This window comes from Brachybacterium fresconis (assembly GCF_017876515.1).
GTDB lineage: Bacteria > Actinomycetota > Actinomycetes > Actinomycetales > Dermabacteraceae > Brachybacterium > Brachybacterium fresconis.
Window position 1 is genome coordinate 2,337,466 of the sequence record NZ_JAGIOC010000001.1, and the last position, 226,549, is coordinate 2,564,014.

Below are 226,549 nucleotides of genomic sequence, written 5' to 3' on the forward strand. Positions count from 1 at the left end.
GAGCACCATCGCAGCGACGGCGAGTGTGCCCACGGCAGCGGTCCGCAGGGTCGGATGAGGCATCCTCACAGCCTACGGCGGACCGGAACAGCCCCCGCGGATCACGGCCACCCGCAGGTGAGGATGCCATGACCCAGCGCCTCGCGGAGTCACTGCGGGGCGCGCCGCGTGGACGCCCTCACGGTGAGGGTGGGCGCCAACCGCGTGCGGCCGACGGGCGCCTGCGCGCCGTCGATCTGCTGGAGCAGCAGCTCGATGGCATCGAGGCCCAGCTGCTCGTACGGCTGATGCACGGTGGTCAGCGGCGGATCGAGCGCGAGGGCGAGCGGGGAGTCGTCGAAGCCGACGACGGAGACGTCCTCGGGCACGCGCCGCCCGGCGCGTCGCAGGGAGCGCAGCACGGAGGCGGCGACCGCGTCGGACTCGCAGAGCACCGCGTCCACCGAGGCGTCGGAGGCCAGGAGGGCCTCGACCGCCGGGAGCACATCGACAGCGGGGTCGTCGGCGCTCAGGTCCTGGACCACCAGCTCCGGGTCCGCGGTGATCCCGGCGGCGACGAGCGTGGACCGGTGGCTCTCGCGGCGCTCGCGCTGGAAGAGGAGGTCACCGTCGGAGCCGACGTAGGCGATCCGGCGCCGGCCGAGGTCCAGGAGGTGCTCGACGGCGAGCTGGACGCCGCGGCGGCTGTCGGCGGCGAAGGTCGGGACGACGACCTCGTCGGCCGCGTTGTCGATCGCGACGACCGGGAGGCGCAGGGTCTCGGCGGAGGCCAGCATGCGGGAATCGGCGGCGGAGCCGAACAGCAGCACCCCTTCGGTGGGGACCTCGGCCAGGGCGGCGATGACGTCGGCGACGTCGCCGCTGTCGTCCCGGAGCGCCGTGGTGGGCTGGACGAAGGCGTTGCACCCCTGAGCCCGGGCGGCGCCGTACGCGGCGCGCACCGCCGGTTCCCACCACCCCCACTGCCCGTCGGGCACGACGATGCTCACCGCATGGAAGTCGCGGCGGCGGAAGGCTCGTGCGGCCAGGGACGGTCGGTAGCCGAGCTCGTCGGCGACCGCTCGGAGCCGCTCGCGCGTCTCACGGCTGACGTCCGGATGCTCGCGCGGCGAGAGCGCCCGCGATGCCGTCGCGATGCTGACCCCGGCCGTGCGGGAGACATCGGTCAGCGTGACCCGTGCCATCGCCGCCCCCTCTCGATTCCGTGACGCCGTTCGATTCCTTGACGCCGTCGAGACCACAGGCTAGCGTCTTCCCGGTCGACCGTAAACGTTACCGGTAAGGATTACGGATACGGCCGCGCGATCAGGCCCCACCCCGACGGATCGAAGGAGAGATGCCCGTGAGCGCCGTATCCAGCGCCGCGCCCACCACCCAGGAGCTGGTGGGCGTGCGCCCCTTCGGGTGGCGCGACCGGATCGGGTACATGCTCGGGGACGTCGGGAACAACCTCACGTTCTTCCTGCAGTCGGCGTTCTTCCTCATCTTCTACACCAACGTGATGGGCATCAGTCCAGGTCATGTCGGCACTCTGCTGTTCGGAGCGCGCATCCTCGATGCGTTCACCGATATCGGCGCTGGCCGCCTGATCGACACCCTGCGACCGGGCCGCTCCGGGCGCTTCCGGCCCTGGCTGCTGCGCTTCATGGTCCCCGTCGCCGTGGCGACGGTGCTCATGTTCTCCCCGATCCTGCAGGACGGCAGCTACGCAGCCCGCCTCACCTGGATGGTGGTCACCTACATCCTGTGGGGCGCGGTCTGCTACACGCTGGTGAACATCCCCTACGGCTCGATGGTCTCGGTCATCTCGACCCGGCCCGGGCAGCGGGCCTCGCTGTCGGTGTTCCGCTCGCTCGGCGGTTACCTGGGGTTCCTCGGTCTGGCGGGGCTCCTGCCGCTGTTCGTCTACGTGCAGGTCGACGGCAGCTCGGAGATCTCCGGGTCGCGCATGATGCTCGCCGCGATCGTGTGCGGCGTCCTGGCGATCGCCTGCTACACCCTCTGCTTCCTGGGAGTCCGCGAACGCGTCCGGACGCCGCCGACGCCCCGCGGCGAGCGCGCGGGGCCGCGCACCCTGTTCCTCGCCCTGGTCTCGAACCGTGCGCTGACCGGCATCATCGCTGCGTCGCTGTGCATGCTGATCGCCATGACGCTGCTGGCGAGCATGCTGCCGTATGTGTACAACGAGGTCTTCGACCGCGGCCAGCTGCTGTCGCTGGCGAACATCGTCGGACTCGTCCCGGTCCTGGCGTTCCTCCCCTTCGCCGCCGCCTTGGCCAGGAGGTTCGGCAAGCGCGAGATCGGCGTGCTCGGCATGACCCTGGCGACCCTCGCCGGGCTCGTGCTGCTCGGCGTGCGTACCGACAGCCCCTACGTCTTCACGGTCGGCTACGCCGTGCTCATGCTGGGCTACGCGGCGATGGAGTCGCTGATCTGGGCCGTCATCAGCGACGTGATCGATGTCCAGGAGATCCGCACGGGCGAGCGCAACGATGCCACCATCTACGCCCTGCACTCCTGGTCGCGCAAGATCGGGCAGGCCGTGGCCGGTGGGCTGTCCGGCTGGACCCTGGGGTGGATCGGCTACGAGGCCGCTCTCGGGCAGGGCGCGGAGCAGTCCCCGTCGGTGCTCGGGGGCATCTACGCCCTCGCCACCGGCGCCCCGGCCGTCCTGCTCGGGGCCGCCGGCCTGATCCTCGCCCTGTGGTACCCGCTGTCGAAGAAGCGGGTCCAGGGCAACGTCGCCCTGCTCGAGGAGCGCCGCGCGGCCACGCACCGCACGAGGACCCCCTGAGTCCCGGCAACTCGCCGCAGCGACGCGCGGACGGGAGCACACCCCGCCGGTCCGGAGGTCGTAGCCTCATCCCGGGCACCGGCGGAACCCGTCCACCGATGCCCCCTGGACTGCTCGAGAGAGGTGCGTGGCGCGGTGAGAGGTCGACGAGACGGAGTGCGCCCGACCCGGCGCCGGTTCATCGCGGCGGCGACGACGGCGGCCGTCGTCGTCCCCCTCGGAGCCTGTGTGTTCGGCGGCGATCTTCGCGTCGTCGTGGTGGGAGATGCCCCGGCCTCGACCGTGGTGCCCGACGGGGATCCTGCTCGGACAGCCCTCGCGCTCAGCTCGACCCTGTTCTCCTCGGCCGAGGGCGTCGTGATCGCCACCGAGGACACCGCTGACGCGCTGGCAGCGGTCAGCTCACGCTCCGGCCTGCCGCTGCTGATCGGCACCGATCAGGCGGTGGCCGACGAGCTCGAGCGGCTCGGGGCCGACACGATCGTGACGGCGCAGGGCACGGACGTCTCGGCGTTCGGCGACGATGTCGACGTCAGGGAGATCGATCCCGCCGACGCCGAGGCCGACGTGCCCGAGGCTCGCCGGACCGACGACGCGACGCCCGTCTCGCTGTTCGTCGACCCGGAGCAGGGCGGCCCCGCGCAGGCCGTCGCGCGCGCCGAGGTCGAGGCGTCCGGCGGCACGGTCCGCGAGATGCCCGGCGGGGCCCCCGGTCGCAGCAGCGACACCGTCGCGGCGACGAAGGAGGCGGCCGGCTCCGACCCGTCCGTCGGCGTTCTCGCCCTCGGGGCGACCTTCGGCCCCGCCGAGCAGTGGACCTCGACCCTGCACACGGCCCTCACCGCCCCGGAGCTCCCCGGTGGCGGCACCACCGTCTTCCCGGGTCGGCGCATGATCGCCGCCTACGGCTCCCCCGGCGTCCCGTCCCTGGGGATCCTCGGGGAGCAGGATCTGGAGGAGTCGATCGACGCCGTGCAGGATCTGGCCGACGACTATGCGGGCCTCACCGACGACGGGGTGATCCCCGCCTTCGAGATCATCTCGACTCTCGCCTCCTCCGAGCCGGGGGCCGACGGCGACTACTCCACCGAGCTGGATCCCGAGGCGCTGCGCGAATGGGTCGACGCGGCCGGCGAGGCCGGGGTGTACGTCGTCCTGGACCTGCAACCGGGCACCAGCGACTTCCTCAGCCAGGCCAAGCACTACGAGGACCTGCTGACCCGGCCCCACGTCGGGCTGGCCCTCGATGCGGAGTGGCGGCTGCTGCCCGGCCAGAAGCATCTGGAGCAGATCGGTTCGGTCTCGGCCGAGGAGGTCAATGAGACAGCCACGTGGCTGGCCGATCTCACCGCGGAGAACGGCCTGCCGCAGAAGGTGCTCATCCTCCACCAGTTCAGCCTCTCGATGATCACCGACCGACAGGACATCGACACCTCCCGCCCGGAGCTCGCGATCACCGTGCACGCCGACGGTCACGGCACCCCCGACTCCAAGCTCGAGACCTGGAACGCCCTCCGGCACGATCTGCCCGACGGGATATTCATGGCCTGGAAGAACTTCTACGACGAGGACACCCCGACCTTCACCCCGGAGCAGACCTACGAGGTGGAGCCGCGCCCCTGGTTCGTCTCGTACCAGTGACGGGCCGGGCCGTCGTGCTCCGAGCGACGGCGAGCTGTCCCGGCCGCTGCCGGGACGACCTCAGTCGGCGCGCAGATGCGCGAGGACCAGTCCGATCGGGATGCTCACCGCGGTCAGCACGAGCACGCCGCGGTAGGTCCACAACGCCCAAGTCGGGCCCTTCGCGCCGCGGCCCACGGCTCGGATCATGAGCACCATCGTGACGACCAGCGCAATCCCTCCGGCATCGACGATCAGCGGCGCCGTGAGCAGCGTCCCGGTGATCACCGCGAGACAGCCCAGGTTCCAGGTCAGCAGCTCGGCGAGCAGCGCTCGGCGGGAGGGACGCCGCGCGGCGAGCGCCCACTGGGCGATCCCCAGGGCCGCCTGCAGGACGCCGCCGACCAGCACCTGGAAGGCCGCGGACCAGGACCCGTGCTCGAGGCCCAGCGGGCCGGTGATCGCCGCGACCAGCCCGCCGGTGATCACCCAGAGGATCGCCATGGCCCGGAAGGGATAGTCGTCCCGGCCGGGACCGCAGTCGCGATCGCGGTCGCGGTCGCGGTCGCGGTCGCGGTCGCGGTCGCGGTCGCGGGAGACAGTCCTGCCTACGAGGTCGTGGGGCATGCCCACCATTGTCCCGCAGTCGCCCGGCGCACGGTCCCCGCACACGGCCATGGAGAGGAAGCCGGCACGCCCTGAGCGTCCGACCGGGATCGACGCCCTCCCGCCACCCGCTCCTGGTCAGCGTCGCGCAGCAGAGCGCAGCAGAGCGCAGCCGAGCGCAGCAGACGCAGCCGATGGACCGCAAACGATCGAGAGTGACGTTTTGGGCGCTTCCGCTGTCACGGAGGCGCCCAGAACGTCACTCTCGATCTGTGGCGAGGAAAAACCAGACCGAGAACCGGTCGATCAGGCGTGCACCGTCTGCCCGGTCTCCTGCCGCTCGCAAGCTCGCAGCACGTCGACCAGGCGTGCACCGTCTGCCCGGTCTCCTGCCGCTCGCAAGCTCGCAGCACGTCGGTCAGGCGGGATTGATTGCCCGATCAGGCGTCGACCACCACGGCCATGACGGTGGGCTCGCGGCGGTAGCTGCGGCGCAGGTAGCTGCTGACGGCGTCGACGATGATCTCCTCGATCTCGGCGATGTCGTCGATCTTGTCCTGCTGGGCACGCGCGAGGGCCTTGGTCACCTGCGCCTCGGCCCCCTCGAAGGTGCGCTTGTCGTGCACGAAGCCCTTGGTGAGGAACTCCAGCGGCTCGACGGTCTGGTTGGTCTTGGGGTTGATCAGCGCCACCACGGTGACCACGCCGCCGCCGCTGAGCTGGCGACGCTCGGCGAGGGTGTCCTCGGTCGCGGTGCCGATGGTCTGGCCGTCGACGTAGACCAGGCCGGCCTCGACCTTGCCGGAGACGCGCGCCTTGCCATCGATCAGGTCCACGGTCACGCCGTCCTGGGCGATGACGATGTTCTGCTCCGGCACGCCGGTGCGGCGGGCCAGCTCGGCGTTGGCATGGAGGTGCTTGGACTCGCCGTGCACCGGCATGACGTTGCTGGGACGGACGATGTTGTAGCAGTACACGAGCTCGCCGGCGCTGGCGTGGCCGGAGACGTGGACCTTGGCGTTGCCCTTGTGGACGATGTTCGCGCCGAGATCGGTGAGCTTGTTGATGATTCCGTAGATGGCGTTCTCGTTGCCGGGGATCAGCGAGCTGGCCATCAGCACGGTGTCATCCTCGCCCACCCGGATCTGGTGATCGCCGTTGGCCATGCGCGCCAGCGCCGCCATCGGCTCGCCCTGGGACCCGGTGCAGATCAGCGTGATCTTGTGGTCGGGCATCGACTGGATCTTGCGGAAGTCGACCACCAGACCCTTGGGGATGTTCAGGTAGCCGAGATCGCGCGCGATCCCCATGTTGCGCACCATCGACCGGCCGACGAAGGCGACCTTGCGACCGTTGGCGTGGGCCGCGTCGAGCACCTGCTGGATCCGGTGGACGTGGCTGGCGAAGCTCGAGACGATGATTCGCCGCGGCGAGGAGGTGAACACCTGGTCGATGGCGGGGTTCAGATCGCGTTCGGAGATCGTGAACCCGGGGACCTCCGCGTTCGTGGAGTCGGTGAGGAACAGGTCCACGCCCTCCTCCCCGAGACGGGAGAAGGCGCGCAGATCGGTGATGCGCCCGTCCAGCGGGAACTGGTCCATCTTGAAGTCGCCGGTGTGCAGCACGAGGCCGGCCTTGGTGCGGATCGCCACGGCCAGGGCGTCGGGGATGGAGTGGTTGACCGCGACGAACTCGAGGTCGAACGCGCCCGCCTTGCGGTGCTCCCCCGCCTCGACCTGGATGGTCTTGGGCGTGATGCGGTGCTCCTTGAGCTTGGCCGTGATGAAGGCCAGGGTGAGCTCGGAGCCGATCAGGGGGATGTCGGAGCGTTCCTTGAGCAGGTACGGCACGCCACCGATGTGGTCCTCGTGGCCGTGGGTCAGGACGATCGCCTCGATGTCGTCGAGGCGGTCGCGGATGGAGGTGAAGTCGGGCAGGATCACGTCGATGCCGGGCTGGTGATCCTCGGGGAACAGCACGCCGCAGTCGACGATCAGCAGCTTGCCGGCGAACTCGAACACCGTCATGTTGCGGCCGACCTCGCCGAGGCCGCCCAGTGCGGTGATGCGCATGCCGTTCTTGCGAAGGCGCGCGGGGGCGGAGAGCTTGGGGGTGGGAGAGGGCATGGAGGAATCTCAATCGTCGAACGGTCAGGGTCTCAAGAATCGGGTGTCGCGCGCGGCGCCGAGGCGCGCAGCAGCGTGCACACCGTTCACGGTACGGCAGGAATGCGGCTTTTCCGCATTCATGCTGGATTGACCACGTTCGAGAGCGCGGTCCTCGCCGCACGGCGACCGCCCCGCGGACTCAGGAGATCCGCTCCGCCAAGGCCGAGAGCGAGCGCTCGGCCCGGAAGGCGTGGCCGCCGTCGGTGACGACGAGCTCCGGCGGAACCGCATCCAGCGCCTCCCAGACCGGGGCGAGCTGCGCGAAGGAGTCCCGCGTCGCCGCGATGGGGAAGATGTGGTCCCGCTCCCCCGCCTCCAGGATCAGCGGACGCGGGGCGATGAGGGCGGCGATGTCCGCCATCTCCATCTCGGGCAGGATGCCCGGGATGATGTTGCAGGGGCAGTGCCGGATCGAGCACAGGCTGGCCTCGAAGCTGCAGAAGTAGGTCGCGACCAGGGCCGCTGAGATCGAGGAATCCGCCGCAGCGGCCAGCAGCGAGACCGCTCCCCCTCCGGAGCCGCCCGCCACCGCCACCCGCTGCGGGTCGACGCCGCCGAGCTGACGCAGCGCATCGACGGCGGCGAGCGCATCGGCCACCCGAGCCCCCATCAGAGGCGCGCCGTGCATCAGGTGGCGCACCGCGTCGACCCCGCAGGAGCTCTCGGTCTCCGCGTAGGGCTCCGAGCCGTCCGGGAGGGGGAAGCGTCGTCGGCCGAAGCTGATCATCTCGGGGCACAGCACCGTGAAGCCCGCGCTCACGAACTTGTGGGCGAGGCCGTCGTGGTACTCGTCCACCGGATCCGTGGCCACCAGATCGTCGATGCCGCGACCGTGCCCGGCGATCAGCACCACCGCCGCGCCGGTGGCTCGGTCCGGAATGGGGCGCAGGAGGAAGGCGGGGATCTCGTCCCCGTCGGCGGTATTGATCGAGGCCTCATCGACCGCATGGGGCGAGACGTCGTCGGCCGTATCGGGGGAGGCCTCGCCGGCGGCATGGATCGGCGCATCGGCAGGCTCAGCGCTGGACGTCTGAGGCACGCGCACGAGCGCGGACGGCGGCCGGTCGCCGCCGGCTTCCGGGAGCCCGAGCAGCGAGCGCAGACGTTCCCGGCGTGTCCCGCCGCTCACCTCACTCTCCCGCGACAGCACGATCCAGGCGCTGGGAGATGTCCGAGAGCACGTCGTCGACCGGCTGGTCGGCCAGCTCCTTCATGAACGGCTCGACCTTCACGGGGCCGGTGTAGCCCGCCGCGTGGACGGCGCCCATGAAGCCGGCGAGGTCGATGACCCCGGTGGCGTAGGGCAGGCGGCGGTCGAGATCCCACTGCTCGTCGCGCTCGCGATCGTCGCGGGCGTCGTTGATGTCGACCGAGACGATGTCGGCATCGGTCAGCCCTGCGAGGTCCTCGGCGCTCTCCCCGGCGGTGTACCAGTGGTAGCTGTCCAGGATGAGGCCGACGTTGTCGGCGCCGGAGTCCGCGATCAGCTCGCGCGCCTCGCGCAGGCCGTGGATGAAGGGGTAGCGCTCGGTGGACCATAAAGTCTTGGGGCCGATGTACTCGAGGCCGAGGCGCAGCCCGGCATCGGCCAGCAGCTCGGCGACCAGGGAGAGGCGACCGACGTGCAGGCGCCAGTTCTGGCGGTGGTCGCGCTGATCATGCATGGGGCGGATCCAGGTGCCGACGCGGGTGACGCCGGCGGCCCGCAGCAGCTCGAGGGCGGCGGGCAGGTCCACGAGCGCCTCGCGGAACTCACCGGCAGGCGCGTCCAGCGGAACGGGCAGGCCGGCCATGCCCCACTGAAGACCTCGCTCGCGCACCTCGGCGGCGTGCTCGGCGACGGCCCCGGTGCTGCCCAGGGAACGGAAGTGGTCCGGGTCGGGGTCGACGCCGCCGAAGCCGTGCTTCGCGGCGAGGTCGATCGCGGTGGGGTGGACCAGGGGGAGTCCGAGGGCGCCGGGCGAGAGGTTCGAGAACATCCGCTCAGCCTATGCGTGATCGCTTCTCACGTGGTGATCTGGGCCACGCTGTCCACTTGCTGGGATCAGCGACTCTCGGGCGGCGTCGTGAACAGGCCGCGGTGCAGGATCCGTCGTGCGCGCGAGAGACCCTCGGGATCGGTCGCACGACGGTCCACCGCGAGGGCGGCCATCATCATCGGCAGCGCGAGCAGGACGTCGTCGGCGGTCACACCGGGATGGACGGTGCCCGCGGCGCGAGCCTGCGCCATCAAGGGCTCGAAGGCCGCCTTCGTCCGGTCGGAGAGCTCCGCGAGACCTCCGCTCCGCTCCTGCGCGACCATCTGCGCCAACCACGGCGTGCCCACCTGGACGTCCAGGACGTGACCGAACAGCTCGGTCGCCCCGTCGCCCCGCTCCCGGAGGTCCCGCGCCCGGGCCTCGATCTCCTCGACGTTCCCCTGCAGCACGGCGGCGACGAGCGCCTCGCGATCGGCGAAATGGCGGTGCAGCGTGGTGCGGCTGACCCCGGCCTCGCGGGCGATCTCGTCCAGGGGCACCTCGGGCCCGCGCTCCGCCACGATGTGGCGCGCGGCGACCAGGAGCCGGGCACGATTCCGCGCCGCATCGCGTCGCACGGGTGTCTCGGCCATGTCCGAACTGTACCTATCGACGAGGTCACAGCGTGTTTGCCTGCCAAACGTACATTGATGTACGTTTCTTGCTCGTCGCGAGGAAGGATCCCTATGACGGACACGACCACCACGACCGGCGACCTCTGTCCCGGCATCGATCCGGAAGCGCTGCGCACGAAGTACCGGCAGGAGCGGGATCGTCGGATCCGCCCGGACGGAACCGGCCAGTACCGTCGGACCGCCGGAGAGTTCGGCTACTACGCCCAGGACCCGTACACGCCCCGCACCGACCGCGCACCCCTGACGGACACGGTCGAGGTGCTGGTGATCGGCGCCGGTTTCGGCGGGCTGCTCACCGCCGCGAAGCTCCGGGACGCCGGCGTTCAGTCCCTGCGCCTGATGGATGAGGCAGGGGACGTGGGAGGCACCTGGTACTGGAACCGCTACCCCGGCATCCACTGCGACATCGAGTCCTACCTGTACATGCCGCTGCTGGAGGAGACCGGCTACATGCCGCAGTGGCGCTATGCGCCCGGCGAGGAGATCCGCCGGCACACGGTGCGGATCGCCGAGCACTACGACCTCTACCGCGACACCGCCTTCCACACCCGTGCCACCGAGCTGCGCTGGGACGAGGAGGAGACGCACTGGCTGGTGCGCACCGACCGCGGCGATGCGATGCGCGCCCGCTATGTCGTCGTCTCCTCCGGCACGCTCTCCCAGCCCAAGCTCCCCGGGATCCCGGGGATCGAGGACTTCGCCGGCCACACCTTCCACACCAGCCGCTGGGACTACGGCTACACCGGGGGCGATGCCGAGGGCGGCCTCGACGGCCTGGCAGACAAGCGGGTGGCCGTCGTCGGCACCGGCGCGACCGGCCTGCAGGCGATCCCGAAGATCGCCGAGGACGCGCAGCACCTGTACGTCTTCCAGCGCACCCCCTCCACGGTCGACGTGCGCGCCAACCGTCCCACCGATCCCGAGTGGGCGGCCTCGCTCCAGCCGGGCTGGCAGCGCGAGCGGATGGAGAACTTCCTGGAGATCCTCTCCGGCGAGGACGTCGAGGAGGACCTGGTCGGCGACGGATGGACCGCCACCCCGGCCCTGCAGCGCGCGATGATCACCGGCAAGGTCGACACCACGGTGGACCCCGCCGAGCGCGAGCGTCGCGACGAGCTCGCGGACTTCGCCGCGATGAACCGGATCCGCTCCCGGGTCGACGACGTCGTCGAGGACCCGGCCACGGCCGAGGCGCTCAAGCCCTGGTACCGCTACATGTGCAAGCGCCCCGGATTCAGCGACCTGTACCTCCAGGCCTTCAACCGCGACAACGTCACCCTCGTCGACACCGCGGACCACGGCGGCATCACGTCGATGACGCAGAACGCGGTGGTCGTCGGCGAGGACGAGTACGAGGTGGACTGCATCATCTTCGCCACCGGCTTCGAGACCGGCGTCTCCGGGGTCATCTCCGGCACCCTGCCGGTGCACGGTCGGGGTGGGACCCCGCTGCTCCAGGCCTGGGCCCGGGGCCCGCGCACCCTGCACGGCTTCACGACCCACGGCTTCCCGAACCTGTTCCAGCTGGGAACGATGCAGAACGCGAACTCGGTGAACTTCGTGCACATCCTGTCCGAGCAGGCTCGACACATCGCCGCCATGGTCGAGTCGGCGCACCGGAGCGGCGCCCTCTATGTCGAGCCGACCCGCGCGGCCGAGCAGGCGTGGTGCGACACCATCGCGGAGGTCGCCGTCGACAACTCCGCGTTCCTCGCCGAGTGCACCCCCGGCTACTACAACGGCGAGGGCACCCGGACGGGAACGTCCACGTCCTACGCGCCGGGCCCGGTGGCCTTCCACCGGCTGCTCGCCGCCTGGCGCGAGGACAGCATGGACGAGGTGCTCGTGCCCGCAGCCGCCGACGCACCGCACCGTGAGGACCCGCGCGCCGTGCCCGCCGGACAGGGAGTCGCCTGATGCGCACCCGGCGCTCAACGATCGTCGGATCGGTGCCTCGACGCTCCGTGGCAGCGCTGGCCGTCGCGGTCGCCGCGCTGCCGCTGGCGGGATGCATGGACCCGGGCGAGCCGGCCGCTCCCGACCCGGACGCCCCGTCGGACGACGAGCCCAGCCGTCTGACCGCGCAGCGGCTCCTGCAGGTGACCGAGCCTCATGAGGCCACGGGGCGGACGCTGCTCGAAGGGCCGACGTTCGACGAGGACGGCCGCCTGCACCTGGTCGACGTCACCGCCCCGGCCGGGGCGCCGAAGGTGATGCGGATCGACCTCGACTCCTCGGAGGTCACGACGGTGTTCACCGACGAGACCGGTGTGTACACCTCGGCGCAGTGGGGCCCGACCGACGGGAGGCTGCACCTGACCGACTACGCCGGCGGGCGGATCGTCAGCATCACGCCGGAAGGAGAGGATTCGCAGACCGTCTTCGAGGGCGACGTGGAGGGGCGCACCATGCACCCCGACGACCTCGCCTTCGACGAGGAGGGGACCATGTTCGTCTCCGACTCGGCCCGGACCGCCTATCCCGGCGGCGAGCCGACGGGACGCGTGGTGCGGATCGATGCCGCCTCCGGCGAGGCGACCGTCCTCGCCGAGAGCCAGCCGAATCCCAACGGGATCTCCTACGACCCGGAGACGTCGGCGCTGTGGGTCAGCCAGTTGGACGCGAACCGCATCGACCGTCTGCTGCTGACCGAGGACGGGACGAGGGTCGCCACCGGTCACACGGCGATCCATGTGGACGGCGGCCCCGCCCAGACCGACTCGAACGCCCTCGATGCGCAGGGGAACCTCTACCAGGGCGTGCACGGCATCCCGCGGATCCTCGTCTACGGGCCGAAAGGCCGGCTGAGGGCGACCGTCGAGATCCCGGAGGGGGACGAAGGCCTCGAGTCGGCGACGAACATCGCGATCCGGCCCGGCACCACCGACGCGTACGTCACCGTCAGCGGTCCGGCCGGAGGGTACGTGTACCGCTTCGACGCCCTGGCCGAGGGCACCCGGGCCTCGAACGGCGGATGAGCGGGCCGGGACCGCTCCAGCAGATCCGCAGCGACGGCAGCGTTGACCTGCCGCTCGCCGCCTGCGTCTCCTCGGCGGGCGTGGGTATCGCCCATGCGGCCATGCCCACGCTGATCATGGAGAACTCGCCCCCGTCGGAGGCCGGCGCCGGCGTGGGCGTGAACGCGCTGACGCGTTCGATGGGCACCACCGTCGCCGGCGCCGTGATGGCGATCGTGCTCACCTCGATCACGACGACGATGGCCGGAGCTGTCCTGACCCCGGCGGTCCGGCGCCTCCGCGCCCCGTGGCTCGTCGGCGCACAGGGGGCGGCTCCGAGCCTCAGTGAGCAGGCGGCGTCCACCGCGGGTCGCGGCCCAGGAAGGCGAACAGCTTCTCCTGCTCGGTGGCGTCATCCGGTACCGGCTGCTGCTGCCCGAACTGGCCGCTGGGGCGCAGCTGCTCCTCCATCGCGCTCATCCCCGTGAAGGTCGCGTGGACCAGGTCGGGATCGAGGGTGTCCTCCTGGCCGGAGGAGCGGGCGAGGTCCCAGGTGTGGAAGAAGACGTCGACGGTGTAGACGGCGTCGATCAGCTCCGGGACCGGACGATCCTGCCCGGTGTGCGGCCCGGAATGCAGGTGCCCGGCGGCCGCCGGATCCTCCAGCAGCTCCTGCACCTGCGCATCCAGGTGCGTCCAGGCCGCGGCAGGGTCCATGTCGACGCCCGGGCCGTCCGTGAAGCGGAAGGTCGAGCCCCCGTGGACCAGCGCCGGCAGCCAGGTGATGAGGTGCCCGACGACGTCACGGGCGCGCCATTCCTTCACCGGGGTGGGGGCGTCCCAGTCCGTCACGCCGGCCACGGTCCGCGTGAAGCCGACCGCGATCCGGCGGTACTTCTCCTCGGGCACGAGCTCGGGCAGGGGTGTCGACATCACTCCCTCGTCCCGACGTCATGGCTCGTCGGGCCCGGGACGGGATCCCCTGCCAGCAGCGCGTCGAGGGCTGCATAGCCCTCGTTCACCCCGACGTCCATCCCGGACTCGAGCATCTGCCCGCGGCCCTCGAAGGAGTCGAACAGCGAGGTGGTGTGCAGGCGGGTCCGGCCGTCGCCGAGGTCCTCGACGCGCAGGGTCTCCAGCGAGACCCCCTCGGGCCAGCCGTCGAAGGTGAAGGTCTGGACGATGCGGTCCTCGGTGACGTCGTGGAAGCTGCCGTGGAAGGAGTACTCCTCCCCGTCCGGCCCGATGTTGACGAAGGCCCAGGCTCCGCCGGTTCGGGCGTCCCAGTGCTCGATGCGGGTCGAGAGCTCCGTGGGGCCGACCCACTGCGCGTAGAGCTCGGGGTCGGTGTGGGCGCGCATGACCTGCGTGGGGGCGGCGCGGAAGTCCCGGGTGATGCGGATCAGGGGGACCTCGGGGTCGGCTTCGATGGTGGCGGTTCCCGGGTGGTCGGTGGTGCTCATGAGGGGTGCTCCTCGTCATCGGTGGTACCGGTGGTCTGCAGCAGCTCGTCGAGGCGATCCAGTCGCTCGTCGACGGCACGGCGATGTCGATCGATCCAGTCGGTCAGCTCCCCCAGCACCTCGGCATCGAGGTGCACGGGACGGCGTTGGGCGTCGCGCCGGCGGGTCACCAGCGCGGCGGACTCGAGGACCGCGATGTGCTTGCTCACGGCCTGCAGGGACATCTCGTACGGGGCGGCGAGCTCACCCACGGTGGCATCACCGAGGGTGAGACGGGAGACGAGATCCCGTCGCGTCGGGTCGGCGAGAGCCGCGAAGGCCCTCGACAGGGTGTCGTCGTCCATCCCTCCCTTTCTCAACTGTTTGGTTGATAACAGGGACGCTACGCCGTCACGAGATCGACGTCAACCCATCGGTTGAAAAAGGGGTGCTGGATGAGGAGATGGCGCAGGACGAGGGCCTGCGGGAGCGCCCGGACACGGGGCCAGGTCGCACCGTCCGCGGCCCTCACTCCCCCAGCTGCAGCTCCACGGTCGTGTAGGAGTGCGCCGGCAGCGTGATCTCGAGCCCTCGTTCGTGGTCGCGGATGTCCTCCAGCGGCGCCGGAGCGACCGCCCGCGGATCCTCGGGGGTGTTGTGCGCGGCGGTCGACGCCCCGGTCAGCACCGTGACGCGGTGCCCGGTCACGGTTCGTCCGCGCAGGTCGAGCACGAGAGTGCGCGGCGCGTCGGCGTCGAGGTTCGACAGCGAGACCAGTGCGGTGCCCTCCTGGGGGCGCACGGAGGCCGAGGCCGAGATCATGGGCAGCGAGCGGCCGTCGACCTCCCGCGGCTGCTCCGGCAGCACCACGTGGGTGGCGAGCGCGGAGGCGTCCTGGTGCCCGGCGTTCATCGCGAACACGTGATAGGTCGGGGTGAGCACGAGGGCGCCGGTGTCGGGATCGGTGAGGATCATCGCCTGCAGAACGTTCACGGTCTGGGCGATGTTCGCCATGATCAGGCGGTCGGCGTGGCGGTGGAAGCCGTCGAAGTGGATCGAGGCGACCAGGGCATCGCGCACGGTGTTCTGCTGGTACAGGAAACCGGGGTTCGTGCCGGGCTCGACGTTCCACCAGGTGCCCCATTCGTCGAAAACCAGGCCCACCTTCCGGTGCGGGTCGTACTGATCCATGACGGTGGAGTGACGGGCCACCAGCTCCTCGGCGCGGGTCGCGCGGGAGAGGGTCAGGTACCACTCCTGGTCGGTGAACTCGGTGGCGCTGCCCTTGTCCGCCCAGGGGCCGGACATCGTGTAGTAGTGCATCGAGATCGCCTGATAGGGGCCGGACTCCCCGTCCGCGCCCTCGAGGTTCTGGGCCGCCCGCATCAGCGACTCGGTCCAGGCGAAGTCGTCGTCGCTCGCGCCGGCGGCGATGCGGGTGACGTGATTGCCGGGATCCCCGCCCTGGTCGCGCACGTAGGTGGAGTACTGCCGGGCGAGTGCCGCATAGTCCTCGGCGCGCATGGTCCCCCCGCAGCCCCACGGTTCGTTCCCGATGCCGAAGAACGGCACCGCCCACGGTTCATCGCGGCCGTTCTCCCGGCGCAGGGACGCCATCGGGGAATCGTCGGCGCGGGTGAGGTACTCGACCCATTCGCTCATCTCCGCAACCGTGCCGGAGCCGACGTTCCCGTTGACGTACGGCGCGGTGCCCAGCAGTTCCACGAGATCCATGAACTCGTGGGTGCCGAAGGAGTTGTCCTCGACGACATCGCCCCAGTGCGAGTTGACCATCCGCGGGCGGTCCTCGCGGGGGCCGAGGCCGTCCTTCCAGTGGTAGTCGTCGGCGAAGCAGCCGCCGGGCCAGCGCAGATTCGGGATCTGCAGGGCGCGCAGGGCCTCGACGACGTCCCGGCGGATGCCGCGGATGTTCGGGATCTCGGAGTCCTCGCCGACGAAGAAACCGCCGTAGATGCAGCGGCCGAGGTGCTCGGCGAAGTGGCCGTAGAGGTGGCGGCTGATCGTGGGGCCGGGCAGGTCGAGGTCCACGACGACGCGGGCGGGCCCGCCGGCCGTGCGGCGGGTGGAGCCGGTGGCCGCCGTGCCGAGGGCGGACACGAGTGAGCGGCTGAGGGAGGACGAGGTCACGAGAGGCTCTCTTTCGAGCGGGTCCGGCAGGTGGTGAGGGTCGGCCCGGCCGGGGAGCGCTCACCCGGCCGGACCGCGTCGGGAGGGTCAGGCGCGACGCGCGAGACGGATCATGCTCCAGGAGATCGCGGGCAGGTCTCCCGTGAGGCGGCCGTCGGCCAGCGTGATCGAATCGTTGGCGGCGGGGGTGACGGTCTCGGGGGCGTCCTTGGTGTTCGCGGCGTAGGGATCCTCGTGGTGCATCGTGACCGCCTCGACCAGCTCCAGGTCGCCGAAGGCCGACAGGTCCGCGTCCAGGGCCAGCTGCTCGTCGGCGCCGCGGTTGACGACGAAGAGGGACAGGGCTCCGGATCCCTCGTCCCAGGTGGCGACGGCGTCGGCTGCGGAGCTGGTCCCGAAGCGCCGGTTCTCGAAAGTCGGTGCGTCCAGGCGCACGTCGAGCACCTCGCCGGCGGCATGTCGGGAGGTCAGCGCGAAGGGGTGGAAGGTGGTCTGCTTCCAGCTCGCACCACCGGGCTCGGTCATGATCGGGGCGATCACGTTGACCAGCTGGGCCAGGGAGGCGGAGGCGACGCGGTCGCTGTGGCGCAGCAGGGAGATCAGCAGGTTGCCGAACACCACCGCATCCATGGCCGAGTAGGTGTCCTCCAGCAGCACGGGGGCGATCGGCCAGTCCTGCCCGCTGGGCGGGCGGGACTCGGCGCGATGCTGGTACCAGATGTTCCACTCGTCGAAGCTGACCATGATGCGCTTGTCGCGCTTGAGCTTGGCGCGGACGTGGTCGGCGGTGGCGACGACGGAGTCGATGTAGTAGTCCATGTCGTCGGCCGAGGCGAGGAAGGAGGCCTGGTCGCCGTCCTGCTCGGAGTAGTAGGCGTGGGCGGAGATCATGTCGACGTGGTCGTAGGCCTCGGTCAGCACCGCATTCTCCCAGGCACCGAAGGTCTCCATCGAGGTGTTGGAGGAGCCGCAGGCGACCAGCTCGAGGTCCGGATCCTCCTGGCGCATCGCCCGGGCGGCCTCGGTGGCGACGCGGGCGTACTCCTCGGGGGTCTTGTGGCCGGTCTGCCAGGGGCCGTCCATCTCGTTGCCCAGGCACCACATGCTGATGCCGTAGGGGGCGGCGTGCCCGTTCGCCGCCCGCTCGTCGGACAGCGCGATGCCTTCCGGGGCGTTGGCGTACTGGAGCACGTCCAGCGTCTCCTCGATCCCGCGGGTGCCGAGGTTCACGGCGTACATCGGCTCGACCCCGACCTTCTCGACCCAGGCCATGAACTCGTCCAGGCCGACGGTGTTGGGTTCGGTGGAGTGCCAGGCGAGGTCGTGGCGGGCGGGGCGCTGCTCGACGGGGCCGACGCCGTCCTCCCACTTGTAGCCCGAGACGAAGTTGCCGCCCGGGTAGCGCACGGAGCTCACGCCGAGCTCGCGGGTCAGGGCGAGCACGTCGGTGCGGAAGCCGTCCTCGTCGGCCGACGGATGGCCCGGCTCGTGGATGCCGGTGTAGACGCAGCGGCCGAGATGCTCGACGAAGGCGCCGAAGGTGCGCCGACGCACGGGCGCGACGCGGAAGGCAGGGTTCAGGGCAAGGGTGATACGCGAAGACATCGGTGTCGGCATCCTTCTCGGAGGTGGGGCACCGGCCTGGTCGCGACTTCGCGACAGCCAGTTCTACAACGTTGCAAAATAGCTTTCCACAACGATGTCCCCGCGTCAACGGCATTCCGCGGTCGAGAATCGGCAGCGCATCGGCAGTACGACGTCGACAGAACGACGTCGGCCGCGCACGCAGCCCGCGTCGAGACGCACGACATCGGCGCTCGACGCACCCGTGCAGGTCCGCGAGTGCAAGAATCGTCCCCATGCCCCTGAACTCTGCGACCGGTCGCCAGCGCCCCCCTGCGCTGCGCGACGTCGCCGAGCTCGCGGGAGTCTCGATCAAGACCGTCTCCAACGTGGTCAACGAATACCCTCATGTGCGCGACTCGACGCGCGAGAGGGTGCGGGAGGCGATCCTCCAGGTCGGATACCGTCCCCAGGCCGCGGCGCAGCAGCTGCGCACCGGGGCGAGCAAGATGATCACCCTGGCGGTGCCGGCGCTGACCTTCTCCTACTTCTCGGACCTCGCCCAGGAGTTCATCGACGAGGCGCAGCTGCGCGGGCAGACCGTCGTGCTGCACTCGACCTCCGCCGGTCGCGAGGCGGAGCGCACGGTGCTCGAGGGGTTCAACCGCCTGGTCGGCGACGGGGTGATCTTCAATCCGCTGCTGATCGAGGAGGCCGTGTTCGCGCGGATGGAGCGCACCACGCAGCCCACGGTCTTCATCGGCGAGCACCTGCCCGAGCAGCTCCCCCAGGGCAGCGACTACGTCCGGATCGACAACGTGGCCGCCGCCTTCGACGCGACCAACCATCTGCTGCGGAGCGGTCGGCGCCGCATCGCGTTCCTCGGCGCGATCGCCACCCGGCACGGCCTGCAGCCCCACAGCTCCGGCTCCCTGCGCCGCGACGGCTACGTCGCCGCGCTGACCGAGCACGGGCCCGGCCCCGACGCCGCGATCGTCCAGGCGGTCGACGATTGGCATCGCCACGACGGTTTCGCGGGGGCGCAGGCACTGATGGCGCGCCACCCTGAGGTCGACGGGATCGTCTGCGGCAACGACGATCTCGCCATCGGCGTGCTCGCACAGCTGCGCCGCCTGGGTCGTCAGGTGCCCGAGGACATCGCCGTGATCGGGTACGACGACACCCCCGACGCCCCATTCGCCTCCCCGCCGCTGTCCACCATCTCGCCGGACAAGCACGCGCTCGCCGCGACCGCCCTGGACCTGCTCACCGAGCGGATCCAGGGGCACGACGGGCCGCCGCGCGTGCTGGACACCCCGTACACGCTGGTCGTCCGCGAGTCCACGGCGCCCGTCGGCGTCCCGTCGCCCCCCTCCGCAGGCACGGCCTCGCCCGTCTTTCCCCCCGCCGCCGATCCCGAGGAGCTGCCCCGATGACCATCCCGACCCCGTACGAGGACCTCCTGCGCGAGGTGATGGAGACCGGCCATGCCAAGGGCGACCGCACCGGGACCGGCACCCGCAGTCTGTTCGGCAGGCAGATCCGCTACGACCTGTCCGCGGGCTTCCCGCTGATCACCACCAAGCGGGTGCACACCCGCTCGATCATCCTCGAGCTGCTGTGGTTCCTGCGCGGGGACACCAACGTGCGCTGGCTGCAGGAGCGCGGCGTGAGCATCTGGGACGAATGGGCCGACGAGAACGGCGATCTCGGCCCGGTCTACGGTGCGCAGTGGCGCTCCTGGCCCACGCCCGACGGCGGCGTCATCGACCAGATCACCGACGTCGTCGAGCAGATCCGCACGAATCCCGATTCCCGCCGGCTGATCGTGACGGCCTGGAACCCGGCCGACATCCCGCAGATGGCGCTCGCGCCCTGTCACGCGCTGTTCCAGTTCGAGGTGCACGACGGGAAGCTGTCCTGCCAGCTGTACCAGCGCAGCGCCGACCTGTTCCTCGGGGTCCCGTTCAACATCGCCAGCTACGCGCTGCTGACGCACATGGTCGCCCAGCAGACGGACCTCGCCGTCGGCGACTTCGTGTGGACCGGTGGGGACTGCCACATCTACGACAACCACCACGAGCAGGTCCAGCGACAGCTCTCCCGCGAGCCGTTCCCCTCCCCGACCCTGCGGATCACCCGCCGACCGGATTCGATCCTGGAGTACGAGCTCGAGGACTTCGAGATCGTGGACTACCAGCACCACAAGGGCATCAAGGCCCCGGTGGCGGTGTGAGGGCGGCGGATTCTCCCGCGGATGCGGCAGCGCCCTCGACGACGCAGTCGGTCGCCGATTCACCGCGCCCGGCGCCTTCGGCCGACGTCTCCCCGAGCACGCCCGCCCCGCGGATCGGCATGATCTGGGCGCAGGCCCGGGACGGCGTGATCGGGGCAGGCGGCGCCATGCCCTGGCACCTGCCCGAGGACCTGAAGCACTTCAAGCGCACCACGAAGGGTGGGCCCGTGGTGATGGGGAGGCGCACGTGGGAGTCGTTCCCCGCGACGTTCCGACCCCTGCCCGGGCGCACCAACATCGTCATCACCAGCGATGACTCCTTCGCCGACGACGGAGCGCTGCGCACCAGAACGCTCGACGAGGCTCTCGCTCGGGCCCGCGGCTTCCTCACCTCGGAACCGGACGACTCGAGCGTCCCGACGATCTGGGTGATCGGCGGCGGCCGCGTGTATCGCGAGGCGATGGACCGTGCCGACCTGCTCGTGGTCACCGAGATCGACCTGCAGATCGACGGGGACACCACGGCGCCGACGATCCCGGCGGACTTCCGCCTGGCGGCCGCCGATCCCGACCCATCGGCCGACAGACCCTCCTGGCACACCTCCCGCACCGGCCTGCGCTACCGGATCCTCACCTACCGACGCTGAGCGAGCTCACCCGATCCGCCGAGCCCAGGGACGGTGCGAGCCGGTGGCGGCATTCGTCCACGTGCGGCAGCGTGCGTCGAGCGGCATCAGGTCCCGGTGATGCCGGTGGTGGCGACGCTCTTGATGATCTGGCGCTGGAAGAACATGAACACGATGATCAGCGGGAGCGCGGCCAGCACGGCCTGGGCCATCTGCTGCGCGTACTGGATGCCATAGGCGCTGATCACCGTCTGCAGGCCCGTGGGCAGTGTCATGAGGCTCGAGTCGTTGATGACGATGAACGGCCACAGGAAGTTGTTCCACGCCCCGATGAACACGAAGATCGCGACCGCCCCGAGGATCGGCCGGGACAGCGGCAGCACGATGTTCCAGAAGATCCGGAATCGGCTCGCGCCGTCCACCAGAGCCGCCTCTTCGAGCTCGAACGGGATCTGGTCGAAGAACTTCTTGAGGATGAACACCATCGGCGCCGCGACCACCTGCGGCAGGATGATGCCCCAGTACGTGTCGACCAGGTTCAACGACAGCATCAGCTGGAACAGCGGGACTATGAGGATCTGAGCGGGAATCATGATCGAGGCGATGATCAGCACGATGATCATCTGCCGCCCCACGAACCGGAGCCGTGACAGCGCGTACCCGGCCAGCGCCGAGATCGTCACCGTGATCAGGGTGACCAGCGCCGAGGTGAGAAAGCTGTTCCACGCCCAGCGCGGCACGAGGCCCTCGGTGATCACATTGATGTACGCCTGGATGGTGAAGCCGTTCTCCGGGATGAGCGTGATCGGGAGCGCAGCCGCTTCCGGCTCGGTCTTGAACGAGGTCAGCACCGCCCAGAGGATGGGGATGAGCCATCCGAGCGCCAGGACGGCGAGGACGACGAACGCGACGATCCTGGCCGGGGTGGGACGGCGTCGACGACGAGCAGCACCTGCCGACGGCTCCTGGATCGCGGGGGCCGCGGTGATCGGATCTGACGTGGTGGGCATTGCTGTGCTCATGGCTTCACGCTCCGTCGGGACGAGATCACCATGTACGCGATGGAGACGATGATGATCAGGAAGAAGAAGATGTAGGAGATGGCAGAGGCATAACCCAGGCGGTACCCGGTGAAGCCGACCTCGTAGATGTACAGCAGGATCGGCCTGGTGCTGCCCCCGGGCCCGCCGCCGGTCATCTGGTAGATCTGGTCGAAGACCTTCAGCGAGTTCAGCAGCTGCAGCACGAGCACGAGCACGGTCGTGGGGGCCAATTGCGGCAGCGTGATCGAGACGAACTTCCGCCAACCACCTGCACCGTCGAGCGAAGCGGCCTCGTAGAGCTGATCGGGAATGTTCTGCAGAGCCGCGAGGTACAGCAGGAAGTTGAAACCGATGGTCCACCACACGGTGGTGATGACCACGGCGATCATCGCGGTGCTCGGGTTCTGCAGCCAGGCCACGCCATCGATGCCGAACCAGCCGAGGAACGAGTTGATCAACCCCAGCTGCGGGTTGTACATCCACAGCCAGAACTGGGAGACGACGGTCGACGCCAGCAGGAACGGCATGAAGAAGGAGAGCCGCCAGAACCACTGCCCCGGCAGCCCCAGGTTCACCAGCACGGCCAGGAGGAGAGCGACGGCGACGAGAGGAACCGTCGAGAGCACCGTGAACCAGGCGGTGTTGCCCAGCGAGCTCCACACCTGCGGATCCCCGAGGGCTTCGGCCCAGTTGTCCAGTCCGATGAACTCATCGTTGGTGCCGGCGAGGCTGACGCCGGTGAAGCTCATCCACAACCCGTAGATGGTGGGCCAGATCAGGAACATCCCGAAAGCGATCAAGAAGGGTGCGACGTAGAGCCAGCCGCGCAGGTTGTCGGCCCGACGTCGGCTTCTGCGACCGGGAGTCAGATGATCGGTCTCCCCGTGCTGACGGGGTGGGGCACTCGCGGCACCGGGGGCGCTGAGGCCTTCGGCAGTGGTCATCGGTCGTCTCCTTCGACGGACGAATGGGCTGAGGTGCGGGGCTCGAACAGCTCACGGGGCATGGTGGTCACATCGGGGAGGGCTTCTGGAGCAGATCGTTGATCCGGGCGACGAAGGCGTTCCAGCCGTCCAGCGGCTTCGTGCGCCGGGCCCAGACGTTCTGCATGTCATTGCCGAAGTAGGTGTGGAAGTCGCTGCCCGATCCCGTGAACCAGGCCTGCGGGTCGTACACCAGATGATCGACCGCATCGGCGTAGTGGGACTGCGGCACCAGGTCGGCATAGGAGGGGTCCTCGACCACGGGGAGGTAGGCGGGAATGTGCCCGGCCTGCGCCCACGTGATGGAGTGCTGCAGCAGGTGGGCCACGACGGCGTGGACGTTCCGACGTCGCTGTTCATCGACGGCATCCTGGTGAGGCAGCACGAAGCTGTGGGAGTCCGCGTACGCGGTGGGGGCTCCGAACACGCCGGGGATCATCGTGACGTCGAACGGCAGGCCCTGCTCCTTGTAGCTCGCGGTCTCCCACACACCGCCGTAGAACGCGCCCGAGCCACCGGTGGCGAACTCGGAGATCGCGGTACCGCCGTCGTGACCGGGATTGCCGACCTCCCCGTCGATCAGCGACAGGATCCACTCGATCGTCTCGATCACGAGCTCTTCCTGGTATTCCATCGTGCCGCCGACGGGCAGTTCGATGGTGCCGCCCATCTGGGAGTAATAGGTGGAGAACATCCGCCATTGGTTCGAGCCGTCCCCGAGGTAGCCGAAGGACAGCCCGTACCCGCTCGGGGCGTGGGCTCCGAGCTGCAAGGCCATCTCTCGGAAATCCTCCGGCGTGTCCGTATCCACCAGCAGCCCATCGCTGCCGAGTAGTCCGGCTGCTTCGGCGATCTCGGTGTTGTAGAAGAGGACGAACGGGTGGGAATCCAGAGCGATCGCGGTCAGAGTGCCGTCGATGGTCATCTTGTCCCAGATCAGCTCCGGGAACTGCTCCTTCGTGACGCCGAACTCGGAGAGCAGGTCGAGGTCCCATGGGTCGAGCAGGCCACCGGGGGCGTACCCGGGGACGCGGGAGGCGTGCATGATCGAGAGGTCGGGAGCGCGACCACCGGCGGAGGCCATCGCGAGCTTGGTGTAGTACGGGGCACCCCAGGCCAGCACCGTCTGGGTGACATCGACGGAGCCCTCGGTGGCCATGTAGTCGTCGAGCATGCCGCCCATGATCTGGCCGTCCGGCCCGGACAGCAGATGCCAGAAGTCGATCTCGTCCGACGGCCCGGCGGCGGCTCCGGCACACCCGGACAGCACCCCTGTGGTGCCGAGAGCGCCGAGGATGCCCGCCCCCTTGAGCAGCGAGCGCCGGTGGCGGATGCGGTGGGAGACATCGTGGTCATGAGGTATGCCTTCCGGGTCAGAGCGGGCTGGGCGTCGAGGTGTAGATCGCGAGCTGGTCGCGGATGGCCGCCAAGGCCTGCTCGGGGCTGAGCACACCCTGCTGGACCAGACCCAGCTGAGCGCCGACGGTGTCCTCGAAGGTCGAGCCGGACCCGCCGTACCAGGCCGGATCGTCGTAGACGGCGAAGTCCGCGGAGTCGGCGTAGTAGCGCTGCGGTTCGAGGGCGAGGTACTCCTCGCTCTCGGCCGTCGGCAGGTAGGCGGGGATGTGACCGCCCTCGGCCCAGGTCATGCTCTGGTCGAGCATGACCTTGATGAACTCCATCGCCTGCCGGCGCTGCTGCGGGGAGCGGTCCTTGTGCGGGAGGATGAAGGTGTGGGAGTCCGCCTGGACGGCGGACCGCTCGAAGATCTGCGGGATCGACACCATCCCGAAGTTCAGCCCCTCGATCGACTGCGCGGTGGAGATCTCCCACTCGCCCTGCAGGTAGAACCCGGCCTTCCCGGTGAACATCGCGGTCTGGGAGGTCGCGTAGTCCAGGCCCCGGTTGAGCCATCCCTGACCGACCCAGTCCTGGACCTTCCCCATCACCTCGAGGAAGGTGGGCTCGTCGACGCTGATGGTGGCGCCGTCGTCGGACAGGAACGGGGTCGCGGACTCGAACTGGTTGTACAGCGTCCAGAAGAACCGCCAGGGCGTGGCGGTCTCGGACACGTTCGCCACCGTCATCGCGGTGCCACCGGTGACCTCGCTGATCGCGGCCAGGGCCGCCTCGAAGGTGTCGAGGCCGTCGAGGTCCACCAGCAGTCCGTCGCCGTCCAGCAGCCCCGCCTCCTCGCACACGTCCTTGTTGTAGAAGAGCGTGAACGGGTGGGTGTCCAGGGGGATCGCGATGTTCTGGTCGTCGGTGCGCTGTGTGGTCCAGGCCTGCTCGTTGAAGTCCGCGGTCGACAGGCCGACGCCGGCGAGGTCCTCCTCGGTGATCGGGTCCAGGAGTCCGCCGCTCCACAACGGCTTGGCACGCGTGAGGTGAGCGACCGCGACGTCCGGCGGCTGGTTGCCGACGGTCGCCAGGGTCAGCTTCGAGTAGTAGGGGTTGCCCCAGGTGAGCGTGGTGGCCTGGAGGGAGTCGGGCCCGTAGAGGTCGCGGTAGCCCTGCTGCATGTCCTGCATGCGCACGCCGTCGCCACCGCCGAACAGGTTCCAGTAGATCAGCGTCGAGGGGTCCAGCTGGGTGCCCAGCAGGCCGGCGGCCAGCGGGGTGGAGCAGCCGGCCAGCGGCAGGGCCGTGGCGGCGAGGGCTCCGGCTCCCAGCAGTCGGCGTCGACTGATCCCCGAGCCGGCTCCGGGTCGGTGCGGGACTGAGCGGGGTGGACGATTCCTCATCTCATCACTCCATCGGGATCGGGCACCCGGGCCGCCCGGTGGCGGCAGCATGGGACGGGTCGGACAGGAGCTCGGGGCGGGCCGCGGGCGACGTCGCTCCGGACGGCATCCCCGCAGGCCCGCGCGCCCCTGTGCGCGCACGCCCCGGCGATGCCGCGATGCGCGGGTCGCGCGCCCGGCCGACGGGGCCGATGCGACGCGTGCCCTGCATCACATGAGCTACTTTACATCGTTGCAGGGTCCGACACAAAGATCCGACGCAGCGCTCCGACACCGCGCTCCGACGCACCCCGGCCATGCCCCCGCCGCACCCCTAGAAACAGCACGTGACCTGCGTAGACGACGACGGCGCCCCGGGCACCTCCTGCGAGGTGCCCGGGACGCCGTGCCCCGGGCTCGTCGGCCGCCCGCCTGGTGCGGGTCGGCCGCCGCTCAGCTTCCGGACGTCGAGCGCTTCTTGTTCCAGACATCGAAGGCCACGGCCACCAGCAGCACGACACCGCGCACCACCGACTGCGTGGACTGGTCGATGCCCATGATCGACATGCCGTTGGACATCACGGCCATGATCAGACCGCCGATGATCGCGCCGTGCACCTTGCCGATGCCGCCGGTCACCGCCGCACCGCCGATGAAGGCGGCGGCGATGGCGTCGAGCTCGAACATGTTGCCGGCACCCGGCTGGGCACTGTTGGACCGTGCCGAGTAGACGATGCCCGCGACCGCGGAGAGCAGGCCCATGTTCACGAACAGCCACATGTTCACCCGGCGCGTCTTGACGCCGGACAGCTGCGCGGCCTGGAGGTTGCCGCCCATCGCGTAGATGTGCCGACCGAAGATCGTGCGCTGGCTGATGAACCCGTAGATGAGGATCAGCGCGGCCAGCAGGATCAGCACCACCGGCAGGCCGCGGGAGTGCGCGAGCTGCCAGGCGAAGGCCATGACCACCACGGCCACGGCGGCGTTCTTCAGCCAGAACAGGAACAGGGCTTCGACCGGCTGCTTGTACTTCAGCTTCGCGAGCCGGCCGCGGTACTGCTGGATCGCGAAGACGACCACCAGGGCCGCAGCCAGGAACAGGGTGAAAGCGTCGAACCCTCTCCCGCCCAGCAGGCCGTTGAGGAAACCGCCGGAGATGTACTGGTACTGGGGCGGGAACGGGGAGAGCGAGACGCTCCCCAGCACCTGCAGGGTCATGCCGCGGAAGATGAGCATGCCCGCGAGGGTGACGATGAAGGCGGGGATGCCGACGTAGGCGACCCAGAAGCCCTGCCACAGCCCCACCAGCACGCCGGTGCCGAGTGCCGCCAGCACGCCGACCCACCAGGGCATCCCCCAGCTGATCACCACGACCGCGGCGACGCCGCCGGTCAGCGCGACCACCGAGCCCACCGACAGGTCGATGTGCCCGGCCACGATGATCAGCACCATGCCGATCGCGAGGATCAGGATGTAGGAGTACTGCAGCACCAGGTTGGTGAGGTTTCCCGGGCTCAGCAGCGCACCGCCCGTGAGGATCGTGAACAGCACGACGATGAACACGAAAGCGATGTAGATGCCGCTCTGGCGCAGGTTTCGCGTCAGCAGCTCTTTGATGTCAGAAGTTCCGGCCATGAGGCGCTCACTCCCTCTCCATGGTCATGAGCTCCATGAGGCGCTCCTGCGTGGCGTCCTGCGAGGTCACCTCACCGGTGATCCGCCCCGCGGACAGTGTGTAGATGCGATCGGCCAGTCCCATCACCTCGGGCAGCTCCGAGGAGATGACGATGATGGCCTTGCCCGCCTCGGCGAGCTCGTTGATGATCGTGTAGATCTCGAACTTGGCGCCGACGTCGACGCCGCGGGTGGGCTCGTCGAGGATCAGCAGGTCCGGCTCGGTGAACAGCCACTTGCTGAGCACCACCTTCTGCTGATTGCCGCCGGAGAGCTTGCCGACCTGCGCCATGACGCTGGGCGCCTTGATGTTCAGCGAGGAGCGGAAGCGCTCGGCGACCGCGATCTCCTCGTTCTGATTGATCCAGCCCCCGCTGGTGACCTTCGTCAGCCCGGCCGCGGTGACGTTGGTGCGGATGTCCTGGATCAGGTTCAGCCCGAACTGCTTGCGGTCCTCGGAGACGTAGGCGATGCCGGCGGCGATGGCGTCGGCGACGGTGCGCAGCCGCACCGGGCGGCCGTGCACCGAGACGGAGCCGGAGATGTCCTGGCCGTAGGACTCGCCGAACACGCTCATGGCGAGCTCGGTGCGGCCGGCGCCCATCAGCCCGGCGATGCCGACCACCTCGCCGGCGCGGACGTTCAGCGCTGCCCCGTCGACGACGGTGCGGCCCGGTTGCGTGGGGTGACCGACGTGCCAGTCCTCGATCCGCAGGATCTCCTCCCCGATCTCGGCACGGCGCTCCGGGTAGAGGTTGTCGATGTCGCGTCCGACCATGCCCTTGATCAGACGTGGGACGAGGCCGGAGCGCTCGCCCTCGGGCACGTGCATGTCGATGGTCTCGATGGTCGTGCCGTCGCGGATGACGGTCGTGGCATCGGCGACCGAGGCGATCTCCCCCAGCTTGTGGGAGATGATGATGCAGGTGACGCCCTCGTCGCGCAGGCCGCGGATGAGGCCCAGCAGGTGCTCGGAGTCGTCGTCGTTCAGCGCGGCGGTGGGCTCGTCGAGGATCAGCAGGCGCACGTTCTTCGAGAGCGCCTTGGCGATCTCGACGAGCTGTTGCTTGCCCACGCCCAACTGGCCGACGGGCGTCACCGACTTCTCGGTCAGCCCCACGCGCTGAAGCAGCTCGGCGGCCCGGGCGTTGGTCTCGTGCCAGCTGATCACGCCGCCCCGGGACTGCTCGTTGCCGAGGAAGATGTTCTCGGCGATGGAGAGGTGGGGCACCAGGGCGAGCTCCTGGTGGATGATCACGATGCCTTCGGCCTCGGAGTCGTTGATGGTCGAGAAGCGGACGGGGTGGCCGCGGAAACGGATCTCGCCCTCGTAGGAGCCGGCCGGCTCGACGCCGGAGAGCACCTTCATGAGCGTGGACTTGCCGGCGCCGTTCTCGCCGCAGATGGCATGGATCTCCCCGTCGTCGACCGTCAAGGACACGTCGTCGAGCGCGGTGACCCCGGGGAACCGCTTGGTGATGGAGCGCATCTCGAGGATGTGTTCGGTCACGGGACCCTCCTTCGGGCAGGGAGGCCCCGGCGCGCGCGGTCGCGCCGCCGGGACCTCGTCGGATACGGGATGCGGTTCAGAGCTGCCCGGACTCGACCTGCTCCTCGGTGTAGTACCCGGACTCGACGAGGATCTCCTCGTAGTTGCTCTCCAGGACCATCTGCACCGGGAGCAGGTACGACGGCACGACCTTCACGCCGTTGTCGTAGGTCTCGGTGTCGTTGGCCTCGGGATCCTCGCCCTTCAGCATGGACTCACAGGCGACGATGGCCCGCTCGGCGAGTTCCCGGGTGTCCTTGAAGATCGTCGAGTGCTGGACGCCGTCGGCGATCAGCTTGATCGACGCGATCTCGGCATCCTGGCCGGTCACGATCGGCAGCCCCTCCTCGATCGTCGGTCCGCGGCCCGTGTTCTGCAGGGCGTTGATGATGCCGCGCGAGAGCGGATCCGCCGGAGCCAGCACACCGGACAGCTCCTCGCCGCTGTTGTAGTAGGTGGTCAGCAGGGTCTCCATGCGCTTCTGCGCGGTCTCCTGCTCCCAGCGCTGGGTGGCGGCCTGCTCGATGTCGGTCTGCTTCGAGGGAACGACGAGGGTGCCGTCGTCCAAGTACGGCTGGAGGGTGTCGATCGCGCCCTTCCAGAACAGGTGGGCGTTGTTGTCGTCCAGCGAGCCGGCGAACAGCTCCACGTTCAGCGGTCCCTCGGGGGCGTCGTCGGCCGGCTCGAACTCCTCGTCCAGCAGGCCGAGCCCGAACATCAGGGCGTTGGCCTGGCTCACACCCACCTTGTAGTTGTCGAAGGTGACGTAGAAGTCGACGTTCTCGCTGTCGGTGAGCAGCCGGTCGTAGGCGACCACCGGGATGCCCTGCGAGGCGGCGTTGTCCAGCTGCGCCGAGAGGGACGCCCCGTCGATCGAGGCGATCAGCAGGGCGGCCACGCCGCTGTTGATCATCTGGTCGATCTGCTGCTGCTGGGTGGGGATGTCGTCCTGGGCGTACTGCATGTCGACCTTGTAGCCCTTGTCCTCCAGACCCTTCTTGATGTTGGCGCCGTCGGCCACCCACCGCTCGTAGGTCTCGGTGGGCATCGCGACGCCGACGGTCTGGTCGCTGGGCGCGGCATCGGGGTCGGGCCCGCCCGATCCGGCTCCCTCGCCACCGCAGGCCGCCAGCCCCAGGGCAGCCGCAGCGACCGAGGTCCCGATCAGGAAGTTTCTCCGGTTGTGCATGGTGTCTCCTTGTCGAAATCGCCATCCGCCGCCTGGCAGGAATGGTTCCGTCCTGCGCTGTGCACTGAACACAGACGCCGGGCAGCAGCTGCGCTGCCCGAGGTGCCGGTGATGCATCGGCGAGGCTGTCCGGGCCGGGGTGGATCCGTGCCCGGTGATCCGCACGCCGCCTGTGGCGTGAGGCACAGGGAATGATAACGTTCACATTGAGGCAGATGTCAACGGGAACGGCGCGCGTGCGGGTCACAACTCAGCAACACTTACTGATGGTCGGAATGGAAAGGACTCGCGACCTGCTGTAAAACGATTGCTCTGGTCACACCCGCACCCTGTCGCTCTCACCCGACACTCTGCCCAGTCCGTCCCCGCACTCCCCCGCACACCGCCGTTGCCTCGACCCCGCCCCCGGAAGGAGCAGGCATGGACGCCACCCCCCGCCGTCCCTCCATGGCCGACGTCGCCGCGCGCGCCGAGGTCTCGTACCAGACGGTCTCCCGCGTGCTCAACGAACCGCAGGTCGTGCGGCCGGCGACCCGCGAGCGGGTGCTGGAGGCGATCTCCGCGCTCGGATACACCCGCAATCGTGCTGCTCGCGCCCTGAAGACCACCCGGTCCTCCCTGATCGGCATGCTCACCGACGGCTCCTCGCTGTTCGGGCCGGCGGAGACGACCACCGCGATCGAGGCCGCCGCCCGCGAGGCGGGCTACTCGGTGCTGCTGACCACGGTCGGCGCGCACGAGGACGGTGCGCGCGAGATCGGTTCGGAGCTGTTGGGCTCGGGGGCCGACGGGATCCTCGTGGTCGCGGCGCACGAGGGGATGGTCCCGGCGGTCGCCACCGCCGCCCGCTCCACCCCGGTCGTGGCGGTCTCGGCGCAGGCGCCGAAGGTCGACGGGGTCGAGGTGGTCGGGGTGGAGCAGCAGCTCGGCGCGCGCCTGGTGGTCGAGCATCTCGCGCGCACGGGCGCCCGCTCGGCGGTCCATCTCTGCGGCCCGCAGGACTGGTTCGACGCCCGCGCGCGGCTGGACGGCTTCCAGCGGGCCGCGCAGGAGCTCGGTCTCGAGGCCTCGGTCATCGGACCGGGCGACTGGAACCCGCGCTCCGGCTACGAGCTGACCAGCTCCCTGATCGCCGAGGGCGCTCTGCCCGATGCGATCTTCGCGGCGAACGACATGATGGCGATCGGGGTGCTGCACGCGCTGCACCTGCGGGGGCTGCGGGTGCCCGAGGACGTCGCGGTGGTCGGCTTCGACAACACCGTCGGCGCCGAGTTCCTCATCCCCTCGCTGACCACGGTCTCCCAGCCCTTCGCCGAGCTGGGACGACTGGCTCTCGAGCGACTGCTGTGCCTGCTCGAGGGGCGCGAGGTGCCCGTGAACACGCCGCGCACACTGCCGCCGCGTCTGGTGGCGCGCCGCTCCACCCACCCCGAGCGCACGCACTGACCCGTCGGCCTCGCCCCTCACTCCCGGATGCCCGCCTCCGTCGGCTCCGCGGCGTACTGTCGGGCACCCGCTCCCAGCCGACGCCCCCGAGCCGACGCCCCCGTGCTGACGTCCGCCCTCGAGCCGCCGACCTCGATGTGAACGTTGACATGACCTGCGTGGACTGGTCTCATGGCGTCATGACGCACGCCGCCGTGTCCTCCGCAGACCATTCCTCCGTAGACTCCGCCGCCTTCCTGCGGGAGGGACGTGCCCACCTCGGGATCGAGCTGGGCTCGACCCGGATCAAGGCAGCCCTGGTCGATGACGGGGGCACCGTGCTCGGCACGGGCTCGCACGCCTGGGAGAACGAGCTGGTCGAGGACAGCTGGACCTACTCGCTCGACGCGGCCTGGGACGGGATCCGCGACTGCTACGCCGACCTGGTGCGGGACGTGCGCGAGCGCCACGAGGTCGAGCTGACGCAGCTGGCGAGCTTCGGCATCTCCGCGATGATGCACGGCTACCTCCCCCTCGACGCCGACGGCGAGCAGCTCGCCCCCTTCCGCACCTGGCGCAACACCTACACGGCCGACGCCGCCGCCCTGCTCAGCCGCACCTTCGCGCTGAACATCCCGCTGCGCTGGAGCATCTCGCACCTGGTCCACGCGATCCTCGGCGGCGAAGAGCACGTGGGGCGGATCGACACCCTGACCACCCTGGCCGGCTCCGTGCACCAGCGCCTGACCGGGCGCCGGGTGCTGGGAGTCGGCGATGCCAGCGGCATGTTCCCCATCGCCGCCTCGGGGACGGACTACGACCCCGAACTGCTCGAGCGCTTCGCCGCCCTCGACGAGGTCGCAGGGCTCCCCTGGTCGCTGTCGCAGATCCTGCCCGAGGTGCTCACGGCCGGGCAGGGCGCCGGCTCCCTGACCGCCGAGGGCGCCGCCCTGCTCGACCCCACCGGCGCCCTGCAGCCCGGCGCCGTGGCCGCACCGCCGGAGGGAGACGCCGGCACCGGGATGGTCGCCACCCAGGCCGTGGACCCCCGCACCGGCAACGTGTCGGCCGGCACCAGCGCCTTCGCGATGGTGGTCCTGGAGGGCCGCCTGTCCGGGCCGCGCGAGGAGATCGACCTGGTCACCACGCCGGCCGGGCATCCAGTGGCGATGATCCACACCAACAACTGCACCACGGACCTCGACGCGTGGCTGGGCCTGTTCTCCCGTTTCGCGGAGCTGATCGGCCATCCCGTCGGCGACGAGGAGCTCTACGGCGCCCTGTTCGGCGCGGGAGCCGCGGGCGAGGCCGACGCGGGTGGCGTGCTGTCCTACAACTACGTCTCCGGCGAGCACCAGACGGGGGTGCCCTCCGGCCGCCCCCTGCTGGTGCGCGAGCAGGAGGCCCGCTTCACCCTCGAGAACTTCATGCGCTCCCAGCTCTACGGCGCCTTCGGAGCGCTCGCGGTGGGCATGGAGGCGCTGCTGAAGGACGAGGGCGTCCAGCTCGACGTCATGTACGCCCACGGCGGCATCTTCCGCACCCAGGGCGTCGCCCAGCAGGTGCTGGCCGACGCGCTGGCCACCCCCGTCGCCGTCGGCGAGTCCGCGGGCGAGGGCGGGGCCTGGGGCATGGCACTGCTGGCAGCCTTCACCGCGCGGCAGCAGGCCGGATCGGACCGGAGCGCCGGGTCGCACCGGGACGACCGGGCGCCGGCCGCGGAGTCGCTCAGCGACTTCCTCGCCCAGCAGATCTTCGCCTCCCAGGAGCTGGTCACGCTGCATCCCGAGGAGTCCGGCATGGCCGGGCACGCGACGTGGCTGGAGGGATACCGCACGGGCCTGCAGGTCGAGCGCCTCGCCGGTGAGGTCCTGGATTGATCTGAGGCCGGCCCACCCATCCCCGCCATCCGTGACCAGCACGATCCAGGAGTCGCCCCATGACCATCGCCCTCGCCCAGCTGTCCGCCGAGGTGCAGGCGGCCGTGGCCGCCACCCGTGAGCGGGTCGCCGCCCTCCACGCCGAGCTGCCGCGCAACCAGCTGGTGGTATGGACCGCCGGGAACGTCTCGGAGCGGGTGACGCTGCCGGAGGGCTCGGAGGTGCCCGGCCTGCTCGTCATCAAGCCCTCCGGGGTCTCCTACGACGAGCTGTCGGCCCAGAACATGGTGGTGTGCACGCTGGACGGGGCCAAGATCGTCGACGGGACCCCCGATTCCCTGGTCCCCTCTTCGGACACTGCCGCGCATGCCTATGTGTACGCGCACATGGCGGAGGTGGGCGGCGTGGTGCACACGCACTCGACCTACGCGACCGCCTGGGCCGCGCGGGGCGAGGAGATCCCCTGCGTGCTGACGATGATGGGCGATGAGTTCGGGGGACCGGTCCCCGTCGGCCCTTTCGCGATCATCGGGGATGATTCCATCGGCCGCGGCATCGTCGAGACCCTGTCCGGCCACCGCAGCCCTGCCGTGCTGATGCAGAACCACGGCCCGTTCACCATCGGCACGGACGCCCGCGCCGCGGTGAAGGCCGCCGTGATGGTCGAGGAGGTCGCCCGTACGGTGCACGTCTCCCGCCAGCTCGGCGAACCGCTGCCGATCCCGCAGCAGTCGATCGACTCCCTGTACGACCGCTACCAGAACGTCTACGGCCAGCGTTCGCACGGCTGAGGCCGCTCGATCCCGGTCCCGTCGGACGCGATTCTCGGAGCGAGAACGGCCGGAGGCGCTGCGTGCCGGAGCTGCAGCGGGCGGCCGTGCGGCCGCCGAGCCGACTATCTGTGAGGTTGCCGACCGCGGAAATCCCATGACCTGCACTGTTGGCATTCTGATGATGCTCAGATCCACCGCCCTGGTTGAAGATTCCCTGAGATCTGAGCACAGTAGGGGTCGACTATGACTTCGACAGGACGGAATGCGATGAGCACCACCGGAACCCCCGAGACAGGTGAGGATGCCCCGGACACCCCGGGCACCGCCGCCTCGGGCACCTCCCCCACCCAGTGGCCGGAGAATCTCCCCGAGACCGTCCACCTTCCCCGCTCGGTGCAGATCGGCGACGACGACAGCGACGACGAGATCACCGAGAAGCTGCGCCGTCAGGGCGCGCGCATCGGCAAGGGCGTCATCGCCCCGGCGGTGTTCTGGCCCGCGCTGCTGATCATCCTCGCCGTCGCCCTGCTCGCGATCATCTTCCCCGAGACCTCATCCACCGTGATGTTCGGGATCCAGAACTGGATCGTGGCCGATCTGGGCTGGTTCTACATGCTGGCGATCGGCCTGTTCGTCGTCTTCTCCATCGCCCTGGCACTGTCACCGTACGGCCGCATCCGTCTGGGCCGTGACGAGGACAGGCCCGAATTCGGCCTGTTCTCCTGGTTCGCGATGTTGTTCGCAGCCGGCATGGGAGTCGGGCTGGTGTTCTACGGCGTCGCCGAGCCGCTCGGCTACACCACCAACAACGTCAAGCCCAGCTGGGACGGCGAAGGCGTCGAGCTCTCGGGACAGGCCATGGCGCAGACCTTCATGCACTGGGGCCTGCATCCCTGGGCCACGTATGCGGTCATCGGCCTGGCCGTCGCGTACGCCATCCACCGACGCGGTCGCCCCGTCTCCATCCGCTGGGCCCTCGAGCCGCTCTTCGGCGAGCGCGTCAAAGGCTGGGTCGGCGACGTCATCGACGTCCTGGCCATCTTCGGCACCGTGTTCGGCATCGCCACCTCGCTCGGCCTGGGCGCCCAGCAGATCGGCGCGGGCATGACCGCGATCGGTCTCATCGACGGGGCCAGCACCACGTTCCTCATGATCCTGATCACCGTGATCACCTTCCTGGCCACGCTCTCCGTGATCAGCGGCGTGGGCGTCGGGATCAAGTGGCTCTCGAACGGCAATCTGACCCTGGCCGGCCTGCTGCTGGTCACCGCGCTCGTCTTCGGCCCGACGGTCTTCCTGCTGCAGAACTTCGTCGAGTCCCTCGGCGTCTATCTCTCGAACGTCTTCGAGATGACCCTGGACGTCGGCGCGTACACGCGCTCCGAGGAGGCGCAGTCCTGGTTCGCCGGAAACACCCTGTTCTACTGGGGCTGGTGGATCGCCTGGGCACCGTTCGTCGGCGTCTTCATCGCCCGCATCTCCAAGGGGCGCACGGTCCGCCAGTTCATCTCCGGTGTTCTCCTCGTCCCCTCCCTCGTGGGCATGATCTGGTTCGCCATCTGGGGCGGCAACGGTCTGTTCCGCCAGTGGTTCGGTGCGGGCGACCTCGGCGACATCACCGCCGAGGAGTCCATGTTCCGCATCTTCGAGGGCTTCCCGCTGACCGGGCTGCTGTCGGTCCTGGGCATCATCCTGGTAGCGATCTTCTTCATCACCTCCTCGGACTCCGGCTCGCTGGTGGTGGACATGCTCGCCTCCGGCGGTCACCCGAATCCGCCCATCTGGTCGCGCGTCGTGTGGGCGGTGCTCGAGGGCCTGCTCGCCGCCGCCCTGCTGGCCTCCGGCGGTCTGGAAGCCCTGCAGGCGGGTTCGCTGGTGACGGCGCTGCCCTTCAGCATCATCCTGCTGCTGATGTGCGTGTCGCTGGTCAAGGCACTGAGCCTCGACCAAGCGGTGCTGAACCAGTACGAGCAGATCCGACGCATGGAGGCCGTGACCCGGCACATCGCCGGCGAGGTCAACGCCACACTCCCGAAGAACGAGGAATTCGGCGAGTACCTGGACACCCGCGTCGACGACCGGATCGACTACCGGCTGGAGCGCACCCGCGGCGCCTTCGGGCGTCCCCGCTCGGAGAAGCCCTCGGAGCGCACGGCCGCCCGCCCCGCGGGCAGGCACGATCGCCGCGGACGCGGTCCGTCGGACACCGAATCGGACTCCGACGCCGACTGATCCCACAGCACGGATCCGAGCCGGATCCCGGAGATGTCGCACGATGACGAAGGAGGTCGCCCCTCGGGGCGGCCTCCTTCGTCGTCGGCAGGACCGTCGGCCGCGGCATCCGGACCCGGATGACCGGCACGGGCGCCCGTCACGGATGCCAGGCATGAATGCACGGCACGGACGCCGGTCATCGTTGACACCCGTCCTGTGAACGTTCACAATTGAGAGGTCACCCCGCATCCCGCCGCTGCCGAGCGGCGGCCATGCGCCCCGTCCTCCCGAAGGAGTCACTGTGGACAATCCTTTCGACGCCCGCGAGATCTGGTTCCTGACCGGCAGCCAGGGCCTGTACGGCCCCGAGACCCTCGACCAGGTCGCCGAGCAGTCCCGCGTGATCGCCGAGACCCTCGACGCCGGCGCCGACATCCCGGTGAAGATCGTCTGGAAGCCGGTTCTCACCGATCGCGACGCGATCCGCGAGACCGCTCTGGCGGCGAACGCGGACCCCGCCTGCGTGGGCGTCATCGCCTGGATGCACACCTTCTCGCCGGCGAAGATGTGGATCCAGGGCCTGGACGCACTGACCACCCCGCTGCTGCACCTGCACACGCAGGCCAACGTCGCCCTGCCCTGGTCCACCATCGACATGGACTTCATGAACCTCAACCAGGCCGCGCACGGCGACCGCGAGTTCGGGTACATCGCCACCCGGCTCGGGGTGAACCGCAAGACCGTCGTCGGCCATGCGAGCGATGCGGCCGTCCAGGCCAAGGTGGGCCGCTGGGCCCGCGCCGCCACCGGCTGGGCCGAGATGCACTCGCTGAAGCTCGCGCGCTTCGGCGACAACATGCGCGGCGTCGCCGTCACCGAGGGGGACAAGACCGAGGCCGAACTGCGCCTGGGCGTCTCGGTGAACACCTGGGGCGTCAACGATCTGGTCGAGGTGGTCGACGCCGTCGACGAGCGCCTGATCGACGCCCTGGTCGCCGAGTACGAGGAGCACTACGACGTCGCCCCCGAGCTGCGCCAGGGCGGGGAGCGTCACGAGTCGCTGCGCTACGGCGCCCGCCAGGAGATCGGCCTGCGCACCTTCCTCGACGAGGGCGGCTTCGGCGCGTTCACCACGAACTTCGAGGACCTCGGCGGGCTGCGCCAGCTGCCGGGCCTCGCGGTGCAGCGCCTGATGGCCGACGGCTACGGCTTCGGCGCCGAGGGCGACTGGAAGACCGCGATCCTGGTGCGGGTGGCCGCGGTGATGGGCTACGGCCTGCCCGGCGGCGCCTCCCTCATGGAGGACTACACCTACGAGCTCACGCCCGGCAGGGAGAAGATCCTCGGCGCCCACATGCTCGAGGTCTCCCCCTCGCTGACCACCGCGAAGCCCACCCTCGAGATCCATCCGCTGGGGATCGGCGACCGGGAGGACCCGGTGCGGCTGAAGTTCGCGGCCGACGCCGGACCCGCCGTGGTGGTGGCCCTGTCTGACATGCGCGAGCGATTCCGCCTGGTCGCCAACGTGGTCGAGGTCGTCGAGCCCGACGAGGCGCTGCCGAAGCTGCCGGTGGCCTGCGCCGTCTGGGAACCCGCCCCGGACCTCGCGACCTCCGCCGAATGCTGGCTGACGGCCGGCGCCGCCCATCACACGGTGATGAGCAATGCGGTGGACCTCGAGGTGTGGGAAGACCTCGCCCAGATCGGCGACCTCGAGCTCGCCGTGATCGACGAGGACACCACGGTGCGCTCCTTCGCCCAGGAGCTGCGCACCAACCAGGTCTTCTACCGCCTCGGTCAGGGCTTCTGAAGCTCCGGCCCGCGGCCGGGCCCTTCAGCAGCCCGGCCCCGCGGCCCGACCCGACCCGACCCGGCCCGACCCGGCCCGACCCGGCCCGACCCGGCCCGACCCCGCGAGCGTTGCACAGGTGGCGTTATGACACCGGCAATCCGCCAACTGTGCAACGCTCGCGGCACACTCCGCCGACACCTTCGAGGTCCCCATGGCACCGTCTTCCCCCGCCCCGGGCCTGAGCTGGTCCGGCACCGTCGACTACGGGCCCGGGCCGTTGCATGCTCCGACCTCGGTCGACGAGCTGCGCGCCCTGGTCGCTCGCAGCCGGCGGATCCGGGCCCTCGGCACCCGGCACTCGTTCTCCCAGGTCGCGGCGAGCGACGGTCCGCTGGTGAGCCTCGCGAACCTCCCGTCGGACCTCGAGTTCGACACCGCAGCGCGCACCGTGCGGGTCGGCGCCGGGGTGCGCTACGGCGAGCTGTCCGCAGCCGCCGCCGAGGTGGGGCTGGCCGTGGCGAACACGGGCTCGCTCCCCCATATCTCGGTGGGCGGGGCGAGCGCGACGGGCACCCATGGTTCCGGGGATCGCCACCGCTCGCTGGCCTCCTCGGTGCGGGCGATCGAGCTGATCACCCCAGGCGGTGACCTGGTGACGCTCTCCCGCGAGAAGGACCCGGAGATCTTCGACGGGGCGGTGCTCGCCCTCGGGGCCCTCGGCGTCGTCACCCACCTCACGCTCGATCTGGTGCCCGCCTTCGAGCTGCGCCAGAGCGTCCATCTCGATCTGGCCCCGGAGTCGATGCGCCAGGAGGACCTGGAATCCGTGCTGTCCGCCGGGTACAGCGTGAGCCTGTTCCACCATTGGGACGGGCACATCGCGCAGGCCTGGGTGAAGCAGGAGGCCGACGCGGCACCGCTGCCCGAGCAGTGGTTCGGCGGGCGGCGCGCCACCACCGCCGTCCACCCCGCCCCCGGGATGCCGGCCGACGTCTGCACCGATCAGACCGGAACTGCCGGGCCCTCGTACGAGCGGCTGCCGCATTTCCGGCTCGAGTTCACTCCGAGCAGCGGCGCGGAGATCCAGTCGGAGTACTTCGTGGCCCGCGAGGATCTGGGCGCGGCGCTCGCGGCGGTGATGCCGCTGGGCGAGCGGATCCGACCGCTGCTGCACGTCTCCGAGATCCGCACCGTCGCCGGCGATGACCTCTGGCTCTCGCCCGCGTACCGGCGCGACACCGCCTGCGTGCACTTCACCTGGCAGCAGCGGCCCGCCGAGGTGGCGGCGCTGCTTCCCCAGATCGAGGAGCGCCTGGCTCCGTTCGCGCCGCGTCCGCACTGGGGCAAGGTGTTCACCACGGACCCGGCGACGGTGCAGGCGCGGTACCCGCGGCTGGGCGATTTCCTCGCGCTGCGTGATCGGCTCGATCCGGGCCGCGTCTTCCGCAACGACTACGTCGACCGACTGCTCGGGGCGTGAGGACAGGAGACCCGGCACCGCGAATGTGAAGCTCTCGGAGCGGTCACGCGAGTCCTCCTCCGCAGGCGCTCACATGTCCTGGTAGCGCGACCTCAGGAAGCAGTACACCCCGAAGATGATCAGCCCGCCGCCGATCACCAGCAGCATCACCTTCCCCGCGGGCAGGCCCGCCATGGTGTGCAGGGCCCCGTCCAGTCCGGTGGACTTCTGGGGATCCGAGGAGAGCCCGGCCCAGCCGAGCAGCGCTCCCACCGCCACCAGGGCCAGCCCCTTCGCGGTATAGCCGACGATCCCCGTGGCCCGCAGGACGATGCCGATGCTCGGGTGCTTGCTGCGGTCCAGCTGGTTCAGGAAGCGGCGGGTGAGACCGATGACCGCATAGCCGATGCCGATCCCGATCACGACGGCGGCGAGGAGCAGCGCCAGGGCGCGTCCGGTCCCGGTGCCCAGGAGGCCTGCCGTGAGGGACTCGGTCTGCGAGCTGGTGGAGGAGCTGCCGCCGGCGGCGAAGCGCAGCACCGTCACGGACAGGGCCGCGTAGGCCACCGCCTTGCCGAGCCACCGCGCCGCCTCCCCCGCAGCAGCCGTCTTCGTCGTGCGACGACGCGCCCCGAACCATGCCCGCAGCACCAACCACAGCGCGAGGGCGATCATCGCCGTACCACCGGCCCAGAGCAGGACCTGGCCACCGGGGGCCTGCGCGATCATCGCCATCGCCCCGGAGCGATCAGCGCTGCTGCCGGGGATGCCGAGCGCGATGTGCAGGGCGATCCAGCCGATCAGCACATGGACGATGCCGCTCATGAGGAAGCCGCCGCGCGCCACGACGTGGAAGCCGGGCTGCTCGACCGCGGTCTCCGCCGCCTCCTCGACGGCCTCGGCGCCGTCGTGCTCGTCGCTGCTCGGTCCCATGGACGCACTCTAGGACGAGGGGGACGACGGGATCACCCGGGTCGGCTCGTCACCGCTCCGCGACGCGCACCATCACCTCGGCGTCGTAGGCCTGCGAGGACGCCATCGAGCCGCGATACCAGGCCAGCACCGACCGCCCCGGATCGCCCGGCACCGCGATGGGTCGGAGGTTGTCGACCGCGGATCCTTCGGTGACCGGCGTCCAGGTCCAGCTGCGTCCGTCGTCGGCCGTGCAGCCGTGGAAGATCTCGTGATGCGCCAGCACGGTGCCGTCGCGGGGGTCCACGACGGTGGAGAGCCAGAGGGCGTCGGGGTCCTCCGGGTCGATGGTGGCCAGGCCCGTGTAGTCCTCCTCGTGCGGGAGCAGCTGGGGACCGGCCGCGGCGAGCTCGCGCACCTGCCAGGCGCTCTCCCCCGGCCGCAGCACGCCGCGGACGAAGCGGTGGTCGATCGGGCCGAGCATCCCGCGGCCGGTGCCGCTGCCACAGCCACAGCCACAGCCACAGCCACTGCCGGGAGCGTCGCCGGCCCGCGCGGTCATCAGGGCAACCAGGCTGCCGTCGGGGAAGCGCCGCAGGTCCGTGGTCCAGGCGTGGGTCAGGACCGTGCCGTCTCCGTTCGAGCCGATCCCGCTCGAGTCGCCCCAGGTCGACCCGCTGGCGAGCACGCAGGTCAGGTCCTCCGCCCGGGGCGTGGGATCCGAGAGCCCCCGCCGCAGCTCCCCCACCCGCGTGCCGTCGCTGCGGTGCAGGTGGCCGTCCGCGAGGTAGCCGTGCCAGATCGCGGTGGGGTAGTCGCGCGGGTGGTGCTCGGTGATGATCACGTCGATGCGGTCGTCCGTCCCGAAGCGGGTGCCGGAAGCGTAGCGGGCATAGCCGTTGACGTATCCGATCTTCTCGCGGGTGAGCAGACGGCCTCCGAAGGTCCAGGTGTCGCCGTCGTCGTCGGAGACGAGATAGCAGGGGTCGTCGTTGATCGCGCGGACGAAGCAGTACAGGACGCCGTCGAGCTGGTGGAGGTTCTGGTAGGTCACGCCCCGGCTGCCGCCCCCGGCGCGCGCCTGCTCCGGGGAGTCGAACAGCTCGCGCCAGTCGAAGACCGCCTCGGGCCCCCATCGGGTGGGGTCGCCGACCTCGCTGATCCGCCAGCGGGTGAGGTCATCGGACTTGTGCCGGCTGTAGACGGCGAGCCAGCGCCCGTCCGCACGGCGCCATAGGGCGGGGTTGTCGTGGTCGTCGGACTCGAGGCCGTGGTGCAGGGTGAGGGTGCGGGCGACGGGGTCGATGCCGGCCACCGATCCGTGCTCGCCGAGCCGGTCCAGATCCACGATCGTCAGATCGATATCGCCGCCGCGCCCCGGCCCGTCGGCCCCGGCATCGGAGGCGACCGAGCCGAGCAGCAGGTGGCCGGAGCCCGGGTCGACGAGGGCGCGCTCGTCCTGGAACCAGCACCAGCCGCCGTTGCTGTTCACGACGGCCGTACGGCCCGGTGCAGCGGAGCGGGCAGGGACGGCTGGAGAAGCCGACGTGGCGGAGCCCGACGCCTCCGACGTGGGCACCGCGCTCGCGGTGGCCGCACGCGCATCCCGGTCGGCCTCGCGCACCGTCTCGAGCGCCGAGCCGGCCTCGCGCGGCAGGTCCGCCCAGGTGCACTCGATCGAGACCGGCCCGTCGTAGCCGCCGCTGCGCAGCGCCTGGAGGAACTCGCGCAGCGGCCAGTCCCCCTGCCCGGGCGGGGTGCGGTCGGTGTCGGCGATGTGCGCATGGGCCACCCGACCGCCTTGCTCGCGCACCACATCGAATGATTCGTGCTCGAGCATGACGTGGAAAAGGTCCGCGACCACCCGCATACGATCCAAGCCGTGCTGGTCGAGGAAGGCGATCGCCTCGGCGATGTCGTTGATCTGGTCGGTCTCCCCGCGATGCAGCGGTTCGAGGATCGCCTCCAGCCCCTGCTCGGCCGCGAGGTCCCGCGCCAGGCGCACCGTCTGCGCGAGCCGAGCCCGGGCCGTCGTCGGGTCGACGCCGTCGGGGGTCCGACGGGACGCGCCGCTGCCCAGCACGATCGTCGCCCCGGGCCTCGCGCACCGGGCAGCCGCTGCCATCACCGTGCGCAGGTACTCCTCGATCAGGGCCTGCGGCATCGCCGGATCGGACAGGCGCAGCTCGGGCGGGCAGAGCACCGCGAAGGACGGTGCCTTCGCCCAGTCCTCGAGGCCCGGGGCAGGGCCCCAGGTGCCGGAGGCGTCGGGCACCACGACGTTGTCCACGATCGTCGGCTCGACGTAGTCCGCACCGGCGGCGAGTGCGGCGGCCGCCTGCGCCTGCCCAGCGATGATGCCGTAGGCCACAGGGGTCAGAGCTCCTGGAGGATGCCGGCCATACGGTCCATCGACGCCGCCGCCTGCGGCAGGCCGACCCGGTTCAGGTGCCCGTGACAGGCCCCGCGGCGCACGACGTGCTCGACGTCCACGCCGGCCTCGGCCAGCTGCTCCGCGTAGCGGCGGCCGCTGACGCGCAGGTCGTCGAACTCGTCGGCCTCGAGGTAGGTGCGAGGCAGGACGGCCAGCTGCTGGGTGCTCGCCAGTCCTGGGAACTCGTGGGGCACCGCGTCCTCGAGAGCGCGGCCGATGTAGTTCTCCGACATGGCCCGCATCGTCTCGGGCGGGAAGCGCAGCAGGGTCGGGGTCACGGCGAGCGCGGCGGTTTCGTCGGTCGTCGGCTCCGGGCTGATCGGATGCGTCACGGGGTAGAGCAGCAGCGAGGCCGCGAGCGGAGCGCCGTCCTCGGCCAGGCGCAGCGAAGCGGCCGCAGCGAGGTTGCCGCCCGCGCTGGCGCCGCCGATCGCCGCCCGGGCGCGATCGATGCCGAGCTCGTCGGCATGCTCTCGGGTCCAGGTCACGGCGGCGCACACGTCATCCAGCGGGACCGGCGCGAGCACGCGTGCGGGACCGCCCGGGAGCTCCCGCGCGGGGGTGCCGTCGATCTCGTCGCACAGCCGGTAGTCGACCGAGACCACCACGGCTCCGGCGCGGCCGGCGATGCCGCGCGCGACGTGGTCGCCCTCGGGCATGTCGAGGTCGCCGTGCATGAAGCCGCCGCCGTGGCACCACACCAGGCACGGCCGGGGCCCATCGGCCGCGGTGGGTGGGGTGTAGAGGCGCACCGGGATGGGGCCGTGGGGACCGGGGATCTCCCGGTCCTCGATCCTCAGCTCCCACTGCTCGGCGGGACCGTAGGGCTCGTCCCAGGCGCGATGGACCGCGGGGTCGACGTCCGCCCAGGTGGCGGCGTCGCCGAGCTGCCGCATCCGGCGTTCCATCTCGTCCGACGCGGTCGGGGTGAGCGGGGCGGGCGATGCGGACGGGATCTGGGCGGTGGTCTGCGGCTGGGTCATGAAGCACTCCGGTTCGGGTGGGACGTGGACGACGGGACGGCGCCCGCGCCATGGGACCATCATGCGCCGACGCGATGCCCGTAGCGCTCGACCTCGATCTGCTCGAGTGTCTTTCCGCGGGTATCCGGGGCCCCGATCACCCCGATCAGCAGCGCGCCGACCAGCAGGGCGATCATGATCCCGCCGACGAACGGCACGCCCTGGGCGGCGAGCAGCGTGGGGAAGAAGTAGCTGAGCACCCCCACGGCGATGCGGGCCACGAAGAACACCACGCCCTGGGCGCTGGCCCGGTACGGGGTCGCGAACATCTCAGCGGTCCACAGCGCATAGAACGCCTGGGCGCCGATGCCGGCAGCCACGCCCCAGACCACGGCGAACAGGATCAGCAGCGGCGTCGTGACGTGCACGAACACCAGCAGGACCCAGGCCAGGATCCCGAGCACCGCCCCGATGCCGTACAGCAGGCGACGATCGATCCTGTCCCCCAGCAGCATGAAGCCGAAGTAGGTCGCCACCACGGTCATGGTCCACAGCAGCACCTGGAGCAGGTTCTGGCCGGTCGCGCTCGCCACTCCGGCGGTCTCGTAGACGCGGGGCATGAAGATGCCCATCTGCCCCGCGACGGTGTTCCACAGCGCGTAGACGCCGATGAGGAACAGCAGCGCCTTGATGTTGCGGGGGTGGGACAGCAGCTCCCGCAGTCCGCGATGTCGTACCGGGGTGCCGTGCGCGGCGGCGGCGTCACGTTTCTTCTTCTGCTCGGTCCAGAGGCTGGATTCGGCCAGGCCCCGGCGCACCCACCAGGTGATGAAGGCGATCACGAACAGGTGCGCGAAGACGATCCGCGTGCCGAGCAGGCCGAGCGGCACCAGAGCGGTGGCGATGGCGAACACGACGGCCGGGCCCAGCGACCAGGCCAGCTGGGCGGTCCCCACGTGGCGAGCGCGGTGGGCGTGAGGGGCCTGTTCGGCGATGTATGTCCAGGCCACGGGGACGCCGGCACCGACGGCGATGCCGGTGAGGATGACGCCGAGCACGAGCATCCAGGCCTGGCCGGCGAAGACGACCAGGAGGGTGCCGACCATGTAGAGGATGAGGTCGTAGGTGTAGATGAACTTACGACCGTAGCGGTCTCCGAGCGGGCCGCCGATCATCGCGCCCACCGCGGCGCCGAACGCATTCGCGGAGACGGCGGCGACCAGACCCACCATCCAGTTCGAGAAGCCGAAGTACTCCTGCCACAAGGTGAGGCTGGTGGCCAGGGCGATGATCGAGCCGGCCTCGATGTAGTTCGACATCGCCACCGCGATGGTGGCCTTCCAGCCACGTACAGATCCGGGTCGGGGCCCCGTGGGCAACGTCGTCCCGCGGGACTGGGCGGTCATGGGCTCTCCTTCGAGCAGTGGGGGTCGCAGACGGGAAGCGCGCCGTGGGGACAGCGCGACACCTTGTGACTCGGTCGCGGGAATGCTACGTTGATTTATGAGTCGTTTCAATAGTGGGGTGGACGATATCGGCCGGCGTCGGGCCGACGGAACCTCGTCGACCTCGTGCGAGATCTCGCGGGACGGCGCTCGACGCCGCGACCGCTCTGACCGCCCATCCCACTGCGCACCTCACGGACGTCGTCCGTGAGCATCCGAAGGAGCCCACCATGCCCACTCCCTCCGCTCTCCCCGCCGAGGTCGCCCGCGACCTCGCCGAGTTCACCATCGAGGTCCCCAGCTGGGGCTACGGCAACTCCGGCACCCGTTTCAAGGTGTTCGGCACCCCCGGCACCCCGCGCGACCCCTTCGAGAAGATCGCCGACGCCGCGCAGACCCACGCCTACACCGGCTCGGCCCCGCGCGTCTCGCTGCACTATCCCTGGGACAAGGTCGAGGACTTCTCCGGGCTGCGCGACTACGCGGCCGAGCAGAACATGCAGATCGGCATGATCAACTCGAACACCTTCCAGGACGACGAGTACAAGTTCGGCTCCCTCACGGCCGGCGACAGGACCGTGCGCCGTCGGGCGATCGACCACCATCTGGAGTGCCTGGACGTCATGCGGGCGACCGGCTCGACCGAGCTGAAGATCTGGCTGGCCGACGGCACCAACTACGCCGGTCAGGACTCGATCCGTGCCCGCCAGGACCGCCTCGCGGAGTCGCTGCAGGAGATCTACCAGGGACTCGACGAGGGCGAGCGGATCGTGCTCGAGTACAAGTTCTTCGAGCCGGCTTTCTACCACACGGACGTCCCGGACTGGGGCACGAGCCTGCTGCACTGCCTGGCCCTCGGCGAGCAGGCGCAGGTGGTGCTGGACACCGGCCACCACGCCCCCGGCACCAACATCGAGTTCATCGTCGCCCAGCTGCTGCGGCAGAACCGCCTGGGCGCCTTCGACTTCAACTCCCGCAACTACGCGGACGACGACCTGATCGTGGGGGCGGCGGACCCGTTCCAGCTGTTCCGCATCCTGTTCGAGATCGTCCAGCAGGACGCCCACCGTCCTGCGGCCGGCGTGAACTTCATGCTCGACCAGTGCCACAACCTGGAGTCGAAGATCCAGGCGCAGATCCGCTCGGTGCTGAACGTCCAGGAGACCCTGGCCAAGGCGCTGCTGGTGGACCGCGAGGCTCTCGCCGACGCCCAGGAGCGCAATGATGTGCTGGAGGCCAACGGCATCCTGATGGATGCCTTCTGGACCGACGTGCGCCCGGCCCTGGCCGCCTTCCGCGAGGAGCGCGGACTGCCCGCGGATCCGTTCACGGCCTTCCGGGCCAGCGGGTACGAGGAGAAGGTCGCCGCGGAGCGCGTCGGCGGCAATCAGATGGGATGGGGGGCCTGACCATGACCAGCACCACCACCTCCACGACGGGGCCGACGAACCCGACCGTCGCCGCCCTCCTGGCCCGCTCGAACGAGCTCGGCGCGGACCCGAAGAACACCAACTACGCCGGCGGCAACACCTCCGCCACGGGTACCGGCACCGACCCGGTCACCGGCGCGGAGACCGAGCTGCTGTGGGTCAAAGGCTCCGGCGGCGACCTCGGCACCCTGACCGAGCAGGGACTGGCGGTGCTGCGCCTGGACCGGGTGCGCGCCCTGGAGTCCGTGTATCCGGGCGTGGAGCGGGAGGACGAGATGGTGGCCGCCTTCGACCACTGTCTGTTCGGCACGGGGGGCGCGGCCCCGTCGATCGACACCGCCATGCATGCCCTGGTCGAGACCGCGCACGTGGACCACCTGCATCCCGACGCCGGGATCGCTCTGGCGACCGCGGCCGACGGCGAGCGCCTGACCCGCGAGTGCTTCGGCGACGCCGTGGTGTGGGTGCCGTGGCGTCGGCCCGGCTTCCAGCTGGGCCTGGACATCGCCGCGATCCAGCGGGAGAACCCCCAGGCCATCGGATGCATCCTCGGCGGGCACGGCATCACCGCCTGGGGAGATACCTCCGAGGAGGTGCAGCGCAACGCCCTGCGGATCATCGCCGAAGCCACCCAGTTCATCGAGCGCACCGGCTCCGCCGAGCCCTTCGGCGCCCACGATCCCTCGCGCGATGCCCTGCCGGAGGCCGAGCGTCGTGCGAAGGCGTCGGCCCTGGCGCCGGTGATCCGCGGGCTCGCCTCGACCGATGCGCCGATGGTCGGGCACTGGACGGACACCGAGGTGGTCCACGAGTTCCTCGGCGGGGACAAGCTGGGGAAGCTGGCCGCACAGGGCACCTCCTGCCCCGACCACTTCCTGCGCACGAAGGTGAAGCCCCTCGTGCTCGACCTCCCGGCGCATGCCTCGATCGAGGAGTCGGTCGCCCGGCTGCAGGAGCTGCACGAGGCCTATCGCGCGGACTACACCGCGTACTACGAGCGGCATGCCGACGCCGATTCCCCGGCGATGCGCGGCGCGGACCCGGCGATCGTGCTGGTCCCGGGCGTGGGCATGTTCTCCTTCGGCACCGACAAGCAGACCGCGCGCGTGGCCGGGGAGTTCTACGTCAACGCCATCCAGGTGATGCGCGGTGCGGAGGCGATCTCGACCTACTCCCCCATCGAGGAGTCCGAGAAGTTCCGCATCGAGTACTGGGCGCTGGAGGAGGCGAAGCTGCAGCGCAAGCCGGCGCCCAAGCCGCTCGCGACGCGCGTGGCCCTGGTGACCGGCGGCGGCTCCGGCATCGGCAGGGCCACGGCCGAGCGGCTCGTCGCCGAGGGCGCTTGCGTGGTCATCGCCGACCTGAATCCGGACAGCGCGCAGGCCGTGGCCGAGGAGCTGGGCGGTCCCGACAAGGCGGTCGCGCTGCGCGCCGATGTCTCCGACGAGGATGCGGTCGTGCAGGCCGTGGCCGACGCGGTCCTGGCCTTCGGCGGGCTCGACCTGATCGTGAACAACGCGGGGCTGTCGCTGTCCAAGCCGCTGCTGGAGACCACCGCGAAGGACTGGGACCTGCAGCACGACGTGATGGCCCGCGGCAGCTTCCTGATCTCCCGGGAGACCGCCCGGGTGATGATCGATCAGGCCATGGGCGGGGACATCGTCTACATCTCCTCGAAGAACTCGGTGTTCGCCGGACCCAACAACATCGCCTACTCGGCGACCAAGGCCGACCAGGCCCACCAGGTGCGGCTGCTCGCCGCGGAGCTCGGCGGCCACCAGATCCGGGTCAACGGCATCAACCCCGACGGGGTGGTGCGCGGCTCCGGCATCTTCGCCGGCGGCTGGGGCGCCTCGCGCGCGAAGGTGTACGGCGTGGAGGAGGAGAAGCTCGGCGAGTTCTACGCCCAGCGCACCCTGCTGAAGCGCGAGGTGCTGCCCGCGAACGTCGCCAATGCCGTGTTCGCCCTGACTGCCGGGGACCTCTCGCACACCACCGGCCTGCACGTCCCGGTCGACGCCGGGGTCGCCGCCGCCTTCCTGCGATGACTCGCCAGCAGCCGCAGTCGACCGACGGTCCCCGTGCCCTCGCGGCGGTCGACCTCGGGGCGAGCTCGGGCCGCGTGATGCTGGGCATCGTCGCCGACGGTCGGATCGAGATGGTCCCGGCGCACCGCTTCGGCAACCGCCTGGAGCGGGTCGACGGGCACCTGTGCTGGGATCTCGACGCGCTCTGGGCGGAGATCCGTCACGGCCTCTCCGCGGCGCACGGCCTCGCCGTGTCGCGCGGGCTGGAGGGGATCGCGGCGATCGGGGTGGACTCCTGGGCGGTGGACTATGCCCTCGTCGGCCCAGAGGTCTGCGCAACCGACGGCCCTGGCGAGCGCACGCGCGACGACGCCCCCGTCCCGGGCTCCGGACACCGTCTCACCCCGAGTTCCGACCCTTGCTCCGCCCCGGGCCCCGGCCGCCGCCATGGCGAGGTCATCGCCTACCGCGACGAGCGCACCGACGGGGTCGCCGACCATTTCTCCCGCACCGTCTCCCGGGAGCAGCAGTACGCGCTGACGGGCATCGCCCAGCAGCCCTTCAACACGCTCTACCAGCTGGTGGCCGACGACCGCCTCGCCGACCTCCCCGCCGGCTCGACGCTGCTGATGCTCCCCGACGCGATCGGGCACCTGCTGACCGGGCGGCGACGCACGGAGCTGACCAACGCCTCCAGCACCGGGATGCTGAGCGTGGGCGGGGCCGACTGGTCCGAGGAGCTGCTGGTCAGCGCGGGTGTGGATCGGGAGCTGCTGGCCCCGTTCATCGCACCGGGCGACGTGCTGGGCACCGTGCGTCCCGAGCTGGGCACTGAGCTCGGCATCGGGGAGGTGCCGGTGATCGCCGTCGGCTCCCACGACACGGCCTCGGCGGTGCTCGCCGTCCCCGCCACAGGTCCCGGGCCCGTCGCCTACATCTCCTCGGGCACCTGGTCGCTGATCGGCCTCGAGCTGACCGATGCGGTCGCCACGTCCGAGGCTCTCGAGGCCGGATTCACCAACGAGGGCGGGGTCGACGGGACGGTCCGCTTCCTCCAGAACGTCGCCGGGATGTGGCTGGTCAGCGAATCGATCCGGCAATGGCAGGACGACGGGCTCGACGTGGATCTCGAGGGTCTGCTGGTTGCGGCTGCCGCCGAGCCGTCGGCCCGCGCGCTGATCGATCCCACGGATCCGCAGTTCCTGGCGCCGGGGCAGATGGCCGACCGGGTGATCGCCGCCGCGCGATCTGTCGGGGCCGACGGAACGGGCCTCTCAAGGTCGACGCTCACCACCCCGGCCCACGTGGTGCGCTGCATCCTCGAGTCCCTCGCCCTGACCTACCGGGACCAGCTCGCCACCGCCTGCCGGATCGCGGGTGTGCCGCGCCCCGAGCGGCTGCACGTCGTCGGTGGAGGCAGCCGCAACGCCCTGCTGAACCAGCTCACCGCGGACGCGCTGGAGATCGACGTCGTGGCCGGGCCGACGGAGGCGACGGCACTGGGCAACCTCGCGCTGCAGGCCGCGGCGCTCGGGACCGTGCCCGCCGGTCGTGCATCGATCCGCGAGCTGGTGCGCGCGAGCGTCGATCTGAAGACGTTCCGCCCATCGACGCGGTGAGGCACCCTCAGGTGACGAGCTGCCAGCGCGGGTGCGAGAACTCCGCAGCATCGAGCAGCGGGCCTCGGATCTCGACCAGCCATCGCAGACGCGCAGTCGTCTCGCTGGGTTCCGTCACGCTGAGCAACAGGAGCACTGGTAGTGCGAGCATCCCACGACTTTTCCGCCGAGTTCGATGACGACGATCTGATCGCGAGGGCGGGCCTGGTACGCCGGGCCCCGACCACGCTGGGCATCCCCCTGCCTGGCTATACCTTCAGCCTCGTGCGCCAGCTCGATGCGGTCGCCTCCCGGATGCTTTCCGGCCCCGGCGCATCCAGGCTCAGGTCAGCGGCACGTGCAGATCGGCCGAGGACGGGCGGTGGGGTGGTCGCTTGCCGATAGGCTCAGGGGCATGCCGTCGACGACCTCCGTGCTGGCCTCGTGCTGTTCGGCGCTGGCGGCGACTCCACCGCGGCTGGTGCGACCGCGGCGTCGCGATGGCCGACTTCTCGCCTCGATCACCGACGCCGGTGTCCCCTCCGCGAGCACCGCAGTGCGCCTGACCGCCCTGCCCCAGGCCCGGCAGAAGGTGCCGGCCGCGGTGATCGCCGAAGGTGTCCGGACGGGGCGACGGCTCGCGATCGGGATGACCACGTTCCTGGTCGAGCATCCCCGCGCCCGATTCCTGATCGACCCGGCCCTGGGCCACGACGTGCACGCCCGCGTCCTGCCCGAACTGCCGGGGCCACTGCGCATCGTCGTGACCCCGGATCGGCCGGTGCTCGGGTTGATCGAGGCGCTGGACCGGGCCGGGCACCGTCCAGAGGACCTGGACTTCGCGGTGCCCACGCACCTGCACTGGGACCATGTCGCCGGGCTGACCGAGATCGGCGGCCTGGCGGTGCTCACCACCGAGATCGAGCGCGCGCACGCCCTCGACGGCCCCGACGTTCCGCTCGGGTACGTCCGCGGGCCGCTGCTGGATCGCGAGATCGACACCTACACCCTCAGTGGACCTCCGGTGCTGACCTTCGCGGCCAGCCTCGACCTGTTCGGTGATGGCTCGGTCGTGCTGGTCGACCTGTCCGGACACACCCCGGGCAGCATCGGCGTCCTCCTCGCGGTCGAGGGCGGCCGCCGCGTCCTGCTGACCGGGGATGCCATCTGGCACGGGCTGCAGGCTCGTCTCCTGCGGCAGAAGGCACCGTTCCCCGGCAGGCTCGTCGACGCGGACCGCGAAGCGACCTTCGCCACTGTCCACCGCCTGCACGCACTCCCCGAGACCATCGAGATCCTCGCCAGCCACGACCGCGACGCCGCGACCCCCTGGACACGCCTGGCAGTCTGATCGCAGCACTGCCGGGAGGCCCCTGATCGGCGTCCATCAGGCCGATCCTCCAGCGCGTGTTCGATGCGGCGCGCGTCCACGTCCGGTCACCGGGCTCCCATCCCGGCGGGCCCCACCCAACCCCCGTCGAGTTCTACGTTCATCCCCGATTCGGCGCCCATTGCCACCTCTCACGCAACTGGCCCTGGCAAACGGCCTGGGAGAACCTGTTCGACACCACCAGCCTGATCACGATGTGAACAGCAGCGATCTGTCCCTACGAGAAGGAACCGAAGGACTGGTGCGGTCCCAGCGGATCCCCCCGGTATCAGCCGCACATCCCTGCGGGCCCGGTGAGGTCGTCATGTTCTCCACGCGTCCACGCAGCGTGCCGGGCGGCGGAGGCCAGGACGGCCTCCCGCGCGTCGCCGAGGATCGCACCGGAGAAGTTGCCGTAGAGACGGTCGAAGGCGAAGCGGGCGGCGCCGTCCGCGACCCGCAGGGCGACGTGACCGGACAGCGGTATGCGGTTCGGGTAGGAGTACATGAAGGTGGCGGTCCGTCCGTCGGGGTTCGGGGCGATCGTGTCGCCCGACAGCAGGACGCCCCGATGGTCGCCTCCGTCCCAGTGGACGACGGCGCTGCCGGGGAAGTGCCCTCCGAGCTGGACAGCGACCACGCCGGGGCGCACCTTCTCCTCGCCGTCCCAGAGGTGGATGCCTGCGGGGGTGCGTCCGAGCCACTGGGCATCGGCCCGGGCGATCCAGACCGGCGCCCCGCCGAGTGCCGCGGACCATGCCGTCTGCAGGCCGAACATATGCGGATGGCTCGGGATGATCGCGCGCAGCGGCCCGAGTCCCGCGACCTCGGCGACGGCCGCCGCGGTGATCGCCGCCGGCACATCGACCATCACATTTCCGTCGTCCGTGACCAGCAGCTTCGCTTCCTGACCGATGCCGACCCCGCCGTCGACGCGCAGCGCGAAGAGCCGGTCCTCGAGCTCGACGACGTCGACGCCGGCGTCCCCGGCCGTCGGGTCGTGCCAGCGCTGCACACCATCGGGGGGAAGGTACTGCCGCTCGTCCGCGCACACGGGGCACACGGCAGGCACCGCGGCCGCGTCGTACTCGACGCCGCAGGTGGCGCACTGGGCGATACCCCGGAGCAGGTCGGGAAGCGGTTCGTTCATGATCAGCGGATCAGCCATGGCCCTCTCCTCGGATAGATGAGCTGATCCTCGAACCTCAAGCACCCTCGAGGTCAACCCCCTCGTGCGCGCACCCGCTTCTTCGTGCGCGTGCACTGATCTGAGCGGCCTCCCGGTCGGCGCGGAGCGTCCGGGCGATGAGGCCACCCGCACATCACCGTCCGGTCACGCTCGCCGCACGGGCGACGAGCAGGGCGTACAGTGCGCCGCCGCCTCCTCGCGGCCCGTCCACCGTGCATGTTTCGTGAGAGTCCCGTGAGGATCGCCCGAGACGTATCGCACCGAGCACATTCATGCTCCATGCTGGTCATGGCGCAGATACCTTGGGCCGATGAAGTTCTTCTGACGCATTGCACCTGACGCACTCACGAGACAGGTTCCCGACCTCGATTGACCTCACATCCCCCCGCCCCGGTGCACGCCCCTGCCGTCCTCGGCACGGGGCGCGCTCACGCGAAGGCGATTCTGCTGGGAGAGCACTCGGTCGTCTACGGAACCCCGGCCATCGCGGTGCCGGTCAGCGCGCTCACCACGACGGTGACGCTGCGACCGGCCGCAGGCTCCCTGATCAGCAGCGCCCTCTACCGCGGGCCCTCCTCCGACGCCCCCTCGCGCCTCGCTCCCGTGCAGGCGGCCTGGCGGGCGACGGCAGCCCACGTCGGCGTCCCCACCGAAGGGCTCGAGCTGGCCACCGAGTCCGCCCTGCCGATCGCACGCGGCCTCGGCTCCAGCGCCGCGATCGCCGCCGCGATCGTGCGGGCCGTCGCGGATCTCGCCGGCGTCACCCTCTCGGTCCCCGAGGAGCATGAGCTCATCCAGGAGGCCGAGCGCGCCGCCCACGGCACCCCCAGCGGCATCGATGCCCGCACCGTCGTCGCCGAGGCGCCGATCCGCTTCGAGCTGGGGGCGTTCCAGCCCCTGCGCGTCGGCGCCTCCCTCACCCTCGTGATCGCCGATACCGGGCGGCCGGGAGCGACCTCGGCGGCCGTGGCCTCCGTCCGCGCCCTGCGGGAGCGGACGCCCCGGACGACCGACGCCGCGATCGCCCGTCTGGGCGAGCTGGCCGAGGGATCCGTCACGGATCTGGCCACCGGGGACCGCGCGGAGCTGGGCCTTCGTCTGCGCGGCGCCCATGAGCTGCTGCAAGAGCTCGGCGTGAGCAGCCCCGAGCTGGATACCCTCGTCCAGGCGGCGCATGCCGCCGGCTCCCCCGGCGCCAAGCTCACCGGCGGCGGTCAAGGCGGGTGCATCATCGCTCTCGCCCCGTCCGCGGCCCGGGCCGGGCAGCTCTCCCGCGCGCTCGAGGAGGCCGGAGCGGCACAGGTGTGGACCACGGTGATCGGAGAGACGGCATGACCACGGCGACAGCACGTGCGCACCCCAACATCGCGCTGGTGAAGTACTGGGGCAAGCGGGACGAGCAGCTCATGCTGCCCGCGGCCGGCAGCCTCTCGCTCACGCTGGACGCCTACGCCACCACCACCACGGTCTCGCTCGATGCGTCGGCCGCCGAGGACCGTTTCACCCTGGGCGGCACCACCGCCACGGCAGGGCAGACCGAGCAGGTCGTCCGCTTCCTCGACCTGGTCCGCGCCCGGGCCGATTCCTCCGCCCATGCCGTGGTCGATTCGCACAACGAGGCCCCCACCGGAGCGGGTCTGGCCTCCTCCGCCTCGGGCTTCGCCGCCCTCGCCGTCGCCGCGGCCGCCGCCTACGACCTCGACCTGGACCGTGCGGACCTCAGTCGTCTCGCCCGCCGGGGCTCCGGCTCGGCGACCCGCTCGCTGGTGGCCGGCCTGGGGATCTGGCACGCCGGGGACGACGACGCCTCCTCCTTCGCCGAGCCGATCGAGGGCCCCGAGATGTCCATGATCATCGTGACCGTCGATCCCGGGCAGAAGAAGGTCTCCAGCCGCGAGGGGATGCGCCGCACCGCGGCCACCTCCCCGTACTACCCCGGCTGGGTCGACTCGACCGCCCGCAGCCTCGAGGAGATGTCCGCGGCCTGCCGCGCCGGGGACTTCACCCGCGTCGGCGAGATCACCGAGTCCAACGCGCTGCGCATGCACGCCGCGATCGAGGCCTGCGAGCCGCCGATCCGGTACCTGCGCTCCGCGTCCGTCGCCGTGTTCGACGCCGTCGAGCAGCTGCGCGCCCGGAGCATCGAGGCGTACGCGACCGCCGATGCCGGCCCCAACGTCGTGGTGATCGCTCGTCCCGCCGACGCCGCAGCCGTCGCCGACCACCTCGCCGGTCACGGCGACGTCCGCATCGTCGGGGCCGGCCCCGGCGCCCACCTGATCACCACCGAGGAGAGCGCATGATCGTCACCCGCGCACCGGGCAAGCTCTTCATCGCCGGCGAGTACGCCGTCGTCGAACCGGGCGAGCCCGCCGTCCTCATCGCCGTCGACCGCTTCCTGACGGTCCGCCTGACCCCCAGCGACGACGTCGGCCGCGTGCACTCGCGCGAGTACGGCCAGGCCCCCGTGGTGTGGACCCGTGCGGAGGGGCCCGAGCACTCCGTGAACATCGTCGTGGAGCACGAGCCCTACGACTACGTGGTCAGCGCGATCACGCTGATGGAGCGGCTGCGCGACGAGCGCTCCCTGCCTGCGCACTACTTCGACCTGCACATCGAGTCCGACCTCGACGACTCCTCGGGCCGCAAGTTCGGCCTGGGCTCCTCCGCCGCCGTCACCGTCGCCGTGGTGGCCGCGCTCGACGAGTTCTACGAGATGGGCCTGAGCCGCACCGAACGGTTCCGCCTGGCCCTGCTGTCGACCATCACCGTCGCCCCCAACGCCTCCGGCGGGGACGTCGCCGCCTCCACCTTCGGCGGCTGGATCCGCTACAGCGCCCCCGACCGGGTCACCCTGCGCGAGTCCCTCGAGCGCCACGGCGTGACCAAGGCCCTCACCTCTCCCGGGTGGTCCCCGCACCGGGTGGACCGCCTGCCCGATCCCTCCTCGCTGGAGCTGCTGGTCGGCTGGACCGGCTCCCCCGCCTCCACAGAGCGCCTCGTCGGCGGCGTGCGACCGCCCAGCGGACGCACCGCGAGCCCCTACGAGAGCTTCGTGGACGAGAGCCGCGACTGCGTCGACGCCCTGGTCGAGTGCCTGCGGGCCGACGACGGCCCCCGCGCCCTGGAGGTCATCGGCCGCGCCCGGCGCCTGCTCCAGCACCTCGGCGAGACCAGCGGGATCCGCATCGAGACCGACGAGCTTCGCCTGCTGTGCGATCTGGCCGAACAGCACGGCACCGCCGCCAAGCCCTCCGGTGCCGGCGGCGGGGACTGCGGCATCGTCCTGGCCCCCGCCGACGCCCCGCTGCAGACGCTGCTGTCGTCCTGGGAGGCCCGGGACATCCGGCGCCTGGACATGTCGGTGCAGCACCTTCAGGGGGCCACCGATGAGTGAGACCGCGTCCCCGAGCGGGCGCCGCAAGGACGACCATCTGCGCCTCGCCCACGACCAGCAGACCGCCCCGAGCCGTCGCAACGACTTCGACGACGTCCAGATCCTCCACCACGCGCTCGAGGGGCTCGACGCCGACCAGGTGCGCCTGGACGTGCCGGTCCTGGACCGGACGTGGAGCGCTCCGGTCTACATCAACGGCATGACCGGCGGCACCGACCGCACCGCGCGCGTCAACCGCGCCCTGGCGATCGCGGCCCGCGAGACCGGCATCGCGATGGCCTCCGGCTCCGTCGGCATCGCCCTGGACGATCCCTCCACCGCGCCCGGTTTCCGCGTGATCCGCGAGGAGAATCCCGACGGCTTCGTGATGGCCAACCTCGGCATCGGGCGCAGCGCCGATCACGCCCTGCGTGCCGTGGACCTGCTCCAGGCCGACGCCCTGCAGATCCACCTCAACGCCGTCCAGGAGACGGTGATGCCCGAGGGCACCCGCGACTTCTCCCGCTGGCCGCAGGCCCTGGAGGCCGTGGTCGCCGCCTCCCCCGTGCCCGTGCTGGTCAAGGAGGTCGGATTCGGCCTCAGCCGCCGCACCCTGACCCGCCTGCACGAGATGGGCGTCCAGCTCGCCGACGTCAGCGGCGTCGGCGGCACCGACTTCGCGCGCATCGAGAACGCGCGCCGCCCCGGGGAGGACTACTCCTTCCTGGCCGGGCACGGCCAGTCCGCCGTGTGCTGCCTGCTGGACGCCCCGACCCCGGCCCCGCAGCTGCTGGCCTCCGGCGGGGTGCGCACCCCCCTGGACGTGATCAAGGCGCTCGCCCTGGGTGCCCGGGCCGCCGGCGTGGCCGGCGCCTTCCTCAAACCCGCCTACGACGGGGACGCCGAGCACGCCACCGCCGTGATCCGCGGCTGGCTCTCGCAGCTCACCGAGCTGATGGCCCTGTTCGGGGCCGAGACCCCCGCCGCCCTGACCGGCACCGATCTGCTGCTGCGCGGGCGGGTGCGGGAGTACTGCGAGCTCACCGGCCTCGACGCCGCCGGCTACGCCCGCCGTGACCGCCCGGACGCCGAGCCGGTCACCGACCCGGTCACAGATCCGGACACAGATCCGGTCACCGACCCGAGAACCCCGACGGCCCCGCCGTCCCGACCCAGGACGAGGACATGAGCGAACGCACCACATCCCACACCCCGGTGCCCACCCGCTGGGTCGGTCCGATCCGTATCGGCGGCAATGCCGCCACGGGCGAGATCGAGGTGCCGCTGGCCACCTACGAGAGCCCGCTGTGGCCGTCGGTGGGGCGCGGCGCCAAGGTCTCCCGCCTCGTCACCGGCGGCATCACCGCCACCCTGATCGATGCCCGCATGGCCCGCTCCAGCCTGTTCGTCGCCCCCGATGCCGCCGGTGCGCACGCCGCCGACCAGGTCCTCCACGAGCGCCTCGAACAGCTGCAGGCGACCGTCGAGGCGACCAGCCGCTTCGCCCGCCTCATCGATCTGCACACCGAGATCGTCGGCAACCTGCTGTTCGTCCGCTTCGCCCTCACCACCGGCGACGCCTCCGGGCACAACATGGTCACCAAGGCCGCCGAGGCCCTGATGGAGACGATCCTGTCCTGGGACCTGGGGCTCGAGTACGGCTCCATCTCCGGCAACTACTGCACCGACAAGAAACCCAGCGCCGTCAACGGTGACCTGGGGCGGGGCCGCCGCGTCGTCGCCGACATCCTCATCCCGCACGACGTCCTCGAGCAGCACCTGCGCACCAGCGCGACGCAGATGGTCGACCTGGTGGTGCGCAAGAACCTCGTCGGCGGGACCGTCGCCGGGTCGCTGCGCTCGGCCAACGCCCACTACGCGAACATGCTGCTGGCGACCTACCTGGCCACCGGCCAGGACGCGGCGAACATCGTCGAGGGATCCCAGGGCATCACCTTCGCCGAGGAGCGCGAGGAGGGACTGTACTTCTCCTGCTCGCTGCCGCATCTGATCGTCGGCACCGTCGGCAACGGGAAGAACCTCCCGGAGGTCGAGGAGGCCCTGGAGCGCCTGGGCTGCCGCGAGGAGCGTGCCGACGGGGAGAACGCGAACCGGCTGGCGGCGATCATCGCCGCCACGGTCCTGTGCGGCGAGCTGTCGCTGCTGGCGGCGCAGACCAATCCAGGAGAGCTGATGGCGGCGCACGTCGCCATGGAACGACGAGCCGCAAGGGGTGACGCCTGATGTCGATCGGAATCCATGACCTCGCGGTGTCGACGGCGCACCACGTCGTCGACCTCGCGGAGCTGGCCGAGGCCACCGGCGTGGACCCCGCGAAGTACCAGATCGGGCTCGGCCAGGACCGCATGAGCTTCCCGGCCCCCGACGAGGACATCGTGACCATGGGCGCCGCCGCGGCGCTGCCTCTGCTGGAGCGTCATGGCACCGACGGGATCCGCACCGTGCTGTTCGCGACCGAATCGGGCGTGGACCAGTCGAAGTCGGCGGGCCTGTTCGTCCACGAGCTGCTGGGGCTGCCCCGCACCATGCGCGTGGCCGAGTTCAAGCAGGCCTGCTACGGCGCCACCGCCGCGCTGCAGTCCGCGCTCGGCATCGTCGCGCGGAACCCGCGGGAGCGCGTGCTGGTCATCGCCAGCGACGTGGCCCGCTACGAGCTCGACACCCCCGGTGAGCCCACCCAGGGCGCCGGCGCGGTGGCGATGCTGGTCAGCGCCGATCCTGCGCTGCTGGCGATCGAGCCGGTCTCCGGCGTGGCCGCACGGGACGTCGACGATTTCTGGCGCCCCAACGACTCCACCACCGCGGTCGTCGACGGACGGCTGTCGCTGACCGCCTATCTCGGCGCGCTGACCACGGCGTGGGACGACTTCGCCGCCGGCGGCGGCGTCGGGGCCGGTCAGATCGACCGCTTCTGCTTCCATCAGCCGTTCACCAAGATGGCGCGCAAGGCCCTGAAGGGGCTGGCCCAGCACACCGGCGTCGAGCTCGGCGACGAGCTGCAGGAGGCGACGTTCGCCTACAACCGCGAGCTCGGCAACACCTACACCGCGTCGCTGTACGCGGGCCTCGCCGCGCTCCTGGACCAGGACGACACGCTGGCCGGCACGCGCATCGGCCTGTTCAGCTACGGCTCGGGCGCGGTCGGAGAGTTCTTCACCGGCATCGTCCAACCCGGGTACCAGGAGCAGCGGCGCTGCGAGGCCGTCACGGCGGAGCTGGCCGGGCGGGTCCCGCTGTCGCTGAGCGAGTACCGCGAGCTGCACGCCACCGAGCACGCCAGTGGGACCGACCTGGAGACGCCCCGGGTGACGCAGGGCCCGTTCCGCTTCGCCGGCATCCGCCGCCAGGCCCGACAGTACGAGGCCACGCAGGGCTGAGACGCCGTCACGCCGTCAGCCGGTCGTCGACTCCCGCTCGACGAGCGTCGGCGTGAAGCTCACGTGCCGCGGGGCGGCATCGCGATGGGCGATCTCCTCCTCCAGCAGGGCCAGCGCGGTGCGGCCCATGAGATCCGCGGGCTGGGCCACGGAGGTCAGCGGCACGACGGTCGAGCGCGCGAAGGCGATGTCGTCGTAGCCGACCAGAGCGATCTGCTCGGGCACCGCGATCTGGTGGCGGAAGGCGAAGGCCTGCAGCACCCCGACCGCGAGCAGGTCGTTCACGCAGAACATGGCGTCGGGGCGCTCGGCGCTCGACCGCGCCACGACCGATTCGCCGGCGGTGCGCCCGGCCAGCACGGTGAGGTCCTCGGCCTCGAGCACCTCGATCTCGACGCCGACCTCGGCGGCCGCCCGACGGGCTCCGTGCAGACGGTCGGCGACCTGCCGCAGGTCCTTCCGGGCCACGAGGACGCCGATCCGTCGGCGGCCCTGGGCGGCGAGATGACGCACGGCGATCTCACCTCCGGCGATGTCGTCGATGCTCACCGAGGAGCCGCCGGTGGCATCCCGTGCGCTCTCGGCGAGCACGACCGGGGTGCCCCGACCGCGGATGCCCGCGATCAGGTCCTCGGTGCCGCCGGTGGAGGCCAGCAGGATCCCGCGCACCCGCTGCTCCTCGAAGAGCGAGAGGTAGAGCCGCTCGCGCTGTTCACGGTTGCCGGTGCTGCCGGCGATGACGGCGAGGGAGGAGGCCTCCGCGGCCGCCTCGATGCCGCCGACCAGCTGACCGTAGAAGGGGTTCGCAGAGTCCAGGACGATCGCGCCGACGGTGCGGGACTGGCCGAGCTTGAGCTGCCGGGCGGCATCGTTGCGCACGTACCCGAGCTCGGCGATCACCGCCTCGACGCGCACCCGACGATCCTCGGAGACGATGTCGGGCCGGTTCAGCACGTTGGAGACGGTGCCGACCGAGACGCCCGCGTGCCGGGCGACGTCCTTCATGCTCACGACGTGATGTCCTGCCATGCGCGCACCCCCTGGCTCCTCCGGAACTGCCCCGGTCAGCGGACCGGGAAACGTTCTCGCGACTGTACCGCGCCACGTCGGCAGCCCCGTTCCGCCGGCAGGGGGTTGTCGTGGCGCTCACGTGGTTGCTACGTTGACGGCACGCTCGTTGAGACGTTTCAGTAGTGGGGCGACGGCATGCTCCTCCCCTACGGAGCGCCCCACCCACCGACGGTTCGAAGGAGAACAGCGTGCGCTCAGCCCGACCCGAGAAGTCCCCGCCCAGCCCCTGGTGGGTGGCCATCGTCTGCGGCATGGCCTCCTACCTCGATGCGGCGGCCATCGTCAGCTCCGGCACCGCCCTCGTGCTCTACCAGCATTCGATCGGGATCACCGAGAGCCAGATCGGCATGCTCTCGGCGGCGCTCACGCTGAGCATCGCCGCAGGAGCTCTCAGCGGCGGTCGCCTCGGCGACCGCTACGGGCGTCGCGCCGTCTTCCTGGCCACCATGGGAATGATCCTGGCGGGCGCGATCCTGCTGGTGCTCGCCCCCGGATTCTCCCTGCTCCTGGTCGGCATGGTCCTGGTCGGCCTCGGCTCGGGCGCGGACCTGCCCGTCTCCCTCGCCTCGATCTCCGAGGCGGCGTCGGACCACAACCGCGGCCGCCTCGTCGGCTTCTCCCAGATCCTCTGGTTCGCCGGCATCATCGGCGCGAACGTCTTCGGGATCATCGCCGGCGGGCGGGGACAGCTGGGCGGACAGATCATGTTCGCCCACATCGGCCTCGTCGCACTCGTGGTGCTGATCGCGCGCCTCAGCATCCCCGAGTCGGCCACCTGGGCGCAGGCCGATCACGAACGGACCGCCGGGGCCGCCACACTCCGCGCGCGCAGCACCGGCCTGCGAGACGTCCTGCGCCGACGGGCCCTCCTGGTGCCCTTCCTGGCCCTCATCGGCTTCTACACGCTGACCAACATCGGTGCCAACACCGGCGGACAGTTCGGCACCTACATCGGCGTGAACGTCGTCGGGCTCTCCGTGAGCGCCCAGTCCCTCCTGGGCATCGTGATGCTCGGCGTGGGCATGCTGGGCGCCCTGGTGTTCATGCGGATCGTCGACACCCGCTGGCGCATGACCTGCTATCTCATCGGCGCCGTGCTCCTGGCCGGGTCCTACCTCATCCCCGTCGTCCTCGGCTTCGGCCTGGCGCCCTGGATCGCCCTGAGCTTCTTCAACGCCATCGGCGGCGCCTTCGCCTTCGAGGCGATCATGAAGGTGTGGTCCCAGGAGTCCTTCCCGACCCTGCTGCGCTCGAGCGTCCAGGGCGCCGTCATCGCGGTGGCGCGGGTCGTCGCCGCCGGCGTCGCCCTGGTCACCCCCGCGCTGATGCACACCCCCGGCCTCGCCTACGGGCTGATCGCGCTGGTGGTCGCCATCGGACTGGTCTGCGGATGGGCCGGCTTCCGCCGGTCCCGGTTCGACGCCTTCGCCGAGGAGGCGCGCGAGGTCCCGGACTCCGGCTCCGTCGCCGAGCACGCGCCCGACGCCGCCCCTCCTGCCCAGCTCTCCCCCACCACCCCGTACGCACCGACCGAGAGGTGACCCATGACAGCCCCTGATGCCCCCACCACCGCCGCAACCATTGACGCCGATCGCGCCACCGGCCTCGACGCCGCCGCGTCTCCCGCTGCCGAGGCTCTGCGGACCGCTCAGGCGATCACCGCAGACCCGGCCGACGGTCGCGCCCCCGTCCTCGCCACCCGCGCAACGCTCGACCAGTCCCCGACCGCGGTCGCCCGCGCCGAGCTGCTGGCCACCGCCCACGGCATCTACGAGGCCTCGATCGAGGGCCGCCCGGTCACCGACTCGGTGCTGAACCCGGGCTGGACCGTGTACGAGTCCCGCCTGCAGGTCCAGCGGTTCGACGTGACCGAGCTCGTGCGCGCATCGGGCGCAGGCGCATCGGGCGCAGGCCCGTCGGGCGCAGGCCCGTCGGGCGCAGGCCCGTCGGGCGCAGGCCCGTCGGGCGCAGGCACGGCCGGCACGGAGCTGCATCTCGCAGCGGTGCTGGGCCGCGGCTGGTGGAACGGCGACTTCGGCTTCACCGATGCCGAGGCGAACTACGGCGAGCTCAACGCCTTCCTCGCCGCCCTGGTGATCACCTACGAGGACGGCTCGAGGCAGCAGGTCGTCACCGACGACTCCTGGACCGCCACCGATTCCGCGATCACCTTCGCCACGATCTACCACGGCCAGCACGAGGACCGCCGCCTCGAGCCCGGCGCACCGCGCCCGGTCCGCACCACGGAGATCGACCGCTCCACCCTCATCGAGCAGACCTCTCCGCTGATCACCCGCCACGAGACCCGTCGGCCGGAAAGGATCTGGACCTCCCCCTCCGGTGCCACGCTGCTGGACTTCGGCCAGAACCTCGTCGGCTGGCTGCGCTGCACCGTGACCGGGCCCGCCGGCACCGAGATCACGCTGCGCCATGCCGAGGTGCTCGAGCACGGGGAGCTCGGCACCCGGCCCCTGCGCTCGGCGGAGGCCACCGACCGCCTCGTGCTGGCCGGAGATCCCGGCGGGGAGACCTTCGAGCCCACCCTCACCTTCCACGGCTTCCGCTACGCGGAGGTCACCGGGTGGCCCGGCGAGCTCACCTCCGAGGACATCGAGGCCGTGGTGGTCCACTCGGACATCCCGCGCACCGGCTGGTTCGAATCCTCCCACCCCGGGGTTAACCAGCTGGTGAGCAACTCGGTCTGGTCCCAGCGCGGCAACTTCCTGGCCGTCCCGACGGACTGCCCGCAGCGCGATGAGCGCCTGGGCTGGACCGGGGACATCGCCGCCTACGCCGCCACCGCCGCGTTCCAGTTCGACGTCTCCGACTTCCTGCACAACTGGCTGCTGGACGTGCACGCCGAGGCGAGCCTGCCGCCGCTGAGCTTCGTGCCCTTCGTGGTGCCGGACATCCTGAAGCTGCGCAAGAACGGGGACGATCCCTTCGCCGAGGAGTCCGCCGAGGTCCCCACCGCGATCTGGGGCGATGCCGCTGTATGGGTCGCCGAGGCGCTATGGACCGCCTACGGGGACCTCGAGCGGCTGCGCGAGCACTACCCCGGCATGGTGCTGCATCTGGAGTCGGTCGAGCGCGCCCTCTCCCCCAGCGGTCTGTGGGACACCGGCTTCCAGTTCGCCGACTGGCTCGACCCGGACGCCTCCCCGCACGATCCCGCGGATGCGAAGGCCGACAAGGGCGTGGTCGCCACCGCCTGCCTGATCCGCTCGGCCCGCTTCACCGCCGAGACCGCCCGGCTGATCGGCGCGGAGGACGACGCCCGACGCTGGCAGACCCTCGCCGATCGCACCCTGGCCGCCTTCACCGCGGCCTACGTGAGCGCCGACGGGAGGATCGTCTCGGACTGCGCGACCGTGTACGCGCTGGCCATCACCTTCGACCTGCTCGATGACGCCACCCGGCCCAAGTCCGCCGAGCGCCTGGCGGAGGTCGTGGCGGAGGCGGGCTACCGCGTCTCCACCGGCTTCGCGGGCACACCCTTCGTGACCTGGGCGCTGTCGGAGACCGGCCATGTCGAGGACGCCTACCGTCTGCTGCTCGAGGAGGGGAACCCCTCCTGGCTCTACCCGGTCTCCATGGGCGCCACCACCATCTGGGAGCGCTGGGACTCGATGCTGCCGGACGGGTCGATCAACCCCGGCGAGATGACCAGCTTCAACCACTACGCCCTGGGAGCCGTGGCCGACTGGATCTACCAGGTCGTCCTCGGCATCCGTCCCGCCGAGCCCGGCTACCGGCGCGTGCGCATCCAGCCCACCCCGGGCCCCGGCATCGACTGGGCACGGGGAGCCTACGACTCCGCAGCCGGCCGCATCGAGGTGTCCTGGGAGCAGGCGCCCGACGGGCCCAGCGGGTCCGACGGCTCGAGCGGGCTCGGCGGGACCGGCGGAGCCGGTGGCTCCAGCGGGCTCGGCGGGACCGGCGGGGCCGGTGGCTCCAGCGGGGCCACCGGGGCCGGTGGCTCCACCAGGACCACCGGGACCACGGAGATCCGAGGCTCTGCCACGATTCCCGAGGGCGTCGAGGCCGATCTGGTGCAGCCCGATGGGTCGATCCGCAAAATCGGCCCCGGGACCCACACCTTCTGACCGGGAACCTTCCTGACCGGGAACCTTCCCTGCGGTTGTGCGCCTGGCTTCCATGAGTGGAAGTCAGGCGCACAACCGCGGGAGGGAAACGTCGGAAAGCGCTTGACCGGCGAGCGTGCCGCGACGAGACTGGTGATCTCAGCACCGGAAGCCCGGCCCATCAGCCTCTCGATTCCCACGTGAACATTCCAGGAGAACCCCTTGCTCACTCGCCGCACCGCCCTCACCCTGCTGGCCGCCGCCGGGGCGGCCCCTGCCCTCGCCTCCTGCGGTCCCAATGCCGGGGGCTCCGGGGACGGGGCGCTGCGCGTCTACTGGTGGGGCGGCGACCTGCGTGCGGGCATCACGCAGGACGTCCTGGACATGTACTCCGAGGATCATCCGGACCAGGAGATCTCCCCGGAGTACAGCGAGTGGTCGGGCTACTGGGACAAGCTCGCCACCCAGACAGCCGGCGGTAGCGCCCCGGACATCATCCAGATGGACGAGGCCTACATCGACTCCTACGGCGCCGAGGGCTCGCTGCTCGATCTCGAGACCGTCTCCGACGTCCTCGACCTCTCCGCGATGGACGAAGCGATCCTCGAGACCGGGCGTCTGGCCGACGGCACCCTGGTGGGCGCCCCGAACGGCTTCAACCTCTACGCGACCGGCATGAACCCGACACTGCTCGAGGAAGCCGGGATCGCCCTGCCCGACGACACCACGTGGACCTGGGAGGACTTCCACGCCCTGTGCCAGGAGATCACCGAGTGGGGGACGTCCTCCGGGAAGGACGTCCTTGGCACCAGCGGCTTCGGTCTCGGGGCCGGGGACCTCGCCGCCTGGGCCCGCCAGAGCGGCGACCAGCAGCTCTTCCCCCGCGAGGACGAGGAGCTCGTCACCAAGGACACCATCGTCTCGCTGCTGGAGTTCAGCCGCGAGCTGGCCGGCTCCGGGGCCGCCCTGGAGGCGGGGGCGCAGATCGAGAACTCCTCGGCGAGCCTCGAGCAGGGTCTGTTCGCCACCCGCGGCTGCGTCTTCCAACAGGTGCCCAGCTCCCAGATCCTCACCTTCCAGGACTCCACGGGCGACCCCCTGCAGCTGCTGCGCATGCCGGCGCGCACCAGCGGGGAGTCGAAGATGGTCAACAAGGCATCGATGTACTGGTCTCTCAGCGCCAAGACGGCCGACGCCCCCGCCGCGGCGGAGCTGACGAGCTTCCTGCTCACCGACGAGGCGGCGGCCGAGAAGCTGAAGATCGAGCGAGGCATCCCCGCCTTCCCCGCGATCCAGGAGGCGGTGCGCCCGCTGCTGAGCGAGAACGCGCTCATCTCGCTGGACTTCGCGCAGATGATGCAGGAGGAGGTCGTCACGCCGCCCGTGGTCACTCCCGCCAGCGGCGTCGGCTTCGGCGACCAGTTCACGCGCCTGGCCGAGGAGTCCCTGTTCGAGGAGCGCTCGACCTCCGCGGTGGCCGACGAGATGCTCGAGATCCTCACCGGCATGCAGCCGGAGCACTGAGCTGGACCGGCTGCTGAGCGCTTCTGAGCCGCCTCCCCGGAAGGGAGGCAGCGACTCCTGCCCCTCGTCGGCGTCGCCGCCCTACGACGCACATGCCATTGCGCACCTGGCTTCCGGATGTGGAAGTCAGGCGCGCAATGGCGACGTGGGGAGGCGCAGGGGACGGCTCCCGTGCTGACGGCCGTCGGCGGTCGGTCGTCGGCCGTCGGTCGTCGGTCGTCGGCCGTCGGTCGTCGGTCGTCGGTCGTCGGTCCTCAGTCCTCGGTCCTCGGTCCTCGGTCCTCGGCCGATCAGCAGATCACTCCTCGACGGGCGTGATCGTCCCGCGGAACATCTCCAGGGTCACGAAGTTGTCCGCGTAGGGGGCGTTCTCCAGGATCGGATCACCCGGCTCCGGGAAGCCCTGGACCCGGACCCCTTCGAGCGCCGGGTTGTTCCCGTACCGCTCGAAGATCGGGATGATCGGCAGCAGCTCGTTGAACGCCAGCGCCACGACGGACACGTTCTTCTTCTGCTCCTCGACGTCCAGGCCCTGGCCGGACTTGGTCACCAGCTCCTCCAGGTTCACGGTCCCGGCAGAGGTCTCCACATCCTGCAGCGGGAACGCGTAGCCCTTGCCGCCCTGGTTCTTGGCGATCGGGATGTTGTGCACGAACAGGTCCTGCACGAAGGAGAAATGCGGGTGCGGGTGGGTCGAGGAGCCCCAGGCCTGGATCGCCATCTGGAAGTCGCCCTTGTCGATGTCGATCGGGGCCTGCTTGTCATCCAGCCCGCGGGCGGTCACCGAGATCCCGAACTCCGAGAGCTGCTCGGCGATGTTCTTGCCCGAGGCGGACCAGTCGGCGAACGTCTGCGGGAACTGGATCTCGTAGGCGGCGGCCTTGCCCTCCGGCGTCATCCAGGAATTACCCTCCTTGGTCCAGCCCGCCTCCTCGAGCAGCGAGGTAGCCTTGTCGACGTCCTGCTCGTAGGTATCGATCTTGCCCTTGACCTCGTCGGTCAGCCACTCGTCGACGAAGTTGTCCGAGAAGCCGACCATGTTGACCACGGCCTTGCCCGAGTCCGCCAGCGCGATCTGGCCGTTGACCTCCCGGTCGATGAGATAGGCGAAGGCCTTGCGGGTACGGACGTCGGCGAACTCCGGGAACTGGTCCTGGTTCAGGTACAGGGCGGGCCCCGAGTACACCGGCGGGCGCAGGATCGTGTACCCGGCCGCCTCGAAGGGCTCCTCGGAGGCAGGGGCGAATCCGTGGGTGGCGTAGTCGACGTCGCCGGACTGGACCAGCGAGGTGACCTCGGTGGTCTCCCCGGCGTAGATCACGAGGGCGTCGAAGACGACCTTCTCGGCGCCGTAGCCGGACTCGTTGCGCACCAGCGTCAGCTGGGTGTTGGTGATCGTGTCGTAGTCGAAGTCGTAGGGCCCGGAGACGACGACGTTCTCGGGTTTGAAGGCCTGGAACTCGGTGCCCAGCGCCTCGCCGTCGCCCTCGTCCATCGTGCCGCCGGCGTCGACGATCGCCTTGGCACGTTCGGCCCAGTCCCCGTACTGCGAGGTGGCCAGGATGTTGCTCTTGAGCACGTAGCGCTCGAGCACGGCGGGCGGGTCCTCGAAGCTGACCACCACGGTGGTGTCGTCCGGCGCCTCCAACCCGGTGATGAAGTCCCAGGCCGGGGACCGCTGGATGAACTGCATGTAGAAGGTGGTCAGGTAGTCCTGGGAGGTGAGGTCCGACCCGTCGGACCACGTCAGGCCCGGCTTGAGCTTCACGGTGAGCGTGCCCCCGTCGGTGTCGAGCTCATGGGACTCCGCGATCAGGTACTCCCACTTCTTCTCCGCCCACAACCACATGGCCGACGGCGGCACCAGCAGGTCGCGGTAGATCCCGTCACCGATGATGCTGGTGGGCACGCCAGCGTAAGGCAGCCCGGCGAAGTTGAAGTGACCCTCGGGCGGCGGCATGAAGGGCCAGGCGCCGTGGAAGGTGCTGGCGCTGCCCTCGCCGCCTCCGCCTCCTCCGCCCTCGGGGGTGGCGGGCGAGCAGGCCGCGACGCCTGCTCCGGCGGCGGTGGTCAGGCCGACTGCCTTGAGGATGTCGCGTCGGCTCCAGCTGGTGCTCATGGGTTCTCCTTGGTTATGACGATCGGATCGTCGGTGAGATCGGCCATCGCATCGTCGCGATGCCGGCGTCGGGAGCTGAGTCGTCGTGCGAGAACGGACCCGACGACGATGCCGATCCCGAGCAGGAGCGCGAGGATGCTCACGATCCGCTCTCCGGTCCCGGCGTCGGTCAGGGGGAGCATGAGGGCCGCGCCGACCCCCACGAAGCAGCCCAGGGACAGCAGTGCACGGGTGGCGATGTCGATCATGACCGTCCACCCCCGCCATCGCCGGAGTCGGCGTCCCCGCCGCGACCGGTGCTGCCGCCGGCCTCGGTTCCGGTGCCGGCTCCAGGGCCGGCTCCGGCACCGGCGCCGACCGCGGCAGTCGGCCGCGGGTCGGTGACGACCATGCAGGCGACGTCCTGATCCGGAGCCTTCGGCGCGGGCTGCAGCACCGGGATGCGTTCGCGGCAGCGTTCCTCGGCCAGCGGGCACCGCGGGTGGAAGGCGCAGCCGCTGGGGAGGTCGGAGAGGCTGGGGATGTCGGCGCTGAGCAGACCGGCTCCGGCCTTCTTCTGGCGGGCCCTGTCCGGATCCGGCTCGGGCACGGCCTCCAGCAGCGCCTTCGTGTAGGGGTGCTGGGGGTTGTTGATCACCTGCGGGGTGGGCCCGGCCTCGACGATCTTGCCCAGGTACATCACCGCCGTCCGACCCTCCCAGGCGAAGTACTTGGCCAGAGCGAGGTCGTGGGTGATGTAGATGAACCCGACGCCGTCCTCGGTGCGGAGCCTGGTGAGCATGTTCAGCAGGCTCACCCGGATCGAGACGTCGAGCATCGAGGTGGACTCATCGGCGATCAGCATCCGCGGCGAGAGGGTCAGCCCGCGGGCGACGGAGACGCGCTGGCGCTGGCCGCCCGAGAGCTGGTGGGGGAACTTCCCGCGGTAGCTCTCCGGCGGGGTCAGGTCGACCGTCTCGAGCAGCTCGTCGACCCGCTGGTCGACCTCCGCCTGATCGTGGGCCAACCCGTGGCGTCGCAGCGGGATCGACAGGGTGCTGCGCACGGAGCGGATCGGGTTCAGGGAGGCGTAGGGGTCCTGGTGGATGTACTGCACGGAGCGGCGGTAGCGGCGGCGCTCGGCGCGGGTCATCGTGGTCAGGTCCTGGCCCTCGAAGCGGACGGTGCCGGAGCTCGGGGAGGCGAGGCCGGCGGCCATGCGCGCCGCGGTGGTCTTCCCGCTGCCGGACTCGCCGACCAGGCACAGCACCTCGCCGGCACCGACGCTGAGGGACACGTCGGAGACGGCCGGCAGGTCCTGGCCCTTGACGCGGAAGACCTGGGAGGCCTGGTCGAGCTCGATCAGCGGATCGGGGGCGGATTCACGCACGCGCGATCACCTTCCGTTCGTGGTGGACCTGGTCGTGGTGGATGCAGGCCGCCGCATGGGTCATGTCCGCGGGCCGCTCCGTGAGGGTGATCAGCTCGGGCTCGGCCTGCAGGCACTCATCGGTCGCGAGCTCGCAGCGGGGCGCGAAGGCACAGCCGGGAGGCAGGGTCGCCAACGACGGCGGGGCCCCGGGGATCGAGGCCAGCTCCGGCAGGTCCCCGCTGACGGGCGGGACGGCGTTGATGAGCTTGGAGGTGTAGGGGTGCTTCGGGGCGGAGAAGATGTCGCGGGTCGACCCGGTCTCGATGACCTTCCCGGCGTACATGGTGATGACGCGGTCGGCGAGCTCGGCGGCGAGCGCCAGGTCGTGCGAGATGAAGATCATCGCGAACTTGTACTCCGCCCGCAGCTCGGCCAGCAGGTCGATCACGGTGCGCTGCGTGAGGATGTCCAGCGCGGTGGTGGGCTCGTCCAGCACCAGCAGCCGGGGGCGCAGCAGCAGGGACGTCGCGATCAGCGCTCTCTGCTTCATCCCGCCGGAGAGCTCGTGGGGATAGCTCCCCAGCACTCGTCGCGGTTCGAGGCGCACCGAGCGCAGGGCCTCGGCGGAGCGCTCGAGGACCTCGCGGCGGCCGATCCTCCCGGGGGCGTGATCGACCAGGGTGTCGGCCATCTGCTGGCCGATCGTGAGCACGGGGTTGAAGGCGTTCTGCGCGCCCTGGAACACCATGGCCGCCTCGGACCAGCGCCATCGCCGCAGCTGGCCCTGCGTCATCGTGGTCACGTCCCGGCGGCGGCCGTCCTCACCCGTGAAGGTGACGGTGCCGCCGGTGATCTCGCCGAGAGTGGGCAGCAGGCGCAGCAGAGCGAGGCCGAGGGTGGTCTTGCCGCAGCCGGATTCGCCGACCAGGGCCAGGGAGGACTCGGGGTAGAGGTCGAAGCTCACCCCGCGCAGGGCGCGCACGGAGGCGTCCTTGCCGGTGCGATAGGCGACCTGGAGGTCCCGTGCGGACAGCACCGGGACATCGGATCCGGACGCCGCGGACGCTGCGGAGCCCTCGGGCGTCGTGGCATCCGCAGTCGTCGCGTCGGGCGGGGGCGTGGAGTCGGTCATCAGCGGTCCCTCAGTCGGGGGTTGAGGATCTCTTCGAGGGTGCGGGTCAGGAGGATCAGGCCCAGCTGCAGCAGCACGATCATGGTGACCGGGGCGACGATGTACGGCATCGCGTCCGGGTTGAACATCGCGCCCTTGGTCCACGCGTCGTTGATCATGATTCCCCAGTTGGTGCCCTTCTGCGGGGCCAGACCCAGCAGGTACAGGCCGACCATCGCGTAGATCGCGTTGGTGACGGCGATGATGAAGTTGATCAGGATGTAGCTGGCCATGTTGGGGACGATCTCCCCGAACACGATGCGGACCCAGCCGACGTCGAGCAGCTGTGCCGCCTCGACGAACTCGCGCTCCTTGAGCGAGAGCACCTGTGCACGGATCGAGCGCATCAGCACCGGCCAGCTCAGGATGCCGATGATGATGCCCAGCAGCATGGGCGAGTCGAGGTTGTAGAAGGCGCCGATGACGGCCAGCAGGACGATCTGCGGGACGGTCATGACGATGTCGGTCAGCTGGAGCATCGCCGCATCGAAGCGGCCGCCGAAGTAGCCGGCGAGGGAGCCGACGGCCACGGCGATCACGGTGGTGATGCCGGCCGCGAGGAACCCGACCATCAGCACGGTCCGCCCGCCGATCACCAGCAGGTGGAGGGTGTCCTTGCCGCTGCCCTCCAGCCCCAGCCAGTGGTCGGCGCTGGGGCCTTCCCAGGCGCGGCTCGCATCGCCCGGGACGTCGGTGCCGACCACGAGCGGGCCGATCAGGGACAGCAGGAGGATCGCGACGACCAGGCACAGCCCCGCGAATCCGGAGGCGCTGCGGGTCAGCTCGTTGAAGAGCCGACGCAGCGGCCCGGGGCCGACGGCCCTGCCGGTCGCGGGGGCGGGGGTCGGGGCGGGGGCCCCGGTGCCGGCGGCGGTCGTGGTGGGCGGGGCGTCGGCGCTCATGCGGCACCTCCCTCGCCGATGCGGATCCGGGGATCGAGGGCGGCGTTGATGAGGTCGGCCGCGAGGTTGGCGAGCACCACGGTGATCGTGACCACCAGCAGCACCCCTTGGATCGTCGGATAGTCGCGGGTGTTGATCGACTCGAACAGCAGCAGGCCGATGCCCTCGTAGGAGAAGGTCTGCTCGACGAAGATGGCGCCGCCGACGATGAACCCGGCCTGGGTGGCGATCTGCGCGATCAGCGGCAGCAGGGCGTTGCGGCCGACGTAGTTGGACTGGATGCGGGTCTCCTTGAGACCGCGGGCCTTCGCGACGGTCACGTAGTCCTCGCCGAGCACCTGCGTGGTGGAGGCCTTCATGATCAGGGCCCAGGTCCCCACCGTGGTCAGGACGTAGGTGATGATCGGCAGCGTCGCGTGGTAGCCGATGTCGGAGAGGAAGCGGAGGGAGAACTCGGGGTCCACGCCCGGGGAGACGTTGCCGCGCATCCGCGTGTAGTCGATGATGCCCAGCTGCACGGCTCCGACCACGACGATGAGGATCGCCAGCAGGTAGTTGGGGATCGCGTGGAAGCCGCTGCCGATGATCGAGACCGCGTGGTCGATGATCCCGCCGCGGCGGTAGGCCATGATCATGCCGAGGATCAGCCCGATGGTGATGGAGATCAGCAGGGCGATCCCGACGCTGTAGAGCGTCCACGGGAGGTACTGGGCGATCTTGTCCATCACCGTGACGCCGGGGGTGGCGATCGAGGTGCCCATGTCGCCGTGGAGCAGACCCGAGAGGTAGTCGAGGTACTGCCGCCAGAGCGGCGTGGAGGGGTCGAAGCGGAAGAAGTTGCTGGCCTCCGCCGCGGCCTGCTCGTAGCTCTTCCCGTACAGCGCGATCTGCTGGTTGATGTAGACGTCGACCGGGTTGCCGGGCAGCAGGCGCACCATGAGGAACACGCCGGAGGCGACCACCCAGACCACGAACGCCGAGCGCAGGAGCCGGCGCAGGATGAACGAGTGGTAGATACGATGCCCGAGGGATGCCCGGGGGCGCGTCGGTGCAGCCGTCCCGGGCGGGGCCGGATCGGGCCCTCCGGGGACTGCGGCGGACTCTGCGGGGGCCGCAGAGGTCGGAACGTCAGCGGTCATTGCTCTCCTCGACGACGAGCGACGGTGCTCGGCGGAACTCTATCGACATTGTGACCCCATGCACATCGAAAACACGGTCACGATTCGAGCAATCTTGCGCGAGTCCGGCCTCGAACGGGCACGTTCACGCTCACGACGCGACCCCGACAATTCCGGCACCGCGCTGATGCGGCAGGGATCTGCGCAGGTCGGAGCGCAGAGGGGCGGCGCCGGCCCGCCCTTTCCCGCAGGGAGGCCCGCCGGGGCACCGCTCAGCGCGCGCCGCCGGCCTGCTGGACGACGTGGAAGCTCGTCACTGACGTCCGGGCGGGCTCCAGCGGTGCACCGCTTCTGCGCGGGCCCAGGGGACGCCGAGCTCGCTGAAGGGACGGCCGGTCTCCAGGGCGTCCGCGAGGGTCTGCTCGATGTGCTCGAGAACCGGATGCGCGGCCTCGCCCTCGCCGTGCCAGGTGACCGCGCCCCCGGTGATCGGGGTCGGGTCCGGGGCGGACTGGATCGCCTCGAGCACGGCGCTGAAGGCCCCGGTGTCGGCCAGCGGGGTGATCAGCGGGACCTCGCGGCTGCGCACGTGAGCGATGAGGTTCTCCAGCAGATCGGTCCGCGGGTGGGTGAGCTCGGCGGTGGTGCCGTCGGCCGCGGTGCGCACGGAGGTGTCCTCCGTGTAGTGCAGACGGTGGCTTCCGGCGCGGCCGGTGACCTCGATCCAGGGCGCGGACTGCTCCGGGGCGGTGGTGGTCAGTGCGCAGAGGACCGGGGGCCCCTCCCCCGCGGGGTCGATCCGCAGGAAGGTGGTGTCGTCGGCCTCGATGTCATGGGCGCGGCGCAGCTCGGTGGTGACGGCGGCGATGTCGGCGACCTCCTGGATCCCGGCGACGGTCAGCGCGGCGTGCACGCCATGGGCGAGCGGGTTGGTGGCGACCCCGTCGGCCACCCGGCGCCCGTTCAGCCGTCGCCGACCCGCCCAGGCCGACCGTCCGTAGTAGGCGCGGTCCCGGCTCCACGCGCCATAGGCGCGCACCGTGACCTCCGGGCCGAACGCGCCGGCGGCCACCTCCTCCGCCAGCACGTCGACTCCGGCGCCGCCGCGGGCCTGGAAGCCGACCTGCACCGACCGTCCGGCGGTCCGCGCCGCCTCCAGCAGTTCTTCGTGGTCGGCCAGCGCCGGCACCGGAGGCTTCTCGAGGTAGACGTCGAGTCCGGCGGCGAGGGCCTCGGTGGCCAGCGGAACGTGGGTGTCGATCGGGGTGGCGACGACGACGATCTCGGGGCGGTCCTCACCGGGCACCGTCTCCAGCAGGTCGGCGAGGCTGTGGTGATGGATCGCCGCGAGCTCCGCGGGCGGCTCGGCGACGTCGACCACCCCGACCAGGCGGGCCGTCCCGTCGGCCTCGAGATGTGCGAGACGGCGCAGGTGCACCGCGCCGAAACCGCGGGTCCCGACCAGGGCGATCCGTGCCGGATGGCCGGTCATCGGTCGGCTCCGGCCGACGTCGGGGTGGTTGCGGCGGGGCCCCGCTCTCCCGCACGAGCCAGGTCCAGACCCAGGAAGTCCCTCACATCGACCGGGGCCCCGGTGGCGAGCGACTCGTTGCCGCAGATGCCGACGGAGATCGCGCGCATCCCGTCGCGGTGATCGGAGGGGCGGCCCAGCTCATCGTCAGTCGGCCCCACGAACACGTCGCGCAGCAGCAGCGCGTCGCCCCCTCCGTGGCCGCCGACGCCATCGGGGATCTCCGCCTCGCGGGCGGGTTCGAAGTGCCTCTGGACCACGAGGTGCTCGCCGCGCTGTCGGGCCCCGGCGGCGGCCGCGGTCACCGCGACGGCGCTGGGGTCCACATGCGCGGAGGAGGGGGCGTCGTCCTCGTCCTGCGCGATGACCTCGGCCCGCTCGACCACCTCGAGCTCGGCACGGCCGCGGGTGCCGTTGATCGCGACCCGGTACCCCTCCCAGGGGCTGTGGGCGGTGAGGGCGTAGGTGAGGACGGGGCCGCCGGCATAGTCGACGATCGCGGTGAGGTTGTCCTCGGTGGTGATGCCGGAGTCGAACACGGAGCGGTCGCGCTGGTAGCCGTCGTGCTGCTCGGCGCGGAGGTACAGGGCCTCGAGCCGTTCATCGGAGCGCAGGTCCAGCTCGAAGGGGTCGTGCGATCCGTCGTGCGTGCCGCGCTCGGGCAGGGGCGCCTGTCCCCGCTCTGCGGCGGCGTCGGCCCCGTAGAAGCGCAGGCCGCCGCGGGCGTAGACCCGCGCGGGGGTGTCGGCGATCCACCAGTTGACGAGGTCGAAGTGGTGGGCGGCCTTGTGGATGAACAGGCCGCCGCTGTTGGTCTTCTCGCGGTGCCAGCGCCGGAAGTAGTCCGCGCCGTGCTGGACGTCCAGCACCCACTCGAAGGTCACGGAGACCACCTCGCCGATCTCCCCGGAGGCGATGACCTGCTTCAGCGCGGTGTTGCGCGGGCTGTAGCGGTAGTTGAACGTCACCACCACGGATCGCCCGGTGCGGTCGATCGCGTCCTGGATGGCGCGGGCCGACGGGGCGTCGATGGTCAGGGGCTTCTCGACGATCACGTCGGCCCCGGCCTGAAGGGACCGCACCACGTGCTCGGCGTGCAGCCGATCCACGCTGGTGACGATGACCCGGTCCACCTGCTGCTCGCGGATGACGTCCTCGAGCTGGTCGGGACCGGCCAGGACCACGTCCGCGAACGCCGGATGACGGTCGCGGTGGAACTCGCGGCGGGCAGGGTTGATGTCCAGCAGCGCGACCAGCTCGGCGACGTCGGCGTGGGGCCCGGCGATCGCGTCGAGGTACATCTGAGCGCGATGGCCGGAACCGATCAGGGCATAACGGGTGGGCATGGGACTCCTGGACGAGGGGTGGGCGGAGGGACGGGGGCGGTCGACGCGGGGTGCGGCGCAGTCGGCAGGGTCCGGGCGGCCGCGCGGGTCGGGGACGGCCGACGGCGGCTGCGAGCCCCGCCGACCATCCGCAGGACTACTTGATGCCGGTGGTGGCGAAGCCCTTGATGAGGAACCGCTGGCCGAACAGGAACACCAGGAACAGCGGGATCAACGAGACCACGGACATCGCGAACATGGCGCCCCAGTCGGAGGATCCCTGCGTGTCCAGGAACGACTTCAGCGCCAGCGGCACCGTGAAGTTGTCCGGAGTGGTCAGATAGATCAGGGACCCGAAGAAGTCGTTCCACATCCACATGAAGGTGAAGATCGTGGTGGTCGCCAGCGCCGGCAGCATGAGCGGCAGGATCACCTGGAAGAAGATCCGGAAATGGCCGCAGCCGTCGATGCGGGCCGCCTCGTCCAGCTCGCGCGGGATTCCGCGGATGAACTGGACCATGAGGAACACGAAGAACGCGTCCGTGGCCAGGAACTTCGGCAGGATCAGCGGGAGCATCGTGTTCACCCACCCGGTCTGGGAGAACATGATGTACTGCGGCACGATCACCACGTGGATCGGCAGCATCAGCGTCATCAGCATGATCGCGAAGGCGATGTTGCGGCCCCAGAACTTCAACCGCGCGAAGGCGTATGCCGTCAGCGAGCAGGCGACCAGGTTGCCGATCACGCAGCCCACCACCAGCAGGGTCGAGTTGATCAGGTAGTGGGAGAACGGCTGCGCGAGCGATTCCCAGCCGCGGGCATAGTTGGAGAAGTCGAAGCTGATCGGGAACAGGCCGGGGTTGCGGAAGATCTCATCGTTGGGACGCAGCGAGGAGACCACCATCCACAGCAGCGGATAGATCATCACGATGCTGGCGAGGATCATCACCACGTGCCGGGCGGTGCGGCGCACCATCCGCTTCGGACGCTTCCGGCGCACCACATGGGCGGTCCCCGGGTCATCGGTGGCCGGGGCGGGAGTCGGTCGGCTCTGCAGATCAGTCATCGTAGAACACCCAGAACTTGGAGACGAAGAAGTTGATGGCGGTGAAGATCCCGACGATGATCAGCAGCAGCCACGCCATCGCGGAGGCGTATCCCATGTCGAACTGGGTGAAGCCCTTGATGTACAGGTACAGCGTGTAGAACATCGTCGAGTCCGACGGGCCGCCGGTGCCGCCCGAGACCACGAACGCCTGCGTGAACGACTGGAACGCATTGATCACCTGCAGCACGACGTTGAAGAAGATGATCGGCGTCAGCAGCGGGATGGTGATACGGAAGAACCTCGCGAGCTTCGAGGCCCCGTCCACGGCGGCGGCCTCGTAGTACATCTCCGGGATCTGTCGCAGCCCCGCCAGGAAGATGATCATCGGCGAGCCGAAGGTCCACACGTGCAGCAGGATGATCGTGCCCAGCGCCGTGTCGGGGTTGGAGACCCAGCCGGGCAGGTTCTCGAATCCGAGCATCGCCCCGACCTGATTGATCAGGCCGTTGGCGCCGAACATCTGGCGCCACAGGATGGCGATGGCCACCGATCCGCCCAGCAGCGAGGGCAGATAGAACACCGAGCGGTAGAAGCTCAGCCCCTTCAGCCCCTGGTTCAGCAGCACCGCCAGCAGCAGCGCCATGATCAGCTGCAGCGGGGTCCCCACGAACACGTACAAGAAGGTGACCACCAGCGAGTTGTGCAGGCGGGAATCACCGATCATCTCCTTGATGTTCGACAGCCCCGTGAACTCCGGCGGCGCGAGCAGGCTGTAATCGGTGAACGCGAGCGCGAACGACGCGATCATGGGGATCAGCGTGATCCCGAAGAACCCCAGCAGCCAGGGCGCCATGAACACCAGCGCCGACTTGTTGTCGGGATGCTTCTCCTTCGGACCGCCCTTCTTACGGCTCTTCGCCAACTGGGTGAGTTCTCCGACCGCACTCATAGGCTTGTTCCCTTCATCGATGGGGTGGGTCGCCGGCCGGGCGGGGCATCGTCCCCGGCGAGCCGGCGACCCGGAACGGGTCGTCTCAGCTGAGGGCCGAGCTCAGGTTGTCGACCAGGCGCTGACCGGCCTCGGCCGGGGTCAGCTCGCCGAAGAGCATCTCCTCGCCGGCGCGGGTGAGGATGTCCTCGAACTGGCCGCCGCCCTGCGGCGTGATCTCCGGGGGGTGGCCGAGCTCGCTCTCGATGGCCTCGAGGTAGTCGACGGCCTTGGTGTTGGCCTCGTCGAGATCGGGCACGATCGCCTCGCGGACGGTGAGGTTGCCGGGAACGCCCCGCTCGACCGAGAGGATCTTGCCGGCGTCCGGGGAGTTCACGAGGTAGTCGACGAAGGCCACCGCCGCCTCGGGGTTCGCCGACTGGGCGGAGACGGCCCAGTACATGGAAGCCTTGTACCAGAGCTCGGCGTCGGCGGCGGAGCCGGTCATCGACGGCGGTCGCAGCACCGTCACGCCCTCGGGGACGAGCTCGTCGTGGGCCACCACCTGATTCGACCAGGCGACGGTCATGGCAGCTTTTCCGGTCGAGAACAGTGTTTGGTCGAGAGCCTGCGCACCGTCCTCGACGGCAAGGCTGGCCCCGGGAGCCGCCCCGTCGTCCTGGGCCTTCTGCGCCCACTCGAACCACGCCGCGGCGGTCTCCGCGTCGAACCCGGCGGCGCCGTCCTTGTACTGATCCTGCCCCGCCTGGCGCACGTAGATCTGGAACAGGCCCTGGATCGTGCCCAGCTGACTCATGCCGAAGGTGCCGTCCTCGGTGGCCTCCGAGATCTGCACCGCGGTGTCGAGCAGATCGTCCCAGGTCCAGGTGGTGTCGTCCGGGACATCGACCCCGGCCTCTTCGAAGATCACGGGGTTGATGAGGAAGGCGACGGCGTTCAGTCCGGCGTTGATCGCGGCGAGACCGACTTCGGGCAGCTCACCGACCTCGACCGAGCCCTCCGCGAATTCCGAGGTGTCCAGACCCGCCTCCGCCAGGTCGAGCAGGGCACCGCGTCCGCCGTACTCGGCGAGGTACTTCTCGTCCATCTGGACGACGTCCGGGAAGTCGCCGCCGGCGGTCTGGGTGGCGAGCTTGTCCCAGTAGCCGCTCCACTCCCCCGGCTCCAGGTTGAGCGTGACGTCAGAGTTCTCCTCCTCGTACGCGTCGGCGACGTTCTGGGTGTTCTCGTCGCGCGCGGGGTTGCCCCACCACGCCACCCGGAGCGAGGAGGACCCGTCCTCGCCGGACCCCCCGCCACCACCGGTGGCGTTCGGGCCGCAGGCGGCGAGTCCGGCGAGCCCGGGGACCGCGATCCCGAGAGCGAGGGCATTGCGTCGAGTGAACATCAGATCTCCTTCGATCCTTGGTGTGCAACGGGGGTGAGGCATGATCTCGAGTGGTCTCGGTGACGACCTCATGGGCCACGGGCGATCGGGCGGTCCGCCCTCGACGGCGGCACCGCTCCGTGCGGCTCAGCGAACGGATCGGACGACCGGAGCCCGTCTGATGCAAATTTTCATCGAGAGCGCCGGAACCTCCGCCGCTCCCCATCAGGCACCGGATGGGTCCTGAGATGATGCCCTTCAGGAAAGCGCTTGTCGATCTCGATGTCAACCCCGAGCCGTCACACTTCGGTCACGCTGCGCGCACGTTATGCAATTTTGCATCAGTACAGCCGACACGGCAGCCGATCTCGCCGGCGGCCCGGGGTGCTCCCACCTGGTCGGCGCGATCGCCGATGCCGCCGGAAGCACCCTTGTGCCCGCCGCCACGCTCGGTTAGTGTGCCACAACAACTAATACTGAAACGACTCAGTCCTTGTCCGTCGTCCCCGCCTCCAGGGGACGCGGCGCCCGGAAGGATCGATGATGATCACCCGCCGACGCACCCTCGCCCTGCTCGCCGCCGCCGGATCTCTGCCCGCCCTCGCCGCCTGCGGGCCGAATGCCTCCGGCGGCTCCGGCGAAGGCGGCGACGCCCTGGGCGGCTGAGCGCCATCGCCCGGCGGATCCACGGTCCCCTGACCGCCGACGGGACGCTGTCGACCTTCCGCGACGGGCCTGCGATGGACCGCTCGGATCACCCCTCCCACCTGCTCGCCTACGGCATGGTGCCGCCGACCGGGACGATCCCGCCCGCTGCCGCCGAACAGGCGCTGGCGGACGTGCTCGCACACTGGGACTGGGACTCCACCTGGGGGTGGGACTACCCGGGCCTGGCCATGACCGCGGCCCGGCTCCGACGCCCGGAGACCGCGGTCGACGCGCTGCTGCGGGAGACGATCAAGAACCGCTGCGATGGTGCCGGGCATTTCCCGCAGCGCCCCGGGCTGCCCGTCTACCTGCCCGCGAACGGCGGCACGCTCACCGCGCTCGCCCTGATGGCGGCCGGGTGGGACGGCGGTCCCGCGGCGCCCGGGCTGCCGGCGGCCTGGGGCGCCCGATCCGAGGGGATCCTGCCGCTGCCGGGGCAGCTGGGACCGGAGTGATCTCCCGGCACGCCGCCCCAGGGGTCCGCTGGCCCGCCCCGCCTCGCGCACCGCCCCGGCGGCCGATCCGCCACGCCTCGTTCACCTGCCCGCCATCCCGTCCCGCTAGCGTGCCCGGCACCGGCGGAGCTCGCGGACGGAGGCACGTGTGGACGTCACCGCGTGGGCCATCGGTCTCATGGAGCTCCTCGGCGGACCGGGCATCGCCCTGGTCATCGCCGCCGAAGCGCTTTTCCCGCCGGTCCCCGGCGAGGTGCTGCTGCCCTTCGCGGGGGTCTCCGCCGCGGCGAACGGCCAGCACGTGCTGGTCCCGATCCTGTGGACGACGGCCGGGTCGGTGCTCGGCGGGCTCGGGGTGTACGGCGTCGGCCGTGCTCTGGGCGAGCGCCGCACCCGCGCGCTGATCGACCGGATCCCGCTGCTGGAGCAGAAGGACGTCGACGTCGCTCTGCGGTTCTTCGCGCGCTTCGGGTTCCCGGCCGTGGCGCTGGCCCGCTTCGTGCCCATGGTGCGCACGCTCATCTCGATCCCGGCCGGGATCGAGAAGATGCCCGTGAGTGTGTTCGCCCTGGCCACCGGTCTGGGATCGGGGATCTGGAACGCCGTGTTCGTGATCGCCGGCTACGGGTTCGGTCTCGCCGGCGGCGAGCTGCTCGAGGGCTTCGTCCGGCTCTACTCCCTGATCGTCGCGGGTGTGGGGGCCCTCGCCGCGATCGGGCTGCTCACCCAGCGTCTGCGCGGTCGACGCCGCGCCGCCGGCGAGGGAACGCACGATGCCCGCCCCCTGTCCGAGCGTGCGGGAGGGACCGCCGCCGTTCGCGAGCGGCCGAGCGATGTCTCCCCCGATTCCGGGCCGGAGCCGCCTACGCTCGACGAATGAGCAGCGAGCGGGCACCGGCCGACGGTGCGGGCGCGGCCGGCTCCGGTCGTGCCGGCCCGGTGCCGGAGTCGGGGCGCGCCGGCCCTGCACCGGGGTCGGGGCGCGCCGGCCCCGCGCCCGAGACCGGTCGCGCCGGGCCGGCCGCCGACGTCGGACGCTGGTTCTCCACCGCCACCGCCGCGCCCCTGGACGGGCCCGGCCCCACGCGCGGCGGTCCGCGCATGACCGCCTGGGGCCCGATGGTCGGCGCCGAGTACGGGCGTCGCAGCCCGCAGGACGAGGTGTCCGATGCCCTCGGTCTGCTGCGCGGACGCCCGGTCGCGGTGCTGACCGGTGCGGGGATGTCCACCGGCTCCGGCCTGCCGGACTACCGCGGTCGGGATGCCGTGCCCCGCTCCCCCATGACCTACCAGGAGTTCATGGGGCACGACCTGGCCCGGCGCCGCTACTGGGCGCGCTCGACCGTCGGCTGGGAGCAGTTCAACCGGGCCCGGCCCGGCCGCTCCCACCGGCTGCTCGCGGCGCTCGGCGAGGCGGTCTTCAGCCCGACGGCGGTGATCACCCAGAACGTCGACGGCCTGCACCAGGCCGCCGGCTCCGCGCCCGTCATCGACCTGCACGGGCGCCTGGACCGGGTGCGCTGCCAGCGCTGCGACGCCCTCTCCTCGCGCGCCGCGCTGCACTCGCGGATGCTCACGATGAATCCCGAGCTCGCCGCCCGCCTGCCGGATCTGGCCGCCGACGCCGCACAGGCGCCCGACGGGGACGCCGAGGTGGACCGCACCAGCAGCTTCCGCTACCCGCCCTGCCCGCTGTGCGGCGGGATCCTCAAGCCCGACGTGGTGTTCTTCGGGGAGTCCGCCCGGCGCGAGGTGGTCGCCTCCGCCTTCGCCGCGCTCGAGGAGGCGGAGGTGCTGCTGGTGCTCGGCTCGAGCCTGACCGTGCAGTCCGGGCTGCGGTTCGTGCGCGCCGCCGGTCGCCAGCACAAACCCGTGGTGATCCTCAACGACGGGCCCACCCGCGCCGACCCCGATGCCACGATGCGCCTGCACGGACGGCTGGAGGACGTGCTGGCCGGCTGGCTGCCGGCGGCGGCCTGAACGGGGCGTCTCACCGCTGGGACCGCGCCGTCACCCACGCGGCGTAGCCGCCCGCGAGGTGCCGCAGATGCCCCTCGCGGCCGCTCCAGGCCGGGCGGAGATGCTCGAGCGCCTGCGCGGAGCGCGTCCCGCCCTGGCAGTACAGCACCACCTCACCGCCCCCGACGCCGCCAGGCAGCACCTCGGCACCCCGGTCGAGCACCTCGCCGAGCGGGATGGTCAGCGCCCCCTCGATCGTGCCGGCCGCGGTCTCCCACGGCTCGCGCACGTCGATCACGGTGACGCCGGTGGGCAGCAGGCGACGCAGAGCGGGCGCGTCGAGGGTCTCCTCCGGCGTCGGGCCGCCCGCCTGACAGGCCGGATCCTCCGCGGCGGGCACCTCGACCCGCGTGGCCGGTGCCCGGCCGGGATTGCGCTCGATGCGCAGCGAGCGGGTGGAGCTGGTGGCCTCGTCCCACAGCGTCAGGGTGCCGACGAGAGGATTCCCCGTGCCGGTGACCAGCTGGATCACCTGGGAGGCCATGATCGTGCCGATCATCCCGGGCAGAGTGCCCAGCACCCCGGCCTCTGCGCAGGAGGGGGCCTCGCCCGGCGCCGGCGGCTCAGGGAAGACATCGCGGTAGTGGGCGCCGCGGCCCGGCCAGAACACGCTGACCTGGCCATGGTGGCGCAGGATCGATCCCCACACGACGGGCACGCCGGTGATCTCGCTGGCGTCGGCGACCAGGTAGCGGGTGGCGAAGTTGTCGGCCCCGTCGAGCACGAGGTCGTAGCCGCGCACCAGGTCGACGACGTTCTCGACGCTCAGGTGCAGGTGGTGGGGCTCGACCGTGACCTCGGGGTTCAGCCGGCGCACCGCGGCGGCGGCGGAGTCGACCTTCGCCGTCCCCAGGGCGTCGGTGCCGTGGATGACCTGGCGGTGCAGGTTGGACAGGTCCACGAGGTCGTCGTCGACGATGCCGAGGGCGCCGATGCCGGCGCCGGCGAGGTACTGCAGGGCCGGGGTGCCCAGGCCCCCGGCGCCGACGACCAGCACGCGGGCGGCGCGCAGGCGGCGCTGGCCGAGCGTGCCGATCGCGGCGAGGGTGATCTGGCGGCGGTAGCGGTCGATCTGGGCACCGGTCAGCTCGGGGCCGGGCTCGACCAGGGGCGGGAGGCTCACCATGGGATCGCGTCCTCTCTGCCGTCCTCGCCGTCGGCGTCCGAGGTGCCGGGCCGGTCAGCGGGGCACGGGGTCATGCTCCGACAGTATCCGGCCCGCGCCGGACCTGCGAGGGATCCGACCGCGGGTTCGGCAGTGACCAGGTCACCGCTGCCTCCCGGGCCTCCCGGCGCCCGATGACGGACAATGGAGGCGCACCGCCGCCCTCGCGAAGGAGTCGCCCCGATGACCGTCACCGCCAGCGTGCTCGACCTCAACGCCGATCTCGGGGAGGGCTACGGCGACTGGTCCGTCGGTGATGATGCGGCCATGCTCGACGTCGTGACCACCGCGAACATCGCCTGCGGGGGTCACGCCGGGGATGGCGGCACGATGCGCGCGGCCTGTCGCGGCGCCGCCGCCCGGGGCGTCGCGATCACCGCGCACGTCGCCTATCCGGATCTCGGTGGCTTCGGCCGCCGCTTCCTGGACATCGCCCCGAACGACCTCACCGATCTGGTGATCATCCAGGTCGGGGCCCTGCAGGCGATGGCCGCGGCGGAGGGCACGAGAGTGCGGGGCGTGAAGCCGCACGGTGCGCTCTACAGCGCCCTGGCCCACCACGAGGGGCAGGCCGCCGCCGTGGTGGCAGCGCTCGGTGAGCTCGGCGGGCAGCTGCCGCTGATCGCCGCCCCGGGCGCCGTCGCCGTCGACGCGGCGCGCGAGACCGGGATCGAGGTGGTGCTGGAGGGGTTCGCCGACCGTGCCTACCTCCCCGACGGCACCCTCACGCCGCGCGGCCGTCCCGGCGCGGTGCTCACCGACCCGGCGGCCGTCACGGCCCAGGCACGCTCGATCGCGACCGAGCAGCGGGTGCGCACGGCCGACGGGAGCTGGCGGGAGCTGCCGGTGCGGTCGCTGTGCCTGCACGGGGACACCGCCGGCGCGGTCGGGCTCGCCCGCGCCGTCCGCTCCGACCTCGAAGGCGTCGGCGTGAGACTGGAGTCGGCGCTGTGACCGGGGTGCATGCTGCGACCGGTGCGTCCGCTCCCGGGGATCGGCTGCCGCCGCCGCTTGCGACCCATCGCGCCGGGGAGGCCGCTCTGCTGGCGGAGTACCCGGACACGGCCGCCGTGCTCGCCGCCGCGGCGGCCGTCCGTGCGCTGGAGCTCCCGCACCTGGTGGACCTCGTGCCCGCCGAGCGCACCCTGCTGCTGGCCGGCACCGCGTCCCGCGATCTCCAGGACCTCGCCGACCTGCTGCGGCACCTTCCCGCCCCGCCCGCGGAGCAGGCCGACGCCGACGAGCAGACCCTCGCGGTGACCTACGACGGGGAGGACCTCGCCGAGACGGCTGAGCTGCTCGGGATGAGCACGGACGCGCTGATCAGGGCGCACACCGGCGCCGTCTGGACGGTGGCCTTCGGGGGCTTCGCCCCGGGATTCCCCTATCTGGTCGCCGGCGGACACGACGGGAACGGACACGAGGCGGACCCCGACGCTCCCCCGTGGGACGTGCCGCGCCGCGCCGAGCCGCGCACCGCCGTCCCGGCCGGAGCCGTCGGCCTCGCCTCCCGCTACTGCGGCATCTACCCCCGCTCCTCCCCGGGCGGGTGGCAGCTGATCGGCCGCACCGAGGCGGAGCTGTTCGACGTCACCCGCACCCCGCCCGCGCTGCTGACGCCCGGCACCCGCGTGCGCTTCACCGCCCGGCGTCCCTCCGCGCGTCCTGCCGGCTCCTCCAGCGCTCTGACCAGGTCACGGCGCGGAGCCGGCACGGTCTCCGAGCGCCGCGCCCGGCGTTGGGGGCAGGCCACGGTCCCCATCGTGCGCACCATGGCCGCGCTCGAGGCCCTCTCCCCCGGACCCCTGCTCCTGCTGCAGGACGGCGGGCGACCCGGTCAGGGAGCGATCGGCGTGAGCCGGTCGGGCGCCGCCGACCGTGGGGCCCTGGTGCGGGCCGACCTCGCCGTCGGCAACCCCGCGCACGCCGCGGTGCTCGAGGTGCTGGCCGGGCCGCTGCGCGTCCGGGCCCTCGCCCCGACGATCGTGGCCGTCGCCGGGGCGGAGGCCGCGCTGACGGTGCACCGCTCGGATCCCGAAGGGGCCGAGATCGACGTGCCCGCCGGACGGGATCGGGACGTGCCGATCGCCCTGGATCCCGGCGATGAGCTGGAGCTGGGCCCGGTCGCACACGGGCTGCGGCTGGTGCTCGCGGTGCGCGGCGGGATCCATGGGGTGCGCCGTCGCGAGCGGACGGACGACCCCGGCAGCACCCACGACTCCTCCGACGCCCCGGTGCTGGGATCGCTGTCCCGGGACACCCTGTCGGGCCTGGGCCCCGCTCCGCTCGAGGCCGGCGATGTGCTCCTGGTCGGCGCGACGCACGGGTTGGATGCCGTCCCGGCGACCTACGCTCCGGCGATCGACGACGAGCCCGGCGGCGGATGCCCCGAGGACAGGGGCCCCGACGACGGCGGGGACGGGGCCGAGGAGCAGGACCAGCCGTCTGCGGATCGCGCATCGACCGGTGATGCCCCGTCGGGCCCGGGACCGCTCGAGGTCCCCCTGCACGCCGGCCCGCGCGACGAGCTGCTCGGCCGCGCCGCGATGGAGGCCCTGCTCGGCACGGACTGGACCGTGCGCTCGGACTCCGACCGGATCGGGGTGCGTCTGGACGGCCCGGCCCTCCCCGTGCCGGAGGGGGCCGGGTCGCTGCCCAGCGAGGCGATGGTGCCCGGGGCGATCCAGGTGCCGCCCTCGGGTCTGCCCGTCGTGTTCGGCCCCGACCACCCCACCACCGGCGGGTACCCGGTCCTCGGCGTCGTCCCCCGCATCGGGCTCGACCAGCTCGCGCAGGCCGCACCGGGGACGATGGTGCGGTTCCAGCAGATCGACGACCCCACCGGCTGACGTCGGATCGGGCCGGCGGCACCGCACGCCGGGACTCGCTCGGGCCGGCCGCGTCGGGCGCTCGGGGCGGATCGAGGTGACGACACCTCGGTCCGACGCCGCCACCACCGCCCGCAGGTGCCACGATGGACCCATGCCCCGACTGCTCCCGGACCCTGCCTACTTCGCGACCCTGCCCAAGGTCATCAGCTCCGGGTCGGTCATCCTGCGCGACGAGCACGGACATTTCGTGGTCGAGAAGCCGAACTACCGCGATCACTGGCTGCTGCCCGGCGGCGGCGTCGACCCCGGGGAGGACCCGCGCCAGTGCGCCCAGCGCGAGGTCGCCGAGGAGCTCGGGCTCGATCTCGAGATCGGGCGGCTGCTGGCGATCGACTGGCTGCCCTCCAGCGCGGTGCGCAGCGCCCCGATGGGCGTGCACTTCGTGTTCGATGCCGGGGTGGTCCCCCGCGCCGAGCTCGAGGCCCAGATCGTTCCGCAGGCCGAGGAGCTCGACGACTGGGCGCTGATCGACGAGGCCGACGCCGACGTCCTCTCGGTCTGGGGCGGCGCACGGGCCCGGCGCGCCCTCGCGGTGCTGCGCGGGGAGGCCGAGCTGGACCTCGCCGCCCACGGCAGCCGCTGACGGCCCCCGCGACCCCTCCTCGTCCGTCCGTCCCGTCGCCCTCCCGTCCCGCGCCCCGACGTCGTCCGGGCGCCCCACCTCCTCGGAGCAGATCATGAGTCCCTCGACCTCCTCGCTCGGCCCGTCGGCCCCCGACGCCGGGCACGCCCCGACCCGGTCCCAGCGCCTGGACCGCCTCCCGTTCACCCGCCGGCACGGGAAGCTGCTGGGCGCCTCCGGGATCGGCTGGGCGCTCGATGCGATGGACGTCGGCCTGATCTCCTTCGTGATCGCCGCGCTCAGCGTGCACTGGGGCATCTCCAAGAGCGACGGTTCGCTGATCGCCTCGGCCGGCTTCGCGGGGATGGCGATCGGCGCGAGCGTCGGCGGGCTGCTGGCCGACAGGATCGGCCGACGCAGCGTCTTCGCCCTCACCCTGCTGGTCTACGGTCTGGCCACCGGCGCATCTGCGCTGGCGATGGGCGTGGGCGCGCTGATCGTGCTGCGGTTCATCGTGGGTCTCGGCCTGGGGGCGGAGCTGCCGGTGGCCTCCACCCTCATGAGCGAGTTCGCCCCGGCGCGGATCCGTGGCCGGGTGATCGTCTGGCTCGAGGCGTTCTGGGCGCTGGGCTGGATCCTCGCCGCGGTGATCGGAACCTTCGTCGCCGCGTCGGGGCCGACGGGGTGGCGCTGGGCGCTCGCGGTCGGTCTGGTCCCTGCCCTGTACTCCTTGGTCATCCGACTGGGCATGCCGGAGTCGGTGCGATACCTGGAGAAGGTCGGGCGGCACGAGCAGGCCGAGTCGGTGGTCGTGCAGTTCGAGCGCAGTGCGGGCGTGGACGTGCCCGGCGGTGAGGCGGATCCTGCGGGCCCCGGGGCGGTCGGGACCGTGCCCGCGGCGGACGACGTGCGGACCACCGGCGGTATCTGGTCCCGCCCGCTGCGCCGACGGACGGCCGCGCTGTGGGCCGTGTGGTTCTGCGTCAACCTGGCCTACTACGGGGCGTTCATCTGGATCCCGACGCTGCTGGTGGACCGCGGGTTCACCCTCACCCAGTCCTTCACGTTCACGCTGATCATCACACTCGCCCAGATCCCCGGCTACGCGATGGCGGCCTGGCTGATCGAGGTGCTCGGGCGGCGCTGGACCCTGACCCTCTTCCTGGCCGGCTCCGCCCTCGCCGCGACCGGCTACGGCCTGGCCGACAGCGAGACCATGATCCTGGTGGCCGGCTGTCTGCTCAGCTTCTTCAACCTCGGGGCCTGGGGCGCGCTGTACGCGATCGGGCCCGAGCTGTATCCCACCGCCGTGCGCGGCACCGGGACCGGGGCGGCCGCTGCTTTCGGACGGATCGCCTCGATGCTCGCGCCGTTCCTGGTGCCGGTGCTGGTCGTGACCGGCGGGCAGGTGCTCGCCTTCGCCGCCTTCGCGATCGCTTTCGCCGTAGCGGCGGCGGCCGCCTTCACCCTGCCCGAGCAGCGCGGGCGCGCCCTGGCGGAGTGAGCGCCCCCGGGCGCGCTGATGGTGCGAGGGCGAGCCTGATGACGCTCGTGCGCCGAGATGTTCCACCGCGGTGGAACATCTCGGCGCACGGCGTGGACAGGGAGTCGATCAGGCCTTGTCGAGCGACCCGTCGTAGGCGCAGATCGCGTCGACCTTCGCGGCAGAGGACGAGTTCGGATCGAACTCGAGGTCCAGCCACACCTTGACCAGCTCCTTGGCCAGCTCGAGGCCGACCACGCGCTCGCCCATGCACAGCACCTGCGCGTTGTTCGAGAGCACGGAGCGCTGCACGGAGTAGAGGTCGTCGGCGGTCACGGCGCGGACGCCGGAGACCTTGTTGGCCGCGATCGCGACGCCCAGGCCGGTGCCGCAGATCAGCAGCGCGCGGTCCGCCTCGCCGGCGGCGATCTTCTCCGCGGCCTCGACGGCCACGTTCGGGTAGTAGGTGCCGTCCTCGCGGCCGGTGACACCGACGTCGACCACCGACTCGACGCGGGAGTCGTTCTCCAGCAGCTCCTTCAGCGCGCTCTTGTGGCCGAACCCGGCGTTGTCGGATCCGGTGACGATCTTCCAGCCCATGTCTGCTCCTTCGTGGTGAGGTGTATGAGGTCTATGGCCCCCATCAGGGCCAACGCGCGCGGGCAGCAAAGTGTTCCTGCGGCGACGATCCCCGACCGCTCGGTGGCGAGCGTTCAGGCGGACAGCTGCTGCCCGAGCAGGGTGACGATCTTCGAGAAGGAGATCGCCCCCGGGTCAGGGGTGCCCACGGACTTCTCGCCATGGGTGCGGGCACGGCCCTTGTGGGCCGCGATGTCCGCGGTGGAATCGGCGGCCGTCGTGGCCTTGTCCGCGGCGACGGCGATGGCCTCGCCCGCCGCACCGCCGGCCCCGGCCAGGGACTCCCGGAAGGGCACCGCGGCGTCGACCATGGTCTTGTCCCCGGGCTTCGCCCCGCCCAGGCGCTCGACGGCCTCGACCGCCTGCACCAGCGCGGTGACGATCTGCTGGTCGGTGACCTTCTCCTGATCGGAGAAGGCGCTGCCCACGCTGGTCAGCGCCGCGCCCCACAGGGCCCCGGAGGTGCCGCCGGCCTCGGCGGACCAGGAGGCCCCGGCCTGCACCAGCACGGTGCGGGCGCCGGCGCCGGCCTCGGTGGCTCGCTGCGCGGTGGCGTGCGCGGCGCGGATGCCGAGCACCATCCCCTGGCCGTGGTCGCCGTCCCCGGCGATCGCGTCCATCCGGCCCAATTCGGGCTCGAGCTCCTCGAGCAGCGACCGGACCTCCCCGAGGATCTCGGTGACCTTCGCTGCGCTGGTCCGGGACTCCTCGGAGGCTTCCGGGATCGGGTCCTCACCGGGGGTGTAGACCTCGCCGCGCTCCGTGCCGAGGTCGCCCTGGACCGTGCCGCCGCGGCGGAAGGCGGGGGTGTCGGCGGGGGCGAGCCAGTGCTGCTCGAGCTCCTCGTCCAGGCGCATCACGGTCAGCGACAGGCCGGCCATGTCGAGACTGGTCACATGCTCGCCCACCTCGGGGCGCACGACGGTGATCCCCGCCTCGGCGAGGAGCTCCGCGACGTGCCCCCACACCACGAACATCTCTTCGTACTTCACGGTGCCCAGACCGTTCAGGACCACGGCGGCCCGCGTCGAGTCGAGCTCCGGCGTCTCCTCGAGCACGCCGTCGACCAGGATCTTCGCGAGCTCCGCGGCCGAGGGCATGGGCTTCTCGTCGATGCCCGGCTCGCCGTGGATGCCCAGGCCGATCGCCATCTGCCCCTCGGGCACGTGGAACAGGGCGTCGTCGGCGCCGGGCAGCGTGCATCCGTCGAAGGCGACCCCGAGCGAGCGGGTGGCGTCGTTGGCCTTCCACGCCAGACGCTCGGCGTCGGCGAGGCCGGCGCCGGCCTGGATGGCGGCGCCGGCGATCTTGAACACCGGGAGGTCACCGGCGATGCCGCGCCGGTCGCGGTGGTCGCCCTTCTCCCCCGATGCCACGTCGTCGCTGACGGCGACGATGCGCACATCGATGCCCTCGGCGCGCAGCTTCTCGGCGGCCACGCCGAAGTGGAGGACGTCGCCGGCGTAGTGGCCGAAGCCGAGGATCACGCCGCCGCCATTGTCCGCGTTGCGGGCGACGGAGTAGACCTGGTCGGCCGACGGGGAGGAGAAGATGTTCCCGCAGGGGGCGCCATGGGCGAAGCCGGGCCCCACCCAGCCGGCGAAGGCCGGGTAGTGGCCGGAGCCGCCGCCGACCACGAGGGCCGGCTGCCCCGTCGGCGTGGCGTCCTTGCGGACCACACCGCCGTGGACCTGCAGCAGCTCCTCGGGGTGAGCGGCCACGAGGCCCGCCACGGCGTCCGCGGGGAAGGTCTTCGGATCATCGAACAGGTAGGTCATCGCACGTCTCTCTCGGAAGCGGGTGAGGGGGTCGGACGGAGGTGGATCGGGCGGCGAGCGGGCCGGACGAGCGACGGCTCAGGCCCTGCGGACGACGGGTCAGGCCGGGCTCTCCGCGCTGTCGGCGCCGTGCTCGACAGGGCCGTGCAGTCGCGGCTGGTGGACCTTCAGGAAGAAGGTCATCGCGAAGGCGCAGGCGTACAGCAGCACGAATGCCCAGACCACACCGACGTTACCGCCCCAGGGACGCACGATCGCGACGACCGCGGACCCGAGGAAGGTGGCACCGCCGGCGGCGGTGGTGTACATCGCCATCGCGGCACCGGTGTGCTTCGGGGCGATCGCCGGCATGATCGCGCCCAGCGGGACGAAGCCGGCCAGCAGGATGCCGAAGACGGTGCCGGCGGCGACGGAGACGACGAAGCCCCAGTCCGAGCCGGCCGGAACCATGTGGGGCACGTACCACCACAGCAGCAGGCCGATGGCGGAGCCGACGATGCCGAACCAGCGCACGGTCCGCACCCAGCCGACCTTGTCGCCGAGCGCGCCGAAGGCGGCGTTGAACAAGATGTTGCCTGCGTAGACGACGCTGGTCATGATCAGCCAACGGGACTGGCCCCAGCCCAGCTGCACCGCGATCACGTTGGGCAGGATGATGAACATGCCGAACTCGGGCGCGGTGTTGATCAGCCGGGTCAGGAAGCCCATGGCGATCCGCTTGTTGGTGAAGGTCAGGCGCAAGCCGGAGGAGAGGACCGCGCCGGCGGTCTCCCCCTCGGGGGCCAGTCGGATGGAGCCGTGGCGCTCCTTCACCCCGAACCAGGCGATGCAGAAGCCGATCGCGACGATGACGGTGGAGGCGATCATGGTCCACGTCTCGCCGGAGAAGCCGCCGCCGAAGCGCGGGATCATGAAGAAGGCCACGAGCGAGCCCAGGGTGGGCAGGCCGCCGGTGAACATGACGTAGAACCAGCCGACGGCGGTGCCGTTGCGCCGTTTGTCCACGACGGCGTTGATCCACACCAGGAAGGCGAAGGCGAACAGCGGGAAGCCGAAGCCGCGCAGGAAGTAGGCGACCCCGACCAGGAAGGCGGAGTCGGTCCCCAGCGCCAGGAGGAAGGCGATCTCGAAGACGACCCAGACGGCGAAGCCGAGCGCCATCACGCGGCGTGGGCCGAACAGGTCCGACAGCGCCCCGGCGAGATAGGAGCCCACCAGCACCGCAAGGCTGTACATCGTGATGATGGTGGCGGCGAGGTTGATCATGTCATCGCCGCCGCCGAAGGCCTTGGCGATGTGCGGGGAGACGAAGTTGGACTCGACGCCGTTGCCGGTCATGAAGACCAGCACGCCGAGGAAGCCCCAGCGCAGGGCGTGGGGGAAGCCGAGACGGTCCAGGAACGGTTCTCTGGTCGCCGTACCCGGTGCGGGGACGGCGCCGGTCTCGCTGGGTACCGAGCTCATACAGGACACTCCTTCGTGCGGGGGCGGCCGACGGTCGGCCTTCGCTGCGGACCGATCGCGAGCGTGTCCCGGCGGTCGGTCGGCACGACCATAGGCCGCTCCCCGAACATTCGTCAAGCACAAATGTTCCGCACGGGCGTGTCGTGGGTGGATCCGTGCGGCCGATGAGGCGGGGCCGACGACCACTTCGGTCGTCGGCCCCGCAGCACCGTCCGCTGCGCCACGTCATCGGCCCCCGGCAGCGCTGACCCCTCACGCTGTCACGGCCGCGGCTCGCTCAGGGCCGGTGGCTCACTCCGTGTAGGTGAACGGCGCCGTCATCTTGTCGATGTTGTCCTCCGTGATGAGGATGCAGTCCAGCGCCTGCTTCTCCTGCTCGGGCTTGGTGCCGTTGCGCAGGAGGTCGTCGGCCATCACGATGACCTTCTCGGCGAACTGCGCGACCGGCTGCAGCACCGTGTACGCCAGCTCGCCGTTCTTGATCGCCTCGATCGCGTCCGGGGACCCGTCGAAGCCGCCCACGACGATGTTCTCCAGTGCCCCCGCCTCCTGGAAGGCGGCGATCGCCCCGAGCGCCATCTCGTCGTTGCCCGAGATCAGCCCGGTGATGTCCGGGTGGGCCTGCAGCAGCGACTGTGCCTTGTCGTGGCCCTTGGTGCGGTTCCAGTCCGCGACCTCCTCCCCGACCTTCTCGAGATCGGGGTACTGGGTGATGGTCGTGGTGAAGCCGTTGGAACGGGTCTGGGCGTTGTTGTCCGAGGGCAGGCCGAACAGCTCGACGTACGTGCCGCTCTCCCCCATCTGCGTAACCCACTCCTGGGCGCCGAGAGCGGCTCCCTGGGCATTGTTGGAGACCAGCTGCGCCATGACGACGCCGGACTCGTTGATCTCGGCGTTGATCAGGAAGACCGGGATCTCGGCCTGGACCGCTTTCTTGATCGTGCCGATCGATCCGTCGGCGTTGGCCGGATCCATGATCAGCGCTACCGACTGGTTGGAGATGGCGGTGTCGACCAGGGTGTTCTCGGTGTTGGTGTCACCCTTGTGGGCACCCACCGTCGTCTCGTACCCGAGCTCCTCGGCCTTGGCCGCGGCGACGTCGCCCTCGGTCTTCCAGTAGGGGTTCGAGGGGTCGTTGACGATGATCGTGATCAGGCCGCCGTCGGTGCCGCCACTGCCGCCGGCATCGGAGGAGCCGCCGCCGCCGGCGGAGTCGCCGCCGGACTCGTCGGAGCCGCCGCAGGCTGCGAGACCGGCCGCTGCGGCACCGGCGCCGAGGACGGAGAGGAAATGTCTGCGTTCCATGGTGTGTTCCTTTCGGGGAGATGCATCCCGGCCGGGCTGCATCGGGGGTCCTGCACGTGGTGCCGTGAGCAGGGTGGTCGTCTCAGGGGTGGTCGGAATCGGGATCGGTGTCGGATCCGCGGTCGGAGCGGTCCGCGTCGGATCGATCGGGAGCGGCGCCGGCATCGGCCCCGTCGGCTCCGTCGGACACGTCGGTCCCGTCGGCTCCGGCGGACTCGTCGGCGGCGGACCCGGACCCGCCCGCCGCACCCGGTGCACCGGCTCCGGGTCCGGCGGGCCCGTCGTCGGGCGTGGACCGGGCCATGCCCTTCGGCGCCTTGCGGGGGCGTCCGTACTGCAGGGAGTTCAGCAGCACGGCGACGACGATGACGGCACCGACGAAGACGGTCTGCCAGTAGGCGGAGACGCCGATGAGCACCAGTCCGTCGGAGAGGAAGCCGATCACGAAGGCGCCCAGCAGGGTGCCGCGCACGGTGCCGCGGCCGCCGGAGAGGGCGGCGCCGCCGATGACCACGCCCGCGATGGCGGTCAGCTCGTAGGTGTCGCCGGCGTTGGGGCTGGCGCTGGTCAGCGTCGAGGCGAGGATCAGGCCGGCCACGGCCGAGCACAGCCCGGAGACGACGTACACCCAGACGGTCACCTTCCGCACCGGCACGCCGGAGAGCTGCGCGGCGCGCTCATTGCCTCCGGTGGCGTACAGCCAGCGGCCGAACGTGGTCCGCCCCAGCACGATCGCGATGATCAGGGCGATGACGGCCATGATCAGCACGCCGGCGGGGATGCCGAGGATGCGGTTGAAGCCGAGCCACTCGAAACCGGTGTTGCCCAGCGCCTCGTCGCCGGAGAGATCGTTGAGGGTACGGCCGTTGGTCATCAGCAGCGCGAAGCCGCGGATCACGTAGAGCATGCCCAGGGTCGCCACGAACGGGGCGACCTTGAACTTCGCCACCAGGACGCCGTTCAACGCCCCGATCAAGCCTCCCAGGACGACCGCTATGAGCACCGAGGCGGCGACGTTCGGGTAGAGCGTCACCCCGAAGATGTCCAGCTCCACCCCGCGCAGGAGGAAGCCGCCGATGACGGCCGTGAACCCGAGGGTGGAGCCGACGGACAGATCGATCCCGCCGGTGAGGACCACGAGCAGCTGGCCCAGGGACAGCAGCGCGAAGATCGCCACGTGCGAGGACATGATCAGCAGGTTGTTGACCGTGAGGAAGTTCGGCGAGAGCAGTGAGAAGACGACGATGATCAGCGCGAGGGCGAGGAATGCGCGCCCTTCGAGCAGGAGCTTCGAGAGGTCGAGCTTCTTCGCGGTGTCGCCGGCAGCGAGGGAGGTCATGGTGCGTTCCGTTCCTGGGTGCTGGTTCACGGGGTGAGGACTTCGCCGGAGGCGGCCATGACGTCGGCCTTCTCCGCGTCGGGACCGAACTCGGCCGAGATGCGTCCGCGGTGGAGCACGACGATGCGGTGCGCGATGGCGAAGCACTCGTCGATCTCCGAGGTGGTGTAGACGACGGCGAGACCGTCGCGGGCCCGGTCGGCGAGCAGGCCGAACACCTCGGCCTTGGCGCCGATGTCGATCCCACGGCTGGGCTCGTCCAGCAGCATCACCCCGGGGTTCGTGGCGAGGACCTTGCCGAGCACGACCTTCTGCTGGTTCCCGCCGGAGAGGGACCCGATGGGGACCGTCGGTCCGGGCGTCTTGACCGTGACATCCTTGATCAACCTCGTCACCAGGGAGTTCTCCTTCTGTCGGGAGGTGAGGCCGCGGCGCAGGAACTGCGTGATGCTGGCGAGGGAGAGGTTCTGGCCGACGGACATGGTCTGGACCAGCCCGTCACGCTGGCGGTCCTCGGGCACCAGGCCGATACCCATCGCGAGGCGCTCGCGGATCGACTCGCCCGCCAGCTCTCGCCCCTGGTAGAGGATGCGTCCGCCGACGACGTCCCCGCGGCCGGCGACCGCCTCGAGCACCTCGGTGCGGCCGGCGCCCATGAGTCCGTAGAGGCAGACGATCTCGCCGGAGCGCACCTGCAGGGAGAGGTCGTCGACGACGGCACGCTCGGGGTTCTCGGGATCGCGGAGGGTGAGGCCCTCGACCGACAGCATCAGCTCGCCGAAGTCATAGCCGGTCGGCGGGGCACCGAGGTCGAAGTTGCCCCCCACCATGTTCCGCACGATCCATTCCAGGTCGATCTCCTCGCGGTCGCCGCGGGCGGTCATGGATCCGTCCCGCAGCACCACGGCGTGGTCGGTGACCCGCAGGGCCTCCTCGAGGTGGTGGGAGATGTAGACCAGCGAGACGCCCCGGGCCTTGAGATCCTCGATGATGCCGAAGAGGATCTCGACCTCCTTCGCGGCCAGCGCGGAGGTCGGCTCGTCCATGATGAGGATGCGGGCGTCGATCGACAGCGCCCGGGCGATCTCGATGATCTGCTGCTGGCCCACGCGCAGATCCCCGACGTCGGTCGAGGGATCCACGTCCAGGCGCATGTCGGCCAGCAGCGCGGCGGTCTGTCGGGTCTCCTCGGCGTAGTCGACGCCGGTGGCGGTGGTGATCTCGCGGCCCAGGAAGATGTTGTCGCGGACCGAGAGGTTCGGGGCGAGGCTCAGCTCCTGATGGATGATCGCGATCCCGTGGTCGCGCGCCTCGGTGGGGTCGGTGAAGGTGATGGGCTGCCCGTCCAGGACGATCCGGCCCGACGTCGGCTGCTCGACGCCGGAGAGGATCTTCATCAGCGTCGACTTGCCGGCGCCGTTCTCCCCGAACAGGGTGGTGACCCTCCCGCGGTGGACCCCGAAGTTCACGCCCTTGAGGGCCTGGGTGCCGCCGTAGTGCTTGACGATGTCCTGCGCCTGCAGGACCACCTCGTCCGCGCCGTCCGCTCCGGGCGCGGTGCGGTGATCGGACGGCGTGCCGTGATCGGACGGCGTGCTGTGATCGGCCGGGGTGCTCACTGGACCTCCACGGAGACCGGGGTGACGAGCCACCCCTCGGGGTTGATGGCGGTGAACGCCCCGGTCACGGTGACGGTCTTGCCGCTCAGCTCGGCGGGGTCGATCGGGTCGAGGACCTGCTTCTTCATCTCCTCATTGAGGGCGGCGCCGGCGTCCTGGTACTCGATCTGGTTGGTGAACTGGCCGAAGTCGTAGTTGCCGGTCGCATCCCGCAGCTCGGTGCCGTTGATGGCGGGGCCGGTCTGGATGCGCACGGTGACGTTCTCGGGCATGCCGTCGATGGCCACGTCGTAGATGCCGCTCTGGCCCTCCCCGACGGTGCCCGTGAAGGTGGTGCTGTAGACGGTCTGACCAGCGGATTCGACGCCGTGCTCCTCAGCGGCGGCCTCCGGGTCCGCGGCGATGGCCTCGGCGAGCTCGGGGGCGGGGACGGCGCGGTCGGTGATCTCCTGCTGGACGGTCGGGAACTGCTCGGCGCCGAAGGTGGCCTTGTCGAAGGCCTGCGGGCCGGCGAGCTGCTCCTCCGCTCCTTCGGGCACCACCTTCGTGCCGAGGACGACCACGAGCAGGCCGATCACGGTCAGGGCGACTGCTGTCCAGCGGCCCAGGTGCTTCTTCGGCGCCCTCGCGCGCTGCGGGGTCTGCGGTGCCGCGGCCGTTGCGGTGCTCATGCTGAGCCTTTCCTGTCGGGTGCCCGGCGCATCCGCTCGAAGGCGTCGATGCCGGTCGGTGGTCGAGGACGGCGCCGTCGGCGCGACACAGGGTCGGGCGGGCGGACCGTCGACGAGGGATGGAGTCGTGTCCGCAGGACATCGGCGCCGATGTCGCGCTCCGGGCGGAGCGCTGCGGACGGGAAGGGGGCTGCGGTCGACCGCCCTCGTCGGCGGCCCGGGTGCAGCGGGGTGGGGCGCTCCGCGATGAGCGCCGGGGATGGTTGCGGTGAGTGGAGGGGGTGGGTGGAGGCGGTGACGGAGGGGGCGACGCCGCGGTCGGAACGTCTCGGGGACGGTCCGACCACGGCATCGGCCCGGACCCCGGTGCCGGGCGGCACCGGGGCGGGAGGCTCAGGTGCCGGGCAGGAGCGAGACCTTCACGGAGGCCCCGGCGGAGTCGGCGACCGTGTCGAGAGCCTTCTGAACGTCCTTCAGGCCGAACTGGTGGGTGCAGATCTCCTCGAGCGGCAGGACGCCGGACTCGATGATCTTGATGGCGGCCGGCCAGGTGTACGGGCCCAGGTGGGCACCGCGCACGTCGAGCTCCTTGTCGTCGGAGATGATCGACCAGTCGACCGACACGTTCTCCTTGAACACGGAGTACTCGACGTAGCGGCCGAGCTTGCGCAGCAGGTTCAGGCCCTGGCCGACGGCGCTGGGGTGACCCGTGCACTCGATGTACACGTCGGCCCCGTAGCCACCGGTAAGGCCTCGGATCTCCTCGTAGATGTCGACCTTGGAGGGATTCAGGGTGAGGTCCGCACCGCACTTCCTGGCGAGCTCGAGCTTGTGCTCGTCGAAATCGAGGGCGATGACCATGCGCGGGGTCTTGTGGGCCGCGCCGATGATCGCGCCGAGTCCGATCGGGCCCGCGCCGGCGATCACGACGACGTCCTCGAACTGGATGCCGGCGCGCTCCACGGCGTGCAGCGAGCACGACAGCGGCTCGGCGAACGCGGCGTGGTGCGGCGGGATCTCCGGGGAGATCTTGTGGGCGCGGGCGAGGGCGGGGACGATCATGTACTCGGCCATGCCGCCGTCGTAGTGCTTGAAGCCGAACATGTCGTGCGGGTCGCACATCCAGTACCAGCCGCGCCGGCAGTACATGCATTCCTCGCAGGGCACGATCTGCTCGACCACGATGCGGTCGCCCAGGGCGACCTCGTGGTGGGCGAGCGCCTCGGCCGTTCCGGAGACGATCTCGCCGGTGATCTCGTGGCCGGGGGTGATGCCGGGCTCGACCCAGCGCTCACGGTTCTCGTCGCCCCAGAACTTGGCGGCACCGGCGTAGGCCTTGAGGTCGCTCGCGCAGACGCCGACGGCCTCGACCTTGATCAGCAGCTCGTCAGGGGCCGGGGTGGGCACGTCCCTGTTCTCGAGCCGGTAGTCCTCCGGGGCATGCATGACCACGGCCTGCATGGTCGTCGGGGTCTCGCTCATCTCGACACATCTCCTTCGATACGTTCCGCGCGCTGTCCTGGCGGCGGCCGACCTCGGGCCCGCCGCATGCGGCGCGACCCGTTCGATCGTGAGCCTAGACACTCCGCGCACATTCGTCAAGCACAAATGTTCCGGACGGTGGTGCGCACCAGCTGCGCTCGTCAGCGGAGCGCACCAGCAGTGCGCTCAGGCCTCCTCGCCGGCCTGTGCGAGCACGGCTTCCGCGGTGGGCACGTCGGTGATCAGCGTGGTGAACAGGCCCGTCCGCGCCCCGGCCCGGATCGAGGGCGCCTTCTCGCTGCCCGCAGCCAGAGCGATCGAGCTCGGGATCGCGCGCAGCAGCTGGACCGAGGGACGCACCAGCCGATCCGAGCCCGGATAGAGCACCTCCTGGCCGTCGGCGTCGAAGAAGTGCAGGCAGAGGTCGCCCACCGCACCGCGCAGGCCGATGTCCTCACGCGGGACCACCGAGGTCAGCGAATCGCGGCGGGCGTAGGGGGAGCCGATCCCGGTGACCAGCACCCGCGCACGGGTCCACAGGTCCGTGATCTCGACGAAGCTCGGATCGGCCTGCAGGGAGCGCCACAGGCTGGGGCTCGGCAGGGCGGGCGCGAAGATGAAGCGGGGCTCCGCCCCGGTGCGGTTGGCGAGGTTCCGCACGGTCTCGTTGGTCTGGAAGGCGGGATCGGATTCCTGCTGGCCGCCGACGGTGGGGGCGATGACCACGCCGCGCAGCTCCGGCATGCCGGACATCCGGCTGACGGCATGGGTGGTCTTGCCCGAGGAGATCAGCAGCACGTCGCCCTGGGTCAGCTCCAGCCGGAACAGCACATCCCCCAGCAGGTCGCCGAGGCCGCGGTACTCCCGCTGGGTCTGGTCCCCGGGGGCGATGCGCACCTCCTCGATACCGAGCAGGCCGCGCAGGCGATCCTCGAGATCGCTCACGTCGGGCTCGCCGACGTCGAGCACCTCGAAGCGCACCATCCCGATGCGACGCGCCTCGGTGAGCAGCTTGCTGACCGTGGGCCGGGAGACGCCGAGCCGCTCGGCGACCTCCGCCTGACGCAGGTCGTCGAGGTAGTACGCACTGGCAGCGCGGTGCAGGAGCTGCGGGTCCATGTGGGACTCGAGCATCTCCGTCCCCTTTCGTCGTCGTCCCGTGGTCGGCCTCGATGTCGATGCACGGATGTGCCGAAAGGACGTGCCGCCCCCGACGCGACGATCCTATAGAGGCCGACGGTGGGTCGCGCAACCATCGCCGCCCCGCACAGGCAGCGCACTGCACGCCCGGAGGCGGGCGACGAACCGGTCCCGAGCCCCGTCCCTGACAGCTCCCGGGGCCGGTCGATGGCAGGATGTACAGGTCCTCCGGGCCCGTCCGGAACGGGCCGGGAGGACGAGGCACGAGGACGTGGACGAGGCGTCAGAAGAAGGCCCCGAGGACGAGGCGACGACGACGAGGAGAGGGCAGGTCGATGGCAGGCTCTGAGGACGCGGTGCTGGGCATCGACATCGGCACCTCGAGTGCGAAGGGCGTGCTGGTGGCGCTCGACGGGAGGATCCTGCGCACGGCGACCCGCGAGCACACGGTCTCCCGCCCCGCCCCCGGGCACGTCGAGATGGACGCTCACGTGTGGTGGGAGGAGTTCGTCGGCCTCGCCACGGAGCTCACCGCCGGCACCGAGGCGCGGGCCACCGGGATCGGCGTCTCCGGGATGGGCCCCTGCGTGCTGCTGGCCGATGAGGACGGCGAGCCGGTGCGGCCGGCGATCCTCTACGGAGTCGACTCCCGCGCCGAGGAGCAGATCGAGCACCTGACCGGGCACTTCGGCGAGGACGAGATCCTCGCGCGCTGCGGGAGCGTGCTCTCCTCCCAGGCGGCCGGCCCCAAGATCCGCTGGATCGCCGATCAGGAGCCCGAGGTGTTCGCCCGGGCGTCGCGGCTGTTCATGCCGTCCTCCTACCTCGCCTTCCGCCTCACCGGGCAGTACGTGCTCGACCACTCCAGCGCGTCCATGGTCACCCCGATCTACGACACCGCCGCCCTGGACTGGCACCGGCCCTGGACCCAGGAGGTCGCCCCCGGGCTCGAGCTGCCGCCGCTGCAGTGGTCCGGTGAGATCGCCGGGAGGGTGTCCACCGAGGCCGCGGCGCAGATCCCGGGCATCGAGCCGGGGGTGCCGGTGGTCGCGGGAGCCATCGATGCCTGGGCCGAGGCGATCAGCGTCGGCGCCACCGCGCCGGGCGACGTGATGCTCATGTACGGGACCACGACGTTCCTGGTCGCGATCACCGATCGGCCCGCCCCCAGCCGCAGCCTGTGGGTCACCTCCGGCACGACGCAGGGGACGTTCACCCTCTCGGGCGGGATGGCGAGCTCCGGGGCGATCACCGGCTGGCTGCGGGAGCTGACCGGCGACGCCGACTTCTCGACCCTGGTCAGCGAGGCCGAGACCAGCGGCGTGGGCGCGAACGGCCTGCTGATGCTGCCCTACTTCGCCGGTGAGCGCTCCCCCATGTCCGACCCCTCGGCCCGCGGCGTGATCGCCGGGCTCACCCTCTCCCACAGCCGCGGCGACCTCTACCGGGCCGCGCTCGAGGCGGCCGCCTACGGGGTGCGCCACCACGTGGAGGCGCTGCGCGAGGCCGGAGTGCGGATCGAGAGGATGGTGGCCGTCGGCGGCGGCACCCAGAACGAGCTGTGGCCGCAGATCGTCTCCGACGTCACCGGACTCGCCCAGGAGGTCCCGCGGCGCACCGTCGGCGCCTCCTACGGGACCTCGATGCTCGCCGCGCAGGCCGCCCACGGCACGGACACCAGCGCCTGGAACGACATCGATCACGTGTGCGTCCCCGATCCCGACGCCGCGGCGCGCTACGACGAGCTGTACCGGATGTACCGCGAGCTCTACCCCGCCACGAAGGACATCACCCACGCCCTCGCCGCGCTCCAGCGCGAGGGGTGAACGGCGGACGAAGCCCGTGCCTCACCCGCCGAGATAGGTGCGGATCACCTGCGAGTCATCGCGCCGCAGGAGATCCTGCTCGACTGCTGCCCGGAAGCGATCTCGGGCGGCGGCGACCAGCGGTGCCTCGAACCCGAGATCCTCGGCCATGTCGCAGACCAGTCCTGAGTCCTTCACGAAGATCCCGATCGTGCTCGTGACCCGGGCATCGATGCCTTCGAGCATGCGCGGACCCCGGTCCGAGAGCATCCAGGAGCCTCCCGCGCCGCCGGAGACCGCCTCGAAGGCCTCCGCAGGATCCAGCCCCAGCGACTCGGCGAAGGCGAGGGCCTCCGCCGCGGCGACGAGGTGCACGGAGGCGAGGAGCTGGTTGACGGCTTTCATCGCCTGGCCGCGCCCCGCCACGGGGCCGCAGTCCCGCAGGGTCCCCATCGTCTCCAGCAGGGGGCGCAGCTCCACGAGGCGTGCCGGGTCGCCGGAGGCGAACAGGGTGAGCGTGCCCGCTTGCGCTCCGGCGACGCCGCCGGTCACCGGGACATCCAGGACGCCGACCCCGGTCCCGTCCGCCGCGGCGAGGAGCTCCTCGACCGGAGCGACTCCGACGGTGCTCATGACCACGAGGGTCGCACCACGCCCCATCGTGGCCAGCAGGCCTCCCTCGCCGAGCGCCGCCTCCCGCAGCTGCTCCGGGGTGGCGACCATGCAGATCACCACGTCCGCCGCAGCCGCGGAGCCGGCCGACGCCTCCGTGAGCAGACCCTGCGCCTCCGCGGCATGGCGGGATGCCTCGACAGGGTCCACCCCGGTCACCTCGGCGCCGGACCCGGCCAGGCGCAGCGCCATGGGCAGCCCGATGGCCCCGATGCCGACGACGGTCACCCGGTGGGGCGCGGGGGGTCCCCCGTGGGCGGGATCGATCATGGGTCAGGGTCCTTCCGGTCGGAGGGTCGCCGGCCTGCGGGCGATGTGGACAGCGAGGTTCACAGGAAGAGGTCCAGCACGAGGCAGACCGCCAGGCCGACCACCGCGAAGGTGGACTGCGCGAGCGTGTAGATCTTGAACGTGCCCTTCGTGGAGAACCCGAGCATCTGCTTGAAGATCCAGAAGGTGTTGTCGGTGACGTGGCCGCCGAAGGCGGCGCCGCTGCCCGCGGCCAGCAGGATCAGCAGCGGAGCGGCCTCGATCGAACCCATGATCGGGGCGAGCAGGGTGGCAGCGGTGATCGCGGCGACCGATGCGGATCCCTGGGCCAGACGCAGCACGGCGGCGACCACCCAGGCCAGGAGCACCGGGATGGCGGCGTTGGCCTGGAAGAGGTTCGCGAGCATCTCGCCCACGCCGACCTGGGTGATGACGGCGCCGAGCGAGCCGGCCACCCCGGTGAACAGCAGGATCGAGCCGGCATTCGCGGCGCCCTTGGTGACGAGGTCGTCGATGCCGTTGCGGGTGACCTCGGGGATCGCGAGGATGATGCCGATGACCAGGCCGATCAGCAGGGCCACGACAGGGCTGCCGACGAAGCCGAGCACGGCGAGCTCGCTGCCGAGTGCCCGCGTGAAGGTGTCGGCGACGATCAGCACGACGGGCACGATCACCGGGAGCATCGCGACGATCAGCGGATAGCGGTGGGCGGTGGTGGCCTGCTGGACGGCGACGCCACCGGAGCCGGAGTTCGGCACGTCGGCCCCGTCGGTCGAGGAGCCATCGGTGGTCGTCGAGGCGCCACCGCCCGTCGAGGTGCCGGCCGCCGACTGGGCGGTGCTGCGTTCGGCGGCGAGGCGCTGCTGCTCCTCCTCCGGGGATTCGCCGAAGATCGAGTCGTCGAACTCGGGGTCGCGATCGGTGGCGGGATCGAAGATCCGTCGCATGAGCAGGGAGTGCAGGAAGATGCTGGAGATGATGAAGACGATGCCCAGCGGGACGCCCCAGATCAGGAGCTTGCCCAGCGGGATCCCGAGCGGGCCGGCGACGGCGACGGCCGCGACGCCCGGGACGACCACGAGCAGGCCGACCTCGAGGCCGATCGCGAGCGCGCCGGCGAGCTGGGCAATGCTGCGACCGGTGCGTTTGGCGATGGTCCCGGCCATGGGGGCGAGGATCACCAGGGCCACGTCGAAGTAGATCGACGGGAAGAGGATGCCGGAGGCCAGGCCCAGGACATAGGGGGATCTGGACGGCCCGACGACCTTCAGCATCGAGTCGACGACCCGCTGCATCGTGCCGGTCGCGGACAGGGCCGTGCCGATCATGACGCCGAAGCCGATGATCAGACCGACCTCCGTCATCAGATCTCCGAAGCCGGTGTTGACCGCGGTGACGGTGGCGGTGAAGCCGAGGCCGCCGGCGACACCGAGGTACAGCGAGCCGATGATCAGCGAGATGACGGGGTTGAGCTTCGCCCAGGCGATGAGCAGGATGACGCCGACGACGGCGATGACCAGATGGACGATCACCATTGTGTCCATGGTTCCTCCAGGGGTGGGGACCGCGCGTTCGTGCGCGGTCGGCAGGGACGGTGCACGGTGCCTCAGGCGGGGGTCGCGGTCAGCACCTCTCCGACGAGTGCGAGGCTGCGGGCGACGTCGGCCTCGCGGTCGGCCTCTGCGACGTCGTGGGTCTCGAGCTCCAGGACGTAGGTACCTCCGAAGCCCTGGGCCTCCAGGGCGGCGATCACGCCGGAGAGGTCGACCTCGCCGGCGCCGAGCGAGAGGTTCAGGTTCCCGGCGACGGCGTCGCGCAGGTGCACCCGTTCGATCCGGGGGCCGAGGCGGCGCGCCCAGGTGATCGGGTCCTCTGCGGACGCGACCACGTGGGAGACGTCAAACAGGACGCCGAAGGCGTCGGGATCGCTGCGTGCGAGGAGCTCGTCGGCGGCGGCGACGGTGTGCAGGTATCGGCGATGATGCAGCACCTCGACCAGAAGCCGCACCCTGTGCGCTGCACAGACCCGCGAAATGACCTGCAGGTTCCCGGCGATCCGGGCGAGGTCGCTCTGCTGGTCCACGAACGGGGCGTGGTCCGCCCGACCTGCCGGCACGATCAGCGCGGCGTCGAGGGCGGCGGCCAGCTCGACCAGAGGATCCACGACCGCGACCAGGTCGCGCTCGGCGAGCCCGGGATCGTTGAGATCTCCCGGATCGGCGTTGACGGCGCCGCAGCGCAGACCATGCTCACGGAGCAGGTCCGCGTACTGGGCAGGATCCCGGTCGACCGGGACGGGGACGTGGTCGGTGACCGCGGGGATCGCCCCGAGGTCGATCTCCGAGCTGCCCGTCGCCGCGATCAGGCGAAGTGCCTCGTCCAGGGGACGGTGCCGGAAGGAGATCGTCGAGATGCCGATGCGGGCGAGCCGCTCCGCCGTGGTCCGGGGGCTGCGGGCCGTCATGAGATGTACGAGCCGCCGTTGATGGCCTGGGTGGTGCCGGTGATGTACCCGGCGTCCGCGCCCGAGAGCCACACGACGAGCGCACCGATCTCGTCGGCCGTGGCCTGTCGTCCCATCGGGATCGAGGCGGACAGCGCGGCCTCGGCCTCTGCGGTGGTGTCGCCGCGGATGGTGGTGTCCGCGGCACCGGGCGAGATCGCGTTCACGGTGATGCCCTCGGGGGCCATCTCGCGGGCGAGCGACCTGGTCAGGCCCAGGACCCCGGCCTTGGCCGCGGAGTACGGGGTCTTCGAGAAGACGCCGCCGCCCTGCTGCGCCGAGACGGAGGACATGTTCACGACGCGGCCGTAGCCGTGATCGATCATCGCCGGCAGGAACGCGCGGGTGACGTAGAACGTGCCGGTGAGGTTGACGGCGATGATCTTGTCCCACAGGGCGTCGTCGACCTCGAGAAAGGCGACGGGGGACGGGATGCCCGCAATGTTCGCCAGCGCCCCGACGGGCGGCAGCTCGGAGGCGGCGACCCGGGCCGCGACGTCGTTCACCGCGCCGCTGTCGGTGATGTCCACGCCGTAGCCGGCGGCCGGGACGCCGAACTCGCCGGCGAGCTCCCGCGCGAGGGCGATCGCACCCTCCCCGTCGACGTCGAGGATCGCCACCGCCCATCCGTCACGGGCGAAGCGGGTGGCCGTGGCCCGGCCGATGCTGCGCGGAGACGCGCCGCCGGTGACGACTGCGGTTCTGGTCCGGGGGCCCATGGGCTCGTGGTGCGTCACTGCGCTCCCTCACGTCGGTGTGGTCAGGGCCTGTCGGCCCGATCGGATCGACGCGAACGCTACGAGGCGCCGGTCATACCAACAAGTGAATGCCGCTCGGCGGATCACGACGCCGCGACGATCGTCCTGCTCAGAGCGCCGCAACGCGTCACAGATTGGTCAGACCACCCTCGGGGCGCAGTCGGCGGGGAGAGCTCCGGGCCCACGGGAGATAATTGGTCGACCATTATCCTCGGAGCGGGCATCGCCTCTGACCTGCGCATCCGCCGCACGTTCGCGGCATCGGCAGATCCGCGACGATTGCCCGCTCCCCCACCCCGTGCTTGCATCGGCCCTGCCGACCTTCCGACGGACAGCCCACCGGTCACCGTCGGAGTCCCCGGCCCCGCCGCTGCAGCGAACCCGACCGAAGGAGGTCAGGTGGAACCCCAGACCCTGGAATTCCTGGACGGACTCGTCCGCGAGGGCGTCGAGGTCGACGGCGGCATCCTCATCCCCACCGAACGGCGGCTCGCCGAGATCAGCGGCATGTCCCGGGCCCGTGTCCGCGAGCGGCTCTCCGGGCTCCAGATGCTCGGAATGCTCACGAAGGTGCAGGGCTCGGGGAACGTTCTCGTCTCGCCCGCCGCGCTCGAGGCGGGCACCGGCAATGTCTTCGAGCTGATGCTGCGCGCCGGGCTGGTCACGGTCGCGCAGATCAACGAGGCCCGCGAGATGCTCGAGGTCGCGATCGCGCCACGGATCCTCGAACGAGTCACCGACGAGCAGATCCACGCCCTGGAGGATCAGGTGTACGCCATGGTCGACGCCTCCGCCTCACGGGATTTCGTCAGCGGGCTGAAGGCCGACCACGCCTTCCACATGGCGCTGTTCGAGATCGTCGGCAACCCGATCATGACCTACGTGGTCAACGGGATGAACCATGCCCTGCACGATCTGCTGCTGGAGCGGCGGCGGATCGTCATCGGCAAAGAGATCGCACGCAACCACGGCGAGCTCCCCGCGATGTTCGACAGCGACGCCGTCCACTTCGAGATCACCCGCGCCCTGCGCTCCCGGCGCAAGGAGGCGGTCACCGCCGCGATGGCGGAGCACTTCGATTCCTGGCGGAGGATCTCGCGTCTGCCGACCTCACCGGCAGTCGCCGCACCGCCAGGTATCACCCCACAGACACCATCGACCCCACCGACCCCACCGACCCCCTCAGGAGAGACATGAGCACAGCAGAACCCACGTCGTCGCCGGAATGGGCAGAAGCGACCGGGACGGCGCGGTCGTCCGATCCCGAACGGATCCAGCGCATCCGCGAGGCAGCCCACCGCATCCGCCAGTACGCCCTGATCCAGGCCGAGGTCCAGGGACAGGGCTACATCGGGCAGGCCCTGGACATCGCCGACGTCCTCGCCGTCCTGTACGCGGACCAGCTGCACCTGGACCCGTCGGATCCCGAGTCCGAGGACCGCGACCGCTTCCAGCTGTCCATCGGGCACTATGCCCTGGCCCTGTACGCGGCGCTGACCGAGGCGAAGTTCCTGCCCCAGGAGGAGCTGCAGACCTACGCCGGCGACGGCTCGCGCCTGCCGATGTCCTCCATGCGCTCCTACACCCCGGGGGTCGAGATCTCCGGCGGCTCCCTCGGCCACGGCCTCGGGATCGCGAACGGCGTGGCGATGGGACTGCAGCGCAAGGGGTCCGACCGCTTCGTCTACAACCTGCTGTCCGACGGCGAGCTCGGTGAGGGCTCGACCTGGGAGGCGGCCGCCGTCGCCGGCCACCATGGGCTCGACAACCTCATCGCGATCGTCGACTTCAACGACCAGCAGGCCGACGGCCGCAGCACCCAGATGCTGTCCATGGAGCCGGTCACCGACAAGTTCGAAGCCTTCGGCTGGATCGCCCGCCGCTGCGACGGCCACGATGTTCCCGCTCTGCTCGACCATCTGATCGAGCTGCGGGAGATCGAGGACCCCCGCCCTCGGGTCCTCATCGTGGACACCACGCTGGGCAAGGGCGTGGACTTCCTCGAGCAGCGGGAGAAGCTGCACTTCATGAAGGTCGACGCCGCGGAATGGGCCGCCGCCCACCAGAAGCTGAACGAAAGCGCAGGACGATGAACACACCCACGAACCCCGTCACCGCCCCCGCGAAGAAGCTGGTCTCCGGCGCCATGAGCGCTGACCTCGCCAAGGAGGGCCAGCGCACCGTCTCCGCCCCGCTCGGGCACGCCCTGGTCGAAGCGGCCCAGCAGGACGAGCGGATCGTCGGCCTCTCCGCCGATCTCGCGAAGTACACCGACGTCCACATCCTCCGCGACGCCATGCCGGAGCGGTTCTACCAGATCGGCATGGCCGAGCAGGCGCTGCTCGGTGCCGCGACCGGCCTCGCGATGGAGGGCTTCGTCCCCTTCGCCTCGACCTACTCGGTCTTCGCCACCCGGCGGGCCTACGACTTCCTCGCGCTCGACATCGCCGAGGCGAACCTCAACGTCAACATGGTGTGCGCCCTGCCCGGTCTGACCACCGGTTACGGGCCGTCCCATCAGGCCACCGAGGACGTGGCGATCCTCCGCGGGATGCCGAACCTGACGATCGTCGATCCCTGCGACGCCCTGGACATCCAGCAGGCGGTCCCCCAGCTCGCCGCATCCGACGGTCCGACCTACATGCGCCTGCTGCGGGGGAAGGTCCCGCTGGTCCTGGACGAGTACGACTACTCCTTCGAGCTCGGCCGGGCGAAGCTGCTGCGGGAAGGAGCGGACGTCCTGCTCATCTCGACCGGACTGATGACCGAGCGCGCCCTGGAGACCGCGACGGCTCTGGAGCAGGACGGGATCGGGGTCGCCGTGCTGCACTCACCCACCCTGAAGCCCTTCGACGAGGAATCGGTCGTCTCCGCCCTCGGAAAGGGCCGCCTGGTGCTGACGGCGGAGAACCACTCGGTGGTCGGCGGACTGTTCGACGCCGTCTCGCGCACGGTGGCCGGCCGCGGCCTCGGCGAGCGCATCACCCCGATCGGACTGCCGGACGAGTTCCTCGACGCCGGCGCGCTGCCGACTCTGAACGACCGCTACGGCGTGAGCGTCCAGGCGATGATGGAGCGGATCCGCACCCTGTTGTGAGCACCCTGCCCGCTGTGAGGAACCACCGATGCACACCTCCCCCGATACCCCGGGCCCACCGCTGCTGAGCCCCGCACGCCCCGTCGAGCTCCACCAGCCGTTCCTCCACGACCTGGTCGGGGTGTTCCATGCCCCGGTCCAGGCGTGGTCCCGGCCCACCGGGAGCATCGAGGGCGCCGGAGCGCAGGGCATCTACATCGGGGACACCCGGGTGGTCTCGGACCTGCGCTGTGCGGGCGAGCGCGTCGCGCTCACCCCGCTGGGAACCGAGGTGCGCTCGGCCCGCGAGCTGACCGTCCGCGACGTGGTCTCCACGCCGGGCGACGTCACGGATCCGCTGCTCATCCTCGAACGCACCCGCACCGCCGACGCGAGCGGCATCGGTGAGCGAGTGCGCCTGCTCTCGCACGATCATCGGCCGCACCGCCTCGTGCTCCGTCTCGGCCTGATCACCGACGCCGCATCGATGTCCGCGGTGAAGGACCCCGGACTGCTGGCCGAGATCGGCGACATCCGCCCGTCGGCGCGGGCCGACGGAGCAGTCGCCCGCTGGGACGTCGGCGACGCGGGCGGCTCCGCCCGGCTGGACGTCGGGGATGGTGGGACGGAGCTGGTGGCCGACGGGGCGATCGTGACGTGGACCGTCGTCCTCGAGACCCCGCCCGCCCGGGGCGCGCTCGAACATGAGGCAGAGGGTGACAGGGCGGTGATGGCGGAGGCCTCCTGGCATCTGGCCCTGCACGATCCGACCGTGCCGTTCGCCGCGGCGAGCGCCCCCTGGCCGGCGGCCGCTGTGACCGCGGAGCCCGCGTCGGCCGATCCCGAGGTCCGTGCCGCCGACCTGCTGCTGCGCCGTTCCCTGGCCGATCTGGACGCCCTGCGCCTGCAGATCCCGGGGTCCCCGGCGCAGACCTTCTTCGCCGCCGGCGCCCCGTGGTTCTTCACCCTGTTCGGCCGGGACGCGCTGATCGCCGCCTCCCTCGTGCTCCCCCTCGACCGCTCGATCGCCGAGGGCACCCTGCGCACGCTCGCCGACCGCCAGGGCACCGCGGCCGACGTCGCCACCGCCGAGCAGCCGGGAAAGATCCTCCACGAGGTGCGCGCCCAGGGCATGGAGATGGGCTCCACGGTGCTGCCGCCGGTCTACTACGGCACCATCGACGCCACGCCGCTGTGGATCGAGCTGCTGCATGAGGCGGACGCCGCCGGGCTGCCCGCAGAGGTCCTCACCGAGCTGCACCCCGCGCTCGAACAGGCCGCGCTCTGGCTGCTCGAGCACGCCGACGCCGATGGCGACGGCCTGCTGGAGTACCTCGACGAGGCCGGGACGGGCCTGGCCAATCAGGGATGGAAGGACTCCGGGGACTCGATCCGCTGCGCCGACGGCTCCCTGGCCGGCGGCGCGATCGCCCTGGCTGAGGTGCAGGGCTACGCATATGCGGCCGCCGGCCACGCCGCCGACCTCCTCGAGCGCCTCGGCACGGCAGCCGAGGCCGAGGCGGTGCATGCCGACCCACCCGCCCCGGGCCCCGGACCCTCCCCCACGTCATCATCCGCACCCGCACCCGCACCCGCACCCGCCGAATTTCCCGCCCGCCTGCGGGCCTGGGCCCACCGCCTGCGCGAACGCTTCCAGGAGACGTTCTGGTGCGAGGACGACTTCGGGCCGTACGTGGCGCTCGCCCTCGACGGGGACAAACGCCCGGTCGACAGCGTGGCCTCGAACATGGGCCACCTCCTGGGCACCGGACTGCTCGATCCGGCGCAGGAGCGGATCGTCGTGGACCGCCTGCTGCATCCGAGCCTGCTGTCCGGATACGGGATCCGCACCCTGTCGACCACCAACGGGGCCTACGGCCCGCTGCGCTACCACGGTGGCAGCGTGTGGACCCACGACACCGCCTACATCCTGCGCGGCATGCTGCGCGGAGGCTTCACCGCCGAGGCGCGGGTCGTGGCACGGGCCCTGCTGCAGGCGGCGAACGGCTTCGACCAGCGTCTTCCCGAGCTGTTCAGCGGCCAGAGCAGCGAGGAGGTCTCCCCTCCCGTGCCCTACCCGGCCTCATGCCGCCCGCAGGCCTGGGCCGCGGCCGGCGCCGTTCCTGTCGCTCAGGCCCTCGGCGTCCTGCGGCGCCGCTGACCGGGGAAGTGCCGGATCGGACCCTCCCGAGCGCGGTCCTGTCTCGGACCATGAGCCTGCCCTGAGCACGATCCTGCACTTCCCCCGCACAGCCCGTACGGTAGGGCCACAGCAGCACCGCGCGAACGGAGCCCCCATGCACGCCGACCGTCTCACCGATTCGATCTGCCACCACGCCGAGGGCCCGTACTGGTCCGACAGCTGGGGCGGCCTGCGCTGGGTCGACATGCTCGCCGGCGACATCATGCAGCTCGAGGCGGCCGGAGCTCTCACCCAGCTCGGCGGGGCCCGCACCGCGCATCGCATCACCACGCCGAGCCCGGTGGTGGCCTGCGTCCGCCCGGCCGTGGGCGGCGGGGCCGTCCTCGCACTCGAGAAGGGCTTCGCCCTCGAGGACGCCGACGGCTCGATCACCCCGCTGCCACCGCTGTGGGAGCAGGACATCCGGATGAACGAGGGCGCGATCGCGCCCGACGGTTCGTTCCTGTGCGGCTCGATGGCCTACGACCAGCGGCCGGGCGCAGCAGCGATGTGGCGTCTGCTCCCGGACGGCACCACCACCGAGCTGTTCGGCGACCTCACGATCTCCAACGGGCTCGCCTTCACGGCCGACGGCGCCCACGCCTTCTACGTCGACACCCCCACCGGGAGGGTCGACCAGTTCGACTGGTCCGACGACGAAGGCCTGATCGGCCGTCGCCCCTTTGCGGATCTGACCGACCAGGACGGTCATCCCGACGGCCTCACGCTCGACGCCGACGGCCGGGTCTGGGTGGCGATGAACGGCGGTGGCCAGGTGCTCGGTCTCGACGAGCGCGGTACGGTCACCACCCAGATCTCGGTCGGAGCTCGGCAGGTCACTGCCTGCACCTTCGGCGGCCATGACCTCTCGACCCTGTTCATCACCACCAGCCGGGAGAACCTGGCCGAGGGCGAGGACCCGCAGGCCGGCTCCCTGTTCGCCGCGCGGCCCGGCGCCCGCGGCCCCGAGAGCGAGCGCCTCTTCAGCGTCTGAGCCGAGCAGCGCCGCCCGCGTGTCACGGGCACCACGATCCAGAGGGCACCACGCCAACGCAGGCACCCCGCTATTGACGGCACCACACCATCGCGGGCACCACGCCCACGCGGGCACCCCGCCATAGAGGGCACCACGCCATCGCGGGCACCATGTCGTAAAAGGTGCCACGGAGGTGGCACCTTTTACGACACGGTCGGCCCTGCGCAGGTCAGGCGGTGGTGCCCGACCCCGAGCCGGAGCCGGCCACCTCGGTGTCCTCCGGGTGATCGGGGATCTCACCGGAGGCGAACGAGGTTTCCATGTCGTCGAACTCCCGCATCGTCAGCGCCGGCGGACGCGGCGTGATGAGACTGACCACCACGGCCAGGACCAGGCAGATCAGGAAGCCGGGGATGATCTCGTACAGGTGCTGGTCGCCGAACAGGCCCCAGCTCACGTCGGGCGTGAACTGGCCCCAGATGAAGGCGACCGCTGCACCGGCGACCATGCCGGCACCCGCACCGGCGGCCGTCAGGCGGCGCCAGAACAGCGACAGCAGGATGATCGGACCGAAGGCGGAGCCGAAGCCTGCCCAGGCGAAGGCCACCAGGCCCAGCACCGAGCTGTCCGGGTTCAGAGCCAGGATCAGGGCGATGATGGAGACGGCGAGCACGCCGATCCGGCCGCCCCACAGGGCGCCCTTGGCGCTGAGTTTGATCCCGATCCCGCCGAAGAGGTCCTCGATCAGCGCAGAGCTGGAGACGATCAGCTGCGAGGAGATCGTGGACATGATCGCTGCGAGCACGGCAGCCAGGAGGACGCCGGCGATCAGGGGGTGGAACAGGAGCTGCGAGAGGTCCAGGAAGACGGACTCGCCGTTGGTGGTGTCGGTCAGCACCGCGTCCTGGTTCTGCTGGAAGTAGGCCAGGCCTGCCAGAGCGGTGAAGACAGCACCGATGACACAGATGATCATCCAGGTCATGCCCACCGCGAAACCGTACTTGGCGTCGCGCGAGGAGCGCAGCGCCATGAAGCGGACGATGATGTGGGGCTGGCCGAAGTAGCCCAGGCCCCAGGCCAGCGAGGAGATGATCCCGATGAAGGTACCGCCGGCGGTCATGGAGCCGAAGTCGGCGTTGACCTGACGCACGGAGTCGAACATCGCCACCGGTCCGCCCACCACGAACATCGCCGTGATCGGGACGAGCAGCAGGGAGACCAGCATGATCATGCCCTGGACCACGTCGGTGTAGCTGGCGCCGAGGAACCCGCCGAACAGCGTGTAGACGATGGTGATGGTGGCGACCAGCAGCATGCCGGTGACGTACGAACCACCGAACGTGGACTCGAAGAAGACCCCTCCGGCGACCATGCCGGATGAGACGTAGAAGGTGAAGAACACCAGGATGATCACGCCGGCGGCGATCCGCAGGATGTTCGTGCGGTCGTGCAGCCGGTTGCCGAAGAAGCTCGGCACCGTGATCGAGTTGCCGGCGATCTGCGTGTACTGGCGCAGGCGCGGTGCGACGAAGAACCAGTTCAGTCCGGCGCCGATGGTGAGGCCGACGGCGATCCACGCCTCGACCAGTCCGTTCATGTACAGGGCGCCGGGCAGGCCCAGGAGCAGCCAGCCGGACATGTCCGAGGCGCCGGCGGAGAGGGCTGCGGTGAACGGGTGCAGCTGCCGTCCGCCGAGCATGTAGTCCTCGCCGTCCGACGTCTTGCGGAAGGCATACAGGCCGATGCCGAGCATGACGCCGAAATAGATGGCCAGAGCGATGATCTTGAAGACGAGATCCACGAGAGGGCTCCGATCTCAGTATGGGGAAGGGGTGGTCGGGACGGGTGAAACGCTAGTAGTGGTCGGGCCAGCTGACCGGCGATGATGGACAATTCGGTCATCGGCGAACGCAGTCGTTCCGCGCAGATCGTGCAGTCGGGGCCGCGGTCACAGACCAGGGAAAGCTTGATCCGCGCCCGGGGACGACGACGGGACGCCGTGCGAGCGCCGAGGACCAGGGGTGACGCCGAGACTACGCCCCTGAGACGCCGATCACCGAGGTTGTTGCCGGACGGTGACAATCTTCGCGAGACTCCTCACCGCTGACCGGACACGACATTGCGCACGTGGCTTCCATTGATGGAAGCCACGTGCGCAATGTCGTCGAGGTCAGCCCGGAGCGCGGGCGCTCAGGAGTACAGCGCCTCGGTGTCCTCGTCGACCCAGTCCAGGGTGCGCTCGACGGCCTTCTTCCACAGGCGGAGGTAGCGCTCGCGGGTCTCCTCCTCCATGGAGGGCTCCCAGCGCTTGTCCTCGGCCCAGTTGTCGATGACGTCCTGCTCGCCGTTCCAGAAGCCCACGGCGATGCCGGCCGCGTAGGCGGCGCCCAGCGCGGTGGTCTCGATGACCTTCGGCCGCACCACGGGCACGCCGAGGATGTCGGCCTGGAACTGCATGAGGGTCTCGTTCATGACCATGCCGCCGTCGACCTTGAGCTCGGACAGCTCCACGCCCTCGCTCTCGGCGTCGGCGATCATCGCGTCCAGCACCTCACGGGTCTGGAAGGCCGTGGCCTCCAGGGTGGCCCGCGCGATGTGGCCCTTGTTGTGGAAGCGGGTCATGCCGACCATCGCGCCGCGGGCGTCGGGCCGCCAGTGCGGGGCGAACAGGCCCGAGAAGGCAGGGACGATGAACAGACCGCCGTTGTCGTCGACGTCCTTGGCGAGGTCCTCGATCTCCGGGGCGTCCTTGATCAGACCCAGGTTGTCGCGCATCCACTGGACCAGCGAGCCGGTCACCGCGATCGAGCCCTCGAGGGCGTAGACCGGCTTCTGGTCGCCGATCTTGTAGGCGACCGTGGTGAGCAGCCCGTTCTCGCTGCGCACGAGGTCCTCGCCGGTGTTGATCAGCATGAAGTTGCCGGTGCCGTAGGTGTTCTTGGCCTGGCCCACGTCGAAGCAGGCCTGGCCGAAGGTGGCGGCCTGCTGGTCGCCGAGGATGCCGGCGAGCGGGGTGTCGATGAGCAGGTCGTTCTTGCGACCCTTCCCGTACACCTCGGAAGAGGACCTGATCTCCGGAAGCATCGACATCGGGATGCCCATGTCCTTCGCGATGTCCTCGTTCCAGTCCAGCGTGTCGATGTTCATGAGCATCGTGCGCGAGGCGTTGGTGACGTCGGTGACGTGCACGCCACCGTTGGTGCCGCCGGTGAGGTTCCACATCAGCCAGGCGTCGGTGTTGCCGAAGATCAGCTCGCCGGCCTCGGCCCGGGCGCGCGCGCCCTCGACGTTGTCGAGGATCCACTTCACCTTGGGGCCGGAGAAGTAGGTCGCCAGCGGCAGCCCGACGCGCTCCTTGTACTTCTCGGCGCCCTCGTCGCCTCCGAGCTCGTCGCAGATGCGCTGGGTGCGGGTGTCCTGCCAGACGACCGCGTTGTAGACGGGCTCGCCGGTGTTCTTGTCCCACACGACGGTCGTCTCGCGCTGGTTGGTGATGCCGACGGCCGCCAGCTGGTGGCGGTTGATGTCGGCGCCCACCAGCGCCTGGCCGACGACGTCACGGGTGTTCTTCCAGATCTCCTGCGGGTCGTGCTCGACCCAGCCGGACTTCGGGAAGATCTGCTCGTGCTCCTTCTGCCCCGAGGAGACGATCTGCCCGGCGTGGTCGAAGATGATCGCGCGGGTCGAGGTCGTGCCCTGGTCGATGGACATGATGTACATCGTCTGGTCGTTCATCGGAACTCCTTCGTCGTGGATGAGGGGAGGTGTCGTGGATGGGTGCCGGGGAGGCCGGTGCGGCGCTCGACGGTCTCAGAAGGTCAGGTCGCTCAGAAGTAGATGAGCGAGAACAGTCCGGCGAGGGAGCCACCGATCAGAGGACCGGCGATCGGTACCCACGAGTATGCCCAGTCCGAGCCGCCCTTGTTCGGGATCGGCAGGACCGCATGCGCGAGGCGCGGTCCGAGGTCTCGGGCGGGGTTGATGGCGTACCCCGTCGGCCCGCCGAGGGAGGCGCCGATGGCGAGCACCAGCAGCGCGACCGCGAGCGGCCCGAGCTTGTCCGGCGTGTTGCCGAACATGATGATCACGAAGACCAGCACGAAGGTCGCGATGATCTCGGTGACCAGGTTCCAGCCGTAGGAGCGGATCTCCGGGCCGGTGGAGAAGGTACCCAGGATGGTGCCCGGGTCCTTCTCCTGGTCGTAGTGGTTCTTGTAGACCAGCCAGGCGAGCACGGCGCCGATGAAGGCGCCGATGACCTCGGCGATGTAGTAGGTGACCGTGGTGCCGAGCGTGATCGAGATGCCCGGTGCGTACTCGGCGGCTTCGCTCATGAGCAGGCCGGTGGTGACGGCGGGGTTGATGTGCGCGCCGGTCTTGAAGGCCGTGTAGACGCCGACGAAGACCGCGAGGCCCCAGCCGAAGTTGACCATCAGCCAGCCGCCGTCCTTGCCCTTCGTCTTTCCCAGGATGTTGTTGGCGACGACGCCGCCGCCCATCAGGGTCAGCATCGCGGTGCCCGCGATCTCCGACAACAGGATCGTTCCGATCGTTCCCATGCGTTCTCCTCGTCGAGATCGACCTGACGGAGGACAGGTCGTGCGCCGGCTCCCGCCGGCGACAGGCCCCGAAGGGCCTCGGGGGCGTGCGCTCTGCCGCCCCGCGGCGTCCCCGGACTCGGTGCCCGGGGACTGCAGATTCTGGGTCAGTGCCTCGGCGGCACCTCGGGGACGGCACCGATGCGGGCAGCGGTCTCGGCGTCGGTCCCGGCCTGCTCGCCCTCGAGGCGGGCGGCGATGTATTCGCGGTACGTCTCCACCTCCCGGGCCTGGCCGCTCTCGTCCCAGCCCAGCTCGGGACCGACGAGGGCGGCGACCTCCGCGGCGGCGTCGACACCGCGATCGCGGGTCTCGTAGTCCAGCCGGGTGCGACGCTCGAGGATGTCTGCCAGGTGGCGCGCTCCCTCGGCGCGGACGGCGTACAGCGCCTCGGCCCGCAGGTAGCGCGGGGCGTGCTCGAGGGGCGTGCCGAGCGCGGGGTCCTCGTCGATCAGGGCGAGGACGTCGCTCAGCAGCGCGCCGTAGCGGAACAGCAGGCGGTCGATGCGCACGGTGTCGAGGTCGTACCGTCGGGCGATCTTCTGCTTGTCGCGCACCAGGGTCTCGTAGCCCTGGGCGCCGATCACCGGCACGGAGCGGGTCAGGCTGGGCCGCCCCGGCTGGTGCTCCTTGATCGCGAAGTCGACGATGTCCTCGGCCATCACCCGGTAGGTGGTGAACTTGCCGCCGGCGATGGCGGACAGGCCCGGCTCGACCTGCATGACCGTGTGCTCGCGGGAGACCTTCGCCGAGCCTCCGCCCTTCTGCACCGGCTGGACCAGGGGACGCAGGCCGGAGTAGACGCCGATGACGTCCTCGCGCGAGAGGTCGTCGGCCAGCACCGCGTTGGCGTGCTCGAGCACGTACTCGATGTCGTCGGAGGTCGCGCCGACGTCGGCCGGATCCTCGGTCCAGGCGGTGTCGGTGGTGCCGATGACCCAGTACTCGTCCCAGGGGATGATGAACAGGACCGACTTCTCGGTCTGGGTGATGATGCCGGTGTCGGGCACGGCGGGGATGCGGTCGCGGGCGATGGTGACGTGGATGCCCTTGGAGGCGAGCACCTTCAGACCGGCGTCGGCCCCGGCGAGGTCCTGCTGATCCTCCGTCCAGACGCCTCCGGCCAGGAGGGTGTCGCGGGCGTGGACCTCGAACTCCTCGCCGGTCTCCTCGTCCCGCACCCGGGCGCCGCTGACGCGCCCGCCCTCGTGGAGGTAGTCGACGACGCTGGTGTAGTTGGCGACGGAGGCGTCGTGCTGCGCGGCCGAGCGCACCAGCATCATCACGAAGCGGGCGTCGTCGACCTGTGCGTCGTAGTACTCCAGGGCGCCGACGGCCTTGTCCCCGTCGAGCGCCGGGAAGACCTCGAGCATCTTGTCGTGCAGGAGATGGCGGTGCATCGGCACGGCACGCTTGCGACCCACGGATTGCATCGCGTCGTAGAGCATCACGCCGGAGCCGATGAACGCGCGGTCGACCACCTTCTTGAAGAAGGGGAAGACGAACTTGATGGGCTTGACCAGGTGCGGAGCGGTGTGTTCGAGCAGCAGGTCGCGCTCGCGCAGGGCCTCGGCGACGAGCTTGAAGTCCAGCATCTGCAGGTAGCGCAGGCCGCCGTGCATGAGCTTGGAGGAGCGCGACGAGGTCCCGGCGGCCCAGTCGCGGGTCTCGACGAGCCCGACGGACAGTCCGCGCGTGGCGGCGTCGAACGCGGCGCCGGCGCCGTTGACCCCGCCGCCGACGACGAGGACGTCCAAGGGGTTCTCCGCGGTGGCGGCGCGCAGGCGGGCGAGGTGCTCCGTCCGGGCCCCGGGGGTGAGGGCGGACCGGTTCTGATCGGACACGTGGATGCTCCTTCGCAATGACGCCGGGTGGACTCGTGGTCCGCCGCGACGGGCGCGACGGTCACGGCGGCAATGGAGTCATCCTCGAACCGTCGTGCAGCAGAACGCAAACTCCGTGCACGAACGTGCAAGACTGATGTCATGAATCCCGAATCGCGCCCCGACACGCTCTTCGAGGCTGCACGGATGTACTACGGCGAGGGCCGCACGATGGAGTCGATCGCCATCGATCTCGAGGTCTCCCGCTCGACGGTCTCCCGGATGCTGCGCGATGCCCGGGAGGCCGGGCTGGTCCAGATCACGCTGCGCCCGCCGGACGCCCATCGGGTCGAGGAGCTGCGCCGGCGGATCGCCCACAGGTTCGGGGTGCGCACGCGCGTGGTGCCCGCCCGTCCCGGCGACGGCGAGCACGAGCGGCTGCAAGCGGTGGCCGACGCGGGCGCCGACGTGCTCGACGAGATGCTCGAGCCGGGGATGACCCTGGGGCTCGCCTGGGGCACGACGATCGCGTCGATACTGGGGAGCGTGCGGGCGCGCCCGATCCCCGGGATGCGCATCGTGCAGCTGAACGGTGCGATCAACACCGAGGGCTCCGGGCTGACCTACATCTCGACCGTGCTGGCCCGCGCGGCGACGCTGTGGGACGCGACGGTCCACCACTTCCCCGTCCCGGCCTTCTTCGACTACGCCGCCACTCGGGAGGCGATGTGGCGCGAGCGCTCGGTGCAGAAGGTGCTGGAGACCCAGCGGCAGACCACCCTGGCCGTCTTCAGCGTCGGGGCCTTCGACGCGGAGGTGCCCAGCCACGTCTACACGAACAACTACCTCACCGGCGAGGACCTGGCCTCGCTGCGGGCCGACGGCGCCGTCGGCGACGTGTGCACCGTATTCCTGCGGGCCGACGGCTCCTTCCGGGACATCGCGATGAACGCGCGGGGCTCCGGGGCCGATCCCAGTCGGCTCTCCCGCATCGCCCACCGGCTGCTGGTGGTCTCCGGCTCCCGCAAGGCGCTGCCGTTGCGGGCGGCCCTGCGCGCCGGCGTCGCGACCGATCTGGTGGTCGACGAGGTCACGGCCGCGAGCCTGCTGTCGCTGCGGTGAGGGGCATGGCCGCGGGGAGTACGGGGCGCTGGGGCGCGACGGCGGCGTCGGCGCGACGCATCACCGCCGACGCCCGCACGGTCACGGACGCACGGTCATGGGCGCCGCGGAGGCTCCGCGTACAGCACCCGGAAGCGCTCGCAGACCACGGGCATGTCCGGGGCGAACCCGCGGGCCGCATGCGCTGTCCAGAAATCCTCGTGGATGCGCCGCCAGGATGCCAGGGTGCGGTCGTCCTCTCCCTCTGCCCGGGCATGCTCGGCGGTGACCTCGTCGAAGGCCGCGATGTCGATCGCGGTCACCTCGAGGACCGCCCGGGGCACGTCGGCCCCGTCGAGGACGATCGACAGGTCGCCGACGGCCGGGAGCGGCTCGGCGTCCTCTCCGTCCGCTCCGTAATCTGCCAGCGCCGAGGCCGTGCCGGTCTTGGTCCCCGCGAGCACGAGGGCGAGCAGGTCGTCGGCGTGCTCGGGGGTGGCGCCGAAGGCCCAGGCCTCGGGGAGCTCCCGCGGAAGGGACGTGTGGGCGGAGCGGGCCTCGGCCCAGAAGCGCTCGAGCGCAGCATCGGTGAAGGTCACGGGGTCACGATAGCGAGCAGTGTCGCCCGTCGACATCGCGGAGAGCCTCAGCCTTCGACGCCGCTGAGGTCGAGGCGGTCCGGATGGGTGTAGACGTTCATGCGCCCGTCGCCGTCCTCGGCCGCACGGGTGAAGCCGAGCAGCGTCATGCCGACCTCATCGGCGGTGTCGACGGCCAGCGAGCTGGCGGCGGATACGCAGGCCAGCAGGGGGATCCCGGCCATGTAGGCCTTCTGCGCAATCTCGAAGCTGGCGCGGGAGGAGACCAGCAGGAAGCAGTCCGCAAGCGGCAGTCGATCCTCGAGCAGGGCCCAGCCGATGACCTTGTCGACCGCGTTGTGGCGGCCGACGTCCTCGCGGACCACCAGGAGGTTCCCGGTCCGATCGACGAGGGCGGCCGCGTGGACGCCGCCGGTGCGGGCGAAGACGGCCTGCTGCCCGGTGAGCGCGCGGGCGGCCGCGAGGATCGCCCGGGGGTCGAGGGACCAGCCCTGCTCCAGCGTGTACCGGCCCTTCTGCCGCACCGCGTCGATGCTCTCGGAACCGCACACCCCGCAGGCCGAGGTGGTGGTGAAGTTCTTCGTGACCAGGGGCAGCAGCTGCGGCGCCGTGGTGGTGAAGTCCATGACGTTGTACGTGTTGCGGGCGAAGCCGGTGCCGTCGTCGACCACCGCGCCGTCGCAGTAGCGCGCCTCGGTGATGTCCTCGCGATGGGCGATGATTCCCTCGGCGTGGAGGAATCCGTGGATCAGCTCGATGTCCTGGCCGGGGGTGCGCATGGTGAGGCTGAGCTGCTGGCCGTTCACCCGGATGTCCAGCGGCTCCTCGACGGCGACCCGGTCGCCCTTGCGCCCGGCGTAGAGCGTGCCCTCGCGCACCCGGACGGTGCGGATCCGCGCCGATTCGGTGACCCTGCCCATTCCTCGAGGGTATCCCGGCCACGGGGGCCGGGGACACGCAGGGCGATTCCACCGAGACGTCCCGGTCCCGGGATGCATCGGTGGAACCGGTGCCGGCGACCGGCGCGTCAGCGCCCCTTCTCGGCGAGGGCGCGGGCGACCTCGAGCTCCTCCTCCCACCCCTTCGAGTTCTCCTCGTAGTTCCGGCGGCGCACCTCGGCATCCAGGCTGAGGCGGGCGAAGCCGCGCTCGCGCACCGTGAGCTGCACGCCGTCGGCCTTCGTCGGCCCGGCGGGGTCGATGATGAACTCGACGGTGTTGTTCGGGGCGTCGGCGATCTCGCCGATCCCTCCGGCGAGCCAGCGGAAGGCCACCCGATTCGGCGCCTCGTGCACCTCGACGGCGATCTGGAAGCTGCCGTGGACCTCGTCGACGACGCGGGTGACGGGCCCGTCGCGGGTGATCTCGTGCTCGCGGTACTCGCCGTCGTTGATGAACCAGCCGGGCTCCTGGATGATCCCGAAGACCGTCTCGGCAGTCGCCGCGATGTGGATGCTGCGGGCTATCTCGTCGGGAACCTCACCGGTGGCCGGATCCGTGGCGTCGTCGGTCATCACTGTGCTCCTCGGGTCGCGCTGCGGTCTCGTCTCCGTCTGTTCGAAGCCTGACAGACATCGTCCCGGTATGCGAGGGTTACGCCCCGCTCCGACGGGCCCGGCGTGGGGCCCGGTGCGGACAGATCGTCGATCGTTCCAGCGACGGCCTCCTGGGTCCGTTCGGTGGCCATGTGGCCGCTGTGCCGCGCAGGGTCGGCCGGTGCCATCTCGATCCGGCCGCATGGTCGACGACACGGGGTCACAGCGGCGTCGCGGCGACCTCCGCCAGAGCCCGCGGCGCGCGCCCGAGCACCTCCTGGACGTCGTCGCTGACCACGTCGAGCTGCCCGGACGCGATCGCCGTGTAGGTGCTGATCCAGGCGTCGATCTGCCAGTCGGGCGCCCCGTACCGGGCGCGGGAGAGGCGGGCCTGCTCGAGCGTCTCGTCGACATAGGAGAAATCCTCGCCGCGGGTCGCGGACAGGATCTCGACGGCCTCGGCCAGTGTGAGCGCCGCCGGTCCGGTGAGGTCGAGCATCCGGCCTGTCCAGGCATCGGGGCCACGCAGGATCGCCGCCGCGACGGCGGCGACGTCGGCACGGGCCACATAGGCGCAGCGCCCGTCACGGCCCGGGCCACGGATCACGCGCTCCGCGCCGGCGAAGTCGAGCAGGATGTCGGCGTAGAAGCTGTCCCGCAGGAACGTCCAGGACATCCCGCTCTCCCGAAGCATCTGTTCGGTGGCGCCGTGGTCGCGGGCCAGAGTGAATTCCGCATCCGCGGAGGCCCCGAGGAACGACGTGTACACGGCGTGGCCGACGCCCGCCTCGGCGGCGGCGCTGATCGCGATGTGGTGCTGCTCGAGACGATCCGCGGCCTCCCCTGCGGAGACCAGCAGCAGGGCGTCGACGCCGGCGAAGGCCTGCCGGCAGGCGGCGGCGTCGGAGAACGCGGCCACCGCCACGTCGGCACCGGGCAGTCGCGGAGCGCGGGCCGCGTCGCGCACCACGAGGCGTGGCTCCACCCCCTCCACGGCAAGCAATCGGGCGACCTCTCCCCCGACCTTGCCGCTCGCCCCGGTGACGGCGATGCGCATCAGACCAGGCCCTTCTCGCTCAGCCACCCGGAGGCGATGTCGGCGGAGCTCGCTTGCTCCTCGACGCTCTGGCGGTTCAGCTCGAGGAGATCGTCGGCGCTCAGCGCCTCGATGACCGCGGTGATCGCATCCGCCGCGTCCTCGTCGACCTTCTCGGACACGACGGGCACCACGTTCTGCGGGAGGATCAGGGACTCGGGGTCCTCGAGCACGACGAAGTCGTTCGCGACGATCGCCGGGTCGGCGGTGTAGAGGTCGGCGAGCTGCACGTCGCCGTCGGTGAGCGCCTGGACGGTGAGCGCCCCGCCGGAGTCCTCGACGGGCACGACGGTGATGTCGACTCCGTAGACCTCCTTGACGCCCTCGGGCCCGTAGGGGCGCACCCCGAACTCGCTGTTGGCGGCGATCTTGAGGTCCTCCTCGACGCCGGCGAGGTCCCCGATGGAGGTCAGGGAGTTGGCCTCGGCGAACGCGGAGGTGGTGGTGTAGGAGTCCTGGTCGGTGGCCTCGGCGAAGGGGAGCAGGCGCAGCTGATCGGGCAGCGCCTCGGCGAGCGCGGAGTGGATCTCCTCGGGGCTCGCGCTCTCCGCCTCGGAGTCATAGTTCTGCAGCAGATTGCCGATGTACTCGGGCATCACGTCGAGCTTGCCGGCCTCGAGCTCGGGCATGTACACCTCGCGCTGGCCGATCTGGTACTCGCGGCCGACCGTCACTCCCGTCGCCTCGAGCGACTGCGCGAACAGCTCGGCGATGATCTCGTTGGAGTAGTAGGCCTGGGAGCCGATGACGAGAGTTCCCGAGGGGCTGTCTCCGCCGCTCCCGCCGTCGGACGCCCCGTCTCCCCCGCTGCCCTCGCCCTCCGCGAAGGGATCGGAGGTGCCGCAGGCGGCCGCTCCGAGGGCGACGCCGCCGACGCCGATCGCGCCGAGCAGGTGACGACGGGTGCTGTGGATGCTCATGGGGGTTCTCCTGGGGGTCGGACGGGGCGGACTGGGGACCGATGGGGCAAGCATCTCTCATCGCGCCGGCGGTCAGTTCTCGGCCGGCAGGGCCCCGCGCGGTGCGGTCAGGCGCTGGGTCACCAGCAGGACGAGGTCGAGCACGAGGGCGAGGGCGATCACCAGCAGGGAGCCGGCGATCATCAGGGGATAGTCCTGGGAGCCGAGCCCCAGGAAGATGTAGCGCCCCAGTCCGCCGTTGCCGACGTAGGCGGCGAGCATGGCGGTGGCGACCACCTGCATGGTCGCACCGCGGAAACCACCGATGATCAGCGGCATGCCCAGCGGGATCTCCACCTTCGCCAGGATCTGCCACTCCGTCATGCCCTGGGCGCGGGCGGCGTCGACGGTGGCGGGGTCCGCGGTCTCGACGGCGGAGTAGGCCCCGGCCAGCAGGGACGGCACCGCGAGGACGACGAAGGCCAGCAGTGGCGCGGTGAGCCCGAGACCCAGCAGCAGGGCGAACAGGGTGACCAGGCCCAGGGTGGGCAGGGCGCGAGCGGCGCCGGCGAGGGTGACGGCGATGCCCTTGCCGATCCCGGTATGGCCCACCAGCAGCCCGACGGGGATCGCGATCAGCGCCGCGACCAGCACGCCGAGCACCGTGTACCCGAGGTGCTCGAGGGTGCGCATCGGGACACCGGAGGGGCCGGACCAGTGCACGGGGTCGGTGAGCCAGGCCAGGGCGTCGAGGAAGGGATTGCCGGTCATCAGCGCCTCCCCGCCGTCGGCCGGGACCAGGGCATCAGCAGACGACCCAGTAGCACCAGCAAGGCGTCGATGACCAGGGCGAGCACGGCGGTGAGCACCACGCCGGCGGTGATCTCGGCGAGGATGCCGCGCCGGAAGCCGTCGACGAACAGCATTCCCAGGCTGGGGACGCCGAGCACGCCGCCGACGGTGACCAGCGAGATCGTGCTGACCGCGACCACGCGCACCCCGGCCAGCAGCACCGGGCCGGCCAGCGGCAGCTCCACGTGGAGGAAGCGGGCACCGGAGGCGTAGCCCTGGGCGGTCGCGGAGCTGAGCACGGTCCGGTCCACGGAGCGGAAGGCGTCCGATGCCGCCGGCACCATCAGGGCGAGCCCGTACAGCGACAGGGCGATCGCGATGTTCAGGGGGCTGCGCACGCTGGTGCCGACGATGCCGGGCAGCAGCACGAACAGCGGCAGGGAGGGGATCGCGTACAGCAGGCCGGAGGTGGTGGTCACGCCGGTGCGCAGCCAGCCGCGGGCGTTGGCGAGCTTCGCCAGCGGCAGCGAGAGGGCGAAGGCGATCAGGATCGGCGGCAGCGCCTGCAGCAGGTGGGAGCCGGTGTAGCCGGCGATCATGTCGAGGTTCTCGAGCACCCAGCTCACGAGGGGGTCTCCCCCGTCGGCAGCGCGTCCGGGGACTGTGCGTCCGGGGACTGCTCGCCCGGGGACCGCCCGAGCACCCCGGCGGCGCGCCCGTCGGCGTCCACCACGATGTCGCGTCCGTCGACCCGTTCGACGTGCAGGGTGCGTGTGCCGCGGTCGGCGCCGACGAAGCTGGCCACGAAGTCGTCGGCCGGTTCGGCGAGGATCTCCTGCGGGGTGCCGACCTGCGCGATGATCCCGCCGGGCCGGAGGATCACGACGCGATCGCCGACCAGGAAGGCCTCGTCGATGTCGTGGGTGACGAAGACGATCGTCTTCTTCAGGTCCCGCTGCAGGTGCAGCAGCTCCTGCTGCAGCTCGCGGCGGACGATGGGGTCGACGGCGCCGAAGGGCTCGTCCATCAGCAGGATGTTGGGGTCGGCGGCGAGGCCGCGGGCGACGCCGACGCGCTGCTGCTGGCCGCCGGAGAGCTGCCAGGGGTAGCGCCTGCCGAGCGCGGCGTCCAGGCCGACGGTCTCCATCAGCTCGCCGGCGCGGGTGCGGGCGTCGCGCCGGGAGCTGCCGCGCAGCACCGGGACCGTGGTGATGTTGTCGAGCACGGTGTGATGCGGGAGCAGTCCGGAGGCCTGCATGACGTAGCCGATGCTGCGGCGCAGCTGCACGGGGTCCAGGCTCGCCACGTCGTCGCCGTCGATGTGGACGCGACCCGAGGTGGGGTCGACCATGCGGTTGACCATGCGCATCAGGGTCGTCTTGCCGGATCCGGAGGTGCCCACCAGCACGACGGATTCGTGCGAGGCGACCTCGAGGCTGAAGTCCTCGACGGCCAGCGTCCCGCCCGGATACTCCTTGCGGACGTTCTCGAATCCGATCACGGCCTTGCTCCCCATCGGGTCGTCGTACGCAGCGGTGTGCGGCGGGCAGTGGTCCAGGTCCCCGGGCCGCAGCGCGACGGACCGTCGCGGGCCGGCCAGGAGATCCGGTGCGATCGACCCTATGTCATCGGTCCGACGTCGCAGCGCCCATCGGGACAGTCCCGCCCGATCGGTCGGCCCGGACGTTCAGCGCCCGGGATCCTCGAGTGCCGGCCGCACCCCGGCGCTGAGGTCGGAGCGCTGGATCACCAGCGCCTGCCGTTCACCCACCTCGAGGTAGCCGGTCTGCGGGATCCCGGTGGAGGCGACGATGACGCGGTCGGCGTCGATCCGGTAGCGCAGGGCGTACATGTCGACCTTCTGATGACGCGCCGCCTGCGTCGGATCGTGCTGCTGGTACGCGACCATCTCGTCGGGCGTCATCACCAGGCAGTTCAGCGCCTCGGGCACCCGGAGGCCGTGCTGCAGGCACAGGTCGGTCAGCTCGGCCGCAGCGCGCTGGACCGCGGTGGTGAGGTCGGCCTCGCGCTGGTGGAGCGTGATCAGGGAGAAGAACAGCTCGGAGTCGGTGGTGCCCTCGGGGGTGGGGCCGCCGCGGGCCAGGATCGCATCGCGAAGCGGGTCGGTGAGGTCGAACTGGCCGTTGTGCGCGAAGACCGTCTCGCCCTCGCGGAAGGGGTGGGTGTTGGCGATCCGCAGCGGCAGACCGGGGCTGGCGCGGCGCAGGTGCACGAGCATCATCGGGCCGCGGGCGGCGGCGACCGCCTCCCGGTAGGCGGCGGATTCGCGGGCGACGTCGAGGTGACGGCGGATCTGCGGCCGACGGGGGTTGGCGAGCGGCGCCGGGCGCTCGCTGGGAACGTCCTCGTCGTCGAACCAGCTCACTCCCCAGCCGTCGCGGTGGATCTCGGACTGGGCGGTGAAGGGTTCGATCTCCTGCGCGACCGCCCGGTCCAGGGCGATGGGGTCGCGGGAGACGACGCCGAGCAGACGGCACATGGCGGATCCGGCTTTCTCTGAGCGGGTGGGGACGGGTCGGCACCGGCGGGCGGGACGGCACCGGCGGGCGGGACGGCGCCGGCGGGCGGGACGGCGCCGGCGCCGACCCGCGGGCGGCCGCGGCGGCTCAGCCGGCGGTCGCGCGTGCCTTCATGCGGGCATCGAGCGCGAGCGCGATGCGGGTGAGCAGGAAGTTCAGCACGATGTAGATGACGGAGACGACCACGTATGTCTGCACCAGGTAGCGGGTGATCGACACCATCGTCTTGCCCTGGAACTGGAGCTCGTTGAAGCTGACCACGTAGCCGAGGGTTGAATCCTTCAGCAGCGTGACCAGGGCGAGGATCAGACTGGGCAGCACCAGACGCACCGCCTGCGGCAGGATCACGTGGACCAGGGAGTCGCGTCTGCTCAGCCCGATCGCCGCGGCGGCCTCGTGCTGACCGCGATCGACCGCCTTGATGCCGGCGCGGAACACCTCGGCGGTGGTCGCCGAGGAGACCAGGATCATCGGGATGACCAGCATCCAGAACCGGGGAAAGGTGACGCCGAAAGCGGGCAGGGCCAGCAGGAACGCGTAGACGACCAGCAGCATCGGGATCCCGCGGAAGAACTCGATCCAGGTGGCGGCCGCCGCGCTCAGCGCCGTGAACCGCGAGAGGCGGGCCAGGGACAGCAGCAGGCCGAAGGGGAAGGCGACCACGGCGGCGACGGCGGTGACCTGCAGGGTCCCCACGAGGCCGCGGCCGAGGAAGGCGAGGTAGTCGGCCCGCAGGTAGACGACCCACTTGTTCGGGTCGAGCTGGTCGTTCTTGGCGAACTGCCACAGCCCACCGGCGATCAGGGCCAGGATGACCAGCGAGCTGAGCACCGACAGCAGCAGGATGCGGCGGCGCCCCTTCGGGCCGGGGGCGTCGAAGAGCACCTGGGTGGCGGCAGCGGACGAGGCTCTCGTCGACGCGCTCATGCCTGCGCTCCTGCGGCCACGTCCAGCGTCTTGCGGTCCCGGCCGCCCGCGTGGCCGTCCGGGGAGACGGCGCGCTCGAGGGCTCCGCCGAGAGCGGCGCCGCCGAGGGACATCCCGAGGTAGACGGCGCCTGCCACCAGGAACATCAGCACGGCCTGCGCGTACTGGATGTTGAGAGTCTGCGTGACCCAGGTGATCTCGCTGACGGCGATCGCCGAGCACAGCGCCGAGCCGATCACGGTGCCGATGAACACGTTCACCAGCGGCTGGATCATGCTGCGGAAGGCCTGCGGGAGCACCACGAAGCGCAGGGTTCCGAAGAAGCCGAGCCCGATGGAGCGGGCCGCCTCGGCGTGGCCGACGGGCACGGTGTTGATGCCCGAGCGCACGTTCTCGCAGACGAAGGCGGCCGAGGAGAGGGTCAGGCCCAGCACGCCGCACCAGAAGTAGGGCAGGCGCAGGCCGACGTCGGGCAGGCCGAAGGCGATCAGGATCAGCAGGCTCAGCAGCGGGATGTTGCGGAAGATCTCGACGTAGACCGTCGCCGCCCAGCGCAGGGGTGGGATCGGGCTGACGCGGCACACCGCCAGGGCGGTGCCGACGATCAGGGCGAGCACGTAGCCGAGCAGGGTCAGCGCGACGGTGTACCCGATGCCGCGCAGCAGCAGGGGGATGTTCTCGACGATGGCTTCCATGCGGGGCCTCTCGGTACGGGCGGGGTCGGCGGGCGGAGCCGGTCGTCATGCCTGACAGCGGAATGGCCGCCGGGCTGCCGACCGGGGCGGCCGACGGGACGCGCCCCCAGGGGCGGCGTCCCGTCGTCGGCGGATCAGACGGGCAGGTCGCCGGGCGTCGGCGGCTCGGGGGCCTCACCGTCGATGACGTCGCCGATGGTGGCGGTCCACAGCGCCTTCCAGGTGCCGGAGTCGATGATCTCCTGCAGGAAGGTGTTCACGAACTCGAGGGCGTCCTCGTTCTCCTGGGACAGCCCGATGCCGTAGGGGTCGTCGACGAAGGGCTCGCCGACCACGGTGACGTCGGGGTCGGCCTTGGAGTTGCCCAGCAGCACACCCTGGTCCAGGACGTAGGCGTCGGAGCGTCCCTGTTTCAGCGCGGCCACGCAGGATTCGTTGTCCGGGAGGGTCTGGACGTCCGCCGGGTCCGTCACGTAGTCCTCGATCGCCTGGATTCCGGTGGAGTTCGCCTGGGTGACCAGCTTCAGCCCGGTGAGGTCCTCGGGGCCGGAGATCGTGTCCTTGTCCTCGGTGCGCACCTGGATCGCGGTGCCGGAGAGGTAGTAGGGGCCGGCGAAGTTGATGACCTCGAGGCGCTCGGGAGTGATCGAGTAGGTGGCGATCACGCAGTCCACGGTGCCGTTCTCGACCATGGTCTCGCGGGTCTCGACGGTGGTGTCGATGTATTCGACCTTCTCCACCCCGCCCTCGCCGAGGATGTACTGGGCCAGCAGCTGGGTGATGCCGGCGTCGAAGCCGGTGGGCTCGCCTCCGGTGGTGCTGGCCAGGGAGAAGACCTGGTTGGCGAGGGTTCCGCCGCGGACCAGCTTGCCATTGTCCTTGATGGCGCTGGCCCAGGTGCTCGCGGAGACGACGTCGTCGGCCGCGATGGGGCCGGAGGCGATGGCGTCTCCGTAGGGGCTGCCCTCGCCGCCGCCGTCGGACGCGCCGCCGCCGAGGTCGGGACCGGCACCGGTGTCGGAGGAGCAGGCGGCCAGGGCCGCGCCGAACGGCAGGGCGGCGGCCGCGGCGACGACGGCGCGACGACCGGGTCGGGAGGTGGTGGGGGTCATGGATCTCTCCGATTCTTCAGGCGCTCCGGACGGAACGGCGGGTGGCCGACGGGTGGCCGACGGATGGTGGGCCGACGAGCGGTGGGAGGGTGCGGGTGGTCAGGTGCGGGGATGAGCGGGTGCTGTGGCCGGGAAGGCTGTGATCAGTGGGCGAGGATCTTGCTGAGGAAGGCCTGGGCGCGGTCGCTGCGCGGAGCGGTGAAGAACTCCTCCGGCTCCCCCTGCTCGACGATCTCGCCCTCGTCCATGTAGACCACGCGGTCGCAGACGTGGCGGGCGAAGCCCATCTCATGGGTGACCACGAGCATGGTCATGCCCTGCTCGGCGAGCTCGGTCATCACGTCGAGGACCTCGTTGATGACCTCGGGATCCAGCGCCGAGGTGGGCTCGTCGAAGAGCATCGCCTTGGGCTTCATGGCCAGGGCGCGGGCGATCGCCACGCGCTGCTGCTGACCGCCGGACAGGGCGGTGGGAAGGGAGCTCGCCTTGTCGGCCAGGCCCACCCGCTCGAGCAGCTCCCGGGCCTGCTGGTCGGCGTCCGCCTTGCTGAGGCCGCGCACCCGCCGCGGGCCCAGGGTGACGTTGTCGATCGCCTTCAGGTGCGGGAAGAGGTTGAAGGCCTGGAAGACCATGCCGACGTCGCTGCGCAGCTTGGTGAGCTCCTTGCCCTCCTCGGGCAGCAGCTCGCCGTCGATCGTGATCTCGCCGTGGGTGATGGTCTCCAGGCGGTTCAGGCAGCGGCACAGGGTGGACTTGCCGGAGCCGGAGGCGCCGATCAGCGCCACCACCTCGCCGCGACGGATGTCGAGGTCGATGTTCTTCAGCGCCTGGAAGTCGCCGAAGAACTTGTCGACGCCGCGCGCCGAGATCAGGGGCTCGCCGATCTGCTGGGACGGGCCGGGCGCGTCCCGTGCGGACGAACCGGGCGCGTCCCGTGCGGACGAACCGGGCGCGTCCCGTGCGGACGAACCGGGCGCGGTGGTCCGCGCTCGGTGCGCCGTCGGCTTCGCGTCCTGCGCCCCCGAGGACGCGCTGCTCTCGTTCATGGTCCGAGAATGCGCGTACGGGCGACGTCTGTCCAGATCACGACACGACAGACCACATGTCGGAACGATTTCGTGACCAGCGGCAGGGCCTCCGCGCCCCGATCCCATGCCGCCGCGCGCTCACCCGGGCCGTCGCCGCCAGCGCTCACCCGGGCCGTCGCCGCCGGACCTCGCACCGCCGGACCTCGCGCCGCCGGTCCTCGCGCTGTCGGACCTCGCGCCGCCGGTCCTCGCGCTGTCGGACCTCGCGCTGTCGGACCTCGCATCCACCGGCGCCATACGAGCAGGCAGCGCCCTATGAGCGGCAGGTTGCTCGTAGAGCGCCAGTGGATGCGACAAGCCCCGCGGGCGCCTGCCCCAAGCGCACTCTCAGCCCGGTCGCCACACCGCCCGAGCGTGCCCTCAGCTCTGGTAGGCGCCCTGGTAGACGGCCTCGAAGGGGGCGTGGCCGCCCTGGCGGTGCTCGATGGAGCTGGTGACGATGTCCTTGGCCACGCGGGCGGCCTCGAGCGGGCTCGCGCCCTTGGCGAGCTCGGCGGTGACGGCAGCGGCCAGGGTGCACCCGGCGCCGGAGACCCGCTCCTGGCCGATCTTGGGGCTGCGCAGCTCGACAGTCTGCTCGCCGTCGTGGAACACGTCCACCGCGTCCTCGCCCTCGAGCACCACACCGCCCTTGGCCAGCACGATCACATCGAAGGTCTCGTGGATGCGGCGTGCCGCCTCGGTGAGGTCCTCGACGGAATCGATGCTCTCCATCCCGGACAGCGAGAGCGCCTCGAAGTGATTGGGCGTCACGAAGGTGGCCAGCGGGAGGATCTGCTCCTTGAGCGCGTTGTCCGTGTCCAGGGCGGCGCCGGGCTCCTGGCCCTTGCAGATCAGCACGGGATCCAGCACGACGTTCGTGAACGAGCGCTCCTCGAGCGAGGTGGCGACCGTGTCGATCGTGGCGGGAGTGCCGAGCATGCCGATCTTCACCGTGTCGATGTCGTGCACCGCGGTGGTGGCCTCGATCTGGTCGGCGATCACCTGCGGCTCGACGGGCACGAAGCGGTGCGCCCAGTCGTTGCTCGGGTCGAAGGAGACGATGCAGGTCAGGGCGGCGGTGCCGAAGGTTCCGAGCTGGTGGAACGTCTTCAGGTCGGTCTGCGCTCCGGCACCTCCGGTGGTCTCGGAGCCGGCGATGGTGAGGGCGACGTGGGTCATGAGATCTCTTCCTGCGCGATGGTCATGGGGCGCCGCCAGCGGATCGGGCCCGGATGGGCCGAGTCCCCACGGTGTGCCGAAGGGTTGACGCGGCGGCCGTGACCGCGCGCTCCCAGGGCGCCGACTTCCGGTCGGACCCGTCGCAACGGTCGCACCGCACGCGCCCGGGGCTCAGCGGGACGTTGTGAGGTCCCTCCGACCCGTCGCGGCGGCAGGACGTCGATCCTAACGCCTCGGGTACAGTGCCGGGCGTGCTGACGCCCGACCCGCAGGCGGAGATCGCGGACCCCACCCGGCCCGCGCCCTCCCCCACGCCTCAGCGCACCGGGATCCGCGCCTCTCTGCGCGCCCTGCTCGACGAGCACCTGGCCTCCACCGTGAAGTTCCTGCTGGTCGGCGGGATCGTGTTCCTGCTGGATGCCGCGATGTACAACGTGCTGGTGTTCTGGCACCCCACGGACGGCTGGGGCGAGGGCCTCATGCACCACAACCCGCTGACGGCGAAGGTGCTCACGATCGGCGCCGCCTCGTGCCTGACGTACCTGGGCAATCGGCTGTGGACCTTCGGCGACCGCCCGCGCCCGGACACGACCCGCTCGATCATGCTGTTCATCCTGGTCAACGTGATCGCCTCCGGCTTGCAGCTCTCCTGTCTGGGCTTCTCGCGATATGTGCTGGGGCTCGACTCGCTGCTGGCCGACAACATCTCCGGCACCCTCATCGGCCAGGCCGTCTCGACCTCCTTCCGGTACGTCACCTACGGACGCTTCGTCTTCCCCCGCCGCTGAACCCGTCGGTGAACCCGTCGGTGAGCCCGCAGCTGGACCCGGTGAGCCCGCAGCTGGGTCGGCCGACGGGGTGACCCCGCCGTCGGATCCGAGTCCGGCCACCGCCGACCCCACGGGGCGAACCCCGTAGGGGCCGGGCACCGAGCCCTCCCCCTGAACGCCCCTCCGTCGTAGCCGGGTCTCTGAGAGACTCGGGGCATGGACACCACCGGCCCCTGGATGCGCGCCTCGCAGGCTGCCGGCCTGCTCGTCGACGGGGAGGCCCGTCCCACCGTGTTCGCCCAGATGTCCGCGAAGGCCGTCGCGACCGGGGCGCTGAATCTGGGCCAGGGGTTCCCGGACGACGACCCGCCCGCCGTGGTGGCCGACGCCGCGATCGCGGCGATCCGCGCCGGCCGCAACCAGTACCCGCCCGGTCCGGGGGAGATCGAGCTGCGCGAGGCGGTCGCCCGCCACCAGTCCCAGTGGTACGGCCTGCACTGGGACCCCGCGACCGAGGTGCTGGCGACCACGGGCGCCACCGAGGCGCTCGCGGCGACGATCCTGGCCCTGGTCGAACCGGGCGACGAGGTCATCACCCTCGAGCCCTTCTACGACCAGTACGCCGCGATCATCGCCCTCGCCGGCGGCGTGCACCGCACGGTCCCGCTGCGCTCGCGCACCGAGGAGGCCGGCGATCTCGTGCTCGACGTCGCCGAGGAGGACCTGCGCGCCGCCTTCACCGACCGCACCCGGTTGGTGCTGGTCAACACCCCGCACAACCCCACCGGCCTGATGCTGTGGGTGGGCGCGATGCAGGCGATCGTCGAGGAGGCGATCGCCCACGACGCCCTGATCGTCACCGACGAGGTCTACGAGCACCTCACCTTCGGGCCCGCGCATCTGCCGATCGCGACGCTGCCCGGCGCCCAGGACCGCACGGTCTCGATCTCCTCGGCCGGCAAGACCTTCTCGGTGACCGGGTGGAAGATCGGTTGGGTCACGGCGCGGCCGGAGCTGGTCACCGCGATCCTCGGGGCGAAGCAGTGGTTGACCTACTCCTCGGGGGCGCCGTTCCAGCCCGCCGTGGCGGCCGGGCTCGCGATGCCGCCGGCGGCTTTCCACGATCTCGCGCAGGACCTGCGCGAACGCCGCGACCTGCTGCTGGACGGGCTGCGCTCGATCGGGTTCCGCGTCAGCGTGCCGGAGGCCGGGTACTTCGTGGTGGCCGACGCCGCGGCGCTCGGGGAGCCCGACGCCGCCGCGCTGTGCGAGCGCCTGCCTGCGGAGGCCGGCGTGGTCGGCATCCCGCTGTCCGCGTTCTACCGCGACGGGCAGGCCGGGGAGGCCTCCTCGTACCTGCGCCTCGCCTTCTGCAAGGACCGCCCGACGATCGAGCGGGCCCTCGAGCGGCTGGAGGCCTGGGCGGCTCCACGCCGCTGACCCGCGCACGACGATCGGGCGCGGCCTCCGATCGGACCAGGAGGCTCCGCCGCCGGTGCCGGCACCCCTCGACGCACCGACGACGGTCTCCCCGGCTCACCTCGCCGTGGTGAACAGCTCCCCGTGGAAGCTGCGATCGGCCGTCTTCTGCGTCGCCCCGGAGGCATCGAGGTACGGGGTGACCCCGCCGCGATGCCGCGGGAAGCCGGCACCGAGGATCAGCGCCAGGTCGATCTGCTCGGGCCGCTCGACGACACCGTTGTCGAGCATCAGCGCGATCTCCTCGGCGAGACCGTCGCGGACCCGCTCGAGCAGGGCGTCCCCGACCAGGGCCTGTCCGGCACCCTGCGCGGCATCGGCGCCGAAGGTCTCGGCGACCGTCGGGGAGACCGGCGGGTGCACGGCCGTCTTGCTGTGCTCGGTGAAGCGGGCCTGCTTCTCCGCCATGGCGTGCAGCCCCGGCGAGGCGTGGAAGCGGTCGCCGAGCTCCTCGGCGAGCACCGCCCCGACGTGGTCGGCGACCCCCAGTCCCACGAGGTCCAGCAGGGTGAAGGGACGCATCGGCATCCCGAGGGCGTCCAGGGAGGCGTCGACCTCGGCCGGGTCCGCTCCCGCATCCAGGGAGGCGAGCACGGCGCCGAGCACGCGGAACAGCAGGCGATTGACGATGAACCCGGGCGCGTCGGCGCTGCGCACCCCGAACTTGCGCAGGCGGCGCACCACCTCGAGGCCGGTGGCGAGGGTCGGCTCGTCGGTCGCCTCGGTATGGATCACCTCGACCAGCGGCATCTTGGCGACCGGGTTGAAGAAGTGCAGGCCGACGACCCTCTCCGGGTGGGCGAGATCCTCGCTCATCGCCGTCACCGACAGCGAGGACGTGTTCGTCACCAGCAGCGCGGCGGGATCGAGCACGCTCTCGAGCTCGGCGAAGACGGACTGCTTGATCGCCAGCACCTCGGGGACGGCCTCGAGCACGAGGTCGCAGCCGGCGAGCTCCTGCAGGTCGGTGGTCGCCGAGAGGTTGCCGGCGACCTGGGTCGCGGTGTCCTCGTCGATCCGGCCGCGGGAAGCGGTCGTGGCGATGACGTCGCGTGCGGCGGCCAGGCCCTTGGCGGCGATCGACTCGTCGAGGTCGCGCATGACAACCGGGACCCGGAGGCCCAGCGCGAGCTGCGCGGCGATCTGCGAGGCCATCAGTCCGGCGCCGGCCACGCCGACGCGGCGGATCTCCCGCGCCCCCTCGACGGGACGACGGCCGGGCTTGCCGCGGCGCAGCAGCTCCGCGGAGTACATCGAGGCCGCCGCGGCGTCGGAGCGGACCAGCTCTCCGAGCGCCTCGGCCTCGCGCTGGAGCGCCTCGGGCAGGGTGGAGCCGGGCAGGTTCTGCAGCAGTCCGAGCGCACGGCCGACGGCCGGGGCCCCCTGCCCCTCGAGGCGGGCGGCCCAGGTGCGGCGGGTCTCGGCGCTGCCGTGCGAGGCATCGAGCGCATCCAGCAGCGCCTCGGCCTCCGGGGTGTCGACCCCGGGCAGCGGGGCGGTGCGCCCTCCCCAGGCACCGGGGACGGCGGAGGTGGGATCGGCGGCGGCCTCGGCGACCGTCGGATCGACCACGTCGGTGTCGGCCTCGTCGACATCGACGTGCGCGGCGACGAGGGCGGCGAACTCGTCGAGCGCCTCGTCCAGGTCGGCGGCGATCTCGTCGACCAGCCCGTCCTCGAACGCCTCATCGGCGGTCAGCTGCTTGTCGCGCGCGGGGTCCTCGAGGATCATCCGCACGGCCGTGTCGGGGCCGACGACGGATTGCAGCAGGGTGGTGCCGCCCCAGCCGGGCAGGATGCCGAGGCTCGTCTCGGGCACGCCGATGCCCTTCACGTCGGGCGCGGCGGTGCGGACGTCGGCCATCAGCGCGACCTCGAGGCCGCCGCCGAGCGCGGCGCCGTTGAGGTGGGCGAGCACCGGGACGGGACTGGTGCGCACACGGACCTGCAGGTCATGCGCGGCCTGGGTCATGCCCTCGACGTTCTGGACCGCGGCCGGGTCGGCGAACATCGACAGGTCAGCACCGGCGAGGAACACACGCCCGGTTCCGGTCAGGGCGATCGCCTGGATCTCGCCCGCCTCGGCACGGTCGAGCGCGGCGGCCAGGGCGCCGGTGACCGCGTCGATGGAGCGGGGACCGAGGGTCGCGGGGCGCTTCTCCTCCCCCTCCGGCGGGGCGCAGGTCAGCACGGCCACCGTGCCCAACCCGGGATGCGCGCGATCCTCGGTGAGGACTCGGGTGACGTGCTCGGTGTAGCTGCTCATCAGTGACCTTTCGCGATCTCGTCGTCGAGGGCAGGCGGTTCCCCGCACGGTTGTCTGATACCGCGGGTTTCAGGTAGATCATGCCTCAGAGCGACCTCCGGTGTCCACCGCGGTCGGCGTCGCTGCGGCACGTCCGTCCGGTCGACCTCGACGGCGCCTCGGCTCGGCCCGTCGCGACACGGGACGACACGGGACGACACGCCTCGGACAGAGGCGTCGCTCCTCGGGCGGAGGCACCGCCCCTCAGCCTGGATCCGCCGGTCGGGTAGGCGGGTCGTGACAGCCAAATGCTCCTGTGGCCAGCGATAATGGGACTGTTCGAAGGTTCCATGACGCTGAGCAACAGGAGCACTGGTAGTGCGAGTATCCCATGATTTCTCTGCCGAGTTCGATGATGACAATCTGGTTGGTCGGGCGGGGCTGGTGCCGGTGATGGCGCTCGCGGAGTCGGCGGGCCTGCCGGGCCTGGTCGCCGAGCACGTCACGGTGCCGGGCAGCATCGGTTCCAACGCCGATGTGAAGGTCCCCTCCCTGGTCGCGGGAATGCTCGCTGGCGCCGACAGCATCTCGGACATGGACGTTCTGCGTCATGGCGGGATGGGCCGGGCGTTTACCGCGCGGCGGGCACCCACGACGCTGGGCACCCACCTGCGCGGATACACCTTCGGGCACGTGCGCCAGCTCGACGCAGTCGCCTCCAGGGTCCTGACCGGGCTGGCGGCCCGGGTGCCGGGCCTGTTGAGCGGTGGCGACCGGGTCGCGTTCGTCGATATCGATGACACGATCCGGGCCACCCACGGCTACGCGAAGCAGGGCGCCGGCTACGGCTACAGCGGGGTGAAGGGTTTGAACGCCCAGGTCGCGACCCTCTCCACGCTGCAGGCCGTGCCGGTGATCGCCGGGATCCGGCTGCGTCGGGGCGCGGCGGCCTCGGCCCACGGCACCGCGGCGATGATCGGCAGCGCGTTGGCCACTGCGAAGCGCGCCGGCGTCTCCGGGATGGTGACCGTGCGTGCGGATTCGGCCTACTTCCAGCACGCCACGGTGGCCGCGGCCCGCCGGGGCGGGGCCCACTTCTCGCTCACCGCGAGGATGAACCCGTCCGTGGTCGGGGCGATCTCTCGCATCCCCGAGGACGCATGGACGCCGATCAAGTATCCGCAGGCGATCTGGGAGGAGGCCGAGCAGCGGTGGATCTCCGATGCCGAGGTCGCCGAGGTCGAGTACACCGCGTTCACCTCCCGCAAGCAGGCCGAGCACGTCACGGCCCGGTTGATCGTGCGTCGCGTGAAACGCCTGAACCCACGCCACGGGCACAGTGAGCAGGGCGGGCTGCTGGATGCGTATCGCCACCACGCGGTGTTCACCGACTCACCGCTTTCGATGCTGGCCGCGGAGGCCTCCCACCGAGACCACGCGATCGTCGAGCAGGTCATCGCCGACCTCAAGGGCGGGCCGCTGGCTCACTGCCCCTCCGGGGTGTTCACCGCCAACAGTGCCTGGACCGTGCTGGCCGCGATCGCGTTCAACCTCGCCCGCGCTGCCGGGGTGCTGGCCTCGAGCTTCCATGCCCGCGCCCGCTGGCAGACCCTGGTCGATCATCTGATCGCGGTGCCCGCCCGGATCGCGAACCGCGCCCGCTCCTGGCGACTGCACCTACCGCGGAACTGGCCCTGGCACACGGCCTGGGAGAACCTCTTCGACACCACCCGGGTGATGATGACCTGACCAGCAGCGATCTGTCCCTACGAGAAGGAACCGAAGTGGAAATGCCGGGCAGACCGGCAGCACCCGCACGCCCTCACGCCGGCATCAGGGTCACTGCTCGACCGCAACCATCGAAAAGCACCCCGGAAACCCGATCGGCGCATCGAGGCTCAGGCGGCGTCGATCCAGACGCCCTCGTCGGCCCCGTGCGTGTAGTCCGGGAGGACGACGAAGTGCCCGCCCTCGGTCACGCCCTGGGGGACCTCGAACACGAACGCCTCCCGGAAGCTCTCGCCGTCGGAGACCGAGGTGGGGAGCTCCGCATCGAGCTCCGTGAGGAGGTAGGCCCGGAAGTGCTGCTCGCCGTCGGCGTCGACGTACTGGAGGCCGATCCAGTCGAAGGGCGTGAGCTCGCCGTCCCCGCGGTAGGTCGCCTCCGCAGTGACCATGATGTATTTCGATCCGGACTCCGGCTCCCCGTTGAACTCGGAGAAGGCGACGAGCTCATCCGTGGCGTCCCAGTCGACCTCGACCAGGGCCATCTCGGCCGTTCCCGGGAACTTGTCCGGCGCGACGAACGGGAAGGTCGTGCGCAGCGGGAGGGAGGCGCTCCGTCCGACCGGGGCCGTCTCCACCGCCGTCGTGGTCGGACCGCCGGAATCGGACGTCCGGCTGCCCGGGGGATCGGTCGGCTCGTCGGTGACCGCCCGCACGCCGAAGAAGCCCCCGACGCCGAGGATCAGTCCGAGGATCACCGAGGCGCAGCCGACCGTCAGGTACAACGGCGAGCGCGAGCCCGATCCGGACCGCATCCGGGTGGGATCATCGGAGCCGAGCGGCTCTGTGCGTGGCGTGTGGTTCATGGTGGCCCCTGGCGCGCTGCGTCGCGCTCCCCCTTCTCAGCGTGGCAGGCATCGGCCGCGCAGGCGGGCGGCCACCGTCACGCTAGCGCACTCGCCGCCCCGCCCGGTCGGCGGCACGAGGCCGGACACGATGGGGACGCGGGTCAGCGGGTGGCGTAGTAGAGCGCCTCACCGCTGTAGGTCTCCACACCGAGCCGAAGGCCCTCCAGGTCCGCTTCGGGCACCACGAACACGCTGTGGAACTCGGCGCTCTCGCCGCCCTCCAGGGGCGGCACCTCGCGCATCGGGTCGGGGACCAGCCCCGGGGCGATGTCCCGGACGTAGGCGCGGTCGGTCTCCCCGGTCAGCCACAGCTCCTCGACGGGGGCGAGCTGGCCGGGCCCGTCGTAGCTGACCTCGTAGGTGACGGCGACCAGTCGGTAGCCGTCCTGGACGACGTCGGTCCCGTCGGCCCCGGGCAGGGTGGCGTCCAGGTCGACCTCGAGGCCGCGCACGCTGATCGTGCCGTCGGTCCAGGCGCGCCAGCTGAAGGCGTGCTCGCCGATCAGCGCCGGATCCTCGTAGGCACCGGTCCCGTCGCGCAGCTCGGTGCCGTCGGCGTCGGTGACCACGCCGGGCCGGCTCTGCTGCTGCCCACTGCCCTCCGAGGGGGTCGACGCGGCCGACGGGGGCGGCGGAGCCCCCGCGGGCGCAGGGTCCTCCTCAGTCAGGTGCAGCACGCCGGAGACCATCAGGGAGACGGCGGCGATCAGTGCGATCACCAGCAGGGCGACGATCACGACGAGGGACCAGGCAGGCAGCCTGCGCGAGGTCTGCTCGGCCTCCTCCTCGGCGGGGTACTCGAAGCGGGGCGCGCCGAAGCCAGCCCCGTCGGACACGCCGACGCCCGCCGAACCGGAGTCCCCGAGGGTGGGCGCGCCGCCCTCGTCGGACCAGGGATCCCGGCGGCGATCGGGCAGCTCGAGGGCCTCCGGCTCCGACGGGCCGGAGGTGTCCTCCCAGTCGTAGCCGGGCGACCTCCCCCGCTGCTGCGCCACACCCCGAGCATAGAGCTCCCGAGCACCCGGCAGCACCTCTTGCCATTCACAACCGTATGGTTGTAGGTTTGCGCCATGCATCGGATCGACGACGACCGGGCGGACGCCTGGTTCCACGCCCTCTCGGACCGCACGCGCCGCGACATCCTGCGGCGGGTGCTGACGGGAGAGCAGTCGGTCTCCGCCCTGGCCAGGAACTACTCGATGAGCCTGACCGCGGTGCAGAAGCACGTCGCGGTGCTCGAGGGTGCCGGCCTGATCACACGGCGTCGTCGCGGACGGGAGACCCTGGCCCGCGGCGACGCCGAGACCCTCCGCTCCGCCTCCGAGCTCCTGACCGAACTGGAAGCGATCCAGCGCGAGCACATCGCCCGCATCGATGAGCTCCTGGCCGCCGAGACCGACCCCGGGTCGGCCGGCCCGACCCCGACCGACCCACCCCACCGGAAGGACTGACCATGCCCGTCACCGACATCCGCCACGACCTCGAAGGCCCGAGCCTCACCATCACCGCCGAGTTCGCCGCGCCCGTGCAGCGGATCTGGGACATCTACGCGGACCCGCGCCAGCTGGAGAAGGTGTGGGGGCCGAAGGAGTTCCCGGCCACGGTGGTCGATCACGACCTCCGCCCCGGCGGCCGCGTCACGTACTACATGACCGGGCCGGAGGGCGAGCAGTTCCCCGGGTACTGGAAGGTGCTCGAGGTCGACGAACCCCGCTCCTTCACCTATGAGGACGGCTTCGCGCACGAGGACTTCACTCCGAACTCGGAGCTGCCCGTCTCGACCTGCGTCAGCACCTTCGAGGCCACCGACACCGGGACCCGCGCGACCTACGTGACCTCCTACGCCGACCGGGAGGCCCTGCAGACCGTGCTGGACATGGGCGTGGAGGAGGGCTCGCGCTCGGCGATCGACCAGATCGACGAGCTGGTCGCCTGACGCATCCTCACCGCATCCGCTCGGCGCTGCCTGCTCGTGACAGCCGGCGCCGAGCGGCTCTACGGTGGGGCGAGGACGACCAGGAGGCGAGCATGCAGGCATCCGACCTGGACAGAGGAGCGCGCCGCGCCGCGCGGGCCACCGAGCGCATCCCGCTGTCGCTGCATCTGGTCGCGAGCGCGCTGGCCGCGCTCGGGGCGCTCGCGATGCTCGATGCCCTCCCGCTGCCTTCCGACCTCGACACAGGGATCGGGGCGCTGCTGATCGCCGCCGCCACGCTCCTCGTCGCCGGGGCGGTCCGGCATCACGGACGGACCGGGCTGCGTGCGCTGTCGTTCGACCTGCCCTCGGCGGCGATGCTGGGGCTCGTGATCGTCTGGTCGCTGATGGTGCTGCTCGTCCCCGACGACTCCCCGATCGCGCTTCGTGCGCTGGTGGGGCTGGGCTTCGGCGTCGTCTTCCTCCTCGTGCTGCGCTGGGAGGATCGGGGGCTCGTCCGCCAGGTGTCGCGGGAGCGCTCGCTGCGACCCCATGTCTGAGGGCTGTGAGATCCGACGGAGCAGACGGAGCAGACGGAGCAGACGGCGGATATGTCACGCCCGATGACATGACCCTTCATCGTCGGCGGGGCGAGGAGTAACGTGCCATCCTTCCCCGCCGATCCCGTCGGACGACTCTCCGTGATCCAGGAGCACGCATGGACCTGCAGGACACCCCTTCTGCCGAGCCGCTGCACGTCAGCGCCCGGGAGGCGGATCTCCCGCCCGACGACGGCGACCCGACCGAGCCGTCCGGGGGCCTCGACCCCGCGCTCGACAATCCCGCCTGGTCCTCGCTGACCGGACACCACGCCGGTCTCGCGATCGGCAATGAGCTGGTGCGGCGCTTCCCCGAGGACGTCTCGCCGTTCGTGGGCATCCGGGACTGGGATCATCCGGACGTGTGGGACGCGATCCTCGAGGTCTTCGGGCACGGGGCGTCGGTGGGTGTCTCCCACGCCGATCCGCTGCTGCCCGAGGGCTGGGCTCCGGTGTTCTCCATCCCCGGCGTCCAGCTCGTCCAGACCGAGCGCGTCCGGGCGCGGCCCGACGAGGAGGCGATCGAGCTCGGCGCGGCGGACGTGGAGGACATGCTCGCCCTCACCGAGCGCAGCAGGCCAGGGCCGTTCCTGCCCCGCACCCACGTGCTGGGACGGTACGTGGGGATCCGGCGCGCCGGGCGGCTGATCGCGATGGCCGGCGAGCGCCTGCACCCCGCGGGCTGGACCGAGATCAGCGCCGTCGCGGTCGATGAGGACCATCGCCGCCAGGGCCTCGCCTCCCGCCTCGTGCTCGACGTGGCCTTCGGCATCCAGCAGCGCGGAGACCGGGCCCTGCTGCACGCCTCAGCCACCAACACCTCGGCGATCGCCGGGTACGAGAAGCTGGGCTTCGCGCTGCGGCGCCGGCTGACCTTCGGGGCTGTGCGGACGCCCTGAGGCCACCGACACCCGGTACCGTCACCCCATGGACGATGACGCGACGCTGCTGGCGCAGCTGACGGACGTGGACCGCAGCGACGACTCCCTGCGGGCCTGGGTCGCCGAACGGATCCACCGGCTGGAGGCCGACGACCGCCGCTCCGCCGACACGCACCTGGTCTCCCTCGACCTGCCCGCCGCGTGGGACATCCAGCTGTATCTCAAGGACGAGTCCACCCATGCCTCCGGCAGCCTGAAGCATCGCCTGGCCCGCTCCCTGTTCCTGTTCGCCCTGGTCAACGGGTGGCTGCGGCCCGGGATGCCGGTGATCGAAGCGTCCTCGGGCTCGACGGCGGTCAGCGAGGCCCATATGGCGCGGATCCTGGAGATCCCGTTCATCGCGGTGATCCCGCGCGGCACCAGCTCCCGCAAGATCACGCTGATCGAAGCGGCGGGCGGGCGCTGCCACACCGTCGACCGCGCCGAGCACATGAGCGCCGAGGCGCAGCGCCTGGCCGACGAGCTGGGTGGGCTCTTCCTCGACCAGTTCTCCTACGCCGAGCGCGCCACGGACTGGCGGGGCAACAACTCCATCGCCGTGAGCACCTTCGGCCAGCTGGAGCTGGAGCCGCATCCGATCCCGCGCTGGATCGTCGTCGGCGCCGGCACCGGGGGCACCAGCGCGACCTTCGGCCGCTACCTGCGCTACCGTCGCCTGCCCACCGGGCTGTGCGTCGCCGATGTGGAGAACTCCGCCTTCTTCGACGGCTGGGTGCAGAGAGACCCCACCGTCACCACCGACGCGGGCTCACGGATCGAGGGCATCGGCCGCCCGCGGGTGGAGCCGAGCTTCGTGCCCGGCGTCGTGGACCGCATGATCCGGGTGCCGGATGCGGCCTCTGTCGCGGCGGCCCGGTATCTCTCCGAACGGATCGGCCGACGGGTCGGTGCCTCCACCGGCACGAACCTGGTGGCGGTGGCGCGGCTTGTCACGCAGATGCGCGAGCGTGGTGAGACCGGCTCGGTGCTGACCCTGCTGTGCGATCCGGGCGATCGCTACACGGACACCTACTTCGACGACGCCTGGGTCGCGGCCCAGGGCTGGGATCTCGATCCCTGGCGAGCCGAGCTGGAGGCCCGGCTGCCGCTGGGGAGCCTCTGAGCGGCCCGTGCCCGTTCTCGCCCTCCGGATGGGCACCTCTCCCCATCGCCCCGCGCGCCGGCGTTCCCTACGCTGATCACACTCGGCTCGGGGGAGCCGTGTCGAGGAGGGGACCATGACACGCACACGCCGGATGCCACGCGCACGCAGCACCGCAGCGGGCGCACTGCTCGCTGCGCTCGCCCTGACCCTGGGGGCCTGCTCCCTGCTGCCCGGACGGGGAGCCCCGGACCTCGCCGCGAGCGACGTCATCACCCTCCACATCACCAGCGCGGGCATGTTCGGGTACTTCGGCGGGGCCACCACCGAGATCGACGCCGACACGATCAGCATGCGCTACCGGCTGCCCAACGATGCGGTGATCTACGATCTCACCGAAGAGCTCGAGGCCGGAGACCGCGAGCGCATCGAGGAAGCCGCCGAGAAGTACGTGGCCTGGGAGAAGACGCTCTCCGAGAAGGAGCGGACCCCCTGCACGGACATCCCGTCCACCGGCGTGGAGATCTCCGGGTCGGTCACCCACGACTCCTCCGTCCAGGACTGCGGCGACGACACTCCCCTGCGTGATCTGCGCCAGCGCGTGGACGACGCCGAGCCGGAGCCGGCGGAGCACCTCGCCCACCCCCTGGACGACTGGACGATCGAGATCCGCCCGTGGGCCGAGGACGGCCCGGACGAGTCGGCGCCCGTCGAGCGCTATGTCCTGACGAAGGCGCAGCACGAGATCGGCATGGGGATCAGCGCCGAGAACACCCCGGACGGATGGGGCGCCGGTCTCGCGCCCGGGGACGACGAGGACGGGGACGGGACGGGCAGCGCGCCGCTGGGCTGGGACGCCACCGGTGCCGTGCTGACCGAGATCAACGACTACCTCCTCGGCCGGGACCAGCTCGGATGCGGGGACCAGACCGGCGAGATCCGGGTGATCAAACAGGGCGACCCGTCGCAGACGTGGACGTATCGCCTGTGCCCCGGCCAGCAGTCGGAGGTGCTCGCCGAGACGCTGCGGAGTCTGTGAGGCTGCCCGACGGGTGCTGGCCGGGCGCCGTCCCTGCCGCCACAGGCCGCCGTCGGCGGATGCTGTCAGCGCCTCCCGTCGACCGGGGCCGTCAGGTCCTCCCGTCGGGCCGCACCAGCAGCCAGGCCTCCTCGACCTCGCCGCGCACCCGCACCGTGTCCCCGACCTCCGGGTAGAGGCGCCTCGTGTGCGGGGTCGCATCGTCCGGGATCAGCTCCAGCAGACTGCCGTCCAGGAACACGGTGGCCGGGCCGTCGTCGACCGCGAGCACCTCGGTGGTCGCCGCGGAGCCGACGATTTCGACCCGCACGGCCCCGCGGACACGGACCTCGGCGCGTGCCGGGACCGGAAGATCCAACGGCTCCCCGTCCGTGATCTCGAGACGGCCCCCGCGCAGCGCCCTCAGCTCGTCCGGGACCCGCGCGAGCAGCAGATCCCCGTCGAGACGCAGCTCGCGGGGGAACGTGAGCGTCCCGGACCAGCCCTGCGCGTCGATCTGCTCCTGGGTGCGTTCGAGCCCTTCCCAGGCCCAGCCCCACAGCAGCACCCGGTCGACGTCGACGGCGGCCTGCGGGGCGTAGAAGTCAGGACCGAGATCGACCTGGCCACCCGTCGACGGAACGAACTGCGCGATGCCGTCGGCACCCGACACCAGGTCACCCACCAGGTAGTTCACCTGGATCGTCGAGCGCTCTGCGCGGTCGGGATGCCGCCACAGCGACAGCAGCAGCACCCAGCGCCCGTCGATCTCCACCAGCTGCGGGCATTCCCAGAGGTCGGCGGGGGCATGCTCGGCGGCGACCGGATCATCGCCGCGCAGCAGCGGGCCGACGTACTCCCAGTGCTCGAGGTCGTCGCAGGCGTACAGCAGGATCGCAGGCACGTACTCATCGTCCTCGCGGATCCCGGCGCCCTGGATCGCCCAGCGCCGGCCGCCGAGGGTGAGGACGAAGGGGTCGCGCACGCCGATCAACCCGGGGATCGGAGGGATGTCCGCCGCGACGACGCCCGGTTCGACCAGGTCGGTCGCGGACTCGTCCAGACGGGCGACGAGCACGCGGGCGAGCTGGTTGTCCACCCCGTCGACCCCGGAGTAGATCAGGGTCGGCACGCCCGAAGGATCTCCAGCACGGTCGATCAGGCCGACACCGCTCCAACAGCCGTCCTGATCGGCTTCGCCGGGGCGGGGGCTCGGCCCCAGCGGCTCCTCGTGCCAGCTGACCAGGTCCGAGGAGGACATGTGCCCCCAGCGGATGTTCTCGTGGCGTGCGGAGTCCGGGTTGTACTGGAAGAACACATGCCACCGCCCGTCATCGGTGCGCAGGATCCCGTTGGGGTCGTTGAGCCAGCCGCGCGGGTGGACGCGGTGCAGGGAGGGGAAATGAGGGTCGGCGGTCTCGGCCATCGGGCGGGTCTCCTGCTCGGGATGGTGGTGGGGTCAGCGGCGTGCGGTGCAGGCCGGGTCGGTCACTTGGAGGTGCCTGCGGTGAGGCCTTCTCGCAGGTAGCGCTGCCCGAACAGGAACACGACGACCGCAGGGATCATGGAGAGGATCACGCCGGCCAGCACGATCGAGATCGAGCCCGTGCCGAGATTCCCCTGGAGGGTCACTAGTCCGAGCGGGAGCGTGTAGTTCTGCTCGGAGATCATGAAGATCAGCGGGCGGAAGAACTCGTTCCAGTGGTAATTGAAGGCAAGGACGCCGACGATGGCCATGCCCGGCAGCGCCAGGGGCGCGTATATCGAGAAGAAGGTGCGCCACGGGCTGGCACCGTCGATCGCCGCGGCCTCTCCCAGCTCTAGCGGCAGGCCCAGGAAGTACTGGCGCATGAGGAAGGTGCCGAACGCAGTGGGGATCGCCGGGACGATCAGGGCCAGCAGGGTGTCGGACAGTCCGATGCCGCGAATGATCATGAACACCGGGACGATCGTGACCTGTACGGGCACCATCATCGTCGACAGCACGATCGCGAACAGCGCGTCCTTGCCGCGGAACGACATGCGGGCGAAGACGTAGCCGGCCATCGCGGCGGTGACCATCTGCCCGACGGCGATGATCCCGGTCACCAGAGCGCTGTTGAGCACCAGCAGCGGCACCTTGATCTGCTCGAACACGGCGACGTAGTTCGAGAAGTCCGGGGACGTGGGGAAGAAGCTCGGCGGAAGGCTGAAGGATTCGGCCGCAGGCCTCAGGGAGGTGGTGAAGGTCCACCACACCGGGCCGAGGGTCAGCACTGCGGCGACGGTCAGGGCAGCATACTTGGCGAGGGCGGGCAGGTGGCGGGTCATCGGCGGTCCTTCCGGACGGTCTCAGGGGCGCTCGCGGCAGCGGGAGCGCCCCTCACTGGTAGAAGACGAAGCGGCGGGACAAGCGGAACTGCAACGCGGTGACGAGCATGATCAGAATCATGAGGATCAGGCCGATGGCGCTGGCCCGTCCGAACTCGAGCTGGCGGAACGCGCTCTCGTAGATGACCATCACGACGGTGCGGGTGGCATCGCCGGGCCCGCCGCGGGTGAGCACGTAGGGCTGGTCGAAGATCTGCAGCGCGGTGATGATGCCCATCACCGAGGCGACCAGCACGGTGGGACTGACCAGCGGCAGGGTAAGGCGCTGAAACTTCTTCCAGCCGGTGGCGCCGTCGATCGCGCCCGCCTCATAGATCTCCGTGGGAATCGCCCCGAGCCCGCCGATGAACAGCAGGAACGAGAATCCGAAGTTCTGCCAGACGTACACGGCGATCACAACGACCATCGCCCATTGCGGACTGGTCAGCCAGGGCACCGCCGGGATGCCCACCAGGGACAGCGCCCAGTTGATGACGCCGTAGCTCTCGTTGAACAGGTAGCGCATCAGGATCGAGACGCTCGCGGCGGACAGCACCAGCGGGAAGAAGAACGTCGAGCGGAAGAAGATCCGTAGCCAGGACGGCATTCGTCCGTGCACCAGCACGGCCAGCAGCATCGCGATGATGAGCTGCGCGGTGACCGCGAAGATCACGAACACTGCGGTGTTGAGGAAGGAGACCCCGACCCGGGGATCGGTGGCGATGTCCGTGAAGTTCGCCAGGCCCACGAACTGCGGGGCGGTGATGATGTCCCAGCGGAAGAAGGCCAGCACCAGAGAACCGATGATGGGCAGGAGGACGAAGATGCCCACCCCGAGCATGGTGGGGGCGAGGAACAGCCAGCGGAGGGTGACGCTGCGACGGTCGGAAGTCATGAGCGGTCCTCCTCGGCGAAGACGGCACGGAGGTCCCGGTCCAGGGTGTCGAGCGAACGGGCCACCTGGTCAGGATCACCGGACAGGGCGGTGGAGACGTTGCGGATCAGCGCCGTCTCCACGGCGGCCTGCTGGGGCGGGGCGGGGATGGGGCCGCTGGTCGGGAAGCGGTCGAGGGTGTCGTAGAACCGTCGCCAGTGCTCGGGCCCGTCGGTGTAGAAGGCATCGGTGGCCATCGAGCGACGGGTCGGAGTGGTGGCGGGCGTGGGGAAGGCCAGTTCCATCGCGCGCTTGTTGGCGGTGAATTTGATCCACTCCCAGGCTTGGTCGGCCTTCTTCGTGGTCTTCATGACCGCGTAGCCGGCGCCACCGAACTGGTGGCGCTGAGTGCGCCATTTCGGGAAGAACTGCACGTCGTACTGATCGGGCTCCATACCGCCCTCGGCGAGGCCCTGGACCCAGTAACCGCCGGCAGGGGTGGTGCCGATGCGCCCGGAGGCGAACAGTCCGACGAGCGTGTTGCCACCGCCCTGTTCGGGTCGGACGGCGAGGTCCTGCACCACCAGCTGGCGCAGGTACTCGAACGTCTCGTGCACCCGCTCGTCGGTGGCGTTGGATCCGGTCCAGAGGTAGCCGCCCGAGCGTTCTTCGCCGGGATAGAAGGTGGACCAGAAGTCCTGGCCGCCCTCGGCGCGCTCTTCGACGAGGAAGCTGGTGTCATGGATATAGAGCCAGGGGACGACACCGCCGAAGAGACGGTTCGTCCAGTAGTACGGGGTGGCGTCGCCGTGCATGCCCCGCAGCAGCTCCGTGAAGTCATCACGCGTCCAGTCCTCCCCCGGCATCTCGAGGCCGTTGCGGTCGATGACATCGAGGTTGAGGTACATGTTCGCGGCGTTGAAATCCAGGGGGAGCTGGAAGACGCTGCCGCGGTACATGAATGCTTCGATGAGGCTGGGATGTACGTCGTCGAAGTAGTCATAGAGCTGGCTGGCGTCGCGGGCGATGTAGTCGTCCAGGGGCAGCGCGAGACGTTCGGCGAAGAGCTGGGCGCCTTCGGTGGCGGTGTAGACGACGTCCGGCTGAGTACCGGAGGCAACCATCGTGAGGATCTTGGCGAAGAAGTCACCCCAGTCCGTGGCCTGCACGGACTGGATGAGCACGGGGATGTCCGGGTGCTCCTCCATGAACGCGTCAGCGATGACCTGCCGACCGGCGGCGTCCTGGGAGGTGCCGAGGATGAGGATGGTCAGGGCGTCCTCGCCCCGGCCAGGGATGTCGGTGCCGGTCAGGCGGGGCCAGGCGGCGGCGGTGCCTGCCACGGTGGCGACCCCGGCGGCGCCGAGGAGTGCTCTGCGGGTGATGTTCGAAGGGCTGGCCATACGGTCCTCTTCATTGAGAGTCGGGACAGGCGGAAGATCGGGACGCCGACCTCGCAGCACGACAGTTACACACGTGTCGAAGCGAGGCCGAAGCCAGTATGCCGACGTGGTTGCACACGTGTCAAGGCAAGGTGGTGGAGGTGCATCGGCTCCGGCCGATGGGGCCGCCTCGTCCGAGGGCGGCGCTGCTCAGGGACTCTTCTGAGGGTGTTCGCGGCCCGCGATGTCGGTCAGAGCGGAGGCGCACTCGCCACGGACTGCCGTTCGACCAGCGGGCATTCGATGATGACCGGGGACGCCTCGAGGTCGCCCCCGCCGCTGAGGGGACCTCTCAGCAGGGCGAGCAGGCTCGTCATCGCGCGCTCCCCCATCTCCTCATGCGGCAGCGCAATGGTGGTCAGCGGCGGTGTGAGGCGCTCGGCGAAGAAGTCCTCGTCGTCGAAGCCGATCACCGACAGGTCTCGCGGCACCTCGACACCCGCAGCGGCTGCGGCGTGCAGGGCGCCGCCTGCCACTCGGTCGCGGATGCAGAACAGTCCTGTGGGCGGCTCGGTCTGCGCGAGGAGCTGCGCGGTGGCGCGGTAGCCGTCGTCCAGCTGCCAGCCGGCGGCGATGATACGGGGCTCGATGCCGTACTCCGCGAGCTCGTCGCGGAAGCCCGCCTCGCGGGCGCGTCCGGCTTCGGAGCTCTCGTCGTCCGAGAGCATCGCGATCCGCCGGTGCCCGGTCTCGGCGAAGCGCCGGGCGGCACGACGGGCACCCCCGTAGTCGTCGGGCAGGAAGGTCGTCAATCCGGCGGCGGCCGCGTCGTCGGCATCGTCGATCTCGCAGTTCAGCAGCACGAGCGGCATCCCCGGCGGGACCTTCGGGACGGGGACTCGGATGCGGCCCATGGTCGCGTATATCAGCCCGTCGACCTGGCGCTCGGCGAGCAGCCGGGCGGCGTCGTCCACCGTGTTCTCCCGCAGCGAGAGATCCATAGTGATGACCAGGTAGTTCTCGCGGGCGGCGGCCATCGAGGCGGCACGGGCCATCCGGCCGGCGAAGGGCGAGGTGGCGATCTCGTCGGTGATCAGTCCGATCGTGCGAGTGCGCCGCTCCTTGAGGGAGATGGCCAGCGCAGAGCGGGTGTATCCGAGCTCCGCGGCCGCCTCGAGCACGCGCTGCTGGTTGGCTTCGGAGACGGTGCCCTGGGTGCGTCCGTTCAGCACCATGGACACGGTCGCGCGGGACACCCCGGCGCGCATCGCGACATCAGCGGACGTGGGGCGGCGGTGCGGTGAGATCACGACCACAGCGTAGGCGGGAGCCGATCCGACTAGCGCGCAGCGCCCGAGGAAGCGACGTGATCCGCGAGTGATCTGCGCGGCGACCGCGCCACGACCGATCCCGCCTATCTATCTTCAATCCATGACGACAGCACCATCGACGACTCGTCCCGTCCCGAGGCTCCGCCGGGTCGGGACGGTGCTCGCCCTGCTCGCGACCGGACAGCTCCTGGGCGGCGGCCTCGTCGTCGCCCTGGTCGGGCCGACGGTCGGGGTCGCGGCGCTCAGTCTCGTGCTCGGGATGTCGCCGACGATCGTGGCCGCCGCGACTCTGCGGCCCCGAACACCCGGGCCGGTGACCGGTGCGGATCTGCTGTCGATGCTCCGCCTACTCGCGGCGGGCGTGCTCGCAGCGATGACCGTCCTCGCTCTCACCGCGCAGATGCCCTCCCGCTCATGGTTCTTCGCGGTGCTGGCCGGGGCGGCCCTCGCCTCCGATGCCCTCGACGGCAGGGTCGCGCGACGTACCGGGACCGCAGGGCCCATCGGAGCGCGCATCGACATGGAGGCCGATGCCGCGCTGGTCCTCGTGCTGTCCGTCCTCGCGGCGACGACCGTCGGCCCCTGGGTGCTCGTGATCGGGGCGATGCGGTACATCTACGTCGCCGCGTCGTGGGGGCGCCCGGCGCTGCGCCGGCCCCTGGTCCACAGCGATCTGCGCCGCGGGATCGGGGCGCTGCAGGGCATCGCGCTGATGACCGCGGTGGTCCCCGCCCTCCCGGAGGAGATCGCTATGATCACCTGCGCGCTCGCCCTGGGGCTGCTGGTGTGGTCCTTCGGCCGCGACGTGATCCGTCAGGAGCGCGAGGAGCGCCCACCCCTCACGCGAAGGCGCTCACCCCCGTGATGGACCGGCCCACGATCAGCGACTGCATGGTGTCGGTGCCCTCGTAGGTGTGCAGGGCCTCGAGGTCGCTGCGGTGACGCACCACCCGGTTCTCCAGCAGGATCCCGGAGCCGCCGAGCATGTCCCGGGCGTCGGAGGCGATCTCGCGGGCGGCGCGGGTGTTGTGCACCTTTGCCAGCGACGCCTGCTCGGGGCGGATGGTGCCGACGGCCTCGAGCTCCGCGATCCGCATGCAGTACAGCTGCATGGAGGTCAGCGTCTGCGCCATGGTGGCCAGCCGCACCTGGACGTGCTGGGCCTTCGCCAGCGGACGCCCGAACTGGATGCGCTTCTGGGCGTGCTCGAGCGCCGCCTCGTAGCAGGCGATCGCGTGGCCGAGGGCGCCCCAGGCCACGCCGGCGCGGGTCGCGAAGAGGACCTTCGAGGTGTCCTTGAAGGAGCGGGCGCCGGGCAGGCGGGCATCGAGCGGGATCCGCACGTCGCTCAGCGTGATGTGGGCCTGATCGATGGCGCGCAGAGCGACCTTGCCGCGGATCACCTCGGCCTCGTAGCCGGGCAGCGACTGGTCGACGAGGAACCCGCTGACCTGGCCGTCCAGCTCCGGCTGGGACTCGTCCTCGACCCGCGCCCACACCACGGTGAGATCGCAGTCCGCCCCGTTGCCGATCCAGCGCTTCTCGCCGGTCAGCACCCAGGAGTCCCCGTCGCGCCGCGCCACCGTCTCCAGAGAGACGGAGTCGGAGCCGTGGTCGGGCTCGGTGAGGGCGAAGCCGGCGTGCTCGCGGCCGGTCACCAGCGACTCGGCCCAGCGCTGCTTCTGCTCCTGCGAGCCCAGCAGCATGATCGAGCGCAGGGCGAGCCCGCCCTGGACGCCGACCATGGTGCCCACGGACCCGTCGATCCGCGAGAGCTCCATGTTCACCAGGCCCGTCCCCAGCGGGGTGAGGGTGCGGTGGCCGGGCACGTCCAGCCCGTCGGTGAGCAGGTCGAGCTCGCCGAGGCGTCCGATCAGATCCTTCGGGTACTCCCCGCGCTCCCAGCAGTCGTTGATCCGTGGCAGCACCTCGTCGGCCAGGGAACGGGCGGCGACCCAGGCTGCGAGGTCCTCCCCCGCCACGTCCTGGAACAGGGCGAAGTGGTCGGCCGCCGCGGGCAGCAGCGCCGCGGGCGTCGCGGCGCAGGCGTCGGGTGCGGAGACGACGGCGCGCTCGGTCGCGACGGAGTCAGAGGTGGTGGTGGTCATCAGGACATCCTTTCGATGATGAGGGCCATGCCCTGGCCGCCGCCGACGCAGAGCGTGGCCAGGCCGAACCGGCCCTCGCGCTCCTGCAGGCCGTGCAGCAGGGTGGTGGTCATGCGGGCGCCGGTCTGGCCCCAGGGGTGGCCGAGCGCGATCGCGCCGCCGTGGACGTTGAGCGTGTCGTGGTCGATGCCGAGGTCCTCGGCCGCGGGGATCACCTGGGCGGCGAAGGCCTCGTTGAGCTCGACGAGGTCGATGTCGTCGATGCTCATGTCGGCGCTGGCCAGGGCGCGGCGGGTGGACTCGACCGGTCCCAGGCCCATGATCTCGGGGCTGAGGCCGGAGACGCCGGTGGCGACGATGCGGGCCAGCGGCGTGATGCCGAGCTCGGCGGCGTAGTCGGCCTCCATCACCACCAAGGCGGCGGCGCCGTCGTTCAGCGGGCAGCAGTTGCCGGCGGTGACGGTGCCCTCGGGCCGGAACACGGGCTCCAGGGTGCCGACGGACTCGGCGGTGACCCCGGCGCGCGGGGAGTCGTCGGCGCTGACCACGCTGCCGTCGGGCAGGGTGACGGGGGTGATGTCGCGGTCGAAGAAGCCCGAGGCGATGGCCGCCTCGGCGCGGTTCTGGGAGCGCACGGCGAAGGCGTCCTGCGCCTGGCGGCTGATGCCGCGCAGTTCGGCGACGTTCTCCGCGGTCTGGCCCATGGCGATGTAGGCGTCCGGCAGCTCGCCGTCCTCGCGCGGGTCGTGCCAGGGCGCGGGGATCTCGCGGGAGGCGCGCTGCTCGGTCCGCTCCCAGGCCTGCTGGAACAGCGGGTCGCGGGTGTCCTCGTCCACGAGCTTTCCGGAGCTCATCGAGATCGACTCGACGCCGGCCGAGACCACGGCGCGGGCCTCGCCGGAGCGGATCGCGTGGAAGGCGGCGCGGGTGGTCTGGACCGAGGAGGCGCAGAAGCGGGTGACGGTCGCGCCGGGCACGGTGTCCAGCCCCAGTCGCACGCCGACCGTGCGGGCGAGGTTGCCGCCCTGGTACCCCTCGGGGATGGCGCAGCCCAGCTGCAGGTCGTCGATCGTGGTGGGGTCGAGCTGCGGGACGGAGTCCAGGGCGGCGCGGATCATCTGGGCGGCGAGGTCGTCGGGGCGGACGTCCTTGAGCGATCCCTTGCGGGCGCGGCCGATGGGTGAGCGGTGGGCGGCGACGATGACGGCCTCAGGCACGGAGATCTCCTTCGATGACGGTATCCGTGGGCGGGGTCGCGGCGACGGCGGGGCCGAACGCGACGACCGACTTTACCGATACTAAGCGTCCTATGTACTTCGGGGGAAGTCCACGCACAGCGATCCTCCCCTGTGACCGACGCCACGCCGTACTCTGGGCGCTGAGACCCCCGGAGCTCCGCGGGCGGTGCCGGACGAGGACGAGGACGTCCTCGCGGTCACGCCGACGGGCGGGCAGCTCTCCCGGCGAGACCTCTCGCCCCACCACGACCACCACGACCACCACGACCACCACGACCACCACGATCGGATCCAGGAGGACCCCACGATGAGCATGGACAAGACGGTCGCCACCGCGGCCGAGGCCGTGGCCGACGTCCCCGACGGCGCCACCCTCGCCGTCGGCGGCTTCGGACTCTCCGGCAACCCCATCCAGCTGCTGGAAGCACTCCTGGAGCAGGGAGCCGGCTCCCTCTCCGTGGTCTCCAACAACTGCGGCGTCGACGACTGGGGGCTCGGCCTGCTGCTGGGCGCCCGGCGCATCGTCAAGATGACCTCGTCGTACGTCGGCGAGAACAAGGAGTTCGCCCGCCAGTACCTCGAGGGCGAGCTCGAGGTCGAGCTGGTCCCCCAGGGCACGCTGGCCGAGAAGCTGCGCGCGGGCGGCTCCGGCATCCCCGCCTTCTACACCCGCTCCGGGGCGGGCACGCAGATCGCCGAGGGCGGGCTGCCGATGATGTACGACGGCCAGGGCGGGATCGCGAAGTCCTCCCCGCCCAAGGACGTGCGGGTCTTCTCCCTCGGCGACAAGGACCCGCTGGAGTACGTGCTCGAGGAGTCGATCGTCACCGACTACGCCCTGGTCCATGCCCTGCGCGGCGACCGCCACGGCAACCTCGTGTTCAACAAGGCGACCCGGCAGTTCTCCCCGCCCGCCGCCATGGCCGGACGCATCTGCATCGCGCAGGTCGAGGAGCTCGTCGAACCCGGGGAGATCGACCCCGACGCCGTGCACCTGCCCGGGGTGTTCGTCCACCGCGTGGTGGAGGTCGGGACGAATATCGAGAAGCGGATCGAGAAGCGCACGGTGCGCGCCACGGAGGGAGCGGACTCATGAGCCAGGACGCACAGGACCCGCAGGCCCGGGAGGATCAGCAGGCGCCGCAGATCGGCTGGGATCGCGACCGGATGGCCGCGCGCGCCGCGCAGGATCTGCCCGACGGGGCCTACGTCAATCTCGGCATCGGCATGCCCACGCTGATCCCGAACCACATCCCGGCCGGTCGCAGCGTGGTGCTGCAGTCCGAGAACGGGATCCTCGGGGTGGGTCCCTACCCCGACGAGGAGCACGTCGATCCCGACCTCATCAACGCCGGCAAGGAGACGGTCACGGTGCTGCCGGGGGCGAGCTTCTTCGACTCCGCGACCAGCTTCGGGATCATCCGCGGCGGCAAGCTCGACGTCGCCGTGCTCGGCGGCATGCAGGTCTCCGCCCGGGGCGATCTCGCCAACTGGATGGTGCCCGGCAAGATGGTCAAGGGCATGGGCGGCGCGATGGACCTGGTCCACGGCGCGAAGCATGTGATCGTGCTGATGCAGCACACCTCCCGCGACGGGGCGCCGAAGATCCTGTCGGAGTGCACCCTGCCGCTGACCGGCAAGAACGTGGTGAACCGAATCATCACCGACCTCGCGGTGATCGACGTGGCCGGCACGCCGGAGCAGCCGCGCCTGGTGCTGGTCGAGACCGCGCCGGGCGTCAGCGCCGAGCAGGTGCGGGAGGCCACCGGCGTCGAGCTGGGCGAGCCGGAGGAGTGAGCCGGGCGGCCCCGCGCGCCGATCTCAGCGCGCGGGGCGTCGCGGGCTCAGCAGCAGCCGGGCCAGGGCGTCGATCGCGGCGCCGAGCGCTCCGATCACCAGGATCACCACCAGCATCTCGTCGTAGGCCAGGCGGTCGCGGGCGTTGAGGATCTCGTAGCCCAGGCCGCTGGTGACCCCGAGCATCTCGGCGGGCACCAGCACCACCCAGGCGATCCCGAGGGCCAGGCGCACCGATTGCAGCACCGCCGGTCGCACGGAGGGGATCACGACGGTGCGCAGGATCTCCCCGCGGCGGGCCCCCAGCGTGTGCGCGACGGCGACGAAGCGCTGATCGATCGCGGCGACCGCGGCGGCGGTCCCCAGCAGGATCGGCCAGATCGCGGCCGCGGCCACCAGGAACACCACCGGCGCGGATCCGACGCCGAGCAGCGCCACGGCCACCGGTGCCCAGGACAGCGGCGAGATCATCCGCACGAACTGCACCACCCCCGCGCTCGCCCAGCGGGTGGGCCGGTGCAGTCCGATCAGCGCGCCGAGCGGGATGCCGAGGGCGGCTGCGGCCAGGAGCCCCAGCAGGAGCCGGCCGGTGCTGGTCAGCAGGTCCTGGAGCAGGACCCCGGTGGACAGCAGGGAGGCCAGCGCCTCCGGGACCCTCCACGGGGACAGGGCGGCGAGCATCGGGCTGCCGGTGCCGCCGATAGCGGTCGCGGCCCACCAGGCGATCAGGGCGGCGGCCGCACCGACCAGTCCCCAGGCCCAGGGCGCGGCGGATCGCGCGTCCGCGGGGCGCTCGGCATCCGCCGCTCCGCCTGCCGCGTCGGCACCGGTCAGGTCCGTGGGAGCGATGCTCATGGGTCGATCTCCTCGGGGATCTCGAGACCGGTCAAGGACGCGGGGTCCAGGCGGCGCGCGGCGTCGCGCAGCGCCGCGTCGTCGACGACCAGGCCATGGGCGTCCTCGGCGTCGAGCCGCTCGAGCGCCCCGAGCGGGGCGTCCAGCAGCGTCGTGCGCATCTCCTCGACCAGCCGGGTGGTGAAACCGGGTCGCAGCACGGGGGTGAAGTCGATGGTCTCTCCGTGCCAGGCAGGGTGCTCGACGTGGGCATGGCCGGCATCGGGTCGGTTCAGCGCGGCGGCGATCGCCGGCAGCGGCTGGGGCAGGTACCGGCCGGAGAGCTCGGCGGCGACGGCCTCGCGGTCCTCCCGGCAGTCGCGCTGGGCGCGCACGAGGGCGTCGGCGACGGCCTGGATCTGCTCCGGGGGCCGCTGCAGCAGGCCCCCGGTCGCGACGGTCACGCAGCACGGATGGGAGCGCCACACGTCGCCCAGGAACCGTCCGATGACGCCGACGTCCTTGCCCTCCGCCATCGCGTTGAAGGGGTCCGCGACGGTGTAGCCGCCGATGGAGCCGGCATCGAGGGCGGGGATCATGTCCGAGGGCGCCATCGGCACCAGGGTCACCTCGCCGCGATCGCGCGAGGGGGTGCGGCGCACCACCGGCGTGAGCCCCTCGGCGCGCAGCATCTGCTGGACGATGACGTTGTGGATCGAGAACCAGGCGGGGATCCCGATCGTGCGGCCGGCCAGCGCGGCGACCTCGGGCACCTCGCGGCCGAGGGTGAGCGCGGAGCCGTCCACGTGGTTCGCCCCGAGCACGCGGATGTCCGCCCCGAGGTCCAGCCGCATCTGGAGCGCCATCGGGAACAGCAGGTGGACCACGTCGACGCTGCCGCCCAGCAGGGTCTCCCCCATCGACGCCCAGGAGCGCAGGCGCACGGGCTCGGCGACTTCGATCCCCTCCTCGGCGAAGTAGCCGCGGGCGTGGGCGATCAGCAGCGGGGCGGCATCGGTGATCGGCAGGTAGGCGATCCGCAGCGGGCTGGCCGGGTCCACCTCGGCGGCCTCGCCGCGCCGGGCGCCGAGCCCCAGACCGGCCCCGGCGGCGCCGGACAGCAGCAGCGTGCCGCCGGCGCCGAGCAGGGACCGACGGCTCGGTCCCGCTCTCACGCCGTCGCCCCGAGGGCGTCGGCGCGGTAGTGCGCCAGGATCTGCTCCCGCGTGGTGCCGTCCTCGCCCGGCCGCCACTGGGCGGTGATGCCGCGCGGCCCGTCGAGGTAGACGATGCGGTCGGCGACCACGAGCGCCTCGTCGACGTCGTGCGTGACCAGCACCGCGGAGGTCCGCACCGCGGTGAGCACCTCGCGCAGCCAGACCTGCAGGTCGGCGCGGATCGCGGGGTCGAGGGCGGAGAACGGCTCGTCGAGCAGGATCACCGGAGGGTCCACGGCGAGCGCGCGACCGAGGGCGACGCGCTGGGCCTGCCCTCCGGAGAGCTCGGCGGGCAGGGCGCGGGCGAGCTCCGCGATGCCGAGCGAGTCCAGCAGCTCGGCGACCTGCCCGGTCCCGGCGCGCCCCGTGTTCGCGGCGTAGCGGCCGCCGAGTCCGACGTTCCCGGCGACGGTCAGCCACGGGAACAGGTCCGGGGACTGCGGCACCAGGGCGGGCCGGCGGGCGTCGGCCCCGCGGTCGACGCGGCCGGCCTGCGGCTCCTCGAGGCCCGCGAGCAGACGCACCAGGGTCGACTTGCCGGCCCCGGAGGCGCCGAGCACGCAGAGGGTCTCCTGCTCGGCGACCTCGAGGTCCAGATCGCGCAGCACGGGTCCCGGCGCCCCCGGGTGCCATCGCGTCACACCCCGGAGGGCGAGGCGGGTCATGTCCCGCTCCGGGAGTTCTCGCCCGCCCCGGCGAGGAGGTGGCGCAGGTGGATCTCGGTCGGGGACTGCACCGGCAGGAATGCCGCCTCCCGGGCGCGCCGAGAGGTGTCCGAGCCCAGCGCGTAGCCGCGCCCGCCGACCGTCTTCTGCTCCAGCCGGGTGGCACGACCGACCAGCAGGGCGGTCTCCAGGCGCACCCGGACCAGCTCATGCGGGGTGACCTCGGCGGCATCCTCCACGGCGCGGGCCAGGTCCCGACGCAGCACCTCCCAGTCCTCCTGCCCAGCACCGAACTCCTCGGCCAGGACTCGTCGGCCGACGGGATCCGCGGCGGCCCCCGCGGCATCGAGCGCCGCCCCCGCGAGGCCCAGGCACATCCCGCTCTGGAGCAGCAGGAACGCGGCGCGGGCGGCGTCGCGGAAGGCGGGCACGTCGTGGCTGAGCACGTCGTGGGCGGGCACCGCGACCTGCTCCAGGCGGAGCACGCCGGAGGCGGTGGCATCGAGCGCCGCGAGCCCAACCAGGTCCTTCACGGCGACCCCGGCCGCGTCCCGGGCGATGCGCACGATCGCGCGGCGGCCGTCCTCGAAGCGCACGGGCAGCACGATCCAGGCGCCGGGGCGCAGGTTCGAGCACCAGGGCAGGACGCCGCTCACCACGAGGGCACCGCCGGCCGAGTCCGTGGCCACCAGGGGGATCTCGCCGAGCCCGGCCTCCTCCTTGTAGGCGGGGGCCATGCCGGAGGCGAGGGCGGTGGTGCCCGCCTCGGCGCCTGCGGGGGCCTCCGCCCCGGTGACGCGGTGGTACTCGAGGGCGGAGCGGTGACCCCACAGCGAGAACGCCGTCGCGGTGCACCGTCGGGCGAGGGCGTGGATCAGCTCGACCTGGAGCGGCAACGGCGCGGAGAGCAGGCCGAGCCCGCCGAGCTCCCGCAGCGTGCCCCAGGGATCGCCGCCCTCGCGGTCCACGGCGCGGGCGCGCTCCTGAGCCGCCTCCAGGACGGGCACCGCCTCCGCGGGGAGCTCCGCGAGGCCCAGGTGCGTGCGCTCGTCGACCGCGACCGCCTCGGCCGTCACGAACTCTTCGCCGCGAGGTCGATCGCGCCGAGGGCCCAGATGCGGTCGATCGGGGTCTCGACGGCTTCGCGAGCGCGGACCACGGCGTCCTCGTCGGGCGCGTCGTAGAAGCACAGGCACTTGGCGGTGTCCTCGCGCACGTAGGTGCGCAGGAAGGACGTCTCGGGGACCTGCGCATACTTGGGAGCGTTGGCCTTCTTGCGCGCCAGGTACTTCTCCATGGTGATCTCGGCGGGGATGTCCCACTCCACGAGGTACCCGGCGCCGCGGCGCAGCGCCTTGATGTCCTCGAGCTCCGCGCCCACCAGGCGCACCTCGTCGGGCCCGTCGACCGTGGTGGCCGCGTCGCCGAGAGCAGCCGCGATCGACCGGGCGGCCTGCGCGGATCCCGCCTCCACGATGGTGAACAGCCGGGAATGATCGGCGGCGACCTGGGATTCGATGAGCTCCGCGGAGGTGGCCTCGCCGGCCGGAGCGAGCAGGGCGTCGAGTACGGCCTGGCTGCCCTCACGGGTGGCGGAGGCGGGTTCGATCTCGAGCAGGAACAGGGCCATGTCTCACCTTTCATCGGGTGCTCCGGGGTCTCCCATCCGAAGCGGTACTTATGGCGAGCATAAGGGAGTCCGGTCGTCCTGTGCACCCTCTGGTTCCTCGGGCACCGCACGGCGTCGGGCAGAATCGTGACCATGCACACCGCAGCTCCGCCCACCTTCACGGTCGGCATCCCGCGTGCTTCCGAGGCCGAGGCCCTCGCCCGGGTCCATGTGCGCGGCTGGGAGGTGGCCTACGGGCACCTGCTGGCGGGCGAGCAGTGGTTCGGGCTGGAGGCGATCCGGCGGCGCACGACGCAGTGGACCCGCTGGCTCACGCCGAGCACGGGCGGCAACGACGACGGGACGTACCGCGTCGGCCGCGACGCGGAAGGCTCGGTGATCGGGCTGGCCGCGTCCTGGCCGCCGCGCGATCCGCCGCCGGCGCCGCCGCGCGAGCTGTCGGTGCTCTACATCGACGAGGCCTGGTTCGGCACCGGCCTCGGCCGCGTCCTGGCCGAGGCGATCCTCGAGGGCGGGCCCGCGAGCGTATGGGTCGCCGAGGAGAACCCGCGGGCCCGCCGCTTCTACGAGAAGCTCGGCTTCGCCCTCGACGGCGCCGCCCGGGTCGAGGAGCAGCTCGGGAATCTGCGGGATGTGCACATGGTGCGGTAGCCCTGGTCGGGATCCCGGCCGGGTGTGCCGGAGCTCAGAGAATCTTGGAGGCGACCAGCAGCTCCCCGGGGCCGTTCTCGGTGGTCTGCGTGCGCATGGTGACGAACCCCAGCCTCTCGAGGACCCGGCGCGAGGGTGCGTTCCAGGCCCAGACCGTGGCGTGCAGCTGCTCGACACCGGCCTCCTGCGCCCACTGCACGACGGCGCGAGCCGCCTCGGTCGCGTACCCCTGCCCCTGGGTGCGGCGCAGCAGCTCGAACGCGATCTCGGGACCGGGGTGCTCCGGGTCCAGCGCATGCGCCCCGGGGCCGCCCTCGATCAGCCCGCAGTAGCCGATCACGTCCCTCTCGGCGCGGCGTTCGAGGGCGGGCAGACCGAGACCGGGCCCACCGGCGTGCGCCGTCCTCCGGATCCGGTCCTCCAGGTCGGCGACCGAGGGACGACCGTCGGCGTCGATCCGACGGTGCGCGGGGACGCGGGGATCGCGCTCGGTCCACAGCTCGCGGTGGATCGCGGCCTCCTCGACGCGCCAGGGCCGCAGCAGCAGGCGTACGGTCTCCAACAGAGTGCCGTCGTCGTCCGTGGTGCCCTGCCGGGAGATCATCACTCCTCCTGGTGCCTGTGGTGGTGTGCCTGTGGTGGTCGGAGACTCGGCCGACGGGCCGATCGTGCCGGGGCCTGGAGAGTACCGGCGCCGCACCCCTCGACGTCACCCGTCGTCGTGGACGCCCTGGTCACCCGGGGATGGGGACTTCTCCCCGTGCCCCTCTCCCCATCGCCGAAAGGCCCCGGCGTCGCTACGGTCGACGGACGACAGAGGTTCCGTCGGGGGGATTCGACGGGGACCGACAGCCGGCATCCGCCGGCCCGACCACCACCAGGGGGACACCATGACTCGCTCGATCATCACGCGCCGTGCCGCCGTCGGCGGCTTCGCCCTTCTCGCGCTCTCCGGCTGCGGCTTCCTGCCGGGCGAGAAGAAGGACGACAAGACCCAGGATGGGGACGACACGACGGAGGACGACCGCACGGACGACGGAGACGACGACACCTCCGACGGCGGCGGCGAGAACGGCGAGGACGACACCGATACCGCCGAGGAGACGGAGGATGACGAGACGGAGGACGAGGACGACGCCGATCAGGCCGGCACTGCGGCAGGGGCCCCGGGCGCCGAGGTCCCGATCGGCGAGTCGTTCACGGACCCCGACATCGGGGACGAGTTCACGCTGCTCTCCGCCCGGCGCGACAACCCCACCAAGATCGACGCCGGATACGTCGAAGACGGTGGTGAGGTCGTCTACCTGCAGTGCGAGTTCACCCCCACCGGCGAATGGGGCGGCGCGCTGTCCACCCAGGAGTTCTACATCGTGGTCGACGGGGTCGAGGACCGCGCCAAGAGCGGCCTGAACAGCGAGATCTCCGATGCGGGCCTCACGCCGATGGACGTTCCGGCACGCGCCGACGGCGCGTCCGGTCCGCTGTGGATGGGGTTCACCGCCGAACGTCGGCAGGAGACCTATCGGGCCGCCTACATCCGCCCCGCGACCGACGTCATCGGCGAGGACCGGACGCTGCCGGAGTTCCGCTACGACTTCGAGATCCCGGCCGCCTGAGCGCATCACCGCTCCGTCCGGGGTCGCGGCCGTCCACCCCGAGGATCCGCCCGCGGGATGACGGGGACGCCCTCCCCGTCGGACGCGCCGCACCCCGGGCCGGAGCGATCGTGGAGGCATGAAAAACGCGACCATCGCCACCAGCCGCACCCGAGCCACCACCGAGAACCTCATCGACTACCGCCCGCTCTCCGCCGCCTGGGGCGACGTCGAGGCGCTGCACGCCGTGCGCGCCGCCCGGACCGAAGCCGCCGCGAACGGCCACGACGCGAGCACCGTCGAGATCGCGGCGGTGTCCGAGACGTCTCGACCCGCCCGCGACCACTCCCGTCGCGAGCGGACCTCATCCCGCCGAGAGCGGGGTGCGCACCGGCGTCCGGCCCGCGGGCTCCGCCGCCTCGTCCTCGCCTGACCAGCACTTCTCGGGATCGCTTTCCACAGCGGCAACCCCTCTGTACACTTTCCATCATGGAAAACGTTCCGTCGTCCACCGCCTTTCCCGGTCCGGACGAGCGCCGCACGCCGAGCCCCCGCGAGGCCCGCTCCGCGTTGAGCGATCTCGACTCGGACAGTGCGCGACTGGCCGGCCGGGTCGTCACGCCGTGGTGGTACCACCCTCTCCTCGCGGTGTTCGTCGCGACGTTCATCGGTTCTCCGGCGATGCCGGGCGGCGCACCACCGGCCATCGTGGCGCTGACGATCATCGGGGTCCTGCTGCTCGTGGAGGCCTACGCCCGCCGGACAGGGATCTCCCTCACCCTGCCGACCGGGCCCCGCAGCCGCCGTCTGCAGGGGGTGCTGATCAGCCTCCTTCCTCTGGGTCTGGCGGCCGATGCGGCCATCAAGCTCGCGGGCCTCTCCGCGGTCTGGAACCTCCTGCCCGCCGTCGTGGCCGGTATCGCGGTCCTCGTGCTGGGTCGCCGCTACGACGACGCCCTCCGCTCCGAGCTGGCTCGATGGGACTCTCCCCGCCCATGAGCTCCCCCGCCCCCGCCTTCCACGAGGTCATCCACGCCCCGGTGCGGCTGCGGATCTGCGGCCTGCTGCGCCAGGTGGACGAGGTCGAGTTCTCCGTGATCCGGGACGCGCTCCTGCTGAAGGACGCCCACCTCTCCAAGAACCTCTCGGTGCTGGCGGAGGCGGGTCTGGTCGCCGTGCGCAAGAGCACCTCCCCCGGGCGCTCCGACGCCCGCCGCCTGACCTGGGTCACGCTCACGACGGGCGGTCGGGCCGCCGTCGAGGCGCACCTGGCGGCGCTGCGCGCCATCGCCGAGGGCGAGCCCGAGAGCCTCGGACACGGGCCGGAGACCACTTCGGGAAGCACTCACCGTGCGCGGTCGTCCTAGGATCACGGCATGACCGATCGCCGCTTGCCGGAACGCTCCGCCTCGGACCACCTCGCCGACGAACGCCTCGACTACCTGTCCAGGGCCCTTGCCGATGACGCGCCGGAGGACCCCCTGGCCCTGTTCGACGTCTGGATGGACGAGGCCTTCGCCCGACGCACGCAGCACGGCGACCTCACGGACCCGACGGCCGTGGTGCTCTCCACCGTGGCGCGGGACGCCGACGGGCTCCCGCGCCCCCGCTCCCGCACCGTGCTGCTGAAGGGCCACGACGCGGCGGGGTTCGTCGTGTACACCAACCTCACCTCCCCCAAGGCGAGGGAGCTGGAGACGACCCCGCAGGCGGCGATGCTGCTGCCCTGGTACCCGATGCAGCGCCAGGTGCGGATCGAGGGTCGGGTCGAGCATCTCCCCGCCGCGGAGTCCGACGCCTACTGGGCCACCCGTCCCCGCGGTTCACAGCTGGGGGCCCGGGCCTCCCATCAGTCGGAGCCGGTCGCCTCCCGCACCGCCCTCGACGCGCAGTACGCGGAGATCGCAGCCCGCTTCGAGGGCGACGACATCCCGCGCCCCTCGTTCTGGGGCGGCCTGCGCCTGGTCCCGGACCGGATCGAGTTCTGGCAGGGCCGCGAGAACCGCTTCCACGACCGGATCGCCTACGAGATCACGGCCGACGGCACCTGGCAGCGGCACCGCCTGCAGCCCTGAACGGCATCAATCGATATGGCGCAGGAACCGCTGCGGCGACTCGAGGAAGCTGCGCCACGTGCGCACCAGATCCAGCTCGTCGTAGGCGGTGAGGCGCAGCCCCTCGTCGCCGACCTCGTACAGGTCGGCGTCCGGCATCGCCGCGAGGATCGGGGAGTGGGTGGACAGGATGATCTGCGCGCCGGATCCGACCAGGTCCCGCAGCAGTCCGAGCAGGGCGAGGCAGCCGCTGAGCGACAGCGCCGACTCGGGTTCGTCCAGGAGCCACAGCCCTCCGATGCGCGAGCGCTCGGAGACGATCTCGAGGAAGGACTCGCCGTGGCTGCGCTCGTGCATCACCCCGCCGACGCCGATCTCCTCGTAGTAGGTGAACAGCGAATGCATGGTCTCCGCGCGCAGGAAGAAGCCCTTCTTGGAGGCTCCCGCCCCGCGCACGAGCTGGAGATGCTCGGCCAGCGGCGATTCGGTGACGCGCGTGGTGTGCATGGCGCCGGTCCCGCCGCCTTCGGCGTTCAGCCCGTACGCCCCAGCGATCGCCTCCACGATCGTGGACTTCCCGGCACCGTTGTCCCCGGTCAGCACCGTGATCGGACCGAGCTCCAGCCCGTCGAGGAGCAGCTGGCGCACCGGGGGCAGGGTCGCGGGCCAGGCCGTGAGGTCGGCGGGGGCGAGCGCATGCATGTGCACGGCGCGCAGCGGGAGCAGGCGCACGCTCACGCCCCGCCGGCCGCGGTGGACGGACCCGGATCCACGTCGAGAGATGCGTGCGCAGCAGCGGCCGTCCGCTCGGGGCCGGCGGTCCAGCAGGGCGTGCGATCGTCTCCGTTCCTCACGGGACCAGTGTGGTCCATGAGGGTCGATCCCGCCTCCGCCGCGCGGTTAGGGTTCTCCCATGAACCGCTCCCGCACCCCGCTGATCATCGGGATCATCGCCGGCATCGCCTGCCTGGGGCTGGTGTTGCTCATCGTGCTCGCGCTCGTCATCGGCGGGGTCCTGTTCGCCTCCGAGGACGGCGGCAACGACGGCAACGACGGCCGGACACCGAGTCCCGCGGCGTCGGGTGAGCTGGTCGCTCCGCCGGGCGTCGCCGAGGATGAGCCGTATCTTGAGGTCAGCAGCGCGGCCGACGGGCCCGTGGTGGACGTGTACGTCGACTTCCTCTGCCCGCACTGCGCCGCCTTCCACGAGACGCACGGTGAGGACCTCGCCCAGCTGGCGCGCGACGGCGAGATCACCCTGCGCATGCACCCGCGTCCCATGCTCGATGCGAACTCGACGCCGGCCGGCTACTCCGGGCGTGCGGCCAACGCCGCCGTCTGCGCCTACGCCGAGGACCCGGAGCAGTGGTTCCAGGCCGAAGCCGCGCTGTTCGAGAACCAGCCCGGCTCCGAAGGGCTCACCGACGACGAGCTGGCCGAGGTGATCAGCGAGGCGACCGGATCGGACGTCTCCTCGTGCATCGCCGAGGGCACCTACCTGCCCTGGATCCAGGACGTCGTCGAGCCCGAGGCGCTGGAGTCCACCCAGGGCACCCCGGCCGTGCTCATCGACGGCGAGCAGTTCGCCGGGGACCTCGAGGAACCGGGGGCCCTCGAGGAGGCCATCGCCGCCGGGTGACGCGCTGGCGGCATCGGGGCGAACTCTCGGCGATCGCCGACCGGCACGTCCGATGGCCGCTCTATGTTGACGGTATGCGCACCGAGAGCACGCACTCGCCCGTCGGCCTCACCCGCTACGCCGGGTGGGAGCTGGACGTACGACGCGCCGTGCCCGTCGGCACCCCGGAGCTGTGGCGGCGGCTGCTGGACGACTGGCTGCCGCAGTGGTTGGAGGTGGATTCGGTCCCGCAGATGGTGGGCGCCCCGCTGCGGATCTCGGACCGGGTGCGCGGGCGCGTGGTCGGCTGCCACGTGGGCCGGCGAGTGCGGCTGGACTGGACACCGCCGGACCTCGACCACGAGACGATGTTCGAGGTCACGCTGCTCGAGGACACCGGCGCCACCGTGATCCTGCTCCACCAGGAGCGCCTGCTGGATGCCGCCGAGCGTCAGCGGCTGCTCGATCACTGGACCGTGGTCCTCTCGGAGCTGCGGATCTAGCCGGGCTGTTCGCGCTTCTACTGCTCCTCCTCATGGGCGATCGCGCCCTCGCCCTCCGAGATCGCCGCGCCGTCGCGCAGCTGCTCGATCCGGGCCACGTCGATGTCGACGCCGCCCTCGATCCCCGAGACCTTTCCGTCGAAGCGCAGCTGCCACACCGCCCAGTCGGCCTGCGGCGGGCGTCCACCGGCAGAGAACAGCCAGTCGGGCCGAGGGTCGGTCACCGGCAGGCCGTAGTGACTGCGCCATTCGCTCGAGGAGTAGATGAGCAGGCGGCGGCCCCAGGCCTCCTCGACCTTCGCGGTGAAGGCGTCGATCTCTGCCTGCGCGTCGACTCCGCCGGGGCGCTTCTCGCAGGCGCCGTCGAACTCGAGGTCGAGCGCGGGCGGGAGCGCGGAATCGTCCGGGGGTGCGGCGGCGAGGAAGTCCTCGGCCTGCTCCTCCCCCGAGGAGCACAGCGTGAAGTAGTGGTAGGCGCCGGGGGTGATGCCGGCGGCGCGGGCCCCGTCCCAGTTCGCGGAGAAGGCCGAGTCGGTGTAGTCAGCGCCCTCGGTGGCCTTGATGTACGCGAAGGCATACCCGTCGGAGGCGACCTTCTCCCAGTCGATCTCGCCCTGATGGGCGGAGACGTCCACGCCCATCACCTCGTCCGCCCCGAGCGCGATGCCGCCGGGGAGATTCTCCGCGGCGCGCGCTCCCGCCCCGGTGGTGGCGACCTCCATGGCGGCGTCGTCGGCCTCGAAGGGCGTGCGTTCGGCGGCGGCGTCGGATCCCCCGCCGCGGACGGCACCGATCACGAGCGCAGTGCAGCCGCCGAGGACCACGACCAGGATCACGGCCAGGGCACCGGCGACGATCTGTCGGCGCCGGACCTGCTCGGGAGTGAATCGGGGCACACGCGGGAGGCTACCGGAGGGGCGGCGGCGGGGGTGGGAGGTCACGGCGCGTCGGACGTGCGGGGACAGCGCGTTCCCAGGGGTGTGCGAGGACGTCGATCTCAGCGCGCGAACAGCTCGGCGAAGGCGCGCAGCAGCCGCGGCGGTTCGTCGGCGGTGCGACTGCGCAGGGCGAGGAAGATGTCCTCCATCTCGTCGGGCGAGAAGTACCCGTGGTCGCGGTAGACGCGGGCCCGCTCGATGATCGAGGGGATGTCGAGCTCGGGGTGGAACTGGGTGGCGTACTGCCGGGTGCCGACGCGGAACATCTGCACCGGCGCGGTGGCGCCGGTGGCGAGCGCGGTCGCGTGCTCGGGCAGGGTGCGGACGGCCTCCTTGTGGCCGACGAGGCCGGTGAAGGTGTCGCTGAGCTGTGCCGTCGCGACCAGCGGGTCGTCGCGACCGGCGGCGGTGAGCGAGACCTCGATGGCGCCCAACGGCTCCCCGTGCGTGCGGTCGATGACGGCGCCCTGGTGGGTGCCGAGGGTGCCGATGCCGTAGCAGGCACCGAGGAAGGGGATGTCCTCGGCGATGATGCGGTCCAGGAGGCGGAAGACCTCGGCCTCGGCCCGCTTCTCCGCCGCGGACTTGGACTCGGCGGGGTCCGAGACCGTGAACGGACTGCCGCACAGGATGATCCCGGAGATGTCCTCGGCGTGCAGGTCGGGGAAGGGATCCCGGTCCAGCCGCGTCCAGATCAGCTCGTCCTCGCCCAGGCCGGAGAAGGAGAGCACGGAGGCACGTTCGGTGAGGGCGACGTCGTCCTCAGGGCGGGTGGCGATCTGCACGAACGGTTTCACGCGAGAATGGTAGCGGGCCGCGTCGGGTCGGGCTCGCCGCCGACCCCGTCGTGCCCGCCTGCTCGGGCCCGCCTGCCCGTCGTCGAAGGAGACGCCCATGACCACCGCCCCCGCACCTCCCGCGATTCCCCGCGAGGCGGTCCTCGATGTCGCTTCCTGGTTGCCGCAGTGGCTCGAGACCGCACGTCACCTGCGGCAGCAGTCCGGGCTGCAGGCCGCGATCTGGCACGACGGGGAGCTGGTGGCGGAGGACGCCGTCGGGGAGGCCGATCTGGACGCGGGGATCGCACTGCGCCCGACGCACCGGCTGCGGATCGCCTCGCACTCGAAGATGGTCACGGCGATGACGCTCATGCGGCTGCGGGAGCAAGGGCGGCTGCGGCTGGACGACACGCTCGGCGACCACCTCGGCGAGCTCGCCGGCGCCCCCGTCGCGGACCGCACCCTGCGTGACCTGCTCTCCCATTCCGCAGGTCTGACCCGCGACTCGGACGACGCGCGCTGGTGGCGGCTCGGGGCCCCGTTCCCGGATCGTGCGCAGCTGCTCGAGATCGCCCGCACGGGCGCCGTGAAGGCCGCGGCCGGAGTGCACCTGCAGTACTCGAACATCGGCTACGGGCTGCTGGGCCTGGTCATCGAGGCGGTCACGGGTTCGTCCTTCGCCGAGGTGGTCGACGAGCTGGTGCTGGCACCCGTCGGGGTCGACGGGATCGGCGCCGACCTGCCGGTCGGGGCGGCGGGCCCGGACGCGGCCGACGGATTCGCCGCCGGGCACACATCGCTGCTGCACGGTCCCCGGCGACCGGTCGAGCAGGTGCCGACGCGGGCACTGGCCGCCGCGACCGGGTTCTGGGCGAACGCCGGAGCCATCGCCACCTTCTCGGGGCGGACCCTGACCGCGGGCGACGTGCTGTCCGCGGCATCGGTGCGGGAGATGCGCCGGCGGGTGTGGACGCTGCAGGACGGACGCCACTACGGGCTGGGGCTGCAGGAGGGGCGCCTGCACGGCTTCACGGTCGTGGGGCATTCCGGGGGATTCCCCACGGGGCTCTCGCGCACCTGGGCGGCGCCGGTCGAACGCCTGGTCGTCAGCGTGATCGGCACGGCGGTCGACGCCCCGAGCTCGGAGCTGGCCGCGGGGATCCTGGGGCTGCTGGCGCTGGCGGCGGGTCGCCCCGCTCCGCAGGCCGAGACCTGGGAGCAGCCCGGCGCCCAGGGCGGCGGCTCCGACGGCCGCCCACGCCCGGCGGTGCTGAGCCAGCAGCCGTCCGTGGAGGTGGCCGGGACGGCGTCGGCACTGTCCGCGACCGAGGTCGCCGGGATCGTGGCCGGCACCTACGACGGACTGTGGGGGCGGACCCGGCTGGCGGTGCTCGGCGGGCGGCTGTTCGCGCTCGACGAGGCGGCGGCCGACCCGGCCGCAAGCGCCCTCGAGCTCGCGGTGGGCGACGTGCGCGCCGACCCGATCATGCCCGGAGCGGAGGCTGTAGAGCTCGCCACCTGGGGTGATCCGGGGTACGACACCTGGGCCGAGCCGTTGCTGGCGCGATTCGGGACACCCGACGAGGGCGGGACGTTGCGCTGCACGGCGTTGGTGCGAACCGGTCAGGTGGAGACGCCCAGCGCGGACTTCACGATGCCACGGCGGGTGATGGCGCCGTGAGCGGTGGGGGCGCAGAGGGACCGAACGCCACGACGATGCGTGTCGCGGGGTTCCCGCTGCCGTCGTTGCTGGCTGCGGCCAGGGATCCCGGTGTCGTCGCCTGGCGGGCAGGGCTTCCGGAGATTGTCGAGGGTCTCCTCGCCGAGTGGCCGCTGACGGTCGAGGAGCCCTTCTCCCCCGGCGGATCGGCCGCCTGGGTCGCGCCGGTGCGCGATGGTGATGGCCGGGAGCTGGTGCTCAAGGTCGCCTGGGCCCACGAGGAGTCGCGGGACGAGGCGCTCGGGATGGCGGCATGGCAGGGGCGCGGGGCGGCCGAGGTGCTGCACAGCGAGCTGCGGGGGCAGACGTCGGTGCTGCTCATGGAACGAGTGCGACCGGGGACGCCGCTCGCCGAGCTGCTGACCTGGCCGGAGCGGGACGCGGTGGTGGCCGGTCTGCTGCGGCGGATGTGGATGCCGCCGCACGAGCTGCTCCCGGCATCCGAGGCTGCGGCCTTCCGTCCGCTGTCGCATATGTGCGCCTGGTGGGCCGACGAAGCGCAGGCGCGGGACGACAGAGCGCGAGCGCGGGACGGTGAGGCCCGGGCGCGGGATAGCGAGGCCCGGGCGCGGCTCGGGGAGGCGTCGGCGGTGGTCGGGTCTCCTGCGGACCTCGCCGAGAGCGTGAGCAGCCCCCTGCTCCCGGCCGAGGTGGTCGACCACGGCCTGGAGCTGCTGCGCTCCCTGCCCCGGGAGTGGGACGGGGAGGCGGTGCTGCTGGCGACCGATTTCCACCCGTCCAATGTGCTGGCGAGCGGCTCGGGCGAGGCGCAGGACTGGGTGGTGATCGATCCGAAGCCGTATGTCGGCGATCCGCACTACGACCTGTTGCAGCACATGCTCAACGACCCCGGTCGCCTGGTGGCCCAGCCCAGCGCGTTCGCTGACCGGTTGGCGGGGCTGACCAGGCTGGACCCTGAGCGTGCCCGACGCTGGCTGTTCGCGCGGTGCGTGCAGGAAGCAGGGGTCATGGACGGTGCGGCGGAGGCGGCGCTGCGGCTGGAGGCAGACGGCGTGGCGTGACGGATCGAGGCGGCCGTATCGCGATGTCGATCGTCGCCTCGATCCACGCGCCGCATCCAGCCGCCTGTCGTCCCTGGTCAGCTGGTCAGTGTTCGTCGTCGGCGTCCTGACGCGTCGAAGCCCGTCGCTTCCTCGCGGTTCGCCTTCGCGGGGACGTGATCCCGGGGTTGCCGGGCCCATCGGCGGCCGGCTCGGTCCTGGACACCGTTCCGCTCGTCCTGTCATCCCCGTGCGCGGATCGTCCGCGCCTCGAGCGCTTCGTCAGAAGGCGACGGGCTCGTTCGCGATCCGCTGTCATCCTTCTCGTCGATCGGGGCGGGCGACGAGTCGAGCCGGCACCGCTGCCAGGCCCGACGTCGCTGTCGAGGTCGACGTCACTGTCGAGGCCGACGCTGTCACCGGCCAGGTCGGGCCCGTCACGGTCACCGGCCCGGTCAGGGTCGATTCCGGTCCGACGCTCGGGGGTCACCAGCGGCCGCGGTGCCGTCACCCGGGTGACGCCGGAGTGTCCGGTCCAGGCCACGCGGTGCCCCGGCCGCTCGGGGTCGTCGCGGCGCTCGACGAGGAGGGTGCTGTCCTCCTTCTGATTGCAGTGCCCGCAGGTGTCCTGGCCGTTGTCCACGGTGGTGGGGCCGCCTCGGGCGTGCGGGGTGATGTGGTCGCTCTGGCGGCTCTGCGCATTGCAGAACGGGCCACGGCACGAGGTGTCACGCCAGGTCAAGAAGCGAGCCATGGCGGGCGGGAAGGCTCGTGCGCGGGATTCCACGGCGACCAGCTCCCCCGTCGTGGGATGCGTGTAGAGGCGGCGGATCACGGCTCGTGCCTGAGGACCGTCGGCCCCCAGGGGATCCTGATCGGCACCCGTGGGCGGGGCGGTGGCCGCACGCAACTGCGCCCGCACTGCCTCGGCGGGAACCGGGCCGTAGCCGGTGATCTGCGCCGCGTCTCCGACATCGGGGCGGAACAGGGCTCGATCGGTGATGATCACGCCGACGTCGAGCTCCACGGATTCCATCGCGTCGTCGCGCCCGAGCACGGTGTCGACCAGGACATCGGCGGCGAGCGCGCCATGGCCCTGGTCAGCACCCTCGGCGCGGCGGCGCTCGGCCTCCAGGGAGATGCGCTTGTTCATCAGGGCGGCGTCGATGGCCGGGACGTGCGCGGTCAGGTTCGCCATCCCGTGCTGTCCCGGGGTGAGCGTCACGCTCCGCTGCGTCCGCGCCTTCTGGTGGCGCACGGCAGCGCCCTCGGGATCCAGCTCCGTGATGGCCGTGGCCACCTCGGCCCGCCAGTCCCTCACCCCTGCGGCATCGAGGTACGGCAGGCGCTCGCCCAGGATCGCGTCGACCTCGCGGCGCTGGTCGTCATCGAGCACCGAGGTCGCCCCGGAGACCGCGTACGCGGCCTGCGCGGAGACCTTCCGGGTCGCCAGCGCGGTGAACATGGTCGGCATCGACGACACCAACCGCCGCGCGGAGGCCAGCGAGCTGCCCGCCGCCGACGGGGAGCACCGGGTGATGAGCGAATGGTCCTCGCGTGCGATCCGGTGCGCCTGCTCCCCCAGAACCTTCGGGGAGGGGACGGCGGAATCCTCGTGAGCGGCCTTGTCGTGGGCGGCATTCGTCATGTCGCGGCGGGTGACCTCGTCGAGCGCGACCACCGTGCGCGCCTCCAAGGCGTCCTGCGCACCACGGATCACCTGCTCTGCGTGCATCAGGTGCACGGCGCTGCTGCGGGCCATCCCGCGCGTCTCGAACAGCTCTCCGGGGTCCTTCGCGAGCTCTTCGAGAAGGTGCCCGACATCCCCGAGCAGCCGTGCCAGACCCTCGATCCCGATCGCGCGCACAGCCTCCGGCGACCACGAGGAGTCGGGAAACTCCTCCGCGGCCTCCGGAGCGTTCTTCGCGTTCGACATGATCCGATTCTCGCGGAACTCTCACTCGAACACAATGCCTTCTGGCGACTGTGGATGACTTCGACAGACACCAGGCCAGGCAGGATGCAGAGCCCACACTCATTCCCGCTCCACACCCGTGGCCAGCGCATCTATCCGATCGGTCGTCACGGGAAGCCTTTGCCATCCACCTATTGTTCGATGAATGTGGAAAACACGCTACTGTGGAGGATCGCCCATTTTTCATACGCCGTACTTCGGCACCCACAAAGGTACCTCGAGGGTCCGACACGCGAAGCAATTCCCGCGATCATTGTGGACGGACGGCGTGCTGCATGGCCGAGACGGTGCAGAGAGTCGCCCTGTCACGTCCGGTGTGGTGCCCGGCCACCGCGCAGCGCAGCGCTCCCCTCCACGACCATCCGAACCGCCCCGCCGCCACGCGGAGGGCCACAATGGACCCATGACGACTCTCGCCGACTTCACCGCGACCACGATCACCGGGAAGCACAAGGACCTCGCCGACTACACGGGATCCGTCGCACTGGTGGTCAACACCGCCAGCAAATGCGGCTTCACCCCGCAGTACGCGGGGCTGCAGGACCTCTACGCGCGCTTCCACGAGAGGGGGCTCACCGTCCTCGGCTTCCCCTGCGACCAGTTCATGCACCAGGAGCCGGGCAGCGAGTCGGAGATCGTCGAGTTCTGCTCGGTGAACTTCGGCGTCGAGTTCCCGATGTTCGCGAAGGTCGAGGTCAACGGCGAGGGGGCGCACCCCCTGTACCAGTGGCTCACCGGAGCGCACGGAGACATCCCGGCCGAGCCGATCGGCTGGAACTTCACCAAGTTCCTCATCGGGCGCGACGGGAGCGTGCGAGGCCGCTACGCCTCGGACGTCGAGCCCGCCGACATCGCGGAGGACATCGAGAAGGAGCTGGCCGCGGCGGCCTGACGCTCACTCGCCCGACGGGGCGCGGCACCCGGCAGGAGTGCGGCACCCGGCAGGAGTGCGACGTCCGGCTGGAGGCGGCCCGGGCAGCGCCACGGCGCCTCGATGGACACAGGGGGCTCAGCCCTCCCGCGTCCAACCCTCGGCCACGACCTGGTCGCGATCCGCGGGGCGATCCGTGTCCAGCACGTTCTGCGATCCGTCGCTGACCCGGAACCGGCCCACCCAGGCACCGAGACCGCGCGTCGAGCGGTCGGTGGTCAGCGTCAGCCGCACCTCGACCTCGCCGCTCATCGCCTCCGTGCCGTGCACCAGCGGGAACGTGCCGTCCCAGCGCTCGCGTCGGCCCCATCCGGTGATCTGACCGTCCGCGATCGCGACCGGCTCCTGGTGGCGCGCCTCGAGCATCCCGGCCAGCGGCTTCCAGGTGGTGCCCTGATCGGTGGAGGCCTCGACGGCGAGCACGTCGTACGCCGTCTCGAGATGCGCGAAGAGGTCCAGCCGCAGGTGCGGGCCGGGGGTCCGGTGCTGCGGTCCGCCCCCGGAAGCTCCGTTACCGGACGCTCCGCCACCCGACGAGCCACCCCCGGATCCGCCATCCGCGCCCGTGGCCGGCAGCTGCGCTCCCGCGCTCAGCGTCGCGGTGGTCGCGTCCTCGCCCCCGGCGTGCCAGCCTCCGCGCAGCGCGGACGGCACCACCCCCAGGGCGCGGGCCACGCAGGTGGAGACCTCGCGGCGGGTGACCGAGGTGGAGGACCATTCGCGGGTGGGATGCACGGAGTTCGCCAGCATGATGACGATCGTGTCGGTGAGCGGGTCGATGACCAGAGATGTTCCCGTGAACCCGGTGTGGGTGCCGCTGTAGGGGCTGGTCAGCCCGGCGTGGTAGAACCAGGCCTCCAGCTCGGGGCCGAGCCCGCGGCGCGCCCCGCCCACTCCGGTGATCTCCACGATCCGGTCGGTGTACATCTCCTGGACGGTCTGCCGCTGCAGGATCCGGGCGTTCCCGTAGCGTCCGCCGCCCAGGAACATCTGCCCGAAAACCGCCAGGTCCCGCGCGGTGGAGAACACGCCGGCATGCCCGGCGGCACCGCCCAGGGAGTAGGCGTTCTCGTCGTGGACCCGGCCGTGCACGAGCTCCTCGTAGTACGCCTCGTACTCGGTCGCTGCGATGCGTCCGCGCAGCGAGGCCGGCGGGTTGTACATCGTGTCGTCCATCCCGAGCGGAGCGGTGATGTGCTCGTGGACGTACTCGTCCAGACCCTGTCCCGAGAGCTTCTCGACGACCAGCCCCAGGGCGATCAGCCCCAGGTCGCTGTAGACGTAGGCCGTGCCGGGCGGGGCGTCGGGCGGCACCGTCAGGGCGGCCTCGATCCGCGAGGGCACGTCGGGGTGGGCGGAGTAGAGGTTGATCCAGGCCGGCAGTCCGGCGGTATGGGTGATCAGATGCTGGAGGGTGACCTGCTCCTTGCCACCGGCCGCGAAGGCCGGCAGGTGGGAGGCGACGGTGTCGTCGAGCGCCAGCGCGCCCTGCTCGACCAGCTGCAGCACCGCCGTCGCGGTGAAGATCTTCGAGATCGAGGCGAGGTCGTAGATCGTGTCGGTACGGGCCGGGATCCACTGGTCCTCGGGCAGCTGCTCACTCGCGTTCTTCCAGCGCAGCGCGTACCCGTCGGCGTGCTCGGAGGCGATGCCCGCCTGGGAGGCGACCAGCACGGACGCCCCGGAGAAGCGGGGCGGGTCGAACTCCAGGCCGGCCCGGACGATCCCGGGCAGCTCCTGGAGCACCGCGGCGTCGAGGCCGACGGACTGCGGCACGGCATCGCGCAGCGTGCGGCCGGACCGCTTCCGGTCCCAGGGGTGGCGGTGCGGCTGCCCGCGGCTCCAGCTCGGGGCGGAGCGGGCGGACCGCTGTGAGGGAGACTCCTTGCGCGGAGCCGGGTCGCCCCGGTGCGGCGCCGGGTCGCCTGCGGCGAACGCGGCGGCGGGGAGGCCGACGGCGGTGGTCGCGGAGGCCAGGGCGGCGGCGGTCAGGCCGGTCCGACGGGTGATCTCGGGGTCCATGAGGCTCCTTCGCAGCAGGGCGTCCAACGTATCGACGCCCGCGGCGTCGGACAAGCATCTGCGCGCCCCGAGGACCCGTCCGTCCTCACCGGCTCAGTCCCGCTCCAGCTCGAGCACCGGGACGCACGGCGGGCTGAAGCCCAGCACCTGGCCGTAGAACGACAGCGTCGACTCGGTGGCACGGATGATCGAATCGGCCCGCCGGAACCCGTGCTGCTCCCCCTCGAACAGGAGGTAGGCGTGCGGAATGCCCTTGGCGGCGAGGGCATCGCGGAACAGCTCGGACTGGCTGGGCGGGACGATGCGGTCCTCGTCCCCCTGCAGCAGCAGCACCGGGACGTCGAGCTCGTCGACGTGGCTGAGCGGGGCCCGCTCGACGTACAAGTCGCGCCGCTGGGGGTAGGGGCCGACGAGGCCGTCGATGTAGCGGGACTCGAAGTCGTGGGTGTCCAGGCGGAACGCCTCGAGCTCGGCGACCCCGAAGCTCGAGGCGCCCGCGGCGAAGGTGTCGGTGCGGGTGAGGCAGGCCAGCGTGGTCCACCCGCCGGCGCTGCCGCCCTCGATCGCGAGTCGTGCCCCGTCGGCGATCCCCTCGCGGACGAGGTGGTCCATCACGGCGACGGTGTCGGCCACGTCGACCACGCCCCACTGACCGCGCAGGCGGTCGCGATAGGCGCGGCCGTAGCCGCTCGAGCCGCCGTAGTTCACGTCGACCACGCCGAGCCCGCGGGAGGTGTAGTACGCGGTCGGCAGCGACAGCACCGGCGAAACGTGCGCGGTGGGGCCGCCGTGCACGCGGGCGATGAAGGGCGGGAGCTCCCCGTCGCGTCCGGCGAGGCCGTCCTGGTGGGGTCGGTGGACGATCGCGTGCACCACGCCGCCGTCCGACTGCGGCACCTCGATGCTCTCGCCGCGAGGCAGCACCGAGGGGTCCGGGGCGTCATCGCGCGAGGAGCGCAGGAGGGTGAGCGGGGACAGGGCGGGGCCGGGCGGGTCGGCGCGATCGACGGGGCCGGCCGCATCGGCCGGGCCGACGGGCTCCCGGGAATCGGCGCCGTCGGCCGGCAGCGACAGCCGCGCGGCGTGGATCGCGCCGAAGCGGGTGGGCGATGAGCCGGCGAGCAGCAGCAGCCCGTCGGCGCGCAGCTCGGCGGCGATGAGCTGCGTGAGCGGGCACTCGAGCTCCGTCAGGTGCCCGTCGCGGATCCGCAGCAGACCCAGGCCCGTGGCGGCGCGCCCGTACTGGACCAGGGCCAGGTCGGGGCCGAGCACCTGGTACCAGGTGGCCCCGAGCGACCACAGCGGGCCGGCGAACTCCTGGTCGAGCTCGAGCACCTGGCGGGCCCCGTCGTCGGCCGAGAACACCCAGGGGTTCCACCACCCCGAGGCATCCGAGAGGAACATCAGGCGCTGGTCGTCGAGCCATTCGGGCTGCATCACCGAAGTCTCGGCGTCCCCGGCGACCACGTCGCCCCGCCCGGCGCTTCCCGCCAGCAGCGGGGCGACATGGAGCTCCGTGCCGTCCCACGGCATCTGCGGATGCTCCCAGCTCAGCCAGGCCACACGGGTCCCGTCGGGGCTCACGCGCGGGTGGGCGACGAAGCGGGTGGCGGGGGTGACGCGGCGCAGGGCCGTCGGGTCCTCGGCGGCCGAGCCGTCCAGCGGCACGGCCACGATGCAGCGCTCGATGTGCGGGGCGCCGTCCTCGTCGAGTCGCGGGCCCTGCTCCCCGCCGGTGTGGTCCTCGCAGACCCACCAGACCTCGGCCGTGCCGTCGGCGAGGGTGACCGGCGTGGGCTCGGCCCAGCGCAGGGACGGGCCGTGGGCGGCGTCGACCTCGGGGCCGACGGGCGTGAGCGGCCGCGGCCGCTCGCCTTCGCGGACAGCGTGGACGCGCTGGTCCTCGAAGTTCACGAAGACCACGAGCGGCGGGCGCGAATCCTGGCCGCCCGACGGGGCGGGATCCGGATCGTCCGGTGCGGCGGGATCCGGATCGTCCGGCACCACGGCCCAGCTCGCCCCGCCGTACTCGTGCACGCGCGAGCGGGCGTTGAAGGGCGCGGGCAGCACGGTGATCGGCGCCGGCGGGGCGTGCTCCTCCGTTCCCTCGCCGCCGAGCGTCCCGGGCACGGCGACCGGTCCGTCGGTGCGCACGATCGCCTGCCGACCACCCTCGGTCGCGACGCCCTCGGTCCACCACACCTGATCGCCGACCAGGCGGGGCGCGCTGAGCCGGGTGCCGCCCGTGGCGAGCAGCTCGGCGGAGATGGGCGAGGGCCAGGAGCCGTACGGCAGTGTCGTCACCATGAGGACAGGGTATGCATGGGAGCGCCTCGGAACCTGCGGAATGTGGACAGCAGACGCTCACCGGCTCGAGCGAGCACGCGCGAAGCACGCCGCCGTCGACTGCTCACACCAGGATCGATCCCTCGACGGTGAGCACCGTCGCCCCGCCGATCCAGATCGTGGCGTCGGCGTCGACCTGCACGTCGATGCGGCCTACGCGGCCCAGAACCGTGCCCTGCGAGACCGTCCAGCGCGTCGGCATGCCGCCGCGCTCCAGCAGCCACTGGGCGATACCTGCGTTGAGGCTGCCGGTGACCGGGTCCTCGACGCCGCCGAGCGTGAAGGCGCGGACCTCGTAGAGCGGGCCGGCGGTCCCGTCGGCCGGACCGGCCGCGGCGCCGGCGGAGCCGTGGCGCCCCACGACGCCGAGCTTCGCATCCGTCATCCCGGCGAGATCCGGGGACAGCGAGAGGACCTGATCGGCGGATTCCAGCTCCAGCACCCTCCAGCCCGGGCCGTTGTCGACCCAGGCGTGCCCGAGCACCGACGAGCGCGTCACCCCCAGTGCCGACGCGAGCTGATCCACGTCGGCCTCGTCGAGAGGGCCGCTGCGCAGGAGCGCCGGGGCGGCGAAGGCGAGCCGGCCCCCGTCGCGGCGCACCGTGATCAGCCCCGCCGCGCACTCCTGGACGATCCGCTCCCCCGCCGGGATGCCACCGGCCTCGAGCCAGGCGCGCGCGGTGCCGAGGGTGGGGTGCCCGGCGAAGGGGAGTTCGCCCGACGGGGTGAAGATCCGTACCCGGTAGTCGGCCTCGGTCGAGATCGGGGGCAGCAGGAAGGTGGTCTCCGAGAGGTTCGTCCAGCGCGCCACCCGCTGCATCTCCTCCTCGGTCAGCCCCTGGGCATCGAGCACGACGGCCAGCGGGTTCCCGCGCTGAGGTCGGTCGGCGAAGACGTCGAGCTGGGCGAATCGACGTGCGATGGGCGCGGCAGGAGACATGGCACCCATGCTCCCACCGCGCCGTTCGCACGACAGCGCAGCGGATCAGGCCATCAGCGGCCGCACTCGTCCAGCGCCTTGTCCTCGGCCCTCATCACCTCGATGCCGTAGTCCGAGGGCTCGGACTCCGGGATGTCGGTGCCGCCGAGGTTGGCGCCCGCTGTCTCCTTGAGGAAGAGCAGCGCGACCATGCCGACCACACAGCCGATCATCACGTAGACCGCCGGGAACTCGAGGAACCCGGTGGACTTCACGACCGCCTCGTTCAGCGGCGCGGCGGTGCCCCCGAAGATCGAGGTGAACACGTTGTAGGTGACGGCGAAACCGGCGAAGCGCACGTGCGCCGGGAACATCGCCGGGAACGTGGCCGAGATCGTCGACAGCTGCGGGATGTACAGCAGGCCGAGCACCGCGAAGCCCAGGATCGCGAACCCGAAGTTCAGGCCCATCAAGGCGTACATCGGCACCGCCATGAGGAACAGGCCGATCATCGAGAACCACCACATCTTCTTGCGGCCTATTCGATCCGACAGGGACCCGCAGAACGGGATCACCGCCATCATCGCGAGCTCGCCGATCAGGATCACCATCAGCGACTCGTTGTTCGTGAGATGGATCTTGGTCTCGAGATAGCCGGGCATGTAGGTCAGCAGCGTGTAGTTCGCGATGTTCAGCGGGATCACCAGACCGGACATGACCAGGATCGTCTTCCAGTACTTCACGATCAGGTCGCGCAGGCCGTGGGTCGCGCTCTCCTCCGACTCGCCGGCCTCCTCCAGGTCCTGGAACACCGGGGTCTCGTCGAGCCGGGATCGCAGGTACAGCCCGATCAGGCCGAGCGGGGCGGCGACGAAGAACGGGAGCCTCCAGCCCCATGCCATCATCGCGTCCTCGCCGAGGACCAGCTGCAGGATCAGCACCACGACAGTGCCGAGGGCGAAGCCGCCCAGGGTGCCGAACTCGAGGAAGCTGCCGTAGAGGCCGCGCCGCTTGTCCGGGGCGTACTCGGCCATGAACGTCGCCGCGCCGCCGTACTCGCCGCCGGTGGAGAAACCCTGCACCATGCGCAGGACGGCGAGCAGGATCGGTGCAAGGACGCCCACCTGTTCATAGGTCGGCAGCACGCCGATCAGGAACGTCGCGGCCGACATCAGGATGATCGTCAGGGCGAGCACGTGCTTGCGGCCCAGGCGGTCGCCGAGCGGTCCCCAGACGAAGCCGCCGAAGGGGCGGGCGAGGAAGGAGATCGCCAAGAAGGCGTAGGTCCAGAAGAGGGCGGACTCCCCCTCCGGGAAGAAGTGAGCGGCGATATAGGTGGCCACCACCGCGTACGCGCCGTAGTCGTACCACTCGGTGGCGTTGCCCATCGCCGAGGCGGCGACCGCTTGGCGGATCGTCCGACGGGGAGGGAGGTCTTCGAAGGCGGTGGCCTCCGAGGCGGAGGGATCCGGGGCTGGAGCAATGGGTGTCGTCACGGTCGGAACTTCCCGTTCATCGCAGAACGTGCCTCGGCACGCTGTGGCGGCGCTCCCGGGGGCGTGGGGAAGTCGCCCGACACTCCGGGAGCGGCCGGTGGCAGGCAGCCACCGGACGGTCGGCGCGCTCGCCCTCGGGACCGTGCGGTCTCGGGCGGGCACCTCGCCGAAAAACAGCAAAACGTTACGCAGTCCGCGACTCACGGGCCAGCTGAGACGGCAACGGACCCCGCGTACATGCAGGTCACGAGAGCAGTTGCCCTGCAGTTACCATGTGGTAGACCCTCAATCGGCGACGGCGAGGCGGACGTTCGTCGTGACCATCAGGGCTCCCGGAGGGACCGTTCCGAGCGACTTCCCGACTCCGCCGTCCCGCCTCGGGGCACAGCGCTCAGCGATCACCTCGGGCGCGGTCCCGCGCCTCCTCGGCCGGGGGCCGGGCCAGGTCCTGCGGATCCGTGCGCGGGTCGACCGGATTCCCCGAGAGGTAGGCCGCCCGTGCCAGCGCGTTCGACGCCACGGAGGAGACGAGGATCAGTGCGACCACGGTCAGCAGGGTCTTCAGCAGGACTGCGATCTCGAACCCGTCCTCCCAGGTGTGATCCAAGAAGGCCCCGAGGACGATCATGGGGAGCCCCAGCCCGGTGGCCGGGGAGAACACGTTGATCCGGCTCAGCGCGTCATGGACCCGGAACATCGACAGCGCGGCGGTGAGGATCCAGAACGCCCCGCCCAGCAGCAGCACGGCGATCAGCACGCTCATCACGACGTCGAGCACGGCGTTCATCGCCGACCCCGCGTGAGGATGCGAGCCAGTGCCACCGTGGCGAGGATTCCGAGCAGCGCGGCGATCAGCGCGGCATCGACGGCCGCGGCGGACTCATTGAGCAGCCCGAGGAGCACGATCACCGCGATGGCGGAGAAGTACACGAGATCGCCGACGATGGCACGGCTCGCGGGATCGGAGGCGGTCGCCACGCGGGTCAGGCCCACGAGGACCGCCGCCGCCAGCATCAGCAGGGTCACCCACAGCACGACAGCCATCACTCCTCCTCCTGCTCGCCACGGTTCTCGTACTCGTCCATCAGTCGCAGGCCGTGCCCGTCCGCGAACTCCTCGTCCGGGCCGTTGCGCCGACTGATGGGGGTCCCTTCCGCTCCATGGCGCCCGCGGGTCGCCCGCAGCAGACGGTCCTCCATCTCCGTGAGGTCGGCGACCACCTGTTCACGCCCCTCGGCGAACACCGCGTGGACGAACAGACTGGCCGGCTCCCGCAGCGTCCCATGGGCCGTCCCGACCACCAGCGTGCCCGGTGTGATCGTGATCGACGATGCCATCGCGGTGATCTCCAGATCCGTCTCCGCCCGCAGGCGGTACTCCACGATCGCCGGCGAGGTGCGATCGCGCCTGCTGTAGGTCGCCGCCGCCACGGCGACGGAGCCCCGGAGAATCTCCCCGACGATCCAGCTCACGTAGCTCACGAGATACCACAGGCGGCTCATGCCCCGGTCACCGCCTCCACGTACGCGGGGACGTCCAGCAGTCCGGTGGCCGCCGCATCCATCGTCGGCAGCACCGCGCCGATGCCGACGAACATCGCCACGGACAGTGCGAGCATCGCCGCCCCGGGACCGAGGAGCCGCCATGGCACCGTCGTCCCTTCGGGCAGCGCCGTCTCCGGTGCGCGACCCACCCGCGCATCATCCGGGCGATAGGTGTTCAGGTCGCCGCCCCATGCCGTACCGCGCCACAACCGCTGCAGCCCGAGCAAGGAACCCACCGAGGCCACCAGCACCGCGATGATCGCCGCCCAGCCCAGCACGGTCTGGCCGGTCACCACCTGCTCCGCCGATGCGCGCAGCAGACCCACCTTGCCCCACAGGCCCGATGTCGGCGGCAACCCGGCGAGACTGAACAGGCCGAGCGCGAGGACGACCATCACCCATGGATCACGGCGTGCGAGACCCCGCAGGTCCCGCAGCCGGCCCGAGCCGTAGGTGTGCTCCACGGCACCGATCGTCAGCAGCAGGGCCGCCATGGTCACCACGTGGTGGACGAGGTAGAGGATCCCGGCCGACAGGGCCACGTGGGAGAAGAGCACCAGGCCCAGCAGGATGTGCCCGACGCCCGTGATCATCTGATGACCCATGGCCGTGCGAACGCGCGAGGCTCCCGCAGTGGCGAAGGCACCCACCAGGATCGTGATCACCACGAGCACGGCCAGCACGGCTGCGAACGGCATCCCGTCCGAGAAAGTGACGGCGACGATGCGGAACATCGCGTACAGCGCGACCTTGGTGTGCAGGGCCGAGAACAGGGCCATGATCCCCGCCGACGTGCCCGGATACGCACGCGGCAGCCAGGAGTGCACGGGCACCAGGCCCGCCTTGACGGCCAGGGCCAGCAGGACGACGGCCAGCGCGGCCGCGGTCGTCGGGCTTCCGCTGCCGGCATCGGCCAGCATGGCCAGGTTCACCGTCCCGGCGGTGCCGTACACGAAGCCGACACCGATCAGCAACAGGGTCGACGTCAGCAGATTGACCAGCACGAACAGACGACCGATCCCCAGGCGACGCCACGATCCGGTCACCGCGATCAGCGCGTAGGAGGGCATCAGCATGACCTCGACCCATACGAACAGGTTGAAGAGGTCGCCGGTGAGCAGCGCACCGTTGACGCCCGTGGTCAGCAGCAGCACCAGGGGTGGCACGAAGCGGTAGCGGGACTCGCCCGTGAGCACGAGGAACACGCTGGCCGCGAGTGTCGAAACCGCCGTCACCAGGAGCATCAGCGCGGTGAAGGGGTCGGAGACGAACGGGATCGCGAGCACCTCGGCGAAGCCGCCCACGGAGTGCGCGAGCACCGGTTCGGTGCGGTGGGACAGCAGCAGGAGGACCGCCCCGGCCCCGATGGCGACGGGCACCGCCAGCAGCAGGGCGTTCTCCAGGACGCGGCGGCGCACGATGGCCAGCAGGGCGGCGCCCAGCAGGGGCACCACCACGAACAGAGGCAGCAGGGCGGGATCCATGACGAGTTCCCTCATTCGCGCGTCTCCCCGGTCTCCGGGTGATGGGCCATGTCGTCCTCGCGGCCGATCACGGCCAGCGCCAGCATGAACACGGTGACGGCCATCGAGATGACGATCGCGGTGAGGACGAAGGCCTGCGGGAGCGGATCTGCCATCTCCGCCCGCGAGGAGACGTCCGTCAGCGGCTCGGCGCGCCACCCGGGGACTCCCATGGTCAGCAGCGTGAAGTTCGCGGCATGGCTGATCAAGGTCATGCCGAACACTGCGCGCACCATGTTGCGCTGCAGGAGCAGATACACCCCGCCCATGACCAGGACGCCGATCGTCGCGCTGATGATCATCGGCGACCACTCTCCTTCGGCCGGGTGCCGGTCGACAAGTGCGAGGTGCCGGCGCCGACCCGCCGACGCCGTGGTGCGGGCTCGCCGCGTGTGGTCTCCAACGGTCCCGGCAGCTCACCCTCGACGGTCTCATCGGTGCGCTCGCGGGTCTCCTCGCCGTCGTCCGCGCTGCCGGAGGACGCCGACGTCCCCAGCAGGTTCACCGCCACCGTCACCAGGCCCAGCACCGCGAGGTACACCCCGGCGTCGAAGATCATCGAGCTGGTCAGGTGCACTCCCAGCAGGTAGCCGTGCAATGGCTCGAGGAACCCGTCCCCGAGGAATCCGAGGATCCCCCCGCCGACGGCCACCACGACACCACCGCCGATGAGGAGCAGCGGGAGACGGGGAGGACCGACCTGCCTGTCGCGCGAGGTGGACAGGTACAGCAGAGCGACGATCGCCGATCCCACCAGGGCGGCGATGAAGCCGCCGCCGGGTGCGTTGTGCCCGCGCAGGAAGAGCATCGCCGAGATCACGGCGAGGATCGGGGCGGTGACCCGGACCATCATCTGCAGCGCTGCGGAGTTGCCCCATGCGGAGGTGATGGCGCGGTGCGCCGACGTCCCCTCCTCGCGCAGCGCCAGCGGCGCCTCGGCACCGGGGCGGTCGTCGGGGTCGATGAACCGGTCGCGCACGCTCGAGAGCACGGCCACGATCGCGACGCCCGCCATGCCCAGCACGGACAGCTCCCCCAGGGTGTCCAGCGCACGGAACTCCACCAGGATCACGTTGACGATGTTGTGGCCGCCGCTGATCTCCTCGGTGCGGGCGATGTAGTACTCCGCGACCTCGCTGCGTCCGCGTCGCCCCGCGAACAGGAAGGTCCCGCCGGCGGCGGCGAGCCCGGCCAGCACAGCGATCAGCAGGGTGCCCGCGCGGCGGGGACGAACGGGAGCATCGAACCGCCGGGGCAGCTTCTGCAGCACCAGCATGATCACGATGATCGTCAGCGATTCCACCAGCAGCTGGGTCAGCGCGACATCCGGTGCCCCGAGGGCGAGGAGCTGGACGGTGACCAGGATCCCGACCGCCGAGAGGGCGACCGTCGCCGCGAGGCGGTCACGCCGGGTGCACACGAGGACGACGGCGCTGAGGATCAGCACCAGCAGCACGGCGTCGATCGGGCGGTTGAGCCCGGGCGTGAGCGGGTCCAGGTCACCGGCGAGCACGGCGAAGGAGGCCAGGACCACCGTCGCGAAGGCCACGAGGATCGCGCCGAGGTGACGCAGCGGGTCGTCCGAGGCGATGGGCCGCACCAGCTGCGCGGCGAGACGCTCCGCGAGACGGTCCACGGCGCCCAGCACGCGGGCTCCGTCGTACGGGAAGACGCGGGCCTCGAGGATCGGCAGCAGCCGGCGACGTCCGAGAGCGATCGCGGCGCCGAGCACGATGACGCCGACGGTGAGCCCCAGCTCGAGTGTGAGCCCGTGCCAGAACGCGAGATGCGGGTGCACCTCGGCACCGCCCAGGGCGGCCCCGACAGCGCGGCCGACGGGAAGGTCCAGCACGCCGACCACGACGGCGAGCGGCAGCCCCGCGGCGATCGGCAGCGCTGCCGACCAGAGCATGATCGGATCGGCGCGATGGGCGTACGCGGCGTCGGTGATCGCTCCGGAGGAGTCCGTCCCGTCAGCACCGGCCGACTCCCGCCCCGCATCCGCGGGGGTCAGGGCGCCCTCGTCCCGGCCGTCGACGAAGGCCCCCAGCACGATCTTCGCGCAGTAGGCGAAGGTGAGGACGCTCGCTCCGGCGATTCCCAGAGCCACCGCCCAGGGGACCCAGGACGGGCCCCCGGCGTCCAGGGCGCCGGTCAGCAGCGACTCCTTCGAGACGAAACCCAGCATCGGCGGCAGACCCGCCATCGACAGGCAGCCCAGCAGCGTCACCGCGAAGGCTCCGGGCATTCTCCGGGCCAGTGCCGGCATACGGCGCAGCTCCCGGGTGTGCGCCGCGTGGTCGACGACGCCCACCATCATGAACAGGCCCGACTTGAACAGCGCGTGCGCGATCGTGTGCAGGACGGCGGCGAGGAGCGCCGCCTCGGTGCCGACACCGATCACGGTGACGATCAGGCCCAGCTGGCTGACCGTCGAGTAGGCCATGAGCTTCTTGAGGTCGCGCTGCTGCAGCGCGAGGAACCCGCCGACGAAAGCCGTGACGAGACCGGCCAGCACCAGCAGGACGTTCCAGGCGAGGACGTCGTGGAAGGCAGGGCTGAAGCGGAGCAGCAGGAAGATGCCGGCCTTCACCACCGCCGCCGCATGCAGGTAGGCCGACACCGGGGTCGCGGCGGCCATGGCGTCGGGCAGCCACACATGGAACGGGAACTGAGCCGACTTGGTGCAGGCGGCGAGTGCGACCAGCACACCGACCAGCGTCGCGAAGCCCGGGTCACGTGTCCAGACGTCCGCCGCCAGCACCTCGCTGATCGACGTCGTGCCCAGGCGCATCACCATCAGCGAGACGGCCGCGAGCAGGGACAGGCCGCCGAGGAAGGTCACCAGCAGTGTCCGCATGGAGGCCGCTTGCCCCGCCGTCCCCGAGCGGGCGATCAGCAGGAAGGAGGCGATCGAGGTCAGCTCCCAGCAGATGAACAGCAGCACCAGGTCGTCGGCGAGCACCAGAGCCACCATCGACAGGGTGAACAGGGTCATTCCCCAGGAGAAGCTGAGCTGGCGACCCCGCTCCAGGTATCGGGCGGAGTACGCGAGCACGACCGCGCCGATCACCAGCGCGATCATGGCGAACACGAGCCCGACGCCATCGGCGCGCAGCGCGAACTCGACACCCCACTGCGGCGCCCAGGGGGCGGAGAAGGCGGCGGTGGGATCGTCGTCCGCGCCGGAGAGCACCGCGGACGAGGCCGGGACCAGCGCTCCGGCCGCAAGGAGGTACATCGCCGCCAGCGCCCAGCAGGCCGATCGGCCCAGCACGCGATCCAGGACGGGGGTGACCACGACGGCCACGAGGAGGATGAGCACCGTCCACAGCACCGACATGGTCAACGCCCCTTCGCGGGGTCGCTGGACTGGCGGGGGCGGGGCATGCGTCTGATCCTACCGAGCGGCGCGCACCGGCCAAAGCCGGCGTCGCGTCGACGCCTCTCGCGCGCGCACGCGAGAGAAACTCGCCACGGCAGCGTGGGGACCCCGGGTGGATGTGCGCAGGATCACCTGCTGCACGGGACCCGGGGCCCGAGCGGGCGGCCTGGACCCAGCGCCGACCCGCGCCGCGTCACGCCGGGAGGACCTGGACCACGGTGGGGCGGGGCCCCGTGCCGTCGTAGTCCGGGAAGTGGGAGGTGTGCGCGCCCCACTCGCCGTCCTCGCCGGGGTGCTGCACGGAGACGAAGGCGCTGCGATCCTCGTCCCGGACGATCGGGCCGCAGGTCTCGGCCTCGCGCGGGACGGCGAGGAACTGCTCGACCCGTCCGCGGGCGTCGCCCTCGAGGGTCACGCGGAACAGTCCGTCGTTGTAGCCGATCCCGTCCGGGGCGCCGTCGGTGGAGATCCACAGGTTGCCCACCGAGTCGAAGGCCAGGTTGTCGGGGCAGGAGATCGGCGAGACCTCCTCGGGGGCGAATCCGGAGAAGTAGGTCTGGTCGCCCTGCGCGGGGTCCCCGCAGACCAGCAGCAGGTTCCAGGCGAAGGTGGTCGAGGTCTGGTCACCCTGCTCGTCGATCTCCACGACGTGGCCGTCGCGGTTCTCGGCGCGCGGGTTCATCTCGTCGACGGGGGCCTCGCCCTCCGTGCCGCGGCCGTCGTTGTTCGTGCAGGCGACGTACACGCGCCCGGTCGCGAGCGAGGGCTCGACGTCCTCGCAGCGGTCCATCTTCGTCGGGCCCACGAGGTCGGCGGCGAGGCGGGTGTGGACCAGCACCTCCTCCAGGGTGAAGCCCTCGACCTGCGAGGCGCCGTCGAGCACGAGCGGCAGCCACTCGCCCGTGCCGTCGAAGGCTCCGTCGGCGGGGACCGCGCCGGACCCATCGATCTCTGCCGCCGGCGAGTTGCCGGTGAACTTCGCGACGAACAGGTCGCCGTCCTCCAGCAGCGTCTTGTTGTGCTCCGTGTCGCCCTCGACGTAGGTGTCGCGAGAGACGAACTTGTACAGGTAGTCGAAGACCTCGTCGTCGCCGGAGTAGGCCACGGCGCGGCCGTCCTCGGCGAGGATGACGTTGGCGCCCTCGTGCTTGAAGCGTCCCAGCGCGGTGTGCTTGCGGGGCGTGGACTCCGGGTCGAAGGGGTCGACCTCGACGATCCACCCGAAGCGGTTCGGCTCGTTCCGGTGGTCTTCGCCGCGGGCGTCGAAGCGCTCGTGCGCCGCCTCCCAGTTCCGCGCCGTCGCCTCGTCGGCCAACCCGTAGCGCTTGTCGGCCTCGGAGGTGCCGGCGGCGCGGAAGTAGCCGTGGAAGTTCTCCTCGCCCGAGAGCAGCGTGCCCCAGGGGGTGAGACCGCCGGCGCAGTTGCCCAGGGTGCCCAGCACGGTGCGCCCCTCCGGGTCCGCGGCGGTGCGGGTCAGCTCGCTGCCGGCGGCGGGGCCGGTGAGCGCGAACTCGGTGTCCAGGAGGATGCGTCGGTTCAGCTCCCCGTCGCGGACGTACGTGTAGGGCTCCTCCGCGCTCTCGCGCTGCAGCTCGACGACCGTGAGCCCGTGGGCGGCCATGCCGATCTCCATCGCGGCCGCCTCATCGGTCTCCGGCGGCAGCATGATGTTCTCGTTCGTGTACTCGTGGTTGACGAACATGACCGCGCGCTTGCCGTCGCTGTCGGGGATCTCCTGGATCTCCGTGTAGTCGTTGTTGTAGCCGAACTGGCGCTCCTGGGCCTCGGCGCTCTGGGCGTTCCAGTCGAAGTCCGGGGCGTCCTCGAACAGCGGATCGCCCCAGCGGATGATGGGATGCCAGGCGAAGCCCTCCGGGACGGTGAACTCATCGGTCTCGAGGTCGACCGGGGCGATCGCCTCGAAGCCCAGGGCGCTCCCGTTCGGGGCCGCGCCGCCGCCCGCACCGGAACCGCTTCCCCCGTCCGACGCCCCGGACCCGCCGCCGGAGGGGTTCGAGCAGGCCCCCAGCGTGCCGGCCAGCGCGATCGCGACCGCGCCGCTGGTGCCGCCCAGCATCCTGCGGCGGGTCAGCGCGGCGGAGGCGATGTCGCGGAACCTGGAGTTGTCCGAGTGGTTGCACGGGCCGGAGGCGCACTGGTTCGCGCACTTGAGCGCGCAGGTCACCGCGGAGCGCTTGCCGCGCACCGAGTCCTTCATCAGCAGCGGGAGGTCGATCAGGGTCATGGGGCGGTGTCCTTTGCTGTCGCACGGGCATGCGCCCGCAGCGGCGGGCACAACGACCCGACGATGTCTCAGCATCATGACCCGGTGCCCACCCCCGGGTGACGTCGGCGTGAACTCCCGGCATCGCACCGGGACCTCAGCGCGCGGCGGGCCTCAGAACCGCGTGGGCGCCACGAAGGTGTCGGGCTTGACCAGCACCACCGGCACCGGCGACTCGATCGCCACCCGCTGCGAGGTCGAGCCCAGCAGGATCTTCCCGATCGGGGTGCGGCGGCGGATGCCGAGCACCACCAGGTCGACCCTGTCGTGCTCGACGGCGTCGAGGATGTCGTCGGCCGGGTCGTCGCGCCGCGGCACCGTGCGCAGCTCGTGCTCCAGACCGGTCTCGGCCAGACGCTCCTCCAGGGAACGCTTGTCAGTCACTCCACGAGCCTTGCGCGGATCGGGAGCCCGCTCGGAGGCGAGCACGAGCAGGCCGGCATCGCGCCGCTGCGCCTCCTCGACGGCGAAGGCGAAGGCGGCCTCGCTGGTGGCGCTCGGGACGTAGGCCAGCAGGATCGTGGTCATGGCATCTCCCTGGAGGGTCGATCGATGGGGTCGGGGCTCGGATGCTTCTCGGGGGCGGGGCCGGACGGGGCTCGGGACGGGCCGCTCAGGACTTGCCGAGGTCGTCGGGGTGGCGGAACCGGGTGCGACGGGCCTTCACGGCGCTGTTGTAGAACCAGGTGATCAGGTACAGCACCAGACCGATGGCGAGCAGGCCGCCCGCGATGACGTAGTTCTGCGTCGGCTGGGCGATCGGCGAGACCAGCGCGAAGGAGGTGAGCGCGCCGATCACGGGCAGCACCGTGGGGGTCCGGAAGTGCTTGACGTCGACCGTGTCCTTGCGCAGCACCAGCACAGAGATGTTCACGAGACCGAACACCGTCAGCAGCAGCAGGGCGGTGGTCCCGCCGAGTGCGGAGATCGTCTCCTCGGCGAGCACGTAGCGCACGGTCAGCACCAGGGCGATCCCGAGGCCGGTGGAGAACAGGATGCCGGCCCAGGGAGTGCGGCGCGTGCGGAGCACGCCCTTGAGGAAGCCGGGCAGCACGCCCTGCTTGGCCATGCCGTACAGCAGGCGCGAGGCCATCATCATGTTGATCAGCACGGTGTTGGCGACCGCGAAGATCGAGATGAACGCGAAGATCGTGTCGACCGGGACGCCGGGCGCACCGACCTTGACGACCGTCAGCAGCGGGGTCGAGGCCTCGGTGAGCTGGCCGATCGGGACCACTGCCACGGCGACCACGGAGATCAGCACGTAGACCACGCCGGTGATCGACAGGCCGCCGATGAGCGCCCGTGGGAAGTTCTTGACCGGGTCCACGGTCTCCTCGGCCATGTTCACCGAGTCCTCGAAGCCGACCATCGAGAAGAACGCGAGGGCGGTGGCGGCGACGACCGCCATCAGGAAGCCCTTGTCCCCCGGGGTCTCGAACAGGACGACGCGGGAGAAGTCCGCCTTGCCCTCGGCCATCGCGAAGAAGCCGACGAGCACGACGAGGATGAGACCCGTGAGCTCGATGCAGGTGAGAATCACGTTGGCCTTGACCGACTCGGAGACGCCGTAGAGGTTGATCAGCGCCACCAGGCCCAGGAAGACCAGCGCGATCGCGGTCGCGGTCCCGGCGGTGGCTCCGCCCAGGGCGTCCTCCAGCTGGAAGGCCTTCAGGACGTTCTCCGCGAGGAAGATCGAGCTGGTCGAGGCGGAGGTGATGCCCGAGGACAGCACGGCGAAGGTGACCATGAAGGTCACGAAGTGGACTCCGAAGGCCTTGTGCACGTACAGCGCGGCCCCGGCGGCCTGCGGGTACTTGGTGACCATCTCGACGTAGGACAGGGCCGAGACCATCGCGACGGCGAAGGCGACGATGATCGGGATCCAGCCCGCACCGCCCACCTGGCCCGCGACCTTGCCGGTCAGGGCGTAGACACCCGTGCCGAGGATGTCGCCGACGATGAACAGCAGCAGGAGCTTGGGCGTGATCGCCTTCTTCAGCGCCGGCTGGTCCGACGGGCCGGTGCCGTCGGGTGCGGTGGGGGCGGCCTCGTGCGACTCGCTCATGGGATCCTCCCGGGACGGGGATACGTGCACACCGTTCCGGGCGGCATCGAGCTCTCGGTGAGCGTCGTTGCTCTCAGGGGACCCATGAGCGGTTACCGGGAACCCTATCGCGTCGTGCCGCCGCTCACACCCCACGACCTGCGCGGACAGTCCCGGTGTCCGGGGTGCCCGTCGGGTCGGCGCCCATCGGCCCGTCATCGTCCGGGCCCGCGGACTCTGCACCCGACGACTCCGCACCCGATGCGCCCGTCGACCCGGCGTCCGAGGATCCTGCCTCGAGCTCGCGGGTGGTGAGCCGCACGGTCTGCACCCACTGCCGCGAGGCGTCCGAGCTGATCGCGAGCACGCCGATCGCCGAGGCCCCGGCCCCCACGAGCAGCGAGTGCGCGACGTCGCCGGTGGTCGAGGTCGCCACCACCAGCCGTGCGACCGCGTCGACCGTGAACAGGGCCATGAGCGCGATCCGGGCCCAGCGGCTGCGGCGCAGCACTCCGACCAGCAGTCCCACGAGCACGAGCGCGAACCCGGAAGCCAGGTACACGCTGTTGCCCTCGGGCAGGATCAGGGAGGCATCGGCGTACCAGGACGTGACGTCCACGCCCAGCAGGCGGGAGGCCCACTGCGCGATCACCAGCGCGGCCTGCAGCAGCACCAGCGCCCCGGTGAACACGAGCGTCGGCGGCGGAAGGTGGTGATCCGTCGCGCGCGAGATGATCTCGTGGACGTCGTCGACCGTGCCGTGCCACTGCGCGGAGAGCTCGTCGCCCAGCTCCGCCCGGTCACCGCCCCGCAGGCGGGCCGCGGACAGTGCCGACTGCGCGGCGGCGCGGGCACGGGCCTTCATGACGGTGTTCCCCGTCGGCCGGTGCCGCGGCAGCATCAGGGCGCTGGCGCCGTCGGAGCGGGAGGCGGCGCCCGCGACGTCGAGCACGGGCAGGTGCCCGTCGGTGCGGAAGCGGTCGCCCTGCCCGTTGCGGTCGTGGTAGGCGGTGGCGAACTCCTCGATCACCTCGACCGGGATCTCCGGATCCCCGTAGCGCACCGTGTCGATGAGGAAGTCGCGCTCGACGTCGATGTTCTCGTCGATGCGGTGGGTGATCTGCAGGGTGAAGAAGGAGAAGCCGACGGCGCGGTCATAGGTGCCGGCGGCCACCCAGTCGGCGCGGAAGCCGCCCGGCAGGCTGAGGTCCGGGGGCAGTCGCCAGAAGCGCACATGGTGGCGCTTGGTGGTGGTCCCGCCGACCTCCTGCTGATAGGTGAAGTCGTGGCGACGACCCATGAGGTACAGGTCGGAGACCGGGGCGGCCGGGAAGGAGCGGCGCAGCAGCGTGGAGCGGACCATCTGCCAGGCCGAGGACAGCGTGCGCTCCTCGGCGAGCACCCAGCCCGCGCGGCGCATCGCCACGTGCAGATCGGCCTCGGGGCCGTCGACGGCGAGGTTGATGGGGTCCGAGAGCACGCCCTCGGTGGTGCGGGTGCGCCCGAAGAAGTAGTCCGGCAGGTAGATCCAGGTCATCAGCTGATGCAGGCGCGGCAGCGTGATGTACGTCAGCAGTATCCAGAAGCCGACCAGGTACAGCAGTCGCACCGGGGTCAGGGAGAAGCCCTCGACCAGGTACAGCAGGGCCAGCCAGACCGAGACCACGACGCCGGCGACGATGAACAGGGTGTCCAGCAGGCCGTACAGCTCGACGCGGCGGCCCGCGGGGTCGTGGCCGCTGGCGTGGTCGTAGGAGGGGCGCGTCGCGGGGATCGGGCGTTCGAGGGGCCGCCTGCGCGCCTCGCGTGCCGGTGTCATCGGGTGCGCCCCGGGCTCCACGACCTCATGCGCCCATCGTAGAGGGGAGGCCGACGTCGGCTCCCAGGGACTGCGTGGCTCAGGAGCTCCGAGGGGCCGGGGCGACCCGCGTCGCCCGGCTGACGACGATCGCTCCGACGAGCCCGAGCAGCAGGAAGCCGGCGGACCCGGCCATCGCGATCCGCGTCCCCTCGGTGAACACGGTGCTGAGCTGGTCCAGGGTCCCGCTCGGCGCCTGCTGGGCCCGCAGCTGCGGCAGGATCGACCCCGCGGAATCGGTCAGGGTCCGCCCGAACTGCGTGGCCTGACCGCTCAGCGTGTCCAGGCGCGCCGTCAGCCCGACGGCGAGCATCGCCCCGGCGACGGCGGTCCCCAGCGCGGTGCCGAGCTGGCGGACCGTGGACTGCGTGGCCGAGCCCTGCCCGGACTGCCCGGCGGGCACCGGGGCGAGGACGGTCGAGGTCAGCTGGGCCGAGGCGAGACCCAGGCCCAGCCCGTAGATCACGAGGATCCCGACGATCAGGAGGACGGGCGTCGTCGGCCGCAGCACCACGGAGAGCGCGCCGACGCCGAGGATCTCCATGCCGAGCCCGACCAGCACGGTGCCAGGAGCCCCGATCGCGGCGGCGAGGTGACGGGCGAGCATTCCCGACAGGAACGCTCCCCCGGCCATGGCCGCCAGCACGAGCCCGGCCTCGAGGGTGCCCAGCGCCCGCACGTCCACCAGGTACAGCGGCAGCACGAACAGCAGACCGAATTCGCCGATCGCGACGGTGCCGGCGGTGAGGTTCCCCCAGGCGAAGGCGGGCAGGCGGAACAGATCCAGGTCCAGCAGCACCGCACGTCCGGAGCTCGCACGATGCCGCTCCCACAGCACGAAGGCACCGAGCAGGATCACCCCCGCGAGCAGGAAGAACGGGCTGAGCGAGAGCCCGGCCGGACCGTGGAGCTCCGCGCCGCCCAGTGTCAGCGGAGCCTGCTCCTGCCACCAGCCGAGCGTGGTCGCCTCGACGATGCCGACAACGAGCGACCCGAGTGCCAGGGCGCTGAGCACGGCGCCCAGGACGTCGACGCCTCGGGCGCCCGCCTCCTCCCGCGACTCCGCGACCCACCGGACGGTGCCGACCAGCACCGCGAGGCCCACGGGGAGGTTCACCAGGAAGATCCAGGGCCAGGAGAAGGAGCTGGTCAGCCAGCCGCCGAGCAGAGGGCCGAGGGCCGCCGCCCCGGCCATGACCGCGCCCCACACCCCGAAGGCGGCCGCGCGCTCACGCCCGCGGAAGGTGGCGTTCACGCTCGAGAGCGTCGAGGGGAGGATGAGCGCGCCGCCGACTCCCTGCAGCAGGCGGGCCGCGATCAGGGTCCCGGCCCCGCTCGCCAGCGCCGCGAGGACCGAGGCCACGAGGAAGATCGTGACGCCCACCAGGAGGAGCCGGCGCCTGCCCACGCGGTCCCCCAGGCGTCCGGAGATGAGCAGCAGAGCGGACAGCACCACGGCGTAGCTGGTGGTGACCCACTGGGCGCTGGTGAGGTCCAGGGAGAGGTCCGTGATGATCGTGGGCAGGGAGACCGCGACGATCGACCCGTCGATGACGATCAGCGCGAGGCCGGCGGCGAGGACGCCGAGGGCCTTCCACCGGCGCGGGTCGGGGGCGGGGGCCGGGGTGCCGGCGGCAGGTCGGGACGCGGCGGCGGCCGGATCGGTCGCCCCGCGGCGGTGGGGGCGTGAGTTCGTCATGACCCCAGTTTATGACGCGCCGTCAGATCCGTACATCCATCGATGAGTTGATCCCGGCGATGGCCGTGAACGTACGAGCGAGGCCGAACGGGGGCCGGCGTTCTAGGCTGGGGGCTTCCGACGAGAGGAGCCCTCATGACCGCCCCATCCCCCACGGTCCCCGTCCTGGCGCTGCACGACGGCCGCTCGATCCCGCAGCTCGGGTACGGCGTCTTCAAGGTCGAGAACGAGGTGGCCGCCGATGTGACCGCGCAGGCCCTCCAGGCCGGGTACCGCCACCTCGACACCGCGAAGGTCTACGGCAACGAGGAGGGCGTGGGCCGCGCGATCCGCGACTCCGGGGTGCCGCGCGAGGAGCTGTTCGTGACCACCAAGCTGTGGAACGACGCCCAGCGCTTCGATGACGCGATCGCAGCCTGCGAGGCCTCCCTCGAGCGGCTGGGCCTGGAGTACGTCGATCTCTACCTGGTGCATTGGGCGGCTCCTGCCCAAGGCACCTACGTCGAGGCGTGGAGGGCGCTGATCGAGCTGCAGCGACGCGGTCTGGTGCGCTCGATCGGCGTCTCGAACTACCCCCTCCAGCAGCTGACCGAGGCGATCGAGGCCACGGGCGTGGCTCCCGCGGTCCACCAGATCGAGCTGCACCCGTACTTCCAGCAGCGCGAGCTGCGCGCGATCCACGCCCAGCACGGGATCCTCACCGAGGCGTGGGGGCCGCTGGGGCAGGGCAAGTCCGACCTGCTCGAGAACGCCACGATCACCGCCGTCGCCGCAGCGCACGAGGCGACCACTGCGCAGGTGGTGCTGGCCTGGCACCTCGCGAAGGGCATCATCACGATCCCCAAGTCGGTCACGCCCTCCCGGATCGTGGAGAACCTCGCCGCGGCCCGGCTCACGCTGACCGCCGAGGAGGTCGCGTCGATCGACGCCCTCGACCGTCCTGACGGCCGCGGCGGCGCGGACCCGGCGACCAAGACGGCCTGAGGCCCCCGACACCGGCCCCGTCGCCCGTCGCCCGTCGCCCGTCGCCCGTCGCCCGTCGCCCGCTCAGAAATACACCGCGAGCGGTCCCGTCGGCCCGTCGATGACCTGCACCGGGGTGTCGAACACGCGCGAGAGAACGGCACCATCCATGATCTCGGCGACCGGTCCGGCCTCGAGGACGCCGCCCTCCTTCATGGCGATGATGTGATCGGCGTAGTGGGCGGCGAAGTTGATGTCGTGCAGCACGACGACGACGGTGCGCCCGAGCTCGCGGGCGGCGTCGCGCAGGCGGCCCATCATCTGCACGCTGTGGCGCATGTCGAGGTTGTTCAGCGGCTCGTCCAGCAGCACGTACTCGGTGTCCTGGGCCAGCACCATCGCCACGTAGGCGCGCTGGCGCTGGCCGCCGGAGAGCTGGTCGAGGTAGCGGTCCTCGAGATCGTCGAGGTGCAGGAAGTCGATGGCCTCGGAGATCTTCTGCTCGTCCAGCGGCGTCAGCCGCCCCTTCGAGTAGGGGAAGCGGCCGAAGCCCACCAGCTGGCGCACGGTGAGGCGGGTGATGAAGTGGTTCTCCTGCCGCAGCACCGAGAGGATCTTGGCGAGGTCCTTCGAGGCGGTGGAGCCCACGTCGTAGCCGGCCACCTCGATCGCACCCTCGTCGATCCCCAGCAGCCGTCCCGCCATCGTCAGCAGCGTCGATTTCCCGGCTCCGTTGGGACCCACCAGGGCGGTGACGCCGCCGGAGGGGATCTCGAGGGTGACCGGGCCGATCTCGACGGTCCCGGAGGACGAGGTGTACTGCTTGCGCACGGCATCGATGGAGATCACAGGCGCCCCTTCCGCAGGATGACGGCGAGGAAGACGCTCCCGCCGACGAGCTCGATGATGATGGACACGACGCCCTGCGCATAGAACACGTGGTTCATGAGGAAATAAGCGCCGGCGAGGATGACGAAGCCGACCAGCACGCCCACCGGGAGCAGCCGCCGGTGGTCGTGGGTGCCGGCGGCCTGGTAGGTCAGCGTCGCGACCAGGAAGCCGAAGAAGGTCATCGGTCCGATCAGGGCGGTGGAGACCGCCATCAGGATCGAGACCAGCACCAGCGTGCAGATGGTCTGGCGACCGTGATCGACGCCGACGTTGATGCACACGTCGCGGCCCAGCGCGATGACGTTCAGCGTGCGGGCGTTCAGCCAGATCAGCACCCCGGCCACCAGGCACAGCGGGATCGCGTAGGGCAGGTACTCCACGCTCGCATTGGACACCGAGCCGAACAGGCGCGCGGTGAGCACGTCGAACTCGCTGGGGGTCAGCAGGCGCTGCATGAAGCTCGAGACCGCTCCGAGGCCACCTCCGAGCACGACCCCGATCAGCAGCATCACCTGGATGTTCGCGTAGCGGCCGCGCAGCAGCCAGCCGTACAGCAGCACGGACAGCGCCACCATCAGCGCGACCTGGATCAGGAACTGCCCGGTGCCCTGCAGGGCGACCACCCCGGCCACGCCGAGGACGTACACGGCGGTGGTCTGGATCGCCGTGTACAGCGATTCGAAGCCCATGATCGAGGGGGTGATGATGCGGTTGCTGGTGACCGTCTGGAAGGCGATGGTGGCGGTGCCCTGGCAGAACGCGGCCACGCCCATCACGACCAGCGAGGTGGCCCGGAGCTCGGCGATCAACCAGAAGCCGCGGCTGCCGATCGGCATCGGGTTGTCGATCGCGAGCAGGCCCAGGCCGAAGCCCGCCGCGAGCACCACCAGCGTGCCCAGCACGATCCGGTAGCGGAGCCGGGACCGTCGATCGGCGAAGGCTCCCGAGCCGCCGCGGGGCCGACGGGGGACGGCGAGCGGAGCGATGTCCTCCGCGGTGTCGGTGGGCGCCGTGGAGACGTCGACGTGCTCATCGCCGGTGGCGGCCCCGAGCCGGCGGCCGGAGGGGACGGTGCGCGTGACGGGCTCATCCATGGCGGCGCTGCCGGAGCAGGAGGGCGATGAACACGGCCGCGCCGAGGATGCCCAGGATCAGGGAGACCGGCACCTCGAACGGCATGATGACGATGCGGCCGACGAGGTCGCAGACGGTGACGATCCCGATGCCGAGCAGGCACACCCAGGGGAGGTTGCTGCGCAGGTCGTCGCCGCGGATCATCGAGACCACGTTGGGCACGATCAGGCCGAGGAAGGGCAGGTTGCCGACCACCACGGTGACCACGCCGGTGGCGACCGCGACCAGCCCGGTGCCCAGCAGCAGCACCCGCTGGTAGTTCACGCCGACGTTGGTGGCGATGTCCTCGCCGAGCCCCGCGACGGTGAGCCGATCCGCCACGAAGAAGACGGCGATCCCCACCAGCAGCACGATCCACAGGACCTCGTACTGGCCACGCAGCACCGAGGTGAAGGATCCGGCGAACCAGACCCCGAGGTTCTGCAGGGCGTCGAACTGCAGCGCCACGAAGGTGGAGACCGAGCCGACGACGGCACCCAGCATGATGCCGATGATCGGCACGATCAGGGAGCTGCGCAGGGTGACCTTGCGCAGGAACGCGAAGAACACCATGGTGCCGACGAAGGAGAAGATGATCGCGACGGTCATCCGGGTCAGCAGGTCCGCCTGCGGGCTGACGATCATGACCAGGATGAGGCCGAGCCCCGCCCACTCGGTGGTGCCCGTCGTCGACGGCTCCACGAAGCGGTTCTGCGTCATCAGCTGCATGATCAGCCCGGACATGGCCATCGCGGCGCCGGCCAGCACCAGCGCGATGGTACGGGGGATGCGGGTGATCGCGAACATCTCGGCGCCTTCCTCGGTCCCGACGACGTCGTAGACGCCGGTGAAGAGCGAGGCCACCAGGAGCAGCGCCACCACCACGATGCCGATCACGAGCTTGCCGTCGAGCAGGCGCTCGCGGCCGCGATGCCGGGCGGGCGGCGCAGCGGTGATGAGAGTGGGAGGGGGCATCAGGTCACCTGGTGGGAGGGGTCGGGCGGCGGGCGGCCGACGCGCGGCGCGGCGGACGGACCCCGTCGGTCCCGTCCGCCGCGCCGGATGCGAGCCGGAGGGTCGCGATCAGGCCGTGGCCTCGAGGGAGTCGGCCAGGGACTCGAAGTACTCGGTGTAGGTCTGGATGGATTCGTTGGTGTAGGTGTCCGCCGGCATGTAGACGAGGTTCCCCTCGGCGATCGCGGTGACCCCGGCCAGGGCCTCGGAGGCCTCGAGGACATCGGCGGCCGGCTGGTAGGAGGGGTCCTCCGCGGAGATCGCGGCGTCACGGTCCATGACCAGGATCCAGTCGGGGTTCGAGCTCGCGATGGCCTCGACGGAGATGTCGTCGCCCTGATGGTCGTCGCTGGCGCCGTCGACCTCGAGCGCGGGGACGAGGTCGAAGGCGTCGAAGGCCCAGCCCAGGGTGCGGCCCTGGCCGGGGGCGATGAAGCCGATCTCGCCGCCGGAGACGGTGACGGCCATGACGGTGGAGGAGCCGTCGTAGGCGGCGGCGACGCGCTCCATCGCGGCATCGAGGCCGCTGGCCAGCTCCTTCGCCTCGGCCTCCTTCTCGAAGATCGTCCCGAGGGTGGAGACCTGGCGCTTGAGCTCCTCGGCGAAGGGCTCCTCCTCGCGGGGGTCGAGCTCGAGGATGACGGCGTCGGGAGCGTACTTGCTGAAGTCGTCGTGATACTGCGCGAAGCGCTGACCGTTGATGATCAGCGTGGGCTCGGCGGCGACCACGGCCTCGAGGTCGGGCTCGCGGTGGTTGCCGAGATCGATGATCGACTCGTCGTCCTTGTACGGGTTGGTCGAGGGCATGAGCGCCCGCGCGGCGGCGGTGAGCGGGACGCCCCAGGCCTGGAGGGTCTCGAAGGTGCGGTTGTCGGTCGCGACCACGGACGTCGGAGGCACCTCGACGGCGTGGGTGCCGTTGTTGTCCTCGACCTCGACGGTGCCTGACGCGCCTGCGTCCTTCGCCCCGGCATCGTCGGCGGCTCCCGTGGACGTGCCGCAGGCGGTCAGGGCGAGGCCGAGGGCGCCGACGGCGGAGGCGGCGCCGAAGTGGCGGCGGGAGAACCGGGAGGACGCAGTCATGGTGGAGGAAGCCTTCCGTGGGGGTCGGGGGCCGGGTCGCGCCCGGCACTCCTACTGAGGCTAGCCTCACCTAGTGTCTTTTCGCCACTGGGGACTTGCGAAAATTTCGGTTCCGGCTGTGATCGTCGCGACATCGCGCCTTCAGCGCGGATCTTCCGTCGGCCGGACGGCGTCGAGCCATCTCGCCAGCAGCACCACCAGCACCGGCGCCAGCAGTGCAGAGACCAGCACGTCCGTGGGGTGATGCAGGCCGAGCGCCACGCGCGACCACGCGGTCGCCGCGACCATCACCGCGGCGAGCGCGCCGCCGAGCCGTCGGCCCCACCCGGCCGGAAGGGCGAGCAGGATCGCCAGGCAGAGCGCTGCGGCGACCGTGGTGTGCCCGCTGGGGAAGCTGAAGGTCTCCGGCAGCGGCACGAGCCGGTCACCCAGCAGCTCCACCTCGGGGCGGGGACGGCGGACGATGACCTTCAGGACCCCGGTCGCCGCCCAGGGCACGAGGATCAGGATCCCCGTGCGCGCTCCCTCCCGGGGGCTGCGCCGTGCGAGCGCGACGACCAGCACGACCGCGACGGTCAGGGGCGCCGCGACCAGCGGATCGAAGATCGCGTCGAGGCCGAGCGCGAGCGTCCGCTCCGGCATGGTGAGGGTCGTTCCGGCGGCCGCGACGAGGCGCTCGTCGAGCGCCCCCACGGCCGGCACGGCCCGGATCAGCCCTCCCAGCGCCGCGGCCAGCAGGATCGCCCCGAGCACGCCGAGGGCTGGCGGGGCTGCGCGGCGGAGCGCGCGGCCGCGCCCCTCGGGGTCGGCCGACGGGATGGTCACGACTCCAGTGTCCACCGCACCGGACGCAGCAGGCTGTTCAGCCCGGGCCCGCGGACGGAGGGGATCAGCCCTTGGTGGACTTCCTGCCCTGGGCGAGGATGAGGGCGGCGCCGATGGCGAGCAGCCAGCTGTCCTTGGCCAGGGCGGTGCCGGCCTGGCTGGGGCGCACGCCGTCGGACTCGGTCATCTCCGGGGTGCGCAGGTACATCGCCATCATCGCCCCCGAGAAGGCCGCCAGGCCCGCGCCCGCCATCTTGGTGGGCACGAAGGGCAGCAGCAGCGAGGCGCCGACGGCGATCTCGCCGTAGCTGAGGAACTTCCCGAACTGCTCGGGGGTCATCTTCCCCAGCGGCGGGACGCCCTGGGCGGCCATGCCCTGCAGGCCCTCGGCCATCTCGGCGGGCAGGTTCAGCTTGCCGATGCCGGAATTGAGGATGAAGGCGCCGGGGACGGCGCGGAGGACGGCGGTGCTGAGGCTCATGGGGGCTCCTGTCTCGAACTGTTTTCTCTTTCAACTATAGAGTCGTCGCGCTCTGCTGTCGAGCCCGCACGACGATCCGGTGAGGATGCCCCCTCGCCCGGCGGGCAGAGCGCGGGATACTGAGGCGATGGCCACCCCCGCCCTCCCGCCGCACCCGCGGCCCGAGCATCGATGAGCACTCTCGCCCTGACCCTGGTCCTCGTGGCGGCGCTCTGCCACGCGGTGTGGAACCTCGCCGCGAAGCGGGTGACCAGCGGTGGCTACGCCTTCGTGTGGTGCTACGACGTGGGATCGGTGGTGCTGTGGGCGCCGCTGGCGCTGATCACCCTGGCGCGGGCCGACGTCGGGTTCTCGCCCGCCGTCGTCCTCGCTCCGCTGGTCTCGGGACTGATCCACGTCGCCTACCAGCTGACGCTGCAGACCGGCTACGCCCGCGCCGACCTCGGCGTGGTCTATCCCGTCGCGCGGGGCGTCGGCCCCGTGCTGTCCATGGCGATCGCGATCCTCGTGCTCGGCGAGCGGCCGGGATGGGTCGCCGCCGTCGGCGCGCTGGTGGTCATCGGCGGGATCGTGGTGGTGGCGACGGGGAGGTCGGTCGCGGGGCGCCACGGGATCCGCGCCGGGGTCCTCTGGGGCACGGCGACCGGAGCGGCGATCGCCGCGTACACGCTGTGGGACAGCTACTCGGTGACGACGCTGGGACTGCCGCCGGTGAGCTACTTCGTGACCACCTGCCTGTGGCAGGTGCTGCTCATGACGCCCACCCTGCTGCGGCGCCACCGCGAGGACGTCGTGCCCGTCGTCCGCACCCACTGGCGCGAGGTCCTGCTGGTCGCGGCGCTGTCACCCCTGGCCTATGTGCTGGTCCTGGAGGCCATGCGCACGGCGCCGGTCTCCCTGGTCGCGCCCGCCCGGGAGTCGAGCATCGTGGTCGGCTCCCTGCTGGCCTGGTGGTTGTTCAAGGAGCCGGATCCGCTGAGACGGATGCTGGGGGCGGCGATCGTGCTCGGCGGGATCGTGCTCATCGCGGTGTGATCGTCCGGGTCGCCGGATCCCCGCCGCCGCGAAGGAACTCTTCTCCGCGGTCGTCGACCCGGAGGAGCGCTCCTCAGCGCGCGCCGCGCAGGCGGTCCATCTCCTGGCGGACGCGGTCCTCGCTCTCGCCCGGGCCGAACAGCCCCCACGCCTGCCAGAACAGGCCGAGCCCCCAGAAGACCACGACGAACACCGGCCACGGGAACCCGAAGCCGTCGCGTGCCCAGACCCAGATCAGCAGGGCGTTGATCAGCACGTAGATGACGACCTGGCCCGCGAAGCCGCGTCGCGCCCGCAGGTTCTTCACGGCTCTGTGGCGCAGCTCCGTCTCGTCGTCGCGGCCCGTCGAGGGGACGTCGGTGCTCTCGGACGGCGTTTCCATCACGCGGCCTCCTGGTCGCCGGGGAGCCGCCGGTTCGGCCCCTGGTGAGAAGAACATTAGGCGGGTGGGCATCGCCTCGCCCATGACGGCTGTCATCGATCCGGCGGGGCCGCGTCACGGGCCCGCCTCAGGGATCCTCCGTCGGCGGCTCCGCGCACCGACCCCGCCGTTCCGGGGCGACCCGACCCACCGGCCGTCCGCTCACACCCGCACGAGGAGCTCGCCGTGCAGCACGCTGAACCATCCGTCAGGGTCCTCGGCCCAGGCGCGGAGGCTCGCGGCGATCGCCTCCCGCTCGGCGGCGCCGGCCCACCCTTCGCTCCCCAGCTGATCAGCGAACGGGCCGGCGGTGAGCCTCCCGGCGAGGGTCTCCGCCCAGGCGGTGCGCGATGCCGGGGTCGCGTGCAGCCAGGTCGAGGACCCAGGGGTCACGTCCTCCAGCCCGGCCTCGTGCGCCCAGGCGAGCAGGCGTCGCCCGGCGTCCGGAGTCCCGCCGTTGGCGCGGGCGGCCCGCAGGTACAGGGTGAGCCAGCGATCGATCGCGGGCACCTCGGGGTACCACCGGAAGCCCTCGTAGTCGCTGTCCCGCAGGGCGATGATTCCGCCGGGCCGGGTGACGCGGCGGGCCTCCGCGATCGCGGTCACCGGGTCCGGGAGGTGCTGGAGCACCTGGTGGGCGTGGACGACGTCGACGCTGTCGTCAGCGAGCGGGAGCGCCTGCGCATCGCCGACCAGCACCTGGACGGCGCCGAGCCCCTGGCGCGCGAGCTCGGCCCGGGTGATCTCCGCCGACTCCTCGGAGACCTCCAGCGCGGTGACATCCCGGGGGCCGACGATCCGGGCGAGATCCGCCGTGATGGTGCCGGCACCGCTGCCGACGTCCAGCAGCTGCTGCCCGGGCCGCAGGTGGGGCAGCAGCTGGGCGGCGGAGTTCTGCGCGGTGCGGGCGCGATGGCTGTCCAGCACGGCGGTGCCGTACCCGTGGGTGTAGGCGGGGGTGCGGGCGGAAGCGTCTGCAGAATCTCGCATGGGCCGACGCTATGCGGCGTCGACCCGTCGGACCAGGTGCGACCGCCCCGTGGTCGGGGCCGACGCCATCGCGGCGGCGGCCGGATGGTCGATGGCGCCCGGCGCCGCGAGGTTCACTCCCCGAGGGATCCGTCCTCGACGTCGGCGCCCATCCGTCCGTCCGTCGCCCGGCGCCGGCGGGCCGCCCGCCGATCCCAGAGCGCGGCGATGATCACCACCGCGATGCCCACGACGGCGCCGATCACGGTCTCCAGCACCCGGGCCTGCAGCATCGTCCCGATCGGCTGCGGATGCGCGAGCTGGACCATGAGCAGGGCCATCGGGGTGATGAACAGCAGCGCGAAGGAGTAGTTGCGCATCACGTACATCTCGGCGAGGAACTGCAGGACCACGACCCACACCACCAGCTGCCACGGCTCGGCGGGGAAGGACAGCAGGAAGGCGGTGGTGATGATGCCGAGGGTGGTGCCGATGATGCGATGCAGCCCGCGCTCGACCTGCAGGGTGCGTCCCGGCGCCGACAGCGGCGCGATCGCCGCGATCTGCGCCCAGTAGGGGAAGGGCATCCCGGAGGCGAGGCCCAGCATCCCGGCGACGGCCGCGGCGAGCGCGAAGCGGCCGAACTCGGCGCCCAGCTGCGCTCGGGACCAGGTCTCCGTGGCGGGCCGGACGTCGGCCCCGGGATGACGCTCCCCCGCCCAGTGGCCGAGCAGTCCGAGCCCCACGCACAGGGACGCGCAGGCGCCCGCGATGAGGAACGCGGCCCAGATCGGGGCGGCGGGCGGCGCGGAGGCGATGGCGGCGACCGCGAACAGGGGGAAGATCGCGCCGCCCGGCTTCAGGCCGAGCTTCAGCACCAGAGCCGCGGCCAGTCCTGCCACGACGGATCCCACCACCAGGGCGGTCCAGGACCCCGCCGTGGTGCCCATCGACTCCCCGAGCTGCGCGAGGGTGGCGCCGATGGTGACGCAGACGGTCAGCAGCGCACCGGCCATCGACTGGCGCCGGAAGCGCATCCGCGTGGGCTCGTACTTGGAGTAGATCCCGGTGAAGGCCCCGAAGCCGACGTACATCGCCCAGTCGACGTGCCCTGTCACCAGGAGCACGGACAGCGGGATCGCGAGTCCGAGGGCGATGCGGAAGGCCGGGATGTGGTCCACGCGGCTCGGCCCGAGGCTGATCAGGCGCTTCGTCGAGGCCTGGATCCGGGTGGACGCTGCGGGCACGGGTCTCCTTCCGGGCAGCCCGCGCGGACCGAGCCGCGGACCGTCCCTGCACTGGTGGCGGTGGTCGACGGGGACGGCGCACTGCGCGCTGCGGCCACCCGGCGCCCGACGGGCGAAGATGTGACCGAGGCATCCTCGGGGGCAGCGTGCACGGAGCACGCGCCCCCTCCACCATAGGCCGACGAGCCGCGCCGGTCACGCCGCCCGTGGGACACTGCACGTCACATCCCTGCCCCACCCCGTCGTCCGGCCGCGGCCGGCCCTCCTCCTCCGGAGTCGACATGACCTCCCCCGATCCCACCCGCTCCCCCGCCCCGGACGCTCCCGTCGGCGGCGCCGGCGTCATCGAGACCACCGGCATCGAGATCATCGCCGAGTCCGAGCGGACCGCACGCCCGCGCGACCTGGTCTGGCCCTGGTTCGCCGCGAACGTCTCCGTGTTCGGGATGAGCTATGGCTCCTACCTGCTGGGCTTCGGGATCAGCTTCGTCCAGGCCACGGTCGTCGCGATCCTCGGCATCATCATCAGCTTCCTGCTGTGCGGTCTGGTGGCGATCGCCGGCAAGCGCGGCAGCGCCCCGACCATGGTGCTCTCGCGCGCCGCCTTCGGGGTGCACGGGCAGAAGGTGCCGGGGATCGTCTCCTGGCTGACCTCGATCGGCTGGGAGACGTCGCTGGCGATCTCTGCGGTGCTGGCCACCGCCACCGTGTTCGACGTGCTGGGCGTGGGGTCCGGACAGACGGTCACCGTGATCGCCGCGATCCTCATCGCCGCGCTGATCGTCACCGCGAGCGTGCTCGGCTATCACACGATCATGCGCCTGCAGTCGATCCTGACCTGGGCGACCGGCGCGATGACGATCCTGTTCATGATCCTCACGATCCCCCACATCGACTGGGCGGCCGTGGCCTCGATGCCCAGCGGACCGCCGCAGGCGATGATCGGGGCGCTGGTGATGGTGATGACCGGCTTCGGCCTGGGGTGGATCAACATCGCGGCGGACTGGTCGCGCTACCAGAAGCGCTCCGCCTCCGACGCGTCGATCGTCGCCTGGAACACCGTCGGCGGAGCGGCCGCCCCCGTGGTCCTGGTGATCGTCGGGCTGCTGCTGGCCGGCTCCGATCCGGAGCTGGCGAGCGCCATCGAGGGCGATCCGATCGGCGCCCTGATCTCGATCCTGCCGCTGTGGGCGCTGGTGCCCTTCTGGATCGTCGCGGTGCTGACCCTGGTCTCGGGCGCCGTGCTGGGCATCTACTCCTCGGGGCTGACCCTGATCAGCCTGGGGATCCGCATCCCGCGCCCCGCGGCCGCCGCGGTCGACGGGGTGATCCTGACCGTCGGCACCATCTGGGTGGCCTTCTTCGCCACCAGCTTCATCGGACCGTTCCAGAGCTTCCTGATCACCCTCGGGGTCCCGATCGCGGCCTGGGCCGGCATCCTCATCGCCGACATCCTCGCCCGCCGGGCGGACTACGACGAGCGCGCCCTGTTCGACCCCCGGGGCCGCTACGGCTCGATCGACTGGACCTCGATCGTGACCATGGTGGTCGCCTCGGTCCTGGGCTGGGGGCTGGTCGTCAACTCCTTCACCGAGGCCGCCCCCTGGAACAACTGGCAGGGCTACCTGCTCCAGCCCCTGGGGCTGGGCACCTACGTGGACGATCCGGCCGGCGCGTACTGGGACGGCAACTGGGCGTACTCGAACATCGGGGTGCTGCTGGCACTGGTGCTCGGGTTCTCGGTGACCTGGTTCGCCCGGCGGGGTCGGATCCGCCGGCAGGAGCGGGGCGCATGAGCCACCGTTCCTGGCTCCTGGTCGTCGATCCGCAGCGGATCTTCGCCGACCCGGCCTCCGAGTGGGCGTCGCCGTTCTGGGACGGGGCCTGGTCGCGGATCCGGGAGCTCGCCGAGGACGTCGGCCCCGAACGCACCCTGGTGACCCGCTGGCTGCCCACGGCCGACCGCTCCACCGCCTGGGGCGAGTACTTCGCGGCCTGGCCCTTCGCGGACGTCCCCGCGACCGATCCGCTGTACGACCTGGTCGACGGCGCCCGGGAGCTCAGCGCGCACCCCACCGTCGACGAGCCCACCTTCGGCAAGTGGGGGCCGCAGCTGGCGGCGCAGATCGGCGCGAGCCCTGGCTCACGGCCGCACCTCCTGGTCACGGGCGTCTCGACCGACTGCTGCGTGATCGCGACGGTGCTCGCCGCGGCCGACGCGGGTGTGCGCGTCACCGTGGTCACCGACGCCTGCGCGGCGTCGACCGCGCAGAACGGCGCTGCGGCCCTGCACGCGATGAGCCTGTTCCCTCCGCAGGTGGACCTGCGCACGTGCGCGGAGGTTCTCGCGGATCGGACGGGGACGAGACCGGTCGGGAGACCGGAGAGGGAATCCGAGGGCGACGAATGATCCGGTCAGGAGTGATCCGCCGACAGGGCACCGGGCGCCGCGGAGCAGGCCCGATGCCCTCGTCCGGGCAGTGCGAAGCCCGGAACCATCTCGCCGCGTGCTACGCGATGGTCTTCGAGACGCCGGCATCGACGACCCAGTTGGCGCCATGGACGCTGGCCGCGAGCGGCGAGACGAGATAGGCGATCGTGGTCGCGATCTCCCGCGGCTCGATGAAGCGGCCGGTGAGCATTCCCATCTGCGACGGAAGCGCAGCGACCAGCTCCTCCTGCGTGAGGCCCATCGCCTGCGCGAGGTCAGCACCGAAACTCTGCTCACCTTCCCACAGGGCAGTTCGGGTCGACGACGGTGACACGGTGTTGAAGCGAACCCCCTGCGGGCCGAATTCCTCGGACAGACCCTTTGTCACGGCGTTGAGCGCCGCCTTCGCCGCGCCGTAGGGCAGCGGCGCCGTGTGGGGCCGGCGGGCGCTGTCGGACGAGACGTTCACGACGGCCCCGCGCGAAGCCAGCAGGGCGGGCAGAGCTGCACGCGTTGTCCGCACGGCCGCGAAGAGATTCAGATCGATCGTGGATGACCACGCGTGATCGGGAAAGTCGAGGAAGCCCGCTCCGGGGGCGCCCGCGTCGCCGCCGCCGACGTTGTTGACGAGGATGTCCAGCGTTCCCGCGACTCCGAGCGCCTCGGCCACGATCCGGGCCGGGACATCCGGCTGCGACAGGTCGCCGATCAGAGGCACCGCCCCGGTCTCGGCGAGCTCCGGTGTGACGGAGCGCGAGGCGGTCACGACGGTGACACCTTCCTCCTGGAGGACACGCACGACCTCCAGACCCATTCCTTTGCTGGCACCGGTGACAAGTGCGGTCCTGCCCGAGAGCTGGAGATCCATGATGTCTTCTTTCCGTGAGGTCGGCCGGGTGCCGACGTCATAACTGGAACACTCATGATGCAGTTATGTCAACAGTTGGGACTGTACAATCTCCTATGCCCGAAAATCCCCGGAGCCTTCAGCGACCCCTCCGCGCCGACGCCGAGAACTCGATCGCGCGCATCCTCGAGGCGGCGGAGCACGTGTTCGCAGCCGACCCCACGGCGAGCCTCGCCGTCGTGGCCGAAGCCGCCGGCGTCGCCCGCACGACCGTGCACCGCCGTTTCTCCTCGAGGGAGGACCTGCGAGATGCCCTCGTCGACGTGGTCAATGCGAAGCTGCGCGAAGCCATCGCCGGTGCCAACGTCGACAAGGCACCCCCTCTGGTCGCCCTGTATCAGCTGACCGTCGCCACGCTCGATCTCAAGGTCGACTGGCGAGCGTCCTGGCAGTTCATCGATCTCGGGAGCGAGGGTGCTCGAGGCATCGACCCCGACAACATCGCCCAGCTCGATTCCCTCCTGCAGCACTCCCTCGAGGTCGGGCTCCTGCGCCCCGGGGTCGACATACGGTGGGTGCGCAACGTGTACATGGCCCTGATCCACGAGGCAGCAACCGCCCGGCCCGACGGCGAGGCCTCCGCCCAGTGGGCGAACCTCATCATGAGAACCCTGCTCGGCGGCGTCGGCAGCACCGAGCACGACCTCGAGCTCTACACGTCCACGAGCTGACCCCGGGGTCCGGGTGCGATCCTGGGTCCATGGCCTCGTCACTGATCACCGTCGGACATGGCACCCTGTCTCGCACCGAGCTGACCGAGCTGCTGCGCGGCGCCGGGATCGGACAGCTGGTGGACGTGCGCCGCTTCCCCGGTTCCCGCGCGAACGACGCGGCCGCGAAGGGCGCGGTCGAGGAGATCTGCACGGCGGCCGGGATCGCCTACCGCTGGGACGAGCGCCTGGGCGGCAGGCGCCGGCTCACCACGGACGAGGACGCGGCGTCCCCCGATACCTGGTGGCGGGTCGCCCAGTTCCGGGCCTACGCGGCATGGACCCGCAGCGAGGACTTCCGCGCCGGGATCGAGGAGCTGCGCGCCGATGCGGCCCGCGCCCGGACGGCGGTGATGTGCTCGGAGGCCGTGTGGTGGCGCTGCCACCGGCGGCTCATCGCCGACGTGATGCTCCTGGAGCACGACATGGAGGTCGTCGACCTCATGCACTCCGGGCAGCAGCGGCCGCATGAGCCGAGTCCCGGGGCGCGGCTCGATGAGGACGGGCACGTGGTCTGGGACCTTCCCGATCAGGGCTGAGATCCTGACGCGACGCCGGAAAACCGCTGGCCACGCCACCTGCCGGGCTCTATCGTCGGGCCATGCACTCCTATCCTCCGAGCCCCGTCGCCGCCCTCCCACGCACCGCCCTGCTCACCGGCGTCGGTCGCCGTCGCGGCATCGCCGCCGCGATAGCCCGCGGTCTCGCGGCCGACGGCTACGACCTGGCGCTGAACTACTTCGAGCCCTACGACCGCCGGGTGCTCGGGGAGGACACCGACGTCGAGCTGCTCGCCGAGGAGCTGCGGGAGACAGGATGCCGCGTGGAGCTGATCCCCGGGGACCTCGAGGACCCCGCGGTCCCGCCGTCGATCGTGGCCGCGGCCCGCGAGGCGCTCGGCCCGCTCGGGGCGCTCGTGACCTGCCACTGCGAGTCGGTGGACTCCTCGATCCTGGATACCACCGTGGAGAGCTTCGACCGCCATTACGCCGTCAACGTGCGTGCCACCTGGCTGCTGCTGAAGGCCTTCGCCGAGCAGGTGGAGCCCGGAACGGAGACGCCCGGCGGCTCTGTGATCGCCCTGACCAGCGATCACACCGTGCACAACCTTCCCTACGGCGCGACCAAGGGGGCGCTGGACCGCCTGGTGCTGGCCGGCACCCACGAGCTCGCCGACCGCGGGATCCGCACCACCGTGATCAACCCCGGTCCGATCGACACCGGGTGGATGACCGAGGAGATCCGGGCCTCCGGCGCGGCGGCCACCCCGGGCGGGGAGCTGGGCGGGCCGCAGACGGTCGCGGATCTCGTCCGCTTCCTCGTCTCCGAGCGCGGGGCGTGGATCCGCGGCCAGCTGCTGCACTCCAACGGCGGGTTCGCGACCCCGGCGGTGTGAGGCCGCGGGTGGCCCCGTTCAGCGCGAGACCTGTCCGGGATCCCGCACCGACTCGGCGCCGGTGCTCGGCTCCGTCGTCCGCGCCGGCTCGTCGCCGGTGATCCGCTGCGTCCTCCGCGCCGACGGCAGCAGGTGCCCGCGGCGGCCCGCGAGCACGAGCATCACGATCCCTGCGGCGAGCCCCAGCAGCACGCTGACCGCAGACCCCTCGACGCCCATGGTCCCGCCGGTCAGCCACGTGGGCCCGTCCGTCTCGGCCAGGAGCAGTCCGCTCTGCTGCCTCGTCCCGGAGATGGTCGAGGAGTACACCCCGCCCTGCACCGCGTTCCAGGCGATGTGGATCCCGATCACGAGCCACAGCCGACGGGTCAGGAGGTAGGCGGCACCCAGAAGGACGCCGGCCTCGATCACGAGGCCGAGAGCGGTCAGGACGGTCGCCCCGTCGTTCACCAGGTGCATCAGTCCGAACAGCAGCGAGGTGATCGCGAGCGCCGCCCAGCTGCCCAGCCAGGCATCGAGCAGGCGCAGCAGGATCCCGCGGAACAGGATCTCCTCGATGAATCCGGCGCCGATGCCCAGCGCGAGCGGCGCCAGCAGCTGCGGGGACGAGGCGATCCCCGTGACGCGGTAGCCGCCGAGGAGGGCGATCAGGCCCACGCTGAGCGAGATCAGCGCGGCGCCGATCACCAGGCCCAGCACCAGCTCGGCGAGCTTCCCTCGACCCCGCAGGGCGAGGCCGGGCCTGCGGCCGAGCGGTCCGACGATCAGGAGGAAGCCGCCCATGGCGACGGCGGCACCCGTGACGGCCCCGAGCAGGAGCGCCCAGCCGGCAGTTCCCTGCGCGGGGGACCCTCCGGCGGCCGCGGTCCCGAACCAGGCCACGGCGATCAGCACCGCCTCGGCGACGATGAACACGACGATGCCGAGCAGCAGCTGTGCCCAGCGGCGGCGATCGCCGCGGTCGACGGGGTGGGGCTGAGGTGATCTCATGATCTCGAGAGTGCGCCTGAGCGCACCCGCTGTCACGGCCTGCGGACGGATCGTCGTGGTGGCCCGAGCATCTGCGGAGGCTGACCCGACGCCAGCACTCGTGGCCGCCCGACACCACCGGCTCGACGCCGCGCAGAGCTCGGGGACCAGGTGCCGCGCGGGCTCCGCGGGACCAGGCGCCGCGGGAACCTCGGGGGTCAGGCGTCGCGGGGACCTCGAGGGATCAGGCGTCGTGGGGCTGCCCCGGGGGATCAGGGGTCCCCGGGCCGCTCGCCGTCCTCGGTGCTCTGCGCGCGGACGAACCCGCAGCGCCAGCAGGGCACGCTCGGATCCCGCGTCCCGTCCCCCTCGGGCACGGCACCGCACTCCGGGCACAGCAGACCGAGCCAGCACGCCGCCTCGCCGGCGGGGCCGACCGGGTCGACGTCCTCGTCCACCGCTGACTCCTCGCGCAGGATCATTCGCGGACCGGTCCACCCGGCCTCGCGCTCACGACTCTACGCCGCGAGCGATCCTGCCGCCTCGCCTCCGGCGTCGTGCGTCATCGGCCCTCGGACGGTCGACCTCAGTGCTCCGGGCTCGAGCTGCTCTCGTCGTCGGACGGCGCGGGGGTCTTGGGGGCGAACAGGAGCGATGCGATGACCGCACCGCCCATGGCGACCACGATGACGGTCAGCGAGAGCCAGATCGGCACCTCGGGGATCTTCTCCAGCACCGAGAAGCCCGGGATGAAGTCCAGCGGGGCCTGGTGGATGGCGTGGATCAGCAGCTTGATGCCGATGAAGCCGAGGATGGCGGCGATGCCGTAGTGCAGGTAGGCCAGGCGCTCCATGAGCCCACCGAGGAGGAAGTACAGCTGGCGCAGCCCCATCAGGGCGAACAGGTTGGCCGTGAAGACCAGGAACGGGTTCTGGGTGACCGCGAAGATCGCCGGGATCGAGTCCAGCGCGAACATCACGTCGGTCAGGCCGATGGTGATGAACACCAGCAGCATCGGGGTGAACAGCTTCTTCCCGTTCACCACCGTGCGCAGGTTGTTCCCGTCGTACTCCTCGGAGACGGGGAGCACCCGGCGCACCGCCCGCATGATGAAGGAGTCGGAGCCGTCGTCCTCCTCCTCACGGGTCTGCTTCCACGCCGTGTACAGCAGGAACAGTCCGAAGACATAGAAGACTTCGGCGAAGCTGTTGATGATCACCGCGCCCGCCACGATGAACAGCGCGCGTGCGATGAGCGCGATGATGATGCCCACCATCAGCACTTCCTGCTGGTACTTCTTCGGCACGGCGAACTTCGACATGATCACGATGAAGACGAACAGGTTGTCGATGCTCAGCGAGTACTCGAGCAGCCAGCCGGTGACGAACTCGGAGGCCGGCGCCATACCGCCCACGAAGAACAGCACCACCGCGAAGATGAGGGCCAGGCTGACGTAGAAGCCGATCCACGCCGCGCACTCCTTCATGGAGGGCAGGTGGGGCCGCTTGAGGACCAGCAGCAGGTCGACGAGGAGGATGGCGACGAGCACGACCAGTGCCGCGATCTCGAAGCCGAGGTGGAGCTGTCCCATGTGAAGTCTTTCGGGTGTGGCGGACGATCTTCCCGAGGTGCCGGGACGGGCTGGATCTGGGCAGCCCCGCTTCAGGGTACTAGCGTGTCCGCCCGGTCACGGCCGGAGAGGGAACGGTCACAGTGGCCGTGGCAGGTGACGGAATTCGGGTCCGCCGCCGGGCTCGGGGCCCGCTCCGTTCAGCGGCGGGTGCCGAGGACCCCGACCGTCCGCCACGCCTCGGCGACGGCGCCGTGCTGGGGCGACCCCTCCCCGTGGCGCTCGATCGCGGCGGCGAGCGTGGCGCGGGCGAACGCGGTGAAGTCGGCGTCCTTGGGGAGCCCGCCGCGGGTCAGAGCGTCGTACCAGAGGAGCCCGGCGCCTTCCCAGGAGGTGCCGCCGATCCCGGTGGCGGCGAGGTGGAACGCCCGGTTGGGGATGCCGGAGTTGATGTGCACGCCGCCGTTGTCGTTCTCCGCGTCGTGCGGGAGGTCCGCGTACTCGTCCATCGACGCAGTCTGCGGATCCTTGCCGAGCACGGGGTCGTCGTAGGCGGTACCGGGGGCCTTCATCGATCGCAGCGCCTCGCCGTGGACGGCGTCGGTGAACACCCCCTCGCCGATCAGCCAGTCGGCCTCCTCGGCACTCTGGTCCTGCACCTGCTGCTTGACCATCGATCCGAAGCAGTCGGCCACGGACTCGTGGAGCGCCCCGGGCTGGCCGACGTAGATGAGCCCGGCGGTGAACTGGACGACGCCGTGCGTCAGCTCGTGGCCGATCACGTCCACGGCGTTGGTGAAGGAGCGGAAGTACACCCCGTCGCCGTCGCCGAAGATCATCTGCTCGCCGTCCCAGAAGGCGTTCTCGAAGTCCTGGCCGTAGTGGACGGTGGCGACCAGCTCCATGCCCGCGTCGTCCAGGGAGTCGCGGTCGAAGGCCTGGTGGTACAGCGACCAGGTGGCGCCGAGACCGTCGTAGGCCTCGTCGGCGGACTCGTCCCCGGTGGGGTCCTGGCCCTCCTCGCGCACCAGGTCCCCCGGGAGGGTGGTGCCTCCTTCGGCGTCGTGGATGCTGCGATCCACCGCGGCGGCCTCCGTCGGGGCGGCCGCCTCCCCCGTGCCGACGGTCCCCGTCGAGGCGGCGGGACTCGCGGCCGAGTCGGCGGGACTCGCGGCGTCGACCCTGGGACGGGTGCCCTCCAGACGCCGACGCAGATGCGGGGGCACCAGTCCCGCCGCGGATCTGGAGGCACCGGAGCCGCTGGTGCGCGCCGCCCGGACCTCGCGGCCGCCGGCCACCCGGCGGCCGATGTCGAGGGTCCGCGCGGCGGCCTCGGCCTGCGGGTCGGCCCCGGCGGCGGCGATCTGGGCCAGCAGGTGCGGGGGGATGATCCCGCAGACCGGCGACGGGTGAGGGGCGTCACGTCGAGTGCTCATGGCCCCAGCATGGCCCCGCGGCCCGACGGGCGAAACCCATCGACCCCCCCAGCCCCCAGCCCCCAGCCCCCAGCCCCGTCATCGATCCCGAGCTCTGCGTTGCTGTTGCCAAGACGACCGGAAGCAACGACACCGCAGAACTCACCGGGACAGGGGTGGTGGGCGGAGCTCGGCGGGGCGGGGCTGGTGGGCGGGTCAGCGCAGTTCGCCGGTGACCTCCTCGATCGCTGCCAGCAGCGAGCCGTCCAGCAGACGCGCCTCGGCCTCGGCGATGTCGGGGGCCAGGAATCGATCCGGTCCCGGGCCCTCGACCGTGCGGCGCAGCACGGCGATCGCGGCGGCGGAGGCCTTCGACGGGGCCAGCGGGGCGCGCAGGTCGATCGCGCGGGCGGCGGTGAGCAGCTCGATCGCCAGCACTCGGCGCAGGTTCTCCACGCTGGTGCGCAGCTTGCGAGCGGCGTGCCAGCCCATCGAGACGTGGTCCTCCTGCATGGCCGAGGAGGGGATGGAGTCCACGCTCGCCGGGACCGCCAGCCGCTTCATCTCCGAGACCAGGGCGGCCTGGGTGTACTGGGCGATCATGAATCCGGAGTCCACGCCTGGGTCGTCGGCCAGGAACGGGGGCAGGCCGTGGGAGCGGGACTTGTCGAGCATCCGGTCGGTGCGGCGCTCGGCGATCGAGGCGAGGTCCGCGCCGACCACGGCGAGGAAGTCGAGCACGTAGGCCACGGGCGCTCCGTGGAAGTTGCCGTTGGAGGTGACGGTGCCGTCCTCGAGCACGACGGGATTGTCGATCGCGGCCTCCAGCTCGCGCTCGGCGACGGTGCGGGCGTGCTCGATGGTGTCGCGCACGCCGCCGGCGACCTGCGGGGCGCAGCGCAGCGAGTAGGCGTCCTGCACGCGCGACCCCTCGGCGGCGACGTCCGCGATGATCGGCGAGTCCGCGAGCAGCGCGAGGATGTTCGCGGCCGACGCCTCCTGGCCCGGGTGCGGGCGCAGCGGCGCGTGCAGCTCCGGGCGGAAGACCGAGTCGCGGCCGCGCAGTCCCTGGACGGTCAGCGCGGTGGTGAGGTCCGCCGTGCACACCAGCTCGTCGAGGTCGGCGATCGCCATCAGCAGCATGCCGAGCATGCCGTCGGTGCCGTTGATCAGCGCCAGGCCCTCCTTCTCCTCGAGCAGCACCGGCGTGATGCCCGCGTCGGCGAGCAGCTCGGGCACCGGGCGCTCTACGCCGTCGCGGTCGCGGGCGCGGCCCTCCCCCATCAGCACGATCGCGCAGTGGGCGAGCGGGGCGAGGTCCCCGGAGCAGCCGAGGGAGCCGTATTCGTGGACGATCGGGGTGATCTGTGCGTTCAGCAGCGCGAGGATCGTCTCGACCACGACGGGCCGCACGCCGGTGCGGCCGGAGGCGAGGGTGCGGGCGCGCAGCAGCATCAGGGCGCGCACCACCTCGGTCTCGACCTCGGGGCCGGCGCCGGCGGCGTGGGAGCGGATCAGGGAGCGCTGCAGGGCGTGGCGCATGCTCGGCGGGATCGAGGTGTCCGCGAGTGCGCCGAAGCCGGTGGAGACGCCGTAGACGGGGGTGTCCCCGGCGGCGAGGGCGTCGATGTGGGCGCGCACGGCGGCGACCTGCTCGCGGGCGGCGGGATCGAGCTCCACCCGGGCGCGGCGGCGGGCGACGGCGAGGACGTCGGCGGCGGTGAGGCCGGAGGTGGACAGGGCGACGGTGCGGTCGTCCGCGGGGTGGGTGGTCGTGCTGGTCATCGGATCAGGTCTCCTTCGATGAGGGGTCGTCGTACGGTGGGGCGATGGACGAGCTGTGGGCGGGACTGCTCTCGGCGCTGCTGGCGGCCGCGCTGCTCTGCCTGGTCGTCGCGGCGATCTTCCTGACGACGGTCGACGTCTCGCATCGCGTCGGCCGGCGCCATCCGACCCGCAGACGCGCACCGCTGTGGCTGACGGTGCTCGCCGTGCTCCTGCACGGGACCGGCGCGCTGCTCGCCCTGAGCGGATGGATGCAGGTCTCGGACACCGGCGTGGGTCTGGGGAAGATGGTCGCCGGTGAGGTGCTGATGCTCGGGGCGCTGCTGCTGCAGTGCGGCTGCGCGAGCCTGTACGTCGAGGCGGGGCCGGAGGCCTTCACGCGTCGCGGATACTTCGGCGGGACCCGCTCGGTCCGCTACGACGACATCACGAGCACCCGGGAGCACAGCTTCCATGGCAACCGCACCCTGACCGTGACGGGCCGTGACGGCGCCACCCTGCACGCACCGATCGGGATGTTCGACTGGGCCCCCTACGAGGCCTGGCAGGAGCGCCGGGGTGGGGATGCCCGGCGCTGATCGCCGCAGCACCCTCACAGCAGCAGGTGCGCCAGCGGCGCGGTGATCAGGATCGTCAGCACCACGCGCTCGAACCAGAGCACCACGAGCCGTCCCACGCTGACGGGGATCGAGGTGGCCAGGATCGAGGGCACCAGGGCGGAGAAGAACACGATCTGGGAGACGGCGGTGACGCCGACGGTCAGGCGCAGCACCTCGGACTCGTGGCCCGCGACGACCGTGGCCGGCAGGAACATCTCCGCGATGCCCACCGAGACGGCCTTGCCCGCCAGCGCCGGATCCGGGAGCTGGACGAGATAGGCGAACGGCACGAACAGCCAGCCCATCAGGTCGAACACCGGGGTGTAGGTGGCCAGCAGCAGGCCCGCGAGGCCGATCGACAGGATCGACGGGACGATCGCGGAGCTCATCAGCACGCCGTCCTTGAACGTCGCCCAGGTGCCGCGCACGAGACCCGGTGCCACCGCGAGGGCGCGCATCGCCTCGTCCCAGGCATGGGCGATGCGGTTGCCCTGCGCCCGCGGCTCCGGGACGTGGGCGACGGATTCGAAGGTCTCGTCGGGAACCGCGCGCAGCGGAGGGATCCGCACCGTGATCGCGGTGACCGCGAAGGTCACCACCAGGGTGAGGAAGAAGTACAGCGTCCAGTGCTGCATCAGGTCCAAGGTGCTGGCGACGATCACCATGAACGTGGCCGAGACGGTCGAGAACCCGGTGGCGATGATCGCCGCTTCCTTGCCGGTGTACCGGCCCTGGCGATAGACCTTGTCGGTGATCAGCAGCGCCAGCGAGTAGGAGCCGACGAAGGAGGCGACCGCGTCGACCGCGGCGCGACCGGGGACCTTCCACACGGGGCGCATGATCGGCTGGACCAGCACGCCGATGAACTCCATCAGCCCGTAGTTGATCAGCAGGGCGAGGAACACCGCGCCGACCGGCACGATGAGGCCGACGGGGATCGCGAGCTTCTCCCACAGGAACGGTCCGATGTCCGGGTTCGCCAGCGGCCCCGGGTAGTAGCCGGCCGCGGCGCACACCGCGACGACGAGTCCGACGATGTTCGCGAGCGCGAAGACGGTGCGCAGAGCGCCGCGGCGCCAGGAGCCGGTCACGAACGGGCGGATCGTGCCGAACAGGACGAGAGCGACGACGACCCATGGCACCGCCGCGCCGAGCACCCACTGGACAAGGGTCAGCACGTGGTCGACCAGGATGGTCGACGTCCCGCCGATCTCGATCGAGACGAAGAACATCGCCAGCCCGATGGTGCTGTAGATCAGGAAGCGCCAGCGGTGCGGCGGGATGGCACGTTCGGTCCCGTCGACGCCGATCACGGATCCGGCGCGGGCGGTGGCGGAGCCGGCGAAGTACTGCCCGTCGGTGCTGCGACGGGCGTCGTCGGGACCGGGGACGGCGAGAGCATCGGGCGTCGTCATCGACGGCCTCCTCAGGGGGTAGAGGTCGGTGCTGCGGTGGTCAGGGCTGCAGGGTCGGTGCTGCGGTGGTCAGGGCTGCGGGTCGGGGCGGCGACGTCGGTGCCGTGGGGTCAGGTCTGCCGGACGCCGGCGCGCCATACCCCGTGGGTGAGCGGCATCCCGGGCCGGTAGGCGAGATGGATGGCGGCGGGCGCGTCGAGCACGTGCAGGTCGGCGCGCGCGCCGACGGCGAGGTGGCCGACGTCCTCGCGGCGCAGCGCCAGCGCCCCACCGCGGGTGGCGGCGCGGACGGCCTCGGCGAGCGAGAGGTGCATCTGCAGCACGGCGGTGGCCACGCAGAAGGTCATGGCGCTGGTGTAGCTGGTTCCGGGATTGCAGTTCGAGGCGATCGCGACGTCCGCGCCGGCGTCGAGCAGGCGGCGGGCGGGCGCCAGCGGTGCCCGGGTGGAGAGGTCGCAGGCCGGCAGCGCGGTCGCGACCGTGGTCCCGCGCGCCCCGGCGAGCGCCTCGACATCGGTGTCCTCGAGGTGGTTGACGTGATCGACGCTGGCGGCGCCGAGCTCGACGGCCAGGCCCACACCGCCGGAGCGGCCCAGCTGATGGCCGTGCACGCGCAGGCCCAGCCCGGCCGCGGCACCGGCGCGCAGCACCTGCTCGGACTGCTCGGGGTCGAAGGCTCCGTCCTCGCAGAACACGTCGATCCAGCGCACATGCGGCGCGACGGCGGCGAGCATCTCACCGCTGACCAGGTCGACGTAGGCGTCCGCCCCCGGCCTGCCGTCGCGGCCGTCGAACTCGGCGGGCACCAGGTGGGCGCCGAGGAACGTGGCCTCGTCCAGCTGCCCGGCCTCGACCAGCGAGGAGGCGAGGCGGGCGGCGCGCAGCTCCTGCTCGAGCGTGAGGCCGTAGCCGGTCTTGGTCTCCAGGCAGGTGGTCCCGCCGGCGACGGCCTCGGCGATGCGGGAGCGGACCAGGTGCTCCAGGCGGTCGTCGGAGGCGGAACGGGTGGCCTCGGTGGTGACTCCGATGCCGCCGGCGGCGTAGGACTGTCCGGCCATGCGGGCCTCGAATTCGGCGGCGCGGTCGCCGTCGAAGATCAGATGGCTGTGGGAGTCGACCCAGCCGGGCAGCACGGCCCGCCCGCCGACGTCGACGGAGTCATCGGCCGACGGGGCCTCGGCGGCCCGCCCGGTCCAGGCGATCACGCCGTCCTCGATCACAAGGGCGGCCCCGCGCAGCACCTGCCCGTCGGCTGCGCCGTGCGGGGCCGCGGGGTCGTCGAGCGCGGGGTCGAGGGTCCACAGCTCGCTGATGCCGGTGATCAGGGTGCTGGTCATGCCGGTGCCTCCTGCGGGTGAGGGTGGGGAGAGTGTGTCCTGAGGCCGGTCCGAACGTCGGTCCGGCCGGCGCCGGGACGGGGATCGGTGGGGACGGGGGTCAGTCCCGCCGGGTGGGGGTCATCGGGACCCGCACGCCGCGTTCGTGGGCGACCTGGTCGGCGCGCGAGTAGCCGGCGTCGACGTGGCGGATCACGCCCATCGCCGGGTCGTTGGTCAGCAGGCGCTCGAGCTTGCGCCCCGCGAGCTCGGTGCCGTCGGCCAGGCCCACCTGGCCGGCGTGGATCGAACGGCCGATGCCGACGCCGCCGCCGTGGTGGATGGAGACCCAGGTGGCGCCGGAGGAGGTGGAGGTCAGGGCGTTCAGCAGCGGCCAGTCGGCGATCGCGTCGGAGCCGTCGAGCATCGCCTCGGTCTCCCGGTACGGGGAGGCGACGGATCCGGAGTCGAGGTGGTCGCGGCCGATCACGATCGGCGCTGAGACCTTGCCGTCGCGGACGAGGTCGTTGAAGAGCATCCCGGCCTTGTGCCGCTCCCCGTAGCCGAGCCAGCAGATGCGGGCGGGCAGGCCCTCGAACTCGACGAACTCATCCGCGGCATCGAGCCAGCGGTGCAGGTGCTCGTTCTGGGGGAACAGGTTCTTCAGCGCGGCGTCGGTGACCTTGATGTCCTCGGGGTCGCCGGACAGCGCCACCCAGCGGAACGGGCCGAGGCCCTCGCAGAACAGGGGACGGATGTAGGCGGGCACGAAGCCGGGGAAGGCGAAGGCGCGGTCGTACCCGGCGTGACGGGCCTCGTCACGGATGGAGTTGCCGTAGTCGAAGACCTCGGCGCCGGCATCCTGGAACTCGACCATGGCCTGGACCTGGCGGGCCATGGACTCGCGGGACTTCTTGGTGAAGCCCTCCTCGTCGGCCTCGGCCTCGCGGTGCCATTCCTCGACGCTCACCTCGGTGGGGAGGTAGGACAGCGGGTCGTGAGCGCTGGTCTGGTCGGTGACGACGTCGATGTGGATGTCGCCCGCCGTGTGCCGCTGAAGCAGGGCGGGGAAGATCTCGGCCGCATTGCCGACGATGCCGATCGAGAGACCGCGCTTCTCCGCCTTGGCGGCATTGGCCCGGGCGATCGCGTCCTCGAGGTCCTCGGCGATCTCGTGGCAGTAGCGCTTGGCGACGCGGCGCTCGAGGCGGGCGCGGTCCACGTCCGCGATCAGGCACACGCCGTCGTTGAGGGTGACGGCCAGGGGCTGGGCTCCGCCCATGCCGCCGCAGCCGCCGGTCAGGGTGATGGTGCCGGCGAGCGTGCCGCCGAAGCGCTTGGCGGCCACGGCGGCGAAGGTCTCGTAGGTGCCCTGGAGGATGCCCTGGGTGGCGATATAGATCCAGGATCCGGCGGTCATCTGCCCGTACATGGTCAGGCCCTCGGCCTCGAGCCTGCGGAACTCGGGCCAGGTGGCCCAGTCGCCGACGAGGTTGGAGTTGGCCAGCAGCACGCGCGGGGCCCACTCGTGGGTGCGCAGCACGCCGACGGGCTTGCCGGACTGGACCAGCAGCGTCTCGTCCTCCTCGAGGTCCGCCAGGGTGTCGACGATGGCGTCGTAGGCGTCCCAGGAGCGGGCGGCGCGGCCGGTGCCCCCGTAGACGACGAGGTCGTCGGGGCGTTCGGCGACCTCGGGGTCGAGGTTGTTCATGAGCATGCGCAGCGGGGCCTCGGTCTGCCAGGACTTCGCAGTGAGGGCGGTTCCGCGGGGGGCGCGGACGGGGCGGGCTCCGGGGAGGGACATCTCTGGCTCCTGGGGTCGGGGGCTGGCGCGGTGCTCCGACCAGGACAGCACCCCGAGCTCCGGTGGGTCGAGGGGGCCGGGAGCGATCATGTCCGGTATCCCGGACAGCAGGAGCTTTCGGTAGGCGATCCGGAGGAGGACGGTCGGGTCGACGGACGGCGACCGCGATCAACCGATGGCGGTCGCGGTCAGAGGACGACGGAGGGTTCGTCCCGGTCCCGGTCCTGCGCGGCCCGCTCCTGGGTGACCAGCTCCCAGGTGCGCAGCAGGCGCGGACCGGCGAGGATCACGAGCCCGCCGATCATGTTCAGCGGGATCACCCAGGAGAGCCAGACCAGCCAGTCGGTGTAGGGGATGTCGGCCCCGGTGTGCATCGCCCCGAAGATCACCGCGGAGCTCAGCGCTCCGTGGAGCATCCCCAGTCCCACCACCAGGAGCCCGGAGATGAGCGAGTTCGCGAGCGTCGCGATCCCTTCGCTGGAGCCCTGGTTCATCCTGGTGATGAGCGTGATCGTGAACCCTGCGAGGACGGCGAGAGCACCGGTCTCGAGAGTCAGCCCCTTGTCCATGTATCCCGTGGCCGTCTCGATCAGGTCGTTCTCGAAGACGGGGAAGGCGGCGACCACGATCCAGGCGAAGGCCCAGCCGCCGACGAGGTTCGTCACCAGCGTCGTCGCCCACAGCCGCAGCAGCTGGAGCCAGGTGCCGTGATGGGAGACGACCGCGTTCAGGGGCAGCAGGAAGTCCTCGGTGAACAGCTCCGAGTGCGCCAGGCGCATCGCGTACAGGCCGATGCCGAAGGCGAGCCCGCCGAGCAGCTTCGAATCGGTCGCGTGCAGCACGGCGAGCATCGCCATCAGACCCAGGCCGACGTCGATCCCGCCGAACAGGCCGGTGATGATCAGGGCCCGCCACGTGCGGTTCAGCCGGTTGGCCCCCTCGGCGACCGTGTTGCGGAACTCCTCGACCAGCGCGTCCTCGACGGGCTCGTCGGTCTTCCCGAGGCGTCGGCGCTCCTCGTCCTCGTCCCGCTTGTGCTGTCGGACCATCCGCACCGCCTCCTCCAGGAATTCCTGCGCCGCGCACGCTACCAGCAGCGGTCCCGTCGTCCTTCGCCGCAGCGAGCCCGTCGTCCGACGATCCTCGCGTCACGCCGATGCCTCGGGGCGGCGACCCCCGAGCCGCCGGGTGATCTCCGCGGCCGCGGCGCGCACGGCGGCCGTGCAGCGCTCGCGATCGGCCTCGGTGGCCCGCGCCTCCTCGAAGGTGATCGCGACCGAGGCCGCGGGCCAGCCGGCATGATCGCGCACCACCGCCGCCACGGAGGCGAGCTCCTCGGTGACCTCCCCGGCCTCGTGGGCCACGCCGTCGGCTCGCACCCGGGCGAGCAGCTCCCGCAGGTCGCGCGGGCCTTCAGGGCCGCGGGCCGCGGTGCGGGACGTGAAGTCGGCGCGGGTGCCGAACAGGGCGCGCACCTGCGCCGGGGGCAGCGCGGCGAGGATCGCGCGCCCGCTCGCGGTCAGGTGCGCGGACAGCCGCACGCCCACGTCGGTGACCAGGCCGGGACGGTTCCGGGCGCGCTCCTCGATCACGTAGAGCACGTCCCGGCCGTGCAGCACCGCGAGGTGCCCCGACTCCCCGACCTCGTCGACCATCGCCTCCATCACCCGACGGCCGATCCGCGCCAGCGGCTCCTGGCGCAGGTAGGCGCCGGAGAGTTCATGGGCCGCCGGCCCCAGTCCGTACACCCGCTCCTGGTCCAGGTGCATGACGTACCCGTGCTCGACCAGCGTCGCGAGCAGGTCGTAGGTGCGCGAGCGCGGCAGGTCGAGCTCGTCGGCGATACGGGCCGCGGCGATCGGCGAGCGCTGCGCGGCGAGGAAGGTCAGCATCCGCACCGTCGCGTCGGCGGCGGGAACTTTCGGGGGTGCCATGATGGTCCAGGATGCCACCCGATCCCGAGGTGAGGAGCCCCGATGACGAACTCCCCCGACGCCGCCGCGCTCTGGAGCGGCCGGCACGACGGCGACGGCCCCGAGCACTCCCGCTGGCACCAGCGCGTGCAGGTGGTGGCGGCCGACGGGGCTCCCGCGCCCGTCGCATCGGGCAGGGCCTCCGGGGATAGTGGCGCCGCCCGAGGTGACTCGGCCCGTCAGACCGGCTCCGCTGTCCCGTCGGCTCCGTCGGCAGAGGCCCCGCACATCGCCGTCCTCGGCTTCCGCTCGGACGAGGGCGTGCGACGCAACCGCGGCCGGGCCGGGGCGGCCGACGGGCCGGCCGCGCTGCGCCGGGCACTCGCCCCGCTGGCGCTGCACGGGCCGCTGGCCGAGGGCGCAGTGGGCCTGCACGACCTGGGGGACGCGGAGACCGTCGGGCAGGACCTCGAGGGTGGGCAGGATCGCGCGTCCGCGCTGACCAGCGCGGCGCTGGACCGGCCCGGCGCTCGCCTGAGCGTGGTGCTCGGGGGCGGGCACGAGACGGCCTGGTCCTCGTATCGAGGGCTGATGGGCTCCGGACTCGGGCCCCGGGCAGGACAGCGCTGGGGCGTGCTGAACCTCGATGCCCACTTCGACCTGCGCAAGGAGCCGCGCCCCACCTCCGGCACTCCTTTCGCCCAGATGGCCCGCGCCGAGCAGCAGGCAGGGCGCGACCTGCGCTACGCGGTGCTCGGGATCGCCGAGCCCTCCAACACCGGTGCCCTGTTCACCCGGGCCCGGGAGCTGGGCGTGCGGTGGTGGACCGACCAGCAGTGCCTGGAGGCGGGCGCCGACGGGATCCGGCGGTTCGTCGAGGATTTCGCCGCCGGCCTGGACATCCTCTATCTGACCATCGACCTGGACGTGCTGCCGGCGGCCACCGCGCCGGGCGTCTCCGCACCGGCGGCCTACGGGGTCCCGCTGCCGCTGATCGCGGCGGCCGTGCGCGCCGCGGCGGGCAGCGGGAAGCTGGCCCTGCTGGACGTGGTGGAGCTGAATCCGTCGCTCGACGTCGACGCCCGCACCGCTCGCGCGGCCGCCCGGCTCATCGACGACGCCGTGGGGACGGTCGCCGGCGTCGGCACCTGAGATGACCTCGCGGAGTGGAGGTCTGGCGTGTCGCGATCGCCTCCTCCATCCGACTCGTCAGATCGTCTGCTCCGCGTGAGCGACCACGGGGCATGGTGCTCGACCTCGGGGATCGCCCTGGCATGTGCCGCGCGGGTCACCGCAGGCGGACGAAGGAGCGCAGCCCTGCCTCGTGGTCGTGGACCTCGGTGAAGCCGAGTGCCTCGTAGAACGCCCATTGGCCCGGCTCGGCATCCGTCAGCAGCACCTGCTGGCGCACCGTGCCGTAGGGCGCGAATGCCTCCGCGACGAGTCGGCGGCCCAGGCCCGTCTGTTGCACCTCGGGTCTGACCAGCACGTCCTGAAGGTAGGCGAGGGTGGCGCCGTCGCTGAGCACCCGTGCCAGCCCCAGCAGCTCCCCGTCGCGGCGCGCGGTCACCACGTGGGAGCTGCCGGCGAACGCACGTTCCAGTGTGGCGGGGTCGTCGGTGTAGGCGCTCCAGCCCACCGCGTCGTAGAGATCCAGCACCTCGCCCAGCTCCGGGAGCTCGGGGCCGACGACCAGCACGCCGGGCCCTGGCTCCGCTGCGGACTCGGGTGCCGTTCCCGCCGCACGAGCGGACACCGACTCCGTGTCAGCGCCGACCGCCGGTTCCGTCGCATGATCCGTCGGCCGCCAGCGCGCGTCGACCAGCTGGAACAGCCGGCAGTCGGCCCACTCCCCGCCGAGGCGCAGGTAGGAGGGGGCGAGTCCGTACTCGGCGAAGCCGCAGCGCTGAAGCAGATGCACGGAGGCGTCGTTGCCGACCTGCACCTCGGCCTGCAACCGGTGCAGGCGCAGCGCCCCGAAGGCCACGGCGATCGCGGCGCGGACGGCGTGCGTGGCAATGCCGCGACCCGTGACGAGGTGATCCACCCAGTAGCCGAGTGAGGCGGACTCGAACGCACCCCGGGTGATCCCCGACAGCGTCAGGCGGCCGACCAGACGCGCCCGGTCATGCTCCTCGAGCCAGATCCCCAGCGGGAGGCTGCGCCCCGCCTCGTGGGCACCGAGCGCGTGGGCGATCGCGGTGCGCTGGCCCGCTTCGGTGAACCAGTCCTCGGAGCGGTCCGGTGCGCCGATCAGCAGAAGATCGCGATTGCGGGTCTCGAGATCGACCAGCGCAGGGGCATCAGCGGCTGTGAGCAGACGCAGGGTGACCTGCTCGCGGTCCACAGGACCGGCCGCTGCGGCAGGGGACGGGGCGGCGGGATCGTGCGAGTCGGGTGGGGGCGTTGAGGACATGGCTCTCAGTATCCGGTACGCCCGTCGATCGCCTCGCGCAGCAGGTCGAGATGTCCGAGGTGGCGGGCGTACTCCTCGATCAGATGGGTGAGGATCCAGCGCAGATTCACCCTCTCCCCGCGGCGCAGCCCGCGAACGGGTCCATCGAGGTCCGTCCAGTTCGCCTGCGCGGCGCGGGTGGCGACGAGCTCTGCGCGGTACCGCTCGACATCGGCCGCGGCGGTCGCGGGATCGACGTCGTCGAAGTCCCCCTCCCGGCTGGTCACCGTGCAGTACAGGTCCGGCTGCTCCTCCTCCAGCAGGACCTCACGCAGCCAGTACGCTTCGACCTCGGTGAGATGGCGGACGAGGCCGATCGGGCTCATGGTCGACGGCGGCACGGAGCGGCGGCACAGGTGATCGGCGTCCAGGCCGTCGATCTTCAGCAGCAGGCTCTGGCGGTAGAAGTCGACCCAATGGTCGAGGGTCTCCCGCTCGGGAGCAGTCATCGGTCCGAAGCGGCGGGGATCGTGAGCAGTCATGGCGAGCACGTTTCCACGGATACGGGGCGCACGACCAGCGAATTCTCGAGATGAAGGAGAGCCACTGGGGCCCATCGCAACGGCTCGCCTCACCGCGGCGCGGCTCGCCTCACAGCAGCGTCTGGGCGAGGGTCACGGCCGCGACCCCGCCCAGCAGCACGGAGAACAGCAGCGTCAGCGTCGATGGGCGTGCCTTGGTC

At 71.2% G+C, this 226,549-nt stretch carries 200 protein-coding genes (2 of these 200 running past the window's edge); 73 read left to right on the forward strand and 127 right to left on the reverse strand.

The annotated features are described in order from the left end of the window. Together JOF44_RS10535 and JOF44_RS10540 are read right to left on the reverse strand one after the other, a co-directional pair. Positions 1 to 63 carry the beginning of a glutaredoxin family protein gene (locus JOF44_RS10535; RefSeq protein ID WP_209890734.1) on the reverse strand. Its footprint begins 375 nt before the window's first position, so the window shows 63 of its 438 coding nt (coding positions 1–63); its start codon is at positions 61 to 63; its stop codon lies off the left edge, out of view. 86 nt (positions 64 to 149) lie between these two features. Then, positions 150 to 1,184 carry a LacI family DNA-binding transcriptional regulator gene (locus tag JOF44_RS10540; protein WP_209890737.1) on the reverse strand — a complete coding sequence of 345 codons (1,035 nt, stop codon included), beginning with the start codon at positions 1,182 to 1,184 and terminating at the stop codon, positions 150 to 152. Between the two features lie 158 nt (positions 1,185 to 1,342). On the opposite strand from JOF44_RS10540, the gene JOF44_RS10545 reads away from it, so the two are divergent. Continuing rightward, positions 1,343 to 2,794 carry an MFS transporter gene (locus JOF44_RS10545; protein WP_342591752.1) on the forward strand — a complete coding sequence of 484 codons (1,452 nt, stop codon included), beginning with the start codon at positions 1,343 to 1,345 and terminating at the stop codon, positions 2,792 to 2,794. Positions 2,795 to 2,950: 156 nt separating this feature from the next. Beyond that, positions 2,951 to 4,435, forward strand: a complete 1,485-nt coding sequence (locus tag JOF44_RS10550) for a hypothetical protein (protein ID WP_245348918.1) — start codon at positions 2,951 to 2,953, stop codon at positions 4,433 to 4,435. A gap of 60 nt (positions 4,436 to 4,495) precedes the next feature. On the opposite strand, the gene JOF44_RS10555 is transcribed toward JOF44_RS10550, so the two are convergent. The 5 genes from JOF44_RS10555 to JOF44_RS10575 all read right to left on the reverse strand — a co-directional run bounded on the left by JOF44_RS10555 (position 4,496) and on the right by JOF44_RS10575 (position 9,799). Beyond that, entirely contained in the window at positions 4,496 to 5,041 is a 546-nt protein-coding gene (locus JOF44_RS10555; protein WP_245348919.1) for a hypothetical protein, read from the reverse strand. 419 nt (positions 5,042 to 5,460) lie between these two features. Beyond that, positions 5,461 to 7,146, reverse strand: coding sequence for a ribonuclease J (locus JOF44_RS10560; protein WP_209890745.1), 1,686 nt, complete (start codon positions 7,144 to 7,146; stop codon positions 5,461 to 5,463). Positions 7,147 to 7,327: 181 nt separating this feature from the next. Continuing rightward, complete coding sequence (locus tag JOF44_RS10565) at positions 7,328 to 8,317, reverse strand: dienelactone hydrolase family protein (RefSeq protein ID WP_342591753.1); 990 nt, start codon at positions 8,315 to 8,317, stop codon at positions 7,328 to 7,330. Position 8,318: 1 nt separating this feature from the next. Continuing rightward, entirely contained in the window at positions 8,319 to 9,167 is an 849-nt protein-coding gene (locus JOF44_RS10570) for a sugar phosphate isomerase/epimerase family protein (protein ID WP_209890748.1), read from the reverse strand. 65 nt (positions 9,168 to 9,232) lie between these two features. Then, complete coding sequence (locus JOF44_RS10575; protein WP_209890750.1) at positions 9,233 to 9,799, reverse strand: TetR/AcrR family transcriptional regulator; 567 nt, start codon at positions 9,797 to 9,799, stop codon at positions 9,233 to 9,235. Positions 9,800 to 9,892: 93 nt separating this feature from the next. On the opposite strand from JOF44_RS10575, the gene JOF44_RS10580 reads away from it, so the two are divergent. Then, the gene (locus JOF44_RS10580; RefSeq protein WP_209890753.1) at positions 9,893 to 11,758 is read left to right on the forward strand and encodes a flavin-containing monooxygenase; all 1,866 of its coding nucleotides are present in this window, start codon (positions 9,893 to 9,895) and stop codon (positions 11,756 to 11,758) included. A gap of 32 nt (positions 11,759 to 11,790) precedes the next feature. Next, positions 11,791 to 12,819 (forward strand): SMP-30/gluconolactonase/LRE family protein, encoded by a 1,029-nt coding sequence (locus tag JOF44_RS10585; protein WP_342591754.1) that lies wholly within the window; start codon positions 11,791 to 11,793, stop codon positions 12,817 to 12,819. A gap of 321 nt (positions 12,820 to 13,140) precedes the next feature. Here the strand turns inward: JOF44_RS10585 and JOF44_RS10590 are convergent, their stop codons facing one another. The 5 genes from JOF44_RS10590 to arfA all read right to left on the reverse strand — a co-directional run bounded on the left by JOF44_RS10590 (position 13,141) and on the right by arfA (position 17,993). Then, complete coding sequence (locus JOF44_RS10590; protein WP_209890756.1) at positions 13,141 to 13,731, reverse strand: TIGR03086 family metal-binding protein; 591 nt, start codon at positions 13,729 to 13,731, stop codon at positions 13,141 to 13,143. Then, positions 13,731 to 14,261, reverse strand: a complete 531-nt coding sequence (locus JOF44_RS10595; RefSeq protein ID WP_209890758.1) for an SRPBCC family protein — start codon at positions 14,259 to 14,261, stop codon at positions 13,731 to 13,733. The genes JOF44_RS10590 and JOF44_RS10595 overlap by 1 nt, the downstream gene beginning before the upstream one ends. Continuing rightward, positions 14,258 to 14,605 carry an ArsR/SmtB family transcription factor gene (locus JOF44_RS10600; protein WP_209890761.1) on the reverse strand — a complete coding sequence of 116 codons (348 nt, stop codon included), beginning with the start codon at positions 14,603 to 14,605 and terminating at the stop codon, positions 14,258 to 14,260. The genes JOF44_RS10595 and JOF44_RS10600 overlap by 4 nt, the downstream gene beginning before the upstream one ends. A 163-nt stretch (positions 14,606 to 14,768) precedes the next feature. Next, a complete protein-coding gene (locus tag JOF44_RS10605; RefSeq protein ID WP_209890764.1) occupies positions 14,769 to 16,388 on the reverse strand; it encodes an alpha-N-arabinofuranosidase in 1,620 nt (539 codons plus the stop codon). 87 nt (positions 16,389 to 16,475) lie between these two features. Next, entirely contained in the window at positions 16,476 to 17,993 is a 1,518-nt protein-coding gene (gene arfA, locus JOF44_RS10610; RefSeq protein ID WP_209890767.1) for an arabinosylfuranosidase ArfA, read from the reverse strand. Positions 17,994 to 18,247: 254 nt separating this feature from the next. Here arfA and JOF44_RS10615 point away from each other — a divergent pair, with 254 nt between their 5' ends. The 3 genes from JOF44_RS10615 to JOF44_RS10625 all read left to right on the forward strand — a co-directional run bounded on the left by JOF44_RS10615 (position 18,248) and on the right by JOF44_RS10625 (position 20,834). Further along, complete coding sequence (locus tag JOF44_RS10615; RefSeq protein WP_209890770.1) at positions 18,248 to 19,387, forward strand: LacI family DNA-binding transcriptional regulator; 1,140 nt, start codon at positions 18,248 to 18,250, stop codon at positions 19,385 to 19,387. Then, a complete protein-coding gene (locus JOF44_RS10620; protein WP_209890772.1) occupies positions 19,384 to 20,187 on the forward strand; it encodes a thymidylate synthase in 804 nt (267 codons plus the stop codon). The genes JOF44_RS10615 and JOF44_RS10620 overlap by 4 nt, the downstream gene beginning before the upstream one ends. Positions 20,188 to 20,306: 119 nt before the next feature. After that, positions 20,307 to 20,834: a dihydrofolate reductase gene (locus JOF44_RS10625; protein WP_209890775.1), complete on the forward strand. Its 528-nt coding sequence runs from the start codon at positions 20,307 to 20,309 to the stop codon at positions 20,832 to 20,834. Between the two features lie 86 nt (positions 20,835 to 20,920). Here the strand turns inward: JOF44_RS10625 and JOF44_RS10630 are convergent, their stop codons facing one another. The 7 genes from JOF44_RS10630 to chvE form a co-directional block, all read right to left on the reverse strand. Further along, complete coding sequence (locus JOF44_RS10630; RefSeq protein ID WP_209890778.1) at positions 20,921 to 21,835, reverse strand: carbohydrate ABC transporter permease; 915 nt, start codon at positions 21,833 to 21,835, stop codon at positions 20,921 to 20,923. Next, on the reverse strand, positions 21,832 to 22,800 hold the full coding sequence (locus tag JOF44_RS10635) for a carbohydrate ABC transporter permease (RefSeq protein ID WP_209890781.1): 969 nt from the start codon (positions 22,798 to 22,800) through the stop codon (positions 21,832 to 21,834). The genes JOF44_RS10630 and JOF44_RS10635 overlap by 4 nt, the downstream gene beginning before the upstream one ends. A 67-nt stretch (positions 22,801 to 22,867) precedes the next feature. Continuing rightward, entirely contained in the window at positions 22,868 to 24,109 is a 1,242-nt protein-coding gene (locus JOF44_RS10640) for an extracellular solute-binding protein (RefSeq protein ID WP_342591755.1), read from the reverse strand. Between the two features lie 103 nt (positions 24,110 to 24,212). Next, positions 24,213 to 25,583, reverse strand: coding sequence for an extracellular solute-binding protein (locus JOF44_RS10645; RefSeq protein WP_083713530.1), 1,371 nt, complete (start codon positions 25,581 to 25,583; stop codon positions 24,213 to 24,215). Between the two features lie 432 nt (positions 25,584 to 26,015). Then, complete coding sequence (mmsB, locus tag JOF44_RS10650; protein ID WP_076808890.1) at positions 26,016 to 27,197, reverse strand: multiple monosaccharide ABC transporter permease; 1,182 nt, start codon at positions 27,195 to 27,197, stop codon at positions 26,016 to 26,018. 7 nt (positions 27,198 to 27,204) lie between these two features. After that, entirely contained in the window at positions 27,205 to 28,746 is a 1,542-nt protein-coding gene (gene mmsA, locus JOF44_RS10655; RefSeq protein WP_076808892.1) for a multiple monosaccharide ABC transporter ATP-binding protein, read from the reverse strand. 76 nt (positions 28,747 to 28,822) lie between these two features. Beyond that, entirely contained in the window at positions 28,823 to 29,974 is a 1,152-nt protein-coding gene (gene chvE, locus JOF44_RS10660) for a multiple monosaccharide ABC transporter substrate-binding protein (protein ID WP_076808895.1), read from the reverse strand. A gap of 420 nt (positions 29,975 to 30,394) precedes the next feature. Between chvE and JOF44_RS10665 the strand changes: the two genes are divergently transcribed. From JOF44_RS10665 to JOF44_RS10690, 6 genes are all read left to right on the forward strand, one after another. Beyond that, the gene (locus JOF44_RS10665) at positions 30,395 to 31,420 is read left to right on the forward strand and encodes a LacI family DNA-binding transcriptional regulator (protein WP_209890785.1); all 1,026 of its coding nucleotides are present in this window, start codon (positions 30,395 to 30,397) and stop codon (positions 31,418 to 31,420) included. Positions 31,421 to 31,599: 179 nt separating this feature from the next. Beyond that, positions 31,600 to 33,279 carry a xylulokinase gene (locus tag JOF44_RS10670; RefSeq protein WP_209890788.1) on the forward strand — a complete coding sequence of 560 codons (1,680 nt, stop codon included), beginning with the start codon at positions 31,600 to 31,602 and terminating at the stop codon, positions 33,277 to 33,279. A gap of 59 nt (positions 33,280 to 33,338) precedes the next feature. Then, positions 33,339 to 34,070, forward strand: a complete 732-nt coding sequence (locus JOF44_RS10675; RefSeq protein WP_209890791.1) for an L-ribulose-5-phosphate 4-epimerase — start codon at positions 33,339 to 33,341, stop codon at positions 34,068 to 34,070. A 249-nt stretch (positions 34,071 to 34,319) separates the two neighbouring features. Continuing rightward, complete coding sequence (locus JOF44_RS10680) at positions 34,320 to 36,284, forward strand: BCCT family transporter (RefSeq protein ID WP_209890794.1); 1,965 nt, start codon at positions 34,320 to 34,322, stop codon at positions 36,282 to 36,284. A gap of 283 nt (positions 36,285 to 36,567) precedes the next feature. Beyond that, complete coding sequence (gene araA, locus JOF44_RS10685; protein ID WP_209890796.1) at positions 36,568 to 38,076, forward strand: L-arabinose isomerase; 1,509 nt, start codon at positions 36,568 to 36,570, stop codon at positions 38,074 to 38,076. A 193-nt stretch (positions 38,077 to 38,269) separates the two neighbouring features. Beyond that, positions 38,270 to 39,538 (forward strand): D-arabinono-1,4-lactone oxidase, encoded by a 1,269-nt coding sequence (locus JOF44_RS10690; RefSeq protein ID WP_209890799.1) that lies wholly within the window; start codon positions 38,270 to 38,272, stop codon positions 39,536 to 39,538. A 69-nt stretch (positions 39,539 to 39,607) separates the two neighbouring features. Here JOF44_RS10690 and JOF44_RS10695 read toward each other — a convergent pair whose 3' ends face one another. From JOF44_RS10695 to JOF44_RS10710, 4 genes are read right to left on the reverse strand one after another with little or no spacing between them, the layout of a single operon-like run. Further along, positions 39,608 to 40,450 carry a DUF1206 domain-containing protein gene (locus JOF44_RS10695; RefSeq protein WP_209890802.1) on the reverse strand — a complete coding sequence of 281 codons (843 nt, stop codon included), beginning with the start codon at positions 40,448 to 40,450 and terminating at the stop codon, positions 39,608 to 39,610. A 49-nt stretch (positions 40,451 to 40,499) separates the two neighbouring features. After that, on the reverse strand, positions 40,500 to 42,800 hold the full coding sequence (locus JOF44_RS10700) for a TIM barrel protein (RefSeq protein WP_342591756.1): 2,301 nt from the start codon (positions 42,798 to 42,800) through the stop codon (positions 40,500 to 40,502). 5 nt (positions 42,801 to 42,805) lie between these two features. Beyond that, entirely contained in the window at positions 42,806 to 43,846 is a 1,041-nt protein-coding gene (locus JOF44_RS10705) for an alpha/beta hydrolase (RefSeq protein ID WP_209890805.1), read from the reverse strand. Between the two features lie 59 nt (positions 43,847 to 43,905). After that, positions 43,906 to 45,231: an MFS transporter gene (locus JOF44_RS10710; protein ID WP_209890808.1), complete on the reverse strand. Its 1,326-nt coding sequence runs from the start codon at positions 45,229 to 45,231 to the stop codon at positions 43,906 to 43,908. Between the two features lie 269 nt (positions 45,232 to 45,500). On the opposite strand from JOF44_RS10710, the gene rhaI reads away from it, so the two are divergent. From rhaI to JOF44_RS10725, 3 genes are read left to right on the forward strand one after another with little or no spacing between them, the layout of a single operon-like run. After that, entirely contained in the window at positions 45,501 to 46,679 is a 1,179-nt protein-coding gene (rhaI, locus tag JOF44_RS10715; RefSeq protein WP_209890811.1) for an L-rhamnose isomerase, read from the forward strand. Positions 46,680 to 46,681: 2 nt separating this feature from the next. After that, complete coding sequence (locus JOF44_RS10720) at positions 46,682 to 48,748, forward strand: bifunctional aldolase/short-chain dehydrogenase (protein WP_209890814.1); 2,067 nt, start codon at positions 46,682 to 46,684, stop codon at positions 48,746 to 48,748. Beyond that, positions 48,745 to 50,346, forward strand: a complete 1,602-nt coding sequence (locus tag JOF44_RS10725; protein WP_209890817.1) for a rhamnulokinase — start codon at positions 48,745 to 48,747, stop codon at positions 50,344 to 50,346. The genes JOF44_RS10720 and JOF44_RS10725 overlap by 4 nt, the downstream gene beginning before the upstream one ends. 7 nt (positions 50,347 to 50,353) lie before the next feature. Here the strand turns inward: JOF44_RS10725 and JOF44_RS10730 are convergent, their stop codons facing one another. Beyond that, on the reverse strand, positions 50,354 to 50,497 hold the full coding sequence (locus JOF44_RS10730; RefSeq protein WP_209890820.1) for a hypothetical protein: 144 nt from the start codon (positions 50,495 to 50,497) through the stop codon (positions 50,354 to 50,356). A gap of 243 nt (positions 50,498 to 50,740) precedes the next feature. Between JOF44_RS10730 and JOF44_RS10735 the strand changes: the two genes are divergently transcribed. Beyond that, positions 50,741 to 51,676, forward strand: coding sequence for an MBL fold metallo-hydrolase (locus tag JOF44_RS10735; RefSeq protein WP_209890823.1), 936 nt, complete (start codon positions 50,741 to 50,743; stop codon positions 51,674 to 51,676). Positions 51,677 to 51,983: 307 nt separating this feature from the next. On the opposite strand, the gene JOF44_RS10740 is transcribed toward JOF44_RS10735, so the two are convergent. Then, positions 51,984 to 52,862: an MBL fold metallo-hydrolase gene (locus tag JOF44_RS10740; protein ID WP_245348920.1), complete on the reverse strand. Its 879-nt coding sequence runs from the start codon at positions 52,860 to 52,862 to the stop codon at positions 51,984 to 51,986. A gap of 390 nt (positions 52,863 to 53,252) precedes the next feature. Here JOF44_RS10740 and mvk point away from each other — a divergent pair, with 390 nt between their 5' ends. The 6 genes from mvk to JOF44_RS10770 are packed head-to-tail and all read left to right on the forward strand — an operon-like array spanning position 53,253 to position 59,657. After that, positions 53,253 to 54,218: a mevalonate kinase gene (gene mvk, locus JOF44_RS10745; protein ID WP_209890825.1), complete on the forward strand. Its 966-nt coding sequence runs from the start codon at positions 53,253 to 53,255 to the stop codon at positions 54,216 to 54,218. Next, positions 54,215 to 55,186 (forward strand): diphosphomevalonate decarboxylase, encoded by a 972-nt coding sequence (mvaD, locus tag JOF44_RS10750; RefSeq protein ID WP_209890829.1) that lies wholly within the window; start codon positions 54,215 to 54,217, stop codon positions 55,184 to 55,186. The genes mvk and mvaD overlap by 4 nt, the downstream gene beginning before the upstream one ends. Beyond that, a complete protein-coding gene (locus JOF44_RS10755) occupies positions 55,183 to 56,280 on the forward strand; it encodes a phosphomevalonate kinase (RefSeq protein WP_209890833.1) in 1,098 nt (365 codons plus the stop codon). Before mvaD ends, JOF44_RS10755 begins: the two co-directional genes overlap by 4 nt. Then, on the forward strand, positions 56,273 to 57,448 hold the full coding sequence (gene fni / locus JOF44_RS10760; RefSeq protein WP_209890836.1) for a type 2 isopentenyl-diphosphate Delta-isomerase: 1,176 nt from the start codon (positions 56,273 to 56,275) through the stop codon (positions 57,446 to 57,448). Before JOF44_RS10755 ends, fni begins: the two co-directional genes overlap by 8 nt. Further along, complete coding sequence (locus tag JOF44_RS10765; protein WP_209890839.1) at positions 57,445 to 58,503, forward strand: hydroxymethylglutaryl-CoA reductase; 1,059 nt, start codon at positions 57,445 to 57,447, stop codon at positions 58,501 to 58,503. The genes fni and JOF44_RS10765 overlap by 4 nt, the downstream gene beginning before the upstream one ends. Beyond that, positions 58,503 to 59,657, forward strand: coding sequence for a hydroxymethylglutaryl-CoA synthase (locus JOF44_RS10770; protein ID WP_245348921.1), 1,155 nt, complete (start codon positions 58,503 to 58,505; stop codon positions 59,655 to 59,657). Before JOF44_RS10765 ends, JOF44_RS10770 begins: the two co-directional genes overlap by 1 nt. Before the next feature lie 15 nt (positions 59,658 to 59,672). Here JOF44_RS10770 and JOF44_RS10775 read toward each other — a convergent pair whose 3' ends face one another. Then, a complete protein-coding gene (locus tag JOF44_RS10775) occupies positions 59,673 to 60,686 on the reverse strand; it encodes a LacI family DNA-binding transcriptional regulator (RefSeq protein WP_209890843.1) in 1,014 nt (337 codons plus the stop codon). A 230-nt stretch (positions 60,687 to 60,916) separates the two neighbouring features. On the opposite strand from JOF44_RS10775, the gene JOF44_RS10780 reads away from it, so the two are divergent. The 3 genes from JOF44_RS10780 (at position 60,917) to JOF44_RS10790 (ending at position 66,337) form a co-directional block, all read left to right on the forward strand. Then, complete coding sequence (locus JOF44_RS10780; RefSeq protein WP_342591757.1) at positions 60,917 to 62,269, forward strand: MFS transporter; 1,353 nt, start codon at positions 60,917 to 60,919, stop codon at positions 62,267 to 62,269. A gap of 3 nt (positions 62,270 to 62,272) precedes the next feature. Then, positions 62,273 to 64,834, forward strand: a complete 2,562-nt coding sequence (locus JOF44_RS10785) for an alpha-L-rhamnosidase (protein ID WP_245348922.1) — start codon at positions 62,273 to 62,275, stop codon at positions 64,832 to 64,834. Positions 64,835 to 65,035: 201 nt separating this feature from the next. Then, complete coding sequence (locus tag JOF44_RS10790) at positions 65,036 to 66,337, forward strand: ABC transporter substrate-binding protein (protein ID WP_209890846.1); 1,302 nt, start codon at positions 65,036 to 65,038, stop codon at positions 66,335 to 66,337. Between the two features lie 298 nt (positions 66,338 to 66,635). On the opposite strand, the gene JOF44_RS10795 is transcribed toward JOF44_RS10790, so the two are convergent. The 11 genes from JOF44_RS10795 to JOF44_RS10845 all read right to left on the reverse strand — a co-directional run bounded on the left by JOF44_RS10795 (position 66,636) and on the right by JOF44_RS10845 (position 79,241). After that, positions 66,636 to 68,456 (reverse strand): ABC transporter substrate-binding protein, encoded by a 1,821-nt coding sequence (locus JOF44_RS10795; RefSeq protein WP_209890849.1) that lies wholly within the window; start codon positions 68,454 to 68,456, stop codon positions 66,636 to 66,638. Further along, positions 68,453 to 68,704: a hypothetical protein gene (locus tag JOF44_RS10800; protein ID WP_209890852.1), complete on the reverse strand. Its 252-nt coding sequence runs from the start codon at positions 68,702 to 68,704 to the stop codon at positions 68,453 to 68,455. Before JOF44_RS10800 ends, JOF44_RS10795 begins: the two co-directional genes overlap by 4 nt. Further along, on the reverse strand, positions 68,701 to 69,825 hold the full coding sequence (locus JOF44_RS10805) for an ABC transporter ATP-binding protein (RefSeq protein WP_209890855.1): 1,125 nt from the start codon (positions 69,823 to 69,825) through the stop codon (positions 68,701 to 68,703). Before JOF44_RS10805 ends, JOF44_RS10800 begins: the two co-directional genes overlap by 4 nt. After that, positions 69,818 to 70,939, reverse strand: a complete 1,122-nt coding sequence (locus JOF44_RS10810; RefSeq protein WP_209890858.1) for an ABC transporter ATP-binding protein — start codon at positions 70,937 to 70,939, stop codon at positions 69,818 to 69,820. The genes JOF44_RS10805 and JOF44_RS10810 overlap by 8 nt, the downstream gene beginning before the upstream one ends. After that, positions 70,939 to 71,880: an ABC transporter permease gene (locus tag JOF44_RS10815; protein ID WP_209890862.1), complete on the reverse strand. Its 942-nt coding sequence runs from the start codon at positions 71,878 to 71,880 to the stop codon at positions 70,939 to 70,941. The genes JOF44_RS10810 and JOF44_RS10815 overlap by 1 nt, the downstream gene beginning before the upstream one ends. Continuing rightward, positions 71,877 to 73,019 (reverse strand): ABC transporter permease, encoded by a 1,143-nt coding sequence (locus tag JOF44_RS10820; RefSeq protein ID WP_209890865.1) that lies wholly within the window; start codon positions 73,017 to 73,019, stop codon positions 71,877 to 71,879. Before JOF44_RS10820 ends, JOF44_RS10815 begins: the two co-directional genes overlap by 4 nt. A 292-nt stretch (positions 73,020 to 73,311) precedes the next feature. Then, a complete protein-coding gene (locus JOF44_RS10825) occupies positions 73,312 to 74,490 on the reverse strand; it encodes a Gfo/Idh/MocA family protein (protein WP_209890868.1) in 1,179 nt (392 codons plus the stop codon). After that, on the reverse strand, positions 74,487 to 75,875 hold the full coding sequence (locus tag JOF44_RS10830) for a Gfo/Idh/MocA family protein (RefSeq protein ID WP_209890871.1): 1,389 nt from the start codon (positions 75,873 to 75,875) through the stop codon (positions 74,487 to 74,489). Before JOF44_RS10830 ends, JOF44_RS10825 begins: the two co-directional genes overlap by 4 nt. 136 nt (positions 75,876 to 76,011) lie before the next feature. Continuing rightward, positions 76,012 to 76,923, reverse strand: a complete 912-nt coding sequence (locus JOF44_RS10835) for a carbohydrate ABC transporter permease (RefSeq protein WP_209890874.1) — start codon at positions 76,921 to 76,923, stop codon at positions 76,012 to 76,014. Then, complete coding sequence (locus JOF44_RS10840) at positions 76,916 to 77,854, reverse strand: carbohydrate ABC transporter permease (RefSeq protein WP_209890877.1); 939 nt, start codon at positions 77,852 to 77,854, stop codon at positions 76,916 to 76,918. Before JOF44_RS10840 ends, JOF44_RS10835 begins: the two co-directional genes overlap by 8 nt. A gap of 85 nt (positions 77,855 to 77,939) precedes the next feature. Continuing rightward, positions 77,940 to 79,241, reverse strand: a complete 1,302-nt coding sequence (locus JOF44_RS10845) for an ABC transporter substrate-binding protein (RefSeq protein WP_209890880.1) — start codon at positions 79,239 to 79,241, stop codon at positions 77,940 to 77,942. 519 nt (positions 79,242 to 79,760) lie between these two features. Between JOF44_RS10845 and JOF44_RS20980 the strand changes: the two genes are divergently transcribed. The 4 genes from JOF44_RS20980 (at position 79,761) to JOF44_RS10860 (ending at position 82,363) form a co-directional block, all read left to right on the forward strand. After that, the gene (locus tag JOF44_RS20980) at positions 79,761 to 79,886 is read left to right on the forward strand and encodes a hypothetical protein (protein WP_281067091.1); all 126 of its coding nucleotides are present in this window, start codon (positions 79,761 to 79,763) and stop codon (positions 79,884 to 79,886) included. 74 nt (positions 79,887 to 79,960) lie between these two features. Next, on the forward strand, positions 79,961 to 80,383 hold the full coding sequence (locus JOF44_RS10850; RefSeq protein WP_209890882.1) for a hypothetical protein: 423 nt from the start codon (positions 79,961 to 79,963) through the stop codon (positions 80,381 to 80,383). A 148-nt stretch (positions 80,384 to 80,531) separates the two neighbouring features. Then, the gene (locus JOF44_RS10855) at positions 80,532 to 81,263 is read left to right on the forward strand and encodes a DedA family protein (protein WP_209890885.1); all 732 of its coding nucleotides are present in this window, start codon (positions 80,532 to 80,534) and stop codon (positions 81,261 to 81,263) included. Next, positions 81,260 to 82,363: an NAD-dependent protein deacetylase gene (locus JOF44_RS10860; RefSeq protein ID WP_209890888.1), complete on the forward strand. Its 1,104-nt coding sequence runs from the start codon at positions 81,260 to 81,262 to the stop codon at positions 82,361 to 82,363. The genes JOF44_RS10855 and JOF44_RS10860 overlap by 4 nt, the downstream gene beginning before the upstream one ends. A 10-nt stretch (positions 82,364 to 82,373) precedes the next feature. On the opposite strand, the gene JOF44_RS10865 is transcribed toward JOF44_RS10860, so the two are convergent. Further along, a complete protein-coding gene (locus tag JOF44_RS10865; protein ID WP_209890891.1) occupies positions 82,374 to 83,528 on the reverse strand; it encodes a ThiF family adenylyltransferase in 1,155 nt (384 codons plus the stop codon). A gap of 222 nt (positions 83,529 to 83,750) precedes the next feature. Between JOF44_RS10865 and JOF44_RS10870 the strand changes: the two genes are divergently transcribed. The 4 genes from JOF44_RS10870 (at position 83,751) to JOF44_RS10885 (ending at position 88,524) form a co-directional block, all read left to right on the forward strand. After that, a complete protein-coding gene (locus tag JOF44_RS10870) occupies positions 83,751 to 84,521 on the forward strand; it encodes a LamB/YcsF family protein (RefSeq protein ID WP_209890895.1) in 771 nt (256 codons plus the stop codon). Beyond that, positions 84,518 to 86,416, forward strand: a complete 1,899-nt coding sequence (locus tag JOF44_RS10875) for a 5-oxoprolinase subunit B/C family protein (protein WP_342591758.1) — start codon at positions 84,518 to 84,520, stop codon at positions 86,414 to 86,416. Before JOF44_RS10870 ends, JOF44_RS10875 begins: the two co-directional genes overlap by 4 nt. A gap of 133 nt (positions 86,417 to 86,549) precedes the next feature. Then, positions 86,550 to 87,041, forward strand: a complete 492-nt coding sequence (locus JOF44_RS10880) for an NUDIX domain-containing protein (RefSeq protein WP_209890899.1) — start codon at positions 86,550 to 86,552, stop codon at positions 87,039 to 87,041. Positions 87,042 to 87,135: 94 nt separating this feature from the next. Then, positions 87,136 to 88,524 carry an MFS transporter gene (locus JOF44_RS10885; RefSeq protein ID WP_209890902.1) on the forward strand — a complete coding sequence of 463 codons (1,389 nt, stop codon included), beginning with the start codon at positions 87,136 to 87,138 and terminating at the stop codon, positions 88,522 to 88,524. A 108-nt stretch (positions 88,525 to 88,632) separates the two neighbouring features. Here the strand turns inward: JOF44_RS10885 and JOF44_RS10890 are convergent, their stop codons facing one another. The 9 genes from JOF44_RS10890 to JOF44_RS10930 form a co-directional block, all read right to left on the reverse strand. Continuing rightward, on the reverse strand, positions 88,633 to 89,103 hold the full coding sequence (locus JOF44_RS10890; RefSeq protein ID WP_209890905.1) for a ribose-5-phosphate isomerase: 471 nt from the start codon (positions 89,101 to 89,103) through the stop codon (positions 88,633 to 88,635). Between the two features lie 113 nt (positions 89,104 to 89,216). Beyond that, the gene (locus JOF44_RS10895) at positions 89,217 to 90,920 is read right to left on the reverse strand and encodes a dihydroxyacetone kinase family protein (protein ID WP_209890908.1); all 1,704 of its coding nucleotides are present in this window, start codon (positions 90,918 to 90,920) and stop codon (positions 89,217 to 89,219) included. A 99-nt stretch (positions 90,921 to 91,019) separates the two neighbouring features. Beyond that, entirely contained in the window at positions 91,020 to 92,384 is a 1,365-nt protein-coding gene (locus tag JOF44_RS10900) for an RbtT/DalT/CsbX family MFS transporter (RefSeq protein WP_209890911.1), read from the reverse strand. A gap of 291 nt (positions 92,385 to 92,675) precedes the next feature. After that, positions 92,676 to 93,689, reverse strand: coding sequence for a D-ribose ABC transporter substrate-binding protein (locus tag JOF44_RS10905; protein WP_209890914.1), 1,014 nt, complete (start codon positions 93,687 to 93,689; stop codon positions 92,676 to 92,678). 82 nt (positions 93,690 to 93,771) lie between these two features. After that, positions 93,772 to 95,028 (reverse strand): ABC transporter permease, encoded by a 1,257-nt coding sequence (locus JOF44_RS10910; protein ID WP_209890917.1) that lies wholly within the window; start codon positions 95,026 to 95,028, stop codon positions 93,772 to 93,774. A 26-nt stretch (positions 95,029 to 95,054) separates the two neighbouring features. Then, positions 95,055 to 96,647 (reverse strand): sugar ABC transporter ATP-binding protein, encoded by a 1,593-nt coding sequence (locus JOF44_RS10915; RefSeq protein ID WP_209890920.1) that lies wholly within the window; start codon positions 96,645 to 96,647, stop codon positions 95,055 to 95,057. Beyond that, a complete protein-coding gene (locus tag JOF44_RS10920) occupies positions 96,644 to 97,318 on the reverse strand; it encodes a DUF2291 family protein (protein ID WP_209890922.1) in 675 nt (224 codons plus the stop codon). Before JOF44_RS10920 ends, JOF44_RS10915 begins: the two co-directional genes overlap by 4 nt. Before the next feature lie 393 nt (positions 97,319 to 97,711). Beyond that, positions 97,712 to 98,800: a zinc-binding dehydrogenase gene (locus tag JOF44_RS10925; RefSeq protein WP_209890925.1), complete on the reverse strand. Its 1,089-nt coding sequence runs from the start codon at positions 98,798 to 98,800 to the stop codon at positions 97,712 to 97,714. 186 nt (positions 98,801 to 98,986) lie between these two features. Further along, on the reverse strand, positions 98,987 to 99,934 hold the full coding sequence (locus JOF44_RS10930; RefSeq protein WP_209890928.1) for a sugar-binding transcriptional regulator: 948 nt from the start codon (positions 99,932 to 99,934) through the stop codon (positions 98,987 to 98,989). A 341-nt stretch (positions 99,935 to 100,275) separates the two neighbouring features. Here JOF44_RS10930 and JOF44_RS10935 point away from each other — a divergent pair, with 341 nt between their 5' ends. Then, positions 100,276 to 101,766, forward strand: a complete 1,491-nt coding sequence (locus JOF44_RS10935) for an FGGY-family carbohydrate kinase (RefSeq protein WP_209890931.1) — start codon at positions 100,276 to 100,278, stop codon at positions 101,764 to 101,766. Between the two features lie 21 nt (positions 101,767 to 101,787). On the opposite strand, the gene JOF44_RS10940 is transcribed toward JOF44_RS10935, so the two are convergent. The 4 genes from JOF44_RS10940 to JOF44_RS10955 all read right to left on the reverse strand — a co-directional run bounded on the left by JOF44_RS10940 (position 101,788) and on the right by JOF44_RS10955 (position 105,909). After that, positions 101,788 to 102,687 (reverse strand): NAD(P)-dependent oxidoreductase, encoded by a 900-nt coding sequence (locus JOF44_RS10940; protein WP_209890934.1) that lies wholly within the window; start codon positions 102,685 to 102,687, stop codon positions 101,788 to 101,790. 59 nt (positions 102,688 to 102,746) lie between these two features. Further along, on the reverse strand, positions 102,747 to 104,231 hold the full coding sequence (locus JOF44_RS10945) for a GntP family permease (protein ID WP_209890937.1): 1,485 nt from the start codon (positions 104,229 to 104,231) through the stop codon (positions 102,747 to 102,749). A 62-nt stretch (positions 104,232 to 104,293) separates the two neighbouring features. Continuing rightward, complete coding sequence (locus tag JOF44_RS10950; protein WP_209890940.1) at positions 104,294 to 105,151, reverse strand: sugar phosphate isomerase/epimerase family protein; 858 nt, start codon at positions 105,149 to 105,151, stop codon at positions 104,294 to 104,296. Continuing rightward, positions 105,148 to 105,909: an SDR family NAD(P)-dependent oxidoreductase gene (locus tag JOF44_RS10955; RefSeq protein ID WP_209895934.1), complete on the reverse strand. Its 762-nt coding sequence runs from the start codon at positions 105,907 to 105,909 to the stop codon at positions 105,148 to 105,150. The genes JOF44_RS10950 and JOF44_RS10955 overlap by 4 nt, the downstream gene beginning before the upstream one ends. 438 nt (positions 105,910 to 106,347) lie before the next feature. Here JOF44_RS10955 and JOF44_RS20730 point away from each other — a divergent pair, with 438 nt between their 5' ends. The 5 genes from JOF44_RS20730 (at position 106,348) to JOF44_RS10980 (ending at position 112,200) form a co-directional block, all read left to right on the forward strand. Continuing rightward, entirely contained in the window at positions 106,348 to 107,145 is a 798-nt protein-coding gene (locus JOF44_RS20730; RefSeq protein ID WP_209890942.1) for a FadR/GntR family transcriptional regulator, read from the forward strand. Further along, positions 107,142 to 108,041: a transketolase gene (locus JOF44_RS10965; RefSeq protein ID WP_209890945.1), complete on the forward strand. Its 900-nt coding sequence runs from the start codon at positions 107,142 to 107,144 to the stop codon at positions 108,039 to 108,041. Before JOF44_RS20730 ends, JOF44_RS10965 begins: the two co-directional genes overlap by 4 nt. Then, a complete protein-coding gene (locus tag JOF44_RS10970; protein WP_209890947.1) occupies positions 108,038 to 109,045 on the forward strand; it encodes a transketolase family protein in 1,008 nt (335 codons plus the stop codon). The genes JOF44_RS10965 and JOF44_RS10970 overlap by 4 nt, the downstream gene beginning before the upstream one ends. 28 nt (positions 109,046 to 109,073) lie before the next feature. Beyond that, the gene (locus tag JOF44_RS10975; RefSeq protein ID WP_209890951.1) at positions 109,074 to 111,185 is read left to right on the forward strand and encodes a glycogen debranching N-terminal domain-containing protein; all 2,112 of its coding nucleotides are present in this window, start codon (positions 109,074 to 109,076) and stop codon (positions 111,183 to 111,185) included. A 136-nt stretch (positions 111,186 to 111,321) separates the two neighbouring features. After that, the gene (locus JOF44_RS10980; protein ID WP_209890954.1) at positions 111,322 to 112,200 is read left to right on the forward strand and encodes an SMP-30/gluconolactonase/LRE family protein; all 879 of its coding nucleotides are present in this window, start codon (positions 111,322 to 111,324) and stop codon (positions 112,198 to 112,200) included. Positions 112,201 to 112,411: 211 nt separating this feature from the next. Here JOF44_RS10980 and putP read toward each other — a convergent pair whose 3' ends face one another. The 4 genes from putP to JOF44_RS11000 form a co-directional block, all read right to left on the reverse strand. Next, complete coding sequence (putP, locus tag JOF44_RS10985) at positions 112,412 to 113,983, reverse strand: sodium/proline symporter PutP (protein ID WP_209890957.1); 1,572 nt, start codon at positions 113,981 to 113,983, stop codon at positions 112,412 to 112,414. A 389-nt stretch (positions 113,984 to 114,372) separates the two neighbouring features. Next, positions 114,373 to 115,917 (reverse strand): glycerol kinase GlpK, encoded by a 1,545-nt coding sequence (glpK, locus tag JOF44_RS10990; RefSeq protein WP_209890960.1) that lies wholly within the window; start codon positions 115,915 to 115,917, stop codon positions 114,373 to 114,375. A 92-nt stretch (positions 115,918 to 116,009) separates the two neighbouring features. After that, positions 116,010 to 116,732 carry an MIP/aquaporin family protein gene (locus JOF44_RS10995; RefSeq protein WP_209895936.1) on the reverse strand — a complete coding sequence of 241 codons (723 nt, stop codon included), beginning with the start codon at positions 116,730 to 116,732 and terminating at the stop codon, positions 116,010 to 116,012. 155 nt (positions 116,733 to 116,887) lie between these two features. Further along, positions 116,888 to 118,624, reverse strand: coding sequence for a glycerol-3-phosphate dehydrogenase/oxidase (locus tag JOF44_RS11000; RefSeq protein ID WP_209890962.1), 1,737 nt, complete (start codon positions 118,622 to 118,624; stop codon positions 116,888 to 116,890). Positions 118,625 to 118,765: 141 nt separating this feature from the next. Between JOF44_RS11000 and JOF44_RS11005 the strand changes: the two genes are divergently transcribed. Further along, positions 118,766 to 119,725, forward strand: a complete 960-nt coding sequence (locus JOF44_RS11005) for a sugar-binding transcriptional regulator (protein ID WP_209890965.1) — start codon at positions 118,766 to 118,768, stop codon at positions 119,723 to 119,725. A gap of 95 nt (positions 119,726 to 119,820) precedes the next feature. Here JOF44_RS11005 and JOF44_RS11010 read toward each other — a convergent pair whose 3' ends face one another. The 14 genes from JOF44_RS11010 to JOF44_RS11075 form a co-directional block, all read right to left on the reverse strand. Then, positions 119,821 to 120,303 carry an ASCH domain-containing protein gene (locus JOF44_RS11010; RefSeq protein WP_342591759.1) on the reverse strand — a complete coding sequence of 161 codons (483 nt, stop codon included), beginning with the start codon at positions 120,301 to 120,303 and terminating at the stop codon, positions 119,821 to 119,823. 47 nt (positions 120,304 to 120,350) lie between these two features. Next, entirely contained in the window at positions 120,351 to 121,223 is an 873-nt protein-coding gene (gene fdhD / locus JOF44_RS11015) for a formate dehydrogenase accessory sulfurtransferase FdhD (RefSeq protein ID WP_209890970.1), read from the reverse strand. Positions 121,224 to 121,330: 107 nt separating this feature from the next. Further along, complete coding sequence (locus JOF44_RS11020; protein WP_209890973.1) at positions 121,331 to 121,816, reverse strand: SRPBCC family protein; 486 nt, start codon at positions 121,814 to 121,816, stop codon at positions 121,331 to 121,333. A 241-nt stretch (positions 121,817 to 122,057) separates the two neighbouring features. Next, positions 122,058 to 122,894 (reverse strand): NAD(P)H-binding protein, encoded by an 837-nt coding sequence (locus JOF44_RS11025; protein WP_209890976.1) that lies wholly within the window; start codon positions 122,892 to 122,894, stop codon positions 122,058 to 122,060. Beyond that, positions 122,894 to 123,853, reverse strand: a complete 960-nt coding sequence (locus tag JOF44_RS11030) for an ABC transporter substrate-binding protein (protein WP_209890979.1) — start codon at positions 123,851 to 123,853, stop codon at positions 122,894 to 122,896. The genes JOF44_RS11025 and JOF44_RS11030 overlap by 1 nt, the downstream gene beginning before the upstream one ends. A 72-nt stretch (positions 123,854 to 123,925) precedes the next feature. Then, a complete protein-coding gene (locus tag JOF44_RS11035; RefSeq protein ID WP_209890981.1) occupies positions 123,926 to 124,603 on the reverse strand; it encodes an ABC transporter permease in 678 nt (225 codons plus the stop codon). Beyond that, on the reverse strand, positions 124,603 to 125,250 hold the full coding sequence (locus tag JOF44_RS11040) for an ABC transporter permease (protein WP_209890984.1): 648 nt from the start codon (positions 125,248 to 125,250) through the stop codon (positions 124,603 to 124,605). Before JOF44_RS11040 ends, JOF44_RS11035 begins: the two co-directional genes overlap by 1 nt. Beyond that, a complete protein-coding gene (locus JOF44_RS11045) occupies positions 125,247 to 126,125 on the reverse strand; it encodes an ABC transporter ATP-binding protein (RefSeq protein WP_209895938.1) in 879 nt (292 codons plus the stop codon). The genes JOF44_RS11040 and JOF44_RS11045 overlap by 4 nt, the downstream gene beginning before the upstream one ends. Before the next feature lie 186 nt (positions 126,126 to 126,311). Next, on the reverse strand, positions 126,312 to 127,124 hold the full coding sequence (locus JOF44_RS11050; RefSeq protein ID WP_209890987.1) for a class II glutamine amidotransferase: 813 nt from the start codon (positions 127,122 to 127,124) through the stop codon (positions 126,312 to 126,314). Between the two features lie 127 nt (positions 127,125 to 127,251). Then, positions 127,252 to 128,091: an amino acid ABC transporter permease gene (locus JOF44_RS11055; protein WP_209890990.1), complete on the reverse strand. Its 840-nt coding sequence runs from the start codon at positions 128,089 to 128,091 to the stop codon at positions 127,252 to 127,254. After that, positions 128,088 to 128,786 carry an amino acid ABC transporter permease gene (locus JOF44_RS11060; RefSeq protein WP_209890993.1) on the reverse strand — a complete coding sequence of 233 codons (699 nt, stop codon included), beginning with the start codon at positions 128,784 to 128,786 and terminating at the stop codon, positions 128,088 to 128,090. The genes JOF44_RS11055 and JOF44_RS11060 overlap by 4 nt, the downstream gene beginning before the upstream one ends. A gap of 134 nt (positions 128,787 to 128,920) precedes the next feature. Further along, positions 128,921 to 129,898 carry a glutamate ABC transporter substrate-binding protein gene (locus tag JOF44_RS11065; RefSeq protein WP_209890996.1) on the reverse strand — a complete coding sequence of 326 codons (978 nt, stop codon included), beginning with the start codon at positions 129,896 to 129,898 and terminating at the stop codon, positions 128,921 to 128,923. Between the two features lie 143 nt (positions 129,899 to 130,041). Beyond that, positions 130,042 to 130,944 carry an amino acid ABC transporter ATP-binding protein gene (locus JOF44_RS11070; protein WP_281067093.1) on the reverse strand — a complete coding sequence of 301 codons (903 nt, stop codon included), beginning with the start codon at positions 130,942 to 130,944 and terminating at the stop codon, positions 130,042 to 130,044. 402 nt (positions 130,945 to 131,346) lie between these two features. Next, positions 131,347 to 132,147, reverse strand: a complete 801-nt coding sequence (locus JOF44_RS11075) for a hydroxymethylpyrimidine/phosphomethylpyrimidine kinase (protein ID WP_209890999.1) — start codon at positions 132,145 to 132,147, stop codon at positions 131,347 to 131,349. A gap of 251 nt (positions 132,148 to 132,398) precedes the next feature. Here JOF44_RS11075 and JOF44_RS11080 point away from each other — a divergent pair, with 251 nt between their 5' ends. Together JOF44_RS11080 and JOF44_RS11085 are read left to right on the forward strand one after the other, a co-directional pair. Next, positions 132,399 to 132,935, forward strand: coding sequence for a GtrA family protein (locus JOF44_RS11080; RefSeq protein WP_342591760.1), 537 nt, complete (start codon positions 132,399 to 132,401; stop codon positions 132,933 to 132,935). Between the two features lie 198 nt (positions 132,936 to 133,133). Further along, entirely contained in the window at positions 133,134 to 134,357 is a 1,224-nt protein-coding gene (locus JOF44_RS11085) for an aminotransferase class I/II-fold pyridoxal phosphate-dependent enzyme (protein WP_209891002.1), read from the forward strand. Between the two features lie 96 nt (positions 134,358 to 134,453). On the opposite strand, the gene JOF44_RS11090 is transcribed toward JOF44_RS11085, so the two are convergent. Then, positions 134,454 to 136,661 (reverse strand): 3-hydroxyacyl-CoA dehydrogenase NAD-binding domain-containing protein, encoded by a 2,208-nt coding sequence (locus JOF44_RS11090; RefSeq protein ID WP_209891005.1) that lies wholly within the window; start codon positions 136,659 to 136,661, stop codon positions 134,454 to 134,456. 357 nt (positions 136,662 to 137,018) lie between these two features. Here JOF44_RS11090 and JOF44_RS11095 point away from each other — a divergent pair, with 357 nt between their 5' ends. Then, positions 137,019 to 138,389 (forward strand): IS1380 family transposase, encoded by a 1,371-nt coding sequence (locus JOF44_RS11095; protein ID WP_209886296.1) that lies wholly within the window; start codon positions 137,019 to 137,021, stop codon positions 138,387 to 138,389. Positions 138,390 to 138,538: 149 nt separating this feature from the next. On the opposite strand, the gene JOF44_RS11100 is transcribed toward JOF44_RS11095, so the two are convergent. Together JOF44_RS11100 and JOF44_RS11105 are read right to left on the reverse strand one after the other, a co-directional pair. Next, a complete protein-coding gene (locus tag JOF44_RS11100) occupies positions 138,539 to 139,231 on the reverse strand; it encodes a hypothetical protein (RefSeq protein WP_209891008.1) in 693 nt (230 codons plus the stop codon). A 143-nt stretch (positions 139,232 to 139,374) separates the two neighbouring features. Beyond that, a complete protein-coding gene (locus JOF44_RS11105) occupies positions 139,375 to 140,268 on the reverse strand; it encodes a hypothetical protein (RefSeq protein WP_209891011.1) in 894 nt (297 codons plus the stop codon). Positions 140,269 to 140,343: 75 nt separating this feature from the next. On the opposite strand from JOF44_RS11105, the gene JOF44_RS11110 reads away from it, so the two are divergent. From JOF44_RS11110 to JOF44_RS11135, 6 genes are all read left to right on the forward strand, one after another. Beyond that, positions 140,344 to 140,724, forward strand: coding sequence for an ArsR/SmtB family transcription factor (locus JOF44_RS11110; protein WP_209891014.1), 381 nt, complete (start codon positions 140,344 to 140,346; stop codon positions 140,722 to 140,724). A gap of 2 nt (positions 140,725 to 140,726) precedes the next feature. Then, positions 140,727 to 141,209, forward strand: a complete 483-nt coding sequence (locus JOF44_RS11115) for an SRPBCC family protein (protein WP_209891017.1) — start codon at positions 140,727 to 140,729, stop codon at positions 141,207 to 141,209. A 92-nt stretch (positions 141,210 to 141,301) separates the two neighbouring features. Further along, positions 141,302 to 141,748: a hypothetical protein gene (locus JOF44_RS11120; RefSeq protein WP_209891020.1), complete on the forward strand. Its 447-nt coding sequence runs from the start codon at positions 141,302 to 141,304 to the stop codon at positions 141,746 to 141,748. Positions 141,749 to 141,906: 158 nt separating this feature from the next. Next, the gene (locus tag JOF44_RS11125; RefSeq protein ID WP_209891030.1) at positions 141,907 to 142,686 is read left to right on the forward strand and encodes a GNAT family N-acetyltransferase; all 780 of its coding nucleotides are present in this window, start codon (positions 141,907 to 141,909) and stop codon (positions 142,684 to 142,686) included. Between the two features lie 28 nt (positions 142,687 to 142,714). Further along, the gene (locus JOF44_RS11130; protein ID WP_209891033.1) at positions 142,715 to 143,830 is read left to right on the forward strand and encodes a PLP-dependent cysteine synthase family protein; all 1,116 of its coding nucleotides are present in this window, start codon (positions 142,715 to 142,717) and stop codon (positions 143,828 to 143,830) included. 115 nt (positions 143,831 to 143,945) lie between these two features. After that, positions 143,946 to 144,848 (forward strand): hypothetical protein, encoded by a 903-nt coding sequence (locus JOF44_RS11135; protein WP_209891036.1) that lies wholly within the window; start codon positions 143,946 to 143,948, stop codon positions 144,846 to 144,848. A 91-nt stretch (positions 144,849 to 144,939) separates the two neighbouring features. Here JOF44_RS11135 and JOF44_RS11140 read toward each other — a convergent pair whose 3' ends face one another. The 5 genes from JOF44_RS11140 to JOF44_RS11160 all read right to left on the reverse strand — a co-directional run bounded on the left by JOF44_RS11140 (position 144,940) and on the right by JOF44_RS11160 (position 150,742). Further along, entirely contained in the window at positions 144,940 to 146,253 is a 1,314-nt protein-coding gene (locus JOF44_RS11140) for a glycoside hydrolase family 32 protein (RefSeq protein WP_209891039.1), read from the reverse strand. Positions 146,254 to 146,315: 62 nt separating this feature from the next. Continuing rightward, positions 146,316 to 147,137 (reverse strand): carbohydrate ABC transporter permease, encoded by an 822-nt coding sequence (locus JOF44_RS11145; protein WP_209891042.1) that lies wholly within the window; start codon positions 147,135 to 147,137, stop codon positions 146,316 to 146,318. 52 nt (positions 147,138 to 147,189) lie between these two features. Then, the gene (locus tag JOF44_RS11150; protein ID WP_209891045.1) at positions 147,190 to 148,071 is read right to left on the reverse strand and encodes a carbohydrate ABC transporter permease; all 882 of its coding nucleotides are present in this window, start codon (positions 148,069 to 148,071) and stop codon (positions 147,190 to 147,192) included. After that, on the reverse strand, positions 148,068 to 149,453 hold the full coding sequence (locus JOF44_RS11155; protein WP_209891047.1) for an extracellular solute-binding protein: 1,386 nt from the start codon (positions 149,451 to 149,453) through the stop codon (positions 148,068 to 148,070). The genes JOF44_RS11150 and JOF44_RS11155 overlap by 4 nt, the downstream gene beginning before the upstream one ends. Before the next feature lie 230 nt (positions 149,454 to 149,683). Continuing rightward, entirely contained in the window at positions 149,684 to 150,742 is a 1,059-nt protein-coding gene (locus tag JOF44_RS11160) for a LacI family DNA-binding transcriptional regulator (protein ID WP_209891050.1), read from the reverse strand. Between the two features lie 121 nt (positions 150,743 to 150,863). Here JOF44_RS11160 and JOF44_RS11165 point away from each other — a divergent pair, with 121 nt between their 5' ends. Next, on the forward strand, positions 150,864 to 151,628 hold the full coding sequence (locus JOF44_RS11165) for a CDP-alcohol phosphatidyltransferase family protein (RefSeq protein ID WP_209891053.1): 765 nt from the start codon (positions 150,864 to 150,866) through the stop codon (positions 151,626 to 151,628). Here JOF44_RS11165 and JOF44_RS11170 read toward each other — a convergent pair. Further along, a complete protein-coding gene (locus tag JOF44_RS11170; protein ID WP_209891056.1) occupies positions 151,603 to 152,871 on the reverse strand; it encodes an acyl-CoA dehydrogenase family protein in 1,269 nt (422 codons plus the stop codon). The two genes, JOF44_RS11165 and JOF44_RS11170, sit on opposite strands and share 26 nt — an antisense overlap. Next, entirely contained in the window at positions 152,871 to 154,088 is a 1,218-nt protein-coding gene (locus JOF44_RS11175; protein WP_209891059.1) for an acetyl-CoA C-acetyltransferase, read from the reverse strand. The genes JOF44_RS11170 and JOF44_RS11175 overlap by 1 nt, the downstream gene beginning before the upstream one ends. A gap of 328 nt (positions 154,089 to 154,416) precedes the next feature. Between JOF44_RS11175 and JOF44_RS11180 the strand changes: the two genes are divergently transcribed. Both JOF44_RS11180 and JOF44_RS11185 read left to right on the forward strand, forming a co-directional pair. Further along, a complete protein-coding gene (locus tag JOF44_RS11180) occupies positions 154,417 to 155,205 on the forward strand; it encodes a CoA transferase subunit A (RefSeq protein ID WP_209895945.1) in 789 nt (262 codons plus the stop codon). Further along, positions 155,202 to 155,906, forward strand: a complete 705-nt coding sequence (locus tag JOF44_RS11185) for a CoA transferase subunit B (protein ID WP_209891062.1) — start codon at positions 155,202 to 155,204, stop codon at positions 155,904 to 155,906. The genes JOF44_RS11180 and JOF44_RS11185 overlap by 4 nt, the downstream gene beginning before the upstream one ends. Positions 155,907 to 155,930: 24 nt before the next feature. Here JOF44_RS11185 and JOF44_RS11190 read toward each other — a convergent pair whose 3' ends face one another. Genes JOF44_RS11190 through JOF44_RS11210 form a run of 5 tightly spaced genes read right to left on the reverse strand, consistent with a single transcriptional unit; the run spans position 155,931 to position 160,252 of the window. Then, a complete protein-coding gene (locus tag JOF44_RS11190) occupies positions 155,931 to 156,761 on the reverse strand; it encodes an ABC transporter permease (RefSeq protein ID WP_209891065.1) in 831 nt (276 codons plus the stop codon). Next, positions 156,758 to 157,915, reverse strand: coding sequence for an ABC transporter substrate-binding protein (locus JOF44_RS11195; protein WP_209891067.1), 1,158 nt, complete (start codon positions 157,913 to 157,915; stop codon positions 156,758 to 156,760). The genes JOF44_RS11190 and JOF44_RS11195 overlap by 4 nt, the downstream gene beginning before the upstream one ends. Beyond that, entirely contained in the window at positions 157,912 to 158,622 is a 711-nt protein-coding gene (locus JOF44_RS11200) for an ABC transporter ATP-binding protein (RefSeq protein ID WP_209891070.1), read from the reverse strand. The genes JOF44_RS11195 and JOF44_RS11200 overlap by 4 nt, the downstream gene beginning before the upstream one ends. Continuing rightward, the gene (locus tag JOF44_RS11205; RefSeq protein ID WP_209891073.1) at positions 158,619 to 159,698 is read right to left on the reverse strand and encodes an acyl-CoA/acyl-ACP dehydrogenase; all 1,080 of its coding nucleotides are present in this window, start codon (positions 159,696 to 159,698) and stop codon (positions 158,619 to 158,621) included. The genes JOF44_RS11200 and JOF44_RS11205 overlap by 4 nt, the downstream gene beginning before the upstream one ends. Next, on the reverse strand, positions 159,695 to 160,252 hold the full coding sequence (locus tag JOF44_RS11210) for a DUF4242 domain-containing protein (protein ID WP_209891076.1): 558 nt from the start codon (positions 160,250 to 160,252) through the stop codon (positions 159,695 to 159,697). Before JOF44_RS11210 ends, JOF44_RS11205 begins: the two co-directional genes overlap by 4 nt. Before the next feature lie 132 nt (positions 160,253 to 160,384). Between JOF44_RS11210 and JOF44_RS11215 the strand changes: the two genes are divergently transcribed. After that, a complete protein-coding gene (locus JOF44_RS11215) occupies positions 160,385 to 160,903 on the forward strand; it encodes a GNAT family N-acetyltransferase (RefSeq protein ID WP_209891079.1) in 519 nt (172 codons plus the stop codon). Positions 160,904 to 160,937: 34 nt separating this feature from the next. Here JOF44_RS11215 and JOF44_RS11220 read toward each other — a convergent pair whose 3' ends face one another. Next, a complete protein-coding gene (locus JOF44_RS11220; protein WP_209891082.1) occupies positions 160,938 to 161,507 on the reverse strand; it encodes a GNAT family N-acetyltransferase in 570 nt (189 codons plus the stop codon). Between the two features lie 286 nt (positions 161,508 to 161,793). On the opposite strand from JOF44_RS11220, the gene JOF44_RS11225 reads away from it, so the two are divergent. The 5 genes from JOF44_RS11225 to pdxH all read left to right on the forward strand — a co-directional run bounded on the left by JOF44_RS11225 (position 161,794) and on the right by pdxH (position 164,573). Then, positions 161,794 to 162,519, forward strand: coding sequence for a hypothetical protein (locus tag JOF44_RS11225; RefSeq protein ID WP_209891084.1), 726 nt, complete (start codon positions 161,794 to 161,796; stop codon positions 162,517 to 162,519). Between the two features lie 118 nt (positions 162,520 to 162,637). Beyond that, positions 162,638 to 162,931, forward strand: a complete 294-nt coding sequence (locus tag JOF44_RS11230; RefSeq protein WP_209891088.1) for a hypothetical protein — start codon at positions 162,638 to 162,640, stop codon at positions 162,929 to 162,931. A gap of 56 nt (positions 162,932 to 162,987) precedes the next feature. After that, the gene (locus JOF44_RS11235; RefSeq protein ID WP_209891092.1) at positions 162,988 to 163,497 is read left to right on the forward strand and encodes a hypothetical protein; all 510 of its coding nucleotides are present in this window, start codon (positions 162,988 to 162,990) and stop codon (positions 163,495 to 163,497) included. Then, positions 163,494 to 163,865, forward strand: a complete 372-nt coding sequence (locus tag JOF44_RS11240; RefSeq protein WP_209891094.1) for a transcriptional regulator — start codon at positions 163,494 to 163,496, stop codon at positions 163,863 to 163,865. The genes JOF44_RS11235 and JOF44_RS11240 overlap by 4 nt, the downstream gene beginning before the upstream one ends. 9 nt (positions 163,866 to 163,874) lie before the next feature. Further along, positions 163,875 to 164,573, forward strand: coding sequence for a pyridoxamine 5'-phosphate oxidase (pdxH, locus tag JOF44_RS11245; protein WP_209891097.1), 699 nt, complete (start codon positions 163,875 to 163,877; stop codon positions 164,571 to 164,573). Between the two features lie 6 nt (positions 164,574 to 164,579). Here the strand turns inward: pdxH and JOF44_RS11250 are convergent, their stop codons facing one another. Next, positions 164,580 to 165,254, reverse strand: a complete 675-nt coding sequence (locus JOF44_RS11250; RefSeq protein WP_209895947.1) for an AAA family ATPase — start codon at positions 165,252 to 165,254, stop codon at positions 164,580 to 164,582. Between the two features lie 211 nt (positions 165,255 to 165,465). Between JOF44_RS11250 and JOF44_RS11255 the strand changes: the two genes are divergently transcribed. Together JOF44_RS11255 and JOF44_RS11260 are read left to right on the forward strand one after the other, a co-directional pair. After that, entirely contained in the window at positions 165,466 to 166,191 is a 726-nt protein-coding gene (locus JOF44_RS11255) for a DsbA family protein (protein ID WP_209891100.1), read from the forward strand. 74 nt (positions 166,192 to 166,265) lie between these two features. Further along, on the forward strand, positions 166,266 to 166,673 hold the full coding sequence (locus JOF44_RS11260) for a hypothetical protein (protein WP_209891104.1): 408 nt from the start codon (positions 166,266 to 166,268) through the stop codon (positions 166,671 to 166,673). A 17-nt stretch (positions 166,674 to 166,690) separates the two neighbouring features. Here the strand turns inward: JOF44_RS11260 and JOF44_RS11265 are convergent, their stop codons facing one another. Together JOF44_RS11265 and JOF44_RS11270 are read right to left on the reverse strand one after the other, a co-directional pair. Continuing rightward, the gene (locus JOF44_RS11265; RefSeq protein ID WP_209891107.1) at positions 166,691 to 167,569 is read right to left on the reverse strand and encodes a glycoside hydrolase family 25 protein; all 879 of its coding nucleotides are present in this window, start codon (positions 167,567 to 167,569) and stop codon (positions 166,691 to 166,693) included. A gap of 101 nt (positions 167,570 to 167,670) precedes the next feature. Next, a complete protein-coding gene (locus JOF44_RS11270) occupies positions 167,671 to 168,408 on the reverse strand; it encodes a glutamine amidotransferase (RefSeq protein WP_209891110.1) in 738 nt (245 codons plus the stop codon). A gap of 97 nt (positions 168,409 to 168,505) precedes the next feature. On the opposite strand from JOF44_RS11270, the gene JOF44_RS20985 reads away from it, so the two are divergent. Both JOF44_RS20985 and JOF44_RS11280 read left to right on the forward strand, forming a co-directional pair. Further along, positions 168,506 to 170,071 (forward strand): serine hydrolase domain-containing protein, encoded by a 1,566-nt coding sequence (locus JOF44_RS20985; protein ID WP_209891113.1) that lies wholly within the window; start codon positions 168,506 to 168,508, stop codon positions 170,069 to 170,071. A 35-nt stretch (positions 170,072 to 170,106) separates the two neighbouring features. Further along, positions 170,107 to 171,132, forward strand: coding sequence for an aminoglycoside phosphotransferase family protein (locus tag JOF44_RS11280; RefSeq protein WP_209891117.1), 1,026 nt, complete (start codon positions 170,107 to 170,109; stop codon positions 171,130 to 171,132). An 85-nt stretch (positions 171,133 to 171,217) separates the two neighbouring features. Here the strand turns inward: JOF44_RS11280 and JOF44_RS11285 are convergent, their stop codons facing one another. Continuing rightward, positions 171,218 to 173,047 (reverse strand): HNH endonuclease, encoded by a 1,830-nt coding sequence (locus JOF44_RS11285; protein WP_209891121.1) that lies wholly within the window; start codon positions 173,045 to 173,047, stop codon positions 171,218 to 171,220. Positions 173,048 to 173,489: 442 nt separating this feature from the next. Between JOF44_RS11285 and JOF44_RS11290 the strand changes: the two genes are divergently transcribed. Beyond that, complete coding sequence (locus JOF44_RS11290; RefSeq protein WP_209891125.1) at positions 173,490 to 173,978, forward strand: glutathione peroxidase; 489 nt, start codon at positions 173,490 to 173,492, stop codon at positions 173,976 to 173,978. 117 nt (positions 173,979 to 174,095) lie between these two features. On the opposite strand, the gene JOF44_RS11295 is transcribed toward JOF44_RS11290, so the two are convergent. From JOF44_RS11295 to JOF44_RS11365, 15 genes are all read right to left on the reverse strand, one after another. Further along, entirely contained in the window at positions 174,096 to 176,039 is a 1,944-nt protein-coding gene (locus JOF44_RS11295) for a serine hydrolase domain-containing protein (RefSeq protein WP_209891128.1), read from the reverse strand. A gap of 93 nt (positions 176,040 to 176,132) precedes the next feature. Further along, complete coding sequence (locus JOF44_RS11300; protein ID WP_209891131.1) at positions 176,133 to 178,346, reverse strand: dipeptidyl-peptidase 5; 2,214 nt, start codon at positions 178,344 to 178,346, stop codon at positions 176,133 to 176,135. A gap of 103 nt (positions 178,347 to 178,449) precedes the next feature. Beyond that, the gene (locus JOF44_RS11305) at positions 178,450 to 179,325 is read right to left on the reverse strand and encodes a PhzF family phenazine biosynthesis protein (RefSeq protein WP_209891134.1); all 876 of its coding nucleotides are present in this window, start codon (positions 179,323 to 179,325) and stop codon (positions 178,450 to 178,452) included. A gap of 53 nt (positions 179,326 to 179,378) precedes the next feature. Beyond that, complete coding sequence (locus tag JOF44_RS11310) at positions 179,379 to 180,800, reverse strand: MFS transporter (RefSeq protein WP_342591762.1); 1,422 nt, start codon at positions 180,798 to 180,800, stop codon at positions 179,379 to 179,381. A gap of 391 nt (positions 180,801 to 181,191) precedes the next feature. Continuing rightward, positions 181,192 to 181,587, reverse strand: a complete 396-nt coding sequence (locus JOF44_RS11315; protein WP_209891139.1) for a cation:proton antiporter — start codon at positions 181,585 to 181,587, stop codon at positions 181,192 to 181,194. Further along, the gene (locus JOF44_RS11320) at positions 181,584 to 181,844 is read right to left on the reverse strand and encodes a monovalent cation/H+ antiporter complex subunit F (protein ID WP_209891142.1); all 261 of its coding nucleotides are present in this window, start codon (positions 181,842 to 181,844) and stop codon (positions 181,584 to 181,586) included. The genes JOF44_RS11315 and JOF44_RS11320 overlap by 4 nt, the downstream gene beginning before the upstream one ends. After that, positions 181,844 to 182,302 (reverse strand): Na+/H+ antiporter subunit E, encoded by a 459-nt coding sequence (locus JOF44_RS11325; protein WP_209891145.1) that lies wholly within the window; start codon positions 182,300 to 182,302, stop codon positions 181,844 to 181,846. Before JOF44_RS11325 ends, JOF44_RS11320 begins: the two co-directional genes overlap by 1 nt. After that, on the reverse strand, positions 182,299 to 183,843 hold the full coding sequence (locus tag JOF44_RS11330) for a monovalent cation/H+ antiporter subunit D family protein (protein ID WP_245348925.1): 1,545 nt from the start codon (positions 183,841 to 183,843) through the stop codon (positions 182,299 to 182,301). The genes JOF44_RS11325 and JOF44_RS11330 overlap by 4 nt, the downstream gene beginning before the upstream one ends. Further along, complete coding sequence (locus JOF44_RS11335; protein ID WP_209891148.1) at positions 183,840 to 184,169, reverse strand: sodium:proton antiporter; 330 nt, start codon at positions 184,167 to 184,169, stop codon at positions 183,840 to 183,842. Before JOF44_RS11335 ends, JOF44_RS11330 begins: the two co-directional genes overlap by 4 nt. After that, the gene (locus JOF44_RS11340) at positions 184,166 to 187,210 is read right to left on the reverse strand and encodes a DUF4040 family protein (protein ID WP_209891151.1); all 3,045 of its coding nucleotides are present in this window, start codon (positions 187,208 to 187,210) and stop codon (positions 184,166 to 184,168) included. Before JOF44_RS11340 ends, JOF44_RS11335 begins: the two co-directional genes overlap by 4 nt. Before the next feature lie 235 nt (positions 187,211 to 187,445). Then, complete coding sequence (locus JOF44_RS11345) at positions 187,446 to 189,497, reverse strand: PhoX family protein (RefSeq protein ID WP_209891154.1); 2,052 nt, start codon at positions 189,495 to 189,497, stop codon at positions 187,446 to 187,448. Positions 189,498 to 189,650: 153 nt separating this feature from the next. Then, complete coding sequence (locus JOF44_RS11350; RefSeq protein WP_209891157.1) at positions 189,651 to 190,064, reverse strand: universal stress protein; 414 nt, start codon at positions 190,062 to 190,064, stop codon at positions 189,651 to 189,653. A gap of 85 nt (positions 190,065 to 190,149) precedes the next feature. Further along, entirely contained in the window at positions 190,150 to 191,604 is a 1,455-nt protein-coding gene (locus JOF44_RS11355; RefSeq protein ID WP_209891160.1) for an APC family permease, read from the reverse strand. Positions 191,605 to 191,728: 124 nt separating this feature from the next. Next, on the reverse strand, positions 191,729 to 193,402 hold the full coding sequence (locus JOF44_RS11360; protein WP_209891162.1) for an LssY C-terminal domain-containing protein: 1,674 nt from the start codon (positions 193,400 to 193,402) through the stop codon (positions 191,729 to 191,731). A 79-nt stretch (positions 193,403 to 193,481) separates the two neighbouring features. After that, positions 193,482 to 195,140, reverse strand: a complete 1,659-nt coding sequence (locus JOF44_RS11365) for a DHA2 family efflux MFS transporter permease subunit (RefSeq protein ID WP_209891166.1) — start codon at positions 195,138 to 195,140, stop codon at positions 193,482 to 193,484. A 135-nt stretch (positions 195,141 to 195,275) separates the two neighbouring features. Here JOF44_RS11365 and JOF44_RS11370 point away from each other — a divergent pair, with 135 nt between their 5' ends. Then, the gene (locus JOF44_RS11370) at positions 195,276 to 196,124 is read left to right on the forward strand and encodes an aldo/keto reductase (protein ID WP_209891170.1); all 849 of its coding nucleotides are present in this window, start codon (positions 195,276 to 195,278) and stop codon (positions 196,122 to 196,124) included. Positions 196,125 to 196,187: 63 nt separating this feature from the next. On the opposite strand, the gene JOF44_RS11375 is transcribed toward JOF44_RS11370, so the two are convergent. From JOF44_RS11375 to JOF44_RS11400, 6 genes are all read right to left on the reverse strand, one after another. Beyond that, complete coding sequence (locus tag JOF44_RS11375) at positions 196,188 to 196,952, reverse strand: iron ABC transporter ATP-binding protein (RefSeq protein WP_209891173.1); 765 nt, start codon at positions 196,950 to 196,952, stop codon at positions 196,188 to 196,190. After that, on the reverse strand, positions 196,949 to 198,088 hold the full coding sequence (locus JOF44_RS11380) for an iron chelate uptake ABC transporter family permease subunit (protein WP_209891176.1): 1,140 nt from the start codon (positions 198,086 to 198,088) through the stop codon (positions 196,949 to 196,951). The genes JOF44_RS11375 and JOF44_RS11380 overlap by 4 nt, the downstream gene beginning before the upstream one ends. After that, complete coding sequence (locus JOF44_RS11385) at positions 198,081 to 199,082, reverse strand: ABC transporter permease (protein ID WP_209891179.1); 1,002 nt, start codon at positions 199,080 to 199,082, stop codon at positions 198,081 to 198,083. Before JOF44_RS11385 ends, JOF44_RS11380 begins: the two co-directional genes overlap by 8 nt. 108 nt (positions 199,083 to 199,190) lie before the next feature. Next, positions 199,191 to 200,204, reverse strand: coding sequence for a siderophore ABC transporter substrate-binding protein (locus JOF44_RS11390; RefSeq protein ID WP_209891182.1), 1,014 nt, complete (start codon positions 200,202 to 200,204; stop codon positions 199,191 to 199,193). Between the two features lie 141 nt (positions 200,205 to 200,345). Next, on the reverse strand, positions 200,346 to 201,029 hold the full coding sequence (locus JOF44_RS11395; RefSeq protein WP_209891185.1) for a phosphatase PAP2 family protein: 684 nt from the start codon (positions 201,027 to 201,029) through the stop codon (positions 200,346 to 200,348). Between the two features lie 64 nt (positions 201,030 to 201,093). Then, complete coding sequence (locus tag JOF44_RS11400) at positions 201,094 to 201,510, reverse strand: hypothetical protein (RefSeq protein ID WP_209891188.1); 417 nt, start codon at positions 201,508 to 201,510, stop codon at positions 201,094 to 201,096. 171 nt (positions 201,511 to 201,681) lie between these two features. Here JOF44_RS11400 and JOF44_RS11405 point away from each other — a divergent pair, with 171 nt between their 5' ends. After that, entirely contained in the window at positions 201,682 to 202,545 is an 864-nt protein-coding gene (locus JOF44_RS11405) for a DMT family transporter (protein WP_209891190.1), read from the forward strand. Positions 202,546 to 202,618: 73 nt separating this feature from the next. Here JOF44_RS11405 and JOF44_RS11410 read toward each other — a convergent pair whose 3' ends face one another. The 3 genes from JOF44_RS11410 to JOF44_RS11420 all read right to left on the reverse strand — a co-directional run bounded on the left by JOF44_RS11410 (position 202,619) and on the right by JOF44_RS11420 (position 205,182). Further along, complete coding sequence (locus tag JOF44_RS11410; protein ID WP_209891193.1) at positions 202,619 to 202,927, reverse strand: 2TM domain-containing protein; 309 nt, start codon at positions 202,925 to 202,927, stop codon at positions 202,619 to 202,621. Between the two features lie 201 nt (positions 202,928 to 203,128). Further along, positions 203,129 to 203,956 (reverse strand): methyltransferase domain-containing protein, encoded by an 828-nt coding sequence (locus JOF44_RS11415; RefSeq protein WP_209891196.1) that lies wholly within the window; start codon positions 203,954 to 203,956, stop codon positions 203,129 to 203,131. Between the two features lie 113 nt (positions 203,957 to 204,069). Next, positions 204,070 to 205,182: an FUSC family protein gene (locus JOF44_RS11420; RefSeq protein ID WP_209891199.1), complete on the reverse strand. Its 1,113-nt coding sequence runs from the start codon at positions 205,180 to 205,182 to the stop codon at positions 204,070 to 204,072. Between the two features lie 281 nt (positions 205,183 to 205,463). Here JOF44_RS11420 and JOF44_RS11425 point away from each other — a divergent pair, with 281 nt between their 5' ends. Continuing rightward, positions 205,464 to 206,978, forward strand: a complete 1,515-nt coding sequence (locus JOF44_RS11425) for a purine-cytosine permease family protein (RefSeq protein WP_209891202.1) — start codon at positions 205,464 to 205,466, stop codon at positions 206,976 to 206,978. Continuing rightward, positions 206,975 to 207,592 (forward strand): cysteine hydrolase family protein, encoded by a 618-nt coding sequence (locus JOF44_RS11430; protein WP_209891205.1) that lies wholly within the window; start codon positions 206,975 to 206,977, stop codon positions 207,590 to 207,592. The genes JOF44_RS11425 and JOF44_RS11430 overlap by 4 nt, the downstream gene beginning before the upstream one ends. Before the next feature lie 100 nt (positions 207,593 to 207,692). Here the strand turns inward: JOF44_RS11430 and JOF44_RS11435 are convergent, their stop codons facing one another. Next, a complete protein-coding gene (locus JOF44_RS11435; protein ID WP_209891208.1) occupies positions 207,693 to 208,481 on the reverse strand; it encodes an SDR family oxidoreductase in 789 nt (262 codons plus the stop codon). A 95-nt stretch (positions 208,482 to 208,576) separates the two neighbouring features. Here JOF44_RS11435 and JOF44_RS11440 point away from each other — a divergent pair, with 95 nt between their 5' ends. The 3 genes from JOF44_RS11440 to JOF44_RS11450 all read left to right on the forward strand — a co-directional run bounded on the left by JOF44_RS11440 (position 208,577) and on the right by JOF44_RS11450 (position 210,626). Beyond that, positions 208,577 to 209,191 (forward strand): TetR/AcrR family transcriptional regulator, encoded by a 615-nt coding sequence (locus JOF44_RS11440; protein WP_209891211.1) that lies wholly within the window; start codon positions 208,577 to 208,579, stop codon positions 209,189 to 209,191. 29 nt (positions 209,192 to 209,220) lie between these two features. Further along, positions 209,221 to 209,769: a DUF488 domain-containing protein gene (locus tag JOF44_RS11445; protein ID WP_209891214.1), complete on the forward strand. Its 549-nt coding sequence runs from the start codon at positions 209,221 to 209,223 to the stop codon at positions 209,767 to 209,769. 62 nt (positions 209,770 to 209,831) lie between these two features. Then, a complete protein-coding gene (locus JOF44_RS11450; protein WP_209891216.1) occupies positions 209,832 to 210,626 on the forward strand; it encodes an SDR family oxidoreductase in 795 nt (264 codons plus the stop codon). Between the two features lie 18 nt (positions 210,627 to 210,644). On the opposite strand, the gene JOF44_RS11455 is transcribed toward JOF44_RS11450, so the two are convergent. From JOF44_RS11455 to hutH, 5 genes are all read right to left on the reverse strand, one after another. Further along, complete coding sequence (locus JOF44_RS11455) at positions 210,645 to 211,616, reverse strand: CPBP family intramembrane glutamic endopeptidase (protein ID WP_209891219.1); 972 nt, start codon at positions 211,614 to 211,616, stop codon at positions 210,645 to 210,647. 251 nt (positions 211,617 to 211,867) lie between these two features. Further along, positions 211,868 to 212,053: a hypothetical protein gene (locus tag JOF44_RS11460; protein WP_209891222.1), complete on the reverse strand. Its 186-nt coding sequence runs from the start codon at positions 212,051 to 212,053 to the stop codon at positions 211,868 to 211,870. Between the two features lie 128 nt (positions 212,054 to 212,181). Then, positions 212,182 to 213,186, reverse strand: a complete 1,005-nt coding sequence (locus tag JOF44_RS11465) for a TerC family protein (protein ID WP_209891225.1) — start codon at positions 213,184 to 213,186, stop codon at positions 212,182 to 212,184. Between the two features lie 179 nt (positions 213,187 to 213,365). Then, complete coding sequence (locus JOF44_RS11470) at positions 213,366 to 214,601, reverse strand: M4 family metallopeptidase (protein WP_209891228.1); 1,236 nt, start codon at positions 214,599 to 214,601, stop codon at positions 213,366 to 213,368. Between the two features lie 195 nt (positions 214,602 to 214,796). After that, the gene (gene hutH, locus JOF44_RS11475) at positions 214,797 to 216,365 is read right to left on the reverse strand and encodes a histidine ammonia-lyase (protein ID WP_209891231.1); all 1,569 of its coding nucleotides are present in this window, start codon (positions 216,363 to 216,365) and stop codon (positions 214,797 to 214,799) included. 44 nt (positions 216,366 to 216,409) lie between these two features. Between hutH and JOF44_RS11480 the strand changes: the two genes are divergently transcribed. Continuing rightward, positions 216,410 to 216,943, forward strand: a complete 534-nt coding sequence (locus JOF44_RS11480; RefSeq protein WP_209891234.1) for a hypothetical protein — start codon at positions 216,410 to 216,412, stop codon at positions 216,941 to 216,943. A gap of 14 nt (positions 216,944 to 216,957) precedes the next feature. Here the strand turns inward: JOF44_RS11480 and JOF44_RS11485 are convergent, their stop codons facing one another. The 5 genes from JOF44_RS11485 to JOF44_RS11505 all read right to left on the reverse strand — a co-directional run bounded on the left by JOF44_RS11485 (position 216,958) and on the right by JOF44_RS11505 (position 223,433). After that, complete coding sequence (locus JOF44_RS11485) at positions 216,958 to 218,379, reverse strand: YjiH family protein (RefSeq protein ID WP_209891237.1); 1,422 nt, start codon at positions 218,377 to 218,379, stop codon at positions 216,958 to 216,960. 110 nt (positions 218,380 to 218,489) lie between these two features. Beyond that, positions 218,490 to 219,716, reverse strand: coding sequence for an imidazolonepropionase (hutI, locus tag JOF44_RS11490; protein WP_209891240.1), 1,227 nt, complete (start codon positions 219,714 to 219,716; stop codon positions 218,490 to 218,492). A 100-nt stretch (positions 219,717 to 219,816) separates the two neighbouring features. Beyond that, positions 219,817 to 221,499 carry a urocanate hydratase gene (gene hutU / locus JOF44_RS11495; protein ID WP_209891243.1) on the reverse strand — a complete coding sequence of 561 codons (1,683 nt, stop codon included), beginning with the start codon at positions 221,497 to 221,499 and terminating at the stop codon, positions 219,817 to 219,819. Positions 221,500 to 221,687: 188 nt separating this feature from the next. Continuing rightward, positions 221,688 to 222,548, reverse strand: a complete 861-nt coding sequence (locus tag JOF44_RS11500) for a formate/nitrite transporter family protein (RefSeq protein ID WP_209891246.1) — start codon at positions 222,546 to 222,548, stop codon at positions 221,688 to 221,690. A gap of 99 nt (positions 222,549 to 222,647) precedes the next feature. Then, a complete protein-coding gene (locus JOF44_RS11505) occupies positions 222,648 to 223,433 on the reverse strand; it encodes an IclR family transcriptional regulator (RefSeq protein WP_209891248.1) in 786 nt (261 codons plus the stop codon). 42 nt (positions 223,434 to 223,475) lie between these two features. Between JOF44_RS11505 and hutG the strand changes: the two genes are divergently transcribed. Next, a complete protein-coding gene (gene hutG / locus JOF44_RS11510; RefSeq protein ID WP_209891250.1) occupies positions 223,476 to 224,564 on the forward strand; it encodes a formimidoylglutamase in 1,089 nt (362 codons plus the stop codon). A gap of 136 nt (positions 224,565 to 224,700) precedes the next feature. Here the strand turns inward: hutG and JOF44_RS21155 are convergent, their stop codons facing one another. The 3 genes from JOF44_RS21155 to JOF44_RS11530 all read right to left on the reverse strand — a co-directional run. After that, positions 224,701 to 225,828, reverse strand: coding sequence for a GNAT family N-acetyltransferase (locus tag JOF44_RS21155; protein WP_342591763.1), 1,128 nt, complete (start codon positions 225,826 to 225,828; stop codon positions 224,701 to 224,703). A gap of 5 nt (positions 225,829 to 225,833) precedes the next feature. Beyond that, on the reverse strand, positions 225,834 to 226,349 hold the full coding sequence (locus tag JOF44_RS11525; protein ID WP_209891253.1) for a DinB family protein: 516 nt from the start codon (positions 226,347 to 226,349) through the stop codon (positions 225,834 to 225,836). A 109-nt stretch (positions 226,350 to 226,458) separates the two neighbouring features. Then, positions 226,459 to 226,549 carry the end of a sulfite exporter TauE/SafE family protein gene (locus JOF44_RS11530; protein WP_209891256.1) on the reverse strand. It continues 830 nt past the right edge of the window, so 91 of the gene's 921 nt are visible here — the last part of the coding sequence; the start codon falls outside the window, past its right edge — the gene reads right to left on this strand; it ends in the stop codon at positions 226,459 to 226,461.

Excerpts from the sequence above, each read along its gene's own strand:
- hutH (WP_209891231.1), bottom strand. The coding sequence starts at position 216,365 with ATGACCAGCACGACCACCCACCCCGCGGACGACCGCACCGTCGCCCTG.
- JOF44_RS10820 (WP_209890865.1), bottom strand. The coding sequence starts at position 73,019 with ATGACCGCTGACGTTCCGACCTCTGCGGCCCCCGCAGAGTCCGCCGCA.
- JOF44_RS11370 (WP_209891170.1), top strand. The coding sequence starts at position 195,276 with ATGACCGCCCCATCCCCCACGGTCCCCGTCCTGGCGCTGCACGACGGC.
- JOF44_RS11330 (WP_245348925.1), bottom strand. The coding sequence starts at position 183,843 with ATGAGGGAACTCGTCATGGATCCCGCCCTGCTGCCTCTGTTCGTGGTG.
- mvaD (WP_209890829.1), top strand. The coding sequence starts at position 54,215 with ATGACCACGGCGACAGCACGTGCGCACCCCAACATCGCGCTGGTGAAG.
- JOF44_RS10710 (WP_209890808.1), bottom strand. The coding sequence starts at position 45,231 with ATGACCGCCCAGTCCCGCGGGACGACGTTGCCCACGGGGCCCCGACCC.
- JOF44_RS10665 (WP_209890785.1), top strand. The coding sequence starts at position 30,395 with ATGGACGCCACCCCCCGCCGTCCCTCCATGGCCGACGTCGCCGCGCGC.
- JOF44_RS10800 (WP_209890852.1), bottom strand. The coding sequence starts at position 68,704 with ATGATCGACATCGCCACCCGTGCACTGCTGTCCCTGGGCTGCTTCGTG.
- JOF44_RS11020 (WP_209890973.1), bottom strand. The coding sequence starts at position 121,816 with ATGACCGACGACGCCACGGATCCGGCCACCGGTGAGGTTCCCGACGAG.
- JOF44_RS10975 (WP_209890951.1), top strand. The coding sequence starts at position 109,074 with ATGCACACCTCCCCCGATACCCCGGGCCCACCGCTGCTGAGCCCCGCA.
- JOF44_RS10895 (WP_209890908.1), bottom strand. The coding sequence starts at position 90,920 with ATGACCTACCTGTTCGATGATCCGAAGACCTTCCCCGCGGACGCCGTG.
- JOF44_RS11200 (WP_209891070.1), bottom strand. The coding sequence starts at position 158,622 with ATGACCCGCCTCGCCCTCCGGGGTGTGACGCGATGGCACCCGGGGGCG.
- JOF44_RS10630 (WP_209890778.1), bottom strand. The coding sequence starts at position 21,835 with ATGAGCACAGCAATGCCCACCACGTCAGATCCGATCACCGCGGCCCCC.
- JOF44_RS21155 (WP_342591763.1), bottom strand. The coding sequence starts at position 225,828 with ATGTCCTCAACGCCCCCACCCGACTCGCACGATCCCGCCGCCCCGTCC.
- JOF44_RS10865 (WP_209890891.1), bottom strand. The coding sequence starts at position 83,528 with ATGGTGAGCCTCCCGCCCCTGGTCGAGCCCGGCCCCGAGCTGACCGGT.
- JOF44_RS10615 (WP_209890770.1), top strand. The coding sequence starts at position 18,248 with ATGCCCCTGAACTCTGCGACCGGTCGCCAGCGCCCCCCTGCGCTGCGC.
- JOF44_RS11170 (WP_209891056.1), bottom strand. The coding sequence starts at position 152,871 with ATGACCACCACCACCTCTGACTCCGTCGCGACCGAGCGCGCCGTCGTC.
- JOF44_RS10765 (WP_209890839.1), top strand. The coding sequence starts at position 57,445 with ATGAGCGAACGCACCACATCCCACACCCCGGTGCCCACCCGCTGGGTC.
- JOF44_RS11505 (WP_209891248.1), bottom strand. The coding sequence starts at position 223,433 with ATGGCACCCCCGAAAGTTCCCGCCGCCGACGCGACGGTGCGGATGCTG.
- JOF44_RS11385 (WP_209891179.1), bottom strand. The coding sequence starts at position 199,082 with ATGCCCCCTCCCACTCTCATCACCGCTGCGCCGCCCGCCCGGCATCGC.
- JOF44_RS11090 (WP_209891005.1), bottom strand. The coding sequence starts at position 136,661 with ATGAGCAGCTACACCGAGCACGTCACCCGAGTCCTCACCGAGGATCGC.
- JOF44_RS10950 (WP_209890940.1), bottom strand. The coding sequence starts at position 105,151 with ATGACGGCCCGCAGCCCCCGGACCACGGCGGAGCGGCTCGCCCGCATC.
- JOF44_RS11235 (WP_209891092.1), top strand. The coding sequence starts at position 162,988 with ATGGAAAACGTTCCGTCGTCCACCGCCTTTCCCGGTCCGGACGAGCGC.
- JOF44_RS11350 (WP_209891157.1), bottom strand. The coding sequence starts at position 190,064 with ATGACCACGATCCTGCTGGCCTACGTCCCGAGCGCCACCAGCGAGGCC.
- rhaI (WP_209890811.1), top strand. The coding sequence starts at position 45,501 with ATGCCCACTCCCTCCGCTCTCCCCGCCGAGGTCGCCCGCGACCTCGCC.
- arfA (WP_209890767.1), bottom strand. The coding sequence starts at position 17,993 with ATGTCTTCGCGTATCACCCTTGCCCTGAACCCTGCCTTCCGCGTCGCG.
- JOF44_RS11380 (WP_209891176.1), bottom strand. The coding sequence starts at position 198,088 with ATGGATGAGCCCGTCACGCGCACCGTCCCCTCCGGCCGCCGGCTCGGG.
- JOF44_RS10785 (WP_245348922.1), top strand. The coding sequence starts at position 62,273 with ATGACAGCCCCTGATGCCCCCACCACCGCCGCAACCATTGACGCCGAT.
- JOF44_RS10840 (WP_209890877.1), bottom strand. The coding sequence starts at position 77,854 with ATGAGTGCGGTCGGAGAACTCACCCAGTTGGCGAAGAGCCGTAAGAAG.
- chvE (WP_076808895.1), bottom strand. The coding sequence starts at position 29,974 with ATGCACAACCGGAGAAACTTCCTGATCGGGACCTCGGTCGCTGCGGCT.
- JOF44_RS10940 (WP_209890934.1), bottom strand. The coding sequence starts at position 102,687 with ATGATCGATCCCGCCCACGGGGGACCCCCCGCGCCCCACCGGGTGACC.
- hutI (WP_209891240.1), bottom strand. The coding sequence starts at position 219,716 with ATGACCAGCACCCTGATCACCGGCATCAGCGAGCTGTGGACCCTCGAC.
- JOF44_RS10880 (WP_209890899.1), top strand. The coding sequence starts at position 86,550 with ATGCCCCGACTGCTCCCGGACCCTGCCTACTTCGCGACCCTGCCCAAG.
- JOF44_RS10670 (WP_209890788.1), top strand. The coding sequence starts at position 31,600 with ATGACGCACGCCGCCGTGTCCTCCGCAGACCATTCCTCCGTAGACTCC.
- JOF44_RS11500 (WP_209891246.1), bottom strand. The coding sequence starts at position 222,548 with ATGGTCCGACAGCACAAGCGGGACGAGGACGAGGAGCGCCGACGCCTC.
- JOF44_RS11115 (WP_209891017.1), top strand. The coding sequence starts at position 140,727 with ATGCCCGTCACCGACATCCGCCACGACCTCGAAGGCCCGAGCCTCACC.
- JOF44_RS10570 (WP_209890748.1), bottom strand. The coding sequence starts at position 9,167 with ATGTTCTCGAACCTCTCGCCCGGCGCCCTCGGACTCCCCCTGGTCCAC.
- JOF44_RS11025 (WP_209890976.1), bottom strand. The coding sequence starts at position 122,894 with ATGCGCATCGCCGTCACCGGGGCGAGCGGCAAGGTCGGGGGAGAGGTC.
- JOF44_RS11250 (WP_209895947.1), bottom strand. The coding sequence starts at position 165,254 with ATGCATGCGCTCGCCCCCGCCGACCTCACGGCCTGGCCCGCGACCCTG.
- JOF44_RS11430 (WP_209891205.1), top strand. The coding sequence starts at position 206,975 with ATGAGCCACCGTTCCTGGCTCCTGGTCGTCGATCCGCAGCGGATCTTC.
- JOF44_RS11285 (WP_209891121.1), bottom strand. The coding sequence starts at position 173,047 with ATGTCGAACGCGAAGAACGCTCCGGAGGCCGCGGAGGAGTTTCCCGAC.
- JOF44_RS10935 (WP_209890931.1), top strand. The coding sequence starts at position 100,276 with ATGGCAGGCTCTGAGGACGCGGTGCTGGGCATCGACATCGGCACCTCG.
- JOF44_RS10965 (WP_209890945.1), top strand. The coding sequence starts at position 107,142 with ATGAGCACAGCAGAACCCACGTCGTCGCCGGAATGGGCAGAAGCGACC.
- JOF44_RS11220 (WP_209891082.1), bottom strand. The coding sequence starts at position 161,507 with ATGATCTCCCGGCAGGGCACCACGGACGACGACGGCACTCTGTTGGAG.
- JOF44_RS10705 (WP_209890805.1), bottom strand. The coding sequence starts at position 43,846 with ATGACCCAGCCGCAGACCACCGCCCAGATCCCGTCCGCATCGCCCGCC.
- JOF44_RS11445 (WP_209891214.1), top strand. The coding sequence starts at position 209,221 with ATGGCCTCGTCACTGATCACCGTCGGACATGGCACCCTGTCTCGCACC.
- JOF44_RS11345 (WP_209891154.1), bottom strand. The coding sequence starts at position 189,497 with ATGACCCTGATCGACCTCCCGCTGCTGATGAAGGACTCGGTGCGCGGC.
- JOF44_RS10675 (WP_209890791.1), top strand. The coding sequence starts at position 33,339 with ATGACCATCGCCCTCGCCCAGCTGTCCGCCGAGGTGCAGGCGGCCGTG.
- JOF44_RS10690 (WP_209890799.1), top strand. The coding sequence starts at position 38,270 with ATGGCACCGTCTTCCCCCGCCCCGGGCCTGAGCTGGTCCGGCACCGTC.
- JOF44_RS11525 (WP_209891253.1), bottom strand. The coding sequence starts at position 226,349 with ATGACTGCTCACGATCCCCGCCGCTTCGGACCGATGACTGCTCCCGAG.
- JOF44_RS11240 (WP_209891094.1), top strand. The coding sequence starts at position 163,494 with ATGAGCTCCCCCGCCCCCGCCTTCCACGAGGTCATCCACGCCCCGGTG.
- JOF44_RS11260 (WP_209891104.1), top strand. The coding sequence starts at position 166,266 with ATGCGCACCGAGAGCACGCACTCGCCCGTCGGCCTCACCCGCTACGCC.
- JOF44_RS11190 (WP_209891065.1), bottom strand. The coding sequence starts at position 156,761 with ATGAGCATCGCTCCCACGGACCTGACCGGTGCCGACGCGGCAGGCGGA.
- JOF44_RS11415 (WP_209891196.1), bottom strand. The coding sequence starts at position 203,956 with ATGCGAGATTCTGCAGACGCTTCCGCCCGCACCCCCGCCTACACCCAC.
- JOF44_RS10645 (WP_083713530.1), bottom strand. The coding sequence starts at position 25,583 with ATGAGGAATCGTCCACCCCGCTCAGTCCCGCACCGACCCGGAGCCGGC.
- JOF44_RS10720 (WP_209890814.1), top strand. The coding sequence starts at position 46,682 with ATGACCAGCACCACCACCTCCACGACGGGGCCGACGAACCCGACCGTC.
- JOF44_RS10575 (WP_209890750.1), bottom strand. The coding sequence starts at position 9,799 with ATGGCCGAGACACCCGTGCGACGCGATGCGGCGCGGAATCGTGCCCGG.
- JOF44_RS10900 (WP_209890911.1), bottom strand. The coding sequence starts at position 92,384 with ATGAGCTCGGTACCCAGCGAGACCGGCGCCGTCCCCGCACCGGGTACG.
- JOF44_RS10620 (WP_209890772.1), top strand. The coding sequence starts at position 19,384 with ATGACCATCCCGACCCCGTACGAGGACCTCCTGCGCGAGGTGATGGAG.
- JOF44_RS11120 (WP_209891020.1), top strand. The coding sequence starts at position 141,302 with ATGCAGGCATCCGACCTGGACAGAGGAGCGCGCCGCGCCGCGCGGGCC.
- JOF44_RS11145 (WP_209891042.1), bottom strand. The coding sequence starts at position 147,137 with ATGACCCGCCACCTGCCCGCCCTCGCCAAGTATGCTGCCCTGACCGTC.
- JOF44_RS10560 (WP_209890745.1), bottom strand. The coding sequence starts at position 7,146 with ATGCCCTCTCCCACCCCCAAGCTCTCCGCCCCCGCGCGCCTTCGCAAG.
- JOF44_RS11130 (WP_209891033.1), top strand. The coding sequence starts at position 142,715 with ATGGACGATGACGCGACGCTGCTGGCGCAGCTGACGGACGTGGACCGC.
- JOF44_RS11440 (WP_209891211.1), top strand. The coding sequence starts at position 208,577 with ATGCCCGAAAATCCCCGGAGCCTTCAGCGACCCCTCCGCGCCGACGCC.
- JOF44_RS11150 (WP_209891045.1), bottom strand. The coding sequence starts at position 148,071 with ATGACTTCCGACCGTCGCAGCGTCACCCTCCGCTGGCTGTTCCTCGCC.
- JOF44_RS10955 (WP_209895934.1), bottom strand. The coding sequence starts at position 105,909 with ATGGGCCCCCGGACCAGAACCGCAGTCGTCACCGGCGGCGCGTCTCCG.
- hutU (WP_209891243.1), bottom strand. The coding sequence starts at position 221,499 with ATGTCCCTCCCCGGAGCCCGCCCCGTCCGCGCCCCCCGCGGAACCGCC.
- JOF44_RS10925 (WP_209890925.1), bottom strand. The coding sequence starts at position 98,800 with ATGAGCGAGACCCCGACGACCATGCAGGCCGTGGTCATGCATGCCCCG.
- JOF44_RS11035 (WP_209890981.1), bottom strand. The coding sequence starts at position 124,603 with ATGACCGGCAATCCCTTCCTCGACGCCCTGGCCTGGCTCACCGACCCC.
- JOF44_RS11255 (WP_209891100.1), top strand. The coding sequence starts at position 165,466 with ATGAACCGCTCCCGCACCCCGCTGATCATCGGGATCATCGCCGGCATC.
- JOF44_RS10635 (WP_209890781.1), bottom strand. The coding sequence starts at position 22,800 with ATGACCACTGCCGAAGGCCTCAGCGCCCCCGGTGCCGCGAGTGCCCCA.
- JOF44_RS11140 (WP_209891039.1), bottom strand. The coding sequence starts at position 146,253 with ATGGCCGAGACCGCCGACCCTCATTTCCCCTCCCTGCACCGCGTCCAC.
- JOF44_RS11455 (WP_209891219.1), bottom strand. The coding sequence starts at position 211,616 with ATGAGATCACCTCAGCCCCACCCCGTCGACCGCGGCGATCGCCGCCGC.
- JOF44_RS11355 (WP_209891160.1), bottom strand. The coding sequence starts at position 191,604 with ATGAGCGAGTCGCACGAGGCCGCCCCCACCGCACCCGACGGCACCGGC.
- JOF44_RS11410 (WP_209891193.1), bottom strand. The coding sequence starts at position 202,927 with ATGGAAACGCCGTCCGAGAGCACCGACGTCCCCTCGACGGGCCGCGAC.
- JOF44_RS11485 (WP_209891237.1), bottom strand. The coding sequence starts at position 218,379 with ATGACGACGCCCGATGCTCTCGCCGTCCCCGGTCCCGACGACGCCCGT.
- JOF44_RS10860 (WP_209890888.1), top strand. The coding sequence starts at position 81,260 with ATGAGCAGCGAGCGGGCACCGGCCGACGGTGCGGGCGCGGCCGGCTCC.
- JOF44_RS10825 (WP_209890868.1), bottom strand. The coding sequence starts at position 74,490 with ATGACCGGCCATCCGGCACGGATCGCCCTGGTCGGGACCCGCGGTTTC.
- JOF44_RS11470 (WP_209891228.1), bottom strand. The coding sequence starts at position 214,601 with ATGAGCACTCGACGTGACGCCCCTCACCCGTCGCCGGTCTGCGGGATC.
- JOF44_RS10755 (WP_209890833.1), top strand. The coding sequence starts at position 55,183 with ATGATCGTCACCCGCGCACCGGGCAAGCTCTTCATCGCCGGCGAGTAC.
- JOF44_RS10890 (WP_209890905.1), bottom strand. The coding sequence starts at position 89,103 with ATGGGCTGGAAGATCGTCACCGGATCCGACAACGCCGGGTTCGGCCAC.
- JOF44_RS10795 (WP_209890849.1), bottom strand. The coding sequence starts at position 68,456 with ATGAGCACCAGCTGGAGCCGACGCGACATCCTCAAGGCAGTCGGCCTG.
- JOF44_RS10930 (WP_209890928.1), bottom strand. The coding sequence starts at position 99,934 with ATGCTCGAGTCCCACATGGACCCGCAGCTCCTGCACCGCGCTGCCAGT.
- JOF44_RS10910 (WP_209890917.1), bottom strand. The coding sequence starts at position 95,028 with ATGACCTCCCTCGCTGCCGGCGACACCGCGAAGAAGCTCGACCTCTCG.
- JOF44_RS10740 (WP_245348920.1), bottom strand. The coding sequence starts at position 52,862 with ATGGCTGATCCGCTGATCATGAACGAACCGCTTCCCGACCTGCTCCGG.
- JOF44_RS10725 (WP_209890817.1), top strand. The coding sequence starts at position 48,745 with ATGACTCGCCAGCAGCCGCAGTCGACCGACGGTCCCCGTGCCCTCGCG.
- JOF44_RS10540 (WP_209890737.1), bottom strand. The coding sequence starts at position 1,184 with ATGGCACGGGTCACGCTGACCGATGTCTCCCGCACGGCCGGGGTCAGC.
- JOF44_RS10885 (WP_209890902.1), top strand. The coding sequence starts at position 87,136 with ATGAGTCCCTCGACCTCCTCGCTCGGCCCGTCGGCCCCCGACGCCGGG.
- JOF44_RS10590 (WP_209890756.1), bottom strand. The coding sequence starts at position 13,731 with ATGTCGACACCCCTGCCCGAGCTCGTGCCCGAGGAGAAGTACCGCCGG.
- JOF44_RS11210 (WP_209891076.1), bottom strand. The coding sequence starts at position 160,252 with ATGGCCCTGTTCCTGCTCGAGATCGAACCCGCCTCCGCCACCCGTGAG.
- JOF44_RS11305 (WP_209891134.1), bottom strand. The coding sequence starts at position 179,325 with ATGTCTCCTGCCGCGCCCATCGCACGTCGATTCGCCCAGCTCGACGTC.
- JOF44_RS10680 (WP_209890794.1), top strand. The coding sequence starts at position 34,320 with ATGAGCACCACCGGAACCCCCGAGACAGGTGAGGATGCCCCGGACACC.
- JOF44_RS11055 (WP_209890990.1), bottom strand. The coding sequence starts at position 128,091 with ATGAGCGCGTCGACGAGAGCCTCGTCCGCTGCCGCCACCCAGGTGCTC.
- JOF44_RS10870 (WP_209890895.1), top strand. The coding sequence starts at position 83,751 with ATGACCGTCACCGCCAGCGTGCTCGACCTCAACGCCGATCTCGGGGAG.
- JOF44_RS11165 (WP_209891053.1), top strand. The coding sequence starts at position 150,864 with ATGACGACAGCACCATCGACGACTCGTCCCGTCCCGAGGCTCCGCCGG.
- JOF44_RS11180 (WP_209895945.1), top strand. The coding sequence starts at position 154,417 with ATGAGCATGGACAAGACGGTCGCCACCGCGGCCGAGGCCGTGGCCGAC.
- glpK (WP_209890960.1), bottom strand. The coding sequence starts at position 115,917 with ATGAACGACCAGACGATGTACATCATGTCCATCGACCAGGGCACGACC.
- JOF44_RS10775 (WP_209890843.1), bottom strand. The coding sequence starts at position 60,686 with ATGGCAGGACATCACGTCGTGAGCATGAAGGACGTCGCCCGGCACGCG.
- JOF44_RS11465 (WP_209891225.1), bottom strand. The coding sequence starts at position 213,186 with ATGGGACAGCTCCACCTCGGCTTCGAGATCGCGGCACTGGTCGTGCTC.
- JOF44_RS10905 (WP_209890914.1), bottom strand. The coding sequence starts at position 93,689 with ATGGAACGCAGACATTTCCTCTCCGTCCTCGGCGCCGGTGCCGCAGCG.
- JOF44_RS10770 (WP_245348921.1), top strand. The coding sequence starts at position 58,503 with ATGTCGATCGGAATCCATGACCTCGCGGTGTCGACGGCGCACCACGTC.
- JOF44_RS10735 (WP_209890823.1), top strand. The coding sequence starts at position 50,741 with ATGCCGTCGACGACCTCCGTGCTGGCCTCGTGCTGTTCGGCGCTGGCG.
- JOF44_RS10980 (WP_209890954.1), top strand. The coding sequence starts at position 111,322 with ATGCACGCCGACCGTCTCACCGATTCGATCTGCCACCACGCCGAGGGC.
- JOF44_RS11300 (WP_209891131.1), bottom strand. The coding sequence starts at position 178,346 with ATGGTGACGACACTGCCGTACGGCTCCTGGCCCTCGCCCATCTCCGCC.
- JOF44_RS11135 (WP_209891036.1), top strand. The coding sequence starts at position 143,946 with ATGACACGCACACGCCGGATGCCACGCGCACGCAGCACCGCAGCGGGC.
- JOF44_RS10595 (WP_209890758.1), bottom strand. The coding sequence starts at position 14,261 with ATGAGCACCACCGACCACCCGGGAACCGCCACCATCGAAGCCGACCCC.
- JOF44_RS11230 (WP_209891088.1), top strand. The coding sequence starts at position 162,638 with ATGAAAAACGCGACCATCGCCACCAGCCGCACCCGAGCCACCACCGAG.
- JOF44_RS10945 (WP_209890937.1), bottom strand. The coding sequence starts at position 104,231 with ATGGACACAATGGTGATCGTCCATCTGGTCATCGCCGTCGTCGGCGTC.
- fni (WP_209890836.1), top strand. The coding sequence starts at position 56,273 with ATGAGTGAGACCGCGTCCCCGAGCGGGCGCCGCAAGGACGACCATCTG.
- JOF44_RS10810 (WP_209890858.1), bottom strand. The coding sequence starts at position 70,939 with ATGACCGACTCCACGCCCCCGCCCGACGCGACGACTGCGGATGCCACG.
- JOF44_RS10850 (WP_209890882.1), top strand. The coding sequence starts at position 79,961 with ATGGACCGCTCGGATCACCCCTCCCACCTGCTCGCCTACGGCATGGTG.
- JOF44_RS10625 (WP_209890775.1), top strand. The coding sequence starts at position 20,307 with ATGATCTGGGCGCAGGCCCGGGACGGCGTGATCGGGGCAGGCGGCGCC.
- JOF44_RS11340 (WP_209891151.1), bottom strand. The coding sequence starts at position 187,210 with ATGTCGGTGCTGTGGACGGTGCTCATCCTCCTCGTGGCCGTCGTGGTC.
- JOF44_RS11280 (WP_209891117.1), top strand. The coding sequence starts at position 170,107 with ATGCGTGTCGCGGGGTTCCCGCTGCCGTCGTTGCTGGCTGCGGCCAGG.
- JOF44_RS11065 (WP_209890996.1), bottom strand. The coding sequence starts at position 129,898 with ATGACCCCCACCACCTCCCGACCCGGTCGTCGCGCCGTCGTCGCCGCG.
- JOF44_RS10555 (WP_245348919.1), bottom strand. The coding sequence starts at position 5,041 with ATGCCCCACGACCTCGTAGGCAGGACTGTCTCCCGCGACCGCGACCGC.
- JOF44_RS11365 (WP_209891166.1), bottom strand. The coding sequence starts at position 195,140 with ATGACGAACTCACGCCCCCACCGCCGCGGGGCGACCGATCCGGCCGCC.
- JOF44_RS11060 (WP_209890993.1), bottom strand. The coding sequence starts at position 128,786 with ATGGAAGCCATCGTCGAGAACATCCCCCTGCTGCTGCGCGGCATCGGG.
- JOF44_RS11325 (WP_209891145.1), bottom strand. The coding sequence starts at position 182,302 with ATGAGCCGCCTGTGGTATCTCGTGAGCTACGTGAGCTGGATCGTCGGG.
- JOF44_RS20980 (WP_281067091.1), top strand. The coding sequence starts at position 79,761 with ATGATGATCACCCGCCGACGCACCCTCGCCCTGCTCGCCGCCGCCGGA.
- JOF44_RS11390 (WP_209891182.1), bottom strand. The coding sequence starts at position 200,204 with ATGACTGCGTCCTCCCGGTTCTCCCGCCGCCACTTCGGCGCCGCCTCC.
- JOF44_RS11185 (WP_209891062.1), top strand. The coding sequence starts at position 155,202 with ATGAGCCAGGACGCACAGGACCCGCAGGCCCGGGAGGATCAGCAGGCG.
- JOF44_RS11155 (WP_209891047.1), bottom strand. The coding sequence starts at position 149,453 with ATGGCCAGCCCTTCGAACATCACCCGCAGAGCACTCCTCGGCGCCGCC.
- JOF44_RS11435 (WP_209891208.1), bottom strand. The coding sequence starts at position 208,481 with ATGGATCTCCAGCTCTCGGGCAGGACCGCACTTGTCACCGGTGCCAGC.
- JOF44_RS10970 (WP_209890947.1), top strand. The coding sequence starts at position 108,038 with ATGAACACACCCACGAACCCCGTCACCGCCCCCGCGAAGAAGCTGGTC.
- JOF44_RS11320 (WP_209891142.1), bottom strand. The coding sequence starts at position 181,844 with ATGGCTGTCGTGCTGTGGGTGACCCTGCTGATGCTGGCGGCGGCGGTC.
- JOF44_RS11405 (WP_209891190.1), top strand. The coding sequence starts at position 201,682 with ATGAGCACTCTCGCCCTGACCCTGGTCCTCGTGGCGGCGCTCTGCCAC.
- JOF44_RS11315 (WP_209891139.1), bottom strand. The coding sequence starts at position 181,587 with ATGAACGCCGTGCTCGACGTCGTGATGAGCGTGCTGATCGCCGTGCTG.
- mmsB (WP_076808890.1), bottom strand. The coding sequence starts at position 27,197 with ATGGCCGGAACTTCTGACATCAAAGAGCTGCTGACGCGAAACCTGCGC.
- JOF44_RS11335 (WP_209891148.1), bottom strand. The coding sequence starts at position 184,169 with ATGATCATCAGCGCGACGATCGGCGTCCTGGTCATGGGCGGGGTGTAT.
- JOF44_RS11050 (WP_209890987.1), bottom strand. The coding sequence starts at position 127,124 with ATGTGCCGTCTGCTCGGCGTCGTCTCCCGCGACCCCATCGCCCTGGAC.
- pdxH (WP_209891097.1), top strand. The coding sequence starts at position 163,875 with ATGACCGATCGCCGCTTGCCGGAACGCTCCGCCTCGGACCACCTCGCC.
- JOF44_RS11360 (WP_209891162.1), bottom strand. The coding sequence starts at position 193,402 with ATGACACCGGCACGCGAGGCGCGCAGGCGGCCCCTCGAACGCCCGATC.
- JOF44_RS10920 (WP_209890922.1), bottom strand. The coding sequence starts at position 97,318 with ATGAGCACCGCAACGGCCGCGGCACCGCAGACCCCGCAGCGCGCGAGG.
- JOF44_RS11110 (WP_209891014.1), top strand. The coding sequence starts at position 140,344 with ATGCATCGGATCGACGACGACCGGGCGGACGCCTGGTTCCACGCCCTC.
- JOF44_RS11100 (WP_209891008.1), bottom strand. The coding sequence starts at position 139,231 with ATGAACCACACGCCACGCACAGAGCCGCTCGGCTCCGATGATCCCACC.
- JOF44_RS11290 (WP_209891125.1), top strand. The coding sequence starts at position 173,490 with ATGACGACTCTCGCCGACTTCACCGCGACCACGATCACCGGGAAGCAC.
- JOF44_RS11005 (WP_209890965.1), top strand. The coding sequence starts at position 118,766 with ATGAATCCCGAATCGCGCCCCGACACGCTCTTCGAGGCTGCACGGATG.
- JOF44_RS10600 (WP_209890761.1), bottom strand. The coding sequence starts at position 14,605 with ATGGACGACGACACCCTGTCGAGGGCCTTCGCGGCTCTCGCCGACCCG.
- JOF44_RS11215 (WP_209891079.1), top strand. The coding sequence starts at position 160,385 with ATGCACACCGCAGCTCCGCCCACCTTCACGGTCGGCATCCCGCGTGCT.
- JOF44_RS11085 (WP_209891002.1), top strand. The coding sequence starts at position 133,134 with ATGGACACCACCGGCCCCTGGATGCGCGCCTCGCAGGCTGCCGGCCTG.
- JOF44_RS11480 (WP_209891234.1), top strand. The coding sequence starts at position 216,410 with ATGGACGAGCTGTGGGCGGGACTGCTCTCGGCGCTGCTGGCGGCCGCG.
- JOF44_RS11225 (WP_209891084.1), top strand. The coding sequence starts at position 161,794 with ATGACTCGCTCGATCATCACGCGCCGTGCCGCCGTCGGCGGCTTCGCC.
- JOF44_RS10815 (WP_209890862.1), bottom strand. The coding sequence starts at position 71,880 with ATGAGCGCCGACGCCCCGCCCACCACGACCGCCGCCGGCACCGGGGCC.
- JOF44_RS11075 (WP_209890999.1), bottom strand. The coding sequence starts at position 132,147 with ATGACCCACGTCGCCCTCACCATCGCCGGCTCCGAGACCACCGGAGGT.
- JOF44_RS11450 (WP_209891216.1), top strand. The coding sequence starts at position 209,832 with ATGCACTCCTATCCTCCGAGCCCCGTCGCCGCCCTCCCACGCACCGCC.
- JOF44_RS11400 (WP_209891188.1), bottom strand. The coding sequence starts at position 201,510 with ATGAGCCTCAGCACCGCCGTCCTCCGCGCCGTCCCCGGCGCCTTCATC.
- JOF44_RS11070 (WP_281067093.1), bottom strand. The coding sequence starts at position 130,944 with ATGAACGAGAGCAGCGCGTCCTCGGGGGCGCAGGACGCGAAGCCGACG.
- JOF44_RS11125 (WP_209891030.1), top strand. The coding sequence starts at position 141,907 with ATGGACCTGCAGGACACCCCTTCTGCCGAGCCGCTGCACGTCAGCGCC.
- JOF44_RS10830 (WP_209890871.1), bottom strand. The coding sequence starts at position 75,875 with ATGCCCACCCGTTATGCCCTGATCGGTTCCGGCCATCGCGCTCAGATG.
- JOF44_RS10845 (WP_209890880.1), bottom strand. The coding sequence starts at position 79,241 with ATGTTCACTCGACGCAATGCCCTCGCTCTCGGGATCGCGGTCCCCGGG.
- JOF44_RS11295 (WP_209891128.1), bottom strand. The coding sequence starts at position 176,039 with ATGGACCCCGAGATCACCCGTCGGACCGGCCTGACCGCCGCCGCCCTG.
- JOF44_RS10695 (WP_209890802.1), bottom strand. The coding sequence starts at position 40,450 with ATGGGACCGAGCAGCGACGAGCACGACGGCGCCGAGGCCGTCGAGGAG.
- JOF44_RS20985 (WP_209891113.1), top strand. The coding sequence starts at position 168,506 with ATGACCACCGCCCCCGCACCTCCCGCGATTCCCCGCGAGGCGGTCCTC.
- JOF44_RS11030 (WP_209890979.1), bottom strand. The coding sequence starts at position 123,853 with ATGAGCATCCACAGCACCCGTCGTCACCTGCTCGGCGCGATCGGCGTC.
- JOF44_RS10730 (WP_209890820.1), bottom strand. The coding sequence starts at position 50,497 with ATGCTCGCACTACCAGTGCTCCTGTTGCTCAGCGTGACGGAACCCAGC.
- JOF44_RS11425 (WP_209891202.1), top strand. The coding sequence starts at position 205,464 with ATGACCTCCCCCGATCCCACCCGCTCCCCCGCCCCGGACGCTCCCGTC.
- JOF44_RS10835 (WP_209890874.1), bottom strand. The coding sequence starts at position 76,923 with ATGACTGATCTGCAGAGCCGACCGACTCCCGCCCCGGCCACCGATGAC.
- hutG (WP_209891250.1), top strand. The coding sequence starts at position 223,476 with ATGACGAACTCCCCCGACGCCGCCGCGCTCTGGAGCGGCCGGCACGAC.
- fdhD (WP_209890970.1), bottom strand. The coding sequence starts at position 121,223 with ATGGGCAGGGTCACCGAATCGGCGCGGATCCGCACCGTCCGGGTGCGC.
- JOF44_RS10580 (WP_209890753.1), top strand. The coding sequence starts at position 9,893 with ATGACGGACACGACCACCACGACCGGCGACCTCTGTCCCGGCATCGAT.